The sequence below is a fragment of the Luteimonas campi genome (genome assembly GCF_051162505.1).
In the GTDB taxonomy this organism is placed as follows: domain Bacteria; phylum Pseudomonadota; class Gammaproteobacteria; order Xanthomonadales; family Xanthomonadaceae; genus Luteimonas.
Map to the genome: position 1 here is coordinate 57010 of NZ_JBNWEM010000004.1, position 225835 is coordinate 282844.

A 225835-nucleotide genomic window follows, 5' to 3' on the forward strand; every position below is an offset into this window, starting at 1 on the left:
CGCTCATCTCTGCAGCCCTCGTCTTCGTTCCTTTGGTGCAGGCATTCCGGATTTCCGTGGGCATCGACGCAGTCTATCTCAACGCTACCCAAGCGACCTTAGCTGTACTCGTGCTGGTCTACTCTCTCTTGCTCGGGCAGGAGAATTTTGTTTCGCGCGCCCAAGCCATGCACCGAAATGGCATCGAGCTGGGGCGCTTCGCCCGAAAGCTCGCTGGAAAAGGGGATGACGTACCGGATGTCGAGTATTTTCAGCTTGCTGAAGAGTATTACGATATTTTGGACAAGTACGAGAACCACAAGCCCGTAGACTACCTCTACACCAGGCTAACGACGACGCCAATAGGCCGCAGCGAATGGATCATGTACGTCGGCCTATGGGTAAAGGCTCGCGTAACCACCGTATTAATTTTCTCTCATTACATCGTTGCAATCGCGTTCGTTGCGCTCATCTTCTACGCACTCTTCTCAGGCATCGTTAGTGAGGCTCGAGGTGCGCCGACTGCCCGCTAATAAGTCATTCAAGCCGACGCCGCTTGGTGGCCCAACTTAACTCTGGTGTTAGCCCTGCAAGGAAATATATGCGATTTTCCCAAAGGCATGGGTACTCGCCCGTCAAGAGCGCGATCCAAACGGACTCAATGGATGAGGCGTTACGAAATTCACTTTGGAATGTCTTGCAGGCTGTAATTTGGGACTCGCACAAATCACGCTCGTCCTATTCGTACACAATTCACTCAAACTTGTATGACTTGCTTGAACGGTACTGGCGTGATTATTTTAAAGCTCCAGTAGATCAGATGCCGCAGTACATCCAAGAAACGATCAAAGTGGTTCGCGGTTACTTCTTTAGGTGTGAATGGTACGAGGCTTATGACTTCATCGAATTCAGCAGCCACCTTCTTGGGAAAAGCCGGCCAAAGTTCGTAATACATTGCAATGAAGTGTTGGGTAGAGAGGTTTCCGGCTATCGCCTAGTGGATGACAAGATCACACCAATAACCTCCCCAATAGAGCTTGGCGAGATCGAAGACAGTCTTGCCAATACCGCTGGAAACATCGGAGCGAACACGCATCTACGTAGGGCGCTTGAACTTCTGAGCGACAGAAGTAATCCTGACTATCGAAACTCGATTAAGGAATCAATTAGCGCTGTCGAGTCTGTTGTGCAAGCGATAGCGGGAGACTCTTCCGCAACCCTCGGTACAGCGCTTAAGGCTATTTCGGAGCAGGTACCTATGCATCCCGCCCTAAACAGAAGCCTTAGCTCTCTCTATGGCTACACATCAGACTCAGGCGGCATCAGGCACGCCCTTCTCGATGAGTCCAATCTCGACTTCATCGATGCAAAGTTCATGCTCGTAGCTTGCTCGGCGTTTGTGAACTATCTAACAGGCAAGTCGGCGCAGTCGCGGCAGGGCTGACGATTCATTCAAGCCGAACCCGCTTCGCGGGTCGCTTAATTCTGATGATAGCTGCTCATGGGGGAGACATGGCAACTGATAGGGAGAAGTACGAGAACGGGCTGTTCACGGTTCGCTTCATCGGAAGAGACCTAAAGGAGCATGGCGTCAGCATCTATGACCTTGCTCAAACATTGTTGGCTATGCAGCGCATAGTTCATAAGGCCTACTTGGCAAAGAACGAGCGTCTCGAGAAGGGTGCATTTCCCAACAAAGATGAGCGGCCGCTCCTTGCGCTGCAACTGGGTGAAAGGAAGCGCAGCTCAGATGCGTTTGCGCTCATACCAATACTTGCCGACCCCGCCGTACAGACCAGCCTTAGACAACTGGCGGACTACGTTGCTTCCGGACTGATCGGGTACTACACCGAAAAGGTGATTGACTACGCCAACAAAGAAAAAAATCAAGACAAGCAAGTGTTCATTGGGTCCATCTATGCTGAGGTGGTGAACATTGCAAACCGCGTTGATGCATCTGGGGGCGTTGAGTCTATTTCGATTGGCGCGCCGAAACTCGGACACGAGACGATCGCCGCATTCACACCAAAGACCAAAGAGTACCTAAGTAGCCTGAAGGGTGAGGTCTACCTAGGCCGCAGACAGAAGATCAAGGGCAGGGTCTATAAGCTCTACCCCGCATCAAAGATCGTCGCCATTCGTCGAGCCGCAGGCAAGTCTGTCAGCATCTTTCTCAATGAGGACGACTTCGACACCGTCAGATACCATCCGGAGAACAACCCAAAGTTCAACTTCACTGGCAGGCCAAGATTCCAGCTCGGCATCGAGACCAAGGTGATTTCAGAGTTTGAGGCAGAGTCAATCGAGTATATCCACGACTGAGCAGCTAACAGCCATCAAGCCGACACCGCTTCGTAGCGCGGTTAACTCAAGTGTTTGGCCGCCAGTTGCTTCGCCGGCGCCCGGAACAGGTACAGCCCCAGCCAGTCCGCCCGGAACCGCCCCTCGCGGTCCACAATCCCCGACTGCTCGAACCCCAGCCGTCCCAGCAGCCAGCCGGGTCGCGCGTCGACGGGATTCATCACCGGATCGCTGGTGAACGCGAGCTCATAGCCAGCCGCCCTGGTGCGCTCAAGCACCTTCGCGTCATAGCGCCCATGCGGATACGACATCGTCGCCGGCGGCGCGTCGCTGCCCAGGTGCTGTCCGACCAGCTGCCGCGCGGTGGCCAGTTCGGCGTCGAGGTCGTCGGCGCGCGTCATCGGGGTGTGGGTCTTGCCGTGCACGCCGATGGCCATGCCTCCGGCGGCCAGTTCGCGCAGCTCGTCGCGCGTGACCATCAGCCGCACGCCGTCGTCCATGGCGGCTGCGAACGGCGCGAGCAGGCGGTTGCGCGCGTCGGTGTCCAGCGCCTCGATCGCGGCGATCACCTTGCGCAGGCCGTCGATGGTGTCGGCGGGGGCGGGCTGCAGCGGGTGGCCGGCGTCGGCCAGTGCCTGCAGCAGGGCGGGCACGCGCACGGTGTCGCGGCGGAAGGCGGCGATCAGCCGTTCCTGGAAGAAGGGTTCGTTGCGGTCCACCACGTCGGCCACGGTGAACAGCAGGGCGGGCATGCCGGCGGCCTGCAGGCGCGGCAGGGCGTGGGCGTGGTTGTCGGCCCAGCCGTCGTCGAAGGTGATCAGCAGGGCGCGGTCGGGCAGGGGCGTGCCGTCGCGGCGCGCGGCCAGCACCTGGTGGGCGGACACCACGTTGTAGTGGCGGCGGAAGAAGGCCAGGCAGCGTTCCAGCAGGCCGGCCTCGAGCGTGTAGTCGGGATCGCAGGTGGCCCAGCGCGGGTCCTGCTCGGTCAGCACGCGGTGGAACATGATCACGGTGAGCGCGCGGCGGTTGCGCAGGCGGTGGTACAGGCCCAGCAGTCCGCTGCGATAGAGTGCGCGCTTGACCAGATCCGCGATGCCCGACATGCGTCCTGAAACCTCCGTCATCATTCCCACGTGGAACCGGCGCGACATGGTCGCGCGGGCGATCGATTCGGTGCTGGCACAGACGCGGCCCGTGGAGGAGATCATCGTCGTCGACGACGGCTCCACCGATGGCACCGGCGAATTCCTTGCCCAACGGTATGCAGAACGGATCACGCTGCTGGCTCAGGCCAACGCGGGGGTCTCGGCGGCGCGCAACATGGGCCTGGCCGCGGCGCGCGGGCGCTACCTGGCGCTGCTGGACAGCGACGATGTGTGGCTGCCGGAGAAAACCGAGCGGCAGGTGGCCTTCCTGGAGGCCAACCCCGGCATCGGCATGGTGCTGTGCGATGTGTACCGCGTGGGCGCGGATGGCGGGCTGATCGACGTGTTCGAGCGGCGCCGGCAGATCCCCGAGGACGGCCCGGCGCTGCAGTGGGTGCTGCGCGATCCGGCGCTGGCGCCGCTGTCGGCGCTGATGCGGCGCGAGGTGTACGAGGACGTGGGCGGGTTCGACACCGCGCTGCGCACGGCCGAGGACCTGGACTTCCACCTGCGCGTGGCGGCGCGCTGGGGCATCGGCGTGGTGCCCGAGCCGCTGGCGCGGGCGCTGCGCGGGCACGACGGGTTGTCGGCCCTGGCTTCGACCGAGGACGACTACATCGCGGTGATGGAGCGCGCGGCCGAGCGCGCGAAAGGCGCGGTGCCGGAAGATGCGCGCCGCCAGGCGCTGGCGACGGCCTATATCAAGAATGCCGAGAGCTGCGTGTGGCGCCAGCGCTACGGCGAGGCCTGGACGCTGGCGCGCAAGGCGCGGGCGCTGGGGCCGGATGCGACGCTGCAGGCCCGGCTGCGCCGGTTGCCGGTGATGGCGGCGAAGCGGGTGGCACGTTCGCTGCTGCCGGGCGCGTCCCGGGCCTGAGTTCCGGCGTTCCTGCTGCCCCGTTCGGGGCGGCCCTGTACCGCAAGCGCACCTGCGGCGCCAGCGTGCACGCGCTCCGCACATGCCCGCTGGCAGGTTCTGCACGTCCCGGCGAGGCGGCAGCGCCGGGAGATGGATGAAGGCACGGCTCTTGCGAGTGCCCACTGCCGTTTTTTCGTAGCCACAGCCGGCTGATGCAGCCGGCCCGGTGTCAGCCCTTGGACGTCAGCGTCGCGCTGAAGAAGGATCGAACGTGTCAGCGGGACAGCAGACTCCACCCCTCGGCTTCGTGGTCGTGGTCGAAGACGGGCGCCTTCGCGTCAGCCAGCAGGGGCTGCATCAGCAGCTGCATTCCACGCCCGAGGGTGTGGTGTGCTTCCTCGGCCCGAACCCGCTGCCGCCGCTCGAAGCGGTGGCCGGCGCGCTCCTGGCGCGGGGCGTGGACGGCCTGGCCGAGCTTCCCGGCCAGGTGCTGGCCTTCGCCGTCCGCCGCGGCGCCGACGGCGTGGAATGCATCGCCGCCCGCGACGTGGTCGGCTCGCTGCCGGTCTACGTGGTGCCCTCGGCCGGGGGCATGACCGCCCTGTCTTCGCTCGCGCAACTGCGCGAGGCCTGCCCGGGCTTCGCACCGGCGGTCAACCGCGCGGCCGTGCCCGAGTACCTGCTGTTCCGCCATGTGAACGGTCCGGCCACGCTGATCGAAGGGGTCTCGGCGCCGCTGCCGGGCCATGCCATGGTGTGCGGGCGTGGCGAAGCGCGGCACCTGCGCTACTACGCGCTGGAGGCGACGTTCCGGCAGGCCGGCGCTTCGGAGTTCCTGTCCGGGCTGGCGCCGCGCCTGCACCACAGCCTCGAGCGCGAATCCGCCGGCCAGCGGGTGGGGCTGATGTTCTCCGGCGGGCTCGACTCGTCCTGGCTGGCCTATGCGCGGGCCGGTCACGAGCTGGCGCTGTACACCGTGTCCTTCCCCGGCAAGGCGCAGGCCGACCGCGACGCGGCCACGCAGGCGGCGCGCGACCTGGGCCGGCCGCTGCAGGTGATCCATCTCGAGCGCGAGGCCTACGCGGCACGGCTGCCGCAGGCGATCGCCGGGCTGGGCCTGCCGATCGACCACCCCAACTACGTCGGCCGGCACCTGCTGTTCTCGCGCGCCGTGGCCGACGGCATCGACAGGCTGCTGAGCGGCGACGGCGCCGACACCATCTTCGGCGGGTCCTGGCACGCCTCGATCCACAAGTTCCTGGCGGTCAAGCGGCTGCTGCCGGGCTTCGTCGGCCGGCTGCCGCTGCCTGGCGTGGCAGGGCGCAAGGTGGCGCTGGCGCTGGGGAGCGCCATCGACGACCTGATCGGCGACGACGCGCACTATCCCGCCGCCAGCGCCCTGCGCCTGCTGCCGGCCGGTGCCGGCGATCCGCGCGCCTCGTGGCGCGCGATCATCGACACCGCGCAGGCGCTCGAGCCGATGGATCGCGCCTTCCTGATGGGCGCGATGACCGCGCCGTCCGCCGACTGCTCCGCGCAGACCGCGATGGCCTGGGGGGCGGGCGTGGGGATCGGTTACCCGTTCCTGGACAAGGCGGTGGTGGAACTGGCCAACGCCGTGCGCGGCAACCGCAAGCTGGCCGGCTTCAAGTCCAAGTCGCTGTTCCGGCAGGTGGCGCGGCGCACGGTGCCCGAGGCCATCGTGTCGCGGAAGAAGTGCGGGCTGCCGGTGCCGCTGGAGGATTTTGTCGCCGGTCCTGGAGGCCTGCTCGCCTATCGGGACCTGTTCCGCGGCGAGGCCTGCGCCTCGGCCGCGCTGCTCGACCGCGCCGAACTCGATGCCATCCTCGGCCGGCTCGACCAGGGGCTGCACACGGCCGCGGACCTGGAGCTGTACTGGGTGCTGCTCAACCTCGAGTTGTGGCTGCGGCAGGCGATCCGCGGAGAAACCGTGGACCTGTAGGCCGGGCCGAGCGCGGCGCTCAGGCGGCCGTGGTGGTGGCGTCCGCCTCGGCCTGCAGCGTGGCGCGGCGGATCTTGCCGGTATCGGTCTTGGGCAGGGCGTCGCGGAACTCGATCAGGCGCGGCACCATGAAGTCTTCCAGGCGCGCGGCGCAGTGGGCGATGACCTCGCGCGGCGTGATCTGCGCGCCGTCCTCGACCACCAGCAGCGCCTTGAGCGCGCGGCCCAGCACCGGGTCCGGCACGCCGACCAGCGCCGCCTCGCGCACGCCGGGCAGGGCGTACAGCACGTTCTCCACTTCCTTGGGGCTGACCTTCTCGCCGCGCGACTTGATGATGTCGTCCTTGCGGCCGACGAAATAGAGAAAGCCTTCCTCGTCCATGCGGAACAGGTCGCCGGTGTGCAGCACCTTCTCCCAGGGATAGCGGCCGGGCTTGAGCGCCCTGTCGGTGGCCTCGGGGTTGCGCCAGTAGCCCTGCATCACGTGGCCGCCGCGCACCACCAGCTCGCCCACGGTGCCGGGCGGCAGCGGCTGGCCGTCGTCGCCGGCCACCCAGACTTCGGTGAAGGGAATGGCGATGCCGACGCTGTCGGGGCGGCGGTCGAGCTGCTCCGGCGGCAGCCAGGTGCAGCGCTTGGACTCGGTCATGCCGTACATCGAATACACCCGCGCCTGCGGGAACATCTCGCGCAGGCGCGCGATATGCGCCGGCGGCAGGGCGGCGGCGGTATTGGTGAGAAAGCGCACCGAAGCAGCCCACTCGGGCCTGAAGTTTCGCAACTGCACGATCAGCGCGGCCATCGTCGGCACCAGCGGGAAGCCGGTGACGCGCTCGCTCTCCAGCAGCGGCAGGATCTTCTGCGGGAAGGCGAAGGATTTCTCCAGCATCAGGGTGGCGCCCAGCTTCACGCACATCAGCAGCTGGTACAGGCCGTAGTCGAAGGCCAGCGGCAGCACGCTCAGCACCACGTCGTCCGGCGCCATGCGCAGGTAGGTGGTGATCGAGGTGGCGGCGTGCTCGATGTTCTTGTGCGTCATCATGACGCCCTTGGGTTCGCCGGTGGAACCCGAGGTGTAGACCAGCATCGCCAGGTCGATGTCGATGCCGCGCGGGGCGTCGGTCAGCGTCGAAGGCGCGGCGATGAAGGCGTCCCAGTCGATCTCGCTGGCGGCAGGTTCCTCGCCCGCATCGACCACCACCACGCGCGTCACCGACGGCGACTGTGCCAGCGCGGCGCGCGCCACCGCCAGCAGGCTGGCCTGGGTGACCAGCACCGAGGCCTCGCAGTTGTTCAGCACATAGGCCAGCTTGTCGGCCTTGGTGGTGGGGTTGATGACGCTGAAGATGCCGCCCGCGCGCAGCGTGCCGAAGATGCCGGCCGCGGTCTCGACGCGGTTCTCCAGGAACAGCACGCAGCGCTCGCCGTTGCCGAAACCACCGGCGACCAGGGCCGAGGCGAAGCGCTCGGCGCTGCCGGCCAGTTCCGCGTAGGACACGCGGCGGCCGGCGCAGACGATGGCGGTGTGGTCGGGGCGCTCGCCGGCGCGGGCGCGCAGGTGCGCCTCGTAGCGCATCAGCCGGCCGCGGCGTCGAGCTTGGTGCCGACGTAGGCGACCAGGTTTGAGATGCTGTCGAGGTTTTCCGGCAGCACTTCGTCGTCCTCGACCACGAAGCCGAACTCCTGCTCCAGCCAGGTGACCAGGGTCAGCACGCCGATCGAATCGATGATGCCGCCGTCGAGCAGGCTGTCCCCGGCGGGCAGGTCGTCGGGCACCGGAAACTGCTCCTGCAGGAACGCGCGGATGCGGGACTCGATCTCGTCCATTACGTCGGAATACTCCAGGGTCGCGCGTTCAGGTCCCTGCGCGGGCGGGCGCCCTGCGGTCGCGAGGGCAGACGGGATATTTTGCCAGAAGGCCGTTTTTGCAAGCCCGCCGCGCCGGCCTGGCGCGTTCAGGCACCCTGGGTGGCGAGGTGCAGCACCTGCACCGGGACCGGCAGGGGCATCGGCAGCGGGATCGGCAGTTCGGGTTCCGCTGCGGCCGGCGCAGGCCGCACCGCGCGCGGAGCCGGTGCCGCGGGCGCCAGGTGTTCTCGCCCGGCGACCGGGGTGAGCGTGCCGATCCGCCGCGCCGGATTGCCGGCGACGATGGTGTAGGGCGCCACCTGCCCGGAGACCACCGAGTTGGCGGCGACGATGCTGCCCTCGCCGATCTCGGTGCCCGGCATCACCATCACGTGGGTGCCGATCCAGACGTTGTCGTGGACGATGATCGGCTTGACGTCGGCCGGGTCGGGCGGGGCGCCTGCAAGGCGCAGGGTCGGGTCGGCATGGTGGCCGCTGGCGTCGCGGAACGAGACCGAGCGGCCGACCTGCACATGCGCGCCCAGCCTGATCTCGCGGCCGACCACGAAGCTGGCGTCGTGGGCGATGTCGCAGTGGTCGCCGAAGCTGAGCCGAGGTGTGGCGACATAGCGCGCGGCGAAGGTGACGTTGAGCTTGCCGCTGATGCGCACGTGGTCGCCGATCACCAGTTCGCCGCGGCCATGCACCCAGGGCACGAAGATGCCGGTGGTGACGCCGCGGCCGACGCGCGTGCAGTAGGCCTTGAGCAGGGGCTCGGCGATGAAGGCGCGGCGGATGAAGTAGACCACTGCGCGCATCGCCAGGAAGAGCGCCAGGTAGGGCCTGACGATCAACCGCGGTGCGGGCAGGGTGAAGTGCAGCAGCCGGCGACGGACGCCGCGCAGCGTCCGTGCTGCCGGGTGTGCGGAACCCGCGGCCCAGTGCCTCACGGCGGCGGACCGGATCTTGGTGGTTGGCATGGCCGGCGGCTCTCCCTGAGGCGCGGAGCATAGCGTGGAAACTTTCGCGTGCATGACGCGTTCCAGAGGCTTTTTTCGCGCTTTTTTTCCGCGGTTATCCGGCGGTGGGGAAAACGACGGCGCGCGTCACCGTTGCCTGACCGGCAACGTCAGTTTCAGGCGCGCTGCGGCATGGAAGAGGCCGCGAAGGATGCTCCATGTGGGAGCGACCCTGGTCGCGAACGGCTTCGCGCGCAAGCGCGCTCCCACAGACGCGTTGGGATGATCCATGTGGGAGCGACCTTGGTCGCGAACGGCTTCGCGCGCGAGCGCGCTCCCACGGGTGACGGTGCATGTGGGAGCGATCATCCGTGTGGCATCCCGCCACCAAGAAAAACGCCCCACGGCGTGGGGCGTCTATCGCAACCAACCCTGCAGGCGACCGTCCGCTGCAGCTGCGTTCAGCGGACCCCGCGCCCGAACACCACCACCTCGAAGGTCTGGATCAGGATCAGCACGTCGAACATCAGGTTGTGGTTCTTCACGTAGTACAGGTCGTACTTCAGCTTTTCTTCCGCGTCCTGCTTGGAGGCGCCGTACGCGTAGCGCAGCTGCGCCCAGCCGGCCAGGCCCGGACGCACGCAGTGGCGCAGGCTGTAGTAGCGCAGCTCTTCGTCCAGCTCCGCCACGAACTGGGGGCGCTCCGGGCGCGGCCCGACGATGCTCATGTCGCCGCGCAGGATGTTCCACAGCTGCGGCAGCTCGTCCAGGCGCGTGCGGCGGATGATTCGGCCCACGCGGGTGATGCGGTCGTCGTTCTTGCCGGCCCAGCGCGCCTTGCCGTCCTGCTCGGCGTCGGTGCGCATGCTGCGGAACTTGACCAGGGAGAACACCGAGCCCAGCAGGCCCACGCGTTCCTGGCGGTACAGGATCGGCTGCCCGGGACCGGACTCGATGCGAATCGCCAGCGCCACCAGCAGCAGCAGCGGCCAGGTGACCGCCAGCACGGCCAGCGACGCGATCACGTCCATCGCACGCTTGCTGAGCTGGCGGCCCACCGAGCTGTCGAAGCCGCCGGAAAACACCAGCCAGGACGGGTCGGTGAGCGAGATCTTGATCTTGCCCGCCTCGCGCTCGAAGAACGATGCGAGGTCGGTGACCTGCACGCCGATCTGCTTGCACTGCAGCAGGTCGTGCATGGGCAGGCCGCCGCGCCGGTCGTCGGGGCCGAACACGATCTCGTCGATGCGATGCAGCAGGGCCCACTCGGCCAGCGGCGTGTCGATCGACACCAGCTTGTCGGCGCCCACGGTGCTGGCCTCGTTGCCGCAGCGCACATAGCCCACCACGCGGAAGCGGCGGCGGTCGGCCTGGCGGCGCAGGCGCTGCTCGATCAGCGCGGCGCGGTCGCCCGAGCCCAGCACCAGCACGCGCTGCTTGAGCGCTTCCAGGTCGACCAGGCGATCGGAAATCGCGCGCAGTCCGGTCACCAGCACGAAGCCGAAGACCAGGGCCATGGTCAGGATGCCGCGGCCGAGTTCCAGCGGCGGGAAGGCATAGAACAGCACCAGCAGGGCGCAGGTGCCGAACATGAAGCCCACCGCCTGGCGCAGCAGCGAGCCGGACCAGCTCTCGCGCAGGTGCGGCTGGTACAGGCCCATCGTGGTCATGCCCAGCACGATCATGGTCGCGAACAGAAGGGCGCGCACGCTCTGCAGCCACATCGGGGCGTAGGAACCCAGCGGCTCGGGATTGCTGATGAAGCGCACGTAGATCGCCAGGAACACCGCGCCCACCAGCAGCAGGATTTCCAGGGCGACAATCAGTGCCAGCCAGCGTGACGCGGTGCGGCGCATGAAGCGCGGCACGAGGCTGGCGGCGCGGCGCGCGGCAGGCGCCTGCAGGATGTCGTTGAACTCGGCCTTGCTCATTGCGTTGGTCCCCTGGCAGCGCCCGCATGGGTCGTGTGCCGCACCGGTGCGCGCGCGGTCGGCGTTCCGCCTGTCCGTTACGGAGCCGGGGTCGACCAAGGGGCCGTCGCTCGCGACGGCCGCCCCTGTTCCGCCGGCGTGTCCTGAGATAACAGACGCAAGGACCGCCGCGGAAGGGACAGGACACGGCGAGCGCGGCGGGCGGACGCCGGCGCATGCGGCCGGCAGCCGGTCACGCTGGCCCGGGCGCGGGCGAGCGGGCAGGGCGGGATCAGTCGTGGAGCGCGGCCCGTTGCGATCGCGCCGGTACGCCCGGGACAGGCGGTGCGGCGCATGATGGGCCGCATCGGTGCATACGTTTGCGATGTCCGCCGGCCGCGATCGGCCGGCGGAGGGGACGGCGGCTCAGCCCGCCGGCGCCAGCGGGGCCGAACCGTTGCGGCGGCGGGTGCCGCCGGCGCCGGTCTGCTTCCAGTGGCGCATCAGCTCCCGCAGCGCCTGCGGCTGGTTGACCGGCGCCGTCTCGCCGGCCTGGTTGCGCGTGTTCTCGCCGTGGCAGCCGGCGCAGGTGCGGATCTCGCCGGCCTGCAGGGTCACCCAGACGCGTTCGCGCACCACGGGTTCGCCATTGGGATCGACGGTCTGCCAGCTCAGTGCGCGGTTGGCCGGGACGAAGGCGGCGGTGGAGCCGTCGGCGGCGATCTTCACGCTGCCCGCCGGGCCGGCGCTGTTGGGCAGGTTGGCCGCGACGTTCATCGGCTGCGCCACCGGCCGGCGCCCGCGGATGTTGTTGCCGTAGGCCCGCACCAGGGTGGCCTGCACGATCTGGTAGTGGGCGATGTCGTAGACGCGGCCGTTGCCGCGGGTCTTGCGCACGCCGCCGGGCACCTGCAGGTTGAACGGCTGCTGGGTATCGCCGCGGTCGCGGCTGGTCTGGTTGCGGGTGACGATCAGCGCCAGCTCGTTGGCGCGCAGCCAGTTGCGCAGCATGGTCTCGTCCACGCCCTCGCTGGCCAGCACGGCGCGCTCGGGCGAGGGAATGGCCGGGTGCGCGGTGGCCGGCGGTGGCGTGCGCGCCACCACTTCCACGGCCTCGAGTTCCCACAGTTCGCCGCTGAACTCGCGCGGCGAGGCGGCATCGGTCCACCAGGACACGGTCTTGCGGATGCCGGGTGTGAGCGCGCTGCCGGCCACGAACATGCCCGACCCGTCCACGTTCAGCTGGTGCAGGCGCAGCCGCGAATTCGCGCCGAAAGTGGCATCGGCGGTGTAGCTGGCGACCATGTCGCCGGTGCTGAGCGGCAGCGGGTTGCGGAAGCGCCCGCCCGGCAGCCCGTTGCTGCCCGGAGGCGGGCTGGCGTCGGTGATGCGCATCTGCTCGGCGTTGAGCGTGGGCGCGCCGGTGATGCGCACGATCTGGTTGGTGCTGCCCTCGCCGAACTCGCGGGCGCTGATGCCGTAGTAGATGCCCGGCTCGACCCGGCTCTCGCGGATGTGGAAGATGCCGCCGTCCATGCGGATGTGCTTGCGGTTGGCGAAGTTGGACAGGTTGACGTTGTCCGAAAGCGCGTTGTCGTCCATGAAGCTGCGCGGGATGTAGCCGTAGTCGCCCACCAGCTCCTGGCGGCCGATGTGATTGAGGGTGAGCTCGTCGGTGCCGTCCTGGTTCATCTGCCAGGGCGTGAACAGGTTGAAGGTGTGGTTGGTGACGCGGCCGTAGGGCGAGGTGCTCTGCTGGCGGCGCTCGGGGAAGGTGTCGCGCACCAGGCCGACGCGGGTCGCGTTCGCCGCCTCGCTGGAATAGTTGAACGGGTCGAAGGTGTAGCCCAGGTAGATCGAGCCGTCCTGCTGCTGGTCGTGCTGCAGGTGGTCCCAGCGCGTGAAGATCACGCGGCCGTAGCTGTCGATGGTGGGGCTGAACGCGCCGCTGGGCACATGGTTGAGCAGCGAGACCTGGCCGATGCCGACCTGCAGGCGGAAGATGCCGGTGACGGTCGGGGTGCTCTCGTATTCGTCCAGGTTCGGGTAGAGGTGGGATTCGCCGCGACGCGGGCTGTCGGAGGTGAACAGGATGTCGCCGTTGCTGGCGTACAGGGGCGAGACGTTGTTGTAGCTGGCCGGCTGGTGCGGCACCTTGGTGATGCGCGCGGTTTCGCCGCGGCCCAGCCCGGTCACCTCGTACAGCTGCCACTTGGCGTCGCTGCTGCCGTAGCGCGCGGTCGGCGCGCCCACGACCATGCTGAAAATGGCCTTGGTGCCGCTCCAATGCACGGTGGGTTCGCGCACGGCGATGGCATTGGCGCCCTGCAGGCCATCCATGCCGTAGCCCGCCTCGCGGGTGAGGTTGCGCAGGGCGCCATCGGGGTAGCGGATCATCAGGTCGCCACCGCGCAGCGCCGAGCCCATGTTGCCCATGTGGTTGGCGAAGGTGGACAGCCGGCTGGCGAAGGGGTCGCCGCCCTGCGTGGGCACCTGGGTGACGAACAGGATCGGGTTGGAAATGGCCTTGGCCACGCCGCGCGAGGCGCTGGCCTGGCGCGGGGTCGCCGCTGCGGCAATGGCCGGCGATTCGATGGAGGCGCGTTTCTCCTCTTCCGAGGAGGCTTGCTGCGGCAGCTGGGAACAGCCGGCGAGCAGCGCTGCGAGGCCGGCCAGCGCCGGCAGGACGGAAGTCCGGAAGAATCGTCTCATGGGGAACTGCGCCACCTGGCCGAGGGTTTGGGCTGCACGAACGGAAGGGTCTGTGCGGCATCCCTGCACCAGCCGGCAAGGCGCTGCCGGCACGACCCGTCTCCCGACGTGGCCGCTGACCATCTGATCGCTTACGTTCTTCCCCCCTGAGAAGAGCAGCGATCATAGGGGCGCGGTCCGCCGTTCAGCAAAATAAAGGCTGAATGACGAAGACCGTCAAGCGAAAGCGTGCGCAGGCGGCCGGGGGCGGGATTCCGCGCCATTCGATCACGCCCGGAATGCGACGCGGGCCACACCCGCGCGCGAAGGGCCTACCGGTTGCGGTAGGTGACCGTCAGGTACCAGACGTTCTGGCGGCTGTCGCCATACAGGCCGTCGTCGGAGCGGCGGTAGTGCAGGTAGTCGAGCCGGCTGCTCCAGTGCCGCGACCAGGTCTTTTCGAGGCCGGCGCCGAAGCGCTTGTCCTCGGTACGCAGGTCCTGGTCGGCGAAGGTCGAGCGCGACGCATCGGCGAACACGTTCATGTGCAGGGTCGGCCGCAGCTGGTAGCTCAGCTGCAGGACCACGCCGCGGCGGGTTTCGTCGAACGCGCCCGAGTCGATGTAGTCGATGCGCTCGTAGTAGGGGCCTGCGGTGAAGCCGACACGCTCGTGGCGATAGGCCCAGGTCAGGTCGACCCGGTCGTCCTCGTAGATCGACGAATTGACCGCGGCGGACCCGCTCGACAGCCGGTCCGGAACCTCGGCCGCGGCCTGGATGCCCTGCAGCGCCGAATCCGACGAGTCGGTGAGCTGGTGGGCCAGGCCGAGCGAGAACGCGTTGCGCGGGCTCAGCCGCCACTCCGCCGCGCCGCGGATCATCGGGTGCGAGCGCGAGGTGCCGTCGGCGTAGTCGACCCAGGTGTAGCCGGCGTCCAGCGCGAAACTCGTCCGCGCCAGGTCCTTCTGGTAGCGCAGGTAACCGTCGTAGCGGCGGTAGTCGCGGGCGGCGGGGTCGTCGAAATCGACATCCTGGCCGCGCGCGCTCAGGGTCAGGTTGCTGGTGGGGTCGAGCGCGCGGATGGCGTGCAGCGATGCGGCCAGGCGCTCGGATTCGAACTCGTCGGCCTGCTCGGCGCTGCTGTCGATCCAGCGCAGCTCGGCGCGGCCGCGCACGGCCTGGCTCCAGTTGAAGTGCAGGTTGGGACCGAGCGAGAGCACGTTCACCCGCTGGCGGTTGTTGGGCGCGTCCGGGGCGAAGCGGTCGATCGGCCGCATCTCCAGGCTGTCCTCGATGGTGAAGCTCAGCGTTTCCGGCACGAAGAACCAGTTCAGCCGGCCGGCCAGGCTGGCCTCCAGCGCATTGGACTGCGGGCCTTCGAAGTAGTCCCAGTACTCGACGCGGCCGGCCAGGTTGGCCTGCACGGTCGAGGTCTCCTCGGACACCACCAGGCCGAAGCCGGTGCGCACGGCGCTGGAGCTGGCCGGATCGTCGGGGTCCATCAGCACGTTGTCGTTGCGCTCCAGACCCATGTCGACCACGTAGTCGACGCGCACGGCCTGCGCCTGCAGCGACACGGCCGCCAGCGCGGCGACGCAGGCGACGGGAAGGCACTTCCTGCGGATGGTCATGGTGGCGTCCCGGTTCATGCCGCTGTCTTCAGTAGATGTTGTTGAACACGACGCCGGCGAGCTTGTCCGGGTCGAAGCTGGCGGCGGCCTCGTCGATGCGCTCGACCGCGGCCTGGCCGTAGCCGGCGACGACGACGATCAGGTCGGCCAGGTCGGACAGGATCCGCGCGTCGGGCGAGTTCAGGATCGGCGGGCTGTCGATGATCACGTAGCGGCCGGCATCGGTGCCGCGCAGCGAGTCGATCAGCATGCGCATGCGGCTGGAGCTGAAGTACTCGCCGGTGGTCTCGCGCGGCCGTCCGCTCGGCACCAGGGTGAGGCGGGGCAGGCCGGTGTCGTACTGGATGGCGGACAGGTCGCCGACGCTGCCGTCGAGGTAGTCCATGACGCCGCCGCTGGCCACGTCGACGCCGAGCGCGGCGTGCTGCGCCGGATGCAGGGCGTCGCAGTCCACCAGCAGCACGGTCTTGCTCTCGTCGAAGGCGAACGCCGCGGCTAGGTTGCGCGCCACGAAGCTGCCGCCGCAGCCGGACTGCACGGGCGCCACCAGGATCACCAGGTTGCGGTCCTGGCCCAGCGCCAGCAGCTTGGTGCGCAGGCTGCGGAAGGCGTCGGCCTGGACGCGCACCGAATCGTTGCGGTGGATCAGCTTGCGCTCTTCGAGCACGACCGGCGACAGCGGTTGCAGGGAGTCGCCAGCGCGGGCGATGGAGCGCCCTCCCGCCTGGTCCTTGGCGGGGGTCTCGAGCGCATCGGGTCGTGCATTCACTAACGTCTGCTCCATGGGATCGGCGGGGTTCACGGCGGCTCAGCCGTTGGACATCTTGTAGGCGTAGGTCAGTGCGTACAGCAGCATGACCGCCACCACCATGCCGGTGCCCACCGTCATGCGGACCATCTGCCGGCGCCGCTCGCGCGGCGAGGGATAGGCGGGGATCGTGGCCAGCAGCGGATAGCGGCTGCGGGCCTCGATCAGCTGCGGGCTGCGCACGCGCGGGTCGTAGCGCACCAGCAGCCACAGCAGACCGAGCGGGATCGCGATCGCCGCCAGCAGGCCGGCCGAGGCGATGTGCACGAAGCGCAGACCGGTCGGGCGCAGCGGCATGGTGGCCGGGTCCTGCACGCGCAGGGTCAGGCCGCGGTTCTCCTGGTCCAGGCCCATCGACACGCGCGCGTTCTCGCGGCGGCGCAGCAGGTCCTGGTAGATCTCGCGGTTGACCTCGTAGTCGCGGGTGAGTTCGGCCAGCACGCTCTCGGAGGCGGCGATGCGGCGGCTGCGGTCCAGCTCGCCCTGCAGCAGGCTTTCGGCCACGCTCATGCGCGAGCCGGTGGCGGCCACTTCGCGCCGGGTCTGCGCCAGCTGGCTGCGCAGTTCCTGGTAGAGCGGATTAAGCTGCGAATCTTCCGAGCCGGTGCCCGACTGCCCGCTGGCCGCGCGGACGCGCTCCTGCTCGAGCTGCCGCTGCACGTCCTCCATCTGGTGGCGCGTGCGCAGCACGTCCGGATGGCGGTCGGTATACGTCAGCAGCAGGCGGTCGAGCTCGGCCTGCAGCTCGATCAGGCGCGTGCGGTACAGCGTCTCGCGGGTCTGCACCGAAGTCACCGCGGATTCGCCGGACAGCTGCGAGGCGATGGACGCTTCGCGCGACTGCTGTTCGAGCAGCGCCATGCGCGTCTGCTCGACCTGGGTGCGCAGGGCGGAGATGCGCGAGTTCACGTCGGTCGCGCTGCCGGGCTGCGCGTCGGCGTTGCGCGAGCGGTAGTCCTGCAGGTTGTTCTCGGCGTCGGTGAGCTTGCGGTGGTACTCCTGCACCTGCTTCTCGATGAACTCGTAGGCCTCGCGGCTCTCGCGGCTCTTGGTCGCGAGGGTCTCGCTGATGAACAGGTCGCCGAGCATCTCGGTGACGCGATGGGCGCGCTCGGCGTCGCTGTCGCTGTAGGTGATCTGGACCAGGTCCGCGCGCGGGCTGTTGACCAGGGTGCGGCCCTGGATCTCCTCCATCAGGCGGTCCTTCTGCAGCGGACTCATGTTCTCCGCGTCGAAGCCGCCCTGCTCGATGACCTGGGTGAGGACCCGGCGGCCGTAGATGATCTGGCGGGCCATGCCGGCGCGGTCGGTGACGCCGGTCGGGACCGCGCGGCCTTCCAGCAGCGGCTGGATGATGTCGCTTTCCTGGGCCAGGATCGTCACCGAGACCTGGTAGTTGCGGCCGACCAGGAACAGGCCGATCACGAAGGTCAGCAGCGCGATGACGGCGAAGATCGCGCACAGTGCGACGACCCGCCTGCGGCCTTCCTTCAGCACCAGCTTGGCGTATTCGATGGGCGAGACGGCGGGGCCCGCTGGTCGTGCCGCGGAGACCGCGCGCTGCGGCGCGGGCAGGATGTTCGGCTGCATCAGAACGCGCGCTCCGGAACGGTGATCACGTCGCCCGGGGCGACCTTGAAGTTGGTGCTCAGGTCGCCGCGGTTGATGATCTTGTCCAGGCGGACCGCGTAGCTGGTGGTGTCCTCGCCATTGCGGCGGTAGAGGCTGGAGCGGTCGGGCGCGGCGAACTCGTTCACGCCCCCGGCGGCCAGCACCGCGTCGAGCACGGTCATGCCCTGGCGGTAGGGGATCGACACCGGCTGGCGCACCGCGCCGGTCACGCGCACGCGCGAGAGGTACTCATGGCTTCGCAGCTCGGTGAGGATCACCGCCACCTGCGGATCGCGCACGAAGGCCGAGAGCTTGTCCTGGATGTCCGCCGCCACCTGGCTGGGGGTGCGGCCACCGGCGAGCACATCGCCGACCAGCGGAACCGAGATCCTGCCGTCCGGGCGCACCGGGACGGTGATGCCCAGCTCCGGGTTGCGCCACACCGACACCTGCACCACGTCGTCCACGCCGATGGCGTAGTCCTCGACCGGTGCCTGGTCTGGTGCGGGCGGCGCTTCGGCCACACCACCGCCGCTGGCGCAGGCCGCCAGCAGGATGGCCAGCAGCATCACGATGAGTTGCCTGGACATGCGCATCTTGTGAATCCCCGTTCGTTGTTCCGATGCCATCAGTAACGTGGAATCAGGGCAACAACGGTCAAGCTGCGGACGCGCCGTTCAGACTCCGTGGTAGTCGCGATACCACTCCACGAAACGCGCCACGCCAGTCTCGATCGAGGTCGAAGGCGTGTAGCCGGTATCGCGCTGCAGGGCGCTCACATCGGCTTCGGTGTCGGGCACGTCGCCCGGCTGCATCGGCAGCAGGTTCTTCTCGGCCTTGCGGCCAAGACACTGCTCGAGCACCTCGATATAGCGCAGCAGCTGCACCGGCTGGTGGTTGCCGATGTTGTAGACGCGGTACGGTGCGCTGGACGAGCCCGGATTGGGCAGCAGCGGGTCGTAGGTCGGGTCCGGGCCGGGTACACGATCGAGGGTGCGGATCACGCCCTCGACGATGTCGTCGACGTAGGTGAAGTCGCGGGTGTGGTGGCCGTGGTTGAACACGTCGATCGGCCGGCCTTCGAGGATGCTCCTGGTGAACAGGAACAGCGCCATGTCCGGCCGGCCCCAGGGGCCGTACACGGTGAAGAAGCGCAGGCCCGTGGTGGGCAGCCCGAACAGGTGGCTGTAGGTGTGCGCCATCAGCTCGTTGGCCTTCTTGGTCGCCGCGTACAGGCTCACCGGGTGGTCGACGCTGTCCTCGACCGCGAAGGGAAGCTTGCGGTTGGCGCCGTAGACCGAGCTGGACGAGGCGTAGACCAGGTGCTCGACGCCGCCATGGCGGCAGGCTTCGAGGATGTTGGTGAAGCCGACGATGTTGCTGTCGATGTAGGCGTGGGGGTTCTCCAGCGAATAGCGCACGCCGGCCTGCGCGGCGAGGTTGACCACGCGCTGCGGACGGAAGTTGGCGAATGCGCGTTCAAGCGTGCCGCGCTCCTCCAGCGAACCCTGCACGAACGAGAAGCCGGGCCTGGGCAGCAGCCGGTCCAGCCGGGCCTGCTTGAGCGAGGGGTCGTAGTAGTTGTTGAGGTTGTCGTAGCCGAGCACCTCGTCGCCGCGTTCGACCAGGCGGTGGCTCAGGTGGGAGCCGATGAAGCCGGCGGCGCCGGTGACCAGTACGCGCATTCGGGTATCCGTTGTGGAATCAGAGGCAGCCGTCGACGGCATCGCGCGGCAGTGCGCGCTTGACGTCGAACACCACCGCGTCGGGCTTGCCGAAGGCGCGCACGCCGTCGGCGCCGAGCGCGACGAACTCGCGGTGCGAGACCGCCAGGATCACCGCGTCGTAGCGGCCCTGCGCCGGCTCGGCCACCGGCGAGATGCCGTACTCGTGCTGGGCCTGCGCCGGAGAGACCCAGGGATCGTGCACGTCGACCTCGACATTGTAGGTGCGCAGTTCGTCGATGATGTCGGTGACGCGGGTGTTGCGCAGGTCCGGGCAGTTTTCCTTGAACGCCAGGCCAAGGATCAGCACCTTCGCGCCCGCCGTGTGCAGGCCGCGCTGCTGCATCAGCTTGACCACGCGCTGGGCGACGTGGCCGCCCATGCTGTCGTTGATGCGGCGCCCGGCCAGGATCACCTCGGGGTGGTAGCCGATCTGCTGCGCCTTGTGGGTGAGGTAGTAGGGGTCCACGCCGATGCAGTGGCCGCCGACCAGGCCGGGGCGGAAGGGCAGGAAGTTCCACTTGGTGCCGGCGGCCTCGAGCACCTCGTGGGTGTCGATGCCGAGCCGGCCGAAGATCAGCGCCAGCTCGTTGATCAGGGCGATGTTGACGTCGCGCTGGGTGTTCTCGATGACCTTGGCGGCCTCGGCCACGCGGATGCTCGACGCCTTGTGCGTGCCGGCGGTGATCACGCTGCCGTAGAGCGCGTCGATGAAATCGGCCGCCTCCGGGGTGGAGCCCGAGGTCACCTTGAGGATGGTCTCGAGCCGGTGCTCCTTGTCGCCCGGGTTGATGCGCTCGGGGCTGTAGCCGGCATGGAAGTCCTGGTTGAAGACCAGGCCCGATTCGCGCTCGATGATCGGCACGCAGACTTCCTCGGTCGCGCCGGGGTAGACGGTGGATTCGAAGATCGCCACGCCGCCGCGCGAGATCGCCCGGCCGACGGTGCGGCTGGCCGATTCCAGCGGACGCAGGTCGGGACGCTTGTACTCGTCGATGGGGGTGGGCACGGTGACGATGAACACGTTGCAGCGGCGCAGCGCCTCGGCATCGTCCGTGCACTCGAGGTGGGTGGAGGCGCGCAGCTCTTCCTCCGACATCTCCAGGGTCTGGTCGTGGTGGCGGCGCAGCTGTTCGACGCGCGCGGCATCGATGTCGAAGCCCACCGTCGGGTAGCTGCGGCCGAAGGCGGCGGCGAGCGGCAGGCCGACGTAGCCCAGCCCGATCACGGCGATGCGGATGTCGTTGCGTTCGGGAAGCGGAGCGGTCATCAGTCGGGCCGTGGGTCCAGTGGAGGGGGCATTCTAGGCACGGCCGGGCGGCCGGGCGCAGTGGGCGCGACTTGGCAGAACGTCGAATGCAGCCGCATGCGGCCAGTGCGCGCGGGCCGCGATCGTGGCCGATAATGGCCGCGCCTTCTCCCGGACCCTGCGATATGCGCATCCTCGTTTTCGGCGGTACCGGCTACATCGGCAGCCACACCTGCGTCGAACTCGCCGCGCGCGGGCACGACCTGGTCATCGCCGACAACCTCAGCAACAGCTCCGAACGGGTGCTCGCGCGGCTGCAGACGATCACGGGGCAGGCCTTCGACTTCCGCCGCGTCGATCTGCGCGACCGGGCGGCCACCGTCGAGCTGCTCGCCGGCGGCGGCTTCGAGGCGGTGGTGCACTTCGCCGCGCTCAAGGCGGTGGGCGAGTCCTGCGAGCGGCCGCTGGACTACTTCGACAACAACATCACCGGCACCCTCAACCTGCTGCAGGCGATGCGCCAGGCCGGGGTGCAGAAGCTGGTGTTCAGCTCGTCGGCCACGGTGTACGGCGATCCCGAGCGGGTGCCGGTCGATGAGGACGCGCCACTGCGCGTGACCAATCCCTACGGCCGCACCAAGCTGGTGATGGAACAGCTGATCGGCGACCTGTGCGCGGCGGAGCCGGATTTCCATGCCGGGATCCTGCGCTACTTCAACCCGGTCGGCGCGCATGCCTCGGGGCTGATCGGCGAGGATCCGTCTGGCGTGCCCAGCAACCTGATGCCCTACATCTGCCAGGTGGCGGTGGGACGGCGCGAGCGGCTGAGCGTGTTCGGCGGCGACTGGCCGACCGTCGACGGCAGCGGCGTGCGCGACTATATCCACGTGGTCGACCTGGCCCGCGCCCATGCCGACGCGCTGGATACGCTGGCGCGCACCGGCAGCGGCTTCACGGTCAATCTCGGCACCGGATCCGGGGTGAGCGTGCTGCAGCTGGTGCGGGCGTTCGAGCGCGCCTCGGGCCGCGATGTGCCGCATGCCATCGTCGCGCGCCGGGCCGGCGACGTGGCCGAGGTGTACGCCGATCCCGCACGCGCGCAGTCGCTGCTGGGCTGGCGCGCGGAGCTGGATGTGGACGCGATGTGCCGCGACGCCTGGCGCTGGCAGTCGATGAATCCGGACGGCTACCGCAGCTGAGCGCAGAGGCGGTCGGCCACGGCGGCCGGTTGCCGCATCCAGGCGTAGTGGTCAGGACGGGTACCGGCTCCGGCCGCGTCGAGGCATTCCACGCGTGCGGGCGCCCGCGGCATCTTGTCCAGCAGGAACTGCAGCGAACTGCGCGGCGCCAGCCAGTCCTGCGACAGCAGCAGCGCATGGATCGGCCGCTCGAGGCCGGCCAGGCCCGCTTCCAGGTCCGCGGGCACGCCGGCGGCGGCATAGCGGCCGCTGATGGCGGTGCGCGCCCAGTCGGCGATGAGGCCCGCGGCCTCGTTGCCGCCGAATCCGATCCGGCGGCCCGGCAGGGCGCCATTGGTTGCGGCCAGCCAGGGCAGGAAGCGGTAGGCCAGCGGCAGCCAGGCCCGATGCGGCATCGGGAACGCGCGCCAGTACGGTGCACCGCTGGCGACCAGCCAGATCGCGTCCGCCGCGTCGGGCGCGAGTGCGAGCCGGCAGCAGGCCAACTGGCCGCCCAGGCTGTGGCCGCCGACGATCCGCGGCAGGCCGTCGCCGAGTTCGCGCGCTGCCGTCGCCTGGCTTGCGGGAATGTCGTGCAACAGCAGCTCGCGATAACCCCAGTCGTTGTGGCGGCTTGCGCGCAGGCTGCTGCTGCCATGGCCGCGCCACTCGTGCAGGAACACTGCCACGCCGCGCGCGGCCAAGGCCTCGGCGAAGGGCAGGTAGTGGCGGGCGGCCACGCCCAGCGCGGGCAGCCAGAGCAGGCTGGCGCGGGGCGCTGCCGGCACGCGCCCGAGCAGCCGCCAGCCGTGGCCATCGCCTGCGCTGACTTCGTACTCCGGGGTCGCGATCACCGGAGTCACGGCTGCGGCTGGGCCGCCCCCAGATGATCGAGCACCCGCACCTCGCCGCGCCCGGGCCGGTAGCCCTGGCGCAGGGCGCGCCCGACATAGGCGACGGCCGCGGCGGTCGCCTGCGGTACCGGCAGCCCCAGGCACAGGTTGGCAGCGACGGCCGACGCCAGGGTGCAGCCGGTGCCGTGGCCTTCGATCGGCAGCCGTGGATGGCTGAAGACGCTGTTCGTGGCGGCATCCCGGTAGCGGTCGATCACCTGCGCGCCCTCGTCCAGGTGCGCGCCCTTGAGCAACACCGCCTGCGCGCCCATCTGCCGCAGCCGCTCCAGCGCCCGTTCGGCCTCATCCGGGCCGGCGATCGTCATGCCCGCGAGCAGTTCGGCTTCGGGCATGTTGGGAGTCAGCAGGCTGGCCTGCGGCAGCAGCCGCGTCCGCAGTGCCTCGAGCGCGTCCTCGGCCAGCAGGCGCGCGCCGGAGGTGGCCACCATCACGGGATCCACGACCAGTGGGACCGGGCCGTGTGCCTCCAGGGCATCGGCCACGGCGTGGATCACCTCGGCGGTGGCGAGCATGCCGAGCTTGACCGCGCCGATCCTGAAATCGTCGAAGCAGGCATCGATCTGCGCGCGCAGGAATGCGACCGGCGGCACGTGCACCGCGGTCACCCCGCGCGTGTGCTGCGCGGTGAGGGCGGAAATCGCCGACAGGCCATGCACGCCGTGCGCGGCGAAAGCCTTGAGGTCGGCCTGGATGCCGGCGCCGCCGCCCGAGTCGGAACCGGCGATGGTGAGTGCGGAAACTGAAAGGCTGGACATCGCGCCATTGTGCCGCGTCCAGCACGACGGTGCTCCCGCCTGTCCGTGGCGAATGCACGCATCCGGTCGTGTCGAAGAGCGCGGCTCCTGGATGACGTCGGGGCGCCGGCTCCGGACCGGAGCGATGCCGCGTCGCCGCCGGTGGGCCTGCGCAGCGAAATCAAGGGGGAGGCCGGTGCCTTGGGCGCCGGCCGGAGGACATTCGCGGAGCAGGCCCACCGGTGGCGGCGCGGCGGATCAGGTCGCAACGAAAGCCCGCCGGTGGCGGCGCGGCCGATCACGTCGCAACGAAAGCCTGCCGGTGGCCGCGCGGCGGATCAGGTCGCTAGGAAGGCCTGCCGGTGGCGGCTCGACGGATCAGGTCGCCGGTAAGGCCTGCCGGTGGCGGTGCGACGGATCAGGTGGCCCGGGAGGCTAACCGGTGGCGCGGCCGATCAGGTCGCAACGAAGGCCCACCGGTAGCCGCGCGGCGGATCAGGTGGCCAGGAAAGCCCGCCGTGGCCGAGTGGCTGACCAGGTCACTAGAAGTCCACCGATGGCGGCGTGGCCGATCAGGTCACCAAGAAGGTGCTCCTGCTCGCATCCTTCGCCTACGCCGCGACAACGCCCGCGGCGAACACATACAAGAAGGCCGCCCGTAGGCGGCCTTCTGGACGGCGAACAACGCAGCCTCAGCTTTCCGTTCCCAAGCCCGCCACGCGGCGGGCCTGCAGGAACTTGCCGCTCCAGTAGCCGGTGTCGAGCTGCGAGACGGTCACGTCGCGACCGCTGCGCGGCGCATGCAGGAAACGGCCCTCGCCGATGTAGATGCCCACATGGTCCACGCGCTTGCCGCGACGGCCGAAGAACACCAGGTCGCCGGGAACCAGGGCAGCACGCTCGACCTTCTCACCGTCGCGAGCCATGTCGCGCGAGACGCGGGGCAGGTCGATGCCCAGCGCGGTGCGGAATACGTAGCCGACCAGGCCGCTGCAGTCGAAGCCGCCCTCCGGCGAATTGCCGCCCCAGCGGTACGGGGTGCCGAGCAGGGCGAGGCCGCGCTTGACCAGCGTCTGGACCCGGCCTTCTTCCTTCGGAGCGGACTGCGCCAGCGCCGCCTGCGCGGCGATCATCTGGTTGACGTCGCTGGCGAACAGCACGTCGGAGCTGGCGGAGCGCAGCGGGCTGGCGACCAGGGCGCTGGTGACCGAGGACGCGGGCGCCGCGGGCGCATCGGCCGAATCGCCGGCCAGGCCCGGACCGGCAAAGGCGGGCAGGGTGGCCAAGGCGAACAGGCAGCCGCAGAGGGCGACGAACTTGCCCTGTCTGGCCGGAGTGGAGCGATGTCGGGTTCGGCCGGACGGGGCGTTGGCTGTCGTCACGCGGGCTTCACTTGGAGCGGATCAGCGGCGGAGTTTGCCGGAGTGAAGCTGGCGTGATGTTAAATCAGGGTTATACAAACCTGTCCAAGTAAGTGATTCTGCTCACAAATCAAAACGGACCATTCACTGCAGGACGCGCTTGGCGCCGCTGTAGTGGCGTTGCCAGTAGCTTCCGTCCAGATGATCCAGGCGCACCGTTCCGCCGGTGCTGGGAGCGTGGACAAATCGTCCCTCTCCCACGTAGATGCCCACATGTGTGACCTGGGATCCGCTTCCGAAGAACACCAGGTCGGCGGCAGCCAGGCGCCTGGGGTCGATCCTGGGGCCCTGTACGCCGGCGAGTTCACGCGATGTGCGCGGCAGGCGCAGGTCGAGCATGTCGCGGAACACGTAGTTCACCAGGCCGCTGCAGTCGAAGCCGCCCTCCGGAGTGTTGCCGCCGTAACGGTAGGGGGTGCCCACCAGGCTGATCGCCCGCATCAGCACGGCGTTGGCGGCGGCGGGGTTGGCGGGCGTGGTGGCCGGCCAGTCGCGCGTGGGGACGGTCGTGGCCGCGCGCGGGGCGAGCCGGACGTCCTGGCCGCCGCCGCAACCGCCCAGCAGCAGGGCGATGAGCGCGAGGGCGAGTGCGGCCCGGATTGGCGTTGCCGTGCCCGAGTCCGGATAATGCCCGGCTCCGTCGCCCGACGGCAGGAAGCGTTCGCGTGGCGGTGTCATGCGCGGCATCCTGCCCGGGTGGTTTCCTCCAGACAAGCCGCGGCCACCGCCGCGCCCCCGCAGCGAGCCGCCATGAAGATCGAGAAAGACCGCGTCGTCCGTTTCCACTACACCGTCTCTGAAGTCGGCCAGCCGGCCCTGGAGTCGTCGAAGGAGCGCGGCGAGCCGCTGGCGATCCTCATCGGCCACGGCAACATCATTCCTGGCCTCGAGAAGGCGCTGGACGGCCGCGAGGCCGGCGAGAATTTCGGCGTCGACGTGCCTGCGGCCGAGGCCTACGGCGATCGCCGCGACGGCCTGACCCAGCGCGTGCCCAGGAAGCACTTCGGCGCGCAGAAGCTGGCCCCGGGCCAGCAGGTGGTGCTCAACACCAATTTCGGCCCGCGCGCGGTGACCGTGGAAAAGGTGGGCATGAGCGTGGTCGACGTCGACCTCAACCACCCGATGGCGGGCAAGGACCTGCACTTCGACATCGAGATCGTCGAGGTGCGCGAGGCGCAGCAGGTCGAGATCGAGCACGGCCACGTGCACGGCGAAGGCGGCCACCAGCACTAAGAGGGCAGGTCCGGCGCGCGCTGCATGCGCGCTCCGGGCGGAGCCGGCCGTCGGGCCGGCGCGAGTGCAGGGCATCCGGCTAGGCCGGGTGCGTGCGGGGCGGTGATTGCCGCCCCGGCGCGATCCCGCGCGCGGGTGGCGCCCGTGCCACGCCGTCGGTCCCACGGCATCCGCCGGGCCCTCGCAGGCTTGGCAAGCCCCAGCCATCCCCGCATCCTGTGCGCGGAACCAGGGGGCACCGCATGACGCAGATCCACGACCGCCAGGCAGGCGGCCCGCCCGCTTTTGCGCCCATCGACGCGGGACAGCGCATCCAGGCCCTGGACGTGGTCCGCGGCTTCGCGCTGCTGGGCATCTTCCTGATGAACATCGAATGGTTCGGCCGGCCGATGCAGGCAATGGGCTCGGGCATCGATCCTTCGACGACCGGGCTCGACCACGCCGCCGCCTGGGCCGTGCACGTGTTCGTGTCCGGCAAGTTCTGGGTGCTGTTCTCGCTGCTGTTCGGCATGGGCTTCGCGGTGATGTCCAGCCGTGGTGGTCATGGCGCGGCGTTTCGCGGACGCTACCTGCGCCGCTGCCTGGCGCTGCTGGCGTTCGGCCTGCTGCACGCGGTGCTGCTGTGGCCGGGCGACATCCTCCACGCTTACGCGATCACCGGCCTGCTGCTGCTTGCGTTCGGCGAGATCTCCAACCGGGCGCGCCTGGTGCTCGGCCTCGGGCTTTACGGCGCGATCGCGCTGATGGTCGCGCTGGGCGGCGGGCTGATCTCGCTGGTGCCGGCGGAGGAACTTGGCGAGATGGCCGGGATGGCCGCCGAAATGGAGTCGCAGGCGGTGCAGGCCGCCGGCGTGTATGCCCACGGCAGCTATCCGGATGCGGTGCTGCAGCGTGCGCGCGACTTCGCCAGCCTGTCGATGCAGGGGCTGGTGATGACGGTGCCGATGGCGCTGGGCGTGTTCATGCTGGGCGCCTGGCTGGTGCGCTCCGGGCGCATGCACGACGTGGCCTCGCAGCGCGGCTGGTTCGCGCGGCTGGCGCTGTGGACCCTTCCGCTCGGCGCGACGTTCGTCGCGCTGTCGATGGCGGTGGGCAGCAGCTTCGACGGCATGCGCGAGATGGGGCCGATGCTGCTGGCGCAGGGCCTGATGATGCTCGGCAGCCTGCCGCTGGCGCTGGGCTACCTGTCGCTGCTGGTGCTGGGCCTGGGCGCGCCGGGCGTGTCGCGCGTGCTGGGCTGGCTGGCGCCGCCCGGGCGCATGGCCCTGACCCACTATCTGCTGCAGTCGCTGATCGCCTCGACGCTGTTCTACGGCTACGGCGTCGGACTGTGGGGGCAGGTCGGTCGCGCCGGCCAGGTGTTGCTGGTGCTGGCGGTGTTCGCGATGCAGGTGCTGACCAGCCACTGGTGGCTGGCGCGTTACCGCTTCGGCCCGATGGAATGGCTGTGGCGCTGGCTCACCTACGGCACGCGCCCGCGCATGCGCCTCGACTGAGCGGCTGGGCGCGGCCGGCGCGCCGTTACACTGCGCGGATGCCTGATCGCAGCGACATCCTCGTCATCGGCGCCGGCGTGTCCGGACTGGCCAGCGCACTGTGCCTGCTCGAGCGCGGACGCAGCGTGCGCGTGATCGATGCCGGCCGCGTCGGCGGCGGCAGCTCGCACGGCAATTGCGGAACCCTCACGCCGAGCCATGCCGGGCCGCTGCATGCGCCCGGGACCGTGGCCAAGGCGCTGCGCTGGATGCTGACGCCGGATGCGCCGTTCTACGTGCGCCCGCGGCTGGATCCCGCGCTGTGGCAATGGATGCTGCGCTTCGCCGGGCGCTGCAATCCGCGCGACTGGAACGCCTCCGCGCGGCCGCGTGCCGCCATCCTCAACGCGTCGCGCCAGGCCTTCCCGCGCTGGATCGCCGACCATGGCATCGACTGCGAGTTCGCCGAACCGGGTGCCGATTGCGTGTTCCGCGATCCCGCGCAGATGGAGGCCTATGTGCGCCAGCTGCCGATGCTGGCGGACATGGGCATCGAGTCGCGCGTGATCGAAGGGCGCGACTACCTCGCCCGGGATCCGGCGCTGCTCGAGGGCGTGGTCGGCGCGGTGCACTACCCGGGCGACGCGCAGTTGCGGCCCGACCACTATGTCGCGGGGCTGGCGCAGGCGGTGCTGGCGGCCGGCGGCACGATCGAAACCGGCTGCGAGGCCGCCGCCGTCGATGCCGACGGCGCGGGCCTGCGCGTGCGGACCACGCGTGGCGATCGCCCGGCGCGGGACGTGGTGCTGGCAACCGGCGCCTGGTCGCCGCTGCTGGCCCGGTCGCTGGGCCTGCGCTGGCTGCGCGATGCGATGCAGCCGGGCAAGGGCTACTCGATCACGTACTCGCGGCCCGCGCTGGTCCCGCGCCGGCCGATGACCCTGTTCGAGCGCAGGGTCTGCGTGACGGTGTGGGAGGACGGCTTCCGCCTCGGCAGCACGATGGAATTCTCCGGACACGACCGCACGCTCAACCGGCGCCGGCTCGACGCGCTGGCGCGCGCCGCGGCCGAGTACCTGCGCGAACCCACCGGTCCGGAGAAGCGGGAAGAGTGGTACGGCTGGCGTCCGCTGTCCTGGGACGACCTGCCGATCATCGGCCGCGCGCCGGGGCACGAACACCTGTGGCTGGCGACGGGCCACGGCATGCTGGGCGTGAGCATGAGCCCGGCCACCGGGCGCCTGCTGGCCGAACTGATGACGGGCGAGGCGCCGCACCTCGATCCCGCCCCCTATTCGCCGGAGCGCTTCGCATGAGCCAGCAGGATCTGGATTTCGACCTCGTCGTGCTGGGCGGCGGCAGCGGTGGCCTCGCCGGCGCGTTCCGCGCCGCGGCGCATGGCGCGCGCGTCGCCCTGCTCGAACCGGGCGAACTGGGCGGCACCTGCGTCAACGTCGGCTGCGTGCCGAAGAAGGCGATGTGGCTGGCCGCCGAACTGGCCGGCAGCGTGGCGCTTGCATCGCAGCTCGGCTTCGACGTGCCCGACGCGCCGAAGCCGGACTGGCCCACCCTGGTCGCCAGCCGGCAGCGCTACATCCACGGCATCCACGCCAGCTACCGGCGGCGGCTGGACGCCGACGGGATCGTGCTGTTGCCCGCGCGTGGCCGGCTGCGCGACGCGCACACGGTCGAATGCGCGAACGGCACGCGCCTGCGCGCGGCGCAGATCCTCCTCGCCACGGGGTCGCATCCGCTGCGGCCCGACGTGCCCGGCGCGGAACTGGCCGGTGTGTCCGACGACTTCTTCGCCCTGCACGAAGCGCCCGGCCGCGTGGCGCTGGTCGGCGGTGGCTACGTCGCAGTGGAACTGGCCGGCGTGCTGCAGGCGCTGGGCTGCCGCATCGACATCCACGCGCGCAGCGAACGGCTGCTGAGCCAGGCCGATGCGGAACTGGCCGAGCGGCTGCAGGAGAACTATCGCCAGCAGGGCATCGGCCTGCGCTTCGGCTACGAACTGGCGGCGATCGAGGGCGAACCCGGCGCGCTGCACCTGCGCGACGCCGCCGGCGACACCGGCGAGGCGTACCGGCACGTGTTCCTCGCCACCGGGCGCGGCGCCAACAGCCGTGGCATCGGCCTGGAGGAGGCGGGTGTCGCGCTCGACGCGCGCGGCAACATCGTGGTCGACGATTTCCAGCGCAGCAGCGTGCCGCACATCGCCGCGGTCGGCGACGTGACCGGGCGGATGACGCTGACGCCCGTGGCGATCGCCGCGGCGCGGCGCACGATGGACCGCGTGTTCGGCGGACAGCCCGATGCGCGCCTGGACTACGACGGCATTCCCACCGTGGTGTTCGCGCATCCGCCGCTGGGCGGCGTGGGCCTGACCGAGGCGCAGGCGCGCGAGCGCCACGGCGATGCCGCCGTGCACGTGTACTGCAGCATCTTCCGGCCGATGCGCCAGGCCCTGGTGGACCGGTCGCAGCACAGCCTGTTCAAGCTGGTCTGCGTGGGCGAGGAGCGCAGGGTGGCGGGCATCCACCTGCTGGGAGAGGGCGCGGACGAGATCCTGCAGGGGTTCGCGGTCGCGCTGAAGAAGGGCATCACCCTGGCCGACCTGCACGACACCGTCGCGATCCACCCCACCAGTGCCGAGGAAGTGGTGCTGATGCGGTGAGCGCGGGGTGTGACCGCCAACACCAGCGTGGTGGCGTGGATCGTCGCCGCCTGGCCGGCCAGGGCGGGTGAAGTCCGCCCTTAGCGCCTGCGCGGCACCGACACGCCCTCGGCCGTATGGACGATCGGCACGATGCTGCCGTCATCGTTGTAGTACAGGTGTTCGACCGCCACCGCGCGGCGGCCGAGCGCGCCGGCGTGGCCGCCGACCGTCAGCACCGCGTTGTGATAGAAGAAGTACCAGTGGCCCTTGAACTCCACGATCCCCGGGTGGATGGTGAAGCTGTTCTCCGCCGAGCCGCTGATCTCGCCGCGGTAGGTCCACGGGCCGGTGATCGCGGGCGCGGTCGCGTAGGAGATCAGCTCGTCCTCGGACACCGACTTGTCCCTTGAGGCGTAGGTCAGGTAGTACAGGTCGCCGCGCTTGTGGATCCAGGGGCCTTCCTCGTACTTGGGGAGTTCGGCCTGCAGGATGGGGCCGTCGAGCTCGATCATGTTCGGCTTGAGCCTGGCGTAGTAGAAGTTGGCGTTGCCCCACATCAGCCAGGCGCTGCCGTCGTCGTCGATGAACACGGTGGGGTCGATGTCGTCCCAGGTGTGCGGGCCCTGCGGGGTCATGTCGTTGCTGACCAGGGCGGAGCCGCGGGCATCGACGAAGGGGCCGGTCGGGCTGTCGGATACCGCCACGCCGATGGCCTTGCCCGGACGGCTCCGGTCGTGTTCGACGGTGGTGTAGAAGTAGAACTTGCCGTCCTTCTCGATGGCCTGCGAGGCCCAGGCATCGCGGCTGGCCCACTTGAAGTCGGTGGGCTTCATCACGGGGCCGTGGTCGGTCCAGTCCGCCATGTCGGTGGTCGAATAGACCCGCCACTCGACGATGTTGAACATCTCCTCGCCGCGGGCCATGTCGTGGCCCACGTACAGATAGAGCCTGTCGCCGACGACCAGCGGCGCGGGGTCGGCGGTGTGGCGGTCGGTGATCAGGGGGTTGGTGGCGCCGCGATGCGGAAGCGCAGGCGTGGTGCACGCGGCCAGGGCGGCGCAGGCCAACAGCAGGCAGAGGGTTTTCATGGCGTGTTCCCGTGGCGGGTCTCTGGTTGGAAGGGTGCGGACAGGCCGGGGCGACGAGCTTCCGGTTCCGCGGCTGCGGCTGCGGCTGCGAGGCCTGGCCTCCGGGACGAATGCGGCATGACGAAGCCGCCGCTCCCCGTGGGTTGCGACCGGGCGGCTCTACAATCCGGGGCATGGACATCTACACCCTGCATCGCGGCAGCGCACCGCTGCTGGTCAGCCTGCCGCACGACGGCACCTTCGTGCCGGACGACATCGCCGCGCGCCTTACGCCGCAGGCGCGGCGCGTGCCCGATACCGACTGGCACATCGCGCGCCTGTACGCGTTCGCGCGCGAACTGGGCGCGTCGGTGCTCGTGCCGAGCCATTCGCGCTACGTGATCGACCTCAATCGCGGCGAGGACGACGTTTCGCTGTATCCGGGGCAGAACACCACCGGACTGTGTCCGACCGTCCGGTTCTCGGGCCAGCCGGTCTACCTCGATGGCCAGGCGCCGGACGCAGACGAAGTGCGCGCGCGGGTGGAACGCTACTGGCGTCCCTACCACGCCGCGCTGCGCGACGAGCTCGAGCGCCTGCACGCCGCGCATGGCCGCGTGGTGCTGTGGGAAGGGCATTCGATCCGCGGCGAGTTGCCCTTCCTCTTCGAGGGCCGGCTGCCCGACCTCAACCTCGGCACCGCCAATGGCGCCAGTGCGACCCCCGCATTGCAGCAGCGGCTGGAGGCTGTGCTCGCCGGCCAGTCGCGCTACGACTGGGTGCACAACGGACGCTTCCGCGGCGGCCATATCACCCGCCACTACGCCGATCCGGCACGCGGCATCCAGGCCGTGCAGCTGGAGATCAGCCAGCGCGTGTACATGGACGAGGACTCCTTCGCCTGGGACGAGGCCAAGGCGACACAGGTCCAGGCGATGATCGACGCGCTGCTGCGCGAGGCCCTGGCCGCGGATTGAGGCGGCGGCTGCCGCGCTACCCACCGCCGGTAGCCAGCAGCCGAAGCCCGAACAGCCGCGGCGTGCGGCGCCCGTCCCGGGCCACGAAGCGCACGCGGATGCCGCGCGAGCGCGCCGCCGTGGCCAGGTCGGGCGGCAGCGTGATTCCGCGCAGGCCGAAGTCGTCGGTCCCGCCCGCGCCGCTCATGTCGATCCGCGACAGGACGCGGCCGTCCACCTCGACGTCCATCGCCACGTTCCACTCGCCGCCGAACAGTTCCAGCTGCAGCGCCAGCGGCGTGCCCGCTGGCACCTCGCGACGCGCCTGCAGGCGATAGCCGAACCAGCCGGCTGCGTCGCGCCAGGCGCGGCCCATCAGGCTGCCCGTCGCCGAGTCCTTGCCCTCGTAGTCGTGGTCGACCTCGGGCTGCTGTTCGCCCGGCTGCACCTGGTCGAGCGTGCGCGCATCGAGCGCCTCGCGATCGCGCTCGGCGGCCTCGATCGCGGCCACGACCGCCGGATACGCCGATGGCGTTGCGGTGCGCCAGTAAGCCATGTAGCGCGCGTCGTGCACGCGCGACAGCGGCTCGAGCCGCAGCTGCCTGAACCCGCCGGGGCGGATCAGCGCGGCGGCCGTGAACACCAGCGGTTCGCCCGCGACAGGCACGATGTGCGAGGCCAGCGCGTCGCGTTCGCCCACCAGCATCGGTGCGCCGTCCAGAGGCAGGTAGGGGCCGGGCGCGATGTGGCTGCCGCGGCCGTCGTCGGCGACCAGGCCCTCGATCGCGTCCTCGCCGGTGCGCGCGGCCAGCATCAGCGGGCCATGCACCACCGCCACCCAGTCCGAACCGTCGGGCAGGGCTTCGATCCGTGTCGTCATCGGCAGTTCGATCTCGACCATGTCACCGTCGCGCCAGGTGCGCGCGATCGAGGCCAGGCTTCCGGGCGACGAGGCCAGCGGCCAGCGCTCGCCGTTGACCGTCGCCACCAGCGGCCCCTGCAGCCACCCGGGGTGCCTCAGTTGCAAGGTCAGCGCTTGCGGACGCTCGAGCTGCAGCCGCAGGCGCGTGCGCGGCTCTTCCGGGAAGGCGGTGTCCTGGCGCAGCACCAGGCCGCGCTCGCGCCAGTGCAGGGAGGATGCGATGTACAGGTTGACCGCCAGCGCGTCGCCGCCATGGGCATAGGCGAATGCGCCATGGCGGCCATGGCTTTCCAGGCCCGTGCCCACGCAGCACCAGAAGCACTGTTCGGGCTGCGAATACACGCGATAGTGGCGTGGCCGTATCGGGGTGAAATAGACCAGCCCGCCGTGCTCCGGATGCTGGCTGGACAGGATGTGGTTGAACAGCACCCGCTCGTGGAATTCCGGGTAGCGCGGATCGGGCGCCAGCCGGTGCAGCAGCGCGGTCAGGCGCAGCATGTTGTAGCTGTTGCAGGTTTCCGGGCCCTCGCGCGAGGCCAGCATCGGGCTGAAGTCGTCGGCCGGGTGGAAGTGCTCGCGCACGCTGTTGCCGCCGAAGGCGACGCTGCGGCGCAGGGCGACCGTTTCCCAGAAGAACTTCGCCGCTTCGATCCAGGCCGGCTCGTCGTCCAGCTCGCCGATGCGGGCGAAGCCGATCACCTTCGGGATCTGGGTATTGGCGTGCAGGCCGTCGAGCCGGTCCTCGCGCCGCAGCAGCGGATCGAGGATGGCGCGATGGCAGAAGCGCCGCGCCAGCGCCAGGTAGCGGCGTTCGCCGGTGATGGCGTAGACGTCGGCCAGCGCTTCGTTCATGCCGCCGTGTTCGGTATCGAGGATGCGCTGGAGCTGCGTGTCGTCGAGGTTGGCGACCAGCGCGTCGCACCAGTCTGCGAAGCGCACCAGCAGGGCGCGCGCCGTTGCGTTGCCGGCCATCAGCCAGGCATCGCGCAGCCCGGCGTACATCTTGTGCAGGTTGTAGAACGGCACCCAGGCGCCGTCGAGCGAGAAGGCCTCGGCCTGGAACTCGCCGGAGGCGATGCGGTTCCAGAGCGTGCGCCCGTTCGGCACGCCGCCCAGGTAGCCGTCGCCGTTGGCCTGCTGCACCTCGGCCAGGGCATCGATCATGGCCTCGAGCCGTACGCGCATCGCCTCGTCGCCCTGCGCTGCCTGCTGCGCAAGCGCCGACAGGCAATGGCCGGCCGTATGTCCGTCCAGACCCATCGATTCCCAGTTCGGGTATTTCGGGGCAGGCGACGGCAGGCCGGCCTCGATGCGGTAGGGCGCCAGCAGACGGTCGATGTCGAGCGCGGCCAGGTAGCGGCGGTTGAGCGCCTGTGCGTGGGCGAACGGGCCGTCGGTGAGACGTACGTCCGCCAGCGCGAACGGCGTTGCGGCCACTGCGGGCGCTGCCGCGGCGAGCGCGGGCAGGGCACCGGCCACCGGCAGCAGGAGGCCCGAGCCGGTGGCCGCGAGGAAACGGCGGCGCTGCGGCGATGGGATCGGATCGTGCATCAGCGGCTCCAGCGTATGCAGGCCGAAGGCGGATGCAGCGAGGCGAGTCGCGCGCGAGGCCTCAGTGCGAATCCCCGGCGACGGTATCGCCGCTGCCGCCCACCAGGAAATCCAGGTCCGCCCCGAGATGCGCCTGCTGCACGTGGTCGACGTAGAGTTTGCTCCAGCCGCGCGCGGGTGCCGGGCGTGGCGTCCACTCGGCGCGGCGCCGGGCCAGCTCCTCGTCGGATACGTCCAGGTGCAGGCGGCGGGCGGCCACGTCGAGTTCGATGACGTCGCCCTCGCGCACCAGCGCCAACGGACCGCCTGCGGCGGCTTCGGGCGAAACATGCAGCACCACGGTGCCGTAGGCGGTGCCGCTCATGCGCGCGTCGGAGATGCGCACCAGATCCGTGATGCCCTGGCGCAGCAGCTTCGGCGGCAGCGGCATGTTGCCGACCTCGGCCATGCCGGGATAACCACGCGGGCCGCAGTTCTTCAGCACCAGCACCGAATTGGCGTCGACCTCCAGCGCCTCGTCGTCGATGCGCGCCTTGAAGTCGTCGATGTCCTCGAACACCACCGCGCGGCCGCGATGCCTGAGCAGATGGGGCGATGCGGCGGAGGGCTTGATCACCGCGCCATCGGGCGCGAGGTTGCCGCGCAGCACCGCGATGCCCGCTTCGGGCCGCACCGGCTCGGTCAGCGGCCGGATCACGTCCTGGTTCCAGCAGGGCGCCTCACTGATGTTCTCGCCCAGAGTGCGCCCGTTGACCGTCATCGCGTCCGTGTCCAGGTGCGCGGAGATCTCGCGCAGCACCGCGGGCAGGCCGCCGGCGTAGTAGAAATCCTCCATCAGGTACTGGCCCGACGGCTTGAGGTTGACCAGGCAGGGCAGGCGCGAGCCGAGCCGGTCCCAGTCGTCGAGGCTCAGCTGTACGCCCAGCCGGCCCGCGATCGCCAGCAGGTGGATCACCGCATTGGTCGAGCCGCCGATCGCGGCGTTGGCGCGGATGCCGTTGGCGAAGGACTCGCGGGTGAGCACCTTCGACATGCGCAGGTCTTCGCGCACCATCTCCACCGCGCGCCGGCCGGACAGGTGGGCGAGGCGGAAGCGGCGCGCATCCACCGCCGGGATCGCGGCGTTCTCGGGCAGCGACATGCCCATCGCCTCGACCATGCAGGCCATCGTCGAGGCCGTGCCCATGGTCATGCAGCTGCCCTTGGAGCGCTGCATGCAGGCCTCGGCCTCGTTGAATTCCTCCTGGCTGAGCGTGCCGGCGCGCACCATCTCCGACATCTCGATCACGCCGGTGCCGGAACCCACCGGCCTGCCGCGCCAGTTGCCCGACAGCGAGGGGCCGCCGGAGACGCCGATGGTGGGCAGGTCCACGCTGGCCGCGCCCATCAGCAGCGCCGGCGTGGTCTTGTCGCAGCCCATCAGCAGCACCACGCCGTCGATGGGATTGGCGCGGATCGATTCCTCCACGTCCATCGCGGCGAGGTTGCGGAACAGCATCGCGGTGGGGCGGATCTGGGTCTCGCCCAGCGACATCACCGGAAACTCCAGCGGCAGGCCGCCGGCTTCGTAGACGCCGCGCTTGACGTGCTCGGCCAGTTCGCGGAACGAGGAATTGCAGGGCGTGAGTTCCGACCAGGTGTTGCAGATGCCGATCACCGGCCGCCCGTCGAACATCTCGTGCGGCAGGCCCAGGCCCTTGAGCCAGCTGCGGTAGTAGAAGCCCTGCTTGCCGTCGCGCCCGAACCACTGCTGGCTGCGGCGTGCCGGCTTGTTGGGAGCGCTCATGCGGTCGGGGATCCTGCCCGTGTAAGGAATGTCCGGCCGCGCCCGATAGAGGGTCACGGCGATTCCGCGATGATGCTACCGGCGCGATACATGCACGAAAAATAACAATTGTGGGCGTATCGATATCGGTACCGATATGGCCGGCCTGAGCCTCGGCGCGCGCCGGGACCGCGCCGCATCCTCCCGCACCACGCTGTCCCGGGGTCGCATCGTGCCGCATCACGCCGTTCCCGCATTGCAATCGTCATCCCGCGAACGCGGGGGGGCCATTGCCCTTGCTGTCCGGGCAAAACCATGGATTCCCCTCGCGGGAATGACGGCAGGCAGCGGTCGCGCCTGCCAGGAGCGCCGGGCGGGTCAGGCCCCGGGGGCCGGCCCGTTCCCGCCATAGACCTCGGCGGCGGCCTCGCGCAGCGTCTCCAGGACCTTGCGGGCGCCGGGCGAGAGCAGCCAGTCGGTGCGGGTGATGAAGCCGAAGGAGTCCATCCGGCAGCCCAGTTCCACTGGCAGCTGCTTCACCATCCCGTAGTCGGCGTAATGGCGGGCCACATCCACCGGCACCACCGCCAGGTGCTCGCTGCCCTGCAGCAGGCGCGGCACCAGCACCAGTGCGGCGGTGCCGATCACCTGGCGCGGCGGCTGCAGCCCCGCGTTCTGGAACATCAGCTCGAAACGGTGGCGCAGCACGCTGCCTTCCGGCGGCACCACCCAGCTCGCCTTCGCCAGGTCGGCCAGCGAGGGCCTGCCGCCGGCGAGCAGCGGATGGTCGGCGCGCGCGATCGCGCACACGTCCTCCTCGGCCAGCGGCTCGTAGTGCAGGTTGCGCGTGTCGTGGCGCGGGAACAGGCGCCCGATCATCAGGTCGATGCGGTTCTGTGCCAGCTGCTCCAGCAGCACGTCGCTGCTTTCCACCATCAGCGAGACGCGCAGGTCGGGCTGGTCGCGGTGCAGCCGCGCCAGGGTCGGCGGCAGCAGGGTCATGGCCGGTCCGGCGATCGCGCCGACGCTCACCTTGCCCGCGTGTCCGGCCTTGAGCGCGTCGATCTCCGCGCCGGCCTCGCCCAGGCTGGCCAGGGCGATGCGGGCGTGGCGGATCATGCTTTCGCCATACCAGGTGGCGCGCATGCCGCGCGGCAGGCGTTCGAACAGCGGTACCCCGATCAGGTCCTCCAGGTCCTTGAGCAGCTTGGAGGCCGCCGGCTGCGACATGTTCAGCGACTCGGCCGCGCGATGGATGTTGCCCTGTTCCTCGATGGCGATCAGCAACATCAGCTGGCGCGTCTTCAGGCGCGCGCGGACGAACCAGGGCGGATGGGGCACGGCAGGCGTCCTATAACGTGATCCATATGGATTATCACGATTTTCCTATTTGTTGCATATCCATGTGACGACCAGAATGGTCCAGGCCCGAGGACGCCGCAGAAGCGCCGGGGCACGCCCCGCCGGCTGCGCCGCAGCCGCGGGCAGGATCACGCATTCGCGGAGGGGCGATGCAGGACCAGAAGCTGTCGGTACTCGAGAAGGTCGGCTTCGGCGCCGGCGACATGGCGGTGAACGTCGTCATCTCCTCGATGATGCTGATCATCACCTTCTTCTACACCGACGTGTTCGGACTCAGGCCCACCGATGTCGCGCTGCTGCTGATCGTGGTGCGCATGTTCGATGCGGTCACCGATCCGCTGATGGGCCTGGTGACCGATCGGGTCGAGACGCGCTGGGGCCGCTACCGTCCGTACTTCCTGGTGTTCGCCGTGCCGTTCGGCATCTCGGTGTTCCTGGTATTCACCACGCCGGATGCGGACTACGGCGCCAAGCTGGCCTGGGCGTATGCGACCTACCTGCTGGTCACGCTGTTCTTCACCATCGTCACCATTCCCTACATCTCGCTGATCGGCGTGCTCACCGCCGATCCGAAGGAGCGGCTGTCGGCCAACGGCTACCGGCTGTTCTTCGCCAAGGTGGCCGCGTTCCTGGTGACCATCGCCGTGCCGGTGCTGGCCGAGTCCTGGGGCCGCGGCAACCTCGCCGAAGGCTACCGCTGGGCGATGGGGCTGATGGGGCTGATGGCGACGCTGCTGTTCCTGTTCTGCTTCTTCACCACCACCGAGCGCATCCGCCACCAGGTCGACCGCACCCCGTTGGCGCAGCAGGCGCGGCTGCTGCTGCGCAACGACCAGTGGCTGCTGCTGTGCGCAGTCTGCGTGATCGGCACGATCGGCTACGTGGTGCGCGGCTCGGTGGCGGCCTATTACGCCAAGTACTACCTGGGCGGCGACGCGGCACTGCTCTCGGCCTTTCTCGCCACGGGCGTGGGTGCCGCGATCCTGGCGATGGTGGCGTCCACCTGGATCACCAAGCGCTGGTGCAAGGTGGCGATGTTCCGCTGGTCGCAGCTGGCCGTCGGCGTGCTGAGCGTGGCCATGTACTTCCTGGTGCAGCCGGGCGACGTGGCGCTGGCCTTCGTGCTGTATTTCCTGATCTGCTTCGTGGTCGACCTGCATGCGCCGGTGTTCTGGTCGGCGATCGTCGAAGCGGTGGACTACGGCCACGCCAAGAGCGGCCGGCGCGTCGCCGGGCTGGCCATGGGCGGCATCTCGTTCTGCCAGAAGGCCGGCATGGGCGTGGCCGGCGCGATCGTGGGCATGCTGCTGGCGTGGTTCGGCTACGTGGCAGACCAGGCGCAGAGCCCGCAGTCGCTCAACGGCATCGCCCTGATGCTCACCATCATTCCCGGCCTGTTCCATGCGCTGATGGGCGGCGTGATGTTCTTCTACCGCATCACCGACGGCTACTACGCGCAGATCAAGCAGAAGATCCTGGTCGACGCGCCCGCCGCGTAGGCCAGCAGCAGGACATTCCATGAAGATCAGCAACCCCTTCATCCTCAACCGCGCCGACCCGCATATCTCGCTGCATGACGGCCAGTACCACTTCACCGCCTCGGTGCCCGAATACGACCGCATCGTCCTGCGCCGTTCGCCGACCCTGGCGGGGCTGGTCGACGCCGGGGAGCGCACGCTGTGGACCGCGCCGGCGGAAGGGCCGACGTGCTCGCTGGTATGGGCGCCCGAGCTGCACCGCATCGACGGTACCTGGTTCGTCTATTTCGCCGTCGCGCCCTCGCGCGAGATCAGGGACGACCTGTTCCAGCACCGCATGTACGCACTGCGCTGCCGCGCCGCCGATCCGATGCAGGGCGAGTGGGAGCTTGCGGGCCAGGTCGACAGCGGCATCGATGCGTTCTGCCTGGACGCCACCAGCTTCGCGCACCGCGGCGTGCAGTACTACCTGTGGGCGCAGAAGCACCCCGACATCCCGGGCAACTCCAACCTCTACCTGGCGCCGCTGCGCGATGGCCTGTACATCGAGGGCGAGCCGGTGATGCTCACCAGGCCCGAGTTCGACTGGGAAGTGCAGGGCTTCCTGGTCAACGAGGGACCGTCGGTGCTGATCCGCCACGGCCGCGTGTTCGTCACCTATTCAGCCAGCGCCACCGACGAGCGCTACGCCATGGGTCTGCTGTGGGCCGATGCGCAGGCCGATCTGCTCGACCCGTCCAGCTGGCACAAGTCCGAAGCGCCGGTGTTCGTGTCCGATGCCGCGCGCGAGGTGTTCGGCCCGGGCCACAACAGCTTCACGGTCGCGCCGGACGGCGTCACCGACCTGCTGGTCTACCACGCGCGCAACTACACCAAGATCGAGGGCGACCCGCTATGGAACCCAGACCGCCACACCTGCATCCAGCCGCTGGAGTGGGACGCCGAGGGCATGCCGGTGTTCGGGCGACCGCTGCGCGAGGTGGAGATCCCGGGGGCCAACGCATGAGCGTGCTGCGTGCGGTGGTTGCGCTGCTGGTCGGGCTGCTCGCGCTGCCGGCGTGCGCGCAGGAGGCGCGCCCCAACAACGACGACATGATGGAAAGCCCGCCGGTGGCCGCGCCACGCGAGGGCTACTGGGCCGACGTGCTGGCGCACGACCCGGTGCTGGCGCGCGAGGGCGACACCTGGTACGCCTTCGTCACCGGCCCGGGCATCACGGTGTACAGCTCGAAAAACCTGGAAACCTGGAAGGCCGAGCCGCAGGTATTCGCCGACATCCCCCCCTGGGCCTACGACATCGTGCCCAAGTTCAACGGCCACATCTGGGCGCCGGATATCTCACAGCACGACGGCACCTGGTACCTGTACTACTCGATCTCCAGCGGCGGCAAGAACACCTCGGCCATTGGCGTGGCCACCAACACCACGCTCGACCCAGCCGACCCCGCGTTCGAATGGGTCGACCACGGCATCGTGCTGCGCTCGGTGCCGCACCGGGACATGTGGAACGCCATCGACGCGCACCTGGTCGAGGACGACGACGGCACGCCCTGGCTGGCCTTCGGCTCGTTCTGGGGCGGGCTGAAGCTGGTGCAGCTGCGCCAGGACCGGCTGCGTCCGGCCGAGCCGCAGGTCTGGCATACGCTGGCCAAGCGCGCCCGCTCGATCCTGGTCGACGACGCCGAGCCCGAACCCGGGGCGATCGAGGCGCCGTTCGTGTTCCGCAGGGATGGCTGGTACTACCTGTTCGTGTCCTACGACCACTGCTGTCGCGGCGCGAAAAGCGACTACCGCATCATGGTCGGGCGCTCGCCCACGCTCATCGGTCCCTACCTCGACCGCGATGGCAAGCGCATGGACCAGGGCGGCGCCACCGAGGTGCTGCGCGGCACGCCGCGCTGGCCCGGTCCCGGACACAACAGCGCCTACAGTTTCGACGGCCGCGACTACCTCGTCTTCCACGCCTACGACGCCGAAGACGGCGGACTGCCCAAGCTCAAGCTGCTGCCGATGCAGTGGGACGGCGACGGCTGGCCGGTGGTCGATCCGGCGCCCCTGCGCTGAGTCCAGCGGCCCGCGAGCGCGCCGACGCTTGCGGGCCGCAGGCGCGAGCGCGGGCGGTGGGCCGCCCGCGGCCCGCGTCGGCCGCGGTCAGTGATGCCCGTGCGTCGGCTCGTCGCCGGTCGATCCGAGCGCACGCACCTCGAACTCGGTCGCGATCTCGCCGGCCTGCGCGAACACCAGCGTGGCCGCGATCCGCTGGCCGGCCACGAAACCCTCGCCTGGCGTGATGAACATCAGGTGGTAACCGCCCGGCCGCAGTTCGACCGTCGCGCCGGCCGCCACCGCGAGGCCATCCACCAGCTGGCGCATGCGCGCCATGCCGTCCTCGTGGCGCACCTCGTGGATCTCGACGCGGGCGGCGGCATCGCTGCGCACCTCCAGCAGGCGGTCGTCGGCGCCGCTGCCGTTGTGCAGCGTCAGGTAGCCGGCGGCGACCGGTGCGTTCGGCGGCACCGCACGCGACCAGGCGGCGTCGATCGTCATCCGGTCGCTGGCGGCGTGGGGCTGGTGCGCTGCCGTCGCAGCGGGAGCGGCCGGGGCGGCCTGTTCTTTGCTACCGCATCCGGCCAGGGCGGCCAGCATCGCGGCTCCCAGCATCCAGCTTGCAGGGTGTGTCATGGGCATCTCCATCGATCATCGGCCGCGCCGCGCAGCGCCGCGGACCGGGTAGGGGGCACCAGCCCAGGGCCGGTGACAGGGGCGGCGCATTGGCTGCCGACCAGAACATCGCCCGGGTGCCGGAGCGCGAACGCGCCCCGCCGGGTCAGGAGACGATGGGCGGGCCCTGCGCGCCCAGCCCGCGGACGTTGCGCCACGTCCCGGGTACGGGAGGCGTGCGGGGCGGTACTGGGGACGGGGCGCGCCAGGCCTGCGGCGCGGCAGCCGGCGCTGGCACCGGAGACAGCGGCGGTGGCAGGACGCAGTAGCCGCAGACCGGGTCGACGCCCGGCTGCGGCAGGACCGGCACTGGATCCGGTGCGACGTCCGGCGCGATATCGACCGCCATCCGCTTCAGTCCGGCGGTGGTGCACATGTCCACCAGCCGGGAAGACGGCCCGGTCCCAGCCGCCAGGAAGCGGCTCAGCGCGGGCGCGGCCGCCGCCAGCAGCGTCGCGGCGAGCGCGAGCAGCAGCATGTGCCTGGACAGAAGCCTGGAACGCGTCATCTGCGGTCAGTATAGGCCGCCGACGCACATCGCCCGGCGGGCCGCACACGGAAAAGGCGGCCCGGAGGCCGCCTTCCCGCGCGTGCTTCGCCGAGGCTAGGGGCCGAAGATCTGTTCGATCAGGCCTGTCGCCAGCTGCACCATGTAGTAGCTGTCGTCGCGCGGATCCGGCCGCACCCAGGTGTAGCCGGGCGGCGGCGCGGCCAGGCCATAGGCCCCGTAATCGCGCACATAGTAGGTGTCGGCCAGATAGCCGCGCGGCAGGTACTGGCCGCGTGCCCAGCGACGTTCCGCACGCGCCAGGTCGCGCTGGTAGTCGCGCTCGGCCTTGCGCCTGTCCTTCCAGTACTCGCGTTCCGCCTTGCGCCGGTCCTTTTCGTAATGGTGGCGGGCGTCGTGGTGTTTGCCGCGGCCGTCGTGGCCGTGTTTCCAGGGCGGATCGGCGATCGCCGCACCCGGGATCGCCAGCATCAGCGCGCCTGCAAGCAGCAGAGGTTTCATCGTCGTCGTCTCCCGCGATGGCTTGCGGGGACCCTAATGCGCCGTGGATGAACCGGGAGAGAAAGCGGTCCTGCGCATTAAGGCAGGCGATAGGCTGCCCGCGCCGCCGCGACCTGCGATGCCTCGGTGGTTTCGTGCGGATACAGCAGGTAGCTCGGCGCGAGGATCCGCCGGAGCGCCGTGGCGCGAACCACGAAGACGCTGCGCAGGGGAAAGCGCGTGCCGGCGCGATCCAGCAATGGCGCGGCCCAGGACGCGAAGCCTTCATCGGCCGGCCGCACTTCGTGCGCCGTACCGAAGACCTTCCAGCCCTTCTGGACCAGCACGTCGATGAAGCTCACGCACACCCGCGGCTGCTCGCGGAGGTTGCGCGCGCTGGCGGGCGAGGCGATGTTGGCGATGACGATGTGGTTCGAATCGACGATGGCGAACAGTTCCTTCGGGGAGACGCTCGGCTGTCCGTCGCCGTCCACCGTCGCCAGCCAGCAGAGCACGCTGCGTGCCGCGATCTGCGCGACCTCGTCGTGCAGCAATGCCGGATCCGTTGCGCTGTCCGTCGTCACCACGGCGTCCCGTCACGGTGGGCGAAGCGCCAGCGCCCGCCGTCGCGCACGGCCACGAGGTCGTCGTCTGGATAGCCGACCACGTCGCCCTCGCTGCGGTCGCCCACCTCCAGGTACAGCACCGGGGCCGCGCTGGGATTGAGCAGGTGGTGGCCGTTGCCGTCGCCTGCGCGGAAGCCGGCGCACATGCCCGGCGAAAGCTGGGTTCGGCCCGCATCGGTCACCAGTACGGGATGGCCTTCGAGCACGTAGATGAACTCGTCCTGGCGCGAATGGTGGTGGCGCAGTGCCGACATCGCGCCCGGCAGCAGGGTGGTGAGGTTGACGCCGAAGCCGGCCAGCCCGAAGGCATCGCCGAGCGCGCGCTTGACGCGCCCATGCATGCGCGCGGCATGGGGCGCGGGGTAGTGCGAGGCGGTGGTGCGTTCGGCCACGCGTTGCGCATGCAGCGCAACGGGCTGTGACTCAGTCATCGGTCTGTTTCCGATCGTTCCGCTGCAGCGCCGCTTCGCCGCGGATCCACTCGGCCACCTGCGCGACCTCGGCACGCGGCTGCGTGCCGGCCTGCAGCAACCAGTAGCCGTAGCCCGCCGCGTACCCGCGCCGGGGCGGGGCGAGCTCCATCAACCGGCCGTCGCGCAGCAAGGGCAGGATCAGTTCACGGCGCCCCAGTGCCACGCCCTGGCCGGCGACGGCCGCCTGGATCACCAGGTCGTACTGGTTGAAGTGCAGCACGCGCCGCGGACGCGCATCGTCGTCGCTCGGGCCGAGCCAGTGCTGCCAGCGCAGCCACTGGTAGCGTTCCTCGAACTCCAGCAGGGTGATCGAGCCCGGTATCCGCCCGCCGCGCAGGCGTCCGAGTCGCAGTGTCGGACTCGCCACGGGCACAATGGTTTCCTCGAACAGCAGCGTCGCGCCGGGTGGCGCCTGCTCGGCGGTGGTGTAGCGCACCGCAAGATCGATGCCGCCATGGCGCAGGTCCATCACCTGGTTGTGCGCAGAGATGCGCACGTCCAGCTGCGGGTGCCGCGACTGGAAGCCGCCCAGCCGTGGCATCAGCCAGAGCACGGTGAAGCCGATCGTGGTGCTGATGGTGACCGTGCGTACCGCGCCACGTGCAGCGATGTCGGCCGCGGCTTCCTGCAGCTGGCGAATGGCGGCGTCGGCGCTGCGGAACAGCCGCTCGCCCTCGGGCGTGAGGCCGATCGCGCGATGGCCGCGCGTGAGCAGACGCACGCCAAGCTGCTGTTCAAGCGCCTGCACCTGGCGGCTGACCGCAGACTGGGTCAGGAACAGGTCCTGCGCGGCAAGGGTGATGCTCATGCGCCGGCCGACGGCGACGAAGCCCCGCAACAGGTCCAGCGATGGCAGCCTTGGCAGGTCCATTGGCATTCCTGCAGCGAATGCATCCAGTCGGAAAAGTCGTTTGAGCGCGCAGGCGCTCGCCTGAATAGTGCACAAAAGGGCCGGTCGATGCGAGACACAGATGCGGGGCAGCAGCGGGTCGGATTCCACCAATGCATTCCACGCCGCTGCGCGGTCGCCGCGGCCGGCAAGCCCGTGGACCATCGTGCTGGCTGGCGGCATCGTCATGGGCCTGGCGCTCGGCGCGCGCCATGTGCAGGGGCTGTTCCTGTTGCCGGTGACGCTGGAGCATGGCTGGTCGCGCGAGCTGTTCGCGCTGGCGCTTGCCGTGCAGAACCTCACCTGGGGGCTGGTGCAGCCGCTGACCGGAATGATCGCCGACCGCTTCGGATCGATCCGCGTGGTGATAGCCGGCCTGCTGTGTTACGCGCTGGGGCTGTGGGGCATGTCGATGGCGGCGACGCCCGCCGCCTTCATGCTCTGCGCAGGGGTGCTGATCGGGATCGCGCTGTCGGGCACTGCCTTCGGCGTCATCTATGCCGCCGTCGGCCGGCTGGTGCCCGAGGCGCGCCGGCCATGGGCGATCGGCATGGCCGGGGCCATCGGTGGGCTTGGCCAGTTCCTGATGGTTCCTGCCACGCAGGAGTTCATCGCCGTGGTGGGATGGCAGGCGGCGCTGCTGATGCTGGCCGTGGTGCTTGCCGCGGCGTTGCCGCTGGCCAGGCCGCTTCGCGACGTGCAGCCCGGCGCGGGCAGGCGCGACGGGCCGCCAGTCGAGGGGCAATCGCTGCGGGAGGCCCTGCGCGTCGCCCTGTCGCACCGCGGCTTCTGGCAGCTCAACGCCGGCTTTCTCGCCTGCGGATTCCAGCTGGCCTTCATCGCCACGCATCTGCCGGCTTACCTGATCGATCGCGGCCTCGGGCCGCAGGCCGGCGTGGCCGCGCTGGCCACCATCGCCCTGGCCAACATCGTCGGCATCTGGGCCTGTGGGGTGCTGGGCGGACGCCTGCGCCAGACGCATCTGCTGGCCGCGATCTACGCCACGCGCGCCGTGGCGATCGCGCTGTTCGTGGCGTTCCCGGCCAGCATGGCCGGGGTGTACGCGTTCTCGGCGGTGATGGGCCTGCTGTGGCTCGGCACGGTGCCGCTGACCAACGGGGTGCTGGCACGTGCGTTCGGCATGCGCTACCTGGCCACGCTGTTCGGATTCGTGTTCATGGGCCACCAGCTCGGCTCCTTCCTGGGCGTGTGGCTGGGTGGCCGCGTGTTCGAAGCCACCGGCTCCTACGATGCGATCTGGCTGGGCGCGGTCGCGCTGGGGCTGCTCGCGGCAGCGCTGCATTGGCCCATCGACGATCGCCGCGTCGTGCACCTGCCGGCCGGTGCCACGGGATGAGGCGGCGTACGATCGGTCGCGTGGCGGCTGCCGGGCTCGCGTGCATCGCGATCCTGGCGACCTGCGCCGCGGGCTTCGAGGCCTGGCTGACGCCGCGCGACATGGCGCCGTGGATCGCCGGATGGATCGCGGGACTGTGCACGTGAGGGGCATGGCATGAGGACACGCGGCGTACTGGAGTGCTGGTTCGACTTCGCCAGCAACTACAGCTATCCGGCAGTGATGCGGGTGGAGGCCCTGACCGCCGCCCGTGGCGTGGCGCTGCGCTGGCGCCCGTTCCTGCTCGGGCCGGTATTCAAGGCCATGGGGCGGGAGGACTCGCCGCTGTTCGCATACGAGGCCAAGGGCCGCTACGTGTGGCGCGACATGGAGCGGCGCTGCCGGCTGCACGGCCTCGCGTTCCGGCGGCCCGGCGTGTTTCCGCGCCGCGCGCTGCTGCCGATGCGCATCGCGACGCTGGGCGTGGAACAGCCCTGGATCGGGGCCTTCTGCCGCGGCGCGATGCGGCTCAACTTCGTCCACGATCGCGAGATCGACGACGCGGACGCCATGCGCGCGCTGCTGGCGGAACTGGCGCTTCCGGCCGACGAGCTGCTCGCCGCCGCCATGGCCGATGCCAACAAGGCCGCGCTGCGCGCGCGCACCGACGAAGCGCTGGCGCGCGGCATCTTCGGCGCGCCGATGCTGCTGGCGGACGGGGAAATGTTCTGGGGCGACGACCGCCTCGAGGAAGCGGTGGCCTGGGCTGCCGAAGGAGTCGGCGATGCGCATCCACCATGACGAAGCGGCGCATGCCGCCGATTTCATCCGGTTGAACGAGGCCTGGATCTCCGAGTGTTTCCGGCTCGAGGACTTCGACCGCGCGCTGGCGCGCGATCCGATGCGCATCGTGCGCGATGGCGGGGCGCTGATCACCATGAGCGACGGCGGCCGCGTGGTCGGCGGCTGCGCGCTGTTCCGCGAAGGCGCGGACCGTTTCCAGCTGGCGCGCATGACCGTGGCGTCGGCCGAGCGCGGCAAGGGCCGCGGCGCGATCCTGATCGCCACCGCGCTGGAGCGGGCGGCATCGATGGGTGCCGGCAGCGTGTACCTGCTGACCAATACGCGGCTGGCGCCGGCGGTGCACCTGTATCGCAAGCACGGATTCGTGCCGGTGCACGAAGGCCCGCATCCGCACTACGCGCGCTGCGACTTGGTCATGGAGCGGCAGCTGGCGCCGGAGGTCGGGTCGGTCGCATCCGGGCAGGGCCTTCCGGTCGGAGCGTCGTGATGAATGCGGCCCGGGAGCAGCCCGTCGCCATCGTCACCGGAGGCAGCCGCGGCATCGGCCGCAGCATCGTCGAGCGCCTGCATCGCGGCGGCTACGCCGTGCTGTTCACCCATTCCGCTTCCGAGGCCGAGGCGCAGGCATTGCGGCAGTCGCTCGATCGGGACGGGCACGCCTGCCGGCCGTTGCGGATCGATATCGCCCGGGCGGATGCGGCGGCGCTCATCTTCGATGCCGCCGACACGCTCGGCGGTGCGACCGTCCTGGTCAACAACGCGGGCATCACCGGGCCCATCGGCCCGATCCAGGCGCTGGAGGACGCGACGCTCGAGCGGCTCGTCGCGGTGAACCTGCTGGCGCCGATCCGCCTGTGCCGGGAAGCCGCGCGGCGCTGGACCGATGGCGCGGCCAGGAGCATCGTCAACATCGGTTCGATCGCCGCGCGCACCGGTTCGCCCGGCGAATACGTGGCCTACGCCGCCACCAAGGCCGCGCTGGAGACGTTGACGCGCGGCCTGGCCCGCGAACTCGCGCCTGCCGGCATCCGGGTCAACGCGGTCTCGCCGGGCACCATCGATACCACCATCCACGCACGCGCCGGCGAGCCGGATCGGGCCGCGCGCGTGGCCAGGCGCGTTCCGCTGGGAAGGCCGGGGCAGCCCGGGGAGATCGCCGCTGCCGTGGCCTGGCTGCTGTCGGGCGAGGCCTCATACGCCACGGGCAGCGTGCTGGAAGTGACCGGCGGCCTCTAGGCGGCGAACGTCGCGCGCAGTCGGCGACCCGTGGCGCGGCTGCGGTGGCCTGCCGACGGCGCAGGGGCGGGGCGCGATGCGGCTGGGCCGGACTCAGGTCCTTCGGCGTTTCCCGTGCCCCTCGGCGGCCGGCCGCCGCGGCGCGCAACCGCCCGGGTCGCCGCCGCAGCAGTTGTGCGTGAGGAACTCCACCAGCGCGTTCATGGCGGCGAAATCCGCGCGATAGGTGATGCGGCGCCCCTGCGCCTCGCCGGCGATCAGGCCCGCGTGGCTCAGGTCCTTGAGGTGGAAGGACAGGGTCGCGCCTGGCAGCTCCAGCGCGGTGGCGATGTCGCCAGGCGTCCGTCCCGCCGGCCCCGCTTCGACCAGCAGGCGGAAGATCGACAGCCGGGTCGGGTTGCCCAGGGCCGAGAGTGCAGCGGTTGCCGCCATCAATTCCATGATTCTAGAATAGTCGAAATATCTGGCGAGGCTCAAGCGGCATGGACATGGCGGAACTTCCCAACCTGGTGCCGGCGGCGATCGCGGACATCGAGTCCGAGCGGCTCGATGTCGGCACCGCGCATGCGCCGCGGATCCTGCTGCTGTACGGATCGCTGCGGCCGGAGTCGTACAGCCGCAAGTTGGCCCTGGAGGCCGAGCGCCTGCTGCGCCGCTTCGGCGCGGACACGCGCGTGTTCGATCCGCACGATCTGCCGATGCAGGGCAGCGTCGATCCCTCGCATCCGAAGGTGCAGGAACTGCGCGCGCTGTCGCAGTGGTCCGAAGGCCAGGTGTGGGTGAGTCCGGAGCGGCATGGCGCGGTCACCGCCGTGTTCAAGAACCAGATCGACTGGCTGCCGCTGGAAGAGGGCGGCGTGCGCCCGACCCAGGGCCGCACCCTGGCGGTGATGCAGGTCTGCGGTGGCTCGCAGTCGTTCAACGTGGTCAACGCGCTGCGCGTGCTGGGGCGCTGGATGCGCATGGTGACCATCCCCAACCAGTCGTCGGTGCCGAAGGCGTGGCAGGAGTTCGATGCGGACGGCCGGATGAAGCCATCGGCGTATTACGACCGCGTGGTCGACGTGATGGAGGAGCTGGTCAAGTTCACCCTGCTGGTGCGCGGGCGCAGCGACTACCTGACCAGTCGCTACAGCGAACGCAAGGGCGATCTGGCGGCCGGCACGCTGGCCACGGCATCGGGGGCGGTGGCTTCGACGCCGGTCGCGCCGCCGCCGCCGCCGGCCGCGCCCGCGATGGCGGCTGTTCCAGCGGCGTCGCCGGCCTGCTGTGGCGTTGTGTCGACGTGCGACTGAGGAACGGCCGATGAGCAAGGTGGCGATGCCGGCACCGGATCCCGCCGCACCTGGTCGCGGGCGCGGCGGCCGCGGCCGCGGCGGGCGCGTGCGCTGATGGGCCTGTTCGAACGCTTCCTCAGCGTCTGGGTCGCGCTCGGCATCCTCGCCGGGATCGGGCTGGGCCTGCTGGTGCCCGACGCCTTCGAGTCGATCGCCGCGCTCGAGATCGCGCACGTGAACCTGGTGGTCGCGGTCCTGATCTGGCTGATGATCTACCCGATGATGATCCAGGTGGACTGGTCCGCGGTGAAGGGCGTAGGGCGCAAGCCGCGGGGCCTGGCGCTCACCCTGGTGGTCAACTGGCTGGTCAAGCCGTTCACCATGGCCACCCTGGGCGTGCTGTTCTTCCGCTACGTGTTCGCGCCCTGGGTGGATCCGCAGTCGGCCAGCGAGTACATCGCGGGCATGATCCTGCTGGGCGTGGCGCCGTGCACGGCGATGGTGTTCGTGTGGAGCGCGCTGGTGAAGGGCGACCCGAACTACACCCTGGTGCAGGTGTCGGTGAACGACCTGGTCATGGTGGTCGCCTACGCGCCGATCGCGGCCTTCCTGCTGGGGGTCACCGACGTCAGCGTGCCGTGGCACACGCTGCTGCTGTCCACGCTGCTGTACGTGGTGCTGCCGCTGCTGGCGGGCGTGGCGACCCGCCACGTGCTGTTGCGGCGCCCGCCAGACGCCGTGGACGGATTCGTCGCCCGGCTCAAGCCGTGGTCGATCGTCGGCCTGGTCGCGACGGTGGTGCTGCTGTTCGGTTTCCAGGCACGCACCATCCTCGCGCAGCCGCTGGTGATCGGCATGATCGCCGTGCCGCTGGTACTGCAGTCCTACGGCATCTTCCTGGTGACCTTCGTCGCGGCGCGCGCGCTGAAGCTGCGCCACGACATCGCCGGACCGGCCTGCCTGATCGGCACCTCGAACTTCTTCGAACTGGCAGTGGCGGTGGCGATCTCGCTGTTCGGCCTGCATTCCGGCGCGGCACTTGCCACCGTGGTCGGCGTGCTGGTGGAGGTGCCGGTGATGCTGTCGCTGGTGGCGATCGTCAACCGCACGCGGCACCTGTTCCAGCTGCCCGGCCCGTCCGTGCCGGCACCTGCGCCCCACGCGGCAATCCATCAGGAGACAAGCGCATGAGCGACATCACCATCTATCACAACCCCCGCTGCGGCACCTCGCGCAACACCCTGGCGATGATCCGCAACAGCGGCGAGGAACCTGTCGTCGTCGAATACCTGCAGCAGCCGCCCAGCCGCGAGCGGCTGCAGCAGCTCGCGCTGGCGTCCGGTGTCGGCGTGCGCGGCCTGTTGCGCGCCAAGGAGCCGCTGTGCGCCGAGCTGGGCCTGGACGATGCCAGGCGTACGGACGAGGAACTGCTCGATGCGATGGCTGCCCACCCGGTGCTGATCAACCGGCCGATCGTGGTCACGCCGCTGGGCACGCGCCTGTGCAGGCCGTCGGAGGAGGTGCTCGGGATCCTGCCGCGCCCGCAGCAGGCCGCGTTCGCCAAGGAGGATGGCGAGCCGGTGGTCGACGCGGAGGGCCGCCGCGTCTGACCGTGCCGGCGCCGGTGCCGACTCAGTCGGGCAGGCGCGCGGTGACCTTGATCTCGAAGTCGAAGCCTGCCAGCCAGTTCACGCCCACCGCCGTCCAGGCCGGGTAGGGCGCCTGCGCAAAGACCTCGTCCTTGACCGCCAGCACGGTGTCGAACTGGCGCTCCGGATCGGTGTGGAAGGTGGTGACTTCGATGATGTCGTCGAAGCTCGCGCCCGCGGCCTGCAGGGTGGCCTCGAGGTTGGCGAAGGCGCGCCGCACCTGGGCCTCGAAACCCGGCTCGGGCGTACCGTCGTCGCGGCTGCCGACCTGTCCCGACACGAACAGGAAGCCGTTGCTGCGCACCGCGGCCGAATAGCGGTGCTGCTGGTAGAGGGCGTGGCGCCCGGCGGGAAAGACTGCGTCGCGGTGGCTCATCTCGTTCTCCAATGGCGCGATGGCGCCTGATGCCGCCACTCTAGGAGCCGCGGCCCGCGCGATAAACGCGCCGATCCGGGGATCACTGTTTGTAGAATCCAAACAATTCCCCGCACCCGAGTACCACTTGGACCGGATCGACGCGATGCAGGCCTTCGTGCGCGTGGTGGAAACCGGCAGCTTCACCCGCGCGGCCGATACCCTGCAGTCGAGCAGGACGCGGGTGACCCAGCTGGTGCAGCAGCTCGAGGCGCACCTGCGGGTGAAGCTGCTCCACCGCACCACGCGCAAGGTCGGGGTCACCGAGGACGGCGCGGCCTACTACGAGCGGGTGGTGCGCCTGCTGGCCGAACTCGACGATGCCGAGACCAGCCTGTCGGCGGCATCGGCCTCGCCGCGCGGGCGCCTGCGCGTGGACATGCCCGCGCCGCTGGCCAGCCTGGTGCTGGTGCCGGCCCTGCCGGAATTCCACGCGCGCTATCCGGAGATCCAGCTCGACCTGGGCGCGAGCGACCGCAAGGTGGATCTGGTCGACGAGAACGTGGACTGCGTGCTGAGAGGCGGGGTCCTGGCCGGCGGCGCGCTGCGCGCCAGGCACGTGGCCGACCTGCCGCTGGGCGTGTACGCGTCGCCCGGCTACCTGGCGCGCCACGGTACGCCGTCGCATCCCGAGGACCTTGAAGGGGACGCGCACCGCGTGGTCGGCTATCGCGGCGCACGCGTCGGCGCGCCCCTGGGCTACGCCATGCGCCGCGGCGCGGACGAGGTGCGCGTGCAGGGTCGGCATGTGCTGGCGGTCGACGATGGCAATGCCTATCTCGCCGCCGGCGTGGCCGGCATGGGTGCGCTGTGGCTGCCGCGCTACATGGCGCGCGGGCCGCAGGCACGGGGCGAACTGGTGCCACTGCTGGAAGACTGGGAACTCGCGCCGATGCCGCTGCACGCGGCCTATCCGGCCAGCCGCCACGTCAGCCGCAAGCTGCGCGTATTCATCGACTGGGTCGTGGACCTGCTGGCGCGGCAGTCGCCCTGGATCCTGCCGCCCTCAGCACCACCGCCGCCACATGGGCAGCGCGAATGACCGCAGAGGCGGCGGCAGCTGCGGGCAGCCGCCCATGTCTCAGATCAGCCGCGCGAACCGCAGCCAGTCGGCCGTGCGCTGCGCACCGAGCGCGAAGGGATGCGCGGGCGCCCAGCCCAGGCGTGCCTTGGCCAGGCCGTTGGACACCCAGGCGCGGTAGGCCTCGCGGACCACGCGGCCCTCGCTGGGCATCCGTGGCGCTGGTGCCTCGTCCGCGGGCGCCTCGAAACGCCGCCCCTGGAAGCGCGACTTGATCACCAGCTTGCGCTCGGCGCCGATCGCGCCCGAGACCAGTTCCTTGGTGCCGCGGATCAGCCTGCCGACCGGCGGAATGGTGGACAGCTGCGCATGGAACGCGGGCGAAGCGGCGAGACGGAACGCGGCCTTGACGCTGTCGCTCGCGCGCGGCTGCACGGCGCGGCGGTGGGCGGCGATCGCCTCGAGGCTGTAGTCGTGCACGCGCTTGTCCCCCTCCACCATGTCGGCGAAGGTGGTGATGAAGCTGCGCCAGGTCATCCTGTCGTCGCCGTTGAGCAGGAACACGCCGCCGTTGGCGTCGTCGCGCTCCAGCGACGCCAGGATCGCCTCGCAGACATCGTCCACGTAGACCGCGTTGCAGATGCCGCTGCCCCCGTCGACGAGGCTGACGAAGCCGTTGCGCGCGTCCTGCACGATGGGCGTGACGAAGAAGCTCCAGGGACCGTAGACGATGGTCGGGCGCAGCACCACGGTCTCGATCGCGCCGCGGCGGCCGGCGGCGATGACCACCGCTTCGGCGGCGGCCTTTGCGTCGGAGTAGGCCTCGCTCCAGCGCTGGATCGGTGCGTTGGCTTCGGTGAGCACTTCCGCGGCGGGGGACGGCCCATGCACGGCCATCGAACTGACGTGGACCAGGCGGCGCACGCCGGCGCGGGTGCAGGCCTCGACCAGCTGCGTGGTCTGCCTGCGGGCGCCCGCGTCGTCGCCGTGGGCGAGGTTGACCACCGCGTCGCAGCCTTCCACCGCGCGCGCCAGGCTGGCGGGGTCGGACATGTCGCCGGCGGCCAGCTCCGGATCGAGTCGGGCGATGCGCGCGGCGCGCGAGAAGTCGCGCACCAGGGCGCGGTAGGGCAGGCGGTATTCGAGCGAGAGCAGCTCGCACAGGCGCGAGCCGATGAAGCCGGTGGCGCCGGTGACCAGGATCTTCGCGGGCCTCATGCGCGCCCTCCGATCCGCGCCAGCCAGGGCTGCGCCATCGGCGTGCGCCGGGCATAGGCGGTCTCGATCGTCTCGAGCGCGCGCAGCGAGGATTCCGCGCTCACGAAAGGCGCCCGCCGTTCGCGCACCGCGCCGATGAAATCGTCCAGCTGCGCCCGATAATGGCCGAGCCGGTCCCAGGACTGCGCGCACACGATCTGCATCTCCATCGGGCCGCGGCGCGTGTCGCGGTGCAGGGTGAGGATGCGCGGGCTGGCGGTGGCGGCCTCGAGCGTGCCGCGCTCGCCCACCACGCGGATGCTGCGGCGCAGCCGGTGCGACCAGCTGAACTCCATGCGCGTGGGCACCGCGCGCCCGCCGATGCGCAGGGTGCCGGTGAGCCGGGAATTGCTCTCGAAGCCGCCAAAGGCGTCGTCCTCGCAGGCGATGTCGTCGAGGTCGCCGAACAGCCACAGCACGCGGTCGAGCAGGTGGACGCCGTTGTCGAACAGCACGCCGCCGCCGGTCATCCGGCGATCGAAGTAGCTGTTGCTCGCCATCGGCCAGTCGAGCGGGGCGCCGTCCTCGACGATCACCTCGCGCACTGCGCCGATCTCGCCATCCTCGACCAGGTCGCGCAGCCACAGGTTGTGCGGAAAGAACCGCATCATCAGGGCGACCGCGAGCACGCGACCATGCGCCTGCGCGACCCCGACCATGCGGCGGCCGTCCTCGACGTTGATCGCCAGCGGCTTCTCGCACAGCACATCGATGCCCAGTTCCATGAGCTGGATCGACACCGGGGCGTGGAAGCGCGCGGGCACCGCGACGATGGCGGCGTCGACCTTGCCGGCGAACTCCGCGACATCGTCGACGATGTCCGCGTCGATGCCGGCCTCGCGCGCCGCCTGCACGGCATTTGCGCGGTTGCGGTCGCAGAGCATCACGACCTCGACCCGACTGTCGCTGGCGATCACCGGCAGGTGCGCCTCGCGGGTGATCGCGCCACAGCCGACGATGCCCAGCCGCAATGGCCGGCTGGTCTGGATGTTTGCCAAAAGCTGTTCCCCTGTTCCCGTCAGGCACTCAGAACGGGAAATCGGCGGCGGACCGGACTCGGCGACGGCCGCGACAGCCTGCCGGCTCGCGCCGCACGTCACGATGGCCCTGCTCCGGGGGCGCAATGCCCAGACCATCCGCCGAGCCCGCAGGCCCGGCCACGGAGGGACTCGAGCGCAGGGGGCTACGGCTGCGCCAGGGCCCGTACCTGCGCCGCGTCGAGCACCGTCTCGTAGACATGCAGCTCGTCGATCAGGCCGCGGTAGGGCAGATCCCACCAGTTCGTGCCGAGGCTGAAGACGCCATCGCTGCCGGTGAAGACCTCGGGGAACCCCGCTCCTGCGTAGCGCAGCTGTCCATCGACGTAGACGCGCACATCGCCGGCATCGATGGTGAAGGCGACATGGCTCCATTCGCCCACCGGCGTGGTCATGCCGAGGCCCGCGTCGTACCAGGCCGTGCCCGACCACAGCATGCTGTGCTCGCCCACGCCGGCGTGTCCGCGCGGCAGGAAGCTGATCCAGTGGTCCGGATCGCGCGCGCCGAAGAAGGTCGGGGTGAACATCGACAGGGCCTCGGGCTGCAGCCAGAACGCCACGCTGTAGCGCCGGCCCTGGATCAGGCCGGGCGGCAGGCCGATGCCGCTGGCGCCGTCGAAGCTTGCGGCCTGTCCGCTGACGCCGGGGGCGAAGCCGATGCGGCCGCCAGCCATGTCGATGCGCTCGCCGGCGATGCTGCCGGCGGGATGCTGGCCGCTGGCATCGCTGAGATCGCCATCGAAGGCGTAGTGCGCCACCAGCCCATCGCCGCGCCGCGCGCGCACCGTGACCGCGTACGTCCGGCTGGCGCTGAGCCCGCGCAGGCTGGCGGTCGCAGTCAGCGCCACCGTGCGGTCGCCCACGGCGGCGTCCGGACGCGTGACCCGGCCCTCGTCGTCGATCCACCGCGGATCCGACGATCGCCAGGCGAGCGTGGCGCCGCGCGTGGCCAGCGTCGGCAGGGCCAGGCCCACCACGGTGCTCTGGGGCAGGGCCACGTCGTCGAGGATGTCCTGCAGCAGCTGGGCGGTACCGCGCTGCGGCAGCCGGCTGCCCCACAGGGCGACGCCGTCGGCGCCGGTGACGCTGAAGGTCGGCACGCTGGCCTGCGCGGTTTCGTTCCACTGCCAGGACACGACGCCCGAAACGATGCGTCCGTCGTCCAGGTTCAGGGTGAGCGTCTGGTTTGCCAGCTGCCAGCGACCCGACAGCGCGCCGGTCACGCGGCCGTTGGCCTCGAGACCGAGGTCGCGGGCGACAGGAAGCGCAGCGCTGATCGGCTTGTCGTGGACCACCAGGGTGTAGTCGCCCACCAGTTCCGGCCGCAGCTGCCGGCGCGGCGGCGCGCCATCGTGGCGGTGCGGCGCGAGCACCGGCCAACCCTGGGCATTGATGAAGAACTCGTGCGTGCGGACCTGGTGCGCCTCGCCGCGGCCGGGGAAGCGGGTATGGAACACCAGGAACCAGCGGCCGCTCCTGGCATCGTGGTGGACGCTGTTGTGGCCGGGTGAGACATAGCCGTGGCCGGGGCCCTCGCCGGGCTCGCCGAGGCGGCGATCGAAGCGGTGGTTGCCGATCAGCTTGTTGCCGTGCGGCGCGATGCTGGCATCGTCGAACAGGGGCAGTGTCGGATCGGCCATGACCGTGGCCATGTCCACGCCGCGACCGTCCACGTAGGGGCCATCGGGTGCGCGCGAGCGCGCGACGCGGACGTTGTAGCCGCCATCGGCGGCCAGCCCGCCGAACGAGGTGAACAGGTAATACCAGCGCGAACGCGGGTCGTAGGCGATGGCTGGCGCCTCGATGCGGGCGTGGTGGCCGCCGGTCAGGCGCTTGCCGTAGCCCTGGCCGGGCAGCGGGCGGCCGGTCGCCGGGTCGAGCCGGAGAATGAAGATGCCGCCGGAGTACGAGCCGTACACCATCCACAGCCGGCGCTGGGCGTCGAAGAACACGTCCGGATCGACGGTGTTGGGATGGATGCCGGCGTCATAGATGGTGCCGTCCTCGCTGGGCTGGCCCCACATGCCCGAGCGCAGCAGGATGCCCTGGTTGCGATAGGGCCCCTCGGGACGATCGGCCACGGCCAGGCCCAGCGCCGAGCGCGGCGAATCGCCGCGGCAGGCGTTGTAGTACATGTAGTAGCGGCCGTCGCCCAGGCGGATCACGTCCGGCGCCCAGAGCGTATCGGTCTGGGCCCACTCCAGCGTCTCGCGTAGGTCGACGAGCACGTTGTCGAACAGCGGGTTCTGCGCGTTGACGCCGTCGGCGATGCTGTCCCAGGCCAGCAGGTCGTCGCTGCGGGCCGCCGCCAGGTGCGAACCGAAGATGTAGTAGCGGCCCTCGGCCTCGAGGATCGCAGGGTCGTGGACCGAGACCTCCTGGAAGTAGGGCGGCACTTCGCTGCCCGGGGCGCGCCGCTCCACGCGCGGGCCGAGCCATGCGGCATTGGCGCGGGTATGGAAGGTGTCGTCGGCGGCTGCCGGCGGCGCGGGCCGCACCCGCCCCCGACCGGAGTCGGAGGCGGTTGCGGCGGAGGTGGCGGCAAGGCACAGCAGGACTGCGGCGATCAGCGAGCGCTTCATGGTTCCTCCCGGATTGGAGTGCCTTGCCTGGGCGACTGCCGGGAACGGCAGGCCTTACTGCAGTTTCAGCACCACCACCGACTTCGCGGGCAGCTCCACCTGGAGGGTGCCGGCCGACAGCGATGCGCCATCGAACGCCGCCGGCTTGACCCGCTCCGGCTGCTCGAAGCTGTTGTGCGCGGTGATCGCGCCGGCCGTCAGGACCCGTCCGGACACCGACGAGGCCTGCAGCCCCGAGACCCTGGCCGACACGCTCGCCGCCTTGTCCGGGTCGAGGTTGCTCAGCGCCACGTAGACATGACCATCCTTGGCGCGCACCGCCGAGCCGTGCACCGCCGGCACCGAGGTCTCGCCGTGGCGGTACTGCGGAGTCTGCAGCTCGAACGGCAGATGGGTCGCGTCCTGCCAGGGCTTGTACATCTCGAAGACGTGATAGGTGGGCGTGAGCACCATCTTCTCGTCCTGGGTGAGGATCATCGCCTGCAGCACGTTCACCATCTGCGCGATGTTGCCCATCTTCACCCGCTCGGCGTAGCGGCTCATCACGTCGAAGTGGATCGAGGTCACCAGCGCGTCGCGCAGCGTGTTCTGCTGGTGCAGGAAGCCCGGATTCACGCCCTCGAGGCCGGCGTACCAGGTACCCCATTCGTCAAGGTAGAGCGCGACCTTGTTTTCCGGGTCGTACTTGTCCATCACCTCGATGTGTTTGCCCAGGATCTCGTCGATCTTGATCGCGCTCGCCAGGGTTTCGATCCAGCCGGCCTCGTCGAACTCGAACGAGGACGCGCGCGGCGGCCAGCCGCCCGGGACGGTGTAGTAGTGCACCGACAGCGCATCCATGTGCTTGCCGGCGATCTTCATCATCACCTCGGTCCAGTTGTAGTCGTCGCTGTTCGCGCCGGCCGCGACCTTGGTGACCTTGGTGCCCGCCGGCACCTTGACGAAGGTCTGGTACTGGCGATGCAGGTTGGCGGCGTGTTCGGGCGTCATGTTGCCGCCGCAGCCCCACATCTCGTTGCCGATGCCGAAGAACGGCACTTTCCAGGGCTTGTCGCGGCCATTGGCACGGCGTTCCTCGGCCAAGGAGGAACCGCCCTCGTAGGTCATGTACTCCACCCACTCGGCCATCTCGCGCGGCGAACCGCTGCCGGTGTTGCCGGACACGTAGGCGTCGGTACCGATCAGCTCAGCGAAGTCCATGAACTCGTGGGTGCCGAAGCTGTTGGGCTCGGTCACGCCGCCCCAGTGCGTATTGATCTTGACCCGGCGCTTTTCGCGCGGGCCGACGCCGTCGCGCCAGTAGTACTCGTCGGCGAAGCAGCCGCCGGGCCAGCGCACCACCGGAACCTTCAGTTCCTTCAGCGCCGCGACCACGTCGTTGCGGTAGCCGTTGGTGTTGGGGATCTTCGAATCCTCGCCCACCCAGATGCCGCCGTAGATGCCGTAGCCCAGGTGTTCGGCGAACTGGCCGAACAAATAGCGGCTGACCTCGGGGCCCGGCTGGTCGGCGCGCAGCGTCGCGGTGGCGGTGGCCTTGTCCTGGGCGCCGGCCATGCCGGCGGCCAGCAGGGCGGAGGTCAGCGCAAGCGTGCGCAGGGTGGTTTTCAGCATCGGTCTTGCCTCTCTGGTGCGATGGGGAAACCGCCGGCGCGCATGCCGCACGCCGGCGCGGATCAGAATCGGTAGCGCATGCCGACCGCGAAGGTGCGGCTGTAGAGCGCGGTGCCGAAGTTGTGCGTGGTCGGGTACTCGTAGTAGCTCTGGTACAGCTCGTTGGTGAGGTTGGTCGCGTCGAAGGTCAGCGACAGGTTCTCGCTGGCATCGTAGCTGAGCTGGAAGTCCATGCTCTTCTCGGCGTTGAAGTAAACGCCGAGCGGGTTGGCGAACTGCGCGGCCTCGTAGTGGTGCAGGAAGTCGTCGCGCCACACGTACGACAGGCGTGCCCCGAACTTCTCGCGCTCGTAGGCCAGGACCACGCTGTAGGAACTGTCGGAGATGCCGAACATGGGCGTGGTCTCGGTGCGGATGACCTCGCCGGCGGTGTTGGTGATCGGAATATCCTGGCTGGAGTCGAGCGCGGTATAGCTCGCCTGCACGCCGAAGCCCTGCAGCAGCCCGGGCAGGTTCTCCGGGAACCAGACCACGCCCAGCTCCAGCCCCTCGAGCTCGCCGTTGGAGGCGTTGTCGGGCTGGGTGAGGATGTAGTCGTAGTCCTCGAACGTCACCCGGCGGCGGAAATCGGTGACCATGCCCTGGATCTCGCGGCGGAACACGGTGCCGTAGATCGAGCTGCCGGGGGCGAAGTACCACTCCAGCGAAAGGTCGTAGTTCTTCGACTCGGTCGGCGCGAGGTCCGGATTGCCGCCGGTGGCGGTGCCGTAGCCGATGTTGGTCACGTCCTCGACGTAGATGATGTTCGGGTTGAGCTGGGCGAAGCCTGGGCGGCGCAGGGTTTCGCCGTAGGCCGCACGCATCATCAGTTCCGGGGTGAAGCTGTAGCGCAGCATCAGGCTGGGCAGCAGCTTGGACGTGCTGGCCGAGGCGCTGCCCTCGCCGAAGACCATGTCGGTATCGACGCTGACGTAGCGCAGGCCGACCTGGCCGTCGAGCACCTGGTTGCCGAGATCGAAGGCGAAATCGCCCTGCACGTAGGCCGAGCTGGTGGCCTCCTCGACGCTGAAGTCCTCGGGCATCGTCAGCTGGCTGCCGAGCGGCAGGCCATAAAGCGCCCGGTAGGCATCGGCGTTGTCGCGGATGTGGTGGCCATTGGCGACGACCCACGACGACGGCACGTTCGATTCGCCGTCGAAGAAGCCGCGGTTGATCGACTGCAGGTTGCCGTTGCCGACCAGCTGGCAGGCGGGCAGGGCGCGGTCGCACAGTGCCGGGGTCGACGTGCGATGGCCCTCGCTGGCCTTGCGGTTGTCGTGGCGGACGCCGAAGGCGAGCTTGTGGATCGGACCCCACTCGGCGGCGTAGTCGCCGTCGAAGGTGAAGGTGACCGCGTCGCCGCGGCGGTACAGGGCGTTGTCGTAGAGCTCGGCCATGTTCCACTGCGCCGGGTCGGCCGGGTTGCTCTCGTCGATGTCCGGCGTGGCCGGGTTGTCGTCGAAGCCGAAGGCGGGCTTGCCGCCGCCGCTGTTGAGGTCCGCCCAGACCGCGTGGGTCACGCGGTCGGCGCGCATGGCGAAGAAGTCCTCGTCGTATTCGCTTTCCTGGTAGGTCACCTCGGAGCGCAGCTTCAGGCGGTCGCCCACGTCCCAGCTGCCGCCCAGCGCATACAGCCAGCTGTCGGTGCGACCGGTCAGCAGGTCGCCGCTGGTGAAGTTGTACGGGGCGCCGACCCCGCTGCGCGCGCGCACGATGTTGGTGTTCGGGAACAGCTGGATGTTCTCGGCCGGGTTGTCGCCCAGCGCGCCCCACCAGTCGACGAAGGAGAACAGCAGCGAGTTGAACGATTCGTTGCGGTAGCCGTTGTAGAAGGCCTCGAACAGGTACTCGGAGGAGTCGTCCGGTGCCCACTGCAGCGAGATGCTGGCGGCGGGCCGCTCGCGCTTGCCGTTGAGGTCGCTGGCGAAGATCGCGTCGCGCGAGAGCAGGTACTCGTACTGTTCGCCGCGCACCGGCACCGTCGAGCCCGGCGCGAACGGGAGGCCGGCTTCCAGGCCCGGCTGCCAGACTTCCTGGCCGTCGATCATGGTCGGGATGCGCTCGTAGGGCACGAAGCCGGCGGGCGGGGCATCGGTGAAGAACGGCACCATGGCGCCCGCGGTCACGCTCTGGTCGCGGTAGTGGGTGACCGCGTAGGAGACGTTGGCCAGCGCGCCGAAGCGGCCGCCGCCCACGTCCCAGGTATTGGAGACCAGGGCGCTGAGGTTGGGATCGGTCTCGCCGTTCTGTTCCTGGTGGATGGCGCGCGCGGCGACGACCGCGGTGGCGCCGTCGAAGTCGAAGGGTCGGTGGGTGTGGATGTCGATCACGCCGGCGATGCCGGTCTCGATCAGCGAGGCCGAACGCGTCTTGTAGATCTCGGTGCGGGCCAGCAGGCTGGCGGGGATGTCGGCCAGGGCCACCGAGCGGCCGGACGCAGTGAAGATGTTGCGGCCGTTGATCGTCGTGGTCACGTCGTTGAGGCCGCGGATCGACACCGTCGAGACCTCGCCGCCGCCGCGGTCGGTGGTCTGCACGCCGGTCACGCGCTGCAGCGCTTCGACCAGGTTGTTGTCGGGGAACTTGCCGATGTCCTCGGCCACGATCGCATCGACGATCTGCATCGAGCCCTGCTTGATCTGCAGCGCATCGATCATGCTCGCGCGCAGGCCGCGGACCTCGATGCGGTCGAGTTCGGTGGCCTCCGCGGTGGCCGGCGCGCAGGTCGCATCCGGGTCGTCGGGCGTGGGGCAGGGCTGGGCCTGCTGAGCGGCGGCGGGCAGGGCGGCCAGCGCCAGCAGAAGGGCGGCGGGCAGTGCCGCGCGGCGCAGCGGGCGGGACGGGGTCGGACAGGTTGGACGGTTCATGGGCGTGCCTCTCTAGCGTTCGTATTCGCCCGGCGCGATGCCGGCGCGGACCATGCGGTCTCCAGCAGGCGGCCCGTCACGGGCTGTCTTCCTGGAGCGGAAAGCTGTGGGGAATGCGCGCGCAGGCGGGCGCCTGGCGAGGCTCGGGCCGCCGGTGGCAAGGTGCGGGGAACTGGGACGGTGCATGGCGCACGCGTGCGCCGACTGCTGTATGCGTCGTCACTTTCAACCCCTCCCGGTCTACGAATGGACGCGCTCAACCCGAGTTGTAGGGCCGCTGCCTTCAGCAGCGGCCGGTGCATCGCGGCGCTCTTTACGTCGTCGCCTTTTTGCGATGCGGGTCGAGAATAGTGGTGCCTTCCATAACCTTCTAATGAATTTAACAAGGGGATCGATACCGATTCCCATATCGTCCGGCCGCCATTCCAAACCGGCGATCTCCTATTCCGGAAGCGGGATGGCTGCGCGCCCGCGCGCGCCCCTATGCTGCGGCGCCACGGCCGTTGCCGATCAATCGAGGAGTCGCGTGGACAGGATCCGATCCTTCGGCCGGCTGGCGGATGGACGCGAGGTGCATGCCCGCCGCATCGGCGATGCGGGCGGTATCTGCGCGGAGATCCTCGATCTCGGCGGGACCCTCGCGCGACTGCGCGTGCCCGGTGCCCACGGCCCGGTGGACGTGGTGCTGGGCCTGCACGATGCCCAGGCCTACCGGCAGGATCCGGCGTTCCTCGGCATCCTGGTCGGGCGCTACGGCAATCGCATCGGGGGCTCGCGTTTCCTGCTCGATGGACAGGCGCACACGCTGGCGGCCAACGAAGGTCGCAACCACCTGCACGGCGGCACGCTTGGGTTTGGACGGCGCATCTGGAGCGTCGTGGAGCATCGTGCCGATGCGCTGGTGCTGGGCCTGCACTCGCCTGCGGGCGAGGAGGGCTATCCCGGCAATCTCGAGGTGGTGGCCACCTACCGGGTCGTGGACGACACGCTGCAGTTGCGCTTCGACGCCACCACCGATGCGGCGACGCCGTTCAATCCCACCCACCATCCCTATTTCAACCTGGCGGGCGACGCGGCCGTGCCTGCCGCCTCGCAGGTGCTGCAGGTGCCGGTGGCCGGCGTGTTGCCGGTTGCGGACGATCTGATCCCGCTCGGCCAGGTGCGGCCGGCGGCAGGCACGCCGTTCGACTTCCGCGAGGCCTCGACCCTGCATGCGCGGCTCGAGGTGGACGATCCGCAACTGCGTGTCGCTGGCGGCTACGACCACTGCCTGGTACTCGAAGCGGGGCACACCTTCGCCGCCATGCTGTACTCGCCGCACAGCGGCGTGGCGATGCGCATCGACTGCGATGCGCCCGCGCTGCAGCTGTATGGCGGCCAGGCGCTGGCGCGCCAGCATCCGGGCCTGGGCGACGGCCTGTGCCTGGAGCCCCAGGACTACCCTGACGCGCCCAACCAGCCGGCCTTTCCACCTGCGATCCTGCGGCCGGGCACGGCCTATCGGCGCGAGATCGTCTACCGCTTCGCCTGCCCGGGCCGCGCCCGCGCATGGACCGACGTCGCCGCTGCGCTGGCGCCGGCCTGAGCGCCGCGCCGCAACCGTCGCCATGGCCGGGCGATCCCCCGGCCGCGGCGGCATCCCGCACCCCTTGAGGCACTTCGTGGAGACAGCACCCGTGGCAAGCATCAATCTGGCGATCGTCGGCGTGGGCAAGATCGTGCGCGACCAGCATCTGCCTGCCGTCGCCGGCAACGCCGACTACCGCCTGGTGGCGGCCGCCAGCCGCAACGGCCGGGTCGAGGGCATCGACAACTTCGACAGCATCGAGGAGATGCTGGCGGCGGCGCCTGCGATCCAGGCCGTGTCCCTGTGCATGCCACCGCAGTACCGCTACGCCGCCGCGGTGGCGGCGCTCGAGGCGGGCAAGCACGTGTTCCTGGAGAAGCCGCCCGGCGCCACGCTGTCGGAGGTCGAGGACCTGGCGGCGCGGGCGGCGGCGCAGGGCGTCACGCTGTTCGCCAGCTGGCATTCGCGTTATGCGCCGGCGGTGGAGGCGGCCCGGACCTTCCTGGCCGGCACGCGCATCCGTTCGATGCGGGTCACGTGGAAGGAAGACGTGCGCCAGTGGCACCCCGGCCAGGAGTGGATCTGGCAGCCCGGTGGCCTCGGCGTGTTCGACCCGGGCATCAATGCGCTGTCGATCGTCACCCGGATCCTGCCGCGGCCGGTGTTCGCGACCGGAGCGACGCTGGAGTTTCCCGAGGATCGGGACGCGCCGATCGCTGCTTCGATCCAGTTCACCGATGCGGATGGGCTGGACCTGCTGGCCGAGTTCGACTGGCGCCAGACCGGGCGCCAGCGCTGGGACATCGAGGCCAGCACCGATGCCGGCGAGATGCTGCTGTCCGAGGGCGGCGCGAAGCTGTCGATCGACGGCCGCCTGGCGCACGACGCGCCGGAGCAGGAGTATCCGGAGCTCTACCGGCGGTTCGCCGGCTTGATCCGCGCGGGGCGTTCGGACGTGGACCTGGCGCCGCTGCGGCACGTGGCGGACGCATTCATGCTCGGCAGACGCAAGGTGGTGGCGGCCTTCCACGACTGAGCTGCTCTGGCGGGACGCCCGCGCTGGCGAGCCGGGAGCGTTCCGGCTTCTTCCCGTAGGAGCGACGCCGGCTGCGAATACCTTCGTGCGAGCTCCCACTGGTGCTGGCCGATCGTCGGGTCGTGTCCGGGACGGTTCTGGCGCCATCCCGTGGAAGCGAGCCGGTCGCCAACGTCTTCGCGCGCGAGCGCGCTCCCACGGGCACCGACTGGGATTGTCGAGTCATATCCGAAACGGTATGAATTTTCGTCTGAATTGAATTGGATGCATATCCATCGACCCGGCAGAATGCGGGGTCGACACCACCGGGCGATGGGCTGCAGATGCGATTGATCCAGCTGAAAGACGATGCCGGGCATCTCCGGGTCGGTGTAGTGGACGCCGATGGCGCCCAGGTGCGCCTGCTCGAGCGGGTGGACAGCATGTACGCCCTGGCCGGCGTGGCGATTGCCACCGGCCGCAGCCTGGCCGACGAGGCCGCGGCCACGCCCGGCAACACGCGGCTCGATTACCCCGCGCTGCTGGAACAGGGCCGCGTGTTGCCCCCGCTGCACCACCCCGACCCGGCGCACTGCCTGGTCACCGGCACCGGCCTGACCCACCTGGGCAGCGCCGCCGCCCGCGATGCCATGCACCAGAAGCTGCAGCAGCAGGCCGACGACGGCACGCTGACCGATTCGATGCGCATGTTCCAGTGGGGCGTTGAAGGCGGCATGCCCGCGCCCGGCCAGCCCGGCGCCCAGCCCGAATGGTTCTACAAGGGCGATGGCGGCATCCTCGCCGCGCCGGGCGCCGCGCTCGACTCGCCGAACTTCGCCCTCGACGGCGGCGAGGAGCCGGAACTGGTCGGCCTGTACCTGATCGGTCCGGACGGCACGCCGCACCGGCTCGGCTTCGCGATCGGCAACGAGTTCTCCGACCATGTCACCGAGCGCCAGAACTATCTCTACCTGGCCCATTCCAAGCTGCGCGCCTGCGCGGTGGGGCCGGAGCTGCGCTGCGGCGCGCTGCCGGACGACCTGCGCGGCAACAGCCGCCTGGTTCGCGATGGCGAGGTGGTCTGGGAAAAGCCTTTCCTCACCGGCGAGGCCAACATGTGCCACTCGCTGGAGAACCTCGAGTACCACCACTTCAAATACGCCGCGCACCGGCGGCCGGGCGATGTGCACCTGCACTTCTTCGGCACGGCCACGCTGAGTTTCGCCGACGGCGTGCGGGCGCAGCCGGGAGACGTGTTCGAGATCGACCTGCCCGAGCTCGGCGCGCCGCTGCGCAATCCGTTGCGCACGGTGGCGACCGGTTTCGCCCCGGGCGGGGTGCGCGCACTGTAAGGTGCGCTTCGGCGCGGCGTGCGCCGGCGCGCGCCCCGGCCGCGACCATCCAGATCAGCAAGGAGACAGCAGGTGACCGACCAACGCTTCAGCAGCTACATCGCCGGCCAGTGGGTCGAAGGCGAGGGCGACCACGCCAACGAGAACCCGTCCGACCTGGCGAGGCCGGTCGGCCACTACGGGCGGCTGGACGCTGCGCGTACCGCGCAGGCGGTCGAAGCGGCCGCGGCCGCACTGCCGAAGTGGTCGCTGTCCAATCCGCAGCAGCGCGCCGACATCCTCGATGCGGTCGGCAGCGAGATCCTCGCCCGCAAGGAAGAGCTCGGCCGGCTGCTGGCGCGCGAGGAGGGCAAGACCCTGCCGGAAAGCATCGGCGAGGCCGCGCGCGCCGGGCAGATCTTCAAGTTCTTCGCCGGCGAGGCGCTGCGCATTCCGGGGGAAAAGCTGGCCTCCACCCGCCCGGGCGTGGACGTGGAGATCACCCGCGAGCCGGTCGGCACCGTCGGCATCATCGCCCCCTGGAACTTCCCGCTGGCGATCCCCGCCTGGAAGATCGCCCCGGCGCTGGCCTACGGCAACACGGTGGTGTTCAAGCCGGCCGAGATCGTGCCGGGCTGCGCCTGGGCGATCGCCGAGATCCTATCGCGCGCCGGCCTGCCCGAAGGCGTGTTCAACATGGTGCTGGGCAGCGGCCGCGAGGTCGGCCAGGCGCTGGTGAACCACAAGTCGCTGGACGCGCTGACCTTCACCGGCTCGGTCCCGACCGGCCACGCCCTGCTGAAGCAGGCGGCCGAACGCGCGCTCAAGGTGCAGATGGAGATGGGCGGCAAGAACCCGCTGGTCGTGCTGGCCGATGCCGACCTGGACAAGGCGGTGGAATGCGCGGTCAACGGTGCGTTCTTCTCCACCGGCCAGCGCTGCACCGCGTCCAGCCGCCTGATCGTGGAAAGCGCGGTCTACGACGAATTCGTCGCGAGGATGCAGGCGCGGCTGGCCAAGGTCCGCGTCGGCGACCCGCTCGAGGCCGGCGTCGACATCGGCCCGGTGGCCAGCGGCGACCAGCTCAAGACCAACCTGTCCTACATCCAGGCCGGGCACGACGACGGTGGCGAACTGCTGGCCGGCGGCGAGATGGTGGAGTGGAAGACCCAGGGCCACTTCCTGGCGCCCACGCTGTTCTCGGCCAAGCCCGATGACCGCATCGTGCGCGAGGAGATCTTCGGGCCGGTGGCCGCGGTGCTGCGTGCGGACGACTACGAGCAGGCGCTGGCGATGGCCAACGACACCGAGTTCGGGCTGTGCGCCGGCATCTGCACCACTTCGCTCAAGTACGCCACGCATTTCAAGCGCCATGCGCAGGCCGGCATGGTGATGGTCAACCTGCCGACCGCGGGCGTGGACCCGCACGTGCCCTTTGGCGGACGCAAGGCCTCCAGCTACGGTCCGCGCGAGCAGGGCCGCTATGCGGTGGAGTTCTACACCACGGTCAAGACCGCCTACACCGCGGCCTGATCGCGGCCCTTCGCCCGCACGCGGTCGCGTGCGGGCGGACGCTGGTAGCGCAAACAACGACGTTCGGGAGGAGCGATGCGGAAGTTTCTGGGATTGGCGGCACTGCTGTGCGCGACGGTGCTGGCCGGCTGCTCGGGCGGCGGCGGGGATGGGACGGGCGGGGCGGCGGGCGAGGGCGCGATCACCGTCGGCTTCAGCCAGGTGGGCGCGGAGAGCGAGTGGCGCACTGCCAACACCCGCTCGGTGAAGGAGGCGCTGGCGCCGCCGGAGTTCGACCTCAAGTTCTCCGACGCGCAGCAGAAGCAGGAAAACCAGATCAAGGCGCTGCGTTCGTTCATCGCCCAGGGCGTGGACGTGATCGCCTTTTCCCCGGTCGTCGAGACCGGCTGGGACACGGTGCTGCGCGAGGCCAAGGCGGCCGGCATCCCGGTGGTGCTGACCGACCGCGCGGTCAACGTGGCCGACGAGTCGCTGTACGCGACCCTGATCGGTTCGGACTTCGTCGAGGAAGGGCGCCGCGCCGCGCGCTGGCTGGTCGAGGACAGCCAAGGCCAGGACGGACCGATCCGGATCGTGGAGCTGCAGGGCACCGTGGGCTCGGCGCCGGCCAACGACCGCATGAAGGGCTTCAAGGAAGTGATCGACGCCGACGCGCGCTTCCAGATCGTGCGCTCGCAGAGCGGCGATTTCACCCGCGCGCGCGGCAAGGAAGTGATGGAGGCCTTCCTCAAGGCCGAAGGTCGCGACATCGACGTGCTGTTCGCGCACAACGACGACATGGCGATCGGCGCGATCCAGGCGATCGAGGAAGCCGGACTCAGGCCTGGCAGCGACATCCGCATCGTCTCCATCGACGGCGTGCGCGGCGCGTTCGAGGCGATGAAGGCCGGCAAGCTCAACGCCACGGTGGAGTGCAACCCGCTGCTGGGCGAGCAGCTGGCGCAGCTGATCCGCGACGTGCACGCCGGGCGCGAGGTGCCCAGGCGGGTGCAGGTGGAGGAGGGCGTGTTCACGCAGGCGCAGGCGGAAGCGGAACTTCCCAACCGCAAGTACTGAGCGCATGCGCGTGACGTGCGAAGCAGGCCCCCTCCCTCTCGCGCTGCGCGCGCAGTCCTTTCACGGCGAGCGGGGGAGGCGACGTTCGCGCTCCTTCGGGCAGCGGCTCCGGGCCGGTGCCGTCCCCCGCTGGCGGGAGACGCCGCCCGAGAGGCGGAGGATTGGCCCTTGAAGCCTGTCATCCTCCATGCGCAGGACCTGCGCAAGCGTTTCGGCGCCACCCGCGCGCTCGATGGCGCGGGCCTGTGCCTGCGCGCTGGGGAGATCCATGCGCTGATGGGTCAGAACGGCGCCGGCAAGTCCACCCTGATCAAGCTGCTCACCGGGGTGGAGGCGCCGGATGCCGGCAGCGTCGTGCTCGACGGGCGCGCGATCGCGCCGGCCACGCCGCTGGAGGCGCAGCGCGAAGGCATCAGTACCGTCTACCAGGAGGTCAACCTCTGCCCGAACCTGTCGGTGGCCGAGAACCTCTACGCCGGCCGATATCCGCGCCGCTTCGGCCTGATCGACTGGAAGCGTGTGCGTGAGGGCGCCCGCGCGCTGCTCGCCGAACTGCACCTGGAACTGGACGTGGACAGGCCGCTGTCGTCGTGTCCGGTCGCGGTCCAGCAGATGGTGGCGATCGCGCGCGCGCTGGGCGTGTCGGCGAAGGTGCTGATCCTGGACGAACCCACCTCGAGCCTGGACGAGGGCGAGGTGCGCGAACTGTTCGCGGTGATGCATCGCCTGCGCGAACGCGGCATGGCGATCCTGTTCGTCACCCATTTCCTCGACCAGGTCTATGCGGTGTCCGACCGCATCACCGTGCTGCGCAATGGCGCGCTGGTGGGCGAGTACCTGCCGGCCGAGCTGCCACAGTCCGCGCTGGTGCGCGCCATGGTGGGGCGCGAGGTGGAGCTGGCCGGCGGCCGGGACGCCGCCGCCGCGCCACCCGCCGATGCGCCGGTGGTGGTCGAAGCGCGCGGCCTGGGCCGACGCGGCAGCCTGCATCCGGTCGACCTGCAGCTGCGCCGCGGCGAAGTGCTGGCCCTGGGGGGGCTGCTGGGTTCCGGGCGCACCGAACTGGCGCGCCTGCTGTTCGGACTGGATCGCGCCGGAAGCGGCGAGCTGCGGATCGAGGGCGAAGCGGTGGACCTGCAGCATCCCGCCGACGCAGTGGCGCGCGGGCTGGCGCTGTGTCCGGAAGAACGCAAGACCGAGGGCATCGTCGCCGGCCTGTCGGTGCGCGAGAACATCGTGCTGGCGCTGCAGGCGCGCCGCGGCTGGCGCCGCGCCCTGCCGCGCGCCGAGCAGGCGGAGATGGCCGAGCGCTATGTCGCCCTGCTCGGCATCCGCACGGCCGATATCGAGACGCCGGTGGGGACGCTGTCGGGCGGCAACCAGCAGAAGGTGGTGCTGGCGCGCTGGCTGGCGACGCAGCCGCGCCTGCTGATCCTCGACGAACCCACCCGCGGTATCGACATCGCCGCCAAGCAGGAAATCATGGCCGAAGTACTGCGCCTGGCGCGCGAGGGCATGGCGGTGCTGTTCGTTTCCGCCGAGATCGATGAACTCACCCGCCTGGGCGACCGCATCGCCGTGCTGCGCGAGCGGCGCCTGGCAGGGGAACTGCCCGGCGGCAGCGACGGTCGCCAGGTGCTCGAACTGATCGCGGGGCAGGGCTGATGTCCGCGGGCTCTCCTCTGCCACCGCCATCGATCATGCGCCGCGCCTTCGGCCATCCGCTGGCCTGGCCGCTGCTCGCGCTGGCGCTGCTGCTGCTCGGCAACGGCCTGTTCAACCCCGGCTTCCTGGCGCTGGAATGGCGCGACGGACGCCTGTTCGGCAATCTTGTCGACATCGCCAACCGCGCCGCGCCGCTGATCCTGGTGTCGCTGGGCATGACCCTGGTGATCGCGGTGCGCGGCCTGGACATCTCGGTGGGCGCGGTGCTGGCCATCGCCGCCACCGTGGCCGCGTGGACGATCACGCGCATGACCGCGGGCGGTGGCGGCGGACTCGGGCCGCTGTTCGCCGCGGTTGGCGCCGCCCTGTTGGCCGCGGCGCTGTGCGGCGTCTGGAACGGGCTGCTGGTGGTGAAGGTGGGCATGCAGCCGATCATCGCCACCCTGATCCTGATGGTGGCCGGGCGCGGCGTGGCGCAGCTGGTCAGCGACGGCCAGATCCTGACCATCTACTACCCGCCGTATGCATTCATCGGCGGTGGTTTCCTGTTCGGGCTGCCGTTCGCGCTGTTCGTGGTGGCGGCGCTGTTCGTGGCGCTCAAGCTGCTGCTCGACCGCACCGCGCTGGGCCTGTTCATCCGCGCCATCGGCCACAACCCGCTGGCCGCGCACGTGGCCGGGGTGCGTGCGCGCTCGATCACGCTGTGGCTGTACGTGTTCAGCGGTTTCTGCGCCGGCCTGGCCGGGCTGCTGGTGAGTTCCAACGTCGCCAGCGCCGACGCCAACAACGCCGGCCAGCTGCTCGAACTCGATGCGATCCTGGCCGTCGCCCTGGGCGGCACCGCGCTGGCGGGCGGCCGCTTCAGCCTGGCCGGCAGCCTGGTCGGCGCGCTGATCATCCAGACGCTCACCACCACGATCTACGCCATCGGCGTGCCGCCGCAGGTGAACCTGGTAGTCAAGGCGCTCCTGGTACTGGCCGTGCTGCTGCTGCAGTCGCCGGAGTTCCGCCGGCAGCTGCGGGCGCTGGCGACGCGTCCTGCGGGAGGCGCGGCATGAGCGCGGTGCCGCTGCGCGCGATGCTGCGCCCGGGCGGGCTGTCGCGACTGTTGCGCGATCCCAGGCTGGTCTCGCTGGCGGTCACCATCGCGCTGTTCACCGGCATGTCGGTGGCCGGCGGCGTGCTGTACGACGGCTTCCTGCGTCCGCAGGTGTTCCTGAACCTGTTCATCGACAACGGCTTCCTGCTGATCGTCGCGGTGGGCATGACCTTCGTGATCCTCACCGGCGGCATCGACCTGTCGGTGGGCGCGGTGATCGCCTTCAGCACCGTGCTGCTGGCCAGCCTGGTGCAGCAGCAGGGCTGGCATCCGCTGCCGGCGATCGCCCTGGTGCTGGCGCTGGGCACGGCCTTCGGCGCGCTGATGGGCGTGCTGATCCAGCGCTACCGGCTGCAGCCGTTCGTGGTGACGCTGGCGGGCATGTTCCTCGCGCGCGGCGCGGCCACGCTGGTGAGCGTGGAGTCGATCGGCATCGACCACGCCTTCCACGTCGCCGTGGCCAGCCTGCGCATCCCGGTGGGCGGTGGCGCATCGCTGTCCGCCGGCGCGCTGATCGCGCTGCTGGTGGTGGCCGCAGGCGCGGTGCTCGCGGGCAGGACCCGTTTCGGCCGCAGCGTGTACGCGATCGGCGGCAGCGAGGCGTCGGCGCGGCTGATGGGCCTGCCGGTGGACAGTACCCTGGTCCAGGTCTATGCCTTGAGCGGCTTCTGCTCCGCGCTGGGCGGGGTGGTCTACACCTTCTACATGCTCAGCGGTTACAGCCTGCATGCGATGGGGCTGGAGCTGGACGCGATCGCCGCGGTAGTGATCGGCGGCACCCTGCTGGCCGGCGGCAGCGGCTACGTGCTGGGCACGGTGTTCGGGGTGCTGGTGCTGGGCCTGATCCAGACCCTCATCGTGTTCGACGGCGGGCTGAGCTCCTGGTGGACGCGCATCGCCATCGGTGCGCTGCTGCTGCTGTTCTGCCTGTTGCAGCGGATTCTGGCGCGACGCAGCGGCGCCTGAGGCGATCGCCGGAACACGGTCGGCAGCTGCGCGCTTGTCGCGGCGCCGGCCACACGACGGAAGGGGACGACGATGAAATCGAGCCTGGCGCTGCTGTCGCTGCTGCTGTGGTCCGCGCTGTGGACGGCCGCTGCGAACCCTGCCACCTGGACGGCCGACAACGGCAACGGCAGCTACACCAACCCGCTGTTCTACGACGAGTTCTCCGACCCGGACCTGATCCGCGTCGACGACTGGTTCTACATGACCGGAACCACCATGCATGCGGTACCGGGCCTGCCGCTGCTGCGGTCGCGCGACCTGGTGAACTGGGAGTTCGTGTCCTACGCGATGCCGTCGTTCCCCGACGGGCCGGAGTACCGGCTGGAGGACGGGCAGGACCTGTACGGGCAGGGAATCTGGGCGCCGGTGCTGCGCTACCGCGACGGCCGCTTCCACATCTTCTCCAACATCAACGAGCGCGGCGTGCACGTGTTCACCGCCACCGATCCGGCGGGCCCGTGGACACGCTCGGTGATCGACCGCAACCTCCACGACCTGTCGGTGCTGTTCGACGACGACGGGCGCGTGTGGGCGGTGTTCGGCTACAACGAGGTGCGGCTGATCGAACTGGAGCCGGACCTGTCGGGCGTGATCGAGGGCAGCGAGCGGGTGCTGATCCCGGCCGGCAACGGCATGGGAGAGGGACACCACTTCTACAGGGTGGACGGCCGCTACTACATCATCAGCGCCAACTACGCGCCGGTGGGACGGATGCAGGCCGCGCGCGCCGACAGCCTGGACGGGCCGTGGGAGACGGTGGCGATCAGCGCCAGCGAAACCATGGGCTTCCAGCGCGGCTGGTGGGAGGACGGCGTGGGTCAGCGCTCGCCGATCCCCACCGACGGCGCGGTGTTCTCGGCGCACAAGCCCGCCCCGAACGCGCTCGGCGCGGTGCCGCTGCACCAGGGCGGCATCGTGCAGACGCAGGACGGGGCGTGGTGGGGCTTTTCGATGATGGACCTCAAGTCCATCGGTCGCACCACCTTCCTCTCGCCGGTGACCTGGCATGAGGGCTGGCCGTATTTCGGACTGCCCGGCAACCTCGGGCGTTCTCCGCGCACCTGGCTCAAGCCGCGTGTGGAGGCCAAGGTGGCGCCGCACGCGCCGTACGCGCGCAGCGACGATTTCTCCGCGAGGGTGCTGCAGCCGGTCTGGCAGTGGAACCATCAGCCCCTGGATGGCAAGTGGTCCTTGAGCGAACGTCCCGGCCACCTGCGCCTGCATGCGCAGCCGGCGGCCAGCTTCCTGCATGCACGCAACACGCTGACCCAGCGGGTCATGGGACCGGAAGCGACGGCGACGGTGGCGCTCGATGCGGCCGGCCTTCAGCCGGGCGACGTTGCCGGGCTGGGGCTGCTCAACATGCCCGCCGCCTGGCTGGCGGTGGTGCAGTCGGACGCCGGTCGCGTATTGCGCTGGTACTCGCAGCTGGACGGGCGCCACGTCGACGTGCCATTGACGGCGCCGCGGGTGCACCTGCGCGTGCGCGGCGACCACGACGAGGACCTGGCCCGGTTCGCCTGGAGTGTCGATGGCCGGCGCTTCCACGACATCGGCGAGCCGGTGCGGCTGCCCTATCAGCTCAAGACCTTCCAGGGCACGCGTTACGCGTTGTTCGCCTACGGCAGTGCTGGACGCGAGGGTGGCCACGCCGACTTCGACCGCTTCGATCTGGTCGAACCGTTGGCCGACCGTTCGCGCAACGTGCCCTATGGCCAGGTGATCGCGCTGTCCAACCTAGGCGACGACAGCGTCGCTGCGGTCCATGCGCTGGGCGTGCTGCATCCGGTAGCAGCGGATGCCGATGCTGCGGCAACTCCCGGAGCGCGCTTTCGCGTGCACGACCGCGGTGCGGGCCAGGTTGCGCTGGAGGCAATGGACGGCAGCGGTTTCCTCACCGTGGTCGGCATCGGCCTGTCGGCCGACGTGCGGCTGCTGCCGGAGCACCCGCTCGACAGCCGCTTCATGTGGCAGGACCTGCTACGCGGCGAGTTCATGCTGCTGTCGATGAAGACCCATCGCTATCTCGGCATCCTGCCGGGTAGCGGAGAGCCCTACGGGGCGGATCGTCCCGGACCGCAACCGGACCGGAAGGACGGGGCCGTCATGCGGTGGCGCTCGGTGGCCGGGGAGTGAGGTTGCTGGTGTTGCTCGCCAGCGACAATGTGCGGGGGGCGCCCGGTGTTGGAGGGTCCAGGGCGCCTGGTGGGTTCCAACAGCCCTGGGGCGCGTCGCGGTCGCGCGCAGCGCCGGGTGTGGAGGCCCCTGGGTACGAATGTCCCCCGGCGTCGGCCTGCGGCCAACGCCTCCTCCTTGATTTCGTACCCAGGGGCCTCCGCACCCCGCGTGATCCACCGTGGAGGGCTGGCGAAAAAACGAAGGCGAGACAGCGCTACCGATCCTCGGTCGACGCACATTCCTAGCCTGCGAGCAGGCAGCGTGCAGGAGCCGGTCAGCAAATCAGCCAGTCAAGCCAGTCAGCCAGTCAGCCAGTCAGCCAGTTAGCGCAAGTGGACGGGGCCGGGTGAACGGAGCCGGCGTTGCGGAGCAGGCGAGCCGTGGTGCGGGCGGGAGGCCTCTGCGGCGAAATCAAGGGGGAGGCTGTCGCCGGCAGGCGGCAGCCGGAGGACATTCGCCGCAGAGGCCTCCCGGTCGCGGCGCGGCCCTTCCGAAGCAATGCTCTTTCCCGCGTGACCAGCTCGCGGGCTCCGGACGCGAGTGCATTCGACCGCCTGGCCGCGACCTCCACGGTGCCCAAGCGCTCTGGTCCAGCCGCGCGCCCCGAGCCCAGCGGACAGGGATGGAGCCGTCCGGTCGGTGGCATGGACGGCTAGCCCAGGCAGTTGTTCCAGCCGCGCTGCCAGGATCATTCGGCCGCGGCACGAATGAGGCCGTCGCCACGGCCCGCCTCAACGGAGCACCGGCGTCAGACCTCCACCATCAGTTCGCCCTTCTGCTCGAGCCGCGCCGCCGGAATCATCCCGCTGCGACACCAACAAGGCCGTCCACGGCCCGTGCAAATGAAGCGCCTGCGTCAGACTTCCAGCGTCGCCAAGTCGCCCTTCTGCTCCAGCCAAGCCTTCCGATCGGAAGCCCGCTTCTTCGCCAGCAGCATGTCCATCAGACCGCGGGTCTCGACATCGTCGTCGACGGTCAGCTGCACCAGCCGACGCGTGTCCGGGTGGATGGTGGATTCGCGCAGCTGCGAGGGATTCATCTCGCCCAGGCCCTTGAAGCGCGTCACGTTGACCTGGCCCTTGAGCTTCTCCCGCGCGATCTTCTCCAGCAGCAGCCGCTTCTCTTCCTCGTCCAGCGCGTAAAACACCTGCTTGCCCACGTCCACGCGGAACAGCGGCGGCATCGCCACGAAGATATGGCCGGCCCGCACCAGCGCCGGGAAATGCTGCAGGAACAGTGCCGAGAGCAGGGTCGCGATATGCAGGCCGTCGGAGTCCGCGTCGGCCAGGATCACCACCTTGCCGTAGCGCAGGCCGGAGATGTCGTTCTTGCCCGGATCGCAGCCGATCGCCACGGCCAGGTCATGGACCTCCTGCGAGGCCAGCACGCCGCCGGAGGCCACTTCCCAGGTGTTGAGGATCTTGCCGCGCAGCGGCAGGATCGCCTGGAAATCCTTGTCGCGCGCCTGCCGGGCGCTGCCGCCGGCGGAGTCGCCCTCGACCAGGAAGAGTTCGGTGCGCGACAGGTCCTGGCTGATGCAGTCGGCCAGCTTGCCGGGCAGGGCGGGGCCCTGGGTGACCTTCTTGCGGACGATCTGCTTCTCGGTCTTGAGCCGCGCGCTGGCCCGCTCGATCGCCAGCTGCGCGATGCGCTCGCCCAGCTCCACGTGCTGGTTGAGCCACAGGCTGAAGGCATCGTGTGCGGCGCCCTCGACGAAGCCAGCAGCCTGGCGCGAGGACAGCCGCTCCTTGGTCTGGCCGCTGAACTGGGGGTCGGTCATCTTCATCGACAGCACGAAGGAGACGCGATCCCACACGTCCTCCGGTGCCAGCTTCACCCCGCGCGGCAGCAGGTTGCGGAAGTCGCAGAACTCGCGCAGCGCATCGGTGAAGCCGGTACGCAGCCCGTTGACGTGGGTGCCATGCTGCGCCGTGGGGATGAGGTTGACGTAGCTCTCCTGCACCAGCTCGCCTTCCGGCACCCAGGCCACCGCCCAGTCCACCGTCTCGGTGTCCTTGCGCAGCACGCCGACGAACAGTTCCGGCGGCAGCAGCTCGCGCCCGGCCAGTTCGCCCCGGAGGTAGTCGCGCAGGCCGTCCTCGAAATACCAGCGATCGCGCTCGCCGGTGGCCTCATCGAACAGGGTGACGGTCAGGCCGGGGCAGAGCACCGCCTTGGCCCGCAGCAGGTGGCGCAGGGCGCGCACGCTGAACTTCGGGCTGTCGAAGTACTTCGGGTCGGCCCAGAACCGCACGCGGGTGCCGGTGTTCTTCTTCCCGACCGTTCCCACGACCTCCAGCGGCGTGGCGCGGTCGCCGTCGCGGAAGGTGATGCGGTGTTCCTGGCCCTCGCGCTTGATGTGCACCTCGACCAGGGTGGACAGCGCGTTGACCACGCTCACGCCCACGCCGTGCAGGCCGCCGGAGAAGGTGTAGTTCTTGTTGCTGAACTTGCCGCCCGCGTGCAGGCGGGTGAGGATCAGCTCCACGCCGGGGATTTTTTCTTCCGGATGGATGTCCACCGGCATGCCGCGGCCGTCGTCGGACACCTCGCAGCTGCCGTCGCGGAACAGCGTCACCGAGATCTCGCGCGCGTGCCCGGCCAGCGCCTCGTCCACCGAGTTGTCGACGACCTCCTGCGCCAGGTGGTTGGGCCGCGTCGTGTCGGTATACATGCCCGGACGGCGTTTGACCGGGTCCAGGCCGGAGAGGACTTCGATGTCGGCGGCGTTGTAGCGGGAATTCATCGACGGGTGCGTGGGCGGTACAGCGAGGCGCGCAGGATGCGGGCCGGGGGATTCGCGGTCAAGCATGCGCCTGTGCCTTCGCGGGAGCCGGGACAGGGTTCGATGCCATCGGGGAGGGTCGAATGCCGCCGCGATGCGGAAAAACCATTCCTCGCCGTCCAGAGGGTGAGGTTCGGGATGCCATTCCGGCACACTAATCCAAAGTGAAGCGGTGGCCAGGTAACTTGAACCCGCCCCACTGCGGTCCATGGCTGGCTACCCGGTACAAAGGCTGTTCACCGGTATCGACAGGGCCGCAGCGTTAACTGTGATCTCTCAGTAGATTCTGACCGGGCTTGTGCGGTGCGGGTTGGGTCGGCACTCCCGCTCTCTGGTATCACTCTGAATCGCCAGCAACTGCCCAGAAACACCCTCGGCCCCAATGCGGGGCTCAGATCACATAGCCCAACGAGGCGACGTAGGCCAGGTCGGAAGGATCGAAGTCGTTCACGCACGATTCTCGTCTGGCAGGCGGCTTGAGTGCCGGTAGCGCGGCAACGATGTCCTCCGGAGGGTATCCGAGGAACCGGCCCAGCCGCGCCACGGTGTCTTCCGGGTCCCGGCAGAGACTATCGAAGTCGAGCCACAACATGCGCTCCGGGTTGCGTGCGAGCAGGTCCTGCATGCGACGGTGCACCCGGCACCAATAGGCGAGCGAGCGCCCGGGCGTGGCAGGGCCGTCCTCGCCGAGTACGCGCGGGCCCCAGAGGCGGAGTTGGTTCTGGTTGCTGCTCGAGGCCATTTGAACGCCATTGCGCACCACATGGATGTAGCGCAGTTCGGGAAGCCGCTGCCAGAGCCGTTCGATGACAATGTGGGTATTGGGCTCCTTCCATCCCCACCTGCGACCTTGGGCAGGCCGTCGCGAGGCCTCGATCAGCGAAACGGCCCGCGCCTCCAACCAGCGGGCAGGATGTTGCGCCCGTTCGCGGGCCGCGAGCGAGCGAACCAGCGACGCAGCGGCCGGAAGTAGCGGCGCGCCTTGAGTCAGCCCCGCGACGAAAATGTTGGTCAATGCGTCGAAATCGGCTTCCGAACAGTCGAGCACCTCCTCACGTTTGAACAACAACGTGAACCACAACGTGTCCGACGCGTCATTCAGGTCTGTCCCGATGTGGATACCCAGGTTGTCTATCAGCTCAGCGACTACTCGGGTGCCACTTCCTCCCACGCCACCAATCGCGACGGGCGCGCGAACTCCACCGTTGCTGTAATGCTCTTCCAACATGCAGCCCTCAGTTGCTCTGGCGGTGTTGCGCATTCGGCATCCCCTCGACTCCCCGCCTCGCGAAGATTATCGCTTGGCGCAGGGTCAACACCCTTGCCCAGCCATTTATAGTCCGACTACTCTCGCCTCGGCACGACCAGTAGGACTCCTCTGCTCTCGGCCGGCTGCTCGTAGGGCTGGGGATCGGGTGAGGGCTGCAAGAAGGCGGGCGCGTGCGCATGGGTATCTCAGCGCAGGAAAGGAGTCTAAAGGGAAAGGTGCCAGCCGTTCACCTTGTGAAGAATTGTGCCGCATAGAGGACGGTGACAGGCGGCCCGGAACGTCTCCTGACGAGGCGCCGTGCCCGACATTCAGGCCGGGATCCATTCTACGAGGCGCAACCGGCCGCGAGCGGACCCTTGTTCGTGCGGGGGCTAGGTACCGGACGTCCAGACCTGTAGAATGGGGCTTTCCAGCGGGTGCCCACTCCCCATGACTTCCCCCGGTTCCGTCACTCCCCTCGTCTTCGTCACCGGAGGCGTGGTGTCTTCGCTCGGCAAGGGCATCGCGGCGGCTTCGCTGGCCGCGATCCTGGAGGCCCGCGGCCTGCGGGTGACGCTGATGAAGCTGGATCCGTATATCAACGTCGATCCCGGCACGATGAGCCCGTTCCAGCACGGCGAGGTCTACGTCACCGACGATGGCGCCGAGACCGACCTCGACCTCGGCCACTACGAGCGCTTCATCAACGTCCGCCTGTCGGGCAGGAACTCGATCACCACCGGCAAGATCTACGAGGCGGTGATCCGCAAGGAGCGCCGCGGCGATTACCTTGGCGCCACCGTGCAGGTGATCCCGCACATCACCGACGAGATCAAGCGCTGCATCGATGCCGCCACCCAGGGCTTCGACGTGGCCCTGGTGGAGATCGGCGGCACCGTGGGCGACATCGAATCGCTGCCGTTCCTGGAGGCGATCCGCCAGATCCGCACCGAGCGCGGCCAGGACAAGGCCCTGTTCATGCACCTGACCCTGGTGCCGTACATCGCCGCCGCCGGCGAGCTCAAGACCAAGCCCACCCAGCACTCGGTCAAGGAGCTGCGCTCGATCGGTATCCAGCCCGATGTGCTGGTCTGCCGCAGCGAACAGCCGCTGCCCGACGGGGAGCGGCGCAAGATCGCCTCGTTCACCAACGTGTCCGAGAAGGCGGTGATCTCGGCGGTCGACCTGGACAACATCCACAAGCTGCCGATGTGGCTGCACGCGCAGGGCCTGGACGCGCTGGTGGTCGAGCGCCTGCAGCTCGGCGACGCGGCCGCGCCCGCCGACCTGTCCGAATGGCTTGCGGTGGTGGACGCCAGCGAGCATCCGATCGACGAGGTCGACATCGCGGTGGTGGGCAAGTACGTCGACCACAAGGACGCCTACAAGTCGGTGGGCGAGGCGCTGCGGCACGGCGGCATCCGCCAGCGCACGCGGGTGAACCTGCACTGGATCGAATCGCAGGACATCGAGCGCGATGGCGCGGACAAGGCGCTGGGCAAGGTCGACGGCGTGCTGGTGCCCGGCGGCTTCGGCGACCGCGGCTTCGAGGGCAAGGTGCTGGCGGCGCAGCACGCGCGCGAGCAGGGCATCCCGTACTTCGGCATCTGCTACGGCATGCAGGCGGCGGTGGTGGATTTCGCCCGCCACGTGGCCGGCCTGGAGGGCGCCAACAGCACCGAGAACGACCGCCAGAGCCCGCATCCGGTGATCGGCCTGATCACCGAATGGCGCACCAGCTCGGGCGATGTCGAGAAGCGCGACGAGAAGTCCGACCTCGGCGGCACCATGCGCCTGGGCCTGCAGGAGCAGCGGATCAAGCCCGGCACGAAGGCGCGCGAACTGTACGGCAAGGACGTGGTCGGCGAGCGTCACCGACACCGCTACGAGTTCAACAACCGCTATCGCACCCAGCTCGAGGATGCCGGGCTGGTGATCTCGGCCAAGTCGATGGACGACCTGCTGGTGGAGATGATCGAACTGCCGCACCACCCCTGGTTCATCGCCTGCCAGGCGCACCCCGAGTTCCTGTCCACCCCGCGCAATGGCCACCCGCTGTTCGTCGGCTTCATCCGCGCCGCACGCGAGCAGAAGGCGGGCGGCAAGCTGCTGAAGGAAGCCAAGGCGTGATCCCCGATGCCGCGTTCGCGCATGAACGCGCGGTCGATGGCGGTGCCCGGGTCCTTCGCACGCTGGCTGGATGCCGGTAGTTTGGGTATCCCGCCCATTCCAGTCGTCCGCGAAATCCGCGGCCAAACCAAGGCCTTTCCATGAATCTGTGCGGTTTCAACGTCGGTCTCGACCAGCCCTTCTTCCTGATCGCCGGCCCCTGCGTGATCGAGTCCGAACAGCTGCAGCTGGATGTCGCCGGCAGGCTGAAGGAGATCACCGGCAGGCTGGGGATCAACTTCATCTTCAAGTCGAGCTTCGACAAGGCCAATCGCACCTCCGGCACCAGCTTCCGCGGTCCGGGCATGGAAGAGGGCCTGCGGGTGCTGTCCGAGGTGCGCCGCCAGCTGGGCGTGCCGGTGCTGACCGACGTGCACGAGTACACGCCGATGGACGAAGTGGCCTCGGTGGTCGACGTCCTGCAGACGCCGGCCTTCCTGGTGCGCCAGACCGATTTCATCAAGAAGGTCTGCAGCGCCGGCAAGCCGGTGAACATCAAGAAGGGCCAGTTCCTCTCACCCTGGGACATGAAGCCGGTCGTGGAGAAGGCGAAGTCCACCGGCAACGAGCAGATCATGGTCTGCGAGCGCGGCGCGTCCTTCGGCTACAACAACCTGGTCTCGGACATGCGCTCGCTGAGCGTGATGCGCGACACCGGCTGCCCGGTGGTGTTCGATGCCACCCACTCGGTGCAGCTGCCGGGCGGGCAGGGCAACTCCAGCGGCGGCCAGCGCGAGTTCGTGCCGGTGCTGGCCCGGGCCGCGATCGCGGTCGGCGTGGCCGGCGTGTTCGCCGAAACCCACCCTGATCCGTCGAAGGCCCTGTCCGACGGCCCCAACGCCTGGCCGCTGGACCGCATGGAAGGCCTGCTGGAGACCCTGCTGGAGCTCGATGCGGTGACCAAGCGCCACGGTTTCGCGGAGCTCGCGCTCTAGGCCCCGGGGCATCGCCTCGCGGCACGTCGATTCCGGAGCCGGCCGTCCGCCGGTTTCGTTGCTCTCTCCGCGCCCGCTTCGGCCTGCTCCCTGAATGCGCGGAGCAAAATGTGGCTGCCGGTTCCTGGTGTGCCCTTGCTGGACCGCCAGCCATCTTCGCAGCGGCGCTGCGGGGGCTGTTGACGCGAAATCTGAGGAGGCAGCGGCCTGCGCCGCTGCCGGGGGCGTCGCGTCTGCAGCCCCGCAATGCCGATCTTTGCGGCCTGATCGCCTGCGGCACGGTGCGATAGTCGACGTGGGCGGCCTGAGCGCCTGCGGAGGGAGGGTGCGGCTCGATCGTTGACCGGTGATCCGGCAAGCGCCGCCCGCGCCCCGTCGCGCCACCTGTCCGTGGCCGCGACTCGCCGATGCCCGCAGTCCGGCTGCCGCACCCGAGGCCGCCGCGACCGGATGCTTTCCCCGGCAACGAAGCTCCACGCCCGCAGGGCGAGGGCAGCGGGGAAATCCGGCAACGCCCGCCTCGCTCCGTTAAACTCACGGCCGACTCCACCCACCGGACGTTTGCGCCTCCATGACCAGCATCGCCAGGATCCACGCCCGCGAAATCCTCGACTCCCGCGGCAACCCCACCCTCGAAGCCGAAGTCACGCTCGCCGATGGATCCTTCGGTCGCGCAGCCGTGCCCTCTGGCGCGTCCACCGGCGCCAAGGAAGCGGTCGAACTGCGCGATGGCGACAAGACGCGCTACCTCGGCAAGGGCGTGCAGAAGGCCGTCGGCAACGTCAACGGCACGATCGCCGAGACGCTGGCCGGTTTCGATGCCGCCGACCAGGCCGGGCTCGACAAGCGGCTGATCGACCTCGATGGCACCGAGAACAAGGGCCGCCTCGGCGCCAACGCCCTGCTCGCCGTGTCGATGGCCAACGCCCACGCGGTGGCCGCGTCGAAGAAGTTGCCGCTGTGGCAGCACCTGGCGGGTGGCCGGGCGCCGGTGCTGCCGGTGCCGATGATGAACATCATCAATGGCGGCGCGCACGCCGACAACAACGTCGATTTCCAGGAGTTCATGGTGCTGCCGGTGGGCTCGGCCTCGTTCTCCGAGGCGCTGCGCTGCGGCACCGAGATCTTCCACGCGCTCAAGTCGGTGCTCAAGGGCCACGGGCTCAGCACGGCGGTGGGCGACGAGGGCGGTTTCGCGCCCGATTTCCGCAGCAATGTCGAAGCGCTCGATACCATCCTCGAGGCCATCGGCAAGGCCGGCTACAGCGCCGGCGACGACGTGCTGCTGGGCCTGGACGTGGCCTCCAGCGAGTTCCACGACAACGGCAAGTACAACCTGGTCGGCGAGAACAAGCGCCTGACCAGCGAGCAGTTCGTCGACTTCCTCGCCGACTGGGCCGCGCAGTACCCGATCGTCACCATCGAGGACGGCATGGCCGAGGACGACTGGACCGGCTGGAAGCAGCTCACCGACCGCGTCGGCGGCAAGGTCCAGCTGGTCGGCGACGACCTGTTCGTGACCAACCCGAAGATCTTCAGGGAAGGCATCGACAGCGGCACCGCCAACGCCATCCTCATCAAGGTCAACCAGATCGGTACGCTGACCGAGACCCTGGAGGCGATCGCGATGGCGGACGCCGCGAAGTACGCCGCGATCGTCTCGCACCGCTCCGGCGAGACCGAGGACACCACGATCTCCGACATCGCCGTGGCCACCACCGCCACCCAGATCAAGACCGGCTCGCTGTGCCGCAGCGACCGCGTGGCCAAGTACAACCAGCTGCTGCGCATCGAGGAACAGCTTGGAGCGGCGGCGAAGTACGCGGGCCGCGACGCCTTCGTCTCGCTCAAGCGCTGACGGATCGCCACCATGCGCTGGTTGCGCATACTGCTGCTGGCGCTGGTGGTGGTGCTGGGGATCCTGCAGTACCGGCTGTGGTTCGGCGATGGCGGCCGGCCTGCGGTCGAGGCGCTGGACACGCGTGTTCGCGAGCAGCGCAGGCAGAACGAGGGCTTGGCCCAGCGCAATGCCGCGCTGGCGGCCGAGGTGGCGGATCTCAAATCCGGCGAAGCCGCGATCGAGGAACGTGCGCGCAACGAGCTGGGCATGATCCGCCCGGGCGAGACCTTCTACCGCGTGGTCGACGACGAGCGCCGGCCTGCACCGCAGCCCGAGGTAGAAAGGGAGGAGGCGCCGTGAGTCCCGACAGCCTGGTGACGGCCGCGCATGCCGCGCAGGTCTGGGCGATCGTGCCTGCGGCCGGGCGCGGGCAGCGGTTCGGGGGCGCGCTGCCCAAGCAGTACGTGGAGGTGGCCGGGCGCCCGCTGATCGCGCATGCGCTGCACGCGCTGTTGTCGCACCCGGCTGTGTGCGGCGCGGTGGTGGCGCTGGCTGCGGACGACGCGTGGTGGCCAGGCTGGAGTTCATTGGAGGGCAAGCCGCTGCTTCGCGTGGAAGGCGCGGCCAGCCGCGCCGGTTCGGTGCTCGCCGCACTGGAGGCGCTGCCCGCGCAGGTCCGGGCGGACGAATTCGTGCTGGTGCACGACGCGGCCCGTCCCAATCTCGGCCACGCGGACCTGGGCGCGCTGCTGGAACGCGGCCGCGGCGACCCGGTGGGCGCGATCCTCGCCGCGCCCGTCCGCGATACCCTCAAGCGCGCGGGCGACGACGGCGGCATCGACGCCACCGAGCCGCGTGAGCGGCTCTGGCGCGCCCTGACACCACAACTGTTCCGTCGCCTGCAGCTCACGCGCGCGCTGGAAGCCGCGCGCGACGCCGGGGTCGAGGTCACCGACGAGGCGATGGCGATGGAGCGGCAGGGCATGCGTCCGCTGCTGGTCGAAGGCGACGAGGACAATTTCAAGATCACCACCGGCAGCGACCTTGCGCGGTTCGAGTTCCTGCTGTCGCGACGCGCAACCGGTGGGACGACGACAGCATGAGACGTCTCGCGACACTGGCGCTGGCGGCGATGGCCTCGTTGCTTGCCTCCACGACCGCCTCGGCGCAGGCGCCGGCGGACGGCCTGGAAGCCTGCGTGGTAGCCGCGGCCGGCGCCGACGACAGGCGCGTGCTGGCCCGGTGGATGTTCTCGGCGCTTGCGCTGCATCCCGACCTCGCCGACATGTCCGGCGTCAGCGACACGCAGCGCGACGATGCAGGCAGAAGGATGGCTGAGGTGCTGGAGCGTTTCCTGACAGTGGACTGCGCCGAACAGGCGGCTTCGGCCTTGCGCTCCGGCGGAGCGGAGATGGCGTTCCATCGCGCGTTCCTGCGCGTCGGCCAGCTGGCGGGCGAAAGCCTGTTCAACGATCCACGCGTGGCCGCCGCCGGGGACGAGGTCGTGAACCATGTCGATATCCAACGTATTACCGAGTTGCTGAAGCCATGAACATCCGCATTGGACAGGGTTACGACGTCCACGCCTTTGGCGAGGGCGACCACCTGATGATCGGCGGCGTCCGCGTGCCGCACGAGCGCGGCGTGCTGGCGCACAGCGATGGCGACGTGGTACTGCATGCGCTGTGCGACGCGATGCTGGGCGCGCTGGCGCTGGGCGACATCGGCACCCATTTCCCACCCTCGGACGCGCGCTGGAAGGGCGCCGACAGCCGCGTCTTCCTGCGCCACTGCGACGCGCTGCTGCGCGAGCGCGGCTGGCAGGTGGGCAATGCCGACGTGACCGTGGTCTGCGAACGGCCGAAGATCGGTCCGCATGCGCAGGCCATGCGCGCGCAGATCGCCGCGGACCTCGGCATCGACGTCGAACAGGTGAGCGTCAAGGCCACCACCAGCGAGCGCCTGGGCTTCACCGGGCGGGGCGAGGGCATCGCCGCGTTGGCGGCCTGCCTGCTCGTGCGCGGATGAGCGAGGCGCAGGAGGGATTGCCGCGGGCGCATGGCGCGCCCGTGCTGCAGGCGCGCTTCCGCCAGGCGCCGGAAGATTTCATCGTCGAGGAACTCGACGCATTCGAAGCCAGCGGAGCTGGAGAGCACCTGCTGCTGACCGTCGAGAAGCGTGCGCTCAATACCGCCTTCGTCGCCCGCAGGATCGCGCAGTGGGCCGGCGTCGCCGAGGCGGCCGTGGGTTTCGCGGGGATCAAGGATCGCCACGCGCTCACGCGCCAGCGTTTCACGGTGCAGTTGCCAGGCCGCGATGCGCCGTCGCTGGACCAGCTGGCGTTCCAGGACGCCGCCACGGGCGAGGCGCTGCGCGTGCTCGACGCCGTGCGCCATGCGCGCAAGCTGCCGCGCGGCGCGCTGGCCGGCAACCGCTTCGTGCTGGTGCTGCGCGACGTGCGAGGCGAGCGCGAGGCGGTGGAGTCGCGGTTGCGCGCGATCCGCGACCGCGGCGTACCCAACAGCTTCGGCGGGCAGCGCTTCGGACACGGCGGCGGCAACGTCGGCAAGGCGCTGGCAATGTTCAGCGGCCGCCGCGTGCGCCGCGAAGAGCGCTCGATGCTGCTGTCGGCCGCGCGCTCGGCGCTGTTCAACCGGGTGCTCGCCGCACGCGTGGCCGCGGGCAACTGGGACCAGGCACTCGACGGCGAGGTGTGGATGCTCGATGGCAGCCGCAGCGTCTTCGGCCCGCAGCCGTTCGATGAGGCGCTCGCGGCGCGACTGGCCGCATTCGACATCCACCCCACGGCGCCGCTGTGGGGCCGCGGCGATCTACGCAGCGCCCAGGCCGCGCACGCTTTGGAAACCGCTGCGCTGGACGAGCCGGTGGCCTTGCGCCTGCGCCAGGGGCTGGAATCTGCCGGGCTTCGGCAGGAGCGCCGCGCGACCCGGCTGCGGGTGGAAGGACTCGACTGGACCTGGCCGGGCGACGACGCGCTGCAGCTGCGTTTTTCGCTGCCGGCCGGCAGCTACGCAACGGGCGTGCTGTTCGAGCTGGGCACTGTGGAGGATGCCGCGGCGGGCGACCATCCGTCGGAATGACGGCGTCGGCACTGGCGCCGGCACCAGCCTGGCGGGATTCTGACGATGGCGCCGCGGCATGGTGCCCGGCGCCGGAACGGGAGTGCCGCCATGAACGCAGCCCTTCGTACCCTGTTGGTGCTGGTGGCGTTGGTCGGAATCACCGCCTGTGCCAGTACCCCCGATGCCGCGCATCGGGCCGCGGATCCCCCGCGACCAGGCAGCCTGGTGGTCGACGATGCTTACGTCGCGCGCGTCGAGCAGCTGGCCAGCCGTCGCAGCATGGACGTGCACTGGGTCAATCCACCGCTGCGGCGGACAGGGCCTCGCCGCTGAGCCGCTCGGCCGCGCTGGCGGCCCCGGCAAGGCAGCGGCGGCTCAGCGCCGCTTGAGCAGCACCAGCACCGCGCCCGTGCCCCCTTGCGCGGGCGGCGCGGAATGGAACGCCAGCACATCGCTGCGCTGGCGCAGCAGCCGGTCGACCAGGTTCTTCAGCACCGGGATCCCGCCGGATCCCAGCCCCTTGCCGTGGATCACGCGCACGCAGTGCGCACCGCGGTCGCGCGCGTCGAGCAGGAAGGCGCGCAGCAGGGCTTCGGCGCCCGCGGCGGTCGCGTGATGCAGGTCCAGTTCGTCCTGCGCCGCGTACTGGCCCTGGGCCAGGCGCTTGAGTACGCGCGCGGGCACCTCGTCGCGGCGATGGCGCAGCGTGTCGCCGGCCTCCACCGTGTCCGGGCCGAGCATGCGCTGGAACTCGCTCAGCGCCTCGGCCTCGTCCAGCTCGGCCATGCGGGTGCCCGGGCGCGGGCGGGGCCGCTGCGGAGGCGCCTCGGCAGGGGGCAGTTCGCGCACCGGGCCGATCGCGGCGCGGAACAGCGCCGCATCGTCGTCGTCCGGCGGCTTGCGATCATGGCTCATGCGGTCAGTATGCCGCGCAGCGGTGCGCGCGTCCGTCATCGCGCGCATCCGGTATCATGCATCCGGTCTCGGCAAGGCAGGGGTGGATCCGGAGTTTCATGCGTGTACTGGTCAGCAACGATGACGGCGTCGATGCCCCGGGCATCCGCATCCTCGCGCAGGGCCTGCGCGATGCCGGGCACGAGGTCCTGATCGTCGCGCCGGACCGCGACCGCTCCGGCGCGAGCAATTCGCTGACGCTGGACATGCCGCTGCGCGTGCAGCAGCTCGAGGATTCGGTCTGGCGCGTGTACGGAACGCCCACCGACTGCGTGCACGTGGCGATCACCGGGATGTTCGACGAAGAGCCGGATATCGTGGTCTCCGGCATCAACAACACCGCCAACCTCGGCGACGACGTGATCTATTCGGGCACCGTCGCCGCGGCGATGGAAGGCCGCTTCCTGGGGTTGCCGGCGATCGCGATGTCGCTGGCCACGGTCAACCACGAGGGCCGCCACTACGAAACCGCGGCGCGCGCGGCGGTGGAGATCGTCGAACGCCTCAAGGCCGATCCGCTGCCGGCCGACACCATCCTCAACGTCAACGTGCCCGACCGCGCCTGGAGCGAGGTCGCCGGTTTCGAAGTCACGCGCCTGGGCAACCGTCATCGCGCCGAGCCGTGCACGAAGCAGGAAGACCCGCGCGGCCGCACCTGGTGGTGGATCGGCGCGGCCGGTCCGGAGATGGACGCCGGGCCCGGCACGGACTTCCACGCGGTGCGCTTCGGCCACATCTCGATCACCCCGATCCACGTCGACCTCACCCGCTACCAGGCGCTGGAGCAGGTGGCCAGCTGGGTCGGCAGCCTGGCCGCCGGGCTGAAGGAACCCCGGCCGTGATGACGCCGCGGCTGCGCCTGCAACCCGAGGCGCTGGGCATGGGCATGACCTCGCAGCGCGTGCGCGACCGGCTCATCGAGCGCCTGCGCGGCAACGGCATCGCCGACGAGCGCGTACTCAACGCGATCCGGACCGTGCCGCGCCACCTGTTCGTCGACGAGGCGCTGGCCACGCGCGCCTACGAGGACACCGCACTGCCGATCGGCCACGGCCAGACCATTTCGCAGCCCTGGGTCGTGGCACGCATGACCGCGGCGCTGTTCGAGGACGGGCACCAGCCGCAGCGCGTGCTCGAAGTCGGCACCGGTTCGGGTTACCAGGCCGCGGTGCTCGCCGCGCTGGGACCGGAAGTGCACACGGTCGAGCGCATCGGCGACCTGCTGCGCGTGGCGCGCAAGCGCTTCCGCTCGCTGGGCCTGAACGTGCGCAGCAAGCACGACGATGGCCGCGCCGGCTGGGCCGAGAACGGTCCCTACGACGGCATCCTGGTCACCGCCGGCGCCGCGGCGCTGGTGGACGCGCTGACCGAGCAGCTCGCGCCGGGCGGCGTCCTGGTGGCTCCGGTCGGTGCGGCCAGCGCCCAGCAACTGCTGATGCTGCGCAAGCAGGCCGATGGTTCGCTGGCACGCCGCGAACTGGGGCCGGTGGTGTTCGTGCCCCTGCTCTCCGGCACCCTGGGCTGACCGGTGGCGGCGGAGAAGTACACGGCGCGCGACGCCGAGGGCGAAAGCCTCGGCGCACAGATCGAGGGCATGATCGCGCGCATGCCGCCCGACCACGTCAGCCTGGGCGAACTGCTCGACCTGTTCGGCGATGAAGGGCTGCTGCTGCTCACCGTCCTGCTGACCCTGGTGTTCCTGATCCCGGTATCGATACCGGGCGTGAGCACCGTCTTCGGCGCGGCGATCCTCCTGGTCGGGATCAGCCGGCTGCTGGGCCGCCAGCTCTGGGTGCCCGATCGCGTGCGGAACCGCCGGCTTCCCTCCGATCGTCTGCGTCCGGGCCTGGTCGGCGGGCTGCGCTGGGTCTCGCGGCTGGAGCGGCTCAGCCGGCCGCATCGGCTGCCGCTGCTGGTGGACGGGCGTGCGCAGGATCTGGTCAACAACCTCGCGTTCATCGCCGCGGCGCTGCTGCTGATGGCGCCGTTCGGCTTCGTGCCTTTCAGCAACACGATTCCCGCGCTGGCGCTGCTGGCCTACGCGATCGGATTCATCCAGCGCGATGGCGGCGCAGTGCTGCTCGGTCACCTGGCCAACATCGGCACCGTGGTCTATTTCAGCGTGCTGATCGGCGGTGGCGGACTGGTGGCGCAGGAACTGTTCAAGCGCCTTGCGGGATGATGGTCGCGCCGCCACCGTTCCGCCGGACCGAAGGACGACACGGAAGATGACGACACGATTGCGAACACCCGCCGCAGCCGCCGTGCTGGCGCTGCTGTGCCTGTCGCTCGCCTCCTGCAGCAGCACCGTGGTGCGTACGCCCGGCACCACGGGAGCGCCGAAGGTATCCACGCCCAAGCCGGGTGCCAGCGTCGTGGTCCGGCGCGGCGACAATCTGTACCGGCTGGCGGTGAACAACGGCATCAGTCCCATGGACCTGGCGCTGTGGAACGGGATCTCGCCGCCTTACACGATCTATCCCGGCCAGCGGCTGTGGCTGTATCCGCGTTCGGGCGGCCAGACCACGCGCACCGCCTCTGCTCCCGCGGCGGGCGTCCAGCGCCCCGCGGTACGTCCGACCCAGGCGCCGCCGCAGCAGACCGCGCCGCCACCGGTGCGCAGCGGCATCGCCTGGCGCTGGCCCACCGATGGGCAGATCCTCAACCGCTATGCCGCGGGCGACCCGACCCGCCAGGGCATCGACATCGTCGGCAAGGGCGGCCAGCCGGTGCGTGCAGCGGCCGACGGCGTGGTGGTGTACTCCGGCTCGGGGCTGGTGGGCTACGGCGAACTGGTGATCGTCAAGCACGACGAGCAGTGGCTGTCGGCCTATGGGCACAACCGCACGCGGCTGGTGAACGAGGGCGCCCGGGTCAAGGCCGGCGAGCAGATCGCGGAGATGGGCAATACCGGCACCGCGCGGGAAATGCTGCATTTCGAGATCCGCTACAACGGCAAGCCGGTCGATCCGCAGCAGTACCTGCCGCGGCGCTGAGCTGTCTTGTCGCTCCGGTCGGAGCGGATCCCCGGCCCGGCGCTGGAGCGCCGGTCGCTCGCCGGCGCGCGATCCGGTTCGCGATCTGTTCCGGTTTGCATGCCCCGACGGGCGGCCGGATGTCGGCCTGGGCCGGCGTCCAGGACTACCCCAGGATGAAACCGGCCACCACGCGCCGGCCTTCCCCGGCCAGCACGTTGTAGGTGCGTGCAGCTGCGGCATTGGTCATGGATTCCAGGCCGATGCCGCGCGAGAGGCAGGCAGCCAGCACCGCCGGCGGCGGGAAGGCCTGGTTCGCCCCGCAGCCCAGCACGACCAGCTCCGGCTCCAGCGCCAGCAGTGGTTCGAGATCGTCGACCTGGAGCGCTCCGACATCCGTCACCGGCCAGCCTTCGATCAGCCGGTCCGGCGCGACGATGAAACTGGCCTCGAGCCGGCGCTCGTTCACCAGCGCGCTGCGGCCGTCGGCCCCGCGCAGGAAGAACTCGTAATCGGGCTGTTCGTGGACCAGTTGCATGCGGGTGGCGGCTAGGCGCGCGGCAGCACGATCTGGCGCTTGTCCTTCGAGGGGCGGTACAGCACCGCGACATGGCCGATCCGCTGCACCAGGGCCGCGTCGGCGCGGCGGGCGATCTCTTCGATCATCTGGTCGCGCTCGTCGCGATCGGCGGCGGCGACCTTGATCTTGATGAGTTCGTGGTGTTCCAGCGCGCCGTCCACCTCGGCAATCAAGGCTTCGGTGACGCCCTTGCCCCCCACCTGCAGCATCGCCTTGAGGTCGTGCGCTGCCCCGCGCAGGAAGCGGTTCTGGGCGGCGGTCAGGGCGATGGACATCGGGACATTCGGCGGTGGACGGGGAGGGGCAGGGTATCATGACGCGGCAATTCCCTTCCCCGGGGCTTCGTTCGGTGCCGCCTGCGGCCGCTGCCCCCCGCTGTCCTTCCTCGGCCGCTGAGGAAGGTGATGACATTCCGATGGCCACCCGCAGCAAGAGCAGCCAGCGCTGGCTGAAGGAACATTTCTCCGACCCCTTCGTGAAGAAGGCCCAGGCCGAAGGTCTGCGCTCCCGCGCGGCCTACAAGCTGGAGGAACTGGTCGAGCGCGACCGCCTGCTCAAGCCCGGTATGGTGGTGGTCGACCTGGGGGCCGCACCCGGCGGCTGGTCGCAGTGGATCCGACAAGAGCTCGACCGCCTGGATCCGGCCCGGCCGGGGCGGGTCATCGCCCTGGACATCCTGGACATGCCGCCACTGGCGGGGGTCGAGTTCCTTCATGGCGATTTCAGGGAGGATGCGGTCTTATCCACCCTTGAGACGACGCTGGGCGGCCAGCCCGTGGACCTTGTGTTGTCGGACATGGCCCCCAACAAGAGCGGTGTGGATGCGGTCGACCAGCCGCGCGCGATGTACCTGTCCGAATTGGCGATGGATTTCGCCGACCGCCACCTCCAGACCGGCGGGACGTTCCTGATCAAGCTGTTCCAGGGCGCAGGGTTCGACGATTTCGTGCGCGACCTGCGCAAGCGCTATGCGAAGGTCGCGATCCGCAAGCCGGCCGCCTCGCGCAAGCGTTCGCCCGAAGTCTATGCGCTGGCGCAGGGCAAGCTGGCGGCAATCAAGTAGCATCACCCCATTGGAGTCCCGGAAAACCCGATGAACGACCTCGTCAAGAATCTCCTGCTGTGGGCGCTGGTCGCCGTGGTGCTGATGCTGGTGTTCAACAGCTTCAATCCGGGGCCGGGCGCCACCGGCGAGGTGCGCTACTCGCAGTTCATGGAGCAGGTGCGGCGCGATCAGATCAAGTCGGTCAAGATCGCCGAGGACGAGAAGACGGTCGATTTCGTCACCAAGGGTGGCGAGTCCGGCACCGTCATCGCGCCGCGTCGCGACGAAGGCATGATGAACGACCTGCTCAACCACAAGGTCGAGATCCAGGCTGCGCCGCCCTCCAGCGGGCCGTCCTTCATCTACATCCTGATCAACCTGCTGCCGGTGGCCCTGATCATCGGCTTCTGGTTCTTCATGATGCGGCAGATGCAGCAGGGCGGCGGCAAGGGCGCGATGTCGTTCGGCAAGTCGCGCGCCAAGCTGCTCAACGAGGACCAGACCAAGGTCACTTTCGCCGATGTCGCCGGCTGCGACGAGGCCAAGGAAGAGGTCTCCGAGCTGGTCGAGTTCCTGCGCGATCCCTCCAAGTTCCAGAAGCTCGGCGGCAAGATCCCGCGCGGCGTGCTGATGGTCGGCCCGCCCGGCACGGGCAAGACCCTGCTTGCCAAGGCGATCGCCGGCGAGGCCAAGGTGCCGTTCTTCTCGATCTCGGGTTCGGACTTCGTCGAGATGTTCGTGGGCGTCGGCGCCAGCCGCGTGCGAGACATGTTCGAGCAGGCCAAGAAGCACGCCCCCTGCATCATCTTCATCGACGAGATCGACGCGGTCGGCCGCCATCGCGGCGCCGGCCTGGGCGGCGGCCACGACGAGCGCGAGCAGACCCTCAACCAGCTGCTGGTCGAGATGGACGGCTTCGAGGGTGGCGAGGGCGTGATCGTGATCGCCGCGACCAACCGTCCCGACGTGCTCGACCCGGCGCTGCTGCGCCCGGGCCGCTTCGACCGCCAGGTAGTGGTGGGCCTGCCCGACGTGAAGGGCCGCGAGCAGATCCTGCGCGTGCACATGCGCAAGGTGCCGCTGGCCGAGAACGTCGAGCCGATGGTCATCGCCCGCGGGACGCCCGGCTTCTCCGGTGCGGACCTGGCCAACCTGGTCAACGAGGCGGCGCTGTTCGCCGCGCGCGAGAACGCGAAGGATGTCCGCATGGACCACTTCGACAAGGCGCGCGACAAGATTCTGATGGGCGCGGAGCGCCGTTCGATGGCGATGAGCGAGGACGAAAAGACGCTGACCGCCTACCACGAGGCCGGCCACGCCATCGTCGGCCGCCTGGTACCCGAGCACGACCCGGTCTACAAGGTCACCATCATCCCGCGCGGTCGCGCGTTGGGCGTGACGATGTACCTGCCCGAGGGCGACAAGTACTCCTACAACCGCACCGCGATCGAATCGCAGCTGTGCTCGCTGTACGGTGGCCGCGTGGCCGAAGAGCTGATCTTCGGGGCCGACAAGGTCACCACCGGCGCCTCCAACGACATCGAGCGTGCGACCAAGATGGCGCGCAACATGGTCACCAAGTGGGGCCTTTCGGAGGAACTCGGCCCGATCGCGTACAGCGAGGACGAGGACGAAGTGTTCCTGGGCCGCTCGGTGACCCAGCACAAGAGCGTCTCCGACGATACCGCGCGCAAGATCGACGAGGTCGTGCGCGGCATCCTCGACAAGGCCTACGCCCGCACCACCGGGATCCTGACCGAGAACCTCGACAAGCTGCACGCCATGGCGAAGCTGCTGCTCGAGTACGAGACCATCGACGTGCCGCAGATCGACGCCATCATGGAAGGGCGCGATCCGCCGCCCCCCATGGGTTGGCTGGAGTCCGGCAAGGGTGGCGGCACGGGCGGAGACGGCGACTCGCGTCCGCTGCCGCCGATCGGCGGGCCTGCCGAGCAGACCTGACACGCCAGGCGGCCCATCCGAAGGCCGCGGCGGGGCAAGACGCGAAGGCGCCGGGTTTCCGGCGCCTTCATGCCTTGTGCGGTCCGGATGTCGTCGCGGGACGAGTCCAGGCTCGAGCCGCAGCGTCGCGGGAGCCCGCCTTCAGCCAGGGGAGCGTGGCCTGCGGCCGCTGCGGATACGCCCAGGCTGGCTTTCCGGCAACGCCCCTTTACCCTGTCGTCATCGCCAGACTGTCCAGCGTGATCCGCCATGTTCGATACCGCTCCCCAGCTTGATTGTTCCGGTCGCGTGCTCCGCCTCGATCGCACGCGGGTGATGGGCATCGTCAACGTCACTCCCGATTCCTTCTCCGAAGGCGGCGCGCATTTCGACCTCGATGCGGCGGTGGCGCACGGGCTGCGCCTGGCGGAGGAGGGCGCGGACCTGCTCGACGTGGGCGGCGAGTCCACCCGCCCGGGTGCTGACGAAGTGCCTGTCGACGAGGAACTGCGCCGCGTGGTGGCGGTCGTGGAGCGGCTGGCGCGCGAGACATCGCTGCCGATCAGCGTGGATACGTCCAAGCCGGAAGTCATGCAGGCGGCGGTGTGGGCGGGCGCGGGCATGGTCAACGATGTGTATGCGCTGCGTCGCGAGGGCGCGCTGGAGATGGCGGCCTCGCTCGGCGTGCCGGTGGTCCTGATGCACATGCAGGGCGAGCCGCGTTCGATGCAGGCCGCCCCCGAATACGACGACGTGGTCGGGGAGGTGCATCGTTTCCTCGCCGAGCGCATCTTCGCCGCGGAGATGGCCGGCATCGAACGCAAACGCATCCTGGTCGACCCCGGCTTCGGCTTCGGCAAGACCACGCAGCACAATCTGCAGCTCTTGGCGCGGCTGGAGCGCTTCGTCGAACTTGGCGCGCCGCTGCTGGCGGGCCTGTCGCGGAAACGGTCGATCGGCGAGCTGACCGATCGACAATCGCCCCAGGAACGCGTTCCAGGCTCGGTGGCTGCGCACCTGATCGCGGCGCAGCGCGGCGCGCGGATCGTGCGGGTACACGACGTCGCCGCGACGGTCGATGCGCTGAAGGTGTGGCAGGCGGTGGCGGATGTGCCCGAGCCACGCAAGGCGGCCGGCGCCCCGGCCATCAGCTGGCCCGACGGGATCTGAACATGCGATGCGCTAGACAGGGCGCAATGCGGGACTGGTGAGACGGAGGACGCGATGGCTACGGGCTGGGCAGGCGACGGCGCGGTGCAGGATCAGATCGACGCCACGGTGAAGGATGCGATCAAGCGCGCGCGCAGCCAGCTGCCGCAGGGCCCGGCGCGGATGCGCTGCGAGGAATGCGATGCCCCGATCCCGGAGGCGCGGCGCAAGGCCATGCCCGGCGTGCGCCTGTGCATCACCTGCCAGGAGGCCGAGGAAAGCGAGGACCAAGCGCACAGCGGCTACAACCGGCGCGGCAGCAAGGACAGCCAGCTGCGTTGACCGGACGCAGACGCAGCGGGTCCGGATCGAACGGTGCAGCGACAGGTTTACAGACCCTTCCTGCGCAACAGGTCCAGTTTTGCCTGGTAGCGCCGGGCTGCGCTCTTGCTGGCCACTGCCTGCGCGTGACGCAGCGCTTCGCCGGCCTTGCGGTACTCGCCCAGGTGCAGGTAGGCACGGGCCAGACCGTGGTGGAACTCGTGTTCGCCGTCGAACAAAGCGATCGCACGACGATAGCGCCTGGCCGCCGCCACGTAGTCGCCTTGTTTTTCGTGCTCGGTCGCCAGCAGGAAGTGGTGGAAGGGATTGCGCCTCTGGATGCCGTCGATCCGCTTGCGGAGCTGCCGTTCCCTGGCAAGGTCGCCGCGTGCGGCGTACAGCGCGGCAAGATTCATGAGCGCGCCCTCGTGCGTATTGCTCAATTCCAGCGTCCTGAGGAAATGGCGTTCGGCATCGTCCCGCCGCCCCTCGCGGAGCGCCAGCACGCCAGCGTTGTTCCACGCGGCCGGATATTCCCCGTCGGCCTCGAACGCGGCGCTCATGTACTGGCCAGCCGCAGCGAGTTGGCCGTGCCCGAGCAGGCCAGCTGCGCGGTTGCTGTAGAAGATCGCCAGCAGGCGCCGGTCGGCGATGCGCCTGGGCGGGTCGCCGCTCAGGATGGAGTCGCTTGCGACATCGACCGTATAGCGGCTGCCGCCGGCGAGAATCCCGGCGTTGACGTGGTTGCTGAAGTACAGCGTGTCGCCTTCGCGATACCAGGCCAGCACGCGCGGAATCTCCTGGCCGTGCGCTTCGATCCCGATCTCGCGGGCGAGCGCGATGGTGAGCAGGGTGAAGGTCAGGCAGTTGGCCTTGCGGGTCTGGTAGGCCTCGGCGACGGTGTAATCCGCGTCGTGCTGGTAGGTCATGCCCAGACCGGAGGGATCGAACAGGAAGCGAGCGAGCGCGGTCAGGCGCTGCTGCTCCGAATATCCACCCTTCCTCACGACCTGCGTCTGCAGCGCCTCTAGCAGCGGCGGTGGAATGGCGAAGATCTCTTCGGCCGCTGGCGGTGGCGCGACCGGCTCGGTGCTGGTGGAAGACTGGGGAGCGATGGCTGGCGCGACGGCCAGCGCGATGACGAGCAGCGAAGCGAACATGGCCGGCCTCCAAGGTCCGGTGCCCGCCGACAGTCTACGCCTGCCGGCCACCGCGCGCTGCTGCACTGCGGCATGTCGCCGCGGTGGACGCTGGGCGTCGGCGCGAGGGTGCGGGTCGACTGTTGGCCGGATTTCGTGCCCGCCGGCGAGGGGCGATGGTGAGGTGGCCCGTCCGACGCGTCCGGCCTGCTGCTTTCGGCGCGATCAATCCAGCAACTGCAGTCCAAGGATCACGCCCACCACGGCGGCGAGCACGCTGTATTCGCCGCCCTCGTCGCGACGGCCGTAGCGGTCGCGGCTGTAGTAGCCATCCTCGTACCCACGCTCGAAGCCTTGGCGGAAATAGTGCGCGTACTGGTCCTGCGTCATGTAGCGGCCGCTGTAGCCATAGCTGGCATCGAGATAACCGGCGCTGCCGCTGGAGTCGTAGCGCCAGCCGTCCTCCCGGTCGGCCCGGCCTGCATGCAGGCCCTCGCTGTACCCGCGGCGCACGGCGTCTCGCATCAGGTCCGCGCCGTAGCGGTTGGTCTGGTACCAGCGGCCGCCATAGGAATAGCGGTAGCTGGCGGGCGTGGCGTAGTACGGGTCGTTCGCGTCGTCGTACGGTGCGGCGCGCCACTGGCGCTCCTGGTCGCGCAGGCGTGTGTGGTAGTCGCGCTGGTAGCGGTACTGGGCCATGCGTCGCTGCTGCTGGAGCAGGCGTGCGCGTTCGGCGTTGCGCTGCTCGTCAACGCGATGCTGGCGTTCGCGATCGCGCCGGAACTGCTCGGCGCGCTGGCGCTCGGCGTGGATCAGCGCGGCCTGACGGTTGCGCTCCACGCGTCGGCCGGTCACGCGTCCACGCTCGTCGTGTTGTGCCGCCTCCCGGTGGCCACGATGCGGCTGCGGAGGTGCCATCACGCGGCGCTCCGGTTCGATGCGTGGCCGCAGCTGCTCACGCTGCCGGCGCAGCAGCTCCTGGCGGGCCGCATTCCCGTCCCGTGTCGGGCGCGACAGCGCGCCGCCGTCTTCGCGGCGCGGAGGCTGTCCGGCTGCACCCGCCTGGACCGGTTGTGGGCCGCGCGGCATGGCCTGCATGCGCTGCGACGGTTCGCGTTGTGCCTGCTCGCGCTGTAGCGTCCGCTCGCGGCGACCGGACCCGTCGCGCTGGCTGGCCAGTTGGTGTCGAACATCCTCGCGCTGCCGCGGAGGCAGGTTTTGGCGAGGATCATCGCGCAAGGCCTGCCGGCGTGCATCCTGGCGCGCATCCACATTGCGCTGGCTGCGGCCAGCGTCCTGCGGGCGGGAAATGGCCTGCGGGAATTGGCCTTGCTGGGCTGCCTGCATGCGCTCCCGCTCCCCGCGTTCGCGCCGGGCAGTGGTGTCGGGGCCGCGTGGCTGCTGGTCGCGCTGCGTCCGGTGTTCCCGGCGCTCGCGTTCGCGCTCCTGCGCCTGCGCCGGGATGGCCGCGGCCAGGAACATGCAGAACGCCAGCGGGACCTTCAGCGTGCGGCAAAGCTTGTGCCGTTTCATGTCGTGCACCTGCCGACTCCGGGTCGGCGCTGGCATCAGTGTTGGCGTTCCGGCAATGAATGGCCTCTGAGGCTTCCGCGGCCGGATTCAGGCGGCAGCAGGCGAAACCGCTTCCAGTTGAACGGATCGGACACCTGGCCGGGGCAGTCGTCAACCCACCGCGCCGTGCTGCGTGGCGCGCGTGCTGGGGTAGGCTTTGCGCGCATTCGTTACCGGTAGAGAAATCCATGACAGCAGGCCCCAGGGGCTGGTGGCAGGCCTTGCTTTCGCGATGCCGCGGCGCAGCCCGGCGCGGGGAGGCGGAGAGTGCGCGGCTGCCGCGCGTCAAGCGCGGATGGCGCTACACCGAGCTGCAGTTCACCGGTGGGGTCTCGCAAAGCCGGATGCGGACGTTCCGCCCCGGGCATCTGCTGATCGACTACACCCGTACGATGATGGCCAGCCTGCTGTTCCAGCCGCAGCCCGCGCGCATCGGGATGATCGGGCTCGGCGGTGGGTCCCAGGCGAAGTTCTGCCACCGTCACCTGCCGGGCGCACGGCTGGAGGTGGCTGAGAACAATCCGCATGTACTCGCCCTGCGCCGCAGATTCCGGGTGCCGGACGACGATGCGCGGTTGCGGGTGCTGCTGGCCGATGGCGCCGGCTTCGTGCGCGAGCGGCCCGGCTGCTTCGACATCCTGCTGGTGGACGGCTACGACGCGTCCGGAATTCCCGAGGCGCTGTCGAGCCAGGCCTTCTACGACGACTGCCGCGCCGCGCTGGCGCCCGGCGGCGTGCTGGCGGGGAACCTCTACGCCACGGATTTCAAGGATCACGTGCGCAAGCTGCAGCGCAGCTTCGGGCGCGACCATGTCTGGGTGCTGGAAGAGGCGCGGCAGAGCAACCGGGTGGTGTTCGCCTGGACCGGTGAGCCGTTTCCCGGGGGGCGCATCGACCTGCCGGCCGTGCTGGCGCGCATCGAGCCGGCCGCCAGGCTGGAGCTGGGCGATGTGTTCACGCGCGTGGCACAGGCCTGGCGCGCCCGCTGACGGCCTTGCCATCGCCGGCCCACCGCGCGAAAGTCTCGGGCTCACGCCATGAGGGGATCTGCCGATGCGCCATCCGTTCCTGCGGGCCGCGGGCCTGTTGCTGCTGTTGTGCCTGGCCGCGTCGACGCTGGCCGCCAGCGGTGGCATGACCTTGCGTCAGGTCGCCGAGGTGCGCGGCGTGGGCCAGGCCACGATCAGCCCCGACGGCCGACACGTGGCCTATACGCTCTCGGTGCCCCGCGCCTTGGGCGTGGACGACGACGGCCCGGCCTGGGCTGAGCTGCACCTGGTTTCGCGCGAGGGCCACAGCCGCGGCTTCGTGACCGGCAAGGTCAACGTGGGGGCACACGAGTGGCTGCCCGACGGCCGTTCGCTGGCCTATCTGGCCAAGCGCCAGGGCGACGAGACGCGCACGCTCTACCGCATACCGGTGGACGGCGGAGAATCGGTGGCGATCGCGAAGTTGAAGTCCGACATCAGCGCCTTCAGCCTGTCGCCGGACGGGCGGCGGGTCGCGTTGCTCGCCTCGCGGCCGGAGAGCGACGCGCTCAAGGCGCTCCGCAAGAAGGGCTTCAGCCAGAAGGTCTACGAAGAGGACTGGCGGCCCGTGCAGCTGTGGATCGCCGAAGTGGGCGACGACCGGGCGTCGCCGCGGCTGGTCGAGCTGGACGGCAGCGTGCAGTCGGTGCAGTGGAGTCCGGCCGGCGACCGACTGGCGCTGACCGTGGCGCCGCGCCAGCTGACCGACGACACGCTGGTGTTCACCCGCGTGCGCATCGTTACCCCCGAGGGCAGGGTGCTGGGCACGGTGGACAATCCCGGCAAGGTGGGCGGGCTGTCGTGGAGTCCCGACGGCGCGCACCTGGCCTTCATTTCGGCCGAAGACAAGCACGATGCGCAGCAGGGCCGCCTGTTCGTGGTGGGCCGCAACGGCGGCGCCTGGCGCGATCTGCTCCCGGGCCTGCCGGGACACGTGGTGGACGTGGAATGGCGCGATGCGGCGCACCTGCAGTTCATCAGCTGGGAAGGCGTGCAGGCGCGGCTCGGCGAGGTGGGCGTCGAAGGCGGCGCGCAGCGCACGCTGCTGGCGGCGGAGGGGCCGGTGTGGTCGGGCTTCAGCCGTTCCGGGGCCGGCGACATCGCCCTGGTCGGCAGCACGCCGCAGCATCCGTCCGAAGCGTTCCTGCTGGCCGCCGGCGCCACCGCGCCCCAACGCCTCACCGACAGCAATCCTTGGCTGGGGAACGTGCGTCTGGCGCGCCAGGAAGTGATCCGCTACGCCGCGCGCGACGGTCTGGAGATCGAAGGGCTGCTGGTGCATCCGATCGAGCGTCGGGGCAACGCACGCGTGCCGCTGATCGTGGTGGTGCATGGCGGGCCGGAGTCGCATTACAACCATGGCTGGCTGACCTCCTACGCACAGCCCCTGCACCATGCCGCCGCGCAGGGCTATGCGGTGTTCCTGCCCAATTACCGCAGCAGCACCGGGCGCGGGGTGGAATTCTCGAAGAAGGGCTTCGGCCGGCCCGGCATGGAAGAGTTCGACGACGTGGTGGATGGCGTCGACCATCTGATCGCCAGCGGGCTGGTCGACAAGGACAAGGTCGGCATCACCGGGGGCTCCTACGGCGGCTACGCGAGCGCCTGGGGCGCGACGTACTACAGCGAGCGCTTCGCGGCCTCGGTCATGTTCGTCGGCATTTCCGACCAGGCCAGCCTGGTCACCACCGGCGACATCCCCTGGGAGCAGAACCTGGTGCACATGGGCACCTGGCCCTGGGAGGATCCGGAGCTGTTCCGCAAGACCAGCCCGATCACCTATGCGCAGCAGTCGAAGACGCCGACCCTGATCCTGCACGGCGAGGCCGACCCGCGCGTGCCGGTGATGCAGTCGTACATGTTCTACCGCTACCTCAAGCTTGCCGGCCAGGCACCGGTGCGGCTGGTGCTGTACCCGGGCGAAGGGCACGGCAACGCGCGCGCGGCCTCGCGCTACGACTACTCGCTGCGGCTGATGCAGTGGATGGACCACTATCTCAAGGGTCCGGGCGGCGAGCCGCCGGCCTACGAGGTCGACTACGCGCTGCCGGCGGCGGACGCCAAGCCGTGAGTCCGGGCCGGCCCGGTAGGAGCACCGCCGCGTGACTGCGGCGGTGCAGGCATCCGGTGCGTACGCCACCGGCGCGGCCAAGCGGCGCGTGCTGCTCGCCAGCCTGGTCGGCACCACGATCGAGTTCTTCGATTTCTACATCTACGCCACTGCCGCGGTGCTGGTGTTCCCGCAGCTGTTCTTCCCTCCGGGCGATCCGGCGACGGCGACGCTGCAGTCGTTCGCCACGTTCGCGCTGGCCTTCATTGCGCGCCCGTTCGGCTCGGCGCTGTTCGGGCATTTCGGCGATCGCGTCGGCCGCAAGGCGACCCTGGTCGCGGCGCTGCTGACGATGGGCGTGTCGACGGTCGTCATCGGCCTGCTGCCGACCTATGCGCAGGTGGGCATCGCCGCGCCGCTGCTGCTGGCGCTGTGCCGGCTCGGGCAGGGCGTGGGCCTGGGTGGCGAGTGGGGCGGGGCGGTGCTGCTGGCCACGGAGAATGCGCCGCCGGGCAGGCACGCCTGGTACGGCATGTTCCCGCAGCTGGGCGCGCCGATCGGTTTCCTGCTGTCGACCGGCGTGTTTCTGGCGCTCACCCACTGGATGAGCGACACGGCCTTTCTCGCCTGGGGGTGGCGCATCCCGTTCCTGGCCAGCGCCGTGCTGGTGATGGTCGGACTGTGGGTACGGCTGCGCATCGCCGAGACACCGGACTTCCAGCGCACGCTCGAACGTGAGGAGCGGGTGCGGCTGCCGATGGTGAGCGTGGTACGCGAGCATCCCTTCGCCTTGGTCAGCGGAACGCTGGCGCTGGTCGCGACCTTCGTGCTGTTCTACCTGATGACGGTGTTCGCGCTGAGCTGGGGCACATCCAGGCTCGGGTACTCGCGCGAGCACTTCCTGCTGCTGCAGATGCTGGGCGTGCTGTTTTTCGCGCTGACGATTCCGCTCTCTGCGCTGTACGCCGACCGGTTCGGAAGGCGCAACGCGATGATCGCCGCGACGGTGCTGATTATCGGTTTCGGTTTCGCGTTCGCGCCTCTACTGGAATCCGGCAGCGACTGGGGCGTGTTGGCGTTCCTGGCGTTGGGCTTGGGCGCGATGGGGCTCACCTATGGACCCTGCGGGACGATCCTGGCCGAGATGTTCCCCACTGCGGTGCGATACACGGGCGCATCGCTGGCGTTCAACCTGGCCGGCATCCTTGGCGCATCGCCGGCGCCCTATATCGCGACGCGGCTCGGGGAGCGCTACGGGCTGGCGTCGGTGGGCTGGTATCTCGCGGCGATGGGTGTGCTGACCCTGCTGGCGCTGCTGGTGGTGCGGCGGAATCCGCTGGCGAGGTAGGCGGGGAGGGGTCCTGCGCGAGCGCATGCGGGAACAGCCTGGGGTCTCGCCTTTGGACGGGGCCGCGGCAGGCGGGGGTATCGCGGCCGGCTCGGTCGCACATCCATGTGCGACTCGCCGGCGCGGCCATCCATGGCCGCTCCCGCAATACCCCCGCCTGCCGCGGCCCTTGCGGCCTTCTGTTCCGCTGCTTCGTTGGTGCCCGATCATCTGGATTGCCGACGGCGGAGTGGGCGTCTGGCATCCGCAAGCTGGCTCGCAGCAAGGATTGAAGTCGCGGGATGTTCGGGCGGTGACGGTGGGTCGTGATTGAGCGCAGGCCGACCCCAACGAAGTCGCGAATCAAAGTCCGTAAGTCGAAGCCGCAAGACCAAGGTGTAGGTCAAAGCTGCAGGGCAAAGCAGCAAGGCCAAGCAGGTCAAGCAGCAAGGCCAGGCAGCAACGCCAAGCGGGTCTCCGTTGCCGGAGGCCGGATCCCGAAGCAGCGAGGCCGTGACGCCCCGAGGGGGAGGTGACGCAAGTGGCACATGGATGTGCCACGGCCGCGAGTGCGGACAAGGAGGTCTGCCCGAGCGGTGCGTCACCTCCCCCTCGGGGCGTCACGGCCTCTTCCGAAGCCGCGCTCTCGCACCCGCGCTGGCTCATCGAAACAGCAACGACGGCCGCGCAACGCCAGAACTGCTGCCTGCAGCGGCTCCCAGGTGTTCACGTCGCAAATTCACCGCCCGGCACTAGACTGGCCGTGGTTTGCCGAACCAAGGACATCACGTGAAAGCCTGGGCCACGCTCGGCATCGTCGTCGCCATCGCCGTTGGCGCATTGCTGCCGCTGCAGGCGCTGATCAATGCGCGCCTGGGGGCGCTGACGCATGGTGCGCTGTATGCGTCGTTCGTCTCGTTCCTGGTCGGCACCTGTCTGCTGGGGGCGATGCTGGTGGTCACCCGCACGCCGCTGCTGCCCGCGCAGGCACTTGCCAGCCTGCCGGCCTGGATCTGGACCGGCGGCGTGATCGGGGCCAGCCTGGTCCTGGTCGCCACCCTGCTGGTGCCGAAGCTCGGCGCCGGTGCGCTGATCTGCCTGATCGTGCTGGGGCAACTGCTGGGATCGCTGCTGCTGGATTATTTCGGGGTACTGGGCGCGCAGCGGCCGGCGGATGCGCTCCGGATCGGGGGTGCCCTGCTGGTGATCGTCGGGGCCGCCCTCGTGGTGCGGCCGTGGCAGCCGGGATGAGCGGCCAGGAGGCGTTGTCGCCGGGCCAGCTGCACGCGCTGGAAGTGGCCTACGCCACGCCGCCGCGTGCCTATCATGACTTCAGCCACGTGGCCGAGGTACTGCGTCATTTCGATGCGGTGGCGGCCGGGCCGGGCTGGGTGCAGCCGCTCGAGGTGCGCCTTGCCGTCCTGTACCACGACGCGGTGTACGAGCCCGGGCAGAAGGACAACGAGGCGCGATCGGCGGCGTTCGCGATCGAGGAGATCGCGCGCTGGATGCCGGCCGCGGGAGTGGAGGCCGCGCGGGTGGCCGAGCTGATCGAGCTCACGGCGAGGCATGGCCAGTACCGCCCGGAGGATTTCGGCAAGACCGCGGTGGCCGACGATACCCGCCATTTCCTGGATTGCGACATGGCCATCCTCGGCGCGGATCCGCCCATGTTCGACGCCTACGATCGTGCGATCGCGGCCGAGTACCGCGGCCACGTGCCGGGCTGGCTGTTTCGGATCAACCGCCGCCGCTTCCTCAAGTCGCTGCTGGCCAAGCCGCGGATCTTCCTCAGCGATTTCTTCCACGAGCGCTTCGACGCGCAGGCGCGCAGCAACCTGCGCCGCGCCGTGACCAGCAAGCGCTGAGTGCCGTAGGGGCGGCCGCCCCGGAACGGCTATGATCGGCCGATGGCGAAACTGCTGCTCAACCTGCGCAATGTCCCGGATGACGAAGCCGACGATGTCCGCGCGTTCCTGGACGCGGCGAAGATCGCGTACTACGAGACCCGGCCCGGCCCGCTCGGGATTTCCGCGGGCGGCATCTGGGTACGCGAGGACGATGCGGTGCCCCAGGCCAAGCGCCTGATGGCCGACTACCAGCGCGAGCGCGCCATCCGCATCCGCGCCGAACACGCGCGCGCCGAACGCGAGGGCACCGCCGAAACTTTTGCCGACATCGCCCGCGCCCAGCCGCTGCGGGTGGCGCTGACCGTGCTGGCCATCCTGCTGCTGGTGGGGCTGATGGCGCTGCCGGCGATCCTGATCGGACGCTGACGGGTGGCGGCCGGCGCGGCTGGCCCACTGGTGCGCGGGATCGGGCGCGGCAGCATGGTCGCGTTGTTCATCAACGCCGTGGTCGGTGCCGGAATCTTCGGCCTGCCCGCGCGCGTGCACGAATTGCTGGGGCCCTGGGCGCTGCTGGCCTACGTGGCCTGCGCCCTGCTGGTGCTGATGGTGGTGCTGTGCTTCGCCGAGGCCGGCAGCCGCTTCGAGCAGACCGGGGGGCCGTATCTGTATGCCAGCGTCGCGTTCGGACCGGTGGTCGGGTTCCAGGTCGGCTGGCTGGTATGGCTGACGCGCGTGACCGCATTCGCGGCGCTGTGCAACCTGTTGATCGATTATCTCGGCCACCTGTGGCCGGCGCTTGCGAGCGGAGGCGGGCGAGTCGCCGTCGCGACCCTGGCCACGCTGGCCATCGCCGCGGTCAACCTGCGCGGCGTGCGGACCGCCGCCCTGGTGGCGAACACGTTCACCGTCGCCAAGCTGGTGCCGCTGCTGCTGTTCGTGGCGGTCGGGCTGTTCTTCATCGAGCCTGCGCGCTACCTGCCGGAGCACGCGCCCTCGGCGGACGACTTCTCGGCCGCGATCCTGCTGCTGGTGTTCGCCTTCACCGGGTTCGAAACCGCGACCGTGCCGGCCGGCGAGGTGCGCGATCCGCGGCGGACGCTGCCGTTCGCGATCCTGGTGTCGATGGCGGTGATCGTGCCGCTGTACCTGCTGATCCAGCTGGTCGCCATCGGCACGCTGCCGGGCCTGGCGTCTTCGAGCGCGCCGCTGGCCGATGCGGCCGGACGCTTCGCCGGAAGCCTCGGCGCGGGCGTGGTCGTGGTCGGCGCCCTGGTCTCGATCTCCGGCACGCTGAACGGGCTGGTGCTGGCGGCGCCACGGCTGCTGTACGCGATGGCCGAGCGGGGACAGCTGCCGGCGCCGCTGGCCCGCACCCACGCGCGGTTCCACACGCCGCACTGGGCCATCGCGACGACCGCGGCCTGCATGCTCGCGATCACGCTGTCGGGTTCGTTCCTGACTGCGGTCGCGCTGAGCACGATCACCCGCCTGCTGGCCTATGCGGCGACCTGCATCGCGGTGCCCGTGCTCAGGCGCCGCGACGGCGAGGGCATCGGCACTGCCGCGTTCCGCGTGCCGGCCGCGCCCTGGGTGGTGGGCGGTGCGCTGCTGGTGATCGGCTGGCTGCTGCTGCAGGCCAGCGCCGTGGAGCTGCGCAACGTGGCCCTGGCCATGCTCGCGGGGGCGGCACTGATGGCGGGCGCCCGCGCGTTGGCGCGCCGCGCATGACTTTCGGCATGCCCGATGACGCGAGGGCGCGGGGTAAGGTCCGGGGCCCGGTGGCGCAATGCTCCGGTTCCCTCCGACCTTTGCCCCGGGGCATTCGATGTCCAGACCGTTTGCGTTCCTGCTTTCCCTGACCCTGGCCGCGACCTGGCCCGCCACCGCGCTGGCCCAGCGCAGCCTGTCCTTCGATGCGCACGCGGTGCCGGAGCAGGGCACCGTCGCCATCGCCGTGGCCGAGGGCCTGCCCGAGGGCGGCAGCTTCGCCGCGATCGACGCGCGCAGCGGCGGGGCACTGCGTCGCGCCGCGCAGGCGGACGGATTCAAGGGCAAGGCCGACAGCCTGCTCGATCTGCGCGGCTTTGCCGGCTATGACCGGTTGCTGGTGCTGGGCACGGGGAAGGAGGCGCTGACGGCCGAAGCGCTGCAGGATGCCGGCGGCCGGGTCTCGCGCGCCGTGGCGCAGGCCAAGGCACCGCGCGTGGACCTGGTCTGGGATGGGCGCGAGGCCGATGCCGCATCGCACCTGGCTTTCGGCGCCGCGCTCGGCCAGTACCGCTTCGACAAGTACCGTTCGCGCAAGGACGAGGGCGAGGAAGCCCAGGTCGGCAAGGGCGAACTGGTGATCCGCACCGCCGCCGGCGCCGCGGCGGCCTCGCACTGGACGGCCCAGTGGAAGCCGGTGGCCGACGCGGTGGCGTTCGCGCGCGACCTGTCGACCGAGCCGGGCAATGCGCTGTGGCCGGAAGAATTCGTGGCTCGGGTACGCGCCGCCGCCTCCGGGCTGCCGCTGCGCATCGAGGTGCTCGACGTACCGGCGATGCAGAAGCTCGGCATGGGCGGCATCCTGGCCGTGGGCCAGGGCAGCGCGCGTCCGCCGCGGCTGCTGGTGGTGCGGTACGACGGCGGCGCCGCGGGCGAGGCGCCGCTGGCCTTCGTCGGCAAGGGCATCACCTTCGACAGCGGCGGCCTGTCGATCAAGCCCACGACCAACATGTGGCAGATGAAGGCCGACATGACCGGTGCCGCCAGCGTGGTGTCCACCGTGATCGGGCTGGCCGGGCGCAAGGCGCCGGTGAACGTGGTGGCGGTGGCTGCGCTGGCCGAGAACATGCCCTCGGGCAGCGCCGCGCGTCCGGGCGACGTGATCCGCACCGCCTCGGGCAAGACCTTCGAGATCATGAGCACCGACGCCGAGGGGCGCATGGTGCTGACCGATGCGCTGTGGTACGTGCAGCAACAGGACCGGCCGAAGCTGGTCGTCGACGTGGCCACGCTCACCGGTGCGATCGTGTCGGCCCTGGGCGGCGACTACGCCGGCCTGTTCGCGCGCGACGACGCGCTGGCCGCGCAGTTGCTCGCTTCCGGCGAGGCCAGCGGCGAGCAGCTGTGGCGGATGCCGCTGCTCGACGAATACGGCAAGCGGCTGAAGTCGCCGATCGCCGACCTGCGCAACGGTGGCGGCTCGCCCGGTGCCGGGGCGGGCGCGTATTTCATCGGCGAGTGGGTCGACCGCACGCTGCCCTGGGCGCACCTGGACATCGCCGGCGCCGACTGGGCCTCGAGCGCGGAGCCGACCGTGCCCGAAGGCGCCACCGGCTTCGGCGTGCGCCTGCTCGACCGCTTCGTGCGCGACCACTTCGAGGCCGCGCGCGAGTAGGACGGCCGTGCCGCCGGACCTGCGCGGACGGCGGCATACAATGGCGGCATGATCCGCAACATCGCCGCCTACCGTTTCGTCGAGATCCAGGACCCGCCGGCGCTGGCCGCCGGCGTGCGCAGCTGGGCCGAGGCCGCCTGCCTGCGCGGCACGGTGCTGGTCGCCCCCGAAGGCATCAACCTGTTCCTGGCGGGGGCCGATGCCGGCATCGAGGAGTTCCTGCGCCAGTTGCGCAGCGACACGCGTCTGGCCGCGATCGAGGTCAAGGACAGCTGGAGTCGGGCACTTCCGTTCGCGCGGCTCAAGGTCAAGCTCAAGCGCGAGATCATCAGCTTCCGCCGCGAGGACGCCTCGCCCCTGCGTGGTCGCGCGCCGGCCGTATCGCCCGCCGACCTGGCCCGCTGGCGCGCGCAGGGCCATGACGACGAGGGGCGGCGCGTGGTGATGCTGGACACGCGCAACCGCGAGGAAACCGCGCACGGCGCCTTCGCCGGCGCGCTGTGCCTGCCGATCGACAATTTCACCGAGCTGCCCGCGGCGCTGGCGGCGCATCGCGACGCGCTGGCCGATGCCACGGTGGTCAGCTACTGCACCGGCGGCATCCGCTGCGAGAAGGCGGCCCTGTGGATACGCGCCAGCGGCATGGACAACGTGCTGCAGCTCGAGGGCGGCATCCTCGGCTATTTCGAGGCGGTCGGCGGCGCGGGCTACGAGGGCCGCTGCTTCGTATTCGACGAGCGCGTGGCGCTGGATCCGGCGCTGCGTCCGCTGGTGGACGACGGCGCGCAGGCCCAGGCCGCATGAGCTGGATCGGCCTGGTCCTGCTGCTGGTCGGCGCGTACCTGGCCTACAAGCTGGTCGGCGCCCTGCTGAAGCTGCTGATGTTCGTGCTGGCGCTGGTGGGCGCGTACTGGTTCCTGGCGCCGCACATGGGCTGGCCCAGCGTGTCGGAGCTGTTCTACGTGCTGGGGCCGGATTTCGGCGGGCGCCGCATCGAGGAGGTGCTGCAGCCGGGGGAGATCGCGGGCGAGGTCACCGGCCGCGTCGTCGACGGCGTGGTCGAGCGGATCCTGGCGCCGTCGCCCGAGCCGCCGCCCGAGCCGGCGAACGTGCAACCGCTGCCCGAGCCCGCGCCTGTCGATGCCCTCGAGGCGCCGGTCCGGGACGACGAGGGCGTGCGGGTCCGCTGAATCTCAGGACGCCGCGGGCGGTCCGTCCGGCATCGCAGCGAGCGCTGCCCGCAGCCGCTCGCCGGTGGTGGCGTCCGCGGGGAAGAAGGATTCGATCGCCAGTTCCGAAAGGGTCACCTCCACCGGCGTGCCGAACACCGTGGTCGTGCTCAGGAACGACAGTTCGCCCAGCGCGGTACGCAGGCGCAGCGGCACCACCACCGCGCCCGGATCCCCGTCGCCGTCGCCGTCGTGGCTGGGCGCAGGATAGGCGGCGAGCTCCTCGCGCAGCGCCTGCAGCGTGGCGTCGCCAGTGGCCTCGACCTGCTGTCCCAGCCGGTGCAGCAGGTGCGCGCGCCACTGGCCCAGGTTGGCGATGCGCGGGGCCACGCCCTGTGGATGCAGGCTCAGGCGCAGCACGTTGACCGGCGGCGCGAGCAGTTCCGGCGCCACGCCCTCCAGCAGCGGCGCCAGGGCGCGGTTCGCGGCCTGGAGGTTCCAGTGCCGGTCCACCGCGAGGGCGGGGTAGGGTTCGTGCCCGCGCAGCACCAGATCGATCGCGTGGCGCGCCTGCGCCAGCGATGGATCGTCGATCCGGCGTTCGCTGTACACCGGCGCGTAGCCGGCGGCGATGAACAATGCGTTGCGCTCGCGCAGCGGCACCTCGAGCCGGTCCGACAATCGCAGCAACATGGCGCGGCTGGGCACCGAGCGTCCGGTCTCGACGAAGCTCAGGTGGCGCGGCGAGATGTCGGCCAGGCCGGCGAGGTCGAGCTGCGACAGGCGACGGCGCTGGCGCCAGTCGCGCAGCTGGTCGCCGACGTTGCGTATGCGGGCGGAGGTCGTGTGCATGTCCGACACGATAGCCGCTGCCGGGTCCGCGCGAACTTACCCTCCAGGTAATCGCGCGGATGACGCGGGGCGTTCAGCATCGGCCCCGTCATCCAACCGGGAGTACCGCCATGAACCTGCGCCAGCGCTTTGCCCATCCCCGTTTCCTGCCGCGGCTGCTGCTGGTCGACGCGGCCGCCAGCGGCGCCACTGCCGTGCTGCTGGTCGCCGCCGCCGACCTGCTGGCGCCGGTGCTGCAGCTGCCCGCCGGCCTGCTGCGGGGCGCGGGGGTGGCGCTGCTGCCCTTCGTCGCCCTGGTGTACGGGCTCTCGCGCCAGGCCGCGCCCGCGCGCGGGGCGGTGGCGGCCGTGGTCGCGGTCAACTTCGCCTGGGTCGCGGCCAGTGCATGGGTCGCTTTCGGCGGCAACTGGCAGCCGAGCGTGGCCGGGATCGCCTTCGTGCTGGCGCAGGCGCTGGCGGTGCTGGCGTTCGCCGACCTGGGCTGGATCGGACTGCGCGCAACGCGCGCCGCGACGGCCTGAACGGCGCTGGCCCCGGAGCGCGCTGCGCCGCCGGGGCCTTCAGCCGAACTCGCGCGAGGGCAGCGCGATACGCCGCTGCGGACGCCCGACCAGATCCAGGAAGTTGTTGAACACCGCGTCTGCGCGCTCCTGCATGCCGGCGATGTATTCGCGGGTGTGGGCCCGGATCGCGACTTCGTCGTGCAGGCCTTCGCGCCGCTCGAGTTCGGCACGGTAGCCGGGCGTCGCCAGCCAGCGCTCGATCAGGGGCTCGTCCATTTCCAGATGGAACTGGAACCCGTAGGCCTTCTCGCCCCAGCGGAAGGCCTGCTGCTCGCAAGTCTCGCTGCTGGCCAGGTGGACCGCGCTGCGCGGGATCTCGAAGTGCTGGCCATGCCACTGGAACACGGGCGCCTCTTCGCCGAGCGGAGCCAGCACCGGGTCGCTGCGCCCGGCCTCGGTAGCGCGCAGGCGATACCAGCCGATCTCGGGCACGCGGTGGCGCCGGACCGGCGCACCCAGCGCGTGCGCCAGCAGCTGCGCGCCCAGGCAGATGCCGAGCACCGGCTTGCCCTGGCCGAGCATCCGCTCGATCGCGCGCAGTTCGGTGCGCAGGTGCGGGCGGCTGGCCTGGTCCTCGACGTTCATCGGCCCGCCCAGGACCACCAGGCCGCGGTAGCGGTCGACGTTCGGTTCGGCCTCGGGCTCACGGTCGAAATTGACGAAGCGGATGCGGTGGCCGCGGCGCCGGATCAGCGGGTCGAGCGTGCCCAGCGGCTCGGCCGCCACGTGCTGGAAGACGAGGATGCGGGACATGCCGCGATTCTAGGGACGATCGGCCCGCGCATGCGACGGTTGCGGCTGTGACGCTCGCGACGCCATGACGGAGCCGCGTGCTGTCGGTCCGGCCTGGGCGCTCGGCGACCGCGCCGATCCCCGGCCTGCTGCCCCGACATGAACATGGTCGCGGGCAGCGCTGGGCGAAGGGGCCCGGACAAGGTCGGCAGTCGGGTGGTCAGTCGCGGCGGCCGCGCGGGGCCGGCCTCGGACCGCGCGGTCCGGCGGTCTTGCCGGGCGGCTTGCCACCGGGTCGCGGGCCGGGACGACCGCGCGGCGGGCCGCGTCCCTCGTCGTCGGCGCGGCGCATGCGCAGCTGCTGGCCCGAGACCCAGACCTTCTTCAGGTGCTCCAGCACCTCGCGCGGCATGCCCTGCGGCAGGTCGACCAGGCTATGGTCGTCGCGGATGTCGATGCGGCCGATGTAGCGGCTTTCCAGGTCGGCCTCGTTGGCGATGGCGCCGACGATGTTGCCTGGCTGCACGCCATGCATGTGGCCGACCTCGATACGGAAAGTTTCCATCGGGAACGCGGGATCGCCTTCCGCGCGCCCGGTGCGCGCGGGGCGTTCGCGCTGCGGTCGCGCAGGCGGCGCATGCTGGTCGTCGAACAGGGCTTCGCCTTCGTTGCGCGTCGGCCGGCCCGCGGCGTGCGGCACGGGCGCGGCCGGGATCGCGTCGGCCTCGCGCTCGCGCCGCTCGATGCGCTCGCGCGGGCCGCGGCCCTCGTCGCGATCGCGACGCGCGGGCGGCGCGGCGATCAGCAGCGGCGTATCGCCCTGCACCACGCGCGCCAGCGCCGCCGCGATCTCGGCGGCAGGCACGTTGTGCTCGCGCTCGTAGCGCTCCACCAGGTCGCGGTACAGCGCCAGGTCCGGGCTGTCGAGCGCGCCGGTGATGCGGTCCATGAACTTGCCCATGCGGCGCTCGTTCACGGTTTCCACGCTCGGCAGCTGCATCGGCTCGATCTTCTGCCGCGTGGCGCGCTCGATGGCGCCCAGCATGCCGCGCTCGCGCGGCGCCGCGAACAGGATCGCCTCGCCGCTGCGTCCGGCGCGGCCGGTGCGGCCGATCCGGTGCACGTAGCTCTCGGTGTCGTAGGGAATGTCGTAGTTCAGCACGTGGCTGATGCGCTCCACGTCCAGCCCGCGCGCGGCCACGTCGGTGGCCACCAGGATGTCGATGCGGCCGTCCTTGAGCTGCTGGATGGTCTTCTCGCGCTGCTTCTGGTCGAGGTCGCCATTGATCGCGGCGGCGGCGAAGCCGCGCGCGGCCAGCCGGTCGGCCAGCTCCTGCGTGCCCAGCTTGGTGCGCGCGAAGATGATCATCGCGTCGAAAGACTCGGCCTCGAGGATGCGCGTGAGCGCATCGAGCTTGTTGGTGCCGCTGACCATCCACACGCGCTGGCGGATGTTGGCCGCGGTGGTGGTCTGCGACTTGATCGCGACCTCCACCGGGTCCTTGAGGTAGGTCTGGGCGATGCGCTTGATCTGGTGCGGCATGGTCGCCGAGAACAGCGCCACCTGGCGCGTTTCCGGGGTCTTCTTCAGCACCGCCTCGACGTCGTCGATGAAGCCCATGCGCAGCATCTCGTCGGCTTCGTCGAGCACCAGGGTGCGCAGTTCCGACAGGTCCAGCGAACCGCGCTCGAGGTGGTCGATCACCCGCCCGGGCGTGCCCACGATCACCTGGACGCCGCGCTTGAGCGCCGAGAACTGCTGGCCGTAGCCCTGGCCGCCGTAGATCGGCAGGACATGGAAGCCCGGCAGGTGGGTGGCGTACTTCTGGAAGGCCTCGGCCACCTGGATGGCCAGCTCGCGCGTGGGGGCCAGCACCAGCACCTGCGGCTTGCGCGAGGCCGGATCGAGCCGCGCCAGCGCCGGGATGGCGAACGCCGCGGTCTTGCCGGTGCCGGTCTGGGCCTGGCCCAGTACGTCGCGTCCCGCCAGCAGCGGCGGGATGGTGGCCGCCTGGATCGGCGAGGGGGATTCGTAACCGACGTCGCCCAGGGCCCGCAGCAGGGGCTCGGAAAGCTGGAAGTCGGAAAAGGACACGGAGGGCGTTTCGGCGCTCATGGGCAGGTATCGCGCCGATGGCGCCACGCTTGGGGGCTGCCGATTCTACCCCCCGGAGACCGCGTCCGCACTGAACGGCGCGGCATGCGCGCCCGCGCGCAGCACCAGGTTGCGGCCGCGGCGCTTGGCTTCCAGCATCGCCGCGTCCGCACGCGCCACCGCCGATTCCAGCGTCTCGCCGACCCGGCAGGCGGCCACGCCGCAGCTCACACTGGCCGAAACCGGGCCGGGAAGGGCGGCGATCGCGTGCCGGATCCGCTCCGCACAGGCATAGGCGGCCTCCTCGGATGCGTCCGGCAGCAGGGCCAGGAATTCCTCGCCGCCGACGCGCGCGAGCATCTCTCCGGCCTGGCACTGTTCGCGCAGGGTCTTGGCGACCGTGCGCAGCAGCGCGTCGCCCACGGCGTGGCCGTGCGTGTCGTTGGCGCGCTTGAAGTGGTCGAGGTCGAAGTAGACCACCGCGATCGGCCGGCCCTCGCGTATGGCACGCTCGAAGGCACGGGCCGCGCGGGTTTCCCAGCCCTCGCGGTTGAGCAGTCCGGTCAGCGAGTCGATGTGAATGCGCGAGAGCAGGCGCCGGCGCAACTGGAACACGTCCAGCGAGGTATCCAGCCACACCCGCCGATAGCCCAGGCCGATCCCGATGCCGACCACCGTGTAGGCGGCGTAGGCGAGGAACAGCGCCGGGTCGGCGCCCTGGAGTTCCAGCATCACGAACAGCGGGCAGGGAAAACACGACGATCACCATCGCCGCCGTGGCCCGGTGCAGGGCGAACGGCAGGATGATGATGGTGGTCAGCACCGCCGCGACATGGGTGAGGCTCATGCGTTCGGGTTCGGCCAGCGTGGTCGTCGCGATCCCGGCGCTGAACACGCAGGCGTAGGCGACCAGCGCGGCCTCGCGCCAGTGCGCACGCAGCCGCGCCCGCATCAGCAAGGCCATGGCGATGAGAAGGGAGAACAGCAGCAGCCGCCGCGGCAGGCTGTCCATCGCCAGCTCGGGGGTGACCGCGTAGTCGCGGGTCCATCCGATCAGGAACAGCAGCGGCAGGCCAAAGGTCAGCGCCGTGCGGCTGGCGGCAGTGCTGCGGTAGGCGTAGGTGAAGAAGCTGCGCCGCTCCCCGCGCGCCAGGCCGGCCACGTTGCCGTCCAGCACCTGCTTCCAGCCCGTCGACATGGCCTCTCCTTTCCCGTGGCCGCCGATGGCGATCACAGCCCGCCGAGCCTGCTGGAAGCAAGCGCGGCCATGGTGCTATTTTGGGATGGCTGTGCGACGCGGCCGCGACGATGCCCGCGTTACCCTTGCGGCATGGACCTCCCCCGGCTGCATTTCGACAACGCATTCACCCGCGAGCTGCCCGGCGATCCCGAGACCGGCCCGCGGATCCGCCAGGTCGCCGGTGCACTCTGGTCGCGGGTGGCGCCCACCCCGGTCGCCGCGCCCGTGCTGCTGGCCCATTCGCACGAGGTGGCGGGAGAACTGGGATTCACGCCCGACCAGCTCGCCAGCCCGCAGTTTGCCGCGGTATTTGCCGGCAACATGCAGCTGCCCGGCATGGATCCGGCGGCCAGCAACTACGGCGGCCACCAGTTCGGCCAGTGGGCGGGCCAACTGGGGGACGGCCGCGCGATCAGCCTCGGCGAATGCATCACCACCGATGGCGAGCGCCGTGAACTGCAGCTCAAGGGGGCGGGACCGACCCCGTATTCGCGCAGCGCCGACGGCCGCGCGGTGCTGCGCTCGTCGATCCGCGAGTTTCTCTGCAGCGAGGCCATGCACCACCTCGGCGTGCCGACCACGCGCGCGCTGTCGCTGGTGGGCACCGGCGAGGCAGTGGTGCGCGACATGTTCTACGACGGCCACCCGCAGGCCGAACCCGGCGCGATCGTGTGCCGGGTGGCGCCGTCGTTCCTGCGGTTCGGGCATTTCGAGCTGCCGTATTCGCGCGGCGATCTGGACCTGGTGCGCCAGCTGGCCGACTTCTGCATCTGGCGCGATTTCCCGCACCTGCTGGGCGAACGCGCCGGCGAGCCGCTGGCGGCGCTGCGCGCGCGCGGCCTGTTCGACGAGACGCTCTACGGCGACTGGTTCGAGGAAGTCTGCGTGCGCACCGCGCGGATGGTGGCGCACTGGATGCGGGTGGGCTTCGTGCACGGCGTGCTCAACACCGACAACATGTCGATCCTCGGCCTGACCATCGACTATGGCCCCTACGGCTGGATCGAGGACTTCGATCCGGACTGGACGCCCAATACCACCGACGCGCAGGGTCGGCGCTACCGCTTCGGCTGGCAGCCGCGGGTTGCGCACTGGAACCTGTCGCGGCTGGCGCAGGCCCTGTCGCCGCTATTCGGCGACGCGGCGCCGCTGCAGGCCGGCCTGGACCGGTACGCCGACAGTTTCGTCGCGGCCGACAATGCCCATACCGCCGCCAAGCTGGGCCTGGGCGAGTGCCGCGAGGAAGACGTCGAGCGCATGCGCGTGCTGCGAGGACTGCTGGAGGCCGCGCAGGTGGACATGACCCTGTTCTTCCGCGCGCTGCCGGCGCTGGACCTGTCGGCGCCCTCGCTCTCGACGTTCGACGGGGCCTTCTACCGCCCCGACCTGCGCGATGCGCACGCGCCGGCGTTCATGGACTGGCTGGAGGCGTACGCGGGGCGCGTGGCCGATGAGCGCATGGATCCGGCCCGCCGCCGGGAGACCATGCTCGCGGCCAACCCGCGCTACGTGCTGCGCAACTGGCTGGCGCAGGAGGCGATCGACCGGGCGGAAGCCGGCGATGCGTCCCGGATCGGGGAACTGCTCGAGGTGCTGCGCAGGCCCTGCGAGGACCAGCCCGGACGCGAGGCGTTCGCTGCGCGGCGTCCCGACTGGGCCAGCGACCGCCCCGGCTGCGCAATGCTGTCCTGCAGTTCCTGACTTGCCCGCGCCGCCGCGACTGCGGCCGGCGCGGGCCGGCGCTGCTCAGGGTTCGAGGAATCCGCCGCAGCCGCGCAACCGCTCCTCGCCGACCTGCAGTTCGATGCTGGCCGGATAGTGCTGGTCGCTCATGCCGTCGCTGCATGCTTCGCGGCGGATGCGCAGGACCACCTCGCTGCCGTCGTCGGCGGTGCCGGCATAGCCTTCGCCGACTTCGAGGATGCTGGCCTGGTCGACGCGCAGCTGGCGCGCGCCGGCGTCCAGCTCCAGGCGGATGGCGGGCGCCCGGTCCACCTCGAGTGCCCAGAACGGTTCCGTGCCCAGGCCGCGGAAGCTCACTCCGCGCGTCCGCGCCTCGTCCCAGGGCGAGGCCTCGTCGGTCGTGCTGCAGTCGTGCTGCTGGCCGTCCAGGACCAGGGTGGCGGCATCGCCCTTGTTCCAGAATTCGTTGCCGGCCGCATCGACGTAGCGCGCGCCCGAGGCGGCCACGGCCTGCTGCAGCACCAGCCGGCGCGCGCCGGGGGTGAGGACGAGTTCGCCGCGTGCGTTGTCGAAGCGGGTGCCCACGGCCAGGTCGCCGCAGCGGAAATGGGCGACCACGACGTCGCCGGCCGCGGTCGCGCCCGGAGTGGCGGACGGCGAGGCCGGATCCGCGGCGGGAGCAGCCGGCGCTGGCGCCGGGGCGGGGCGGCAGGCGCCGAGGAGGAGGGCGGCGACGGAGGTCAGGGCGATGCGCATGGCAGGGCTCCCGGGGTGGGACCGACACTGTCCGGGTTCGCGGCGGCGCACGCAAACCCGGGGCTTACCGCGATGACGGGTTATTGCGGGGCCTGGTCCACCCGCATCACCGGATACAGGTCCAGCCGCTCGTCCCAGGACGGGTGTCGCCGGTGGAAGAATTCCAGACGCGCCGACGGGTTCGCCGCGAAGTCCGCATCCTCGCGCAGGCGCCGCTCGAACTCGGCCTTGAGCGCGGGTTCGGCGGCCAGCATGTCGCGCGCCACCGCTTCGGCCACGTAGGCCTCCATGTATTCCTTGCGCTCGAAGGCATTACTGAACACGCCCCATTGCAGCAGCGAATCCGGCGCCTGGGGCTCCAGCAGGGCCATGACCAGTCGCGCCTTGGGCTGCGCGATCGGCACGAACAGCGCGCCGGCGCGCACCTCGCGCGATTCGGCCGTCCAGGCGCCGTCGATCTCGAGGCGCTGACGTCCTTCCACGGGCTGCGCGGCGAAGCGCTTGGCGGTCGCGCGGAACACCTGTACGTCCAGCCGCTGCGGCGGGTTGAGACCGCACAGCCTGAAGCTGTGCATCCGGCTGCAGTCGACATCGCGATAGGCGATGCCGTGCACATCCAGCCTGGCGGCCACGGCGTCGGCGAAGGCGGCCGGCACCAGATAGCCTGCGCCCGGCGCCTGCACCACGGTGCGCGGTTCGATGTTGTCGCGCAGCGGCACCTTCCACAGCTGCGGCGTGGTTTCGTCGTAGCGCGTCATTAGCGCGCCCGATATCTCCGACGGCGTGCGCGAGTAGGCATAGCCACGGAAATCGATGATCCGGCTGTCGGCGGTCGCGCGATAGTCCAGCGGCACCGGCTGGCCGGACAGGTCGCGCGCATCGGCCGCCCGCGCCAGCGCCATCCAGTCGCGGCCGCGGCGCGCCACCTGTTCGAGCACCGAGACGATGGTGTTGCGCGTGATGCGCACGCGCACCGGGTACTCCTTCCACGAATGCGTCTCCACCAGCATCGCCAGCCGGTTGCGCAGCAGGAAGTAGCCGGTGGAGAAGCGCGGCGGCGAGACACCGTCCTCGAAACCGCTCGCCGGGTCCTGGTAGTCCTCGAACGAGGGGTAGAAGGGCAGCGGCAGCGAGCCCTGCGCGGCCAGGTCGGCCATGGTGCGGTCGCGCAGCTCGCGCCCGGCCGCGCGCAACGCCTCGTCGCCGGCGTGCAGCGGTTCGACCTGGATCGAGATGTCGTGCTCGAACTGCGCACCGTTGGTTGCGTGCAGGTCGATCGTGGCGATCGGGTCCCATTCGCCCACCAGCCGCAGCATGGCCTGCATCTCGGGCGAGTCGGCCTTGGCGTAGTCGCGGTTGAGGTTGTAGTTCTGCGCGGTGGTGCGCCAGCCCATTTCTTCCGGGCCGCGCTGGTTGGGCCGGTTCCAGGCGCCGAAGCGCTCGTGTCCGTCGATGTTGAACACCGGCACGAACAGCCAGACCAGGTCATCCAGGGCGCCCGGGGCCGTGTCCCCGTCCAGCACCTCGCGCAGCGCCAGGAAGCCCGCGTCCTTGCCGTCGATCTCGCCGGCGTGGATGCCGCCCTGCATCAGCACGACCGGGATCCCGCGCTCGCGCGTGGCCTCGGCGGTCAAGGCCCCGCTGCGCGAGATGGCCAGCGCCTTCATCGGCCGACCTTCCGGCGTGGTGCCGAAATCGAAGCAGCGCACCGCGTCCGGGTGGCGCCGGGCGAAGGCGTCGCACAGGGCCACGGTCTCGTCGTAGCGGCCGGTCTTCACGAAGCCGCTCTGCTCGGCGATCGTCGCCAGCGGCGCCTGGGCGGCGGCGGGCAGCGGCGCGGCGAGCGCGAGCAGGGTGGCGAACAGGGCCTGTTTCATCGGACATCCGGCGCGTGGGCAGGGCGGCATGATGCCAGCGGGACGGCGGACGACCCAAGTGTCAAGGGACCAGGCGCATGGGCAGAATCCGCCCGGATCGGCTAGCCTGCGCGACTTCGCCCTCCGGACCCGACGCCCATGACCCACGGCGCCCAGCCCGCACCGCCCGCCCAGGGCCGCATGCCCGGCCAGATCAAGTACATCATCGGCAACGAAGCCTGCGAGCGCTTCAGCTTCTACGGGATGCGCAACATCCTGGTGCCGTTCCTGATCAGCTCGGCGCTGCTGCAGTACCTGCCGGAAGGCTCCGACCGCGAGGGTGCGGCCAAGGACATCTTTCACAGCTTCGTGATCGGTGTTTACTTCTTCCCGTTGCTGGGCGGCTGGCTGTCAGACCGCTACTTCGGCAAGTACAACACCGTCCTGTGGTTCTCGCTGATCTACTGCGCCGGCCATGCCTGCCTGGCGCTGTTCGAGAACAATCCGACCGGCTTCTACACGGGCCTGTTCCTGATCGCGCTCGGCTCCGGCGGGATCAAGCCGCTGGTGGTGAGCTTCTGCGGCGACCAGTTCGACCAGAGCAACAAGGACAAGGCCAAGCTGGTCTTCGACGCGTTCTACTGGATCATCAACTTCGGTTCGTTCTTCGCCTCGCTGTTCGCGCCGCTGCTGCTGCGCGAGTACGGACCGGCGGTGGCTTTCGGCGTGCCGGGCGTGCTGATGTTCATCGCCACCTTCATCTTCTGGCTGGGCCGCCGCCAGTACGTCAACGTGCCGCCGTCGGGCAACGATCCGCATTCCTTCCTCAACGTGATCCGCACCGCGCTGCGCCAGCGGCGTGCGGGCGAGGGCAATGCCGGGGCGATGGTGGCCTGGACCGGCATCGTGGCCGCGGCGCTGATGCTGGCGCTGTGGGCGCTGGACGCGGTCGGCGCCGGGGTGCCGTGGCCGGAAGCCTTCGGCTTCGTCATCACCGCCTGCCTGGCGCTGGGCGTGCTGATCGCGTTCGGCGGCTGGGGCGCCTCGCTGCAGCTGGAGCGCGCGCGCGGCCTGCATCCGGACGCTGCAGTGGACGGCGTGCGCGCGGTGCTGCGCATCCTGATCGTGTTCGCGCTGGTGACGCCGTTCTGGTCGCTGTTCGACCAGAAGGCCTCGACCTGGATCATCCAGGGCCGGGAGATGGTGATCCCGCACGCCGCGGCCTGGTGGCCGAGCTGGCTGATCAAGGACGCCGCGCAGATGCAGGCGCTCAACCCGCTGCTAGTGATGCTGCTGATTCCGTTCAACAACATCGTGCTGTATCCGCTGCTGCGCAGGATGGGCTTCGTGGTCACCGCGCTGCGCCGCATGGGTTGGGGCATCGCCATCTCCGGCGTGTCCTGGATCGTCGCGGGCGTGCTGCAGCTGTGGATCGACAGCGGAGCGGAAGTCTCGCTGGCCTGGCAGTCGCTGCCCTACCTGCTGCTGACCTTCGGCGAGGTGCTGGTCTCGGCCACCGCGCTGGAGTTCGCCTACAGCCAGGCGCCGCATGCGATGAAGGGCGTGATCATGGCCTTCTGGTACCTCACCAGCACCTTCGGCAGCCTGTGGGTGCTGCTGACCAATGCCGGCGTGCGCAACGACGGCTTCAAGGCGATGATCGCGCAGACCGGGCTGAGCGAGCCGGCCTTCCTGATGTTCTTCTTCGCCGGCTTCGCCTTCGTCGCCGCGGCCGCATTCGCGGCCTATGCGCGGAAATATCCGATGCAGGACAACTACCGCGTCGCCACCTGACGCCGCCGGAACCCGACCATGCAATCCATCGTCACCCTCGCGCTGATCGCCGTGACCGTGTTCGTGTCCTGGCGCGCGTTCAACGACCGCCGGCTGCTGGATCGCCTGATCCTGTGGCCGCCGGCCATCGACCGCCATCGCCAGTACGAGCGGCTGGTGACGCACGGCTTCATCCACGCCGATGGCCAGCACCTGCTGTTCAACATGATCACGCTGTTCTTCTTCGGGCGCGCGATCGAGCCGGTGTTCGTGGACCGCATCGGCCACCTGGGTTTCGCGGCGTTCTACCTGTCGGCGATCGTGATGGCGATCATGCCCACCTATTTCCGCCATCAGAAAGACGCGGGCTATCGTAGCCTGGGTGCGTCGGGCGCGGTCTCGGCGGTGCTTTTCAGCTTCATCCTGTTCGCGCCCTGGAACCTGATTTTCGTGTTCTTCATCCCGGTGCCCGCGATCGTGTACGCCGCGCTGTACATCGGCTATTCGATCTGGATGGACCGGCGCGGCGGCGACAACGTGAACCGCAGTGCGCACCTGTGGGGCGCGGCCTACGGGATCCTGTTCACCGTGCTGATGGAGCCGCGCGCGGCCAGCACCTTCCTAGCGCGCCTGTTGAGTCCGAGCTTCGGTGGTTGAACGGGCACGCCGGACGACCGACGCGCAAGGGCGCGCTCAGCCCGCGCTGGTCCTGCTGCGACGCTGTTCGGTGTCGGCGTCGGTGACCCGGTAGGTCTGCTCGAGGCCGCCGTAGATCAGCGAATCGAGCTGCGAAAACTCCAGGTTCTCCACGTCGCCATTGCGCACGAGGTCGAACAGGCGGTTGATGGCCTGGTGCTGGGTGGTGCTGTCGATCATCGCGGTGCCCCCTGTGGCCGGCGGTTTCGGATGAGCCGTTTGAAGCAGGTTGCGTGCCAGAATGAAGCGTGACGAAGTTCAAACTCCAGGCTGACGCGGCGCGTCAGCCCGTGGCCGGTCGCGCGCATACTGACCGGAAGGGCAGCCGCGGCGCGGCGAGGCCGATCCGGACAGTGAGGAGGAGCATCATGGACATCGGACACCGCCCGGGCCGTGGCTTCCAGGTCGAGGTGGACGGGCATCGCGCGGTCCTCGACTACGCTCTGGACGGCGACCGGATGCGGATCACCCACACCGGCGTCCCCGCCGAACTGCGGGGACGCGGCATCGCGGGCCACCTGGTGCGGGCCGCTTTCGAGCATGCGCGGGCGAACGGGCTGCGGGTGCTGCCCCAGTGCGAGTACGCCGCGGCCTGGCTGGAGCGGCATCCCGACTACGCGGACATCGCGATCGAGGGCTGAGCCACGCCGCCGGAGCCGGGCCGACCAGGCCGGCCCTGCCGCCGGCACCTGCGGTGGGATCCCCGCCATCGCCGCGCACGATCTGCCACACTGCGCGCCCCCTGACGCCCCGTCACGCCATGCGGCTCAACCGTTACATCAGCGACACCGGCCACTGCTCCCGCCGCGATGCCGACCGCCTGATCGGCGAGGGGCGGGTGACCGTGAATGGCGTGCGTGCCCGGATCGCGGCTGAGGTGGGCGAGGGCGACGTGGTCCTGGTGGACGGCCAGCCGCTCCAGCAGCGGCGCGCCGCGCCGGGCCGGCGTCGCCATGTCTACATCGCGCTCAACAAGCCGGTGGGCATCACCTGCACCACCGAGTCGGCGGTCAAGGGCAACATCGTCGATTTCGTGGGCCATGAGCAGCGCATCTTCCCGATCGGCCGGCTCGACAAGGACTCCGAAGGGCTGATCCTGCTGACCAGCAACGGCGACATCGTCAACGCCATCCTGCGCGCGGAGAACAAGCTGGAGAAGGAGTACCTGGTGGCGGTGAACCACCCGGTGACGCCCGAGTTCCTGCGCGGAATGAGCCGCGGGGTGCCCATCCACGGCCAGACCACGCTGCCCTGTCGCACCAGCAAGCTGGGACGCTTCGGGTTCCGGATCGTGCTGGTGCAGGGGCTGAACCGCCAGATCCGCCTGATGGCCGCCCACTTCGGCTTACGAGTCAAGCAGTTGCAGCGGGTGAGGATCGGCAGCGTGCGGCTGGCGCATCTCAAGCCGGGACAGTGGCGGAACCTGACCGACGCCGAGCTGGCAGCCCTCCTGCCGGGCCGCGAAGACTGGTAACCGGTTGACAAACGCGGTTCACACTTTCCCGTAAAAGTGCGCTATCGTGCGCGGACTGTTCAAGGCCGGGATCACGGTACATCGTGGCTCCGATGCGGTAGATCACCAGAGTTACAGGCCGTCCCCCCCGGCGGTTGCTCCAGACGATCCGCTCCATCGTTCGCGTTACCCCTTGCTCGATACAGTCCAGGCACCCCTTTGGAAGGGGCCTGGTATCTATCCACTGTCTAGTTTCCAAGGAGTAACAACATGTCCGAACGTCAGACCGGTACCGTCAAGTGGTTCAACGACGCCAAGGGCTTCGGCTTCATCACCCCGGAAAGCGGCCAGGACCTCTTCGTCCACTTCCGCTCGATCCAGGGCACCGGCTTCAAGTCGCTGCAGGAAGGTCAGAAGGTCACCTTCAAGGTCGTGCAGGGCCAGAAGGGCCTGCAGGCTGACGAAGTGCAGCCGGTCTAAGCGACTCGTCGCGTAGACAATGCCAAAGGCCCCGGGTGGCGACACCCGGGGCTTTTTTTGTGCGTGGCCGGCGGACTGAGGATCGGCGTACCCGACGCGTGGCGGGTTGGGCGAGCCGCGATCCGCAAGGCCTTCGACGTGTTTTTCGCGCAGGCTCGTAACAGACGAGTTCCACTCGCGCAGCGGGACTCCGTCTGCCTTGGTTCGCGCTCGGGTCGGCCGCATGGCACAGGCTCGATCGCAGGGCGATGCGCACGGAGGGGACCACCGTCGCAGCGCTCCAGCGCGCGTCGTCGCCTGCCATGTCGCCAAAGGAATTCAAGCGCGCTGCAGCAGAATCGCCTTGACCGCACCTGCACGCAGCCGACGTTACAAAAGCGTTAGCGCATCGCAGTGCGCCTCACTATGGACAGGGGGTTCAATGAAACGGTTACTGGTGTCGATCCTGATCGTGTGCGCGCTCGGCGGTTGTCGCCGCGAAGCGCCGGCGCAGGGCACGCCGGCAGCGGTCGATCCGCAGCAGCCTGCCGCGCAGGTCGACCCCACCGCTGAAGCGGTGGTGCTGGAAGACGTGGTCGAAACCGATCCGCGCTACATCATCGGCATCACCTGGGACGACGACGCCGACCGCTATCCGGCCCTCGCGAGGGAACTCAAGGCCTATGCCGACGCCGCGCGCGCCGAGGTGATGCAGGCCGTGGACGCGCTGGAACCCGGTGCGAGCGCGATGTACGACCTGGCGCTGGAGTTCAAGGTGCTGACCGACACTCCCGAGGTGTTCGCGGTCGCAGCCGACGGCGGCAGCTATACCGGCGGCGCACACGGCACGCCGCTGATCGCCCGCTTCGTCTGGTTGCCGGCGGAGGAGCGCCTGCTGACGCCGGCCGAACTGGTACCCGACACGGATGCCTGGCACGAGATCTCCGCCTACGTCCGCGAGCAGTTGCACGCCGCGCTCTCGCTGCGGGTGGATGCCGACGAGTTGGAACCGGCCGAACGCGCACGGGTGATGCAGTCGGCCGGTCGCATGATCGACGAGGGCACGGCGCCGGAGCCGGAGAATTTCGCCCAGTTCGAACCGGTCAACGGCGTGGACGGGCGCCTTGCCGGGCTGCGCTTCGTGTTCCCTCCCTACCAGGTCGGGCCATACTCCGATGGCGTGCAGAGCGTCGAAGTGCCGGCCGCCGTCCTGCTGCCGCACGTGGCGCCGGCCTACCGGTCGCTGTTTTCCATCGCCGCGCCCGCGCAGTAGACTGGCCCGCGAAGTGCCGGCGGCGGTGTCGCCGGTGCGGAGCGGGAGCATGGGCGAGACGCCGTTCCGGAACCGTCTGCAGGACCTGCTCGCGGAAGCCGATGTCCGCATCGATGGCCCGCGCCCCTGGGATCTGCGCATCCACGACCCGCATCTTCCTGCGCGGCTGCTGGCAGGCGGGTCGCTGGCCCTGGGCGAGTCGTACATGGACGGCGCCTGGGACGCGGACTCGCTGGACGGCTTCCTGCATCGACTGCTGTCGGCCGGCATCGATCGCCGCGTGCACGGCTTCGCCGATCTGCGGCTGGCGGTGCTCGCGCGCCTGTTCAACCTGCAGCGTGGCCACCGCAGCTACGAGGTGGGCGAACGCCATTACGACCTGGGCAACGACCTGTATCGCGCCATGCTCGGCAGGCGGCTGGTGTACAGCTGCGGCTACTGGCGCGACGCGGCTGACCTGGATGCCGCGCAGGAGGCCAAGCTCGACCTGTGCTGTCGCAAGCTCGGGCTCGCGCCGGGCATGCGCCTGCTCGACATCGGCTGCGGCTGGGGTGAACTGCTGCGCTTCGCGGCAGAGCGCCATGGGATCGCCGGGGTCGGCCTCACCGTCTCCGTGGAGCAGGCCGCTTATGCGCGCGAACTCTGCGCCGGGTTGCCCGTGGAGATCCGCGTCCAGGACTACCGTGAACTCGACCAGCGCTTCGACCGGATCGTGTCGGTGGGGATGTTCGAGCATGTCGGGGTGAGGAACTACCCGGCCTATTTCGACATCGCGCGTCGTTGCCTCGGCGAAGGCGGGCTGTTCCTGCTGCACACCATCGGTGGCAGGCTCAGCCGCAACCATACGGATCCGTGGATCGCGAAGTACATCTTCCCCAACTCGATGCTGCCCTCGGCCGCGCAGCTCGCCTCGGCGCTGGAAGGGCGCTTCGTGATCGAGGACTGGCACAACTTCGGAGCCGACTACGACCGCACGCTCCAGGCCTGGCGCGACAACATCGAGGCGGCATGGACGGCGCTGCCCGCGCGCTACGACACCCGTTTCCGGCGGATGTGGCGCTATTACCTGGCCGGATCGATGGCGGCGGCGCGGGCGCGCCTGATCCAGCTGTGGCAGCTGGTGCTGTCGCCAGGCGGCGTCCCCGGCGGCTATGTGGCGCCGCGTTGAGACGCCACTGCTCCCGGTCGCGACCGGCCCGGTAATGCGACAGCAGCGCACGGCACGCCATTGGTCCAGCCGAAGCCGTCCTGCAGTGGATATTCGCCGCTGCCGGTCTCGGCCTCGCCGGTGAGGTCGTCCTTCTCCACCAGCTTGCGCTGGTCGCTGAAGAACTCCGGATTGCGGTGGATCCAGCGCGGGGCCACGTCGCGAGCGAGTGCGACCCTGCCGCGGCGCGGCAGGTCGCGGATCGACAACCACTTCAGGGGCGCCCAGCCGTCGGGCATTGCTCGCTGCCGCGCATCCCGGTGGTGCCCAGCGAACTTGGGATCGGGCAGGACGCGCTGCGCCTGCGCGAAGATCGCCTTAGATCCCGGGAAATCCCGCCACGCACTGTTGCGCCGCGGCGGGTATCGCCGCCGCGCACAGCAGCAAGGCGCAGAGCGGACCACGACAGCCGGATCTCACTCCAGGGCCTCCTGCAGGGACGAGGCGATGTCGGCATCGATGCGCAGCGTGGCCAGGTGGTCGGCGCGCGTGCGGCCGGCGTTGAGGATGGCGATCGGCAGGCCCGCCGCCGCGGCCATGCGCACGAAGCGGAAGCCCGACCACACCATCAGCGACGAACCGGCCACGAGCATGGCGTCAGCTGCGTGCAGGGCGCGTTGCGCCTCCTCTACCCGTTCCCGCGGTACGGCTTCGCCAAAGAACACCACATCGGGCTTGAGCAAACCGCGGCAGTAGCCGCACCACGGTGGAACGAAACCCGCTACGGCGTCGTCGGCAAGGTCGGCGTCGCCGTCCGGTGCCATGCCTGCGGCGCCGGCCTGCCAACCCTCGTTGATGGCGAGCAGCTCCGCCTGCACCTGTGCGCGTCCGGTGCGCGCGCCGCAGCCCAGGCAGACCACCGCGTCCAGCCGGCCGTGCAGGTCGATCACCCGCTCGCTGCCGGCGCGCTGGTGCAGGCCATCGACGTTCTGGGTGAGCAACAGCCGCACGCGGCCGCTGCGCTCCAGCGTCGCCAGCGCCGTGTGCGCGGCATTGGGGCGCGCCGTATGGAAACGCGGCCAGCCGATGCTGCTGCGGGCCCAGTAGCGGCGGTAGGCCGCATCGCTGCCGGTCAGCGCCTGCAGGGTGATGGGGGGCGTGCGTTTCCACTCCCCGTCGCGGTCGCGGTAGTCGGGGATGCCCGAACCGGTGCTGCAACCCGCGCCGGTGAGGACGAAGATGCGCTCGTGGCGCCGGATCCAGCCGCGTAGCGGGGCGAGGGTGGTCGTGAGGGACATGGGTGGATGCTAGCGGGTAACGCTGCCCGCGGATGGCGACGCCTTGTGGATGAAGTTCGCATCACGCGCTCGCCCGCTGCTCAACAGTTGCGTCGCGATGCAGCCCTCGCGCAAATGATCGCCCGCTCCGGTCCCGGCGCGGGAGAGGGCCGGCCAGCATCGGCCATGGAGGTCACGTGTCCTGTGGCATGGACGCGTCCACGGCCCAAAGAAAAACGCCGCCGGGAAGATCCCGGCGGCGTCTGTCTTCACTGGGCGACGGCTCAGTTGGCCGCCGGGGCGTCCAGGCCACGCTTCTTCAGCAGCGGCTCGATCTTCGGCTCGTGACCGGTGAAATCGACGAACAGCTGCTTGGCGTCCTTCGCGCCGCCCCGCGAGAGCAGGGTCTCGCGCAGGCGATCGCCGTTCTCGCGCTTCAGCCCGCCATTGGCCTTGATGTACTCGACCGTGTTGGCGTCCAGCACCTCGGACCAGATGTAGGCGTAGTAGGCCGCCGCATAGCCGCCCATGATGTGGCTGAAGTAGGTGGTGCGGTAGCGCGGCGGCACCGGGGCATAGTCCAGGCCGGCCGCCTTGAGCGCCGCCGCTTCGGTGGCGACGATCTGGTCGGCCGTCGGCAGCTGGTCCTTCGGCAGCTGGTGCAGGTACTGGTCGAGCATCGCCGCACCGAGATACTCGGTGGTGGCGAATCCTTCGTTGAAGGTGGCCGAGGCCATCTTCTTGTCCAGCAGCGCCTGCGGCAGCGGTTCGCCGGTCTGGTGGTGCTTGGCGTAGTTGGCCAGGATCGACGGCCAGTCGGCCCACATCTCGTTGACCTGCGACGGGAACTCGACGAAGTCGCGCGGCACGTTCATGAAGAAGTACGGGTACTTCACGTCCGAGAACATGCCGTGCAGCGCATGGCCGAACTCATGGAACATGGTGGTGACTTCGTCCCAGGTCAGCAGGGTCGGCTCGCCGGCCGGCGGCTTGGGGATGTTCTGGTGGTTGGCCACCACCGGCAGGGTGCCCTCCAGTTCCGACTCGCCCACGTAGGAGTTCATCCACGCGCCGCCGCGCTTGGACGGGCGCGCGTAGGGGTCGAAGATGAAGATCGACAGCGGCTTGCCGTCCTTGTCGAAGACGTCGTAGGTCCAGGTGTCGGCGTGGTACTTCGGCAGGTCGGTGCGTTCCTTGAACGTGATGCCGTACAGCTCGGTGGCGGCGAAGAACACGCCGTTCTCGAGCACGTTCTTCATTTCGAAGTAGGGCTTGAGCTGGTTGTCGTCGAAGTCGTACTCCGCCTGGCGCACCTTCTCGGTGTAGTAGGCCCAGTCCCAGGGCTCGAGCTGGAAGCTCGGCTCGCCCTTGGCGGCCTGCTCGCGATCGATCATCGCCTGCAGGGCGGCGCCCTCGCGGCGCGCGTTCGCCACGGCGGCCGGAGCCAGGCGGCCGAGCATCTCGTTGACCGCCTGCACGGTGCCCGCGGTTTCGTCGGCCAGGGTGAAGGCTGCGGGGGTGTCGTAGCCGAGCAGGGCGGAACGTTCGCCGCGCAGCTTCAGCACCTCGGCGACGATGCCGGTGTTGTCCCACTGGTTGCCGCGGCTGCCGCGGGCCACGGACGCCTTGTGCACGCGCTCGCGGGTGGCGCGGTTGTCGAGTTGCGGCAGCAGCGGCTGGCCGGTGGTGTTGAGCAGGGTCAGCAGGTATTTGCCGTCGTGGCCCTTGGCCTTGGCGGCCGCCGCGGCGGTGGCGATCTGGGATTCGCTCACGCCGGCGAGTTCGGCGACGTCGTCGATGAGCACGGCCGAGTCGTTGACCTCGTCCAGCACGTTGTTGGAGAACTGCGTGCCGAGCGCGGCCATGCGCGCGTTGATTTCCTTCAGGCGCGCCTTGTCGGCGTCGGCGAGCTTGGCGCCCGAGCGCACGAAGCCGTCGTAGTACTCCTCGACCAGGCGCAGGCCCTCGGCGTCGAGGCCGAGCTCGTTGCGCTTGTTGTAGACCGTTTCCACGCGCTGGAACAGCTGCGGGTCGAGCATGATCGCGTCGCGGTGCGCGGCGAACTTCGGCGCGTACTCGTTGTTGATCTTCTTGCGCGCGTCGTTGGTGTCGGTGCCGTTGAGGTTGCCGAAGATGCGTCGTGCGTTGCTCAGCAGCTGGCCCGACTTCTCCAGCGCCAGGATGGTGTTCTCGAAGGTCGGCACCGAGCGCTGGTTGGCGATCGCGGCGATCTCCTGCAGCTCCTGCGCCATGCCGGCATCGAAGGCCGGCGCGAAATGCTCGTCCTTCAGCTTGTCGAACTGCGGGTAGCGCAGCGGCAGCGGGCTGGTGGCGAACAGGGGGTTGGCGGCCTGGGCCTCGTTCTCCTTCGCGACGCTGGCCGAGTCCTGCGTGGAGGCGGTCTGGGCGCTGGCCGGGCCGGCGACCACGGCGGTCAGCGCGATGGCCAGGGCGGCGGTGAGCGGGTGATTCATGGGGCGATCCTTCGAAAATCGGAATCGCCAAGGGTAGCCGATGGGGGGCAAGGGGCGGGCATGACGAACGGCACATGGCCGGGGCGCGCCAGGCGCCCGCAGCCGGGCTTACACTCCCGGGCAGCGCCACGGCCCCGCCGGGTGGCGCGCTACGCACTGGAGAGCGACATGAAGCGCCAGCTACGCCTGTGCCTGATCCTGCTGGCCCTTGCCGCGCCCCTGCACGCGGCCGGGCCGCTGCGCTACGTGGTGCTGGTGGACGGCGGCAAGCCGGCCGGGCACCAGAGCATCGACACCGGCGACGACGGAGTGGTCCGCAGCGAATTCGTGTTCAAGGACAACGGCCGCGGCCCCGAGCTCAGGGAAACCTTCACCCTCAACGACGACGGCACCCTGCGGACCTACCGGGTGCAGGGCAGCTCCACTTTCGGCGCGCCGGTCGACGAGGAGTTTTCGCTGGAAGCGGGCGTGGCACGTTGGCGCTCGACCTCCGACCAGGGCGAACAGCGCGTCGAGGCGGGCGCGCAGTATTCGCCGCTCGGGGGCTCCCCGGCGGTGACTTCGGTCGCGCTGGCGGCGATGGCCGCGCGCCCCGACGGCCGCCTGCCGCTCATCCCCAGCGGCACGCTGAGCGCGCGCCAGGTTGAGACGGCCGAGGTGACGCGCGGGGACGAGACCCGCCAGGTGCAGTTGATGGCGGTCACCGGCGTCGGCTTCACCCCCGGCTTCGTCTGGGCGACGGTCGAGGCACGGCCTCGCCTGTTCGCCTTCATCTTCCCGGGCTACCTGCAGATGGTGGAGGCGGGCTGGGAGGCCAAGGCCGACGCGCTGGAGGCCCTGCAGAAGGCCGCCGAAGCGCAGGCGCTGGTGGCGCTGCAGCAGCGGCTGGCGCATCCGCTCAAGGGCAGCACCCTGATCCGCAACGCGCGCGTGTTCGACAGCGAGCATGCCCGGCTCGGCGCTGCCGCCGACGTGCGCCTGGAAGGCGGGCGCATCGTGGCGGTGGCCGCGGCGGGCAGCGACCGGGCCCAGGCCGACCAGGTGATCGAGGCGGCGGGCCGCGTGCTGCTGCCGGGGCTGTTCGACATGCATGCGCACGCCAGCCGCTGGGATGGCGGGCTGCAGCTGGCGGCGGGCGTGACTTCGCTGCGCGACATGGGCAACGACAACGCGACGCTGCAGCAGGTGATGGCCGAGGAGCGCGCCGGCAGCCTGCTGATGCCGCGCATCGTCCCGGCCGGATTCCTGGAGGGCGAGAGCCAGCAGTCGGCCCGCAACGGGTTCGTGGTCAGCGACCTGGCCGGCGCGCGCGAGGCGATCGACTGGTACGCCGCGCACGACTATCCCTACCTGAAGATCTACAACTCGTTCCCGAAGGACATCCTGCCGCAGACGGTGGCCTATGCCCACGAGAAGGGCCTGCGGGTGACCGGGCACATCCCGGTGTTCCTGCGCGCGCAGGATGCCCTCGACGCGGGCTACGACGAGGTCAGCCACATCAACCAGCTGATGCTCAACTTCCTGGTCGAGCCCGACACCGATACCCGCACCCTGGAGCGCTTCTACCTGCCCGCGCGCGAGCTGGCCGACCTCGACCTGGATTCGAAGCCGGTGCAGGACTTCATCGCAACCCTGGCCAGTCGGCAGATCGTGATCGACCCGACGCTGGCCACCTTCGAATTCCTGCACCAGCGCAACGGCGAGATCTCGCAGATCTTCGCCGGCATCGAGGACCACCTGCCGCCGGATGTGCAGCGCGGCCGGCGGGCGGCCGAGATGGACATCCCCGACGACGCCACCGGCCAGCGTTTCCGCGCGTCCTACGCGAAGATGGTGGACTTCGTCGGTCGCGCCTATCGTGCCGGCGTCCCGCTGGTGGCCGGCACCGACGAGGTGCCCGGCTTCACCCTGCACCACGAACTGGCGCTGTACGTGCGCGCGGGCCTAACCCCGGCCCAGGCACTGCAGGTGGCGACCTGGAACGGTGCGAAGTACTCCGGCACGCTCGACCGCCTGGGCAGCATCGCGCCCGGCAAGCTGGCCGACCTGGTGCTGGTGGATGGCGATCCGACCACCGACATCGCGGCATTGCGGCGTGTCGCCACCGTGATCAAGGGCGGGGTGGCCTACTACCCCGCTGAAATCCTGACCGAGCTGGGCGTCAAGCCGTTCGCGGATCCGGTGCCGGTCCTCGCCGGCGGGGATTGAGCATGGCGACCGCGCACGAGTTCCAGGCCATCGGCATCGACGGTGGCGAGGTCGACCTGTCGATGTATGCGGGCAAGGTGCTGCTGATCGTCAACGTCGCCTCCAGGTGCGGCTTCACTCCCCAGTACGCGGGCCTGCAGCAGCTGTGGCGCGACTATCGCGAGCGTGGCCTGGTCGTGCTGGGGTTCCCCTGCGACCAGTTCGGCCATCAGGAACCGGGCGACGAGGCGCAGATCCGGGACTTCTGCACGCTCGACTACGGGGTCGATTTCCCGATGTTCGCCAAGGTCGAGGTCAACGGCGCGAACGCCCACCCGCTGTGGGCCTGGCTCAAGCGCGAGAAACGCGGCCTGCTCGGGACCGGCGCGATCAAGTGGAACTTCACCAAGTTCCTGGTGGGGCGCGATGGGCGGGTGTTGTCGCGCCATGCGCCCAACGAAGCACCGGACGAGCTGCGTCCCGTCATCGAAGCCGCGCTGGCCTGAGCGCGGGGCGCGGCGCCTGGCCGCCCCCGGATACGTCAGTGGACGATGGTGACCGGCACGGTGGCGCCGGCGAGCACCTTCATCGAAACCGAGCCCAGCAGCGTACCCTTGATGGCGCCGCTGCCGCGCGAGCCCATCACGATCAGGTCGGCCTTGTGCTTGGCGGCGGCGCCGAGAATGCCGTCCGCGATCGCGTCCACCACCTCGACGTAGTCGATCGCGACCTTGCTGCGCGCCAGGGCCTTGCGCGCCGGCGCCAGCTTGCGCTCGAAATTCTCCGCATGGAGGCGACGCGCGGCCTCCGCGCCGATCTTGCGCTCGACGCCGGGAAACAGGGGATCGTCGACCGCGACCACGATGATCTTGCCGGGCTTGGCGAACGATTTGGCCAGTGCCTGCGCGTGCTTGAGGGCGCGGGTGCTCGTCTCGCTGCCGTCGACCGGGACCAGGATCTTCATCTGCGGTGTCCTCCGAATGATGCGTGGATTCTATCCGCCAAGCGGACGCAGCGGGCGCCGTGGCGGCCGGCTCACTTCTCGACGAACGCGCGCTCGAACACGTAGTCGCCCGGCGTGCCGATACGCGGCGCGGCCACGAAGCCGCGCCGGTCGAGCAGGGCGCGGAAGTCGGCGAGCATCTGCGGGCTGCCGCAGATCATGGCGCGGTCGCGCGCGTGGTCCAGCGGTTCGAGGCCGAGGTCGGCGGCCATGCGGCCGCTGTCGAGCAGGTCGGTCAGGCGGCCGCGCTGGTCGCGACCTTGCCACGCGAACGGCTCGCGGCTCACGGCGGGGTAGTACAGCAGTTGCCGCGAGATCTGCTCGCCGAGGAATTCGTGGCGCGGCAGTTCGTTGAGCAGGTAGTCCCGGTAGGCCAGTTCGCCCGCGCCGCGCACGCCGTGGGCCACGATCACGCGTTCGAAGCGCTCGTAGGTCTCCGGGTCCTTGATCACCGACAGCCACGGGGCCAGGCCGGTGCCGGTGCCCAGCAGGTACAGGTTGCGGCCCGGATGCAGGTCGTGGATCAACAGGGTGCCGGTGGGCTTGCGCCCCACCAGCACCTGGTCGCCCGGCTGGATGTGCTGCAGGCGCGAGGTCAGCGGGCCGTTCGGCACCTTGATGCTGAAGAACTCCAGCTGCTCCTCCCAGTTGGCGCTGGCGATCGAATAGGCGCGCAGCAGCGGCTTGCCCTCGACCTGCAGGCCGATCATCACGAACTGGCCGTTCTCGAAGCGGAAGCCGTCGTCGCGGGTGGTGGTGAAGCTGAAGTAGCTGTCGGTCCAGTGGCGGACGTCCAGCACCGTCTCGGTGCCGAAGGCGGAAGACATGCGGGGAGGGTCGGGGAGAGTCAGCCGCGCATTATAGCGGAGCGATGAGATCGGTTCTCATCTTGGCTGCGGGCATTTTGTCCGGGACAGCTTGGTGCGCGTGCGTTCGGGTGGCGGGCGTGATCCGGGGCCTTGGCCGGGCTTTTGCTCTTCCAGCCGCGGGAAGGACGCCGCTACCTGAGGGGCCCGGCCGCAGCCGGCGGGTCTTCTCCGCGAATGTCCTCCGGCATCCGCCTGCAGGCGGATGCCTCCTCCTTGATTTCGCTGCGAAGACCCGCCGGCTGCGACCGGGCGCGGCTTGCGGTGAGGCAGCGCCTGCGTTTTCGCTGCTGGTGCGGCACGGTTGCCATGGGCTCGAGGCGACCCGCGCGCGGGGTAAGGTGGAGCGTGCGTTCTACCGGATACCGGTAGCGCAATGGGGCGTCATGCCCGTCGGTTGCTAGCGATATCCCGCCGCCTGCAGCTCGAACAGCTCGGCATAGCGTCCGCCCTGGGCCATCAGCTGCTCGTGGGTGCCGCTCGCCTCGACCCGGCCGCCGGCCAGCACCAGGATCCGGTCGGCCATGCGCACGCTGGAGAAGCGGTGCGAGATCAGCACCGCAGTGCGGTCGTCGGACAGTTCCTTGAAGCGCTGGAACACCTCGAACTCGCTGCGCGCGTCGAGCGCGGCGGTGGGCTCGTCCAGGATCATCACCTGGGCATCGCGCATGTAGGCGCGGGCGATCGCGATCTTCTGCCATTGCCCGCCGGAGAGGTCGACGCCGGTCTTGAACCGGCGGCCGATGAGCTGGTCGTAGCCGTCCGGCAGCGAGGCGATGACCTCGTCGGCCATGGCCCGGCGCGCGGCGTCCTCGATGCGGGCGCGGTCGTCCATGCGATCGATCTGGCCGACGCCGATGTTCTCGCCTGCGGTGAGGTGGTAGCGCACGAAGTCCTGGAAGATCACGCCGATGTTGGCGCGCAGCGCGTCGATGTCGTACGCGCGCAGGTCTTGCCCGTCGAGCAGGATGCGGCCCTCGTCGGGGTCGTAGAGCCTCGCCAGCAGCTTGACCAGAGTGGTCTTGCCCGCACCGTTCTCGCCCACAAGGGCCAGCACCTCGCCTGCGCGCAGTTCGAAGTCGAGGTGTCGCACCGCCCAGCGCTCGGCCCCCGGATAGCGGAAGCCGACGTTCTCGAACACGAAGCCCTGCGTGATCGGGGCCGGGAACGGCAGCGGGTTTTCCGGCGAGGTGATCTCCGGCTCGATCTCGAAGAACGAGAACAGGTCGTCCAGGTACAGCGCCTGGCCCGCCACCTGCGAAAAGCCGATCAGCAGGCCTTCGAGCAGCTGGCGCAGGCGGCGGAAGCTGCCTGCGAGGAAGGTGAGGTCGCCGATGGTGAAATCGCCGCGCACGGTGCGCCAGGCGATGTAGCCGTAGGCGATGTAGTAGCCCAGCGTGCCCAGCGCGGCCAGCAGGGTGCCCCAGACCGCACGCCGCCGCGCCAGCCCGCGGTTGGCCAGGTAGAACTTCTGCGCCAGCGTGCGGTAGCGCTCCACCAGGAAACGGTGGAGGTTGAAGATCTTCACTTCCTTGGCGGTCTCGACGCTGGCGCCGGTCTGGCGCACGTACTCGAGCTGCCGGCGTTCCGGCGTCCACTGGAAGTTGAGCGAGTAGCCCAGTGCGTTGAAGTGCGACTCGCCGATGAAGGCCGGCACCAGCGCCACCGCCAGCAGCACGATCAGCCATGGCGCGTACACCAGCAGGCCGACGGCGAAGCTCACCACCGTGATCGCGTCCTGCATCTGCCCGAACAGCTGGCCCATCAGGCTCATCCGGCCCATGGTCTGGCGCCGGGCGCGGTCGAGCTTGTCCTGCAGGTCCGGATCTTCGAAGTCTTCCAGGTCGAGCGTGGCCGCATGCTCCATCAGGCGCACGCTGGTGGCGTTGGTGAACAGTTCCGAGAGCTGGCCGTCGGCATAGCTCACCAGGCGGCCCAGCAGGTCGGACAGGATCGCGAGCCCGAACTCGAGCGCCAGCAGCCCCAGCAGCGGGCGCAGCTCGCCGCTGAGCCAGGCCTGGTCCAGCAGGTCGAAGCCGGCGCCGAGCCCGACCAGGCGGATCGCTTCGTCGATGATCAGCTTGCCGATGTAGAGCATCGCCACCGGCAGAAAGGCCCGCACGATGCGCAGGCCGATGCTGGCCAAGGTCAGGCTGCGGCTGGTCGCCCAGATCAGCCGCAGGAACGGCGGGATGTTGCGCATGGCGTCGAAACGCTCGCGCAGGCTGGGGCGGCTGTCAGCGCGGCTGGGCTTGGGGGCGGTTTCGTTGCCGCGTCGGCTCATGCCGACATTGTGCATCGCGACCGTGCGTCTGTCGCGAAGGCGAGCCCTACCCCACAAGCATGTGCGCGCATGGAGCCGTGGCGATCAGGCGTGGGGAGCTCCCATATCCGCCCCGGGTGGCGCTGCCTGCAAACCGGTGGGAGCGCGCTTGCGCGCGAATGCTGCCGCCTGGGAATCGTGGGCAGCAGCCATCGCGACCAAGGTCGCTCCCACCAGCAGCAGGGGCGATGCCAGTCCGGTGCAGCGATACAAGCCCGGGGAGCGCGCTTGCGCGCGAATGCGTCCGCCGGAGCATCGCGGGTCGAAGCATCGCGATCAAGGTCGCTCCCACAGTAGCAACACGGGCAATGGCCAATCGGGTGCAGCGATACAACCTCGTGGGAGCGCGCTCGCGCGCGAATACCGCCGCCGGATGATCGCGGGTCGGAGCATCGCGACCAAGGTCGCTCCCACAAGCCGTCGCCGCGGCCCCGCAACCCCAAGACCATCCCGACCGGGCCTGCTCGTGCGAAGACCCGCCGCTCGCGTCTACAGCACCTCGGAGGCGTAGTCCGCCAGCCGTGAGCGCTCGCCGCGGCGCAGCGTCACGTGCGCGCTGTGCGCCCAGTTCTTGAACCGGTCCACTGCATAGGTCAGGCCGGACGTGGTCTCGGTCAGGTACGGCGTGTCGATCTGCTCGACGTTGCCCAGGCAGACGATCTTGGTCCCGGGGCCGGCGCGGGTGATCAGCGTCTTCATCTGCTTGGGCGTGAGGTTCTGCGCCTCGTCCAGGATCAGCCATCGGCTGAGGAAAGTGCGCCCGCGCATGAAGTTGAGCGAGCGGATCTTGATGCGCGAAGCCAGCAGGTCGTTGGTGGCCGCGCGCCCCCAGCTGCCGCCTTCCTGGTTGTGGGTGAGCACCTCGAGGTTGTCGGTGAGCGCGCCCATCCACGGCGTCATCTTCTCCTCTTCGGTGCCCGGCAGGAAGCCGATGTCCTCGCCCACGCTCACCGTGGCGCGGGTCATGATGATCTCGCGGTAGCGCTGCTGGTCCATGGTCTGGGCCAGGCCGGCGGCGAGGGCGAGGAGGGTCTTGCCGGTGCCTGCGGTGCCGAGCAGGGTGACGAAGTCGATCTCGGGGTCCATCAGCGCGTTGAGCGCGAAGTTCTGCTCGCGATTGCGCGCGATGATGCCCCACACCGAATGCTGGGTGCGGCGGAAGTCGTCGACGATCTGCAGCACCGCCTTGCCGCCCTCGACCCTGGCCACGCGGAACTCCGCGTCGTCGTCGCCCGGCAGGTAGAGGTACTGGTTGGGATGCCAGTCGCTGGCATCGTCGATGGCGACTTCGTAGTAGGTGCGGCCGCGGTCGGTCCACGAACGCAGGTCCTTGCCGTGCCGCGTCCAGAAGTCCTCGGGCAGGGCATTGGCGCCGGTGTAGAGCAGGCTGAAGTCGTCGAGCGCGCGATCGTTCTCGTAGTCCTCGCTGACCAGGCCGGCGATCGCCGCCTTGATCCGCAGGTTGATGTCCTTGGAGACGAACACCACCGGCAGTTCGGGCTCGTCCCGCCGCAGCTGCAGGATCGCGCCGAGGATGCGGTTGTCGGGCGCGACCGCGCCGAACGAGGTCTTGTCCTCCTTCGGCACCGTGGTCTGGAAGCGCAGCTTGCCGATGCTGGCCGCACCGCGCAGCTGCAGGCCGTTGGGACGTTCGAGCACCAGGCCGCTTTCGATCTTGTCGGTGCCCTGGGCTTCGATCAGCTCGTTGATGAAACGGCTGACCTGGCGCGCGTTGCGACTGGCCTCGGAGGTGCCTTTCTTGCCGTTGTCCAGTTCCTCGATCACCTGCATCGGCAGGAACACGTCGTGTTCCTCGAAGCGGAACAGCGCGGTGGGATCGTGCATCAGGACATTGGTGTCGAGCACGTAGATGCGCTTGCCGTGGGTCATCATCGGAGCGTTCGCCTCCTGGCGGCGGAAAAGCGGGCACGGCCGCGCGCCGCTGCGGCCTGCGGGGCAGGGCGGCGGTGGCGACGGTCCGGGTATGGGGTCACGTGGGCCGAGCGGCCTTCAGTGCTTCGAGCACGGCCTGGGCGTGGCCGGCGATCTTGACGCCGCGCCATTCGCGCACCAGGCGCTGGTCGGGCGAGATCAGGAAGGTGCTGCGCACCACGCCCTGTACCTTGCGCCCGTACATGTTCTTCTCGTGGATCACGTCGAAGGCGCGGCACAGCGCCTCGTCGGCATCGCTGACCAGCGGGAAGCGGAAGCCCTGCTTGGCGCAGAAGTTGTCGTGCGACTTCACCGAATCGCGCGATACGCCAAGCACATCGGCGCCCAGCGCCTCGAACTCCCCCAGCAGGGCGTTGAAGTCCAGACCCTCGGTGGTGCAGCCGGGCGTCGAATCCTTGGGGTAGAAGTACAGCACCAGCCAGCGGCCGGCATGGTCGGCGAGCGTGGCGTGGGCACCGCCGGACAGCGCCAGCGGCAGCTTCAGCGTGGACTTGGGCAGGGCCTTGCCGGTTGCGATCATTCCACCGTCGTCCGTGGGATCAGAACTTCATCGGATCCATGATGGCATCGAGGTTCAGGTGATCGCAGAACTCGAGGAAGTCGTCGCGCAGCGCGGCGATGTGCATGTTCGCCGGCACGCCGATGGTGACCTGGGCCGAGAACATGTCCGCGCCGGTCTGCATGGCGCGGTAGCGCGAACAGTGCAGGCTCTCGATGGTGATGCCCTGGCGGTCGAAGAAATCGGCCAGCTGGAACAGGATGCCCGGCTTGTCGGCCGCCACCACCTCGACGATGTAGGGCAGCAGGTTGGACTGCACGGGCTTGGGGCCGGTGCGGTACCAGACGAGCTTCAGGTCTTCCTCGCGCTCCAGGCGGGTGAGCATCGCCTCGAGCTTGGCCACCGAATCCCAAGAACCGGTGGCCAGCGCGGTCACCGACACGTCGCGGCCGACGGTCGACAGGCGCGTGTCGACGAGGTTGCATCCGCTGTCGGCGATACGCCGAGACACGGCCAGCAGGGGAGATGCCGGATGCGTCGTGTAGGCGTTGATCAGCAGGTGGTTCTCGTTCGGCGAGGGCCGGGATGCGGTGTCTGGATCGGTCAAGGCGGCGTCCGCGGCGAGGGTCCGTGATGGAATCGGGTGATGAACAGCGTCCCGGGTTCGCCCGGGTGCGGCAGCCAGCATACTTGCCCGTGCTTCCGGGCCGCAAGTAACATGCCGGCATCCGAAACATCCGTTCATGCGCCCGCTTCCGGGCGCGTCCAAGAGACTCTGGCCCTTGCGACTTTCCGGCAGCATCACCGCGCTGGCGACGCCGTTCACGGCGACGGGCGAGCTCGATCTCGAGGCCTGGCGGCGTCTGCTCCATCTGCAGTGCGAGGCGGGGACGCAAGGCCTGGTGGTGGCCGGATCGACGGGCGAGGCTTCGTCGCTGCTGGAGGTCGAATTCGATGCGCTGCTGCGGATCGCCGTGGAGACGGTCGGCGGTCGCGTGCCGGTGCTGGCCGGGACCGGGCAGTCGGCCACCGCCAAGACGATCGAACTGACGCGTCGCGCCGCGGCGCTGGGCGCCGACGCCGCCCTGGTCGTCACGCCGCCCTATGTGCGCCCCACCCAGGCCGGCCTGCACGCCCACTACCGCGCGCTGGTCGACGACGGCGCCCTGCCCATCGTGATGTACAACGTTCCCGCGCGCACCGGCTGCGACCTGCAACCGGCGAGCGTGGCGACGCTGGCCGGGCACCCGCGCATCGTCGGCGTCAAGGAGGCGGTGGTCGATCCGGCGCGCATCGCCGAATGGTGCGCGCTGCGCAACGACGGCTTCGCCGTGCTGGGCGGCGACGACGCCACTGCGGCCGAGGCCATGTTGGCCGGTGCCGATGGCGTGGTGTCGGTGGTGTCGAACCTGGTGCCGTCCGCCATGCGCCGCCTGTGCAACCTGGCCCGCGCCGGGCGCCGCGACGAGGCGCTGGAGTGGAACGCCGCGCTGGCGCAGTTCCACGACTATGCCTCGATCGAACCCAATCCGATCCCGGTCAAGGCCGTGCTGGCGCGGATGGGCCTCGGCCACGGCCCGCGCCTGCCCCTGACCGAACTGGCCGAGGGGAACCGCCCCGCAGCCGCGCGCATCGCCGCCGCCGCAGTGGCCATCGAACACAGCCTCCGCGATCCGATCGCGGCCTGAACCCCTTTCCGCAGGAGACTTCAACGATGCGTCATTCCCGCCCCCTGTTCCGCGTGCTCGCGATCGGCCTGGTGGCCGTGGCCGTGCTCGGCACCAGCGGCTGCAAGTGGTTCCGCAAGGGCAGCGATCTGTACGCCGGCAGCCCGGAAACCCGTCCACTGGAAGTTCCGCCGGACCTCGATCGCCCCGACACCTCCACCGCGATGGCGCTGCCCGAGACCGGGTCGGTGACCCGTTCGGCCACGGCCACGCCCGGCAGTGCCCAGCCCAACGGCTTCGCCGTCGCCGGCGAGCGCGACCAGGTCTATGCCCGGGTGGGCGAGGTGCTGGCGGCGACCGAGGGCCTGACCGTGGTCAACCGCGCCCAGCTGCTGGGTACCTACGATGTGGATTACGCGGATGCCAAGTTCCTGATCCGCGTGACCAAGACCGATACCGGCGCCTACGTCGCCGCCGTCGATCCGCGCGGCCTGCCGGCCGCCGGTGATCCGCCGCAGCGCCTGATCGCGGCGCTGAAGGCGGCGCTGGCCGGCGGCTGATTGCTTGCCGCCTGACGAATCGAGGCGCCCGCGTGGCGCCTCCTTTCGTTGCGGGGCGGGCGGTTACGCGGCCGCGGGCAGTGATCCGCGCCCCGGAACGAAGAAGGCGCCCATCGGGCGCCTTCGTTGTTCTCGCGAGGGGACTCGCCTCAGCGTTCGAGCAGGGGCAACTTGTCCGGCTTGCCTTCCCATTCCTTGGCGTCGGCCGGCGGCTCCTTGCGCGTGGTGATCACCGGCCACTCCTTCGACAGTTCGGCGTTGAGCGCCACGAAGTGCTCCTGGCCCGCGGGCACGTCGTCCTCGGGATAGATCGCGTTGATCGGGCACTCCGGTTCGCACAGGGTGCAGTCGATGCACTCGTCCGGGTCGATGACCAGGAAGTTCGGGCCTTCGTGGAAACAGTCGACCGGGCACACCTCGACACAGTCGGTGTACTTGCACTTGATGCAGTTCTCGGTGACGACGAAGGGCATGTCGCGACGATTCCGTGGGTGCGGGCAGGACGGCCCGCAATTTTAGAACACCCGTGGGGCCAGCGGTGCGAAGCGTTCGCATTCGTTACCGCGAGCGCGGCACGCCTGGTGGCATGCCCGCAAGCCGGTGCGTCGCCCACGGGCAGCGGCCCAAGCCGGCGGGGCCGGAAAAAAGCACAAGGCCCGCTTGCGCGGGCCCTGTGCGGAAGATGGCGCTCCCTACGGGATTCGAACCCGTGTTTTAGCCTTGAGAGGGCCACGTCCTAGGCCTCTAGACGAAGGGAGCAGGGTGCTGCGAACGCAGCGCCGGACTGGACGTTCCGGCTGCATCGGCGGGCCAAAGAGGCCAAGGTGCCGGTGCAGCTTGCTAGTATAGCAGCGAGAAACGGTTGCCGAACACCATCTTGTCGGCCCGACCCGGAACCGCTTGGCCCGATGCCGACCAACACAGTGACCCCCGCGCTGCAGATCATCCCGCGCGACCAGCACCCCATTTCCCGCCGCGGGATCAGTCCCAATGCCGTGCGCGTGCTCTACCGGCTGCACGAGGCCGGGCATCGCGCCTGCCTGGTGGGCGGCGCCGTCCGCGACCTGCTGGCGGGGCTGGACCCGAAGGATTTCGACGTCGCCACCGATGCCACGCCGGAGGAGGTCCGCCACCTGTTCCGCAACTGCCGCCTGATCGGGCGGCGTTTCCGGCTGGCGCACGTGGTGTTCGGCCGCGAGATCATCGAGGTCGCGACCTTCCGCGCCAACATCGACGACGGCAGCGGCGATCGACAGGTCCACGATGATGGCCGCCTGCTGCGCGACAACGTCTACGGCACGATCGAGGACGATGCGATCCGCCGCGACTTCACCGCGAACGCGCTCTATTACGACATCGCCGATTTCTCGGTGCGCGACTATGTCGGTGGCTTCCAGGACGTCGGCAACCGGGTGCTGCGCCTGATCGGGGACCCCGAGACACGCTATCGCGAGGACCCGGTACGGATGCTGCGCGCGATCCGGCTGGCGGCGAAGCTGCGCTTCGAGATCGCCGCCGAGACCGCCGCTCCGCTCGCCCCGCTCGGGCACCTGCTGGCGGAGGCGGCGCCGGCGCGGCTGTTCGAGGAATGCCTGAAGATGTTCCTGTCCGGGCACGCGGTCGCCAGCTTCGAAGGGCTGGAACGGCATGGCCTGCTGGCGGCGCTGTTTCCCGAGAGCGCGGCCGCGCTGGCGGCCAACCGCAGCGGCGCGCTGCGCAGGATGGTGATCGAGGGGCTGCGCGGTACCGACCAGCGCGTGGCTGCCGACGAGCCGGTGTCGCCCGCATTCCTGTTCGCGGTGCTGCTGTGGCCGGCGTATTGCCGCTCGCTGATGGCCCTGCAGGCCCAGGGCGTGCAGACGGTCGAGGCCGAGCGTCGCGCGGCCGACCGCGTCACCCTGCACCAGCTCAGCACCATCGCGCTGCCGCGCCGTTTCTCGCTGCCGATGCAGGAGATCTGGCTGATGCAGTCGCGCTTCTCGCTGCGCCAGCGCAAGCGCGTGGTGCGCACACTGTCGCATCCGCGGTTCCGGGCGGCCTTCGATTTCCTGCTGCTGCGTCGTGCCGCTTCGCCCGCGCATGACGAGGACATCGCCTTCTGGCAGGAGGCGCAGCGCAATCCCGACTCGGCCATTGCCCACCACCCGCCGGGCGAGACCGACGCGGAGGACGGCGCACCGCGCAAGCGCCGCCGGCGCCGCCGTCGCAGCCACGCCGGCGAATGAACACGCTGGCCTGCGTCGGCCTCGGCGGCAATGTCGGGGACGTGGCGCGGACGCTGGACGATGCCCTGGTCGCGCTGGCCGCGCTGCCGGAGTCGCGCCTGCTGCGCGCCTCGCGCGTGTACCGCACGCCGGCCTGGGGCCGGCTCGACCAGGCCGACTTCCTCAATGCCGCCGCGACGCTGCAGACATCGCTGCCGGCGCGGCGCTTGCTGGAACATCTGCTCGATATCGAACAACGCCTGGGCCGCGACCGTTCCGCCGGCGCCGAGCGCTGGGGGCCGCGCACGCTCGACCTGGATCTGTTGCTTTACGGCGAGGCGGTCATCGACGAGGCCGGCCTGCGGGTGCCGCATCCGCACCTGCACGAGCGTGCATTTGCGCTGGTGCCGCTGGCCGAGATCGCCGCCGGGGCGATGATCCCCGGACGCGGCAGCGTGGCGGCCGCGCTCGCGGCATTGGATGCCGACGGCATCGAGGCGATACCCTAGACCCATGGAAAACGCAGACAAGCCGATCACCGTTCCCGGCCTGGCCGATGCCCGCCGGGCCGGCCGCCGCCTGGCGATGCTGACCGCCTACGACGCCGGCTTCGCCCGTGTATTGGATGCCAATGGCGCCGACCTGATCCTGGTGGGCGATTCGCTGGGCATGGTGGTGCAGGGGCACGACTCCACCTTGCCGGTCAGTGTCGAGGACATGGCCTACCACGTGCGTGCGGTGGCCCGTGGGCTGCGGCGCGCACTGCTCGTGGCCGACCTGCCGTTCCAGGCCGACGCGACCCCGGAGCGGGCGCTCGACGCGTCGACCCGGCTGCTGCAGGCGGGCGCGGGCATGGTCAAGCTCGAGGGCGCGGGTCCGCACAAGCTCGGGGCCATCCGCTTCCTCGCCGCGCGCGAGATTCCGGTGTCCGCGCACCTGGGCCTCACGCCGCAATCGGTACTGCGTTTCGGCGGCTACAAGGTGCAGGGCCGCGAAGCCGCTGCCGCGGCGCAACTGCGTGCCGATGCGCTGGCGGTGGCGGAGGCGGGCGCTTCGCTGCTCGTGCTCGAGTGCGTTCCGTCGGCCCTGGCCGCCGAGATCACCGCCGCTTCGCCGATCCCGACCATCGGTATCGGCGCCGGTCCGCATTGCGACGGGCAGGTGCTGGTGTTGCACGACATGCTGGGACTGGACACTGGCCACCGCCGACCGAAGTTCGTGAAGGATTTCCTGGCCGAAGGCGGTTCGGTGGCGGGCGCGGTGCAGGGCTACGTGCAGGCGGTCCGCGACGGCAGTTTCCCCGGCCCCGAACACGTCTACTGAGCCGCGCATGATCGACACGGTGACCGAACTGGCGGCGCTGCGCGCCCAGGTCGCCCGCTGGAAGCGGGACGGCCGGCGCGTTAGCTTCGTGCCGACCATGGGCAACCTGCATGCAGGCCATTTCTCCCTGGTCGCACTCGCGCGCAGGCAGGCCGATCACGTGGTCGCCAGCGTGTTCGTGAATCCGACCCAGTTCGGCCCCAATGAGGATTTCTCGCGCTACCCGCGCACGCCCCGCGAGGATGCCGACGGACTGGCCGCGGCAGGCTGCGACCTGCTGTGGATGCCCTCGGTGGACGAGATGTATCCCTATGGCGCCGACGGTGCGGTGCGGATGCGCGTGCCGGGCGTCACCGACGTCCTGGAGGGTGCGCACCGGCCCGGTCATTTCGATGGCGTCGCCACCGTGGTGGCGCGGCTGTTCAACCAGGTACAGCCCGACGTGGCCGCCTTCGGCCGCAAGGATTACCAGCAGCTGGCGGTGATCCGCCATCTGGTCCGCGACCTGGCGTTTCCGATCGAGCTGCTGGCCGGCGACACGATGCGCGAGGCCGATGGCCTGGCGATGAGCTCGCGCAACCAGTACCTGGATGCCGCGGCGCGCGCTGTCGCGCCGGAGATCCATCGCACCCTCCTGGCCATGCGCGCGGCGGTGCAGGCAGGGCAGCCGCTGGCGCAGGTGGAGGCCGACGCTGCCGCGCGCCTGCGCGGCCATGGTTTCGAAGTCGACTATGCCGCAGTGCGTCGCGAGGACCTGGCCGAGACCGTCGACGTGGCCGCGGGCAGGCTCGTGGCGCTGATCGCCGCGCGGATCGGCACGACGCGGCTGATCGACAACCTGGAATTCGAAACCGGCGGCTGAGTCGCGTTGCGGGCGACTGCGCGTGGAGACGTGTCGCGGTCGCGCACGGGACGGGGCCAGCCGGGCGGCCGACCCTCGCCACGGCATTTGTCGCTGCGGGCGCAGCGTCGCCGCCCCCATCACCCCTATACTCGCGATCCGGCGCAGCTCGCCTGCGCATGGTTGCAGTTGAATCTGCATCGTCCTCTCCCACACAACAGGCAGGCCTGTCCATGTCGGATTTCGCGACCCTCGGTACCCACGCAGAACGACTGGCTACGGATTCCGTGGCGTCGCTGATCCAGGGCGATGCCGCGCGCGCCCAGTCGCTCTCGCTGCGGGTCGGTCCGCTGTACGCGAACTTCGCCCGCCAGCGTTACGACGCGGCGGCGCTGGACGCGCTGTTCGCGCTGGCCGAACGCGCGGATCTCGGCGCTGCAATGCGCCGCCTGCTGGACGGCGAGACCGTCAACGCCACCGAGGGCCGCGCCGCCCTGCACAGCGCCTTGCGCGGCGACGCCTCCACCGCCGCGATCGCGCGCGAATGCGCCGGGCTCGCGCGCGAAGCGCGCACGCGCATGGCGGCGCTGATCGACGCCCTGGCGGCGAGCGATGTCACCGACGTCGTCAGCGTCGGCATCGGCGGCTCCGACCTGGGGCCGCGCCTGGTGGCGGATGCGCTGGCGCTGCCCGGCGCGCGTTTCCGCGTGCATTTCCTCTCCAATGTCGACGGCAACGCCGCGCGGCGGGTGCTGGCGGGTCTCGACCCGGCACGCACCGCCGCGATCCTGATCTCCAAGACCTTCAGCACCCAGGAAACCCTGCTCAACGGCCGGATCGTGCGCGACTGGCTGGGCGACGACAGCCGCGTGTATGGCGTGAGCGCCAACGTCGAACGCGCCGCGGCGTTCGGCATCGCGCAAGCGCGCATCCTGCCGATGTGGGATTGGGTGGGCGGGCGATACTCGCTGTGGTCGGCAGTGGGCTTCCCGATCGCGTTGGCGATCGGCATGGACCGGTTCGAGGAACTGCTGGCCGGTGCGGCCGAGCTCGATGCGCATGCCCGCGATGCGGCGCCGCGCGCGAACCTCGCGTTCTGGCACGCGCTGACTGCGCTGTGGAACCGCAATGCGCTGGGCCTGGCCACCCAGGCGGTGCTGCCCTACGACGAGCGCTTGAAACTGCTGCCGAACTACCTGCAGCAGCTGGTGATGGAGAGCCTGGGCAAGTCCGCGCGCCTGGATGGCGCGCCGCTGCAGGTCGACACGGTGCCGGTGTGGTGGGGCGGACCCGGCACCGATACCCAGCACAGCTTCTTCCAGGCGCTGCACCAGGGCACCCAGGTGGTGCCGGCCGACTTCATCGGAGTGGTGAACAGCGAGGACGGACACGTCGACAACCATCGCGCGCTGCTCGCCAACCTCCTGGCCCAGACCGAAGCCTTGGCCAACGGCCAGTCCAGCGACGATCCGCATCGGGCCTACGCCGGCAACCGTCCGAGCACGATGATCCTGCTCGACGCGCTGACCCCGCGCGCGCTCGGCGCGCTGGTGGCGCTGTACGAACACAGCGTCTACCTGCAGTCGGTGGCATGGGGCATCAATGCCTTCGACCAGTTCGGCGTCGAACTGGGCAAGCAACTGGCCAGCCGGCTGCTACCCGCGCTGGAAGGCAAGGGCGAGGCCGACGATCCGGTGACCCGCGCCCTGCTGGGCGAGATCGGCGCGCGCTCGGCCTGAAGCCTCGCAGGCGCCGCCGCGGCGTGGCGGCGCCCCCGGATCGTGCCATGTCGGGATGGCCCGCGGGCGCGCGCGGCGGTCGCGTCAGTCCGCCGCCGGCTGTGGCCGGCCCGCCGTCGACGCGTGCCGTTCCAGCGCCCATGCGACGTGCTCGCGCACGACCGCATCGGCGATATCGCGCCGCGAGCGCAACGCCGCGATCACCTCGGGCGTGGAAGGTGCGTTGCCCAGCGCGATGGCGATGTTGCGCAACCAGCGCGAGTGACCACTGCGCCGGATCGCCGTACCCTCGGTGCGCTGCAGGAATTCTTCCTCGGTCCAGGCGAACAGCTCCACCAGCGACGCTTCGTCGAGCCTGTTGCGCGCGCGGAAGTCGGGTTCGTCCGTGCGCTTTGCGAACTTGTTCCAGGGGCAGACCAGCTGGCAGTCGTCGCAGCCGAAGATGCGGTTGCCGATCAGCGGTCGCAGCGCCTCGGCGATGCTGCCTTCGTGCTCGATGGTCAGGTAGGAGATGCAGCGGCGCGCGTCCAGGCGGTGCGGGGCGATGATGGCCTGCGTCGGACAAACCTCGATGCAGCGCACGCAGCTGCCGCAATGGGCGCTGGCCGGCGGGTCGATCGGCAGCGGAAGGTCGACGTAGATCTCGCCGAGGAAGAACCACGAGCCGCCGTCCCGATCGATCAGGCAGGTGTGCTTGCCGATCCAGCCCATGCCTGCGTTGCGTGCGAGCGCGCGTTCGAGTACCGGCGCGGAATCCACGAAGACGCGATGGCCGAACGGCCCGATCTCGGCGGCCACGCGGCCGGCGAGTTTCTGCAGCCGGTTGCGCATGAGCTTGTGGTAGTCGCGGCCCAGCGCATAGCGGGCCACGTAGGCGCGCTCGCCGTCGTCCAGCGTGCGCCAGGCGGGATCGGGCGCCTGGCCGTAGTCCAGCCCGACCGAGATCACGCGCAGCGTGCCCGGCACCAGTTCCTGCGGGCGCGAGCGCTTGTCGCCGTGTCGTGCCATCCACTCCATCGTGCCGTACAGGCCCTGGGCGAGCCAGTCGCGCAGGTGCTGTTCGTCTTCGCCGAGCTCCACGCCGGCGATGCCGCAGCGCTGGAAGCCGGACTCGCGCGCAAGCGCCTTGATGCGCAGGGCGAGGGCGGCAGGGTCGGCGAGGTGGGCACCGTGCGGTGCAGCGCTGGCGGCGGGGTCGGACACCGCGCAAGTATAGAATCCGCGCGATGGACGCCGACCCGGATGCCCGCGGCACGCCGCTGTACGACACCGCCGCGTTGCGCGCGGTGGAAGCGCGCGTGGCCAGGGCCAGCGGCGATCCCTACACGCTGATGGCGCGCGCCGGGCAGGCGGCTTGGCGCGCGCTGTTGGCGCGCTGGCCCGATGCCCAGCGCATCGCGGTGGTGTGCGGTCCGGGCAACAACGGCGGCGATGGCTACGAACTCGCCCGGCACGCGCTGCTGTCCGGACGCGATGTGCGGGTGCTCCGGCTTCCGGCGCACGCGCCGCGGACGGCACTGGCGCAGCGGGCGTGCGAGTCCTACCTCGCCGCCGGTGGTGGCGTGGCCGATCCCGGCGCCGGCCTCGACCAGGCCGACCTGATCGTCGACGCGCTGTTCGGCATCGGCCTGGCGCGCGCACCCGATTCCGGCGTGGCTGCGCTGATCGAGGCGATCAACGCCGCCGGCTGTCCGGTGCTGGCGCTGGATGTGCCCAGCGGCCTGGATGCCGGTAGCGGCAGCGCTCCGGGGGCGGTGGTGCGGGCCACGCATACGCTGCAGTTTCTGGCCGGGCATGCGGGACTGGCGACCGGCGCGGCAGCCTGCTGGGCCGGCAGCCTGTCGTTGGCCACCCTGGACACCGCCGCCGCCCTCGCCGAGGCGCCGGTGTCGGCGTGGCGGCTGGCTGCGGACGACCTGCGTGGCTGGCTGGTACCGCGCGGGCGCGATGCGCACAAGGGCGACAGCGGCCACGTGCTGTGCGTGGGCGGCGACCTGGGCACGGGCGGGGCGATCATGCTGGCCGCCGAGGCCGCGTTGCGCTGCGGGGCCGGACTGGTCAGCGTGGCGACGCGCCCCGCGCATGTCACGGCCATGCTGGCCCGGCGGCCGGAGGCGATGGTGCTGGGCGTCGACACGCCCGAGCCCCTCGACGCGATCCAGGCGCGTGCCGGCGTCGTGGTACTGGGGCCGGGCCTGGGCCAGGCCGAGTGGGGACAGGCGCTGTACCAGCGCGCGCTGGCGCGGGGCGGTCGCGCGCTGCTCGATGCGGACGCGCTGAACCTGCTGGCCCGCGACTCCCGGACCCTGCCCGCGGAAACGGTGCTCACCCCTCATCCGGGCGAGGCTGCGCGACTGCTGGGTGTGCACGTGTCCGAAGTCCAGGGCAACCGCCTCGCAGCGGCGCAGCGTCTGGCCAGGACCTATGGCTGCGTGGTCGTGCTCAAGGGCGCGGGCAGCGTGGTTGCCGCCCCGGGGCAAACGCCGCGCGTAATCGCCGCGGGCAATCCCGGCATGGCGGTCGGTGGCATGGGCGACCTGCTCAGCGGCTGCATTGCCGCGCTGTGGGCGCAGGGACACGATGCATTCGAGGCGGCCTGCTGCGGCACGCTGCTGCACGCCGCGGCGGGCGATACCGCTGCGGCCGATGGAGAGCGGGGCATGCTGCCGGCCGACCTGCTCGACGCCATGCGCCGGTGGTCCAACGGAGGGCCGGTCCCTTGATCCAACTGCATCTCCAGGACGAGGCGGCCACCTTGGCGCTGGCTGCGGCCCTGGCGCGCACGGCGCCGGTTCCGGCCGTGGTCTACCTGCAGGGCGACCTGGGCAGCGGCAAATCGACCCTGGCGCGCGCCTGGCTGCGCGCGCTGGGCGTGACCGGTACGGTGCGCAGCCCGACCTACACCCTGGTCGAGCGCTATTCCCTGGCGGGCGGTGGGGAAGCCCTGCACCTGGATCTGTACCGGATCGGGGAGGCCGGGGAGCTGGAGTACCTCGGCCTGGACGATGCCAACCCTGTCCTGTGGCTGGTGGAGTGGCCGGAGCGGGGCGGAGCCGCCCTGCCGCCGGCCGACCTGGAGCTGCAGCTGTCCATCGAGGGCGGGGGACGCGCGGCCGGGCTGCACGCCGCCGGCGAGCGCGGAGCATCCTGGCTGGCGCGCCTGGCCGGAACGGAGGGTTTGCGCCCGATATCTGAACCGAACCCATAGGAAGCGGTGGCAGGTTGCCGTTTTGAAAGGGAAACTGCGTTGCAAATCCCTGACAACGGTGATTGACTACGGCTCATGCGCACGCGGGGAATCAACGTCCAACAGATCTTGCTGGCGGCAGCCCTGCTGGCGGCGCTGCTGTGGAACCTCGCGCATGCCGCCGAGATCCGTGCGATCGAACTGAACACAGGCGCCACCGGCACCCGCGCCGAGCTCGGTGTGGACCGCGAGGCCGAGTACAGGCTGATTACCCTGGCCAACCCCGATCGTCTGGTGGTCGACCTGCCGGCCAGCCGTGCGGCCGACAAGCTCGTGCTTCCGGCCCCCGCCGGCGTGGTGAAGGCGATCCGCCGGGGCCAGCCAGAGCCGGGCACGGTCCGCATCGTCTTCGACCTGTCCGAGCCGGTGGCCGCGCTCAAGCCGCGTTACGAAGCCGGTCCAGGCGGTGCGCGTCTGATCATCGAATGGCCGGGAGACGGCCAGGCCGACCCGATCGCCCGGATTGCGGCCGCGGCTGGTGCGGTCGCGTCGCCCCCGCCCGGCGCGACCCCGGCGCCTGCTGCCGCAGGCGGCAGCCAGTCCCCGGCACCCGATCCCTCCGCTGCCTCCGCCGCGGCCACCTCGCGACTGGTCGCGGGCCTGGCGACCGCGCAGCAGGCAGCACGCGCCACTGCCGTCCGCCCGGATCCGGCATCGCCGCCGCAGCAGCCGTCAATCGACACCCCGTCGTTGCCGCGTGCGGTGCCGCCCACCTCCGCACCCGCCGCCGCTCCCGCTGCAGTCGTCGCGAACACGCCATCGACCGATCCCGGCATCGCCGTGACCGCACCCGCGCCGGCGATCGCCAGCGCAGGCCGTCCGCTCGTGATCGCCATCGACGCCGGCCACGGTGGCCAGGATCCGGGCGCGATCGGCCCCACCGGCAAGCGCGAGAAAGACATCACCCTGGCCATCGCCCGCGAACTGGCGCGCCAGGTCAATGCCACGCCCGGGCTGCGTGCGCATCTGGTGCGCGACCGCGACATGTTCATCCCGCTGACCAACCGCGCCCGCATCGCGCGCCAGGCCAAGGCCGACATGTTCATCTCGATCCACGCCGACGCGGCCGAGAACCGCAACGCCAAGGGTTCGTCGGTCTACGTGCTGTCGCTGCGCGGGGCCTCCTCGCAGCGCGCGCGCTGGCTGGCCGACAAGGAGAACGCGGCCGACCTGATCGGCGGGGTTCGCACGACGACGAACGACAGCGTGCTGACCAGCGTCCTGCTCGACCTCACCCAGAGCGGCCAGATGAAGGCGTCCGAGGATGCGGGCAACCACATCCTCGATGGCCTCAAGCGCATCGGCAACAATCACAAGCCCCATATCGAGCGCGCGAACTTCGCGGTGCTGCGCACTTCGGACATGCCTGCGATGCTGGTCGAAACCGCGTTCCTGTCCAACCCGGAAGAGGAAAAGCGGCTGATCGATCCGAAGTTCCAGGGCACGGTCGCGCGCGCCATCCTCGACGGCGTGCATACCTATTTCTCCAGCCAGCCGCCACCGGGCACGCTCTACGCGGCGCGCGCCGCTGCCGGCCAGGTCGCGAGCGCGGGCGGCAGCCCCTAGCCCCTCGCCAGCCACGGTCGGCACGTCCGGCGTCGTTTTCGCGCGCGGCCGTTCGCACGAATCCGCTCGGCCGCGAGGGCCGCTCCATCGTTTTGGTTTCCAGCGTGCCTGCCCCGCTATCATGCGCAGGTGCCCATCCAGCCCCTGCCCGATACCCTGATCAACCAGATCGCCGCGGGTGAGGTCGTCGAACGACCCGCCTCGGTGGTGAAGGAACTGGTCGAGAACGCGCTCGATGCGGGCGCGACCCGCATCGATCTGGAACTCGAGGAAGGCGGGGTGCGCCTGATCCGCGTGCGCGACGACGGCGGCGGCATGCCGGCCGAGGAGCTGCCGCTGGCCGTGTCGCGCCACGCGACCAGCAAGATCGCCAGCCTGGACGACCTCGAGTCCGTCGCCACGCTCGGATTCCGCGGCGAAGCCTTGCCCTCGATCGCATCGGTGAGCCGGCTGCGCCTGGCCACGCGCCGCGCCGCCGATGCGCATGGTTCGGAACTGCTGGTCGAAGGTGGCCGCGTGGGCGAGGTCGCGCCCCGCCAGCATCCGGCCGGAACCACGGTCGAAGTGCGCGACCTGTTCTACAACGTCCCGGCCCGGCGCAAGTTCCTGCGCGCCGAGCGCACCGAGCTTGGGCACATCGAGGAGTGGCTGCGTTCGCTGGCGCTGGCGCGGCCCGATGTCGAACTGCGCGTTTCCCACAACGGCAAGGCGTCGCGGCGCTACCGGGCGTTCGACCGGTCGGGCGGGGCGCTGTTCACGGGGGAGCGGCTTGTCGAAACGCTGGGCGAAGAGTTCTCCAGACATGCGCTGCGCATCGAGCATGAAGGTGCCGGGCTGCGCCTGCATGGCTGGATCGCGCAGCCGGCGTACTCGCGCGCCAGCGCCGACCAGCAATACCTCTACGTCAACGGCCGATCGGTGCGCGATCGCAGCGTGGCGCACGCGGTCAGGCAGGCTTTCGCGGACGTGATGTACCACGGCCGCCAGCCGGCCTATGTGCTGTTCCTCGAACTCGATCCGACACGCGTCGACGTCAACGTGCATCCCGCCAAGCACGAGGTGCGGTTCCGCGATGCGCGCCTGGTGCACGACTTCGTCTATCGCACGCTGCACGATGCGCTGGCCGGCGCCCGTGCCGGGCTTTCGGCGCCGGTCGCTCCGGGGCAGGGGGTCCCTCCCGCGGCACCGGCGGGAGAAGGGCAGGCGTGGTCCGCAGGAGCCGCCGCGCAGCCGCGCGCGGCGTGGCCCGCTTCGTCGGGCCCGCAGGTGCCGATGACCCTGCAGGTCGACGAGGCGCGCGCGGCCTATGCGGCGCTGTATGCCGCCGCTTCCGGTTCCGCGCAGGACGCCATCGCGCTGCCGCGTGCCGACGAAGCGGCTGGCGTGCCGCCGCTCGGCTACGCGGTCGCCCAGCTGCACGGCATCTACATCCTCAGTGAGGCTGCCGATGGAATGATCGTGGTCGACATGCATGCCGCCCACGAACGCATCGGCTACGAGCGCCTCAAGACCGCCCACGACAACGAGGGTCTGCGGACCCAGCCGCTGCTGGTGCCGCAGTCGATCGCGGTGTCCGAGCGCGAGGCCGACGTGGCCGAGCAGGAAGCGGCGACGCTGGCCGAACTGGGCTTCGAGGTCTCGCGTGCCGGCCCGCAGACCCTGCTGTTGCGCAGCGTGCCGGCGCTGCTGGCGGACGGCGACACCCAGGCGCTGCTGCGCGACGTGCTGGCCGACCTGCGCGAGCGTGGCGAGAGCCTGCGCGTGCGCGGCGCGCGCGACGAACTGCTGTCCACCATGGCCTGCCATGGTGCGGTGCGCGCCAACCGGCGCCTCAGCATTCCCGAGATGAACGCGCTGCTGCGACAGATGGAAGCGACCGAGCGCTCCGGGCAGTGCAACCATGGGCGTCCGACCTGGGCGCATTTCCGGCTGGCCGAGATCGATCGATGGTTTCTGAGGGGGCGATGATGGGGCGGATCCTGGTGGGGACGGCAGGCCTGGCGCTGGCATTGCTGGCCGCCTGCAGCGGCGGAGGAACTGGCGAGGGCGCGCAACAGGGGGTGACCGAGGCGGCCGCCGATCCCAGCTTCGTCGCGGAAAACGAGGCCTGGCGCGCGGAGCGTCGCGCGCATCTGCTCGAACCCGACGGCTGGGCCAGCCTGATCGGCCTGCACTGGATCGAGCTGCCCGCCCACTATGTCGGCAGTGGCGCCACCAATGGCATCCGGCTGGCGAAGGGTCCCGACAAGCTGGGGCTGCTGCAACAGCAGGGCGGCAAGGTGTGGCTGACGCCGGAGGCAGGTGCGGAGCTGACCATCGCAGGCGAACCGCTGAAGGGCCGGATCGAACTGCAGTCGGACCTGTCCGGGACACCGACCCGCATCGGTTTCGACCAGGACAAGGGGCAGCTGTCGCTGGTCGAGCGTGGCGGACGCAAGGCGCTGCGCGTCAGGCATGCCGACGCCGACACGCGCACGGGGCTTGGACCGCTGGACTACTGGCCGGCCGACCCGGGCTGGCGCCTGCGCGCGCGCTTCATCGCCCATCCGCAGGGCAAGACGATCCAGATCATGGACATCACCAGCCAGCAGGCACTGCAGCCCAATCCGGGCCTGGTGGAGTTCGAACACGGCGGCGGAACCTACCGCCTGGAAGCGCTGGAGGGCGAGGATGGCGGCTTGTTCCTCGTGTTCGCCGACCGCACCAGCGGGCATGAGAGCTATGGCGCCGGCCGCTATCTCTACACCTCCGCGCCCGGTGCCGAGGGCAGCGTGATGCTGGATTTCAACCGGGCCTACAATCCGCCCTGCGTATTCACCGACTACGCGACCTGCCCGTTGCCGCCGCCGGAGAACCGGCTCGACCTCGCCATCACCGCCGGCGAGAAGAGATACGTCAGGCCCTGAGATGTCTCGGGCGGTACCTGGAGGCAGTGCGGCCTGTGGCCCGATGCGACCGTACCTCGATGTTCCGTGCCGCTCACATGCAGAAACGATGACCTCGTCACCGACGACGCGGCCCCTCTCGAAAGGACACCTGATGCGACTTCGCTGGACTGCTCCCCGCCGCCTGATCCGACACACGCTGGCCGTGGCTGCGCTGCTGGCCTTCGCTGGCACCCTGCATGCCGATACCGCGGGCGATGGCGCCCCCATCCCTTTGCTGTGGAAGGTATCGGATGCGGACAGTTCGCTGTACCTGCTCGGGTCCTTCCACCTGTTGCGGCCGGAAGACTATCCGCTGTCGCGCGACGTCGATGTCGCGCTGGCCGATGCGGAGAAGGTGGTGTTCGAGATCCCGCCCGAGGAACTGGGGTCGCCGATGCTGGGCGTGCAGATGGGCCAGGCGGCGCTGCGTACCGACGGCACCACCCTGGACAGCGAGCTGCCCGCGCAGACGCGCCAGGCGCTGGCCGCCTGGCTGGACGCGAATGCCGCGCAGTTGCAGAAGATGCAGTTGCCGCCGCAGGCCCTGCAGATGTTCGAACCCTGGTTCGTCGGTTTGATGGTGGCCCTGGCCGAGATGAACAAGGCCGGCCTCGACAGCGCGCTGGGCCTGGATGCGCACCTGGCGCGCAAGGCGGGCCAGGCGGGCAAGGCGACGGAGGGGCTGGAGACCGGGACCGAGCAGATCGCCTTCCTCGACGGCATGGACCGGGCCGAGCAGCTGCAGTTCCTGCAGCAGGCGCTGGAAGGTGCGGCCGAAGGGCGGACCGAGATCGACAAGCTGCACGCGGCCTGGCGCAAGGGCGATGCCGAGGCGCTCTGGGCCGGCATGGCCGCCGACATGCGCCGTGAATTCCCGGACCTGTACCGCCGCATCAACGTCGAGCGCAACGCGGCCTGGGTGCCCAAGCTGGAGGCCAAGCTGCGCGCGCCCGGCGGCGGGGACGTGCTGGCGGTGGTCGGCGCGCTGCACCTGCTGGGCGAGGATGGCGTGGTGGAGAAGCTGCGCGCGAAGGGTTACGAGGTCGAGCGGATCTGCTCGGCCTGCGCAGGCAAGTGAACTGAGGCCGGCCCGCGGTCGGATCAGGGACGAGCGATCGTGGGTTGCATGTCGATGCAGTCCACCGGGCATGCCGGTACGCAGAGCTCGCAGCCGGTGCACAGCGGTGCGAGCACCGTGTGCATCAGCTTGCTGCCGCCGACGATGGCATCCACCGGGCAGGCCTGGATGCATTTGGTGCAGCCGATGCAGTCGGCCTCGACGATGACCGCGACCTGCGGCGAGGGCTGCAGGCCGCGGCTGCGGTCGTAGGGCAGTACCGGCACCCCGAGCAATGTCGCCAGCGCGCGCGCACCGGCGTCGCCACCGGGCGGACAGTGGTCGATGCCCGCCTCGCCGCGCGCCATCGCCTCGGCGTATGGACGGCAGCCGGAGAAGCCGCATTGCCCGCACTGGGTCTGCGGCAGCAGCCGGTCGAGGCGTTCGACCAGATCGGGACGTGCGGACATGTCAGGCGATGCGCTTGCCGGCGTACCAGCGTTCGTGGGCGAGTGCGAGCATGCCACGATCCTCCCGGCTGTCCCCGTAGGCATGGATGCACGGGTGGGAGGCGAGTGCGATCCGGCGCGTGATTTCCCGCACCTTGTACGCACCGATGTCGCCGTCGAGATAGCGGCCGGTCACGCAGCCATCGCGTATCTCGAGCCGGTTGCAGATGACTTCGAGTCCGTGACGCTCGCACCAGGGGCCGAGGTAGAGGTCGAGCGAACCGGACACGACCACGATGCGATGGCCTTCCGAGCGGTGCCAGTCGATGCGCGCCATCATCTCCGGCCGCAGCAGGTCCGGCAGATCCGTCCCCGCATATTCGCGTGCCAGCGCCGCGAGCTCGCCGGCATCGTGGCCCTGCAGCGCCACGCGGGTGACGCGGGCGCGGATGGACGTTGCACTGATCAGCCCCGCGCGATAGGCCAGCAGCCAAGGCCCCACGGTCCAGCGCGCCGATGCCCGACGGGCCGGCGGGGCAACCTTGCGCAGGAAGCGCCCGTAGGTGTCGCAACGGGTGAGGGTATGGTCGAAGTCGAACAGCGCGAGCTGCATGACGCTATCTGGTCCGATGGTCGCGCCGCAGCTGCCGGCGCGAGAGGCGCCGTCGCGCAGGGTCAGCGCACCGGCATGCCGGGCTGGGCGCCGTCGTCGGCATCCAGCAGCGCCAGCGCGCCTCCGTCGAAGCCGGCCGACAGGATCATGCCCTCGCTGATCCCGAACCGCATCTTGCGCGGGGCGAGGTTGGCGATGAATACCACGCTGCGGCCCACCAGCCTGTCCGGCTCGCCGTAGCTGGCGCGGATGCCTGAAAAGATCTGGCGCTGGCCGAGTTCGCCCGCGTCGAGCAGGAAGCGCAGCAGCTTGTCCGAACCTTCGACGAAGCCGCACTCGAGCACCTTGCCGATGCGCAGGTCGAGCTTCGCGAAATCGTCGATGCCGACATGCGCCGGCGCGTCGCCCGCTGCCGGCGCGGGTTGGTCCGGCTTCGCGGCCGCCTCCTGCTTCGCGGCGGTGCTGGCGGTCGCGGTCTCCACGGGAGCGGCGAGGGTATCCTTGCTGGCGTCGGTCATGGCCTGGATATGTTTCGGGTCGATGCGGGTGAAGAGGGGCACGTAGGGTTGCAGGGTGCGCCCGACGAGGTCGACGAAGGCGCCGGGGCGCAGGCCGTCGACGCCGAGGTACTGCTCGACGCGCGCCACGATGCCCGGCAGCACCGGCTTGAGCATGCCGGCGATGTCGGCGAAGGCCTGCAGCGCGGTGGCCAGCACCATGTGCAGGTCGGCGCGACGTGCGGGGTCCTTGGCCAGCGCCCAGGGCGCGGTCTGCGCGATGTATTCATTGACGCTGTCGGCGGCGGCCATCGCGTTGCGCGCCACGGCGGCGAAGTTGCCGGCCTCGTAGTCCTGCGGGGCGAGCAGACTGGCGTTGCGTACGCCTTCGCGCACGGCCCGCGCCTGCGCCTCCCAGCCCTCGCTCGCGCCCGTGGGCGCGTCCTGCGGCAGGGCGTTGTCGAACTGCGTTTCGAGCAGCTTCGCGCAGCGGCTGGCGATGTTGACGAACTTGCCGACCAGGTCGCTGTTCACGCGCGCGACGAAGTCCGACAGGTTGAGGTCGACATCGTCCACGCCGCCGGAGGACTTGGTGGCGAAGTAATAGCGCAGCGCTTCGGGATCCAGGCCGCTGTCGAGATAGGTGCGCGCCATCACGAAGGTGCCGCGCGACTTCGACATCTTCGCGCCGTCCACGGTCAGGTAGCCGTTGACGTGCAGGCGCTCGGGCAGGCGCAGGCCGTTGCCGGACAGCACCGCGGGCCAGAACAGGCCGTGGAAGTTGACGATGTCCTTGCCGATGAAATGGCGCAGTTCCGCGTGGACGCCAGGCGCCAGCAGCGCGGCGAATGCGGTCTCGTCGAATCCGGGCTTGCGGCCGCTGCGGGCCAGCGCCAGCAGGCTGGAGAAGTAGCCGATCGGCGCGTCCAGCCAGACGTAGAAATACTTGCCCGGGTGGCCCGGGATCTCGAAGCCGAAGTAGGGCGCGTCGCGGGAGATGTCCCAGTCGCGCAGCCCACCGTCGGCATCGATCCACTCGCGCAGCTTGGCCTTCACCCCAAGGATCGCGACTTCGCCTTCCAGCCAGTTGCGCAGCACGCCGGTGAAATCCCCGGCCTTGAAGAAAAAGTGCTCGGACGCGCGCAGTTCAGGCGTCGCGCCGGAGACCACCGAGCGCGGGTTCTTCAGTTCGGTCGGGGAATAGGTCGCGCCGCAGTTCTCGCAGTTGTCGCCGTACTGGTCCTCGGTGCCGCAGACCGGGCAGCTGCCCTTGACGTAGCGGTCGGGCAGGAACATCTGCTTGACGGGGTCGTAGAGCTGCTCGATCGAGCGGCGATCGATGTGTCCGCCGGCATCGAGCGCCGTATAGAAACGCTCGGTCAGCTCGCGGTTCTCGGCCGAATGGGTGGAGTGGTACCAGTCGAAGTCGACGCGGAAGTCGGCGAAATCGCGTTCCTGGCTGGCCTGGGTGCCGCGGATGAACTCCTCGGGCGCCACGCCGGCCTTCTCCGCGGCCAGCATGATCGGCGTGCCATGGGTGTCGTTGGCGCAGACGAAGTGCACCTCGCCGCCAGCGAGGCGTCGTGCGCGCACCCAGATGTCGGCCTGGATGTAGCCGACCAGGTGGCCGATGTGCAGATGGCCGTTGCCGTAGGGCAGGGCGCTGGTGACGATGGCGGGGCGTGGCATGCGGGGTGGGCGCTCAGGCTGTAGGCAAGTATCTCACGACGGATCGGGGTTGGCGCGATCAAGGCAATCCACGTCTGCGATGGCGCTGGGAGCTTGCCGTGCCACCGGCGACACACCGGCCTGGTTGCGGAACGGCTCGGCGCCGCATCCACCGGGTGACGGAGCGGTTGTACGCGTGCATATCGCTGCAGTCTTTGTTGCAGCCAGGCCAGGTCGACCTGGTTGACACCCCCGGACCCAGAAGCTAGCGTGCTTGCAAGGAGCGGGACGTTAGGGGGCATATGGATATGTCGCGGGGGCTTTTCAGGGCCCAGGCACTTCAGGCCAAGCGGACGGGCTGGCTCGGCGATATCTCCGTCAATCAACCTCCCGGCCACTGGGCGATCCTGGTAGTGGCTGTCGCCGCCGCGACCGTGACCGTTGTCTTCCTCTGTGCGGGAAGCTACACCAGCAGAGCTCGTGTAGTCGGTCAACTGGTGCCCGTCAACGGACTCTCGGACGTGGTTGCGCCTGCGACGGGCGTGCTTGGTTTGGTGGAAGTGCCCGAGGGCGGGACGGTCGAGGCAGGGCAGACGCTTGCGACCCTCGTGGTTCCCAGGGCGACGCTGGGCAAAGGAGACGCACAGCTCGCACTGGAGCGGCAGTTGCAGCGCCGTCGACAAGAACTGGCGTCCGGTCGCACGGGTCGTGAACACCAGTTGCGCGCCGAGATCGAAGGACTGCGGGCGCAGCTGGTCGTCTCGCAAAGCGAACTCGCGCAGATCGAGAGTGAGATCGACACGAGTTTCGAGCAGGTCGTGATCGCCGAGGAGATTCTCGAACGCATGGCGCGGTTGCTGGACAGCCGCCATGTGAGCGAAATCGAAGTCCAGCGCCAGAAAGCGCTCGTGCTGGCGAAGCGCAGCGATTTGCAGAACCTGGAACGTCAGGCCATCTCGTCCCGCCGGGCGATCGCCCAGCTGCAGCAGTCGCTCGAGGAGATACCAGGGCGACGTATCGCGACGGAGGCCAGCTTTCAGGAAGAACTCGCCCGACTCGAACAGGAGCAGGTCGAGACTGAAGCGCGGGGCGCACTTAAGCTCGTCGCGCCGGTTTCGGGTGTCGTTGCCATCCAATCGGCCAAGGAGGGTCAGGCTGTCGAGACTGGGCAGTCGATCTTCACGCTGCTGCCCGGAGCCGGTGAGCTCGAAGCCGAGTTGATGATCCCGAGTCGGTCGATCGGTTTCATCGCGCCCGGGGCCAAGGTGCTGCTGCGATACCAGGCCTACCCATACCAGAAATTCGGGCATCACGAGGGGCGCGCGGTGAGAATCAGCCGTAGCGCGGTGAATGCGCCAAGCGACAAGGGCGGTCTTCCCGGCTCCGACCAGTTCTACCGGATCAGCGTCGCGCTGCAGCGTCAGCACGTGATCGCCTACGGAAAGCAGGAGCCACTGAAGCCGGGGATGCTCGTCGAGGCAGACATTCTCGGTGAGCACCGTCGACTGGTGGAGTGGATGTTCGAACCTCTGTTTTCGCTCAGAAGCAAGATGCAGGGGAGTTGATCCCCGAACGCGAACACGCGTTTGCCGTTCTGCCGCATGGAAATGGACCAAGGGAGATAGGAATGTCGATAACAAGCGCCGTCTCGGAGCCGTCCGCAACGCCCGTCGAGGGCGAGGTGCTGGTATTCGATGACCTGATCGAGCCTGAGCAGCACCGGAGCATTCTGACACTGGTCCGCGGACCCATTTGGGCCTACGGATGGAAATCTGTCCAAGGGAGGGATCGCTTCAGCTTCTGGCATGCGCAATTTGCCGGGGGCGGCAAGGATAGTCGCGAGAACTGTCTGGACGAACTGGCCCGCAATAGCATTGCAGCGCCCATTCTTGCGCTCTGGGAACGTCTGTCTTCGACTGTGCTTGGCGGGTATGAGCCGATCCGGGTCTACGCCAATGCGCACACCTATGGAATCGAAGGATATGTCCATCAGGACAGCGCCGACAACGAGAACTACTTCACCGCCATCTACTACGCACACAACGCCTGGCATCCGGATTGGGCAGGCGAAACTGCGTTCGTCGATCGTGAGACGGGCGATGTGACCAGCGCCGTCTACCCCCGGCCCGGACGGGTCATCCTGTTCAGGGGTTCCACACCCCACGTGGCACGCTCTCCCAGCAGAGAGTGCCCTGAACTCAGGGTGTCGGTGGTATTCAAAATGCAGGCTGCGAGAGCTGTCTGATGGACGATAGTCAGGATCGGGTCCGAAAGTTCCTGGCTGCGCGCGGCGCTGACCAGGTTCCGCACTCGGGCCGGACGCTGCTCGAGCATCTGGTGGGGACGTCGGAACTTCTGAGGTCCTGGGGCTGTTCGGAACAGGTGTGCGCAGCTGGCTTGCTGCACAGCGTTTACGGCACCAACGCGTTTCGCGCCGTCACCGTCGATCCAAGCGAGCGCAGGGCGGTGGCCGCAGTGGCAGGGACCGAAGCGGAGTCGCTGGCATATCTGTTCGCAACGAGCGACCGCCCAGGAGCATTCCTGGCAGCGGTGCGCGGCCGGGAACTGCGCAACCGGTTGACCGGCGAGCCGGCCCGGGCTTCCCTGGAGGCGCTCACCAACCTCGTGCAGATCGAATGCGCCAACCTGATCGAGCAAGGAACCGGAGCCGAATTCCTTCGAGAGGTAGTGGGCCTGACCGACGGCGGTGGACTCGTCCTTCGAGAGGAGTTGGTTCGACACGTGCAGGAGTTCCTCGCCAACCGAGAACCGCCGCTTCCGGCGGTGGTCGATCTTTCGCAGTTGGATCCTGCGACCCTTCTTTCGGCCAGCGGTCAGTTCGCGGTCAATGACTATGTGCGGTTGCCGAACGCCATCCCGGCGACAATCTTGGCTCTTTATTACCGCTACGCGAAGAGTTACGCGCCGTCGCGCAGGTACTTCGAGTTTGAACCCAGAACAAGTTCGCTCGGAAGATATGCGGATGCGATTGGGGAGATTCTGCTGGAAGACCTTCGCCCCGGTGTGGAAAGGATCACGGGTCGTCGCCTGCTTCCGACCTATTCATTTCTCCGTTTTTATACGCCGGAGTCTGTACTGAAGAAGCACCTGGACAGAGGATCGTGCGAGTATGGACTGACCATCTCGATCGGGAAGGAATCCAGTCAACACGCGTGGCCCATCCAGCTTGAACGCAATGGCGAGACCAGAAGCGTCGACCTTGCAGTGGGGGACGTGCTTCTCTATCGGGGGACGAAGCTGCCCCACTGGCGGAACCCCTTGCCGGATGGCAATTGGTTGCAGTTGTTCCTGCACTACGTGGACGCGGACGGGGCGTATGCGGCGGAACGATTCGATCGGCGGCAGTCGCTGGGCCCCGTAGTCAAGGAGCGTTTGTGAGGCTGCTAGTCCTTGCGGGACGCGATGATTTTCATGCGCGCGTCGTCCAGCATGCCCTGCAGGAGCGTGGACACCGGGTCGATATCCTCGCAACCGACGACTTTTTCCTTTCGGACACGTTGAGTCTGGAGGTGTCCAGCAAGAGCTGGAGTCTGGGAATACGGTTGAGCGGGGAGGAGGTGGATCTCCGGTCCTACGACTGCGTCTGGAACAGGCGGCCCCATCAGAACTCGCCGCTCAGCCATGTCTCTCCCGAAGACCGAGCGTTCGCCCAGAGCGAGATAAGAGCTGCGTTCAATGGCATCTACCGGTTGTTGGAGCATGCCTGTTGGGTGAACCCCGTGGAATCGATCGCCGGGGCCGAGAACAAGATCCTGCAACTCCGACTCGCGACCGAATGTGGTCTGGATGTGCCGGAAACTCTCGTCAGTACCGATGTCGAGAACATCCGTAAGTTCATCCGTCGGTGGCCCGCGGTGATCTACAAGCCGCTTACCGGACATGTATGGAGCGAGGACGGCAAACGTCGCGCCACGTATACGTCCCGTGTGACCGAGGAGGACGTCCTCCGGGTTGCGTCAATCAGCACCGTGCCGGGAATCTACCAGAGATGTATCGATCGAGCCTACGAGGTGAGAGTGCAGTTCTGTGGCGCAAGTAACATGGCGATGAAAGTGGAACTGGATGACGCAAGCTGCGTTGACTGGAGATTGGCGTTCGACCGGTTGGATGCCTGCGAGCCCGTCAGGCTCCCGCGTGCTATCGAGGAAACGTGTCGCAATCTGATGAGCAGGCTGGGAATTATCAGCGGAGCGTTCGATTTCATCGTCGATCAGGACGGCCGCTGGATGTTCCTGGAAGTGAATCAGAGCGGGCAGTTCCTTTTCCTGGAGCAATGGTGTCCCGTTCTCCCCGTGCTGGATATGTTCTGTGGATTTCTCGAGGATCCGTCACCCACCTTCAGCTATCGGGGTAGACGTCGGAGCGCTAGATATCTGGATACTGCCAACGACCTGGTCGCCCGCGTTCCCGCGGTAGCGTAAAGCCGCGTGTCGCGGGCCGAGTTTGCACCGCGCAGGTGCAAAGTGGCGGCAATGCTGCCGCCATCACATGTGAAAAGGAGTGACTATGATGAAGAAGGATGAGAACAAGGAAGTCGAAGCGCGCGTACTCGGTCACGTCCTCTCGAAGGAGGAGATGGACATGGTCTCGGGCGGTGACGGCGATGGAATTCCGACATTGCCTCCGGTCGTCTGCACGCCTGCGCGCGATGGCGTCGGCGACAGTGAGAGGGCGCTGTAGTTCCTACGCCTGACGGGAGTGCGGGCCTCAAGCCCGCACTCCCTTTGCATGCGACATAGGCGCCAGTGGACAGAAAAGACCGATGCGAATCCTATGAAAGTCGCCAGATCGATCCTGAAAGGCCATTGCCCCAACGCCGCGGTCGTCGACGTAGCTGCGCAGGTGTTCGATCGCTCGATCGGTGCGGCCGAGATCGCGCTGATGGGCGTGCCGCGATCCTATTCCGAGAAGTTCACGCTGTCGCGCCTTGCCGATCTCGTGGAACGGCTGGGCCTCGATTCCACGGCCTGGAGGGTGGATCGGCTGCCACTGCCCGACTCCGGTGCTCCCCTGTTCGCGCAGGTCGAACGCCGGCAGCGGCACGAGTTCGTGCTGGTCACCCAGGCATGCGCGGACTGGGTCTTGAGCTACAGCGGGCACGACGGCTGGGTACTGGAATCTCGGCTCGGATTCGAACATGACTTCACGGGCTTCTGTTTGGCGCTCGCAGACCGGAGCGGACTCGATCCTGCGTCCGCCACCGATGTCGGATTGAGCATCATGTCGGCAGTTGAAATGCGGCTCGTGCGGGGCTTCGCGAGTCCCGACGAGTGTGCGGAACTCATCGACGTCGCCAGGCCTGCGTTTCGCAGGAGCATGGTGAGTGCCGATGGCTCATTGCATTCGGGCACCTACTCGAACAGCAGGACGAGCAAGACCGCGGCCTGCAGTGGCGAAGTATGTGACCGATTCATTGGACGCGCGTCCGATACCGTCGGTGTTTCCGCCAGATACTTCGAGGACGTGCAATGCGTGAAGTACGGGGAGGGCGACCGGTTCTCGCCCCACTTCGACGCGCCCGCAGTCAGCGGCCAGCGTCCGTCCCCTCGTGAATGGACCATGCTCGTCTATCTCAACGACGATTTCGAAGGGGGTGAAACCTTCTTCCCCCTGCTCGACCTCAGCGTCCGGCCCGAGACTGGGGCGATGCTGGTGTTTCGCAACAAGTCGGGGGACGGCAGCGTCAACGGATGCTCACTCCATGCGGGGTCGCCTGTATCGCGTGGTATCAAGTACGCCTGCAATATCTGGTGCGCGGACGGCGAGAACTAGCGGTGCAGACGCTTCCCGCACGATGGCTCGAGGATGTCGCCAGATTGGCTCAGACCAGGTCGCCATTGCGGTCGCCTGCTGAACCAGTGAGCTGACCAACTGTCCATGCGCCCAGTCATTCTTCAATCCGAGTCCGCCGAGTGCGGCCTGGCATGTCTCGCGATCGTTGCGGATCATTTCGGCCTGGGTACCAGCATGCTGGAACTGCGGCGGAGATTTCCGGTGTCCTTGCGGGGCGCAAAGCTCAGCCAGCTGGTGGAGATTGCGCAGAAGATCGGGTTCTCGGCGCGTGCGGTCAAGATCGAGCTGGAGGACCTTTCGAAGCTCGGCACGCCCTGCATCCTTCATTGGAACATGAAGCACTTCGTTGTTCTCAAGCGGGCGGGAAAACGGGGCGTCGTTGTTCTTGACCCGGCCGTGGGCGAGAAGCGGCTGACCTATTCACAGGTGTCGGAACACTTCACGGGAGTCGCGCTGCAGCTGGAGCCCGTTGCGAGATTTGGACGCCCCACCCCCACACCGCAAGTCCGGATACGGGAACTTACGGGCCAGGTGCGTGGGCTTGGCGCAGGCGTCGCGCAAGTGCTGCTGATCTCGGTCGCGCTCCAGGTCTTCGTGCTGATCTCACCATTGTTCATCCAGTGGGTCGTCGATCAGGTGCTGGTATCGGCGGATCGCGAACTGCTGCTAGTCCTGGCCGCCGGATTTGGGCTGGTGATGTTGTTGCAGGTGGTGATCGGCGTTCTGCGAGGATACGTGGTTGTGTATCTGTCTACCCGGCTCGGCCTGCAGTGGACAATGAACGTGTTCTCTCACGTCTTGAAGTTGCCGCTGGATTTCTTCGAGAAAAGGCATCTGGGCGACATTACTTCGCGCATGTCTTCCGTGCAGCAGATACAGCAGACCCTCACCAACAGCTTTGTTGAAGCGGTTGTGGACGGGCTGATGGCGGTGGTGACGCTTTCGGTAATGCTGCTCTACAGCTGGAAGCTCGCGCTCGTAACACTGTTCGCCACGGCTATCTATTTCCTGATTCGTTATCTGGCGTATCGTCCTATGCGGGACCGTACAGAAGGTCATCTGCGAGCCACCGCCGAACAGCAGAGTCACCTGTTGGAGTCGCTGCGTGGTATGCAGAGCGTCAAGGTCGCGGGACGGGAATCGCAGCGTCACTCGGTGTACTTCGGGCTGTCCGAGAACGCCGCAGTACAAGAGGCCAGACTTGCGAAGATGGAGGTGGCGTTCGCCGGCGCAAGCAATGCGGTGTTTGGACTCGAGCGCGTCCTGGTGATCTGGATAGGAGCGCTGATTGCGTTATCCGGTCTCTTCTCGGCCGGCATGCTGATCGCCTATCTTGCCTACAAGGAGCAGTTTTCCCAGCGTATGGCGGGACTTATCGACAAGTGGGTCCAGTTTCGCATGCTCAGGCTCCACGGAGAACGACTCGCTGACATCGTGCTGACAGAGCCGGAGCGCCACACGGAGTCCTGTGAGGTCGAGTTGCCGACCACAGGTCGAATCGAGTTCAGGAATGTGTCGTTCCGCTATGGCATCGGCGACAGCTGGGTATTGCGCGACTGTAGTTTCGTGGTCGAGCCGGGAGAGTCGGTCGCCATCGTCGGCCCGTCGGGATGCGGTAAGACCACGCTGACGAAATTACTACTCGGATTGCTCGAGCCCGACGAGGGATGCATCTGCCTCGGGGGGCACGACATTCGCGAGATCGGAGCCCAGAACGTACGACGTAAATTCGGGGCGGTGATGCAGGATGATCAGCTCTTCGCCGGCACGATTGCGGAGAACATAAGTTTCTTCGACAGCGAGTCGGACCAGGAGCGCGTCGAACACGTAGCTGCCGTGGCCGAGGTGCACCAAGACATTCTCAGCATGCCAATGGGCTATCACAGCATGATCGGGGACATGGGGAGCGCACTGTCCGGAGGTCAGCGGCAGCGACTGCTGCTGGCACGCGCCCTGTATCGCCGGCCAGAGGTTCTGGTTCTCGATGAGGCGACCAGCCACCTCGACGTCGAGCGAGAATCTCTGGTCAACGAAGCCGTGAGCAGAATGAAGCTCACCAAGATCATCGTGGCCCACCGCCCACAGACGATCGCCAGCGCGGACAGGGTGCTGGAAATCAGGGGCGGGCGAGCCGTGCCAGCGTCGGTGGCTCGTCCGGCCCGCCCGGCCGAACCAGCGAACAAGGTTCTGCAAGGATGGTGACGGGGCCGGCGGAGGGCGGCGGCGCGGTTGGAACCGGGCCGGAGGGCTAGGGACGCAAGCGTGGACGGATCGACGCAAGGCCGGAAGGGCAGAGCCGGGTAGTTCGGTCCTGGGTTGAGATGTTGAGCGGGTGGCGAATGCGGCTGGTGGGCTCTATGGATACGCCCAGGATGATCGTGATCGCACCTTCGCTTTCGACCTCCGGCGAGCCTCGTTGCTCTGCCGTGGTAGCCGCTCCTTCAGCGCCATCGCGCCGTCGCGCTTGGAGCCGCTGGCAGACTTCGACGGCCAAACTCCCCTTGTTGAATCCATCCAAAGGCGCCAGGGAGTCCGATCGGTCGGGTCGACCAGGGTGTCCGCTACGAGAGTTTGTGCTCGAAGCCCGGTGGGTCGGTCAGCACAGTGCGCTCAACGCGATGTGGGGCAGCGTGGCGCCGCTGCCGCGTGCGCCACGGCCGAACGTCAGCAGTACCGGTTGAACCGAGTGCCGCCGAATCATCCAGATCGGACTCTACTGCAGGAAGCCAGCGGATCGGGTTCGTCCGCCGCAACCGAGCATGATTCGCGGCGCAACCTACTGCCTGACCCACACCTGCGACTTGCAGATGAAGGCCACGCAGCCCGATACCTGGAGCTTGCTGCCGCCCTCGACCAACGCCATCTTCGACTTGTACACCTTGCCCTCGTCGGGCTTGAGGATCGTGCCGCCGGCGTAGTCGTCTCCGTCGCGCTTCATGCCGCGGATGATCTCCATCCCGGTGATCGGCTTGCCCTTGCGATCGTCCTTGCACTTGTCGCAGGCCGGGTTGGGCTTGCTGGGGTTGAGCAGCTCGACGATGCGACCACTGAACGTGCCGTTCGCGTTCTGCGTGATCTCGACGATCGACTTGGCCTGACCGGTTTCGTCGTCGATGGTCTTCCAGCGACCGACGGCGGGATCGGCGGCGAGGGCCGGCAGACACAGCGCCAGCATGCCTGCTGCAATGAGAAGCCTGGAACGCAGGTGGTACATGGTCACTCCCGGGTTGTCCTGACATGCGGCGTCCGGCGGCCAATGGCGACGCGATCCGACGCAACGGTACGGTGGAGTATCCAACAAGCCTGCCGGGTTGACCATGTGCCGACCGTGCGGGGTGTTCAGCTGCGCTCGTCGCGTCGATGAGCCCCACGCCGGGCCCGGCACGAGGCCGATGGCTGGACCGAATGTCCCTGCCAGGGGGTGTGCTCGCGACGGCACGGTAGACTGGGTGCGGTTCAACAAGGTGTCCCGGAGCATGGTCATCCATTCCCGCGCGGTGCAAGGCGCGCTTTCGCCACTGCAGCGGGTCAGAAACCTTCTGGCCGTCGGTTCTGGCAAGGGCGGCGTAGGAAAATCAACCACTTCCGTGAATCTGGCCTTGGCCCTGGCCGCCACCGGCGCCCGCGTGGGCGTGCTCGACGCGGATGTGTACGGGCCCAGCATTCCGATGATGCTCGGCCTTTCCGGCAAGCCCGAAAGTCCCGATGGAAAGTCGATCCTGCCGATGCGCGCGCATGGGATCGAGGCGATGTCGATCGGCCTGCTGGTCGATCCGGACACGCCGATGATCTGGCGGGGGCCGATGGCGACCTCGGCGCTGACCCAGTTGCTCAACGACACGCTGTGGGGCGGCGAGGACGGGCTGGACTATCTCGTCGTCGACCTGCCGCCGGGCACGGGCGATATCCAGCTGACCCTGGCGCAGAAGATTCCGGTGGCCGGGGCCGTCGTGGTGACCACGCCGCAGGACGTGGCCACGCTCGATGCGCGCAAGGCCCTGCGGATGTTCGAGAAGGTCGAGGTGGCTGTGCTCGGTCTGGTGGAGAACATGGCCCAGCACGTGTGTTCGAACTGCGGGCAGGTCGAACATCTGTTCGGACAGGGCGGGGGCGAGCGCATGGCCGCGCAATACGGCGTGCCGCTGCTGGGCTCGCTGCCGCTCGAGATATCGATCCGCGAGCAGGGCGATGCCGGCGTACCGGTGGTGGTCTCTGCGCCGGATTCGGCAGCGGCGGCCGCCTACCGCGAGACCGCGCGCCGGCTGGTCGAGGAACTTGAAAAGCGGCCGCGCGCGACGCGCAGCATCTCCGCTTCGCTGCTCTAGCGGCACGGCCGGCCGGGCGCCCGTGCGTCCGGCGGGGTTTGGCCCATGCGGGGGCCCGTTCCCATCGCCGGGTGCGCTGTGGGACCCGGCGCGCCGGACGCCCTGCGCCGGCCGAAGCGATCCAGGCGAAGGTTCCTGCGGTCCGGCAAGCCCCCTACAATGCCGCGATTGGCCGCATCGGCCGCAGGGAACCGCGCATGAGCATCAAGAGCGACCGCTGGATCCGGCGGATGTCGGAACAGCACGGCATGATCGAGCCTTACGAGGCCGGCCAGGTGAAGGAGGCGCAGGGCGGTCGCATCGTCAGCTACGGCACCTCGAGCTACGGCTACGACGTGCGCTGCTCGCGCGAATTCAAGATCTTCACCAACATCAATTCCACGATCGTCGATCCCAAGCATTTCGACCCGAAGAGCTTCGTGGACATCGAGGCGGACGAGTGCATCATCCCGCCCAATTCCTTCGCACTGGCGCGTACGGTCGAATACTTCCGCATCCCGCGCGACACCCTGGTGGTGTGCCTGGGCAAGAGCACCTACGCGCGCTGCGGGATCATCGTCAACGTGACTCCGCTCGAACCCGAGTGGGAGGGGCACGTGACGCTCGAGTTCAGCAACACCACGCCGCTGCCGGCGCGCATCTACGCCAACGAGGGAGTGGCGCAGATGCTGTTCTTCCAGTCCGACGCCGACGACGTCTGCGAGACCTCGTACAAGGACCGCGGCGGCAAGTACCAGGGCCAGCGCGGGGTCACGCTGCCGCGCACCTGAGCGCGAGGCGGCGGTGCCGGCCCGACCGGGCAGATCAACCACACCAGCAAGGAAGAACGCAGGCCATGAATGACCAGAACCCTTACGGAAGCCCGGAAGCCGTGGTCGCCGACCTCGGCGACACCCATCTCGCAGGACGCGGCGAGCGCCTCGGGGCGGCGATCATCGACACCATCCTGATGCTGGTGATCCTCGTCCCGCTGATGGTGGTGGGCGGCTACTGGCAGACGGCGATGGCGGCGGGCGGCCAGGTGCCGCTGGCGACCACCCTGCTGTGGGCGGTCATCGGGTTTGTGGTGTTCGTGGTGGCGCAGTGGTATCCGCTCGAAGCCAATGGGCAGACCTGGGGCAAGCGCCTGCTCGGCATCCGTATCGTCGACATGGACGGCGCCAAGCCGCCGATCGGACGGCTGATCGGGCTGCGTTACCTGCCGATCCAGGCGGTGGGCAATGTCCCCGTTGTCGGTATGGTGCTGGCGCTGGTCGACGTGTTGCTGATCTTCCGCGGCGACCGCCGCTGCGGACACGACCTGATCGCCGGCACCCAGGTGGTCAAGGGCAGTTGACGCGGGCCAGGCCCACCGGCGCCCTGCGCTGCCGCCCCTGAACTCCCGCGAGCGACGACAGCAGGCAGGGGCAGACGGGCGTCGGCCATCGGTCGATCCGCATCAGGCGCGCAGCGCCGCCTCCAGCAGGCGGATCCGTTGGACCAGCGCCTCGGGCGAGTAGGGGCGGGCCGCGACGCGGCCCCAGACCGGCGCCGGCCAGGCCGGGTCGTCCTCGAAGCGCGCGATCACGTGCACGTGCAGCTGCGGCACCAGGTTGCCCAACGCGGCGACGTTGAGCTTGAACGGCTGGAACACCGTGCGCAGCGCGCGCGAGGCGAGGTCGATCTCGTCGGTGAGCCGGTGGCGCTGCCACGCGTCGAGGTCGATCAGTTCGCGCGCGCCGGCGATGCGCGGTACCAGCACCAGCCAGGGGTAGTTGGCGTCGTCCAGCAGGCGCAGTTCGCACAGCTCCAGCGTGGACAGCGGATGGGTGTCGGCCGCCAGCTGTGGATGCAGTTCGTAGTGCCCGCGACCGGGGTGCCTGGTCATGCGGATTCCTTCAGCCCAGTGCCTTTTCGAGGAAGGCGAGCGTGCGACGGCGCGCGAGCACGGCGCTTTCGGGATGGAAGTGACGGGGATCGATGTCGCGGTTGAATGCGTGGCCGGCGCCCGGATAGACGTGGACCTCGGCCTCCGCCCAGGCATCGCGATGCGCCTGGACGTAGTCCGGTGGGGTGCTGTCGTCCTCCGCGCCGAAATGGAACAGCATCGGCGCGCGCAGCGCCTCGCCGAGGAAGGGCCGCGAGCGCGCGCCGTAGTACGACACTGCAGGCAGGCCCAGCCGGGTATTGGCGAGCAGGGCGACGCTGCCGCCCCAGCAGTAGCCGACCGCCCCGACCTTCAGGCCTTCGCCGCGCAGGACTTCACCGGCGGCCCGGACCGCGTCCAACGCCCGGTCGATCCCCAGCTCCGCCACCAGTTCGCGCCCGCGCGCGAACCCGGATTCGTCGTAGCCCAGTTCCACCTCGCGCGCCACCGGATCGAACAGGGCGGGGGCCAGCGCCACGTAACCGGATGCCGCATAGCTCTCGACCACGCTGCGGATGTGCTCGTTCACACCGAAGATCTCCTGCAGCACCACGATCGCCCCGCGCGCGGCGGCGCGGTCGGGCGGGTCGGCGCGCCAGGCGCAGACGGAGCCGTTCACGGTCTGGATGGCGATGTCGCGGCCCATGGCGGCCTCCGTGCGGCAGTCGGGGCGATTCTAGCCGACGCTATAATCCGCGGCCCGTGACGCGGCCGCGTCGCCTCCGCTCCCATATCCCATGTCCGCAGCCAACCCCAAGGTCGGTTTCGTCAGTCTCGGCTGCCCCAAGGCCCTGGTCGATTCCGAACGCATCCTCACCCAGCTTCGCGTCGAGGGCTACGACCTGGTGCCGAGCTACGACGATGCCGATGTGGTGGTGGTCAACACCTGCGGCTTCATCGACTCGGCGGTGGCCGAATCGCTCGACGCGATCGGCGAGGCCATGGCCGAGAACGGCAAGGTCATCGTCACCGGCTGCCTCGGCAAGCGCTCGGAGATGATCCGCGAGCAGTTTCCGGATGTGCTGTCGATCAGCGGCCCGCAGGACTACGGCAGCGTGATGTCGGCGGTGCACGCGGCCGTGCCGCCGAGGCACGATCCATTCGTCGACCTGCTGCCGCGCCGCGCCTCGGAGGAAGACGTCGGGATCAAGCTCACTCCGAAGCACTACGCGTACCTGAAGATTTCCGAGGGCTGCAACCACCGCTGCAGCTTCTGCGTCATTCCGTCCATGCGCGGCGACCTGGTCTCGCGCCCGGTCGACGAGGTGCTGCGCGAGGCCGAACGCCTGGTCGTGCGCGGCGGCGTCAAGGAGCTGCTGGTGATCTCGCAGGACACCTCGGCCTATGGCGTGGATATGCGCTACGCCGAGCGCGAATGGCGCGGCAAGGCCTACCAGACGCGGATGAAGGCGCTGTGCGAGGGCCTGTCGGAACTGGGCGTGTGGACGCGCCTGCACTACGTGTATCCGTACCCGCACGTCGACGACACCATCCCGCTGATGGCGGAAGGGCGGTTGCTGCCCTACCTCGACATCCCGTTCCAGCACGCCAGCCCGCGCATCCTGCGCCTGATGAAGCGTCCGGGCGCGGTGGACAAGGTGCGCGAACGCATCGCCCGCTGGCGCGACATGTGCCCGGAGCTGACCATCCGCAGCACCTTCATCGTCGGTTTTCCCGGCGAGACCGAGGCCGAGTTCGAGGAACTGCTGGATTTCATGCGCGAGGTGCGGCTCGACCGCGTGGGCGCATTCGCCTACTCGCCGGTGGACGGCGCCAGCGCCAACGCGCTGCCGGACCCGGTGCCGGAGGCGGTCAAGCAGGAGCGCCTGGCGCGCTTCATGGACGTGCAGGCGGAGATCTCCGCGCAGAAGCTCGAGGCCAAGGTCGGCAGCGTGCAGCGCTGCCTGGTGGACCTGGTCGATGGCGACCTTGCGATCGCGCGTTCGCGCGCAGACGCGCCCGAGATCGACGGCGTGGTGCAGATCCAGAACGGCCTGGACGCGGGGCTGCAACCGGGCGACTTCGTCGACGTCGAGATCCTCGGCAGCGACGAGCACGATCTGTACGGCGAGGCCTTGCCGGAGCGTCCCGGGCTGCACGTCCTGGGCTGACGCCGCGAAAGCGGAGCGCCGACGCGGTGCGCGCGGGCCGCGCGTGTACGCAAACGCTAGCCGCCGTACCGCACGTCGACGATGACGAACCGCGCCGGTCCAGCGGGCAGCTGCGCCTCGAACTCGTCATCGACGCGCTTTTTCAGCATCGCGCGGGCGAGCGGCGAGTCGATGCTGATCCAGCCCTGTTTCGCGTCGGTCTCGTCGGGTCCGACAATGCGGTAGCGCGCGGTGTCGCCGCTGTCGACGTTCTCCACCTCGACATGCGCGCCGAAGAACACCGCCTGCGGGTCGGAGGGTGCGGCGTCGACCACCCGCAGCACCTCCAGCCGCTTGCTGAGGTAGCGCACGCGCCGGTCGATCTCACCGAGCTGCTTCTTGCGATAGGTGTATTCGGCGTTTTCCGACCGGTCTCCCTCGGCGGCCGCGGCCGCCAGGGCCTTGACCACCTCGGGCCGCCGGACGCGCCACAGCTCGTCCAGCTCGGCCTTGAGCCGGGCATGGCCCTCGGCGGTGACCAGTGCGGTGCCCGGCTCGACGGGCGGACGCCAGCGACCCACGGCCGGTCAGATGCGGCGCAGGCTGGTGTTGGCACCCGCGGCCGCGTCGCCGGACGTGTCGACAGCGCGGATCTCGTCGCGCGACACCAGCTCGAAGCGGCGGTCGGCGGCCTCCTTGCTGTCCGGGTCGAGCAGCAGGCCGGCGCCATCGTCCTGCACCGTCCAGGTGCCAGTGCTGCGCACCGCTTCGCCGCCGTCCCGGGTTTCGGACAGCGTATACGTGCCGTCGGCTTGGATTTCCAGCGAGGTCTCGATGCCGGGGCAGCCGGCGCAGGGCAGGATGCCGGCGAACCGGCCGGCGAAGGCCTTGCGGTCGAAGCCTTCGGGATCGGCGGCTTCGTGACGGACCACGGCGCTGGCGTCGGTGCCGGCCAGCAGCGGGTCGGCAGGCAGCGCCTCCGCCGTCTGCGCGGCCTTGTCCGCGTCCTCTGCGGCCGGCGGCGCCGGCGCGGGTTCCGGCGTGCAGGCGGCAAGCGCCAGGACCAGCAGGATGGGCGGCAGGCGGTGGAAAGATCGCATGGCGGACTCCTCGCGTTTGGGGCGGTGCAAGGATAGGGCAGGGCGATGAACCGGGTGTGCGACGCCGGTCAGTGCTCGGCACCGGCGGGAATGGCGATGTCCCGCGCATGCGCAAGCGCGGTCTCCAGCGCGATTCGGATGCCCTCGACCATCGTCGCCAACGGCAGGCCGGGCTGGCCGGGGCGCTCGGCGGCCTGTTCGTCCGACCAGGGCACATGGATGAAGCCGCCGCGCACGTCCCGCCGACGCCGCAGCGCGTGCATCAGGCCGTAAAACACGTGGTTGCAGACGAAGGTGCCGGCGGTCTGCGACACGGCCGCGGGGATGCCCGCCTCGGCCAGCGCCAGCGACATCGCCTTGATCGGCAGGGTGGAGAAGTACGCCGCCGGCCCATGGGCGACCACGGGCGCGTCCACCGGCTGCGCGCCGGCATTGTCGGGGATGCGCGCGTCGTCGACGTTGATGGCGATGCGCTCGAGCGAGATCGAGTCGCGTCCGCCGGCCTGCCCCAGGCACACCACCAGCGTGGGCCGCGTGCGGCGCAACGCCCGGCGCAGCACGCGCAGCGACTCGCCGAATTCCACCGGCAGTTCGCATCCGACGATGCGGTGTCCGGCCAGGGTCTGGCCGTCCAGCGCACGCAACACCGCCTGGCTGGGATTGCGGTCGTCGCCGCCGAACGGCTCGAACCCGGTCAGCAACACGGCGGGCGGGGCGGACACGGCCATCAGCGGAACACCACCAAGTACATGAGCACGATATTGCAGGCCAGCAGCGGCAGCGCGGTGGCGACCTGCTGGCGGATCACCGCGTTGGGATCGCGCAGTTCCAGCAGCGCTGCGGGGACGAGGTTGAAGTTGGCGGCCATCGGCGTGAGCAGGGTGCCGCAGTAGCCCGACAGCATGCCGATCGCCGCCAGCGAGGCGGCATCCGCCCCGTGCATCTGCACCAGCAGCGGCAGGCCGATGCCGGCGGTCATCACCGGGAAGGCGGCGAAGGCGTTGCCCATCACCATGGTGAAGGCCGCCATGCCCAGCGCATAGGCCACCACCACCACGAAGCGGTTCTCCACCGGGATCAGCATGCGGATCAGTCCTGCAACCGCCTCGCCCACGCCGGTGGCGGCGAATACGCTGCCGAGCGTGGCCAGCAGCAGCGGCAGCAGCGCCGCCCAGCCGATCGCGTCGAGCAGGCGCCGCGACTGCTCGATCGCCGCGACCGGTGCGCTGCGGGTCATTGCCAGCGCCGCCACCACGGCCACCACGCAGGCGACGCCCAGGCCGACCAGGGTGGTGAGCTGCGCGCCGAACAGGCGCGCGCCTGCGATTTCCAGGTCCGCGAACGGCACGGCCACGGCCACCGCCACCAGCGGGATCAGCAGCGCCGGGATGAACAGGCGGTTGCCCAGGCGCCGCGCCGACGCTTCGCGCTCGGCCGGCGTGCCGTCGTCGGATCGACCGCGGCCCAGCCCGCCGAACCCGGCCAGGCAGGCCAGTGCGACCACGATGCCGCCAACCAGTGCCGGCGGCATGCGCTCGGCGGCCAGCATCGCCAGCGCCAGCAGACCCCAGAACAGGCCGTTGGCCAGCCGCCGGGGATTGCTGCGGTCGCGCACGGCATTGAATGCGCTCCACGCCAGGTAGGCGCCCACCAGCCAGTAGATCCACTGCAGGTCGATCATGCGCCGCGCTCCGTGTGCGGCCGGTCGCGCTGCGAACGGGCGGCGATCGCTGCGGCCTCGCGCTGCAGCCGGCGGTCCAGCCGCGCCAACCGCCAGCCGTGGATCACGAAGGCGCAGACCGCCGTGGGGATGCCCCACAGCGCGATGTGCAGCGGCTCGAGTTCGATCCCGTGTTCGGCGTAGAAGCCCTGCATCAGCAGCACGGCACCGAAGGCGATGAAGATGTCCTCGCCGAAGAACAGGCCGACATTGTCGGTGGCCGCGGACAGCGCCTTCAGCCGCTCGCGCGACTCCTCCGGGAGCGGGCCGTGGCGCGCCTCGGCGGCGGCCTCCGCCATCGGCGCCAGCAGCGGGCGCACAGTCTGCGGGTGGCCACCGAGGCTGGTCAGGCCGAGCGCGGACGCGACCTGGCGCGCGCCCAGGTAGGCGATCAGCAGCCGGCCGGCGGTAGCCCCGCGCAGGCGCCGGATCCAGGCCTGCGCATGCTCCTTCAGGCCGTGACGCTCGAGCAGGCCGATGACCGGCAGGGTCAGCAGGAAGACGGTGAGGTAGCGCTGCTTGGTGAAGGCCTCGCCCAGCAGTTCGAGCACCTGCAGCGGCGTGCGGCCGGCGACCAGCCCCGTGACCAGTCCGGCGGCGACCACGATCAGCGCTGGATTGAGCCGCAGCGCGAAGCCGGCCACGACCAGGACGATGCCGAGCAATGGCCAGTAGCTCATCGTGAGTACTCCGCGCTGCCGGGAGAGAGGATGGCGATCCCTTCCGCGTGCAGCGCATCGCGCAGCGCCGCGGCGAAGGCCGCGGCATCGGGGCGGTCGCCGTGCAGGCACAGGGTGTCGGCGCGGATCGGCACCCGGCTGCCGTCGATCGCGCGCACCTGGCCATCGCGCAGCATGCCGCGCACCTGGGCCAGCGCGTCCTCGAGGCGGTCGAACACCGCACCCGGCTGCCCGCGCGGCACCAGGCTGCCGTCTGGCGCGTAGCCGCGCTCGGCGAAGACTTCCTCGGCGACCGCGAGGCCGAGCCGGCGGCCGGCCGCGACCAGGCGCGAGCCGGCCAGCGCGTACAGGCGCAATCGTGCATCGCAGTCGCGCACCGCGCCTGCCACGGCGTCGGCGACCTGCGCATCGCGCGCGGCCAGGTTGTACAGCGCACCGTGCGGCTTGACGTGTGCCAGGCGCGTGCCGGCCTGCACGCACAGCGTCGCGAGCGCCTCGACCTGTGCGCGGACCAGCGCGTGGAGCTCCGCAGGCGGCACCGCCAGCTCGCGCCGGCCGAAGTGCACGCGATCGACGAAGGAAGGATGCGCGCCGATCGCCACGCCGTGGCGCAGGCACAGTGCAATAGCCTCGCGCATGCTGGCCTCGTCGCCGGCATGGCCACCGCAGGCGATGCTGGCCGAGCTGATGCAGGGCACGATCGCGGCATCGTCGCCGCAGCCTTCGCCGAGGTCGCAGTTGAAGTCGATGCGGGTGGTCATGCGCGTGGGCTCCTCGCGGCGATGGCCAGCGCGATGCGGTGCATCCGCTGCCGTTGTTCGGCATTCGCCCGGCAGGCTTCCGCCGGCGTGCAGGGCAGGAACCGCAGCCGCGCACCCGGCCGCAGCTGCGCCAGCAGCGGCAGGTCGGCGCGCGGCACGTGCCCGATGCGCGGATAGCCGCCGTGGGTCTGGGCATCGGCCAGCAGCACGATGGGCTGACCGTCCGGAGGCAGTTGCACCGTTCCCGGCGCGACCGGTTCGGACACCCGCTCGCGCGCATCGGCCACCTGCAGTGCCGGGCCCTGCAGGCGCAGTCCCTGGCGGTTGCTGCGCGCGTCCACCCGCCAGGTCGCGGCGGAGGGCAGCGGCGCGGCGTCCGCGCCCGGCAGCAGGCGGATCGTGCGGGGCTCGCCTGGTGGGGGGGTGTGGGGCAGGGGACTGGCGTCGATCCACCAGGCCGCCGCCTGCACGTGCGATGTCTGGAGGTCGGCATGCCCACCCACCGGCAGACTGTCGCCGGCGCGCAGGACTCGCCCGTCGAACCCGCCGAAGCCGCCGCGCAGGTCCGTGGCGACGCTGCCGAGCACCTCGGGCAGGTCCAGCCCGCCGGCCACCGCCAGGTAGCTGCGCGCGCCGTCGCGGCACCCGCCGAGCCGCACGCGGCTGCCAGCGGGCAGATCCACAGGGCGGTTGCCGGGAATCGCGACGCCGTCGATCTGGGCCTCGATCGCTGCGCCGCACAGCGCGATCCGCGCCGCGCCGTGGAACCGCAGGGTGGGACCGGCCAGGGTGATCTCCAGCGCGGCGCTGCCGGCGGGGTTGCCGACCAGCAGATTGGCCAGCGCGTGCGCCCAGGGATCGGCCGCTCCGCCGCTGGCGACACCGAGGTGGCGCAGCCCGGTGCGCGCCGCGCCCTGCACGGTGGTCAGCAACCCTGCGGCCTCGACCTCGAGGAAGGCGCGGCTAGCCAAGCGCGGTGCCTCCATCGGGGTCGCCAGCGGCGAACGCCTCCAGCCCCACCGCGACGAAGCGCACGCGCTGGCCGGGCTGCAGCAGGCTGGGCGGATCGCGGCGCGGGTCGAACAGCGCCAGCGGCGTGCGCCCGATCAGCTGCCAGCCGCCGGGACTGCCGACGGGATAGATGCCGGTCTGCTCGCCGGCGATGCCGACGCTGCCGGCGGGAACGCGAACCCGCGGCGTGGCATGGCGCGGCGCGGCCAGGGCCGGGTCCAGGCCGAGCAGGTAGGGAAAGCCCGGCGCGAACCCGATCATGGCCACGCGGTAGTCGCCTGCGGCGTGGCGCGCGGCGAGTTCCGCCGCCGGCATGCCGGCCCGGCGCGCCACCGCCTCCAGGTCCGGGGCGCAGGAGGGGTGGTAGCAGACGGGAATCTCCAGCGCAGGCGCCTCTTGCGGCCCGGCGACCCTCCCGCCGTCCGGCAGCGCCGCCAGCCAGTCGCCGACCAGGTCCTGCGCGTAGCGGTCGCCCGTCTGCGCCGGATCGACGAACAGCGCCAGCGAGGCATAGGCCGGCACGATGTCGCACAGCCACGGGGGCCTTGCCGCGGCGATCCGGGCCGCGAGCGCATGCACCCGGCGATTGAGCGCGGCATCGGCGCGCCCGCCCAGTCGCAGCAGGACGGCGTCCTCGCCCAGGGACTCCAGGCGCCAGCCGTCCACGCTCAGCTGCACGGATGAGGCAGGCAAGGCAGCGCCGGCGATGCGCCGCGCGCCGCGCGTGCGGGCCAAGGAACGCAGCCGCCGGTCGCTTCGCCGGGCATGGCCGGGCTCAGCGCTTCCTGCCGCCGAACACGCTGCCGAGGATGCCGCGCACGATCTGGTTGGTGATGGTGCGCGCGGCCTGCTTGCCCGAGGCTTCGAGCACGCCCTGGCGCCGGCCGGTGCCGAACAGCACGTCGCGCACCGCCTTGCCGAAGCCGCCCTCCGCTTCGGCCTCGTCGCGTCCGCGCGCGGGCGGGGCCGCCGCCGCGTCCGAGGCCGACTGCGCGCGCGCGGCCAGAATCTCGGCCGCCGATTCGCGGTCCACGGCGCGGTCGTACTTGCCGCCCACCGGGCTGCCCGCGCGCACCTGCGCACGCTCGGCCTCGGTGATGGCGCCCATGCGGCAGCGCGGCGGCGCCACCAGGGTGTGCTCGACCGCCATCGGGATGCCCTTCTCCTGCAGGGTGGAGACCAGGGCCTCGCCGGTCCCCAGCTTCGACAGCGTCTGCACCACGTCCATCGCGGGATTGGCGACGAAGGTCTCGGCCGCGGTGCGCACCGCCTTCTGGTCGCGCGGGGTGAAGGCGCGCAGCGCGTGCTGCACGCGGTTGCCGAGCTGGCCGAGGATCTCGTCGGGGACGTCATCGGGGAACTGCGAGCAGAAGTACACGCCCACGCCCTTGGAGCGGATGATCCGCACCACCTGTTCGATGCGCTGGCGCAGCGCGGCGGGCGCATCGTCGAACAGCAGGTGCGCCTCGTCGAAGATGAAGACCAGTTTCGGCCTGTCGAGGTCGCCGACCTCGGGCAGGTGTTCGAACAACTCCGACAGCAGCCACAGCAGGAAGCTCGAATACAGCCGCGGCCTGAGCACCAGCTGGTCGGCGGCGAGGATGCCGATCACGCCGCGGCCATCGTGGGTGGTCCGCATGAGGTCGGACAGCTCCAGCGCCGGCTCGCCGAAGACCTGGTCGCCGCCGTCCTGCTCCAGGCGCAGCAGGGCGCGCTGGATGGCGCCGATCGACTGCGGGCTGACCAGGCCGTATTCGGTGGAGATCGCCTTGCGCTCCTCCGCCACCAGGCCGAGCAGGGCGCGCAGGTCGGCCAGGTCGAGCAGGAGCAGGCCGCGGTCGTCGGCGAGCTTGAACACGATGTCGAGCACGCCCGACTGGGTGTCGTTGAGCTCGAGGATGCGCGAGAGCAGGGTGGGGCCCATTTCGCTCACGGTGGTGCGCACCGGGTGCCCGAGCCGGCCGTAAAGGTCCCAGAACACCACCGGATTGCCTTCGGCCGCGTAACCCTCCACGCCGATCTGCGCGGCGCGCGCCTGCAGCTTCTCGTTCATGGCGCCGGGCACGGCCAGCCCGGCCACGTCGCCCTTCACGTCGGCCATGAACACCGGCACGCCGATCCGCGAGAAGCCTTCGGCCAGGGTCATCAGGGTGACGGTCTTGCCGGTGCCGGTGGCGCCGGCCACCAGGCCGTGGCGGTTGCCGTAGCGCGGCAGCAGGTGCACCTGGGCGCCGCCGTCGCCGCTGGTGATGGCCTTGCCGACAAGGATGGGCTGCATGCGTCGTGGTCCCCGGATGGAATGGGGCGATTCTAGGCCGTGGCGGCGTGCGCCCGCAGCGCTGCCCGCATTCCGCCAGGCCGGGCACGCACAACGTGCCGGGTTTCCTTGTGGCCCCCCGGCCCAGCGGCTACCCTGCGCGGCCCTTCGAATCGCTCCGGTGGTCGATGCCGCTCACCTCTCCCTCCGTGCGCCGCCTGCTGCTTGCCGTCGCGCTCGCGCTGGTCGTCGTTCCCTCCCTGGCCCAGGCCCAGTCCAGGCGTGCCCAGGCCGCGATCGAGGCGCTCAACCAGCGCATGGTCGCCGCGGAAACGCGCTGGCGCGAGGCGCTGGTGAAGATCGGCAACAGCGATCCGGCCGGCCTCGAGGAGAGCAACGCCGCGCTGGAGGACATGGAGGACGTGATCGTCGAGTGCGGCAAGCTCAAGGGCTGCGGCTCGGGCAACCTGCTGGCCAGCTACAAGCGCCTGCTCAAGGCCCAGGCCGACGCCGCCGCCGGCGTGGTGGACGAGGCGGACGACACCCTTGCCGAGGAGGGCGAGCTGCCGACCGGCGGTGTCCCCGACAGCGCCTCCGCCGCCTCGCTGCTGGCGGCCGAGGACCGTCGCTTCCTCGAACTGGTGAAGATGAACCCGGCGGTGCAGGCCGGCATCCGACGCTGGCTGACCGACATGCGCGTGGCCCTGATTACCAGCCACGAGAACTTCCAGTACATGCAGCACCTGATGTCGCCGGCGTTCAAGCGCCGCGGCCTGCCCGAGGCGCTGCTGTTCGGCATCCTGGCCAAGGAATCCAACGGCCGCGTGCACTCGCGCTCGCGCGCCGGCGCGGCCGGGCCGCTGCAGTTCATGCCGGCCACCGGCAGCCGCCTGGGCCTGGGCCCGGACGGGCGCGGCTTCGACACCCGCTACGATCCGCGCGCTTCGGCCGACGCGGCTGCGGTCTACCTCGGCGAGCGCTATGCCGAGCTCGGTGGCGACAACATCGAGCTGTGGCTGGCCGCCTACAACGGCGGCGAGGGCCGCGCGCGGCGCGTGCACCGCGAGTTCGGCGGGCGCAGTTTCTGGGAGCCGGAGGTCTACAACCAGTTCCCGCCCGAGACCCGCGACTACGTGCCGATGGTGATCGCGGCGGCGTGGCTGTACCTGCACCCGCGCGAGTACGGCCTGAGCTTCCCGCGCGTGGATGCGCGCCCGGCCACCATCCAGCTCAAGCGTCCGGCCTCGATCTACGAGCTGACCATCTGCCTGGGCAACGGCAATACCCGCGACGGCTACATGCGCGTGCTGCGCAACCTCAATCCGCAGTATGAGGCCGAGGCCTGGATCCCGCAGGGCACGCGCCTGAACGGCACGGTGCGGATGGCCGGCCTGTACGAGCGCTGGTGCACGAAGGGCGCGCGCGCCGACCTGGCGCGGCAACTGGTGAACAGCGATCCGTCCACCGCGATCGTGCGCGTGGGCGACGTCGAGACGGTGACCTTGCCGGACGGCACGGTGCTGCAGCAGCGGGCCACGGCGGCCGCGCCCGCCGACCCGGTGGCGCCGCCGCCGGCGCCGCGCACCCATCGCGTCGCCCCTGGCGAAACCCTGGTCGCCATCGCGCAGCGCTACAGCTGCGATACCAAGTCGCTGGCCGCGGCCAACGACATCAGGCCGCCGCGCTACCTGCTCCGGCAAGGCCAGCAACTGAAACTCGAAGGCTGCCGCTGACGCCGGCGCGCCCGGACTTCGCGCCGGCGATTCCGGGCCGGCGCCGAGGCCGCGTTCGCGGCCTCAGGGGCCGGTGCCCGCCAGGTGCCCGTGCGCGTGGTCGCCGTGCAGGGCGAGCGCGCGATAGGCGACCCGCTCGGAGGCGCTGAAGTCCGCCGCCGCGCCGCGTCGCCGCCCCTGCGCGGTGGCGTCGTCGCCCAGCACCAGTCGCGCGCCGAGCCCTGCGAACAGGTAGCGATCGCCATAGGCCTGCTGCAGGGCCGCGAACGTGGCCTCGCCGGTGCAATGGCCTGGCGCGATGAAGTCGATGTCGTAGGGCGCCAGCGCCTCGATCACGCCCGCGATGGCCGCATCGTCGGCGTTGACGTAGTGGAATCCGCCCAGCACCAGGTGGAGGTCCGGATCGAGCTTTGCCGCCTCGGCCACGATCACCGGCAGGCCGGGGTGCGAGCAGCCCACCACCAGCAGCAGGCCGTCGTCGGTCCGCACCGCCAGCGACAGCTCGCGCAGTTCGCGCGTGCCGGGGACGTCGGAGACGGTCAGGATCGCCCACACCCCGGGCGCGATTTCCGTGGTCGCGGCATGCGGGCGCAGCTTCGCGCCCGGCCAGGCGCTGCCGAACTGCAGCGTCTCGGGTGGCCGGCCGTCGAAGTAGCGTTGCCGCGCGGGCAGGTCCGGGTCCTTGCGGTAGAAGCTCGAGGGCAGCGAGGAGCCGTAGATGCCGAAGCCTTCCTGCGGTGCGTGCACCACCACGTCCGGATTGGCGTCCAGTACCACCGCCAAGCCCGCCATGTGGTCGGCATGGCGATGCGAGAGCACGACCATGTCGATCGTGGACAGGTCGAGGCCTGCCGAGCGGATGTTGTGCGCGAACACCTCGGCATCGTTGCCGGTGTCGAACAGGATGCGCTTGCCGCCGGCTTCGACCAGCGCGGCGAAGCCCCAGTCCTTGCGCAGCGGCCCGGGATCGCCGAAGGCGTCGTAGAGCACGGTCACGGTGGGGTTGGCCCCCGCGGCGACCGCCGGCAGGCTGGCACAGGCGAAGAGCAGGGCGACGAGGGCAGGGACGAGCGGGCGCATGGCTGGGGCCTCACCGGAGGGACCCATCAGCCTAGTCCCGCCGGAGCTTCGCCGCGCGTCCGGCCTCATCACCGGATCGCATGAGCTTATGCGGGCGTGCGCCTCGCCAGCGCCTGGCCCAGGCGCACCGGCGTCTCGGCCTGCAGCGCGGGCTCGAGTTCGGCCACGCCGTCGGGCAGCAGCACGATGACGGTCGAGCCGTAGTTGAAGCGCGCCATCTCCTCGAAACGTTCCAGCACGATGCCCTCGCTGGTCCAGTTCTTCGCGGTGATGCGGTCGCCGTAGGCGGGGATTTCCTCGCCGCTCCAGACCGTCTCCACACCCGATACCAGCAACGCGCCCACCATCACCACGGCCATCGGGCCGAAGTCGGTGTCGAAGTGGCAGACCAGGCGCTCGTTGCGCGCGAACAGCCCCGGCACCGAGGCCACCGCGTCGGGCCCCACCGAAAACAGCCGCCCGGGCACGTGCACGGTTTCGCGCAGGCGTCCGGTCCAGGGCATATGCACCCGGTGGTAGTCCTTCGGCGACAGATAGACGGTGGCGAAGCGGCCATTGGCGTAGGGGCGCGCGGCCTCCTCGCTGCCCAGCAGTTCGGCGGCGGTGAAGCCGCGACCCTTGGCCTGGAAGATGCGGCCCTGCTCGATGCGCCCGCACTGGCTCACCCGCCCGTCCGCCGGCATCAGCAGCGCCTGCGGATCCGGGTCGGGCACGCGCGCGCCCGGCTTGAGCGCGCGGGTGAAGAAGGCGTTGAAGGTGGGGTAGGCCGCCGGATCGGATTCCTGCGCCTCGGACAGATCCACGCCGAACTTCCGGGTCACCGTGTCGATCAGCCAGGCGCGGGTGCGCGGGTTGTCCGAATAGGCGAGCGAGCGCGCCAGCGACGACAGCAGCCGGTGCGGCAGTACCCAGGTGAGGGCCGTGACGAGGTTCATCGGACGTCCCGGGCGCTGAGTTCGAGGAAGTCGGCCGCGATCGCGGCGGGGTTGTCCACCGCGCTGCCGGTGACCACGCCGGCCATGCGCCCACGCGGATCGAGCACGGCCATCGAGGCGCTGTGGTCGACCGAATACTGGTCGGCCGGCGCGCCGTCGGGCGGCGGCACCTTGGCGAACACCAGCGACAGCGAGCGCGTGAACGCCTCCAGCGAGGGGATGTCGGCGGTCGCGGCCAGGGTGTCGCGGTGGAAGGCGTGGGCGTACTCGCCGATGCGGTCGGGGGTGTCGCGCTCCGGGTCGACCGAGACGAACAGCACCCGCGGCCGCGTCGATTCGGGCAGCGCTTCCCACTGCCGCTGCGCCTGCGCCAGCTGCGCCAGGGTCATCGGGCACACGTCCGGGCAATAGGTGAAGCCGATGAACACCAGGGTCCAGTGGCCGTGCAGCTCGCCCGGCATCAGCTGGGTGCCGTCGGACTGCTGCAGCGCGAAGTCCGGCAGTTCGCGCGGCTGCGGATACAGCTTCACCGCCTGCAGCTGCGGCTGCTGCGCCTCCGGGCCGGCGAAGAACTTGCGCGAGGCCAGCAGGCCCAGGCCGGCGAACAGCGCGACCAGCAGCACGACGATGACGGTGCGGTTGAACATCGGAAAATCCAGTCGGTCAGCGGGGCATGATACCCCGGCCACCGCTATACTCGCCGACCGGCGTCGTGCCGGCACGGGCCCCCGCCATGACCGACGAACTGCAGACGATCATCGACCTGATCCGCTACGGCGCCAGCCGCTTCAGCGCGGCCGGGCTGACCTTCGGGCACAGCTACGACAACGCCATCGACGAGGCGACCCAGCTCACCCTGCACGCCCTGCACCTGCCGCACGACCTCGGCCCGGCCTATGGCCAGGCTCGGGTGACGCTGGCGGAGAAGGAAGACGTGCTGGCGCTGTTCCTGCGCCGCATCGAGGAGCGCGTGCCGGCGGCCTACCTGACCGGCGAAGCCTGGTTCGCCGGCCTGAGCTTCAAGAGCGACGGTCGCGCGCTGGTGCCGCGCTCGCCGATCGCCGAGCTGATCCTGGCGGGCTTCGAGCCCTGGCTGGGCGGCCGCGAGGTGCGCCGCGCGCTGGACCTGTGCACCGGTTCGGGCTGCATCGCCATCGCCATGGCGCATTACAACCCCGACTGGCACGTGGACGGCGCCGACATCAGCGACGAAGCGCTGGCGCTGGCGCGCGAGAACGAGTCGCGGTTGCTGGTCGAGAACACCCGCTTCGTGAAGTCCGACCTGTTCAGCAACCTGCAGGGCGAGCACTACGACCTGATCGTGACCAATCCGCCCTACGTCACCAACGACGAGACCGACGCGCTTCCGGAGGAATATTCCCACGAGCCCGAGCTGGGCCTGCGCGCCGGCGACGACGGCCTGGACCTGGTGCTGCGGATCCTGCGCGACGCGCCGCTGCACCTGACCGAGGACGGCCTGCTGGTGTGCGAGGTGGGCGAGTCCGAGCGCCATCTGGTGACATTGCTGTCGGAGCTGCCGCTGGTATGGGTGGAGTTCAAGGTGGGGCAGATGGGAGTGTTCGTGGTCGAGCGCCACGACCTGGTCACGCACCATGCGAGGATCCGCGCGCTCGCGGATGCGCGCGAAGCGGCCGCTGCAGCGTCGCCGGCGCTGTTTTGAGGTTCATCGTCCCGCGTTGACCCGGTCTGGGCGGCTCTTCGGTCGGGCGGCGTCCAGCGCCGAGGATTGTTCCCTGCTCGGTCGGTCCGTTTCGCGGCCCCGCCCCGCGCAGTGCGCCCGGCGCGCGCGCGGCATGCCGCGCAAGTTCAAGTACGCTCACCCTGGGCGGACTCGCCGCCGCAGCGCATCCATGCGCTGCTTTCCGCAATGCCCGGCCCGGGACGATCGTCGTGAGGCGCTGTTCCGCGACGAACGGCAGGCGATCGGGACATCAGCCCACTGCTGTGGCCAGAAGATCAGCGTCGGAATGGCCTGCCTGCTGCGAGCCAGTTGCCCCGGTGCATGCGACGCGCGCGGGCCGGCGTTGCACCACCGCGGTTGCGCCTGAAACCGCATCGCAACGTGGCCGGCCGGGTTTGAAGGCGGCACCGAGGGTGCGACACTGACGTTGCGCCAAGATACGGCGCGCGGGCCGCGATGCAGCCGCCCGTCCGTCTACCGAGGCAAGCGAGGCTCCGCACCCTTGAATACGTTCGGCCATCTTTTCCGCGTCACCACCTTCGGCGAATCGCACGGGCCGGCGATCGGCTGCGTGATCGACGGCTGCCCGCCCGGCATCGCGATCGCGGCGGACGAGTTCGCGCACGACCTGTCGCGCCGCGCCACCGGCAAGACCCGCCACACCTCGGCGCGGCGCGAGGCCGACGAGGTCGAGATCCTCAGTGGCGTCTACGAGGGCGTCACCACCGGCACCCCGATCGCGCTGCTGGTCCGCAACACCGACCAGCGCAGCAAGGACTACAACGCCATCGCGCGACAGTTCCGCCCGGGTCATGCCGACTACGCCTACTGGCAGAAGTACGGCATCCGCGACCCCCGCGGCGGCGGGCGGTCCTCGGCGCGCGAGACCACGATGCGCGTGGCCGCGGCGGTGATCGCCAAGAAGTGGCTGGCGCAGCGTGGCGTCAGCGTGCGCGGCTGCATGAGCCAGATCGGCGAGGTGCTGCCGCGCGCGCACGACTGGGCCGTGGTCGAGGACAACCCCTTCTTCTGGCCCGATGCGTCCCAGGTGGCGGAGCTGGAGGCGTACATGGATGCGCTGCGCAAGTCCGGGGATTCGGTCGGCGCGCGCGTGACCGTGGTGGCCGACGGCGTGCCGCCAGGCTGGGGCGAGCCCATCTACGGCAAGCTCGATGGCGAGATCGCCGCGGCGATGATGTCGATCAACGCGGTCAAGGGCGTGGAGATCGGCGACGGCTTCGCGGCGGTCGCGCAGAAGGGCACCGGGCACCGCGACGTGATGACGCCGGCAGGCTTCGTCTCCAACCACGCCGGCGGCGTGCTCGGCGGCATCAGCACCGGCCAGCAGGTGGTGGCCTCCGTGGCGTTCAAGCCCACCTCCAGCCTGCGCCTGCCGGTGGAAGGCGTGGACGTGGACGGCCACGTGGTCGACATCATCACCACCGGTCGCCACGACCCCTGCGTCGGCATCCGCGCCACGCCCATCTGCGAGGCGATGCTGGCCCTGGTGCTGATGGACCAGGCGCTGCGCCACCGCGCCCAGTGCGGCGACGTGGGCGAGGTGCCGCACCGCATCCCCGGCAGCGCCGGTGGCTGAAGCCCGGCCCCGGGTCTGGGTGTCGCAGCCGCTGTTCGACGACATCGTCGGACGGCTGGAGGAATTTTTCGACGTCGAGGCCGCGCGCGAGGTGCGGGCCTGGACGCAGGACGACATCGCCGCGCGCCTGTCGCGCGTGGAAGGCGCGCTGGTGACGCTCAACGAGCGCATCGGCGCCGGCGAGATCGCCGGCGCGCCCGCGCTGCGCGCCGTCGCCAACGTCGGCGTGGGCTACAACAACCTCGACGTCGCGGCGCTGGAGGCGCGCGGCATCGTCGCCACCAACACGCCCGACGTGCTGACCGAGACGACCGCCGACATGGCGTTCGCCCTGCTGCTGGCGGCGGCGCGGCGGATCACCGAGGGCGAGCGCTGGCTGCGCGAAGGCCGCTGGACGCAATGGTCCTTCGACACGCTGCTGGGGCAGGACGTGCACGGCAGCACCCTGGGCATCCTCGGCATGGGGCGGATCGGGCAGGGCATCGCCCGGCGCGGTGCGCACGGCTTCGGCATGCGCGTGCTCTACCACAACCGCAGCCGCCTGCCTGTCGGTGTCGAAAGCAACTGTCGTGCGAGCTATGTCGACTTGGATACACTGCTGCGCGAATCGGACCACCTGGTGCTGGTCCTGCCGTACAGCCCGCAGACCCGCCACGTGATCGACATTCCCGCCCTCGCGAAGATGAAGCCGACCGCGACGTTGACCAACATCGCGCGCGGCGGGCTGGTCGACGAAGGCGCGCTGGTCGATGCGCTGGCCGCGGGCCGCCTGGCCTCGGCGGGGCTGGACGTGTTCGAGGGCGAGCCGGCGATCGATCCGCGGCTGCTGGCCCTGCGCAACGTGGTGCTGACCCCGCACGTGGGCAGCGCCAGCCGCGCGACCCGCCGCGCCATGGCGACCCTGGCGGTCGACAACCTCATCGCCGCCCTCGGCCATGGCCCGCAGGCGGGCAATCCGCCGACGCCGATTACCGGAAAAGCCGCGGCGAAACGATAGGGGAGCCATCGCCGGTCGTCCCTGCGCGGGTTCCCCCGAATACAGCGAGCGCGCGTTGCCGCGCGGCCCACCTTCCTACACGCCCATTCCCGGATCGCCCCCATGAACACCCCGCAGAACCGTCGTTTCAACGTAGCCGTCGTCGGCGCCACCGGCGCGGTCGGCGAAGTGATGCTGTCCATCCTGGCCGAGCGCGGCTTCCCCGTCGGCAAGCTGGTCCCGCTGGCGTCCGAACGCTCGGCAGGCAGCACGATCGAGTTCAACGGCGAGGACCACGTGGTCCAGGATCTCGCCAGCTTCGACCCCGCCGGCATCGACATCGCCCTGTTCTCCGCCGGTGGCGACACCTCGAAGGAATACGCGCCGAAGTTCGCCGCCGCCGGCGCGGTGGTGATCGACAACTCCTCGGCCTTCCGCTACGACGACGACGTGCCGCTGGTGGTCAGCGAGGTCAACCCGGACGCGGCCAAGCATCGCCCGCGCGGCATCATCGCCAACCCCAACTGCTCGACCATGCAGATGCTGGTGGCGCTGGCGCCGCTACACCGCAAGTACGGCATCGAGCGCATCAACGTGGCCACCTACCAGTCCGTGTCCGGCGCCGGTCGCAGCGCGATGGAGGAGCTGGGCAGGCAGACCGCGCAGCTGCTGGGCTTCCAGGACATCGATCCGCAGAAGTTCCCGGTGCAGATCGCCTTCAACCTGATCCCGCACATCGACAGCTTCCTGGACAACGGCTTCACCAAGGAAGAAATGAAGCTGGTCTGGGAGACGCGCAAGATCCTCGGCGACGACAGCATCCAGGTGAACCCCACCGCGGTGCGCGTGCCGGTGTTCTACGGCCACTCCGAAGCGGTGGCGATCGAGACCCGCGAGAAGGTCACGCCCGAGGCCGCGCGCGAACTGCTGGCCGCCTCGCCGGGCGTGGAGGTGGTCGACGACCGCAAGCCCGGGGGCTATCCCACCCCGGTGACCCACGCCTCGGGCAACGACGCGGTGTACGTGGGCCGCATCCGCGAGGACATCTCGCATCCGCGCGGGCTGAACCTGTGGATCGTCTCGGACAACATCCGCAAGGGCGCCGCGCTCAACGCCGTGCAGCTGGCCGAACTGGTGGCTGCGGGGGGCTGAAGCACGCGTTGACCGGGGCGCCTCGTCGCGGGAGACTGCCCCGGTCGTCGCCAGGGAGTGGCATATGCACGCAGGGATGCTGCGCGCAGCGGTCGCAGTCGCGACCTGCGCGCTGTGGATGGTGGTCACCCTCGCCGGTCCGGGCGCCGGGGCGCAGGACGTGCGATCGGACGGGTCGCGGCCCGCGCTCGCCGCCCACTACGACCAGGCCGAGCTCGAGCGCGCCAGCGCGCTCGGCAGCGGGGCACTGCGCGGGGTCATGGGCGTCAGCAACCGCGAAGGCATCGGCGGCCTGCTCAGCCGCGTGATCCGGGGCCGGGAGATCGCGCTGGCCGAGGAACAGTGGGTGTTCCTGCTGCCGATGACCGCGCATGTGCAGGACTGGTACGCGCGCAACAACGCGGGCGGCGATGCCGGGCCGCTCGGAAACGAGGTACGCCTGCACCGCGACGCCTGGAAATACGCCGGCCGCAGCCGCACCGACGCCGACGGCAATTTCGCCTTCGACGGGCTCAGGCCGGGGCGCTACGTGCTGCTGGCGAGCTTCAGCGTGCCGTTCAAGGGCCACCGGGCATATCACACCGGCGAATACTCGATGGAGTACGTGTACACGGGGCTGGGCACGGGCCACTACACCGCCAGGCCGGTGACCCGGGTGGATCGGTACGACACCGCCATGGGCGTGTCCATCGGCGAGCTGGTCGAGATCCGCGAGGGCGAGGTCACCGTGTTCTCGCCGCCGTCCAAGGCGTTGTACTGAGGGGTGGGACCCACGCAGAAGGAGAGGCGGACATGCGGCAGGGAAGTGGATGGAGACCGGGGCTGGCGATATTGGCGGCCGGGCTGCTGGCGACGGCCGGCCTGCCCGCGCAGGAACCGCAATGCCGCAGCCAGGATGTCAGCTGCTGGTATCTGGTCGGCGGCGATGGCGACCCGCCGGAACGCACCGTCTGGCTGGCTCGTCGGCACGGTCCGGCGACCGGCGAGCCCCTGGGCACGGTCGACCTGGTGCAGGTGCTGGAGTCTGCCGGCGCCCCGCATCCCTACATCATCCGGCGCTTGCAGGTGGACTGCGCCGCCGGGGCCTTGCGGACACAGGAAGCCTGGCTGGCGGCCCGCAATGGCGTGCTCCAGCGGCAGTCGCCCCATGGCGACTGGACCCCGGCCGGCGAAACCCCAGATGGCGAGGCGGTCGCCTTGCCGTTCGCCTGCGACCCGGAGGTCGCCCTCGGCCGCAGCAGCGAGCATCCGGCCCTGTTCGTCGGCAATGCCTGGCGTGCGCCCGACGCGGTGAACTGGTTCCGCCAGGCGTTCTGGACGCAGGACACGGCCGCGCCCTAGCCCGGGCATCCGCCGCCGGATCGGCCGTGGCGCTTGACGCTGGCTACGGCAATCAATAAGTTGCGTCCGTCATTTCGACTGATCCTGATCCGGACATAGGGGCTTCCTCTTGAAGACGCTGGCGTGCCGCCTCGCACTGCTGCTGGCGCTGCTGCTGCAGGTGCCGGTCGCACTGGCGCTGGGCCTGGGCCAGATCGAGGTGAAGTCGCGCGCTGGCGAGCCGCTGCTGGCCGAGATCCCGATCATCTCCACCGATCCGTCGGAGCTGGAGAACCTGCAGGCACGCCTGGCCTCGCCGGAAACCTTCCGCCGCATCGGACTGGAGCCGCCGGCCGGGCTGGTGTCGGAACTGCGCTTCGCCATCGCGCTCGACCCGCGCGGTCGCCCGGTGGTCCGCATCACCAGCGATACCCCGGTGCAGCAGCCGTTGCTGACCTTCCTGGTCGAGGTCGACTGGGGGCAGGGGCGGCTGGTGCGCGAGTATTCGGCCCTGGTCGACACGCCGCAGACGGTGGCCGCGCCGGCGCAGCCGCCGATCCAGGCGCCCGAGGCCGCACCGTCGAACGTCATCGTGCGCACGCCGCCATCCCCGCCGCAGCCCGCGCAGGACGCGGCACAGGACACGGCACCGGCCGCAGAGGCCGAGTCCGCCGCGCCGGTCGCCGAGACGCCGCCCCCCGCGCCAGCGGTCGCGCCAGCCCCGGCCGCGACGGCGCCGGGCGCCACGCCGGGCGAGTACGGACCGGTGCAGCCCGGCCAGACTCTTGGCCGCATCGCCGCCGAACTCTCTGCCGGCAGCGGCCAGAGCCTCAACCAGGTGATGCTGGCCCTGCTGCGTGCCAATCCCGAGGCCTTTATCGGCGGCAACCTCAACCTGGTCCGCCAGGGCGCGGTCCTGCGCGTGCCGCCGCAGGAGCAGTGGTCGCAGGCGAGCATGGCCGAGGCCAACGCCCTGGTCCGCGAACATGTGGCGCGCTGGCGCGAGATGCGGCGGCCGGTGCCGCAGCCCGCCGCCGTCGCGGCGGACGCGGACGCCGCGGCCACGGCGGCGACGCCCGCCGATCCCGGGACGCAGGCGGGCGCGCGCAGCGCGGATGCGCGGCTGGAAATCGTGCCGGCGGGCGCTGGCGTCGCCGAACAGGCAGGAACACGGACCGGCGCCGCCGCCGGAGGCGAGGGCGACATGCTGCAGCAACAGGAACTGGTCCAGACGCGCGAAGCCCTGGCCGCACGCGAGGCCGAGATCCAGGATCTGCAGGGGCGCCTGGCGGAGCTGGAACAGCTGCAGCAGCAGCAACAGCAGCTGATCCAGATGAAGGACAGTGAGCTCGCCGCCGCCCAGCAGCGCCTGGCGCAAAGCAACGTGCAGCCGGCCGCGGCCACGGAGGCCGGACAGGCCGCCGGCGGATTGCCGTGGCTGTGGATCGGCCTGGGGTTGCTGCTGGCTGCGCTGCTGGCGTGGTGGCTGTCGTCCCGCCGCAAGGCGGCTGCACCGGCCCGGCAGGGCTATGGATTCGCCTCGGCGCCGACCCCGACCCCGCCCGCGCCCGCGCGGGCGGAACAGGCACGTGGATCGCAGGCCCAGGCGCAGGCCGTTGCGCCGGCCGTGCCGGCGGCCGCGGACCTGACCCCGGCAGCGGAACCTGCGCCTGCGCCGGCGCAGGCCCACGCCGCGGCGACCCCGATGGACGCGGCCGTGTCCTGGCGCAGCGCATCTGCGGCGGCCACCGGCGCATCGCCCACCTGGCACGCGGCCAGCGACGCGGCGACCGTGGCCTCCCTCAACCCGGCACCCGCCGGGCAGGAGCGGGTCGAGCTGGCCCGCGCCTACATCGAGCTGGGCGACGTGGAGACCGCGCGCAGCCTGCTGCAGGAGGTCGCCGTCACCGGCGATGCCGATGCCCGCGGCGAAGCCGAACGACTGCTGCGCGACCTGGCCTGAGTGCGTTACGCGATCGGCGTCGAATACGACGGCAGCGCATTCCGTGGCTGGCAGCGCCTGACCCAGCCGGGCATGCGCGACGAGGCCACCGTCCAGGGCGTGCTGGAAACGGCGTTGTCGTCTGTGGCTGATGCCCGGATCGAAACGGTGTGCGCCGGGCGTACCGATGCCGGCGTGCACGCGCAGTGCCAGGTCGCGCATTTCGACAGCGATGCCGGACGCGACCTGCGCGCCTGGACCCTGGGCGCGACGACGCGCCTGCCGCCGTCGGTCAGCGTCACCTGGTGCCGGCCGGTGGCCGAGGACTTCAACGCACGCTTCTCGGCCGTGGCCAGGCGCTACCGGTATCGCATCCTCAACCGCCAGGTGCGGCCTGCGCTGGGGCGGCAATGGCTGTCGTGGCACTGGCGGCCGCTGCAGGACCAGGCCATGCACCGCGCCGCACAGGCGCTGCTGGGCGAACACGATTTCGGCGCGTTCCGCTCTAGCGAGTGCGAGGCCAGGCACGGCCGGCGCGAACTGCAGCGGATATCGGTCGGGCGCGAAGGCGACCTGGTCACCATCGAGGTGCAGGCCAACGCGTTCCTGCACCACATGGTGCGCAACATCGTCGGTTCGCTGCTCGAAGTGGGGGCTGGTACGCGCGGCGAAGACTGGATCGGCGAGCTGCTGGCCAGTCGCGACCGGCGCCTCGCGGGACCGACCGCACCGGCTGCGGGTCTGGTGTTCGTCGGCCCGCTGTATCCGGTTGCGCACGGCCTCCCGGACGAGGTCTGCCTCGGTTGAAGGCGGACGAGCGCCGCAGCGCTGTCCGCCGCGGCCGTTACCGCGCACAATGCGCCACCGCCAGAGGGAATAGCCGTTCGTGTCGATGCCTCCATTCCGCACCAGGATCAAGTTCTGCGGCATGACCCGACCCGGCGACGTGCGCCTGGCCGGCGAACTGGGGGTGGATGCGGTCGGTTTCGTGTTCGCCGCGCGCAGTCGCCGCCGCGTCGATGCCGCACAGGCCGTGGCCCTGCGCGAGGCGCTGGCACCGATGGTGGACGCAGTGGCGCTGTTCATGGACAACCCGGCCGAGGAAGTGCGCGAGGTGATCGCGCGCGTGCGGCCTTCGTTGCTGCAGTTCCACGGCGACGAGGACGAGGCGTTCTGCCGCAGCTTCGGCCTGCGCTACCTCAAGGCCGTGCCGATGGGCGGCGATGTCGCCCTGGATGCGCTGCAGCTGCACGCGCGCTGGCCCAGCGCCGCCGGCTTCCTGCTCGATGGTCATGCACCCGGGCAGGGTGGCGGCAATGGCCAGGCCTTCGACTGGTCGCGCGTGCCCAGGGGCATCACCAAGCCGTACTTCGTCGCGGGCGGCCTCACCCCGGACAACGTGCACGAGGCGGTCGTGTCCACCCGGCCCTGGGGCGTGGACGTCGCCAGCGGCGTGGAGGCGGACGACGGCACGCCCGGCGCCAAGGACGGGGCGCGCATGCGGCGTTTCGTCGAGGAAGTGCGGCGCGCCGACTGCGGCTGAATGCGCGTTCCGGTGCGCCTGCGCGGCAGCTGAAGCTCAGTCCGCTGCGGCCAGCTCCGTGCGCAGCCAGTCCGCCAGGCGGTCCAGACGCGGATCGGCATCCAGGCGCGTGCACAGGCACCAGTGGGCGCCGGTATCGATGAAACCCCAGGGCGCGAGCAGGCGCCCGCTGGCCAGGTCGGCGGCGACCAGGGGCTGCGGCGCGATCGCCACGCCCAGGGCGGAGACCGCGGCTTCCAGCAGGTAGTACAGGTGGTCGAAGCCGGTTTCCAGCCGCAGGGCGGCCGGGTCCAGCCCCTGGGCGCGCGCCCATTGCGGCCAGGCCTGCGGGCGCGAGGCGGTGTGCAGCAGGGCTTCCTGCAGCAGCGCGCCGGGCGCCTGCCCGACCAGCCGCGCCGCCGCCGGATGGCGCGGGTCCACCACCGGCCCGATGCGCTCGGGTGCGAGCCGCTGCACGCGCCATTGCGCCGGCCACGGCGCGTCCCCGGCCAGCAATGCGGCATCCAGCCCGGGCAGGGCGGGCGCGAAGTCGCCCTCGTGCGGGGACAGGTGCAACTGCAGGTCGGGCAGGTCCCGCCGCAGCCGCTCCAGGCGCGGGATCACCCAGCGCGCCAGCAGGCTGCCGGGGCAGCCGATGACCCGGGTGCCGGGTTCGGCGCCGCGGCGCAGGCCGCGCACGGTGTCCTGGATCTGCGAGAACGCGCTTCCGGCCGACTCGCCCAGTCGCAGCCCCGCCTCGGTCAGGCGCAGGCCGCGTCCTTCGCGACGGAACAGCGCCAGGCCCAGTTCCTCCTCGAGCAGCCGCACTTGCCGGCTCACGGCACCGTGGGTGACATGCAGTTCGGCAGCGGCCCGCCCCAGGCTGCCGAGGCGGGCGGCCGCCTCGAAGGCGCGCAGTGCGTTGAGGGCCGGGAGATCGCGGGCCGACATGTGAGATTTCCTCAATGATTGCCCAGATTTTATCGGTTTCTCCGCGAGGAACGCTGCGCTAGGCTGAGGTCATCCCGCACTCTGGTCAGCCCCCGATGCACGCCGCACCACAAGACTTCCACGCCTGGCCCGACGTCACCGGCCATTTCGGCCGCCATGGCGGCCGCTTCGTCGCCGAGACCCTGATGGGCCCGCTGGAGGAACTGGCCGCCGCCTACGACAGCGCACGGGTCGATCCGGCCTTCGTCGCCGCCTACGACAAGGACCTCAAGCACTACGTTGGCCGGCCCAGCCCGATCTACCACGCCGAGCGGCTGAGCCGCGAGGTCGGCGGCGCGCAGATCCTGCTCAAGCGCGAGGACCTCAACCACACCGGCGCGCACAAGGTGAACAACACCATCGGCCAGGCCCTGCTGGCCGCGCGCATGGGCAAGAAGCGGATCATCGCCGAGACCGGCGCCGGCCAGCACGGCGTGGCCAGCGCCACCGTCGCCACGCGGCTGGGCCTGGAATGCGTGGTCTACATGGGCGCCACCGACATCGAGCGGCAGAAGATCAACGTCTACCGCATGAAGCTGCTGGGCGCGACCGTGGTGCCGGTCACCAGCGGCTCGGCCACGCTCAAGGACGCGCTCAACGAAGCCATGCGCGACTGGGTGACCAACGTGCGCGACACCTTCTACATCATCGGCACCGTCGCCGGCCCCGACCCGTATCCGCGCATGGTGCGCGACTTCAATGCGGTGGTCGGGCGCGAGGCGCGCGCGCAGATGCTGGAGGACTACGGCCGCCTGCCCGATGCGATCACCGCCTGCGTGGGCGGCGGCAGCAATGCCATCGGCCTGTTCCACGCGTTCCTCAACGACCCTGGCGTGCGCATCGTCGGCGCGGAGGCGGCGGGCGAGGGCATCGACACCGGCCGCCACGCGTCCTCGCTCTCGGCCGGCCGCGTGGGCGTGCTGCACGGCAACCGCACCTACGTGATCTGCGACGACGACGGCCAGATCACCGAGACGCATTCGGTCTCGGCCGGCCTGGACTATCCCGGTGTCGGCCCCGAACACGCCTTCCTCAAGGACACGGGCCGCGCCGAGTACATCGGCGTGACCGATGACGAGGCGCTGGCCGCCTTCCACAGGCTCACCCGCACCGAAGGCATCCTGCCGGCGCTCGAATCCAGCCACGCCGTCGCGCAGGCCATCAAACTCGCGCGCGAACTGCCGAAGGATGCCCTGGTGCTGTGCAACCTCTCCGGTCGCGGCGACAAGGACGTGCACACCATCGCCGCACGCGAGGGGGTGGAGGTCTGATGCGCAGGCGCGTGCCGGCGGCCGGGCTGCTGCTCGCGCTGGCCGGTGTTGCCCCTGGCCAGACGCCCGGCTGCGTGGCCGGCCTCTGCCTGGACCAGCCATTCGCGCCGGAGGGTGCGGAGGGCGACTGGCAGGTCGAGGACGGGGCGGATCCTGCCAGCTGTACCCGGGTCTCGGGCGGACCCCTGCCCGCGGGCGTCGGGATGATGCTGCTGGACGGGCGCATCGCCCGCTTCGAGATCGGCCTGTCGGGTGACGGGGCCGCGGCGCCGGCGGGACCGTTCGGGCTGCGCCACGGGATGTCGCTGGCCGATGCCGGGACGCGGCTGCCGGACGACGGCCTCGCGCTCGATGTCCACAAATACGCCTGGCCACCCGGCCTCTACCTCACCTGGCACGACGCGACGCGCGATCGCGCCGTGCGCGTCGAACTGCCCGACGGCGCGGTCGAGGTGATCCTCTGGGGCCGTGCCGACGCGGTGCGGCTGACCGAGGGCTGCGCATGAAACCCTGTCCGTCCGCCTTGTCCCTTCTTCGGAAACCGCCTGCATGAGCCGCCTCCAGCCCCGTTTCGCCAGCCTGTCCGAACGCGGTCGCAAGGCGCTGATCCCGTTCATCACTGCGGGCGACCCTTCGCTGGAGGCCACGGTCCCGGTGATGCACGCGCTGGTGGGCGCCGGCGCCGACGTCCTGGAGCTGGGCGTGCCGTTCTCCGACCCGATGGCCGACGGCCCCACCATCCAGCGCAGTTCCGAGCGCGCGCTGGCGCGCGGGGCGGGGATGGGCGGGGTGCTGGACGCGGTGCGCGAGTTCCGCGAGCGCGACGATGCGACTCCGGTCGTGCTGATGGGCTATCTCAACCCGGTCGAGATCCGTGGCGCGGACCGCTTCGCCCGCGATGCGGCGGCCGCCGGCGTAGACGGCGTGCTGCTGGTCGACCTGCCGCCCGAGGAGTCGGCTGGATTCCGCGAAGCGTTCGCGGCGCAGGGGGTCGACCTGATCCTGCTGGCCTCGCCGACCACGCCCGACGCCCGCCTGTCGCTGCTGCTGGATCACGCAGGGGGCTATCTCTACTACGTCAGCTTCGCCGGCGTGACCGGTGCCTCCGAGCGTCTCGACCCTGACGCGGCGGCCCTCCACCTGCGCCGTATCCGCGCCACCAGCCCGGTGCCGGTGGTGGCCGGTTTCGGGATCCGCGACGCCGCTTCGGCCGCGGCGATGGCCGCCGATGCCGACGGCGTGGTCGTGGGCAGCGCCCTGGTGTCGGAGATGGCCGCCGCCGCCGATCCGGACGAGGCCGCCCGGCGCGCGGCCGCATTCCTGGCGCCGCTGCGCGCGGCACTGGACTGACCGCCGCGTCCCCCCGGCTGGTGCGGCCGGGGCGGGGCGCGCCGCGCCGCGCGTCCGATTGCGGCCGCCGGCCGATGGCGACGCCGCCAGCGATCCCGGAGCGCGGTGGGGTGCCGCCACCGGCAGGCAGGTTGCCGGCCCGTGGCCGCTCCGACCCGTGCGCTAAACTGCCCGCCTTCGCGGCCGCAGCCGCCAACGGATCCGACGCCAAGCATGTCCTGGTTGAAGAAACTGATGCCGCCGCGCATCCGCACCGAGTCCGGCACCGCCCGCAAGCGCAGCGTGCCCGAGGGCTTGTGGGAAAAGTGCGAGCGCTGCAGCGCCGTGCTCTACGGCCCCGAACTGGAAGAGAACCTGGAGGTCTGCCCGAAGTGCAGCTTCCATCGCCCGATCCGTGCGCGGGCCCGCCTGCGCGCCTTCCTCGACCCGGGCGAACTGCGCGAGATCGCCGGCGACCTCGGGCCGACCGACGTGCTGCGCTTCCGTGACCAGAAGCGCTACGCCGACCGGATCAAGGCCGCGCAGAAGTCCACCGGCGAGCGCGACGCGCTCATCGTCATGGAGGGCAGCCTCAAGCAGATGCCGATGGTGGCCGCGGCGTTCGACTTCGCCTACATGGGCGGTTCGATGGGGTCGGTGGTGGGCGAGCGCTTCGCCCGCGGCGCCGAACGCGCGCTCGAACTCGGGTCCGGCTTCGTCTGCTTCTCCGCCAGCGGCGGCGCGCGCATGCAGGAGAGTCTGTTCTCGCTGATGCAGATGGCCAAGACCTCGGCCGCGCTCGGGCGCCTGCGCGCCGCGGGCCTGCCCTACATCTCGGTGCTGACCCATCCGACCACGGGCGGCGTGTCGGCCTCGTTCGCGATGCTCGGCGACCTGAACATCGCCGAGCCGGAGGCGCTGATCGGTTTCGCCGGCCCGCGCGTGATCGAACAGACCGTGCGCGAGACCCTGCCCGAAGGCTTCCAGCGCTCGGAGTTCCTGGTCGAACATGGTGCGATCGACCAGATCTGCGACCGTCGCCAGCTGCGCGACCGCATCGCCACCCTGGTGGCGATGATGACCCGCCAGCCCGTGCCGCAGGACGCCGCCGCATGAGCCGCAAATACTTCGGGACCGACGGCATCCGCGGCCGGGTCGGCGAGGGCCCGATTTCGGCCGACTTCGTGCTGCGCCTGGGCAACGCCTATGGCCACGCCCTGCGCGAGGCCGCCGAGGCGCGCGGCGACCGGCGCAAGCCGCTGGTGGTGATCGGCAAGGACACGCGCATCTCCAACTACATGTTCGAGGCCGCGCTCGAAGCCGGCCTGGTCGCGGCGGGCGTGCACGTGCAGCTGATGGGGCCGATGCCCACGCCTGCGGTGGCGCACATGACCCGGTCGATGCGTGCCGATGGAGGCATCGTGATCTCGGCCTCGCACAATCCGCACTACGACAACGGCATCAAGTTCTTCTCGGCCGAGGGCGAGAAGCTCGACGACGAGACCGAACTGGCGATCGAGGCCGCGCTGGACCGTCCGTTCACCACCGTGTCCTCCGAACGGCTGGGCAAGGCGGTGCGCACGCGCGACGCGGTCGGCCGCTATGTCGAGGCCTGCAAGAGTTCGGTCTCGCGCCAGTTCAACCTGACCGGCATGCACGTGGTGGTCGACTGCGCCAACGGCGCGACCTACCAGATCGCGCCGCTGGTGCTGCGCGAACTCGATGCGCGGGTCGATGCGATCGGCGTGGACCCGGACGGCACCAACATCAACGATGGCGTCGGATCGATGCATCCGGAAACGCTGGCCGCGCGCGTGCGCGCCGCGGGGGCCGATCTCGGCATCGCCTTCGACGGCGACGGCGACCGCCTGCTGTTCGTCGACAGCGACGGCACGGTCCACGATGGCGACAACCTGCTTTACCTGCTGGCCACCGACTGGCAGGCCAGTGGCCGCCTGCGCGGCCCGGTGGTGGGCACGCTGATGACCAACTATGGCCTGGAGCAGGCGCTGGAGCGTGCGGGCATCGCCTTCCTGCGCACCAAGGTGGGCGACCGCTACGTGCACCAGGCGCTGCTCGAGAATGGCGGCATCCTGGGCGGCGAGGCCTCCGGCCACCTGCTGTGCCTGGACCGCGCCACCACCGGCGACGGCATCATCAGCGCACTGCAGGTGCTGGAGGTGCTCAAGCGCCGCAAGCTCACCCTGCAGCAGGCCATGGCGGGCGTGCGCAAGCTGCCGCAGAAGACGGTCAACGTGCGCTACGGCAACGGCGCGAAGCCTGCCGAGGCGGACAGCGTGCAGGCCGCGCTCGCCCGTGCCCAGGCAGCGGTGCAGGGGCATGGTCGCGCCTTCCTGCGTCCCTCCGGCACCGAGCCGGTGGTGCGCGTGACGGTGGAGGCCGACGACGAGGCGCTGATGCAGTCGACCCTCGACACCCTCGCCGACGCGGTGCGTGCCGCGGCAGCATGACGGACCCGGATCGGGAAGCCCGCGCCGCGGGCCGGCCCGCTACCGGATCGCAGACGTATCTGGAGTAGAGCAATGAGTGCGCGTATCCCCACCCTCGACATCCGTCGCTTCGATAGCGACCGCGAGGCCTTCGTGGCCGAGCTCGGCGCGGCCTACCGCGAATGGGGCTTCGCGGGCATCAGCCACCACGGGATCCCGCAGCAGCTGATCGACGATGCCTATGCGGCGTTCCGGAAGTTCTATGCGCTGCCCGAGGAGGTGAAGAAGCAGTACCACATCCCCGGCGGCGGCGGCGCGCGCGGCTACACCCCGTTCGGCATCGAAACCGCCAAGGGCTCGAAGCACTTCGATCTCAAGGAGTTCTGGCACATCGGCCGCGAGCTGCCGGCCGGTTCGAAGTACCGCGACGTGATGGCGCCGAACGTCTGGCCGGAAGAAGTGCCCGAGTTCCGCGAGCATGGCCTGGCCCTGTACAACGCGCTGGATGCGCTCGGCTCGCGGGTGCTCTCGGCGCTGGCGCTGCACATCGGCCTGCCGCAGGATTTCTTCGCCGACAAGACCAACTTCGGCAACTCGATCCTGCGCCCGATCCACTATCCGCCGATCACCGCCGACGACATCCCCAACGTGCGCGCCGGCGCGCATGGCGACATCAACTTCATCACCCTGCTGGTCGGCGCCTCGACCGCCGGACTCGAGGTGCAGTCGAAGAAGGGCGAGTGGGTGCCGTTCACCTCCGAGGGCGACACCATCGTGGTCAACATCGGCGACATGCTCGAGCGCCTGACCAACCACGTCTATCCCTCGACCATCCACCGCGTGGTCAACCCGCCGGGCGAGGCGGCGCGCCAGCCGCGCTACTCGGTGCCGTTCTTCCTGCACCCGAACCCGGACTTCCTGATCGACGTGCTGCCGTCCTGCGTGAGCGAGGACAACCCCAGCCGTTACCCGGAACCGATCACCGCCCACGGCTTCCTCGAACAGCGCCTGCGCGAGATCAAGCTCAAGTAGCCGGCGGCGCCGGCCCCGCCGCACGGCATTGGCCGGATCCCGCGTCGCGCTGGCATCATCGGCGCGACCTGCAGGGGAGCCCGCGATGCCGTCCATCCTCATCCGCCTTGCGATGCTGGCCGTGGCCGTGGCGCCGGCCTGCGCATGGGCCGGCCCGGCGGCGGGCTGCGACGCCCCGCTGCCGCCGCTCGAATCCGCGGCCGGCGTGCCGGTGCTGTTGCGCGATTCCGACGGCACTCCGGTCGCGACAGCCGCCGACTGGGCCTGCAAGCGCGAGGCGCTGCGTGCCACGGCGCAGGCCTACGTGTATGGTGACAGGGGACCCGAGCCGGGCGAGGTCGCCGCCCACGTGGCCGATGGCCGCCTGCAGGTGCTGGTCCGCCAGGACGGGCGCGAGGTCGCCCTCGATGCGGCGCTGCGGCTGCCGCCTGGCCCCGCGCCGCATCCGGTCATGATCCTGGTCGGGCCGGGTGGCGGTGTCGACCAGGCCCTGCTCGATGCCGAAGGCGTGGCCCTGCTCGTGTTCGATCCGACCACGGCCGGCGCCGAGACCGGGCAGTCGCGCGAACGGCGCGGCGCCTATTACGCGCTGCACGGCGGAGCGCAGGACGCCACCGGCACGCTGATGGCCTGGGCCTGGGGCGTGAGCCGCCTGGTCGATGCGATCGCGCAGGTGCCCGACCTGCTGCGCGCCGATGCGGTCGGGGTCGCCGGCTGTTCGCGTTATGGCAAGGGCGCGCTCGCGGCGGGTGCGTTCGATGCGCGCATCGCGCTCACGGTGCCGATCGAATCTGGTTCGGGCGGCGTGCCGCTTTGGCGTGGCGTCGCCACGGGCGGGGCACAGCCGCCGCACAGCGCCTTCGGCGAGCAGCCCTGGCTGGGCGAGAGCTTCGCGGCCTTCGCCGGCGACGTGGAACGCCTGCCCATCGACCAGCACGCGGTGCTGGCGCTGGTGGCGCCGCGCGGCCTGCTGGTGCTCGACAACCCACTCGTCGACTGGCTGGGCGCGCCGGCCGGCCAGGCCAGCGTGCGCGCGGCGCTGCCGGCCTACCGGCTTCTAGGCGCGGCCGGCAACCTCGGCTACTACGGCCAGGTGGCGGATAGCCGCCACTGCGCCTGGCGCGCGGAGTGGGACCGGCCTGCGCGCGATGCGATCCGGCGCCACCTGCGTGGACTCCCCGCCGAGGATCTGGCGGTGGCGCCGGCAGGTCCGGCGGACTTGGCGCCCTAGGCGCGCGACGCGCGGCAGCACCTTCCGGTCCTGCCGCGCGCCTCAGGGGCCGGATCGTCGCCGGCCCGGACCTCAAGGCCGTCTCAGCAACCGGCCACGTTGCACAGCGGCACGATGTTGGCGCTGCTGAAGCGCGGACCGACATAGCTGTTGCCGAAGTCGCCGATGTGCGGGCCGCTGACCACGCCGTTGACATGGTTGCCCGCATGCGAGTTGGGCGTGTAGTTGCGCAGCCAGCCGCCGCCGCTGCTGCCGTAGGTCATGTCGCAGCCCTGCACCAGCACGTCGGTGCCTTCCCAGCTCGAACTGTAGCTGCGTCCCGCGCAGATGTGCGTGTATTCGGTGCTGAGGTTGCTGGCGTAGCCGTGCGAATAGATCTGCTGCTCGTAGCCCCAGTCCCAGCTGCGGCCGAGCCAGCCGACGTAGTTCGTCACCGGCTGGCCGGTGGTGGCCTCGCCGGCCAGGCGGATCACCGCCACGTCCCAGCGTCGGCCGCCGTCGTTGATCCAGCTGTTGAGCACCGTCGCCGACTGCCAGCCATAGCGGCCGTACGGCGCGACGCCATAGCGGTCGGCCGGCACGAACACGAAGTTGCGGTTGAAGCCCTGGCCGCGCGTGTACACGCAGTGCGCGGCGGTGATGATCACCGAGTTGCCGCTGGCGACGTTGGCGGTGCAGTACGAGCTGCCGCCGCTGGGGGTGGTGAAGTAGAGCTTGCCGATCTTGTTCCAGGGCGCGGCGGTCCACTGGAAGGTGTAGTAGTTGCCGGGATAGCGCAGGTAGGGGTGGTGCGCGCCGTCCTTGTCGGCCGCGTCCTTCGCGGGCTGCTCGATGTCGGTTCCGTCCAGCGCCTCGAGCCGGCGCCAGGCATCGCCGAACTGCTGGCGGGCCTGGTAGTCGGCGAAGGGCAGGGGGCGGCCGCCCTGGCTGGAGGTCGCGGGGAGGGCGAGACGCGGTGCCGGCAGCGGAATCTCGGCGCCCTTCGGCGGAATGCGCGCGTCGGCCGGCCACGGCAGCGGCGTCGCCGCGGCGCGCTGCCGCTCGGTCGCGAAGGGGTGCGCCGCCGCCATTGCGGGCACCTTGCCCTGGGCGGCCTCGCTGGCGGTGAGGACGGTGACATCGCCCTGCGGCGTGCGTACCACCTTCTCCGATGCGTGGGCGGCGCCCGCGATCGAGCCAAGGGCGAGGAGGGCGAGCGCTGCGCGATACCGGCCGGTCGTGCGGGATGCATGGATGGTCTTGCTGGATTTCATCTGCTGATGCCTTTGCTCTGGGTCGCGGTGGCGGGAATTCGCCGCTGCGGGACGGGCAGTACGACCCCTGCGCGCCGCCGGGATGGCGGTGCGGTCGCGATGTCGTTGCACTCGGGAGGCGTGCGTCCGCCTCGTGCCTGCCTGCCGCGCGGCCCCTTCACGCGCGGCGGTCCATCTCCGTGCTGCCTGTCCGTACAGTCCAACGCCCCGGCCGGGCGGCCGCGGACAGCGCGATGCGCAGAATCAGGGTTTTCCTACACGCCGTCCCCGGGCGTCGCGCGCGAGGTGAGGGCATCGGTACTGCGGATGCGCGATGAACCCTTCGCCATGCGGCGCAGCAGGAACCGCTCGGGCAACACGCGCGTCGCAAGGCGCAGCGCACGATAGACCGCGCCCGGCACCACGATCACCTGCCCGCGTTCGACACCTTCGATCCCGGCGCGGGCCACGTCGGCCGCTTCCAGCCACAGCCAGCGCGGCAGTCGCGCCATCATCGCCCGCGTGCCGGTGACATCGTGGAATTCCGACCAGGTGAAGCCCGGGCACAGCGCAGTGGCGTGCACCTGCGCGTCCGCGTTCTCCAGCGCCAGCGATTCGCTGAACTTCACCATGAAGGCCTTGGCCGGCGCGTACAGCGTCTGCCCGTCCGCCGAAGGCACCAGTGCGGCGAAGGAGGCCACGTTGAGGATGCGTCCGGCGCCGCTGGCGCGGATCGCGGGCAGCAGCCGCCAGGTCAGTTCGCAGACCGCGCCCACCATCACCTGCAGGAACGCGGCGTGGGTCTCCCAGTCGTTGCGCAGGTAGCGGCCGGGCACGCCGTAGCCGGCGTTGTTGACCAGGATGCGGACGTCGAGGCCGAGTCCGGCGATCTCCGCGACCAGGCGCGCCGGTGCGCCCGGCTCGGCCAGGTCGGCGGTGAGGACCTGCACCGGCACCCGAGCGCGCAGCTCCGCGGCCAGGGCTTCGAGGCGGTCGGTACGCCGCGCGGTCAGGATCAGCGGCACGCCGCGCCGCGCGTATTCGCGCGCGATCGCCTCCCCGATGCCGCTGGAGGCTCCGGTCACGAGGGCATGGCCACGGGGGTCGCGCATCGGACGGTCTCCTTGGGCAGGGGCGGTTGGCGTCGGCTATGCTTTGCGCCCTTCACACAAGGGGCAGGCGATGCGCCGCAGGATCGTAGCCGGAAACTGGAAGCTGCATGGAACCCGCGAGTTCGCGACCAATCTGGTGGGCGCCGTGGCCGCGGAACTGCCGGTCGCCGGCGTGGACCTGGTGGTCCTGCCGCCATTGCCCTACCTCGGCGACCTGATCGAGGATTTCGAGGGCAGCCCGATCGCGTTCGGCGCGCAGGACGTGAGCCACAACCAGGAGGGCGCCTATACCGGCGAGGTCTCGGCCCGGATGCTGCTGGACGTCGGCGCGCGCTACGGCCTGGTCGGGCACTCCGAGCGGCGCCAGTACCACTTCGAGAACAGCGACCTGGTGGCGAAGAAGTTCCTCGCGGCCTCCAGCGCCGGCCTGGTGCCGATCCTGTGCGTGGGCGAGACGCTGGAGGACCGCGAGGCCGGGCGCACCGCCGAGGTCATCGCCGCCCAGCTCGAGCCGGTGCTGGAGCGGGCCGGGGCGGAACGCTTCCTCGGCGCGGTGGTGGCCTACGAACCGGTCTGGGCGATCGGCACCGGCCGGACCGCCAGTCCGGAGCAGGCGCAGGAGGTCCATGCCCTGATCCGTGGCCACGTCGCCGCGCGGGATGCTAGAATCGCTGATTCGCTGCCGATCCTGTACGGCGGCAGCGTGAAGCCGGCCAATGCCGCCGAGCTGTTCGCCCAGGCGGACATCGACGGCGGCCTGATTGGCGGCGCATCCCTGGTGGCGGCGGATTTCCTCGCCATCGCCCGCGCCGCGGCCCGCTGACCGCAGGTCACAAGACATTCCGAGTACGCCGCAATGCTGCTGTTGATCCTCAACATCCTGTTCGTCCTGGTCGCGATCGCGATGATCGCGCTGATCCTCATGCAGCGTGGCGCGGGTGCCTCGGCCGGCTCCGGCTTCGGCGGCGGCGCCTCGGCGACCGTCTTCGGCGCGCGCGGCTCGGCCAGCTTCCTGACCAAGGCGACGAAGTGGCTGGCCATCAGCTTCTTCGCCATCACCCTGTTCATGGCGTGGTACGCCACCCGCCAGGCCACCGCGCCGCAGGCCGGTACCGACCTCGGCGTGATGTCGCAGGTGCCCGCGGCGCCGGCGACCCCGGCCGCCGGCGCCGGTGCGCCGCAGCCCTCGTCCGCGGTGCCCGCTGCGCCGCAGCAGCCGGCCGCCGAGCCCGCCGCAGCGGTGCCGGCCGCGCCTGCGCAGCAGGAGGCCGTACCGGCTGCTCAAGACGAGCAATAACGCTTACAATTGTCGCGTTGCCCGAAGCGGTAGGCGCGGCGACAGATTTGCCCAGGTGGCGGAATTGGTAGACGCACTACCTTGAGGTGGTAGCGGCTTAGGTCGTGGGGGTTCGAGTCCCCCCTTGGGCACCATATTTACCGATGTCGCGCGCGCATCAAGGCGCGCAGAGCGACGGCCGCTAGCTACACCGCGGCAAGTAGCCGAGAGAACAACCGAGTGCTGGCCGAATACCTGCCGACCCTGCTGTTCCTGATCGTTGCCACGGGGGTCGGCGTTGCCCTGCTGATCATCGGCAACCTGCTGGGCCCCAAGCTCCCGACCCCCGAGAAGCTTTCGCCCTACGAGTGCGGCTTCAACGCGTTCGAGGATTCGCGCATGCAGTTCGACGTGCGCTACTACCTCATCGCGATCCAGTTCATCATATTCGACCTGGAAATCATCTTCATCGTGCCTTGGGCGACGGTGTTCCGCGAGCTCGGGCCGCTGGGCCTGATCGAGATGGGCATCTTCGTGGGCATGCTGCTGCTCGGGTTCATCTACGTGTGGAAGAAGGGAGCGCTCGAATGGGAGTGATCCAGGCGATTCGCGGCCTGGCGGATTCGGCCAGCAATCCGCTGCCGGACGGGCGCGTCGACGACATCCTGCGCCCGGAAACCCTGCTCGGCGGCTCGGCGGACAACAACCCGCTGCTCGAACGCGGCTTCGTCACCACCAGCTCCGACGTGCTGCTCAACTGGGCGCGCACCGGTTCGATGTGGCCGATGACCTTCGGCCTGGCCTGCTGCGCGGTCGAGATGATGCACGCCGGCGCGGCGCGCCTGGACCTCGACCGCTACGGCGTGGTGTTCCGCCCGTCGCCGCGCCAGTCGGACGTGATGATCGTGGCCGGCACCCTGGTCAACAAGATGGCCCCGGCGCTGCGCAAGGTCTACGACCAGATGCCCAACCCCAAGTGGGTGATCTCGATGGGCAGCTGCGCCAACGGCGGCGGCTACTACCACTATTCCTACGCGGTGGTGCGCGGCTGCGATCGCGTGGTGCCGGTGGACGTCTACGTGCCTGGCTGCCCGCCGACGGCCGAGGCGCTGATCTACGGCATCCTGCAGCTGCAGAAGAAGATCCGTCGCGCCACCAACTTCGGCGACGAGAAGACGGGGATGCGTCATGGCTGATCGCGCTTCCCGCGAGACCGCGCAGGCGTTCGCGGAGCGGCTGCGCGCGCGCTTCCCCGACGCCGAGGTCACCGTGGCCATGCCGCGTGGCGAGGTCGGCATCGCGACCTCCGGCGACTGGCTGGCCGTGTGCACCGCCTTGCGCGACGAGTTCGGCTTCGAGTCGCTGGTCGACCTGTGCGGCGTCGACTACCTCGGCTACGGCAGCGGGGAGTGGGATACCGACGCGTCCTCCGAAGGCTTCAGCCGTGGCGTGGAAGGGCGCGGTCCCGGCCGGTTCCGCTTCGGCGAGGCGCCCTCGCAGCAGCTCGACCAGCCCGATGGCATCGGCTCGATTCCGGTGCCTCAGCGGCGTTTCGCCGCGGTGGCGCAGTTGCTGTCGGTCCAGCACAACCGCCGCGTGCGCGTGACCTGCCACGCGCCCAGCGACGACCTGCCGGTCGTGTCCTCGCTCACCGTCCTGTGGCCCGTGGCCAACTGGTTCGAGCGCGAGGCGTTCGACCTGTTCGGCATCGTGTTCAGCGGCCACCCGGACCTGCGCCGGATCCTGACCGACTACGGGTTCGTGGGCCATCCCTTCCGCAAGGACTTCCCGCTGATCGGGAACGTGGAAGTGCGCTACGACGCGGAGAAGAAGCGCGTGGTTTACGAACCGGTGACCTCGGTCGAGCCGCGGGTGAACGTGCCGCGCGTGGTGCGCGACGACGCGCGCTACCAGACCGCGGTCGACGAGCAGCGTGCGCGCCGCGAGCAGGCGCGCGCCACGGAGGGATCGAAGTGAGCAGCACCCCGCACGCGCCCCTGCGGCAGGCCAGCGAAGGTTTCGCGAGCAATCCGGCCGAGTCGCGGCAGGAAATCCGCAACTACACGCTGAACTTCGGCCCCCAGCACCCGGCCGCGCACGGCGTGCTGCGGCTGATCCTGGAGATGGACGGCGAGGTAGTGCAGCGCGCCGACCCGCACGTGGGCCTGCTGCATCGCGGTACCGAGAAGCTGGCCGAATCCAAGCCGTTCAACCAGTCGATCGGCTATATGGATCGCCTCGACTACGTGTCGATGATGTGCAACGAGCACGCCTACGTGCGCGCGATCGAAACCCTGATGGGGATCGAGGCGCCGGTACGCGCGCAGTACATCCGCACGATGTTCGACGAGATCACCCGCATCCTGAACCACCTGATGTGGATCGGCTCCAACGCGCTCGACCTGGGCGCGATGGCGGTGTTCCTGTACTCGTTCCGCGAGCGCGAGGAACTGATGGACGTGTACGAGGCGGTGTCGGGCGCGCGCATGCACGCGACCTACTACCGCCCCGGCGGCGTCTACCGCGACCTGCCAGACCGCATGCCGCAGTATCGCGAGTCGCCGTGGCGCAAGGGCGCCAAGCTCAAGCGCTTCAACGAGTGGCGCGAAGGCTCGATGCTCGATTATCTGGAGGCCTTCGCAAAGGACTTCCCGAACCGCGTCGACGAGTACGAGACCCTGCTCACCGACAACCGCATCTGGAAGCAGCGCACCGTGGGCATCGGCGTGATCCCGCCGGAGCAGGCCCTGGCCTGGGGCATGACCGGCCCGATGCTGCGCGGTTCCGGCGTGGCCTGGGACCTGCGCAAGAAGCAGCCCTACGCCAAGTACGACGAGGTCGAGTTCGACATCCCGGTGGGCGTCAACGGCGACTGCTACGACCGCTACCTGGTGCGCGTTGCCGAGATGCGCCAGTCCACCCGCATCATCGAGCAGTGCGTGAAGTGGCTGCGCGCCAATCCCGGCCCGGTGATGATCGACAACTACAAGGTCGCGCCTCCCTCCCGCGAGGAGATGAAGGACGACATGGAAGCGCTGATCCACCACTTCAAGCTGTTCTCGGAAGGCTACAGCGTGCCCGCCGGCGAGACCTATTGCGCGGTCGAGGCGCCCAAGGGCGAGTTCGGCTGCTACCTGGTCAGCGACGGCGCCAACAAGCCGTTCCGCGTGCATCTGCGCGCGCCCGGCTTCGCGCACCTGTCCTCGATGGACGAGATCGTGAAGGGGCACATGCTGTCGGACGTGGTGGCGATGATCGGTACCTACGACATCGTGTTCGGCGAAATCGACAGGTAAGGCAGGCGATGAAAGCGACAGGCAATTTCGAGAACGCGCGCAACGTCGACCCGATGGTCGTGCTGAGCGACGCGACCCGCGCCCACATCGATCACTGGCTGACCAAGTTCCCGGCCGACCGCAAGCGCTCGGCGGTGCTGCAGGGGCTGTTCGCCGCCCAGGAGCAGAACCAGGGTTTCCTGACCGACGAGCTGATCGCCGGCGTTGCCAAGTACCTCGACCTGCCTCCGGTGTGGGCCTACGAGGTGGCGACCTTCTACACGATGTTCGAGACGCAGGAGGTCGGGCGCAACAACGTCGCCTTCTGCACCAACATCAGCTGCTGGCTCAACGGCGCCGAGCAGCTGGTCGAGCACGCCGAGAAGAAGCTCGGCTGCAGGCTGGGCGAATCGACCGCCGACGGTCGCGTCTACCTCAAGCGCGAGGAAGAATGCGTGGCCGCGTGCTGCGGCGCGCCGGTGGTCGTGATCAACGGGCATTACCACGAGAAGCTCACCTCCGAAAAGGTGGACGAGCTGCTGGACGGGCTGAAGTAATGGCGGGTCATTCGCACTATTCGGAAGGTTATGGTCCGGTCGGCCCCGCTCCGAAGGAGCACCAGGCCGTCTACACCACGCTGCATTTCGACAAGCCGTGGTCGTACGAGAACTACCTCAAGACCGGTGGCTACCAGGCGCTGCGCAAGATCCTGACCGAGAAGATCGCGCCGACCGACGTGATCGAGATGGTCAAGCAGTCCGGCCTGCGCGGCCGCGGCGGCGCAGGCTTCCCGACCGGCCTGAAGTGGAGCTTCATGCCCAAGGGCGAAATGCAGAAGTACATCCTCTGCAATTCCGACGAATCCGAGCCGGGTACCTGCAAGGACCGCGACATCCTGCGCTACAACCCGCATTCGGTGATCGAGGGCATGGCGATCGCCTGCTACGCCACCGGTTCCAGCGTGGGCTACAACTACCTGCGCGGCGAGTTCCACCACGAGCCCTTCGAGCACCTCGAGGAAGCCACCCGCGAGGCTTATGCCAACGGCTGGCTGGGCAGGGACATCCTCGGCTCGGGCATCGACATCGACATCTACAACGCGCTGGGCGCGGGCGCCTACATCTGCGGCGAGGAAACCGCGCTGATGGAGTCGCTGGAAGGCAAGAAGGGCCAGCCGCGCTACAAGCCGCCGTTCCCGGCCAACTTCGGCCTGTACGGCAAGCCGACCACGATCAACAACACCGAGACCTACGCCTCGGTGCCTGCGATCGTGCGCAACGGCGCCGAGTGGTTCATGAACCTGGGCAAGCCCAACAACGGCGGCTGCAAGATCTTCTCCGTGTCCGGCCACGTCGCCCGTCCCGGCAACTACGAGATCCGTCTCGGCACCTCGTTCGCCGAACTGCTGGAGATGGCCGGCGGCATCCGCAACGGCCACCGCATCAAGGGCGTGATCCCCGGCGGTTCGTCGATGCCGGTGCTGCCGGGCGAGACGATGATGGGCCTGACCATGGACTACGACGCGATCCAGAAGGCCGGTTCCGGCCTCGGCTCGGGCGCGGTCATCGTCATGGACCACACCACCTGCATGGTGCGCGCCTGCCAGCGCATCGCGCGCTTCTATTTCAAGGAAAGCTGCGGCCAGTGCACGCCCTGCCGCGAAGGCACCGGCTGGATGTACCGCATGCTGACCCGCATCGCCAACATGGAAGCCACGCTGGACGACCTGCAGATGCTGCGGGCCGCGGCCGGGCAGATCGAGGGGCACACCATCTGCGCCTTCGGCGAGGCTGCCGCCTGGCCGGTGCAGGGTTTCCTGCGCCACTACTTGCACGAATTCGAATACGCCATCGTGAACAAGCGCTTCTACGTCGACGACGAACTCGCCGGCACGCTGGTCAAGGCCGAGAAGGTGGCCGCGTGAGCGCACAGCCCGTCAATCCGAACCTGCCGCCGGACCACGTCACCGTCATCATCGACGGGATCGAGCTGGCCGCGCCCAAGGGCTCGATGATCATCCAGGCCGCCGACAAGGCCGGCATCGCGATCCCGCGCTTCTGCTACCACGACAAGCTGTCGATCGCGGCCAACTGCCGCATGTGCCTGGTCGACACCGAAGTCGGGGGCCGCTCGGCGCCCAAGCCGTCGCCGGCCTGCGCGACGCCGGTGATGGATGGCCTGAAGGTCTTCACGCGCAACGAAAAGGCGCTCAAGGCGCAGCGCAACGTGATGGAGTTCCTGCTGATCAACCATCCGCTCGACTGCCCGATCTGCGACCAGGGTGGCGAGTGCGAGCTGCAGGACCTGTCGATGGGCTACGGCCGCTCGGTGAGCCGTTTCGTCGAGCGCAAGCGCGTGGTGGCCGACGAGGACTTCGGTCCGCTGGTCGCCAGCGACATGACCCGCTGCATCCAGTGCACGCGCTGCATCCGCGTCACCGCGGAGATCGCCGGCACCTACGAGCTGGGCGGCATGCAGCGGGGCGAGAACCTGCAGATCGGCACCTACGACGGCAAGCCGCTGACGACCGAGCTGTCGGGCAACGTCATCGATGTCTGCCCGGTGGGCGCGCTGACCAACAAGGTGTTCCGTTTCCGCGCCCGCCCCTGGGAGCTGATCGCGCGCGAATCGCTGGGCGCCCATGACGCGCTCGGCAGCAACCTGTTCCTGCACATGCGCCGCGGCGACGTGATGCGCGCGGTGCCGCGCGACAACGAGGCCGTCAACGAGTGCTGGCTGTCCGACCGCGACCGCTATTCGCACCAGGGCCTGTACGCCGACGACCGTGCCGTGCAGCCGATGATCCGCATGGCCAGCAATGGCGACGAGGGCGACTGGCGCGAGGCCAGCTGGGACGAGGCGCTGGCGAAGGCCGCGCAGATCCTGCGAGAGAACGGCGCCGACAACCTCGGCGTGCTCGTACACCCGGCCACCTCGAACGAGGAAGGCAGCCTGCTGGCGCGCCTGGCCGAGGGCCTGGGAACGGGCAACCTCGACCACCGCATCGCCCAGCACGACCTGTCCGACGGCGCGGTCGCGGAGGCGTTCGCGATGCCGGTGGCCGATATCGACCAGGCCGACGCCATCGTCATCGTCGGCTCCAACCTGCGCCACGAAGTGCCGCTGCTGCACCAGCGCGTGCGCAAGGCCTGGCGCCGCGGCGCCAAGGTGCACGTGGTCAGCCCGGTCGACTTCGAGTTCGCGTTCGACATCGCCAGCAAGACCATCGTCGCACCGTCGAAGCTGGCCGATGCGCTGGGCGCGGCCGAGCTCGCCGATGCGGTGCGCGGCGCGAACGCCGTGGCCGTCATCGTGGGCGCAGTGGCCGAGAATGGCCCGCATGCCGCCGCCGTGCGCGCGGCCGCACGCGGATTCGCGCAGGCGGTGGGCGGGGCGCTGTGCCGCATTCCGCAGGGTGCCAATGCCCTGGGCCTGGCGCGCCATGGCGTGCTGCCCTCCGGACGCGACGCCGTCGCGATGCTGGCCGAGCCGCGCAGCGCCTACCTGATGTACGGCATCGAGCCGGGCCTGGATTTCGCCGACCAGGCGGCTGCGCTCAAGGCACTCGGTGGCGCGCAGGTCGTGGCCTTCAGCCACTTCGCCTGCGAGTCCACGCGCCGCGTTGCCGATGTGATCCTGCCGATCGCGACCCTCTTCGAGAACGATGCGACGCTGACCAACCTGGAAGGCATCGATCAAGCTGCCTTTGCCGCCGGCAAGCTGCCGGGGCAGGCGCGCCAGGGCTGGAAGGTCCTGCGTGCCCTCGGCGGCGATCTGGCCCTGCCGGGCTTCGGCTTCACCGAACTCGCGGGCCTGCGCGCCGGCATGCGGGCCACCGCCCCGGCCGCGTCGCGCGGTACGGCTCCCGCAGCGGCGTCGGGCGACGGCCTGGAACTCGCCGTGTCGCAGGCGATCTACCGCGTCGACGGCTTGACCCGCCGCGCGCAGGCGCTGCAGGCGCATCCGCTGACCGTCGGTCCGCGCCTGAACCTGCATCCTGACGACGCCCGCGCCGCCGGTCTGCCCCAGGGCGCGATGGCCAAGGTCCGCGCCGGCGCGGGGATCGCCGCGCTGCCGGTCAACCTCAGCGATCTCGTCGCGCCCGGTTGCGCCTGGGTGGAGTCCGGCTACGGCGCCACCGCCGCGCTGGGCGCCGGCAAGGTCACGGTGGAGGCGGCATGAGCGCGACCACCCATACCGCCGCCAACACGGCCACGCTGCTGTCCGCCTGGACCGCGCCGCTGTACGACTGGCTGATGTCGCTGGGCGCCATCGGCGTGATCCTGTGGATCGTGCTCAAGGTGCTCGTCATCGCCGTGCCGGTGATCGTCACGGTGGCGTTCTACGTCGTCTGGGAACGCAAGCTGATCGGCTGGATGCACGCGCGCCATGGCCCGATGTACGTCGGCTGGGGCGTGCTGCAGGCGTTCGCCGACGTGTTCAAGCTGCTGTTCAAGGAAGTCATCCAGCCGAGCAACGCCCACCGTGCTTTGTACGTGCTGGCGCCGTTGATCACGCTGGCCCCGGCGTTCGCGGCCTGGGCGGTGGTGCCGTTCGACGCGCAGCTGGTGCTGTCCAACGCCAATGCCGGCCTGCTGTACCTGCTGGCGATGACCTCGTTGGGCGTGTACGGCGTGATCCTCGCCGGCTGGGCTTCGAACTCGAAGTACGCCTTCCTCGGCGCGATGCGTTCGGCCGCACAGGTGGTGAGCTACGAGATCGCGATGGGCTTCGCCCTGGTCGGCGTGATGGTCGGCGCGGGCAGCCTGAACCTGTCGCAGATCGTGATGGCGCAGGCCGGCAATGCGGGCCTGTTCGAATGGTTCTGGCTGCCGATGCTGCCGCTGTTCGTCATCTACTTCGTGTCCGGCGTGGCCGAGACCAACCGCGCGCCGTTCGACGTGGTGGAAGGCGAATCCGAGATCGTGGCCGGCCACATGGTGGAGTACTCGGGATCGGCGTTCGCGCTGTTCTTCCTGGCCGAGTACGCGAACATGATCCTGGTCAGCTTCCTCACCCCGATCTTTTTCCTCGGCGGCTGGCTGTCGCCGATTCCGGCAGCCTGGATCCCGGACGTGCCCGTGCTCGGCGTGCTCCTGGGCGACGGCTGGTGGTGGCTGTTCGCCAAGGTGTTCTTCTTCGCCAGCTGCTTCATCTGGTTCCGCGCCTCGTTCCCGCGCTACCGCTACGACCAGATCATGCGGCTGGGTTGGAAGGTCTTCATCCCGCTGAGCATCGGCTGGATCGTGGTGGTGGCGTTGATGGCGTACTTCGGCGTGTTCGAGGCGGGGCAGTGATGGGCAAGTTCGTTTCCTGGTTCCGTAGCCTGCTGCTGCTCGAGCTGCTGGGCGGCATGGCGCTGACGCTCAGGTATCTGTTCCGTCCCAAGTACACGCTGATGTACCCGATGGAAAAGACCCCGCAGTCGCCGCGCTTCCGCGGCCTGCACGCGCTGCGCCGCTACCCGAACGGAGAGGAGCGCTGCATCGCCTGCAAGCTGTGCGAGGCGGTGTGCCCGGCGCTGGCCATCACCATCGATTCGGAACCGCGCGAGGACGGCACCCGCCGCACCACGCGCTACGACATCGACCTGTTCAAGTGCATCTACTGCGGCTTCTGCGAAGAATCGTGCCCGGTCGACTCGATCGTCGAGACGCACCTGCACGAGTACCACTTCGAGAACCGCGGCGAGAACATCGTCACCAAGCCGCAGCTGCTGGCCATCGGCGACCGGCTCGAAGCCGAGATCGCCGAGCGCCGCGCCGCCGACGCCGCCTTCCGATAAGCGACCGATCATGGATTTCGCACTGCTCGCCTTCCTCGCCTTCGCCACGGTGGCCGTCGTCTCGGCCGGCGCGGTGATCAGCGTCCGCAACCCGGTGCATGCCGCGCTGTTCCTGGTGCTGACCTTCTTCACCGTGGCCTGCACCTGGATCCTGGCCGGCGCCGAGTTCCTGGGCGTGGCGCTGATCCTGGTCTATGTCGGCGCGGTGATGGTGCTGTTCCTGTTCGTGGTGATGATGCTGGACATCGACGTGGTGCCGCTGCGCGAGGGCTACGTCCGCTACCTGCCGGTGGGCCTGCTGGTGGCGGTAGTGATGCTGGTGGAGATCCTGACCCTGATCGGCATCAAGTCGCGGCTTGCGCCCTTCGGCGCGGACGCGGTCGATGCGGTCGGCGCGAACAACGTCAGCTGGATCGCCCGGCGCCTGTTCACCGACTTCCTGCTGCCCTTCGAGGTCGCGGCCCTGATCCTCACCGTGGCCGTCGTTGCCGCGGTGACGCTGACCCTGCGTCGCCGCCCGGGCGCCAAGCACCAGAACCCCGGCGAGCAGACGCGCACCCGCGCCGCCGACCGCCTGCGCATGGTGAGCATGCCGGCCGAGCGGCCGGTAGTGGAAGCGCCTGCGGGGAGCCCCGCGGGCAGTGAAGGGGAGGCCAGGTAATGGAAATCTTCGGGCAGGGCCTGGCACTGGGCCACTACCTCGCGCTGGGCGCGGCGCTGTTCTGCATCAGCGTGGCGGGCATCTTCCTCAACCGGAAGAACGTGATCATCCTCCTGATGTCGATCGAGCTGATGCTGCTGGCGGTCAACGTCAACTTCATCGCGTTCTCGCGTCATTTCGGCGACGAGGCCGGGCAGATCTTCGTGTTCTTCATCCTGACCGTGGCCGCCGCTGAGGCCGCGATCGGACTTGCGATCCTCGTTACGCTGTTCCGCAATCGACGCACCATCAACGTGGCCGAAATCGACACGCTGAAGGGGTGAGCGGCAGCGTTTGCGAGCCATTGGCTCGCGCTGCCGCGAACGCCCGGCCATGGATGGCCGGGCAGGGTCTCTTCGGAGTTCGCGTAGTACCGCCATGGATGGCTGCAGTGACAATTCGAACACCAGGTACGCGAGCCATTGGCTCGCGCTGCCGCGAACGCCCGGCCATGGATGGCCGGGCAGGGTCTCTCCGGAGCCCGCGTAGTACCGCCATGGATGGCTGCAGTGACAACTCGAACACCAGGTACGCGAGCCATTGGCTCGCGCTGCCGCGAACGCCCGGCCATGGATGGCCGGGCAGGGTCTCTCCGGAGCCCGCGTAGTACCGCCATGGATGGCTGCAGTGACAACTCGAACACCAGGTACGCGAGCCATTGGCTCGCGCTGCCGCGAACGCCCGGCCATGGATGGCCGGGCAGGGTTTCTCCGGGGCCCGCGCGTTTGCCGCGGATGACGGTGACGGGAAGCAGGACAAGACGTTGTTGCGCAGGCTCCCCGGAGCCTCGCGTCGCCACCCCGGAAGGTGGCAGTGAAGGCGGTACGACTCGGGTAATGGACAAGACATGGCGATTTCGACAACCCATCTGCTGATCATCGTGCTGGCACCGCTGCTCGGCGCGATCGTGGCTGGCTTCTTCGGCCGCCAGATCGGCCGTGCGGGCGCGCACACCGCCACGATCCTCGGGGTGGCGATCAGCTGCGCGCTTTCGGGCTACGTGCTCTGGCAGCTGGTCGGGCAGGGGGCAGCGCCGTTCAACGAGAACGTGTACACCTTCTTCGAGGTGGGCCGCTATTCGGCGCACGTCGGCTTCCTGGTCGACAACCTCACCGCGATGATGATGGTGGTGGTGACCTTCGTCTCGCTGCTGGTGCACGTCTACACCATCGGCTACATGGCCGACGACCCGGGGTACCAGCGCTTCTTCAGCTACATCTCGCTGTTCACCTTCTCGATGCTCATGCTGGTGATGAGCAACAACTTCCTGCAGCTGTTCTTCGGCTGGGAGGCGGTGGGTCTGGTGTCGTACCTGCTGATCGGGTTCTGGTTCAAGCGTCCGACCGCCGTGTTCGCCAACATGAAGGCGTTCCTGGTCAACCGCGTGGGCGACTTCGGCTTCCTGCTCGGCATCGCGGCGGTGATGTGGTATTTCGGCAGCCTCGACTACGCCACCGTGTTCGGGCGCGCCAGCGAGGTGCTCGACGGTCGCACCATCCAGATCATCGGTTCGGCTGAGTGGTCGGTGGCCACCGTGATCTGCATCTGCCTGTTCATCGGCGCGATGGGCAAGTCGGCCCAGGTGCCGTTGCACGTGTGGTTGCCCGACTCGATGGAAGGCCCGACCCCGATCTCGGCGCTGATCCACGCCGCCACGATGGTGACCGCGGGCATCTTCATGGTCGCGCGGATGTCGCCGATCTTCGAACTGAGCCCGACCGCGCTCGACTTCGTGCTGTTCATCGGCGCCACCACCGCCTTCTTCACCGGCCTGATCGGCATGGTGCAGAACGACATCAAGCGCGTGGTCGCGTACTCGACCCTGTCGCAGCTGGGCTACATGACCGTTGCGCTCGGCGTGTCGGCCTACTCGGCGGCGGTGTACCACCTGATGACCCACGCCTTCTTCAAGGCCCTGCTGTTCCTGGCCGCGGGCAGCGTGATCATCGGCATGCACCACGAGCAGGACATGCGCAAGATGGGCGGCCTGCGCAAGTACATGCCGATCACCTTCTGGACCACCGTCATCGGCACGCTGGCGCTGGTGGCCACGCCGTTCTTCAGCGGCTACTACTCCAAGGACACGATCATCGAAGCGGCCAAACACGCCTCGGATCGGAGCTGGGTCGGCACCTACGGCTTCTGGGCGGTGCTGCTCGGCGCGTTCGTCACCTCGTTCTACAGCTTCCGCCTGCTGTACCTGACCTACTTCGGGCCGGAGCGCTTCCGCGAGGCCGCGCCGTCGCACCCGCAGGAGCAGCACGGCCCGCTGGGCCAGGAGACGCGGCATGAGCCGTCGCACCTGGATGCGCATGGCCACCACGCGCACGACGACCACCATGGCGTGCACGAACCGCACGAGTCCCCGTGGGTGGTGACGCTGCCGCTGGTGCTGCTGGCGATCCCGTCGATCCTGGTCGGCTTCTTCACCGCCGGTCCGATGCTGTTCGGCACCGACTGGGCGGGCCATGCTGACGCCACGCCGTTCTTCGCCGGCGCGATCGAGGTGCTCGCCTCCAACGACGTGATGGCGCAGCTGAAGGACAAGCTGTGGCACGGCCCGGTCGCTTTCGCGCTGCATGGCTTCGTGACCCCGGCCTTCTGGCTCACCTTCGCCGGCTTCCTGCTCGCGACCCTGATGTACGTGTGGAAGCCCGGCCTGGCGCCGAAGGTGGCCCACGCGCTGCGCGGGCCGATCCGGGTGCTGGAAAACAAGTACGGCATGGACGACCTGTGGATCAAGGGCTTCGCCGGCGGCGCCGCGCTGCTGGGCCGCGGTTCCCGCGAGGTCGACAGCAAGCTGATCGACGGCGTGCTGGTCAACGGCGCGGCGCGGGTCGTCGACCTTGCCGCCGGCCTCGTCCGCCGCATGCAGACCGGATACCTCTACCACTACGCGTTCGCGATGATCCTCGGCCTGATCGTGCTCCTGGCCGTGCTGATCCGCCATTGGACTTGACCTCGTGCAGAACTGGCCTCTCCTCAGTCTCCTGATCTGGCTGCCGATCTTCGGCGGTGCCGCCGTGCTCGCGCTCGGCGACAAGCGCGCCGCGGGCGCACGCTGGCTGTCGCTGGCGACCGCGCTGGTCGTGTTCCTGCTCAGCCTGCCGCTGTTCACCGGCTTCGACTACGCAGCCACGGGCATGCAGTTCCTCGAACGGCGCGAGTGGATTCCCGCCTACGACATCCAGTACCACCTGGGCGTGGACGGCATCTCGATCGCGCTGATCATCCTCACCGCCCTGACTACCGCCCTGGTGCTGGTGGGGGCGTGGACCTCGATCGACCGGCGCGTGAGCCAGTACTACGGCGCGATGCTGATCCTCGAAGGCCTGATGATCGGCGTGTTCTCGGCCGTGGACGCGCTGCTGTTCTACGTGTTCTTCGAGGCCATGCTGATCCCGATGTTCATCATCATCGGCGTCTGGGGCGGCCCGCGGCGCGTCTACGCGTCGATCAAGTTCTTCCTGTACACGTTCCTCGGCTCGATCTTCATGCTGGTCGGCCTGATCTACCTGTACCTGAAGGCGGGCAGCTGGCAGCTGCCGGACCTGTACGCGCTGCGCCTGACCGCGAGCGAGCAGATGTGGCTGTTCTTCGCCTTCCTCGCCGCCTTCGCGGTGAAGGTGCCGATGTTCCCGGTGCACACCTGGCTTCCGGATGCGCACGTCGAGGCGCCCACCGGTGGTTCGGTGATCCTGGCCGCAATCATGCTGAAGATCGGCGGCTACGGCTTCCTGCGCTTCAGCCTGCCGATCACGCCCGATGCCGGCCACGAATGGGCCTGGCTGGTGATCGCGCTGTCGCTGATCGCGGTGGTCTACGTCGGCCTGGTGGCGCTGGTCCAGGAGGACATGAAGAAGCTGATCGCCTACTCCTCGGTGTCGCACATGGGCTTCGTGACCCTCGGCACCTTCATCGCCTTCGCGCTGATGCGCGACGTGAGCGGTGGCGAGGATGCGGCGCGTCTCGGCCTGCAGGGCGCGATGGTGCAGATGATCTCGCACGGCTTCATTTCCGGCGCCATGTTCTCCTGCGTGGGCGTGCTCTACGACCGCATGCACACGCGCATGATCCGCGACTATGGCGGCGTGGCCAGCGTGATGCCGTGGTTCACCTTCTTCATGGTGCTGTTCGCGATGGCCAACTCCGGCCTCCCCGGAACCTCGGGCTTCGTCGGCGAGTTCATGGTGGTCCTGGCGAGCTTCCAGCATCACCCGATGATCGCGTTCACCGCCGCGCTGACCCTGATCATCGGCGCCGGCTACTCGCTGTGGCTGGTGAAGCGGGTGATGTTCGGCGAGGTCGGCAACGCCCACGTGGCCGAGCTCAAGGACATCAACGCTCGCGAATGGATCGTGCTCGGGACCTTCGCGATCGGCACGGTGGCGATCGGCGTCTGGCCCAAGCCGCTGATCGACCTGATGGACCCGGCGATCGCGCAGCTGGCCAGCCACATCGCGGCGAGCAAGCTGTGATGCCGGACCCGACCAGCCGCTCCGGTGACGGAGACAGGGCGGCCCACGCGGCCGCCGAGGAATGCAAGAAGTGATGACGACCGCGATGACGCCCCCTCCCGTACGTTCCTTCGCCGAGCTGGCGCCGATGGCGCCCGAGCTAGTCGTGGTCTTCGGCGCGTTCGCGCTGCTGATGCTCGACCTGTTCCTGGACGACCGCCGTCGCGTGGTCACCCACGCGCTCGCGATCGCCACCCTGCTGACCGCCGCGGCCATGGTCTGGTTCGACTTCGGCGGGCAGGGCAGCGTGCTGTCGGGCATGTTCGTGCGCGACGAGGGTGCGGACGTGATGAAGCTCGTGCTGCTGCTGGTCAGCGCACTGGCGATGGCCTACATCTGGCCCTTCCTGCGCGAGCGCGGGCTGTACAAGGGCGAAGTGGCGGTGCTAGTGCTGTTCTCGGTGGCCGGCATGATGTTGCTGGTCTCGGCCGGCAGCATGACCATGGTCTATGTGGGGCTCGAGCTGCTGGCGCTGTGCTCCTACGCACTGGTCGCCACCGACCGCGACAGTCCGCTCGCCTCAGAAGCGGCGATGAAGTACTTCGTGCTCGGTTCGCTGGCCTCGGGCCTGCTGCTGTACGGCATGACCCTGGTCTACGGCGCGACCGGCACGCTGGACCTCGGCGGCATCCGCGACGCGGCCGTCGCCGTGTCCGGCACCGACCGGACCCTGCTGCTGACCGGCACCGTGTTCGTGGTGGTCGGCATCGCCTTCAAGTTCGGCGCTGCCCCGTTCCACATGTGGCTGCCCGACACCTACCACGGCGCACCGACCCCGATCACGCTGTTCATCGGCTCGGCACCCAAGATCGCGGCCTTCGGGATGACCTGGCGGATGCTCGACATCGCACTGGGCCCGGCCTACGAGCAGAGCCAGCTGCTGCTGGCCGTGCTGGCGGCGCTGTCGCTGGGCGTGGGCAACCTGTTCGCGATCGCGCAGACCAATCTCAAGCGCATGCTCGCGTACTCGACGATCTCGCACGTCGGCTTCATGTTCATGGGGCTGGCGGCGGGCGGCGCGGAGGGCTATGCGGCGGCGCTGTTCTACGCCATCAGCTACGCGATCATGTCCGCCGCGGCGTTCGGCGCGATCGTGATGCTGGCGCGTAAGGGCTTCGAGGCCGACAGCATCGACGATTTCCGCGGGCTCAACGCACGCAACCCGTGGATGGCCGGCCTGGTGCTGCTGATCATGGCCTCGCTCGCTGGCGTGCCGGTGCTGCTCGGCTTCTGGGCCAAGGTGGCGGTGCTGCGCGCGGCGCTCGAGGGCGGCCTGCTGTGGCTGGCGATCGTGGGCATCGTGTTCGCCGTGATCGGCGCGTTCTACTACCTGCGCGTGATCAAGGTGATGTACTTCGACCAGCCATCGGGCGAGCCGGTCACGGTCCGTGGCGGCGCACTCCAGGCAGTGTTCTCGATCAATGCACTGGCGCTGCTGGGTCTGGGCCTGTTCTGGAGTCCGGTCATGGAGTGGTGCCAGCAGGCATTTGCCTGAGCCATCGGCACCGAAGGTACGCGGGGCTTGTCAAAAGTCTCCGCTGCCTTCATAATTCCGCTTCTGCTGCGGGGTGGAGCAGTCTGGCAGCTCGTCGGGCTCATAACCCGAAGGTCGCAGGTTCAAATCCTGCCCCCGCTACCAAAATATGTCCGCGCATTGCTCCGGCGCGGATGACGAAAAGGCGGCCTCGGAAACGAGGCCGCCTTTTTCGTTTTCGACTGCCACGATGTCGGTGGTCGCGAGCGCTACGTCTGGATGGAGTGGTCCGTGCTGCGCGGCCGGCTGGACGAAGCCGGACGTGCCGACGGGACCGATCGCCCGGTATCGCGCATCCTGGTGCGGAACGTCGACGATCGCGCAGCGGCCGAGGCCTGCGGAATCGTGTGCAGCAGGCGCACTGCGTGCGCCGCGCGGATCCAGCCGCCGGTGGTGGATGCCCCCGGCACCGGGCCGCGGCGATCGAGCGCGGTAATCCGATGGCATCATGGCGGCCGTTTTTTAACTCCAGGGGGCGGCATTGATCGACCTGCGACAGGCATTCGCCGCAGCAGCCATCCTGCTCTGCAGCGCGGTGACGTGCGGCAGCGTGGGCGCAAGCCCGGCAATCGCATCCGCGCCGCCTGCCGACACCGTCGGCAGCGGGCGGCTGGCGTTCCAGCACGTCAACGCCGACGCGGTGCTGACCAGGCGCGGAACCCGGTTGAGCACCACCGCGCCCGACGTGGTGGCCACGGGTTTCGCCCGGGCGCCACTCAAGGGTCGGGCCTACGTCGAAGCGGTCGTGTTCCATGGCGGGCGACATGCAGCTGGCGTTTCGCTCTGGGGCGATCCGCAGCAACCGGCGCGCGATACCGCGCATCCCGGCCGCAGCTACGGGCGTGCGGGCGCGTCGGTGCAGGCGGTATCGGCGTGGATGCTGATGGCGTATGCGAACTACGGGCTGCCGTCGGACACGAAGATGGAGGTGACGCCGCTCTCCGGCGCGCCTGGCCAGCGCCTGGTCGTGCAGTTGGCGGTGGATGCGGGCACCCGCGCGGTCTGGGTGAAGCTGTCGACGGCCGGAGGCTGGGCCGGCGGCGGCGACCCGGCCGCCGGGACCCGGCCCAGCTTCGTCCTCGACGGGACCAGTCCGATCCTGGTGGGCGGCAACGTGTCGAATCCGGCGAACTACGTCGAGATCCTGGCTGCCGACCAGCACGTCGGCGTGGCCCCGTCCGGATTCAGTCCCTACGGGTGAGCGGGCGGCCGGCGGGGCGCATGCGCCCGCTGCCGGCGTGCATCGGCGATGTCGGTTGCGCATGCGCCCGGCCGCAGTCCGACCCCGTCTGGCGCGGGCCCGTATGCCGCCGGCAGGGATGCCGCTCCCGTCGCTGCGCCAGCCTAGCTGCCTGGCCGGAAGGTAGACTTGCCGGGGCCCACCCGCTATGATTCCGGGCTTGCGCGGCGCGGCAGCACCCTGAACAGCTCGATCGGATCAGGAACGGAGCCAGCGCGCGCTACCAGTTTCACCGGGTCCGCGGCGGCGTTGAAGCCTCCGCAGGGTGCCGGGAAACCGGGCTTCATCGGGGCCTTTTGCTGGTCTCGATACCGAAATCCGGCTCTGGCCGGACATTCAGGACAAGGGGCCCCACGGGCCCCTTGCTGTTTCTGGCGATCTGGAAAAGGTTGAACGACGCGACGTGACGGATAAGGCGACACAGATCAGCACGCTGCTGGCCCCCACGGTGGAATCGCTGGGGCTGCAGCTGCTCGGCATCGAGTACCTGCCCGCGCCGGGCGGCTCGGTGGTGCGTCTGTACATCGACGTGCCGCAGGCGGAGGCCGAGGCGCGCGTGGTCACCATCGAGGACTGCGAAGCGGTCAGCCGCGAGGTGTCGGCGCAGCTCGACGTGGAGGACCCGATCTCGGGCAACTACACGCTGGAGGTCTCCTCGCCCGGTGTCGACCGGCCGCTGTTCGATGCGGCGCAGTTCGCGCGCTTCATCGGCGAACGCGCCAAGGTCGGCCTGAAGCTGCCGCAGGACGGGCGCCGTCGCCTGACCGGCACCATCGTCTCGGTGGCCGATGGCGTGATCGTGTTCGACATCGATGGGCAGCCGTTCGAGGTGTCCGCCGACAACATCGACAAGGCGCGGCTGGTTCCCGACTGGGCGGCGCTGGGCTACGCGCCGGCGCGCGATCTGCCCGGTGGCGACGCCCGGCCCGGCAAGCCCGGGCGCAAGGCGCCTGGACGCCGCGCGGCCAAGCCGCAGCGCGATTGATTTTCCGCCGTGCCGGAGCTTTCCCGGCGCGGAACGAGGGACCGGGCGCAGCGTCCGGAGTGATGACAGGATCAAGCCGGTTTTCAGAGGTCTTACATAGATGAGCAAAGAACTGTTGTTGGTCGTGGACGCGGTCGCCAACGAAAAAGGCGTACCCGAGTCGGTGATCCTGGAAGCGATCGAGGCCGCGCTGGCCACGGCGGCGAAGAAGCGCTACCTCGACCAGGACGTGCTGACCCGCGTGTCGATCGACGCGAAGGACGGCAGCTACGAGACCTTCCGCCGCTGGGAAGTGGTGGCCGACGACGTCGTGATGGAATCGCCCGATCGCCAGATCCGCCTGATGGACGCCGTCGACGAGGTCGAGGGCGTCGAGGTGGGCGACTACATCGAAGAGCAGATCGAGAACGTCGATTTCGGACGCATCGCCGCGCAGGCCGCCAAGCAGGTGATCGTGCAGCGCGTGCGCGAGGCCGAGCGCCAGCAGGTGGTCGACGCGTGGAAGGACCGCATCGGCGAACTGGTCACCGGCGTGGTCAAGCGCGTGGAGCGCGGCAACGTCTACGTGGACCTGGGCGGCAACGCCGAAGCCTTCATTCCCAAGGACAAGGCGATCCCGCGCGACATCGTGCGCGCCGGCGACCGCATCCGCGGCTACCTGTTCGACGTGCGCAGCGAGCCGCGCGGCCCGCAGCTGTTCATCAGCCGCGCCGCGCCCGAATTCATGATGGAGCTGTTCAAGCTCGAGGTGCCGGAAGTCGGCCAGGGCCTGGTCGAGATCAAGGCCTGCGCGCGCGATCCGGGCGACCGCGCCAAGATCGCCGTCATCGCCTACGACAACCGCACCGATCCGATCGGCGCGTGCATCGGCATGCGTGGTTCGCGCGTGCAGGCGGTGAGCAACGAGCTCAACGGCGAGCGCGTGGACATCGTGCTGTGGTCGGACAACCCGGCCCAGTTCGTGATCAACGCCATGGCGCCGGCCGAGGTGCAGTCGATCGTCGTCGACGAGGACAAGCACTCGATGGACCTGGCCGTGGCCGAGGACAAGCTGGCCCAGGCGATCGGCAAGGGCGGCCAGAACGTGCGCCTGGCCAGCCGCCTCACGGGCTGGCAGCTGAACGTGATGACCCAGGACCAGGTGACCGCCAAGTCCGAGGCCGAGCAGGCCGCGGCGCGCGCCCTGTTCCAGGAGAAGCTCGAAGTCGACGAGGAGATCGCCGGCATCCTGGTGTCCGAGGGCTTCGGCACGGTCGAGGAAATCGCCTACGTGCCGGTCGGCGAACTGCTGGCGGTGGAGGGCTTCGACGAGGACATCGTCGAGGAACTGCGCGCCCGCGCCCGCGACGCGCTGCTCAACGACGCGCTCGCGGTAGAGGAAGAGCTCGACGAGAACGCGCCGGCCGAGGACCTGCTCGCGCTGGAGGGCATGGACGACGAAACCGCCTACGCGCTGGCTTCGCACGGCGTTCGCACCAGCGAGGACCTGTCCGACCTGGCGGCCGACGAAGTGCTCGAG

210 protein-coding genes, 3 tRNA genes and 1 pseudogene (2 of these 214 running past the window's edge) are annotated in these 225835 nt (G+C 69.6%); 134 read left to right on the forward strand and 80 right to left on the reverse strand.

Features of this window, described 5'->3' with window-relative positions; all coding sequences use genetic code 11:
• The 3 genes from ACQYVW_RS12850 to ACQYVW_RS12860 all read left to right on the forward strand — a co-directional run.
• Positions 1–512, forward strand: the 3' portion of a protein-coding gene (locus ACQYVW_RS12850) for an SLATT domain-containing protein (RefSeq protein ID WP_434947262.1). The gene continues 121 nt to the left of window position 1, outside the view; the window shows 512 of its 633 coding nt (coding positions 122–633); its start codon lies beyond the left edge, outside the window; the stop codon is at positions 510–512.
• A 68-nt stretch (positions 513–580) separates the two neighbouring features.
• Positions 581–1423, forward strand: a complete 843-nt coding sequence (locus ACQYVW_RS12855; RefSeq protein WP_434947263.1) for an AbiJ-NTD4 domain-containing protein — start codon at positions 581–583, stop codon at positions 1421–1423.
• 44 nt (positions 1424–1467) lie between these two features.
• The gene (locus ACQYVW_RS12860; RefSeq protein WP_434947264.1) at positions 1468–2301 is read left to right on the forward strand and encodes a hypothetical protein; all 834 of its coding nucleotides are present in this window, start codon (positions 1468–1470) and stop codon (positions 2299–2301) included.
• Between the two features lie 41 nt (positions 2302–2342).
• On the opposite strand, the gene ACQYVW_RS12865 is transcribed toward ACQYVW_RS12860, so the two are convergent.
• On the reverse strand, positions 2343–3383 hold the full coding sequence (locus ACQYVW_RS12865; RefSeq protein WP_434947265.1) for a polysaccharide deacetylase family protein: 1041 nt from the start codon (positions 3381–3383) through the stop codon (positions 2343–2345).
• Here ACQYVW_RS12865 and ACQYVW_RS12870 point away from each other — a divergent pair.
• Together ACQYVW_RS12870 and ACQYVW_RS12875 are read left to right on the forward strand one after the other, a co-directional pair.
• Positions 3358–4302: a glycosyltransferase gene (locus ACQYVW_RS12870; RefSeq protein WP_434947266.1), complete on the forward strand. Its 945-nt coding sequence runs from the start codon at positions 3358–3360 to the stop codon at positions 4300–4302. The two genes, ACQYVW_RS12865 and ACQYVW_RS12870, sit on opposite strands and share 26 nt — an antisense overlap.
• Positions 4303–4555: 253 nt before the next feature.
• Positions 4556–6247, forward strand: a complete 1692-nt coding sequence (locus tag ACQYVW_RS12875) for an asparagine synthase-related protein (RefSeq protein WP_434947267.1) — start codon at positions 4556–4558, stop codon at positions 6245–6247.
• Positions 6248–6266: 19 nt separating this feature from the next.
• On the opposite strand, the gene ACQYVW_RS12880 is transcribed toward ACQYVW_RS12875, so the two are convergent.
• The 11 genes and pseudogenes from ACQYVW_RS12880 to ACQYVW_RS12930 form a co-directional block, all read right to left on the reverse strand.
• Positions 6267–7823, reverse strand: a complete 1557-nt coding sequence (locus ACQYVW_RS12880) for a class I adenylate-forming enzyme family protein (protein WP_434947268.1) — start codon at positions 7821–7823, stop codon at positions 6267–6269.
• A complete protein-coding gene (locus ACQYVW_RS12885) occupies positions 7823–8074 on the reverse strand; it encodes an acyl carrier protein (protein WP_434947269.1) in 252 nt (83 codons plus the stop codon). Before ACQYVW_RS12885 ends, ACQYVW_RS12880 begins: the two co-directional genes overlap by 1 nt.
• Before the next feature lie 296 nt (positions 8075–8370).
• A pseudogene (locus ACQYVW_RS12890) lies at positions 8371–8520 on the reverse strand (acyltransferase); the annotation flags it as partial.
• Between the two features lie 995 nt (positions 8521–9515).
• A complete protein-coding gene (locus tag ACQYVW_RS12895) occupies positions 9516–10985 on the reverse strand; it encodes a TIGR03013 family XrtA/PEP-CTERM system glycosyltransferase (protein ID WP_434947270.1) in 1470 nt (489 codons plus the stop codon).
• 405 nt (positions 10986–11390) lie between these two features.
• Entirely contained in the window at positions 11391–13676 is a 2286-nt protein-coding gene (locus ACQYVW_RS12900; protein ID WP_434947271.1) for an HzsA-related protein, read from the reverse strand.
• A gap of 311 nt (positions 13677–13987) precedes the next feature.
• Positions 13988–15304: a porin family protein gene (locus ACQYVW_RS12905; protein ID WP_434947272.1), complete on the reverse strand. Its 1317-nt coding sequence runs from the start codon at positions 15302–15304 to the stop codon at positions 13988–13990.
• Positions 15305–15314: 10 nt separating this feature from the next.
• Positions 15315–16055 carry a P-loop NTPase family protein gene (locus ACQYVW_RS12910; RefSeq protein WP_434947273.1) on the reverse strand — a complete coding sequence of 247 codons (741 nt, stop codon included), beginning with the start codon at positions 16053–16055 and terminating at the stop codon, positions 15315–15317.
• Between the two features lie 39 nt (positions 16056–16094).
• Positions 16095–17684, reverse strand: a complete 1590-nt coding sequence (locus ACQYVW_RS12915) for an XrtA system polysaccharide chain length determinant (protein ID WP_434933859.1) — start codon at positions 17682–17684, stop codon at positions 16095–16097.
• The gene (locus tag ACQYVW_RS12920; protein ID WP_434933857.1) at positions 17684–18295 is read right to left on the reverse strand and encodes an XrtA/PEP-CTERM system exopolysaccharide export protein; all 612 of its coding nucleotides are present in this window, start codon (positions 18293–18295) and stop codon (positions 17684–17686) included. The genes ACQYVW_RS12915 and ACQYVW_RS12920 overlap by 1 nt, the downstream gene beginning before the upstream one ends.
• Positions 18296–18382: 87 nt before the next feature.
• Positions 18383–19390 carry an NAD-dependent epimerase gene (locus tag ACQYVW_RS12925; RefSeq protein ID WP_434947274.1) on the reverse strand — a complete coding sequence of 336 codons (1008 nt, stop codon included), beginning with the start codon at positions 19388–19390 and terminating at the stop codon, positions 18383–18385.
• A 19-nt stretch (positions 19391–19409) separates the two neighbouring features.
• On the reverse strand, positions 19410–20699 hold the full coding sequence (locus ACQYVW_RS12930) for a nucleotide sugar dehydrogenase (protein ID WP_434947275.1): 1290 nt from the start codon (positions 20697–20699) through the stop codon (positions 19410–19412).
• A gap of 164 nt (positions 20700–20863) precedes the next feature.
• Between ACQYVW_RS12930 and galE the strand changes: the two genes are divergently transcribed.
• Positions 20864–21877 (forward strand): UDP-glucose 4-epimerase GalE, encoded by a 1014-nt coding sequence (galE, locus tag ACQYVW_RS12935; RefSeq protein WP_434947276.1) that lies wholly within the window; start codon positions 20864–20866, stop codon positions 21875–21877.
• Here the strand turns inward: galE and ACQYVW_RS12940 are convergent.
• From ACQYVW_RS12940 to ACQYVW_RS12955, 4 genes are all read right to left on the reverse strand, one after another.
• Positions 21865–22719 carry an alpha/beta hydrolase family protein gene (locus ACQYVW_RS12940; protein ID WP_434947277.1) on the reverse strand — a complete coding sequence of 285 codons (855 nt, stop codon included), beginning with the start codon at positions 22717–22719 and terminating at the stop codon, positions 21865–21867. The two genes, galE and ACQYVW_RS12940, sit on opposite strands and share 13 nt — an antisense overlap.
• Complete coding sequence (gene thiD / locus ACQYVW_RS12945; RefSeq protein ID WP_434933849.1) at positions 22716–23525, reverse strand: bifunctional hydroxymethylpyrimidine kinase/phosphomethylpyrimidine kinase; 810 nt, start codon at positions 23523–23525, stop codon at positions 22716–22718. The genes ACQYVW_RS12940 and thiD overlap by 4 nt, the downstream gene beginning before the upstream one ends.
• Before the next feature lie 671 nt (positions 23526–24196).
• Entirely contained in the window at positions 24197–24799 is a 603-nt protein-coding gene (locus ACQYVW_RS12950) for a C40 family peptidase (protein ID WP_434947415.1), read from the reverse strand.
• Positions 24800–25009: 210 nt separating this feature from the next.
• Positions 25010–25603 carry a C40 family peptidase gene (locus ACQYVW_RS12955; RefSeq protein WP_434947278.1) on the reverse strand — a complete coding sequence of 198 codons (594 nt, stop codon included), beginning with the start codon at positions 25601–25603 and terminating at the stop codon, positions 25010–25012.
• A gap of 72 nt (positions 25604–25675) precedes the next feature.
• Here ACQYVW_RS12955 and ACQYVW_RS12960 point away from each other — a divergent pair, with 72 nt between their 5' ends.
• The 4 genes from ACQYVW_RS12960 to gorA all read left to right on the forward strand — a co-directional run bounded on the left by ACQYVW_RS12960 (position 25676) and on the right by gorA (position 30310).
• Entirely contained in the window at positions 25676–26158 is a 483-nt protein-coding gene (locus tag ACQYVW_RS12960) for an FKBP-type peptidyl-prolyl cis-trans isomerase (RefSeq protein ID WP_434947279.1), read from the forward strand.
• Between the two features lie 242 nt (positions 26159–26400).
• Entirely contained in the window at positions 26401–27654 is a 1254-nt protein-coding gene (locus ACQYVW_RS12965; protein ID WP_434947280.1) for a DUF418 domain-containing protein, read from the forward strand.
• Between the two features lie 38 nt (positions 27655–27692).
• Positions 27693–28949, forward strand: coding sequence for an NAD(P)/FAD-dependent oxidoreductase (locus ACQYVW_RS12970; RefSeq protein ID WP_434947281.1), 1257 nt, complete (start codon positions 27693–27695; stop codon positions 28947–28949).
• Complete coding sequence (gene gorA, locus ACQYVW_RS12975; RefSeq protein ID WP_434947282.1) at positions 28946–30310, forward strand: glutathione-disulfide reductase; 1365 nt, start codon at positions 28946–28948, stop codon at positions 30308–30310. The genes ACQYVW_RS12970 and gorA overlap by 4 nt, the downstream gene beginning before the upstream one ends.
• 80 nt (positions 30311–30390) lie before the next feature.
• Here the strand turns inward: gorA and ACQYVW_RS12980 are convergent, their stop codons facing one another.
• Positions 30391–31380, reverse strand: a complete 990-nt coding sequence (locus tag ACQYVW_RS12980) for a glycoside hydrolase family 43 protein (protein WP_434947283.1) — start codon at positions 31378–31380, stop codon at positions 30391–30393.
• Positions 31381–31553: 173 nt separating this feature from the next.
• Here ACQYVW_RS12980 and hutG point away from each other — a divergent pair, with 173 nt between their 5' ends.
• Complete coding sequence (gene hutG / locus ACQYVW_RS12985; RefSeq protein WP_434947284.1) at positions 31554–32336, forward strand: N-formylglutamate deformylase; 783 nt, start codon at positions 31554–31556, stop codon at positions 32334–32336.
• A 16-nt stretch (positions 32337–32352) separates the two neighbouring features.
• Here hutG and ACQYVW_RS12990 read toward each other — a convergent pair whose 3' ends face one another.
• The 3 genes from ACQYVW_RS12990 to ACQYVW_RS13000 all read right to left on the reverse strand — a co-directional run bounded on the left by ACQYVW_RS12990 (position 32353) and on the right by ACQYVW_RS13000 (position 37843).
• Complete coding sequence (locus ACQYVW_RS12990; RefSeq protein ID WP_434947285.1) at positions 32353–34788, reverse strand: beta-L-arabinofuranosidase domain-containing protein; 2436 nt, start codon at positions 34786–34788, stop codon at positions 32353–32355.
• 61 nt (positions 34789–34849) lie between these two features.
• On the reverse strand, positions 34850–36574 hold the full coding sequence (locus ACQYVW_RS12995) for an IlvD/Edd family dehydratase (RefSeq protein ID WP_434947286.1): 1725 nt from the start codon (positions 36572–36574) through the stop codon (positions 34850–34852).
• 357 nt (positions 36575–36931) lie between these two features.
• Positions 36932–37843: a LysR family transcriptional regulator gene (locus ACQYVW_RS13000; RefSeq protein WP_434947416.1), complete on the reverse strand. Its 912-nt coding sequence runs from the start codon at positions 37841–37843 to the stop codon at positions 36932–36934.
• 221 nt (positions 37844–38064) lie between these two features.
• Here ACQYVW_RS13000 and ACQYVW_RS13005 point away from each other — a divergent pair, with 221 nt between their 5' ends.
• From ACQYVW_RS13005 to ACQYVW_RS13015, 3 genes are read left to right on the forward strand one after another with little or no spacing between them, the layout of a single operon-like run.
• Positions 38065–39414, forward strand: coding sequence for an MFS transporter (locus ACQYVW_RS13005; protein WP_434947287.1), 1350 nt, complete (start codon positions 38065–38067; stop codon positions 39412–39414).
• A 19-nt stretch (positions 39415–39433) separates the two neighbouring features.
• Positions 39434–40399, forward strand: coding sequence for a glycoside hydrolase family 43 protein (locus ACQYVW_RS13010; RefSeq protein ID WP_434947288.1), 966 nt, complete (start codon positions 39434–39436; stop codon positions 40397–40399).
• Positions 40396–41457, forward strand: a complete 1062-nt coding sequence (locus ACQYVW_RS13015) for an arabinan endo-1,5-alpha-L-arabinosidase (RefSeq protein WP_434947289.1) — start codon at positions 40396–40398, stop codon at positions 41455–41457. The genes ACQYVW_RS13010 and ACQYVW_RS13015 overlap by 4 nt, the downstream gene beginning before the upstream one ends.
• Positions 41458–41544: 87 nt before the next feature.
• On the opposite strand, the gene ACQYVW_RS13020 is transcribed toward ACQYVW_RS13015, so the two are convergent.
• From ACQYVW_RS13020 to ACQYVW_RS13045, 6 genes are all read right to left on the reverse strand, one after another.
• Positions 41545–42075 carry a copper chaperone PCu(A)C gene (locus tag ACQYVW_RS13020; RefSeq protein ID WP_434936253.1) on the reverse strand — a complete coding sequence of 177 codons (531 nt, stop codon included), beginning with the start codon at positions 42073–42075 and terminating at the stop codon, positions 41545–41547.
• A gap of 145 nt (positions 42076–42220) precedes the next feature.
• Positions 42221–42592: a DUF2946 family protein gene (locus ACQYVW_RS13025; protein ID WP_434936251.1), complete on the reverse strand. Its 372-nt coding sequence runs from the start codon at positions 42590–42592 to the stop codon at positions 42221–42223.
• A 126-nt stretch (positions 42593–42718) separates the two neighbouring features.
• Positions 42719–43123 (reverse strand): RcnB family protein, encoded by a 405-nt coding sequence (locus ACQYVW_RS13030; protein WP_434936249.1) that lies wholly within the window; start codon positions 43121–43123, stop codon positions 42719–42721.
• Between the two features lie 77 nt (positions 43124–43200).
• Positions 43201–43686 carry a pyridoxamine 5'-phosphate oxidase family protein gene (locus ACQYVW_RS13035; RefSeq protein ID WP_434947290.1) on the reverse strand — a complete coding sequence of 162 codons (486 nt, stop codon included), beginning with the start codon at positions 43684–43686 and terminating at the stop codon, positions 43201–43203.
• On the reverse strand, positions 43683–44159 hold the full coding sequence (locus tag ACQYVW_RS13040; RefSeq protein WP_434947291.1) for a cupin domain-containing protein: 477 nt from the start codon (positions 44157–44159) through the stop codon (positions 43683–43685). The genes ACQYVW_RS13035 and ACQYVW_RS13040 overlap by 4 nt, the downstream gene beginning before the upstream one ends.
• On the reverse strand, positions 44152–45072 hold the full coding sequence (locus ACQYVW_RS13045; RefSeq protein WP_434947292.1) for a LysR substrate-binding domain-containing protein: 921 nt from the start codon (positions 45070–45072) through the stop codon (positions 44152–44154). The genes ACQYVW_RS13040 and ACQYVW_RS13045 overlap by 8 nt, the downstream gene beginning before the upstream one ends.
• 184 nt (positions 45073–45256) lie before the next feature.
• On the opposite strand from ACQYVW_RS13045, the gene ACQYVW_RS13050 reads away from it, so the two are divergent.
• The 5 genes from ACQYVW_RS13050 to ACQYVW_RS13070 are packed head-to-tail and all read left to right on the forward strand — an operon-like array spanning position 45257 to position 48466.
• Positions 45257–46447: an MFS transporter gene (locus ACQYVW_RS13050; RefSeq protein ID WP_434947293.1), complete on the forward strand. Its 1191-nt coding sequence runs from the start codon at positions 45257–45259 to the stop codon at positions 46445–46447.
• Entirely contained in the window at positions 46444–46593 is a 150-nt protein-coding gene (locus ACQYVW_RS13055; RefSeq protein ID WP_434947294.1) for a hypothetical protein, read from the forward strand. The genes ACQYVW_RS13050 and ACQYVW_RS13055 overlap by 4 nt, the downstream gene beginning before the upstream one ends.
• A gap of 10 nt (positions 46594–46603) precedes the next feature.
• Positions 46604–47227 (forward strand): 2-hydroxychromene-2-carboxylate isomerase, encoded by a 624-nt coding sequence (locus tag ACQYVW_RS13060; protein ID WP_434947295.1) that lies wholly within the window; start codon positions 46604–46606, stop codon positions 47225–47227.
• Positions 47211–47717 (forward strand): GNAT family N-acetyltransferase, encoded by a 507-nt coding sequence (locus ACQYVW_RS13065; protein ID WP_434947296.1) that lies wholly within the window; start codon positions 47211–47213, stop codon positions 47715–47717. Before ACQYVW_RS13060 ends, ACQYVW_RS13065 begins: the two co-directional genes overlap by 17 nt.
• The gene (locus tag ACQYVW_RS13070) at positions 47717–48466 is read left to right on the forward strand and encodes an SDR family NAD(P)-dependent oxidoreductase (protein ID WP_434947297.1); all 750 of its coding nucleotides are present in this window, start codon (positions 47717–47719) and stop codon (positions 48464–48466) included. The genes ACQYVW_RS13065 and ACQYVW_RS13070 overlap by 1 nt, the downstream gene beginning before the upstream one ends.
• Positions 48467–48559: 93 nt before the next feature.
• On the opposite strand, the gene ACQYVW_RS13075 is transcribed toward ACQYVW_RS13070, so the two are convergent.
• Positions 48560–48907: an ArsR/SmtB family transcription factor gene (locus ACQYVW_RS13075; protein ID WP_434947417.1), complete on the reverse strand. Its 348-nt coding sequence runs from the start codon at positions 48905–48907 to the stop codon at positions 48560–48562.
• A gap of 47 nt (positions 48908–48954) precedes the next feature.
• On the opposite strand from ACQYVW_RS13075, the gene arsH reads away from it, so the two are divergent.
• From arsH to arsC, 3 genes are all read left to right on the forward strand, one after another.
• Positions 48955–49761 carry an arsenical resistance protein ArsH gene (arsH, locus tag ACQYVW_RS13080; RefSeq protein WP_434947298.1) on the forward strand — a complete coding sequence of 269 codons (807 nt, stop codon included), beginning with the start codon at positions 48955–48957 and terminating at the stop codon, positions 49759–49761.
• Between the two features lie 96 nt (positions 49762–49857).
• On the forward strand, positions 49858–50934 hold the full coding sequence (arsB, locus tag ACQYVW_RS13085; protein WP_434947299.1) for an ACR3 family arsenite efflux transporter: 1077 nt from the start codon (positions 49858–49860) through the stop codon (positions 50932–50934).
• The gene (arsC, locus tag ACQYVW_RS13090) at positions 50931–51353 is read left to right on the forward strand and encodes an arsenate reductase (glutaredoxin) (RefSeq protein WP_434947300.1); all 423 of its coding nucleotides are present in this window, start codon (positions 50931–50933) and stop codon (positions 51351–51353) included. The genes arsB and arsC overlap by 4 nt, the downstream gene beginning before the upstream one ends.
• 22 nt (positions 51354–51375) lie before the next feature.
• On the opposite strand, the gene ACQYVW_RS13095 is transcribed toward arsC, so the two are convergent.
• Entirely contained in the window at positions 51376–51768 is a 393-nt protein-coding gene (locus ACQYVW_RS13095) for a RidA family protein (RefSeq protein ID WP_434947301.1), read from the reverse strand.
• Positions 51769–51913: 145 nt separating this feature from the next.
• Here ACQYVW_RS13095 and ACQYVW_RS13100 point away from each other — a divergent pair, with 145 nt between their 5' ends.
• Positions 51914–52849 (forward strand): LysR family transcriptional regulator, encoded by a 936-nt coding sequence (locus ACQYVW_RS13100; protein ID WP_434947418.1) that lies wholly within the window; start codon positions 51914–51916, stop codon positions 52847–52849.
• A gap of 39 nt (positions 52850–52888) precedes the next feature.
• Here ACQYVW_RS13100 and ACQYVW_RS13105 read toward each other — a convergent pair whose 3' ends face one another.
• From ACQYVW_RS13105 to ACQYVW_RS13125, 5 genes are all read right to left on the reverse strand, one after another.
• Positions 52889–54046 carry an NAD-dependent epimerase/dehydratase family protein gene (locus tag ACQYVW_RS13105; RefSeq protein ID WP_434947302.1) on the reverse strand — a complete coding sequence of 386 codons (1158 nt, stop codon included), beginning with the start codon at positions 54044–54046 and terminating at the stop codon, positions 52889–52891.
• The gene (locus ACQYVW_RS13110; protein WP_434947303.1) at positions 54043–55083 is read right to left on the reverse strand and encodes a Gfo/Idh/MocA family protein; all 1041 of its coding nucleotides are present in this window, start codon (positions 55081–55083) and stop codon (positions 54043–54045) included. Before ACQYVW_RS13110 ends, ACQYVW_RS13105 begins: the two co-directional genes overlap by 4 nt.
• 185 nt (positions 55084–55268) lie before the next feature.
• Positions 55269–57704 (reverse strand): family 43 glycosylhydrolase, encoded by a 2436-nt coding sequence (locus ACQYVW_RS13115; protein ID WP_434947304.1) that lies wholly within the window; start codon positions 57702–57704, stop codon positions 55269–55271.
• A gap of 54 nt (positions 57705–57758) precedes the next feature.
• Entirely contained in the window at positions 57759–59315 is a 1557-nt protein-coding gene (locus ACQYVW_RS13120; protein ID WP_434947305.1) for an alpha-N-arabinofuranosidase, read from the reverse strand.
• Positions 59316–59377: 62 nt separating this feature from the next.
• Complete coding sequence (locus ACQYVW_RS13125; RefSeq protein ID WP_434947306.1) at positions 59378–62221, reverse strand: TonB-dependent receptor; 2844 nt, start codon at positions 62219–62221, stop codon at positions 59378–59380.
• A gap of 526 nt (positions 62222–62747) precedes the next feature.
• Between ACQYVW_RS13125 and ACQYVW_RS13130 the strand changes: the two genes are divergently transcribed.
• The 9 genes from ACQYVW_RS13130 (at position 62748) to ACQYVW_RS13170 (ending at position 74631) form a co-directional block, all read left to right on the forward strand.
• Positions 62748–63806 (forward strand): aldose epimerase family protein, encoded by a 1059-nt coding sequence (locus ACQYVW_RS13130; protein ID WP_434947307.1) that lies wholly within the window; start codon positions 62748–62750, stop codon positions 63804–63806.
• 91 nt (positions 63807–63897) lie between these two features.
• Positions 63898–64824: a Gfo/Idh/MocA family protein gene (locus ACQYVW_RS13135; protein WP_434947308.1), complete on the forward strand. Its 927-nt coding sequence runs from the start codon at positions 63898–63900 to the stop codon at positions 64822–64824.
• Positions 64825–65147: 323 nt separating this feature from the next.
• Positions 65148–66155 (forward strand): AraD1 family protein, encoded by a 1008-nt coding sequence (gene araD1 / locus ACQYVW_RS13140; RefSeq protein ID WP_434947309.1) that lies wholly within the window; start codon positions 65148–65150, stop codon positions 66153–66155.
• Positions 66156–66227: 72 nt separating this feature from the next.
• Complete coding sequence (locus ACQYVW_RS13145) at positions 66228–67667, forward strand: aldehyde dehydrogenase family protein (protein WP_434947310.1); 1440 nt, start codon at positions 66228–66230, stop codon at positions 67665–67667.
• A 75-nt stretch (positions 67668–67742) separates the two neighbouring features.
• The gene (locus ACQYVW_RS13150) at positions 67743–68723 is read left to right on the forward strand and encodes an ABC transporter substrate-binding protein (protein WP_434932881.1); all 981 of its coding nucleotides are present in this window, start codon (positions 67743–67745) and stop codon (positions 68721–68723) included.
• A gap of 168 nt (positions 68724–68891) precedes the next feature.
• Entirely contained in the window at positions 68892–70388 is a 1497-nt protein-coding gene (locus ACQYVW_RS13155; protein ID WP_434932882.1) for a sugar ABC transporter ATP-binding protein, read from the forward strand.
• Positions 70389–70423: 35 nt separating this feature from the next.
• Entirely contained in the window at positions 70424–71446 is a 1023-nt protein-coding gene (locus ACQYVW_RS13160) for an ABC transporter permease (protein WP_434947311.1), read from the forward strand.
• A 20-nt stretch (positions 71447–71466) separates the two neighbouring features.
• Entirely contained in the window at positions 71467–72453 is a 987-nt protein-coding gene (yjfF, locus tag ACQYVW_RS13165) for a galactofuranose ABC transporter, permease protein YjfF (RefSeq protein WP_434947419.1), read from the forward strand.
• Positions 72454–72525: 72 nt separating this feature from the next.
• Entirely contained in the window at positions 72526–74631 is a 2106-nt protein-coding gene (locus ACQYVW_RS13170) for a glycoside hydrolase family 43 protein (protein WP_434947312.1), read from the forward strand.
• Between the two features lie 898 nt (positions 74632–75529).
• Here the strand turns inward: ACQYVW_RS13170 and parE are convergent.
• Complete coding sequence (gene parE / locus ACQYVW_RS13175; RefSeq protein ID WP_434947313.1) at positions 75530–77419, reverse strand: DNA topoisomerase IV subunit B; 1890 nt, start codon at positions 77417–77419, stop codon at positions 75530–75532.
• Positions 77420–77849: 430 nt separating this feature from the next.
• Positions 77850–78719 (reverse strand): sulfotransferase family protein, encoded by an 870-nt coding sequence (locus tag ACQYVW_RS13180; RefSeq protein ID WP_434947314.1) that lies wholly within the window; start codon positions 78717–78719, stop codon positions 77850–77852.
• A gap of 438 nt (positions 78720–79157) precedes the next feature.
• Between ACQYVW_RS13180 and pyrG the strand changes: the two genes are divergently transcribed.
• The 9 genes from pyrG (at position 79158) to ACQYVW_RS13225 (ending at position 87067) form a co-directional block, all read left to right on the forward strand.
• A complete protein-coding gene (gene pyrG / locus ACQYVW_RS13185; RefSeq protein ID WP_434932887.1) occupies positions 79158–80837 on the forward strand; it encodes a CTP synthase in 1680 nt (559 codons plus the stop codon).
• A gap of 140 nt (positions 80838–80977) precedes the next feature.
• Positions 80978–81811 (forward strand): 3-deoxy-8-phosphooctulonate synthase, encoded by an 834-nt coding sequence (kdsA, locus tag ACQYVW_RS13190; protein WP_434932888.1) that lies wholly within the window; start codon positions 80978–80980, stop codon positions 81809–81811.
• 571 nt (positions 81812–82382) lie between these two features.
• The gene (gene eno / locus ACQYVW_RS13195; RefSeq protein WP_434932889.1) at positions 82383–83669 is read left to right on the forward strand and encodes a phosphopyruvate hydratase; all 1287 of its coding nucleotides are present in this window, start codon (positions 82383–82385) and stop codon (positions 83667–83669) included.
• A 12-nt stretch (positions 83670–83681) separates the two neighbouring features.
• The gene (gene ftsB / locus ACQYVW_RS13200) at positions 83682–84011 is read left to right on the forward strand and encodes a cell division protein FtsB (protein ID WP_434932890.1); all 330 of its coding nucleotides are present in this window, start codon (positions 83682–83684) and stop codon (positions 84009–84011) included.
• Positions 84008–84754, forward strand: a complete 747-nt coding sequence (ispD, locus tag ACQYVW_RS13205) for a 2-C-methyl-D-erythritol 4-phosphate cytidylyltransferase (RefSeq protein ID WP_434947315.1) — start codon at positions 84008–84010, stop codon at positions 84752–84754. The genes ftsB and ispD overlap by 4 nt, the downstream gene beginning before the upstream one ends.
• Entirely contained in the window at positions 84751–85203 is a 453-nt protein-coding gene (locus tag ACQYVW_RS13210) for a hypothetical protein (protein ID WP_434947316.1), read from the forward strand. Before ispD ends, ACQYVW_RS13210 begins: the two co-directional genes overlap by 4 nt.
• A complete protein-coding gene (gene ispF, locus ACQYVW_RS13215) occupies positions 85200–85679 on the forward strand; it encodes a 2-C-methyl-D-erythritol 2,4-cyclodiphosphate synthase (RefSeq protein WP_434947317.1) in 480 nt (159 codons plus the stop codon). The genes ACQYVW_RS13210 and ispF overlap by 4 nt, the downstream gene beginning before the upstream one ends.
• Entirely contained in the window at positions 85676–86752 is a 1077-nt protein-coding gene (gene truD, locus ACQYVW_RS13220) for a tRNA pseudouridine(13) synthase TruD (RefSeq protein ID WP_434947318.1), read from the forward strand. Before ispF ends, truD begins: the two co-directional genes overlap by 4 nt.
• Positions 86753–86842: 90 nt before the next feature.
• Complete coding sequence (locus ACQYVW_RS13225) at positions 86843–87067, forward strand: hypothetical protein (protein WP_434947319.1); 225 nt, start codon at positions 86843–86845, stop codon at positions 87065–87067.
• A gap of 42 nt (positions 87068–87109) precedes the next feature.
• Here the strand turns inward: ACQYVW_RS13225 and ACQYVW_RS13230 are convergent, their stop codons facing one another.
• Complete coding sequence (locus ACQYVW_RS13230) at positions 87110–87649, reverse strand: Smr/MutS family protein (protein ID WP_434947320.1); 540 nt, start codon at positions 87647–87649, stop codon at positions 87110–87112.
• Positions 87650–87747: 98 nt separating this feature from the next.
• Between ACQYVW_RS13230 and surE the strand changes: the two genes are divergently transcribed.
• From surE to ACQYVW_RS13250, 4 genes are read left to right on the forward strand one after another with little or no spacing between them, the layout of a single operon-like run.
• Positions 87748–88530, forward strand: coding sequence for a 5'/3'-nucleotidase SurE (gene surE, locus ACQYVW_RS13235; RefSeq protein WP_434947321.1), 783 nt, complete (start codon positions 87748–87750; stop codon positions 88528–88530).
• Positions 88530–89213, forward strand: a complete 684-nt coding sequence (locus tag ACQYVW_RS13240) for a protein-L-isoaspartate(D-aspartate) O-methyltransferase (RefSeq protein WP_434932898.1) — start codon at positions 88530–88532, stop codon at positions 89211–89213. The genes surE and ACQYVW_RS13240 overlap by 1 nt, the downstream gene beginning before the upstream one ends.
• 3 nt (positions 89214–89216) lie before the next feature.
• On the forward strand, positions 89217–89870 hold the full coding sequence (locus ACQYVW_RS13245; protein ID WP_434947322.1) for an exopolysaccharide biosynthesis protein: 654 nt from the start codon (positions 89217–89219) through the stop codon (positions 89868–89870).
• A 46-nt stretch (positions 89871–89916) separates the two neighbouring features.
• Complete coding sequence (locus ACQYVW_RS13250) at positions 89917–90684, forward strand: peptidoglycan DD-metalloendopeptidase family protein (RefSeq protein ID WP_434947323.1); 768 nt, start codon at positions 89917–89919, stop codon at positions 90682–90684.
• A 145-nt stretch (positions 90685–90829) separates the two neighbouring features.
• Here the strand turns inward: ACQYVW_RS13250 and ACQYVW_RS13255 are convergent, their stop codons facing one another.
• Complete coding sequence (locus tag ACQYVW_RS13255) at positions 90830–91201, reverse strand: Mth938-like domain-containing protein (RefSeq protein ID WP_434932900.1); 372 nt, start codon at positions 91199–91201, stop codon at positions 90830–90832.
• An 11-nt stretch (positions 91202–91212) separates the two neighbouring features.
• Positions 91213–91518: a ribosome assembly RNA-binding protein YhbY gene (gene yhbY / locus ACQYVW_RS13260; protein ID WP_434947324.1), complete on the reverse strand. Its 306-nt coding sequence runs from the start codon at positions 91516–91518 to the stop codon at positions 91213–91215.
• A 140-nt stretch (positions 91519–91658) separates the two neighbouring features.
• Between yhbY and rlmE the strand changes: the two genes are divergently transcribed.
• The 4 genes from rlmE (at position 91659) to ACQYVW_RS13280 (ending at position 95720) form a co-directional block, all read left to right on the forward strand.
• The gene (rlmE, locus tag ACQYVW_RS13265) at positions 91659–92306 is read left to right on the forward strand and encodes a 23S rRNA (uridine(2552)-2'-O)-methyltransferase RlmE (RefSeq protein ID WP_434947325.1); all 648 of its coding nucleotides are present in this window, start codon (positions 91659–91661) and stop codon (positions 92304–92306) included.
• A gap of 30 nt (positions 92307–92336) precedes the next feature.
• Entirely contained in the window at positions 92337–94250 is a 1914-nt protein-coding gene (gene ftsH / locus ACQYVW_RS13270) for an ATP-dependent zinc metalloprotease FtsH (protein WP_434947326.1), read from the forward strand.
• Positions 94251–94499: 249 nt separating this feature from the next.
• Positions 94500–95399 carry a dihydropteroate synthase gene (gene folP / locus ACQYVW_RS13275; RefSeq protein WP_434947327.1) on the forward strand — a complete coding sequence of 300 codons (900 nt, stop codon included), beginning with the start codon at positions 94500–94502 and terminating at the stop codon, positions 95397–95399.
• 54 nt (positions 95400–95453) lie between these two features.
• On the forward strand, positions 95454–95720 hold the full coding sequence (locus tag ACQYVW_RS13280) for a DksA/TraR family C4-type zinc finger protein (RefSeq protein ID WP_434947328.1): 267 nt from the start codon (positions 95454–95456) through the stop codon (positions 95718–95720).
• A gap of 47 nt (positions 95721–95767) precedes the next feature.
• Here the strand turns inward: ACQYVW_RS13280 and ACQYVW_RS13285 are convergent, their stop codons facing one another.
• Both ACQYVW_RS13285 and ACQYVW_RS13290 read right to left on the reverse strand, forming a co-directional pair.
• Positions 95768–96859, reverse strand: coding sequence for a tetratricopeptide repeat protein (locus tag ACQYVW_RS13285; RefSeq protein WP_434947329.1), 1092 nt, complete (start codon positions 96857–96859; stop codon positions 95768–95770).
• Between the two features lie 204 nt (positions 96860–97063).
• Complete coding sequence (locus tag ACQYVW_RS13290; RefSeq protein ID WP_434947330.1) at positions 97064–97537, reverse strand: hypothetical protein; 474 nt, start codon at positions 97535–97537, stop codon at positions 97064–97066.
• Here ACQYVW_RS13290 and ACQYVW_RS13295 point away from each other — a divergent pair.
• The 12 genes from ACQYVW_RS13295 to ACQYVW_RS13350 all read left to right on the forward strand — a co-directional run bounded on the left by ACQYVW_RS13295 (position 97505) and on the right by ACQYVW_RS13350 (position 109237).
• Positions 97505–97975 carry a hypothetical protein gene (locus ACQYVW_RS13295; protein WP_434947331.1) on the forward strand — a complete coding sequence of 157 codons (471 nt, stop codon included), beginning with the start codon at positions 97505–97507 and terminating at the stop codon, positions 97973–97975. The genes ACQYVW_RS13290 and ACQYVW_RS13295 overlap by 33 nt on opposite strands.
• Positions 97976–98020: 45 nt before the next feature.
• Entirely contained in the window at positions 98021–98590 is a 570-nt protein-coding gene (locus tag ACQYVW_RS13300) for a hypothetical protein (protein WP_434947332.1), read from the forward strand.
• A gap of 164 nt (positions 98591–98754) precedes the next feature.
• Complete coding sequence (locus ACQYVW_RS13305) at positions 98755–99399, forward strand: fused MFS/spermidine synthase (RefSeq protein ID WP_434932908.1); 645 nt, start codon at positions 98755–98757, stop codon at positions 99397–99399.
• Positions 99400–99463: 64 nt separating this feature from the next.
• Positions 99464–101509, forward strand: coding sequence for an alpha/beta hydrolase family protein (locus ACQYVW_RS13310; RefSeq protein ID WP_434947333.1), 2046 nt, complete (start codon positions 99464–99466; stop codon positions 101507–101509).
• Positions 101510–101540: 31 nt separating this feature from the next.
• Positions 101541–102836, forward strand: a complete 1296-nt coding sequence (locus ACQYVW_RS13315) for an MFS transporter (protein WP_434947334.1) — start codon at positions 101541–101543, stop codon at positions 102834–102836.
• 768 nt (positions 102837–103604) lie between these two features.
• Complete coding sequence (locus tag ACQYVW_RS13320) at positions 103605–104066, forward strand: DMT family transporter (protein ID WP_434947335.1); 462 nt, start codon at positions 103605–103607, stop codon at positions 104064–104066.
• Positions 104063–104683, forward strand: coding sequence for an HD domain-containing protein (locus tag ACQYVW_RS13325; protein ID WP_434947336.1), 621 nt, complete (start codon positions 104063–104065; stop codon positions 104681–104683). Before ACQYVW_RS13320 ends, ACQYVW_RS13325 begins: the two co-directional genes overlap by 4 nt.
• Before the next feature lie 42 nt (positions 104684–104725).
• Positions 104726–105091 carry a DUF6164 family protein gene (locus ACQYVW_RS13330; protein WP_434947337.1) on the forward strand — a complete coding sequence of 122 codons (366 nt, stop codon included), beginning with the start codon at positions 104726–104728 and terminating at the stop codon, positions 105089–105091.
• Positions 105092–105154: 63 nt separating this feature from the next.
• Positions 105155–106393: an APC family permease gene (locus tag ACQYVW_RS13335; protein ID WP_434947338.1), complete on the forward strand. Its 1239-nt coding sequence runs from the start codon at positions 105155–105157 to the stop codon at positions 106391–106393.
• Between the two features lie 97 nt (positions 106394–106490).
• Positions 106491–108047, forward strand: coding sequence for a leucyl aminopeptidase (locus ACQYVW_RS13340; RefSeq protein ID WP_434947339.1), 1557 nt, complete (start codon positions 106491–106493; stop codon positions 108045–108047).
• 48 nt (positions 108048–108095) lie between these two features.
• Positions 108096–108851, forward strand: a complete 756-nt coding sequence (locus ACQYVW_RS13345; protein WP_434947340.1) for a sulfurtransferase — start codon at positions 108096–108098, stop codon at positions 108849–108851.
• Positions 108848–109237, forward strand: coding sequence for a hypothetical protein (locus tag ACQYVW_RS13350; protein ID WP_434947341.1), 390 nt, complete (start codon positions 108848–108850; stop codon positions 109235–109237). Before ACQYVW_RS13345 ends, ACQYVW_RS13350 begins: the two co-directional genes overlap by 4 nt.
• 3 nt (positions 109238–109240) lie before the next feature.
• On the opposite strand, the gene ACQYVW_RS13355 is transcribed toward ACQYVW_RS13350, so the two are convergent.
• Positions 109241–110068 carry a helix-turn-helix domain-containing protein gene (locus ACQYVW_RS13355; protein WP_434947342.1) on the reverse strand — a complete coding sequence of 276 codons (828 nt, stop codon included), beginning with the start codon at positions 110066–110068 and terminating at the stop codon, positions 109241–109243.
• Between the two features lie 110 nt (positions 110069–110178).
• On the opposite strand from ACQYVW_RS13355, the gene ACQYVW_RS13360 reads away from it, so the two are divergent.
• Positions 110179–110589 (forward strand): hypothetical protein, encoded by a 411-nt coding sequence (locus tag ACQYVW_RS13360; protein ID WP_434947343.1) that lies wholly within the window; start codon positions 110179–110181, stop codon positions 110587–110589.
• A gap of 39 nt (positions 110590–110628) precedes the next feature.
• Here ACQYVW_RS13360 and ACQYVW_RS13365 read toward each other — a convergent pair whose 3' ends face one another.
• The 3 genes from ACQYVW_RS13365 to ACQYVW_RS13375 all read right to left on the reverse strand — a co-directional run bounded on the left by ACQYVW_RS13365 (position 110629) and on the right by ACQYVW_RS13375 (position 114190).
• Positions 110629–111384, reverse strand: a complete 756-nt coding sequence (locus ACQYVW_RS13365; RefSeq protein ID WP_434947344.1) for a type 1 glutamine amidotransferase — start codon at positions 111382–111384, stop codon at positions 110629–110631.
• A 199-nt stretch (positions 111385–111583) separates the two neighbouring features.
• Entirely contained in the window at positions 111584–113479 is a 1896-nt protein-coding gene (locus ACQYVW_RS13370; protein ID WP_434947345.1) for a DEAD/DEAH box helicase, read from the reverse strand.
• A 45-nt stretch (positions 113480–113524) separates the two neighbouring features.
• On the reverse strand, positions 113525–114190 hold the full coding sequence (locus tag ACQYVW_RS13375) for a GGDEF domain-containing protein (RefSeq protein ID WP_434947346.1): 666 nt from the start codon (positions 114188–114190) through the stop codon (positions 113525–113527).
• Between the two features lie 598 nt (positions 114191–114788).
• Here ACQYVW_RS13375 and ACQYVW_RS13380 point away from each other — a divergent pair.
• The gene (locus tag ACQYVW_RS13380; RefSeq protein WP_434947347.1) at positions 114789–116399 is read left to right on the forward strand and encodes a protein adenylyltransferase SelO; all 1611 of its coding nucleotides are present in this window, start codon (positions 114789–114791) and stop codon (positions 116397–116399) included.
• A gap of 45 nt (positions 116400–116444) precedes the next feature.
• Here the strand turns inward: ACQYVW_RS13380 and ACQYVW_RS13385 are convergent, their stop codons facing one another.
• Both ACQYVW_RS13385 and ACQYVW_RS13390 read right to left on the reverse strand, forming a co-directional pair.
• Positions 116445–117137, reverse strand: coding sequence for an MliC family protein (locus tag ACQYVW_RS13385; protein ID WP_434947348.1), 693 nt, complete (start codon positions 117135–117137; stop codon positions 116445–116447).
• Positions 117138–117217: 80 nt separating this feature from the next.
• The gene (locus ACQYVW_RS13390) at positions 117218–119044 is read right to left on the reverse strand and encodes a M14 family metallopeptidase (protein ID WP_434947349.1); all 1827 of its coding nucleotides are present in this window, start codon (positions 119042–119044) and stop codon (positions 117218–117220) included.
• Positions 119045–119152: 108 nt separating this feature from the next.
• Between ACQYVW_RS13390 and ACQYVW_RS13395 the strand changes: the two genes are divergently transcribed.
• Positions 119153–120787, forward strand: coding sequence for a POT-type proton-dependent oligopeptide transporter (locus ACQYVW_RS13395; RefSeq protein ID WP_434947350.1), 1635 nt, complete (start codon positions 119153–119155; stop codon positions 120785–120787).
• A gap of 27 nt (positions 120788–120814) precedes the next feature.
• Positions 120815–121423: a rhomboid family intramembrane serine protease gene (locus tag ACQYVW_RS13400; RefSeq protein ID WP_434947420.1), complete on the forward strand. Its 609-nt coding sequence runs from the start codon at positions 120815–120817 to the stop codon at positions 121421–121423.
• A 36-nt stretch (positions 121424–121459) separates the two neighbouring features.
• On the opposite strand, the gene ACQYVW_RS13405 is transcribed toward ACQYVW_RS13400, so the two are convergent.
• The gene (locus ACQYVW_RS13405) at positions 121460–121642 is read right to left on the reverse strand and encodes a hypothetical protein (protein WP_434933620.1); all 183 of its coding nucleotides are present in this window, start codon (positions 121640–121642) and stop codon (positions 121460–121462) included.
• 188 nt (positions 121643–121830) lie between these two features.
• Here ACQYVW_RS13405 and ACQYVW_RS13410 point away from each other — a divergent pair, with 188 nt between their 5' ends.
• The 5 genes from ACQYVW_RS13410 to cfa all read left to right on the forward strand — a co-directional run bounded on the left by ACQYVW_RS13410 (position 121831) and on the right by cfa (position 125815).
• Positions 121831–122103 (forward strand): GNAT family N-acetyltransferase, encoded by a 273-nt coding sequence (locus tag ACQYVW_RS13410; RefSeq protein WP_434947351.1) that lies wholly within the window; start codon positions 121831–121833, stop codon positions 122101–122103.
• A gap of 119 nt (positions 122104–122222) precedes the next feature.
• A complete protein-coding gene (locus ACQYVW_RS13415) occupies positions 122223–122936 on the forward strand; it encodes a pseudouridine synthase (protein ID WP_434947352.1) in 714 nt (237 codons plus the stop codon).
• Positions 122937–123185: 249 nt separating this feature from the next.
• Positions 123186–123395: a cold-shock protein gene (locus tag ACQYVW_RS13420; RefSeq protein ID WP_298578049.1), complete on the forward strand. Its 210-nt coding sequence runs from the start codon at positions 123186–123188 to the stop codon at positions 123393–123395.
• 421 nt (positions 123396–123816) lie between these two features.
• Positions 123817–124647 carry a DUF3298 and DUF4163 domain-containing protein gene (locus tag ACQYVW_RS13425; protein ID WP_434947353.1) on the forward strand — a complete coding sequence of 277 codons (831 nt, stop codon included), beginning with the start codon at positions 123817–123819 and terminating at the stop codon, positions 124645–124647.
• Positions 124648–124696: 49 nt separating this feature from the next.
• Positions 124697–125815 (forward strand): cyclopropane fatty acyl phospholipid synthase, encoded by a 1119-nt coding sequence (cfa, locus tag ACQYVW_RS13430; protein WP_434947354.1) that lies wholly within the window; start codon positions 124697–124699, stop codon positions 125813–125815.
• On the opposite strand, the gene ACQYVW_RS13435 is transcribed toward cfa, so the two are convergent.
• The 3 genes from ACQYVW_RS13435 to ACQYVW_RS13445 all read right to left on the reverse strand — a co-directional run bounded on the left by ACQYVW_RS13435 (position 125797) and on the right by ACQYVW_RS13445 (position 129545).
• A complete protein-coding gene (locus tag ACQYVW_RS13435) occupies positions 125797–126258 on the reverse strand; it encodes a trehalase family glycosidase (RefSeq protein ID WP_434947355.1) in 462 nt (153 codons plus the stop codon). The two genes, cfa and ACQYVW_RS13435, sit on opposite strands and share 19 nt — an antisense overlap.
• Positions 126259–126270: 12 nt before the next feature.
• Positions 126271–127092: an NAD-dependent protein deacetylase gene (locus ACQYVW_RS13440; RefSeq protein ID WP_434947356.1), complete on the reverse strand. Its 822-nt coding sequence runs from the start codon at positions 127090–127092 to the stop codon at positions 126271–126273.
• Positions 127093–127355: 263 nt separating this feature from the next.
• Positions 127356–129545: a M3 family metallopeptidase gene (locus ACQYVW_RS13445; protein WP_434947357.1), complete on the reverse strand. Its 2190-nt coding sequence runs from the start codon at positions 129543–129545 to the stop codon at positions 127356–127358.
• A 168-nt stretch (positions 129546–129713) separates the two neighbouring features.
• On the opposite strand from ACQYVW_RS13445, the gene ACQYVW_RS13450 reads away from it, so the two are divergent.
• Together ACQYVW_RS13450 and ACQYVW_RS13455 are read left to right on the forward strand one after the other, a co-directional pair.
• Complete coding sequence (locus ACQYVW_RS13450; protein ID WP_434947358.1) at positions 129714–131753, forward strand: amidohydrolase family protein; 2040 nt, start codon at positions 129714–129716, stop codon at positions 131751–131753.
• 2 nt (positions 131754–131755) lie between these two features.
• A complete protein-coding gene (locus ACQYVW_RS13455; RefSeq protein ID WP_434947359.1) occupies positions 131756–132238 on the forward strand; it encodes a glutathione peroxidase in 483 nt (160 codons plus the stop codon).
• A gap of 35 nt (positions 132239–132273) precedes the next feature.
• On the opposite strand, the gene ACQYVW_RS13460 is transcribed toward ACQYVW_RS13455, so the two are convergent.
• From ACQYVW_RS13460 to ACQYVW_RS13485, 6 genes are all read right to left on the reverse strand, one after another.
• Positions 132274–132696, reverse strand: a complete 423-nt coding sequence (locus ACQYVW_RS13460; RefSeq protein WP_434947360.1) for a universal stress protein — start codon at positions 132694–132696, stop codon at positions 132274–132276.
• Between the two features lie 71 nt (positions 132697–132767).
• Positions 132768–133562 carry a ferredoxin--NADP reductase gene (locus ACQYVW_RS13465; RefSeq protein WP_434947361.1) on the reverse strand — a complete coding sequence of 265 codons (795 nt, stop codon included), beginning with the start codon at positions 133560–133562 and terminating at the stop codon, positions 132768–132770.
• A gap of 439 nt (positions 133563–134001) precedes the next feature.
• Complete coding sequence (locus ACQYVW_RS13470; RefSeq protein ID WP_434933607.1) at positions 134002–135885, reverse strand: ABC transporter ATP-binding protein; 1884 nt, start codon at positions 135883–135885, stop codon at positions 134002–134004.
• Between the two features lie 528 nt (positions 135886–136413).
• Positions 136414–137814: a PhoH family protein gene (locus ACQYVW_RS13475; protein WP_434933627.1), complete on the reverse strand. Its 1401-nt coding sequence runs from the start codon at positions 137812–137814 to the stop codon at positions 136414–136416.
• A 100-nt stretch (positions 137815–137914) separates the two neighbouring features.
• The gene (locus ACQYVW_RS13480; protein WP_434933605.1) at positions 137915–138397 is read right to left on the reverse strand and encodes a peroxiredoxin; all 483 of its coding nucleotides are present in this window, start codon (positions 138395–138397) and stop codon (positions 137915–137917) included.
• A 19-nt stretch (positions 138398–138416) separates the two neighbouring features.
• A complete protein-coding gene (locus tag ACQYVW_RS13485) occupies positions 138417–139064 on the reverse strand; it encodes a glycine cleavage system transcriptional repressor (RefSeq protein ID WP_434933604.1) in 648 nt (215 codons plus the stop codon).
• 94 nt (positions 139065–139158) lie between these two features.
• Between ACQYVW_RS13485 and dapA the strand changes: the two genes are divergently transcribed.
• Both dapA and ACQYVW_RS13495 read left to right on the forward strand, forming a co-directional pair.
• Entirely contained in the window at positions 139159–140064 is a 906-nt protein-coding gene (gene dapA, locus ACQYVW_RS13490; protein WP_434947362.1) for a 4-hydroxy-tetrahydrodipicolinate synthase, read from the forward strand.
• 26 nt (positions 140065–140090) lie between these two features.
• Positions 140091–140603 (forward strand): hypothetical protein, encoded by a 513-nt coding sequence (locus tag ACQYVW_RS13495; RefSeq protein ID WP_434933601.1) that lies wholly within the window; start codon positions 140091–140093, stop codon positions 140601–140603.
• Between the two features lie 149 nt (positions 140604–140752).
• On the opposite strand, the gene fdxA is transcribed toward ACQYVW_RS13495, so the two are convergent.
• Both fdxA and ACQYVW_RS13505 read right to left on the reverse strand, forming a co-directional pair.
• Entirely contained in the window at positions 140753–141076 is a 324-nt protein-coding gene (gene fdxA, locus ACQYVW_RS13500) for a ferredoxin FdxA (protein ID WP_434933600.1), read from the reverse strand.
• 210 nt (positions 141077–141286) lie between these two features.
• A tRNA-Glu gene (locus tag ACQYVW_RS13505) sits at positions 141287–141362 on the reverse strand.
• 149 nt (positions 141363–141511) lie between these two features.
• Here ACQYVW_RS13505 and pcnB point away from each other — a divergent pair.
• From pcnB to pgi, 5 genes are all read left to right on the forward strand, one after another.
• Positions 141512–142828 carry a polynucleotide adenylyltransferase PcnB gene (pcnB, locus tag ACQYVW_RS13510; RefSeq protein WP_434933599.1) on the forward strand — a complete coding sequence of 439 codons (1317 nt, stop codon included), beginning with the start codon at positions 141512–141514 and terminating at the stop codon, positions 142826–142828.
• Positions 142825–143316 (forward strand): 2-amino-4-hydroxy-6-hydroxymethyldihydropteridine diphosphokinase, encoded by a 492-nt coding sequence (gene folK / locus ACQYVW_RS13515; protein ID WP_434933598.1) that lies wholly within the window; start codon positions 142825–142827, stop codon positions 143314–143316. The genes pcnB and folK overlap by 4 nt, the downstream gene beginning before the upstream one ends.
• A 4-nt stretch (positions 143317–143320) precedes the next feature.
• Complete coding sequence (gene panB, locus ACQYVW_RS13520; protein WP_434933597.1) at positions 143321–144130, forward strand: 3-methyl-2-oxobutanoate hydroxymethyltransferase; 810 nt, start codon at positions 143321–143323, stop codon at positions 144128–144130.
• A 7-nt stretch (positions 144131–144137) separates the two neighbouring features.
• The gene (panC, locus tag ACQYVW_RS13525) at positions 144138–144992 is read left to right on the forward strand and encodes a pantoate--beta-alanine ligase (RefSeq protein ID WP_434933596.1); all 855 of its coding nucleotides are present in this window, start codon (positions 144138–144140) and stop codon (positions 144990–144992) included.
• A gap of 212 nt (positions 144993–145204) precedes the next feature.
• Positions 145205–146710: a glucose-6-phosphate isomerase gene (gene pgi, locus ACQYVW_RS13530; protein WP_434933595.1), complete on the forward strand. Its 1506-nt coding sequence runs from the start codon at positions 145205–145207 to the stop codon at positions 146708–146710.
• Between the two features lie 84 nt (positions 146711–146794).
• Here the strand turns inward: pgi and queG are convergent, their stop codons facing one another.
• Entirely contained in the window at positions 146795–147913 is a 1119-nt protein-coding gene (gene queG / locus ACQYVW_RS13535) for a tRNA epoxyqueuosine(34) reductase QueG (protein ID WP_434933954.1), read from the reverse strand.
• A gap of 23 nt (positions 147914–147936) precedes the next feature.
• Here queG and ACQYVW_RS13540 point away from each other — a divergent pair, with 23 nt between their 5' ends.
• The 6 genes from ACQYVW_RS13540 (at position 147937) to ACQYVW_RS13565 (ending at position 155528) form a co-directional block, all read left to right on the forward strand.
• Positions 147937–149433: an NAD(P)H-hydrate dehydratase gene (locus ACQYVW_RS13540; RefSeq protein ID WP_434933953.1), complete on the forward strand. Its 1497-nt coding sequence runs from the start codon at positions 147937–147939 to the stop codon at positions 149431–149433.
• A complete protein-coding gene (tsaE, locus tag ACQYVW_RS13545) occupies positions 149430–149918 on the forward strand; it encodes a tRNA (adenosine(37)-N6)-threonylcarbamoyltransferase complex ATPase subunit type 1 TsaE (protein WP_434933951.1) in 489 nt (162 codons plus the stop codon). Before ACQYVW_RS13540 ends, tsaE begins: the two co-directional genes overlap by 4 nt.
• Positions 149919–149993: 75 nt before the next feature.
• Positions 149994–151523, forward strand: coding sequence for an N-acetylmuramoyl-L-alanine amidase (locus ACQYVW_RS13550; RefSeq protein ID WP_434947363.1), 1530 nt, complete (start codon positions 149994–149996; stop codon positions 151521–151523).
• 129 nt (positions 151524–151652) lie between these two features.
• On the forward strand, positions 151653–153491 hold the full coding sequence (gene mutL / locus ACQYVW_RS13555; RefSeq protein ID WP_434933949.1) for a DNA mismatch repair endonuclease MutL: 1839 nt from the start codon (positions 151653–151655) through the stop codon (positions 153489–153491).
• Positions 153488–154429: a DUF1684 domain-containing protein gene (locus tag ACQYVW_RS13560; protein ID WP_434933948.1), complete on the forward strand. Its 942-nt coding sequence runs from the start codon at positions 153488–153490 to the stop codon at positions 154427–154429. Before mutL ends, ACQYVW_RS13560 begins: the two co-directional genes overlap by 4 nt.
• A 133-nt stretch (positions 154430–154562) precedes the next feature.
• Positions 154563–155528, forward strand: a complete 966-nt coding sequence (locus ACQYVW_RS13565; RefSeq protein ID WP_434933947.1) for a TraB/GumN family protein — start codon at positions 154563–154565, stop codon at positions 155526–155528.
• Positions 155529–155551: 23 nt separating this feature from the next.
• Here ACQYVW_RS13565 and rnfB read toward each other — a convergent pair whose 3' ends face one another.
• The 3 genes from rnfB to metG all read right to left on the reverse strand — a co-directional run bounded on the left by rnfB (position 155552) and on the right by metG (position 158755).
• Positions 155552–155977, reverse strand: a complete 426-nt coding sequence (gene rnfB, locus ACQYVW_RS13570; protein ID WP_434933946.1) for an Rnf electron transport complex subunit RnfB — start codon at positions 155975–155977, stop codon at positions 155552–155554.
• Between the two features lies 1 nt (position 155978).
• Positions 155979–156569: an HAD family hydrolase gene (locus ACQYVW_RS13575; RefSeq protein ID WP_434947364.1), complete on the reverse strand. Its 591-nt coding sequence runs from the start codon at positions 156567–156569 to the stop codon at positions 155979–155981.
• Positions 156570–156631: 62 nt separating this feature from the next.
• A complete protein-coding gene (metG, locus tag ACQYVW_RS13580) occupies positions 156632–158755 on the reverse strand; it encodes a methionine--tRNA ligase (RefSeq protein ID WP_434933943.1) in 2124 nt (707 codons plus the stop codon).
• 281 nt (positions 158756–159036) lie between these two features.
• Here metG and ACQYVW_RS13585 point away from each other — a divergent pair, with 281 nt between their 5' ends.
• The 7 genes from ACQYVW_RS13585 to ACQYVW_RS13615 all read left to right on the forward strand — a co-directional run bounded on the left by ACQYVW_RS13585 (position 159037) and on the right by ACQYVW_RS13615 (position 166750).
• Positions 159037–160299 (forward strand): HlyD family secretion protein, encoded by a 1263-nt coding sequence (locus ACQYVW_RS13585; protein ID WP_434933942.1) that lies wholly within the window; start codon positions 159037–159039, stop codon positions 160297–160299.
• 62 nt (positions 160300–160361) lie between these two features.
• A complete protein-coding gene (locus ACQYVW_RS13590; protein WP_434933941.1) occupies positions 160362–160979 on the forward strand; it encodes a 2OG-Fe(II) oxygenase in 618 nt (205 codons plus the stop codon).
• Entirely contained in the window at positions 160979–162133 is a 1155-nt protein-coding gene (locus ACQYVW_RS13595; RefSeq protein WP_434933940.1) for a DUF6817 domain-containing protein, read from the forward strand. The genes ACQYVW_RS13590 and ACQYVW_RS13595 overlap by 1 nt, the downstream gene beginning before the upstream one ends.
• Positions 162130–163176 (forward strand): MvdC/MvdD family ATP grasp protein, encoded by a 1047-nt coding sequence (locus ACQYVW_RS13600; RefSeq protein ID WP_434933939.1) that lies wholly within the window; start codon positions 162130–162132, stop codon positions 163174–163176. The genes ACQYVW_RS13595 and ACQYVW_RS13600 overlap by 4 nt, the downstream gene beginning before the upstream one ends.
• A gap of 88 nt (positions 163177–163264) precedes the next feature.
• Positions 163265–163435, forward strand: coding sequence for a hypothetical protein (locus tag ACQYVW_RS13605; protein ID WP_434947365.1), 171 nt, complete (start codon positions 163265–163267; stop codon positions 163433–163435).
• 93 nt (positions 163436–163528) lie between these two features.
• Positions 163529–164527, forward strand: a complete 999-nt coding sequence (locus ACQYVW_RS13610; RefSeq protein ID WP_434933937.1) for a prolyl hydroxylase family protein — start codon at positions 163529–163531, stop codon at positions 164525–164527.
• A 105-nt stretch (positions 164528–164632) separates the two neighbouring features.
• Positions 164633–166750: a peptidase domain-containing ABC transporter gene (locus ACQYVW_RS13615; protein ID WP_434933936.1), complete on the forward strand. Its 2118-nt coding sequence runs from the start codon at positions 164633–164635 to the stop codon at positions 166748–166750.
• A 574-nt stretch (positions 166751–167324) separates the two neighbouring features.
• Here the strand turns inward: ACQYVW_RS13615 and ACQYVW_RS13620 are convergent.
• Positions 167325–167762: a DUF2147 domain-containing protein gene (locus ACQYVW_RS13620; RefSeq protein WP_434933959.1), complete on the reverse strand. Its 438-nt coding sequence runs from the start codon at positions 167760–167762 to the stop codon at positions 167325–167327.
• Between the two features lie 262 nt (positions 167763–168024).
• Here ACQYVW_RS13620 and apbC point away from each other — a divergent pair, with 262 nt between their 5' ends.
• The 3 genes from apbC (at position 168025) to ACQYVW_RS13635 (ending at position 170209) form a co-directional block, all read left to right on the forward strand.
• A complete protein-coding gene (gene apbC, locus ACQYVW_RS13625; protein WP_434947421.1) occupies positions 168025–168873 on the forward strand; it encodes an iron-sulfur cluster carrier protein ApbC in 849 nt (282 codons plus the stop codon).
• 197 nt (positions 168874–169070) lie between these two features.
• Complete coding sequence (dcd, locus tag ACQYVW_RS13630) at positions 169071–169643, forward strand: dCTP deaminase (protein ID WP_434947366.1); 573 nt, start codon at positions 169071–169073, stop codon at positions 169641–169643.
• 65 nt (positions 169644–169708) lie between these two features.
• Complete coding sequence (locus ACQYVW_RS13635) at positions 169709–170209, forward strand: RDD family protein (RefSeq protein WP_434947367.1); 501 nt, start codon at positions 169709–169711, stop codon at positions 170207–170209.
• A 102-nt stretch (positions 170210–170311) separates the two neighbouring features.
• On the opposite strand, the gene ACQYVW_RS13640 is transcribed toward ACQYVW_RS13635, so the two are convergent.
• Together ACQYVW_RS13640 and ACQYVW_RS13645 are read right to left on the reverse strand one after the other, a co-directional pair.
• Positions 170312–170740, reverse strand: a complete 429-nt coding sequence (locus ACQYVW_RS13640; RefSeq protein ID WP_434947368.1) for an HIT domain-containing protein — start codon at positions 170738–170740, stop codon at positions 170312–170314.
• A gap of 10 nt (positions 170741–170750) precedes the next feature.
• Positions 170751–171425, reverse strand: a complete 675-nt coding sequence (locus tag ACQYVW_RS13645) for a dienelactone hydrolase family protein (protein WP_434947369.1) — start codon at positions 171423–171425, stop codon at positions 170751–170753.
• Positions 171426–171516: 91 nt separating this feature from the next.
• Between ACQYVW_RS13645 and rimO the strand changes: the two genes are divergently transcribed.
• Positions 171517–172890, forward strand: a complete 1374-nt coding sequence (rimO, locus tag ACQYVW_RS13650; RefSeq protein ID WP_434947370.1) for a 30S ribosomal protein S12 methylthiotransferase RimO — start codon at positions 171517–171519, stop codon at positions 172888–172890.
• Positions 172891–172946: 56 nt separating this feature from the next.
• On the opposite strand, the gene greB is transcribed toward rimO, so the two are convergent.
• The 9 genes from greB to ACQYVW_RS13695 all read right to left on the reverse strand — a co-directional run bounded on the left by greB (position 172947) and on the right by ACQYVW_RS13695 (position 180419).
• Positions 172947–173450: a transcription elongation factor GreB gene (gene greB / locus ACQYVW_RS13655; RefSeq protein ID WP_434947371.1), complete on the reverse strand. Its 504-nt coding sequence runs from the start codon at positions 173448–173450 to the stop codon at positions 172947–172949.
• Between the two features lie 6 nt (positions 173451–173456).
• Positions 173457–173969 carry a copper resistance protein NlpE N-terminal domain-containing protein gene (locus ACQYVW_RS13660; RefSeq protein WP_434947372.1) on the reverse strand — a complete coding sequence of 171 codons (513 nt, stop codon included), beginning with the start codon at positions 173967–173969 and terminating at the stop codon, positions 173457–173459.
• Between the two features lie 68 nt (positions 173970–174037).
• Positions 174038–174697: a pyroglutamyl-peptidase I gene (gene pcp / locus ACQYVW_RS13665; RefSeq protein WP_434947373.1), complete on the reverse strand. Its 660-nt coding sequence runs from the start codon at positions 174695–174697 to the stop codon at positions 174038–174040.
• Positions 174697–175650 carry a DUF979 domain-containing protein gene (locus tag ACQYVW_RS13670; RefSeq protein WP_434947374.1) on the reverse strand — a complete coding sequence of 318 codons (954 nt, stop codon included), beginning with the start codon at positions 175648–175650 and terminating at the stop codon, positions 174697–174699. The genes pcp and ACQYVW_RS13670 overlap by 1 nt, the downstream gene beginning before the upstream one ends.
• The gene (locus ACQYVW_RS13675) at positions 175647–176369 is read right to left on the reverse strand and encodes a DUF969 domain-containing protein (RefSeq protein ID WP_434933924.1); all 723 of its coding nucleotides are present in this window, start codon (positions 176367–176369) and stop codon (positions 175647–175649) included. Before ACQYVW_RS13675 ends, ACQYVW_RS13670 begins: the two co-directional genes overlap by 4 nt.
• Positions 176366–177130: a 5-oxoprolinase subunit PxpA gene (locus ACQYVW_RS13680; protein ID WP_434947375.1), complete on the reverse strand. Its 765-nt coding sequence runs from the start codon at positions 177128–177130 to the stop codon at positions 176366–176368. The genes ACQYVW_RS13675 and ACQYVW_RS13680 overlap by 4 nt, the downstream gene beginning before the upstream one ends.
• Positions 177127–178101, reverse strand: coding sequence for a 5-oxoprolinase subunit C family protein (locus ACQYVW_RS13685; protein WP_434947376.1), 975 nt, complete (start codon positions 178099–178101; stop codon positions 177127–177129). Before ACQYVW_RS13685 ends, ACQYVW_RS13680 begins: the two co-directional genes overlap by 4 nt.
• Positions 178094–178834, reverse strand: a complete 741-nt coding sequence (gene pxpB, locus ACQYVW_RS13690; protein ID WP_434947377.1) for a 5-oxoprolinase subunit PxpB — start codon at positions 178832–178834, stop codon at positions 178094–178096. The genes ACQYVW_RS13685 and pxpB overlap by 8 nt, the downstream gene beginning before the upstream one ends.
• Before the next feature lie 82 nt (positions 178835–178916).
• A complete protein-coding gene (locus ACQYVW_RS13695) occupies positions 178917–180419 on the reverse strand; it encodes a helicase HerA-like domain-containing protein (protein WP_434947378.1) in 1503 nt (500 codons plus the stop codon).
• A 167-nt stretch (positions 180420–180586) separates the two neighbouring features.
• Here ACQYVW_RS13695 and ACQYVW_RS13700 point away from each other — a divergent pair, with 167 nt between their 5' ends.
• Positions 180587–182131, forward strand: coding sequence for a transglycosylase SLT domain-containing protein (locus ACQYVW_RS13700; protein ID WP_434947379.1), 1545 nt, complete (start codon positions 180587–180589; stop codon positions 182129–182131).
• Positions 182132–182194: 63 nt separating this feature from the next.
• On the opposite strand, the gene ACQYVW_RS13705 is transcribed toward ACQYVW_RS13700, so the two are convergent.
• The 3 genes from ACQYVW_RS13705 to ACQYVW_RS13715 all read right to left on the reverse strand — a co-directional run bounded on the left by ACQYVW_RS13705 (position 182195) and on the right by ACQYVW_RS13715 (position 184793).
• Positions 182195–183211, reverse strand: coding sequence for an MBL fold metallo-hydrolase (locus ACQYVW_RS13705; protein WP_434947380.1), 1017 nt, complete (start codon positions 183209–183211; stop codon positions 182195–182197).
• Between the two features lie 86 nt (positions 183212–183297).
• Positions 183298–184146 (reverse strand): archaetidylserine decarboxylase, encoded by an 849-nt coding sequence (gene asd / locus ACQYVW_RS13710; protein ID WP_434947381.1) that lies wholly within the window; start codon positions 184144–184146, stop codon positions 183298–183300.
• A complete protein-coding gene (locus ACQYVW_RS13715) occupies positions 184143–184793 on the reverse strand; it encodes an SCO family protein (protein ID WP_434935902.1) in 651 nt (216 codons plus the stop codon). The genes asd and ACQYVW_RS13715 overlap by 4 nt, the downstream gene beginning before the upstream one ends.
• An 86-nt stretch (positions 184794–184879) precedes the next feature.
• Between ACQYVW_RS13715 and prmB the strand changes: the two genes are divergently transcribed.
• The 9 genes from prmB (at position 184880) to ACQYVW_RS13760 (ending at position 194378) form a co-directional block, all read left to right on the forward strand.
• Positions 184880–185827, forward strand: coding sequence for a 50S ribosomal protein L3 N(5)-glutamine methyltransferase (prmB, locus tag ACQYVW_RS13720; protein WP_434947382.1), 948 nt, complete (start codon positions 184880–184882; stop codon positions 185825–185827).
• Positions 185828–186350: 523 nt separating this feature from the next.
• Entirely contained in the window at positions 186351–187445 is a 1095-nt protein-coding gene (aroC, locus tag ACQYVW_RS13725; protein WP_434947383.1) for a chorismate synthase, read from the forward strand.
• Positions 187438–188442 carry a 2-hydroxyacid dehydrogenase gene (locus ACQYVW_RS13730; protein ID WP_434947384.1) on the forward strand — a complete coding sequence of 335 codons (1005 nt, stop codon included), beginning with the start codon at positions 187438–187440 and terminating at the stop codon, positions 188440–188442. Before aroC ends, ACQYVW_RS13730 begins: the two co-directional genes overlap by 8 nt.
• A 102-nt stretch (positions 188443–188544) precedes the next feature.
• Complete coding sequence (locus ACQYVW_RS13735) at positions 188545–189573, forward strand: aspartate-semialdehyde dehydrogenase (protein ID WP_434935895.1); 1029 nt, start codon at positions 188545–188547, stop codon at positions 189571–189573.
• A gap of 64 nt (positions 189574–189637) precedes the next feature.
• A complete protein-coding gene (locus ACQYVW_RS13740) occupies positions 189638–190333 on the forward strand; it encodes a carboxypeptidase-like regulatory domain-containing protein (RefSeq protein ID WP_434935893.1) in 696 nt (231 codons plus the stop codon).
• Between the two features lie 32 nt (positions 190334–190365).
• The gene (locus ACQYVW_RS13745) at positions 190366–190914 is read left to right on the forward strand and encodes a hypothetical protein (protein ID WP_434935891.1); all 549 of its coding nucleotides are present in this window, start codon (positions 190366–190368) and stop codon (positions 190912–190914) included.
• Positions 190915–191023: 109 nt separating this feature from the next.
• Positions 191024–192856 carry a motility hub landmark protein FimV gene (locus tag ACQYVW_RS13750; protein WP_434947385.1) on the forward strand — a complete coding sequence of 611 codons (1833 nt, stop codon included), beginning with the start codon at positions 191024–191026 and terminating at the stop codon, positions 192854–192856.
• Positions 192857–193642, forward strand: coding sequence for a tRNA pseudouridine(38-40) synthase TruA (gene truA, locus ACQYVW_RS13755; RefSeq protein ID WP_434947386.1), 786 nt, complete (start codon positions 192857–192859; stop codon positions 193640–193642).
• A 79-nt stretch (positions 193643–193721) separates the two neighbouring features.
• Positions 193722–194378, forward strand: a complete 657-nt coding sequence (locus ACQYVW_RS13760) for a phosphoribosylanthranilate isomerase (protein WP_434947387.1) — start codon at positions 193722–193724, stop codon at positions 194376–194378.
• Between the two features lie 36 nt (positions 194379–194414).
• On the opposite strand, the gene ACQYVW_RS13765 is transcribed toward ACQYVW_RS13760, so the two are convergent.
• Positions 194415–195308, reverse strand: a complete 894-nt coding sequence (locus ACQYVW_RS13765; protein ID WP_434947388.1) for a LysR family transcriptional regulator — start codon at positions 195306–195308, stop codon at positions 194415–194417.
• Between the two features lie 95 nt (positions 195309–195403).
• Between ACQYVW_RS13765 and trpB the strand changes: the two genes are divergently transcribed.
• From trpB to ACQYVW_RS13800, 7 genes are all read left to right on the forward strand, one after another.
• The gene (gene trpB / locus ACQYVW_RS13770) at positions 195404–196618 is read left to right on the forward strand and encodes a tryptophan synthase subunit beta (protein WP_434947389.1); all 1215 of its coding nucleotides are present in this window, start codon (positions 195404–195406) and stop codon (positions 196616–196618) included.
• Entirely contained in the window at positions 196618–197124 is a 507-nt protein-coding gene (locus tag ACQYVW_RS13775) for a hypothetical protein (protein ID WP_434947390.1), read from the forward strand. The genes trpB and ACQYVW_RS13775 overlap by 1 nt, the downstream gene beginning before the upstream one ends.
• A 43-nt stretch (positions 197125–197167) precedes the next feature.
• Entirely contained in the window at positions 197168–197968 is an 801-nt protein-coding gene (trpA, locus tag ACQYVW_RS13780) for a tryptophan synthase subunit alpha (protein WP_434947391.1), read from the forward strand.
• Between the two features lie 213 nt (positions 197969–198181).
• Positions 198182–199063, forward strand: a complete 882-nt coding sequence (accD, locus tag ACQYVW_RS13785; RefSeq protein ID WP_434936212.1) for an acetyl-CoA carboxylase, carboxyltransferase subunit beta — start codon at positions 198182–198184, stop codon at positions 199061–199063.
• Positions 199060–200418, forward strand: coding sequence for a phosphoglucosamine mutase (glmM, locus tag ACQYVW_RS13790; RefSeq protein WP_434936210.1), 1359 nt, complete (start codon positions 199060–199062; stop codon positions 200416–200418). The genes accD and glmM overlap by 4 nt, the downstream gene beginning before the upstream one ends.
• 72 nt (positions 200419–200490) lie before the next feature.
• Positions 200491–201429 (forward strand): isopenicillin N synthase family dioxygenase, encoded by a 939-nt coding sequence (locus tag ACQYVW_RS13795; protein WP_434936208.1) that lies wholly within the window; start codon positions 200491–200493, stop codon positions 201427–201429.
• An 85-nt stretch (positions 201430–201514) separates the two neighbouring features.
• Positions 201515–202660 carry a glucuronyl esterase domain-containing protein gene (locus ACQYVW_RS13800; RefSeq protein WP_434947392.1) on the forward strand — a complete coding sequence of 382 codons (1146 nt, stop codon included), beginning with the start codon at positions 201515–201517 and terminating at the stop codon, positions 202658–202660.
• Positions 202661–202743: 83 nt separating this feature from the next.
• Here ACQYVW_RS13800 and ACQYVW_RS13805 read toward each other — a convergent pair whose 3' ends face one another.
• On the reverse strand, positions 202744–203913 hold the full coding sequence (locus ACQYVW_RS13805) for a trypsin-like serine peptidase (protein WP_434947393.1): 1170 nt from the start codon (positions 203911–203913) through the stop codon (positions 202744–202746).
• A gap of 254 nt (positions 203914–204167) precedes the next feature.
• Positions 204168–205004 (reverse strand): SDR family NAD(P)-dependent oxidoreductase, encoded by an 837-nt coding sequence (locus ACQYVW_RS13810; protein WP_434947394.1) that lies wholly within the window; start codon positions 205002–205004, stop codon positions 204168–204170.
• Between the two features lie 70 nt (positions 205005–205074).
• Between ACQYVW_RS13810 and tpiA the strand changes: the two genes are divergently transcribed.
• The 21 genes from tpiA to nusA all read left to right on the forward strand — a co-directional run.
• Positions 205075–205827, forward strand: a complete 753-nt coding sequence (gene tpiA / locus ACQYVW_RS13815) for a triose-phosphate isomerase (protein ID WP_434947395.1) — start codon at positions 205075–205077, stop codon at positions 205825–205827.
• A gap of 33 nt (positions 205828–205860) precedes the next feature.
• On the forward strand, positions 205861–206301 hold the full coding sequence (gene secG / locus ACQYVW_RS13820) for a preprotein translocase subunit SecG (RefSeq protein ID WP_434947396.1): 441 nt from the start codon (positions 205861–205863) through the stop codon (positions 206299–206301).
• A 49-nt stretch (positions 206302–206350) separates the two neighbouring features.
• A tRNA-Leu gene (locus ACQYVW_RS13825) sits at positions 206351–206435 on the forward strand.
• Positions 206436–206520: 85 nt separating this feature from the next.
• Positions 206521–206877, forward strand: coding sequence for an NADH-quinone oxidoreductase subunit A (locus ACQYVW_RS13830; RefSeq protein WP_434933468.1), 357 nt, complete (start codon positions 206521–206523; stop codon positions 206875–206877).
• A complete protein-coding gene (locus tag ACQYVW_RS13835; protein ID WP_434933469.1) occupies positions 206868–207476 on the forward strand; it encodes a NuoB/complex I 20 kDa subunit family protein in 609 nt (202 codons plus the stop codon). Before ACQYVW_RS13830 ends, ACQYVW_RS13835 begins: the two co-directional genes overlap by 10 nt.
• A complete protein-coding gene (locus tag ACQYVW_RS13840; RefSeq protein ID WP_434933470.1) occupies positions 207469–208257 on the forward strand; it encodes an NADH-quinone oxidoreductase subunit C in 789 nt (262 codons plus the stop codon). The genes ACQYVW_RS13835 and ACQYVW_RS13840 overlap by 8 nt, the downstream gene beginning before the upstream one ends.
• 20 nt (positions 208258–208277) lie before the next feature.
• Positions 208278–209576, forward strand: a complete 1299-nt coding sequence (locus ACQYVW_RS13845) for an NADH-quinone oxidoreductase subunit D (protein ID WP_434947422.1) — start codon at positions 208278–208280, stop codon at positions 209574–209576.
• A gap of 8 nt (positions 209577–209584) precedes the next feature.
• Entirely contained in the window at positions 209585–210112 is a 528-nt protein-coding gene (gene nuoE / locus ACQYVW_RS13850) for an NADH-quinone oxidoreductase subunit NuoE (RefSeq protein ID WP_434947397.1), read from the forward strand.
• Positions 210112–211479, forward strand: coding sequence for an NADH-quinone oxidoreductase subunit NuoF (gene nuoF, locus ACQYVW_RS13855; protein WP_434947398.1), 1368 nt, complete (start codon positions 210112–210114; stop codon positions 211477–211479). The genes nuoE and nuoF overlap by 1 nt, the downstream gene beginning before the upstream one ends.
• Positions 211476–213737 carry an NADH-quinone oxidoreductase subunit NuoG gene (nuoG, locus tag ACQYVW_RS13860; RefSeq protein WP_434947399.1) on the forward strand — a complete coding sequence of 754 codons (2262 nt, stop codon included), beginning with the start codon at positions 211476–211478 and terminating at the stop codon, positions 213735–213737. Before nuoF ends, nuoG begins: the two co-directional genes overlap by 4 nt.
• Positions 213734–214852, forward strand: a complete 1119-nt coding sequence (gene nuoH, locus ACQYVW_RS13865; protein ID WP_434947400.1) for an NADH-quinone oxidoreductase subunit NuoH — start codon at positions 213734–213736, stop codon at positions 214850–214852. Before nuoG ends, nuoH begins: the two co-directional genes overlap by 4 nt.
• Positions 214852–215340, forward strand: a complete 489-nt coding sequence (nuoI, locus tag ACQYVW_RS13870; RefSeq protein ID WP_434933475.1) for an NADH-quinone oxidoreductase subunit NuoI — start codon at positions 214852–214854, stop codon at positions 215338–215340. The genes nuoH and nuoI overlap by 1 nt, the downstream gene beginning before the upstream one ends.
• 10 nt (positions 215341–215350) lie before the next feature.
• Positions 215351–216001, forward strand: coding sequence for an NADH-quinone oxidoreductase subunit J (locus ACQYVW_RS13875; protein WP_434947401.1), 651 nt, complete (start codon positions 215351–215353; stop codon positions 215999–216001).
• Positions 216001–216324, forward strand: a complete 324-nt coding sequence (gene nuoK / locus ACQYVW_RS13880; RefSeq protein ID WP_434933477.1) for an NADH-quinone oxidoreductase subunit NuoK — start codon at positions 216001–216003, stop codon at positions 216322–216324. The genes ACQYVW_RS13875 and nuoK overlap by 1 nt, the downstream gene beginning before the upstream one ends.
• A gap of 563 nt (positions 216325–216887) precedes the next feature.
• A complete protein-coding gene (gene nuoL / locus ACQYVW_RS13885) occupies positions 216888–218999 on the forward strand; it encodes an NADH-quinone oxidoreductase subunit L (protein ID WP_434933478.1) in 2112 nt (703 codons plus the stop codon).
• 4 nt (positions 219000–219003) lie between these two features.
• Positions 219004–220518: an NADH-quinone oxidoreductase subunit M gene (locus tag ACQYVW_RS13890; protein WP_434933479.1), complete on the forward strand. Its 1515-nt coding sequence runs from the start codon at positions 219004–219006 to the stop codon at positions 220516–220518.
• A gap of 85 nt (positions 220519–220603) precedes the next feature.
• Complete coding sequence (gene nuoN / locus ACQYVW_RS13895; RefSeq protein ID WP_434947402.1) at positions 220604–222052, forward strand: NADH-quinone oxidoreductase subunit NuoN; 1449 nt, start codon at positions 220604–220606, stop codon at positions 222050–222052.
• A 67-nt stretch (positions 222053–222119) separates the two neighbouring features.
• Positions 222120–222196: transfer RNA gene (locus tag ACQYVW_RS13900), tRNA-Met, on the forward strand.
• Between the two features lie 376 nt (positions 222197–222572).
• The gene (locus ACQYVW_RS13905; protein WP_434947403.1) at positions 222573–223292 is read left to right on the forward strand and encodes a hypothetical protein; all 720 of its coding nucleotides are present in this window, start codon (positions 222573–222575) and stop codon (positions 223290–223292) included.
• A gap of 442 nt (positions 223293–223734) precedes the next feature.
• On the forward strand, positions 223735–224316 hold the full coding sequence (rimP, locus tag ACQYVW_RS13910) for a ribosome maturation factor RimP (RefSeq protein ID WP_434933486.1): 582 nt from the start codon (positions 223735–223737) through the stop codon (positions 224314–224316).
• Positions 224317–224416: 100 nt separating this feature from the next.
• Positions 224417–225835 carry the 5' portion of a transcription termination factor NusA gene (nusA, locus tag ACQYVW_RS13915; RefSeq protein WP_434933487.1) on the forward strand. 93 nt of this gene lie beyond the right edge of the window, so only the first 1419 of its 1512 coding nucleotides appear in the window; its start codon is at positions 224417–224419; the stop codon falls past the right edge of the window.

Coding starts and splice junctions, on each gene's coding strand:
- ACQYVW_RS12905 (WP_434947272.1), bottom strand. CDS start 15,304: ATGAACCGGGACGCCACCATGACCATCCGCAGGAAGTGCCTTCCCGTC.
- ACQYVW_RS12930 (WP_434947275.1), bottom strand. CDS start 20,699: ATGACCGCTCCGCTTCCCGAACGCAACGACATCCGCATCGCCGTGATC.
- parE (WP_434947313.1), bottom strand. CDS start 77,419: ATGAATTCCCGCTACAACGCCGCCGACATCGAAGTCCTCTCCGGCCTG.
- ACQYVW_RS13380 (WP_434947347.1), top strand. CDS start 114,789: ATGGACCTCCCCCGGCTGCATTTCGACAACGCATTCACCCGCGAGCTG.
- ACQYVW_RS13840 (WP_434933470.1), top strand. CDS start 207,469: ATGGCTGATCGCGCTTCCCGCGAGACCGCGCAGGCGTTCGCGGAGCGG.
- ACQYVW_RS12885 (WP_434947269.1), bottom strand. CDS start 8,074: ATGGACGAGATCGAGTCCCGCATCCGCGCGTTCCTGCAGGAGCAGTTT.
- yjfF (WP_434947419.1), top strand. CDS start 71,467: ATGCTGCGCCCGGGCGGGCTGTCGCGACTGTTGCGCGATCCCAGGCTG.
- trpB (WP_434947389.1), top strand. CDS start 195,404: ATGCACGCCGCACCACAAGACTTCCACGCCTGGCCCGACGTCACCGGC.
- panC (WP_434933596.1), top strand. CDS start 144,138: ATGATCGACACGGTGACCGAACTGGCGGCGCTGCGCGCCCAGGTCGCC.
- ACQYVW_RS13765 (WP_434947388.1), bottom strand. CDS start 195,308: ATGTCGGCCCGCGATCTCCCGGCCCTCAACGCACTGCGCGCCTTCGAG.
- panB (WP_434933597.1), top strand. CDS start 143,321: ATGGAAAACGCAGACAAGCCGATCACCGTTCCCGGCCTGGCCGATGCC.
- asd (WP_434947381.1), bottom strand. CDS start 184,146: ATGAACCTCGTCACGGCCCTCACCTGGGTACTGCCGCACCGGCTGCTG.
- ACQYVW_RS13025 (WP_434936251.1), bottom strand. CDS start 42,592: ATGCTGCTGCTCGCGCTCGCCGCGACGCTGCTGGCGGCGGCCGCGCCC.
- ACQYVW_RS13280 (WP_434947328.1), top strand. CDS start 95,454: ATGGCTACGGGCTGGGCAGGCGACGGCGCGGTGCAGGATCAGATCGAC.
- ACQYVW_RS13040 (WP_434947291.1), bottom strand. CDS start 44,159: ATGACTGAGTCACAGCCCGTTGCGCTGCATGCGCAACGCGTGGCCGAA.
- ACQYVW_RS13745 (WP_434935891.1), top strand. CDS start 190,366: ATGCGGCAGGGAAGTGGATGGAGACCGGGGCTGGCGATATTGGCGGCC.
- ACQYVW_RS13000 (WP_434947416.1), bottom strand. CDS start 37,843: ATGTTGCTGATCGCCATCGAGGAACAGGGCAACATCCATCGCGCGGCC.
- ACQYVW_RS13180 (WP_434947314.1), bottom strand. CDS start 78,719: ATGCGCAACACCGCCAGAGCAACTGAGGGCTGCATGTTGGAAGAGCAT.
- metG (WP_434933943.1), bottom strand. CDS start 158,755: ATGCCACGCCCCGCCATCGTCACCAGCGCCCTGCCCTACGGCAACGGC.
- ACQYVW_RS13420 (WP_298578049.1), top strand. CDS start 123,186: ATGTCCGAACGTCAGACCGGTACCGTCAAGTGGTTCAACGACGCCAAG.
- ACQYVW_RS13120 (WP_434947305.1), bottom strand. CDS start 59,315: ATGCTGAAAACCACCCTGCGCACGCTTGCGCTGACCTCCGCCCTGCTG.
- ACQYVW_RS12990 (WP_434947285.1), bottom strand. CDS start 34,788: ATGCACGATCCGATCCCATCGCCGCAGCGCCGCCGTTTCCTCGCGGCC.
- ACQYVW_RS12980 (WP_434947283.1), bottom strand. CDS start 31,380: ATGAAAACCCTCTGCCTGCTGTTGGCCTGCGCCGCCCTGGCCGCGTGC.
- ACQYVW_RS13675 (WP_434933924.1), bottom strand. CDS start 176,369: ATGAGCTACTGGCCATTGCTCGGCATCGTCCTGGTCGTGGCCGGCTTC.
- ACQYVW_RS13405 (WP_434933620.1), bottom strand. CDS start 121,642: ATGATCGACAGCACCACCCAGCACCAGGCCATCAACCGCCTGTTCGAC.
- ACQYVW_RS13475 (WP_434933627.1), bottom strand. CDS start 137,814: ATGACCCACGGCAAGCGCATCTACGTGCTCGACACCAATGTCCTGATG.
- ACQYVW_RS13350 (WP_434947341.1), top strand. CDS start 108,848: ATGAGCTGGATCGGCCTGGTCCTGCTGCTGGTCGGCGCGTACCTGGCC.
- ACQYVW_RS13210 (WP_434947316.1), top strand. CDS start 84,751: ATGAGACGTCTCGCGACACTGGCGCTGGCGGCGATGGCCTCGTTGCTT.
- dcd (WP_434947366.1), top strand. CDS start 169,071: ATGAGCATCAAGAGCGACCGCTGGATCCGGCGGATGTCGGAACAGCAC.
- ACQYVW_RS13465 (WP_434947361.1), bottom strand. CDS start 133,562: ATGTCTTCCGCCTTCGGCACCGAGACGGTGCTGGACGTCCGCCACTGG.
- araD1 (WP_434947309.1), top strand. CDS start 65,148: ATGCGATTGATCCAGCTGAAAGACGATGCCGGGCATCTCCGGGTCGGT.
- glmM (WP_434936210.1), top strand. CDS start 199,060: ATGAGCCGCAAATACTTCGGGACCGACGGCATCCGCGGCCGGGTCGGC.
- ACQYVW_RS13480 (WP_434933605.1), bottom strand. CDS start 138,397: ATGATCGCAACCGGCAAGGCCCTGCCCAAGTCCACGCTGAAGCTGCCG.
- ACQYVW_RS13495 (WP_434933601.1), top strand. CDS start 140,091: ATGCGTCATTCCCGCCCCCTGTTCCGCGTGCTCGCGATCGGCCTGGTG.
- tpiA (WP_434947395.1), top strand. CDS start 205,075: ATGCGCCGCAGGATCGTAGCCGGAAACTGGAAGCTGCATGGAACCCGC.
- ACQYVW_RS13565 (WP_434933947.1), top strand. CDS start 154,563: ATGCGACTTCGCTGGACTGCTCCCCGCCGCCTGATCCGACACACGCTG.
- ACQYVW_RS13695 (WP_434947378.1), bottom strand. CDS start 180,419: ATGCAGCCCATCCTTGTCGGCAAGGCCATCACCAGCGGCGACGGCGGC.
- ACQYVW_RS13115 (WP_434947304.1), bottom strand. CDS start 57,704: ATGAAGCGCTCGCTGATCGCCGCAGTCCTGCTGTGCCTTGCCGCCACC.
- ACQYVW_RS13375 (WP_434947346.1), bottom strand. CDS start 114,190: ATGCTGGAACTCCAGGGCGCCGACCCGGCGCTGTTCCTCGCCTACGCC.
- nuoN (WP_434947402.1), top strand. CDS start 220,604: ATGACGCCCCCTCCCGTACGTTCCTTCGCCGAGCTGGCGCCGATGGCG.
- ACQYVW_RS12865 (WP_434947265.1), bottom strand. CDS start 3,383: ATGTCGGGCATCGCGGATCTGGTCAAGCGCGCACTCTATCGCAGCGGA.
- kdsA (WP_434932888.1), top strand. CDS start 80,978: ATGAATCTGTGCGGTTTCAACGTCGGTCTCGACCAGCCCTTCTTCCTG.
- pcp (WP_434947373.1), bottom strand. CDS start 174,697: ATGGCCGTGTCCGCCCCGCCCGCCGTGTTGCTGACCGGGTTCGAGCCG.
- ACQYVW_RS13370 (WP_434947345.1), bottom strand. CDS start 113,479: ATGAGCGCCGAAACGCCCTCCGTGTCCTTTTCCGACTTCCAGCTTTCC.
- ACQYVW_RS13070 (WP_434947297.1), top strand. CDS start 47,717: ATGAATGCGGCCCGGGAGCAGCCCGTCGCCATCGTCACCGGAGGCAGC.
- ACQYVW_RS13395 (WP_434947350.1), top strand. CDS start 119,153: ATGACCCACGGCGCCCAGCCCGCACCGCCCGCCCAGGGCCGCATGCCC.
- ACQYVW_RS13485 (WP_434933604.1), bottom strand. CDS start 139,064: ATGCTGGCTGCCGCACCCGGGCGAACCCGGGACGCTGTTCATCACCCG.
- ACQYVW_RS13325 (WP_434947336.1), top strand. CDS start 104,063: ATGAGCGGCCAGGAGGCGTTGTCGCCGGGCCAGCTGCACGCGCTGGAA.
- ACQYVW_RS13360 (WP_434947343.1), top strand. CDS start 110,179: ATGAACCTGCGCCAGCGCTTTGCCCATCCCCGTTTCCTGCCGCGGCTG.
- ACQYVW_RS13795 (WP_434936208.1), top strand. CDS start 200,491: ATGAGTGCGCGTATCCCCACCCTCGACATCCGTCGCTTCGATAGCGAC.
- ACQYVW_RS13385 (WP_434947348.1), bottom strand. CDS start 117,137: ATGCGCATCGCCCTGACCTCCGTCGCCGCCCTCCTCCTCGGCGCCTGC.
- arsH (WP_434947298.1), top strand. CDS start 48,955: ATGGCGGAACTTCCCAACCTGGTGCCGGCGGCGATCGCGGACATCGAG.
- ACQYVW_RS13340 (WP_434947339.1), top strand. CDS start 106,491: ATGTCCAGACCGTTTGCGTTCCTGCTTTCCCTGACCCTGGCCGCGACC.
- ACQYVW_RS13445 (WP_434947357.1), bottom strand. CDS start 129,545: ATGAATCACCCGCTCACCGCCGCCCTGGCCATCGCGCTGACCGCCGTG.
- ACQYVW_RS13810 (WP_434947394.1), bottom strand. CDS start 205,004: ATGCGCGACCCCCGTGGCCATGCCCTCGTGACCGGAGCCTCCAGCGGC.
- ACQYVW_RS12920 (WP_434933857.1), bottom strand. CDS start 18,295: ATGTCCAGGCAACTCATCGTGATGCTGCTGGCCATCCTGCTGGCGGCC.
- eno (WP_434932889.1), top strand. CDS start 82,383: ATGACCAGCATCGCCAGGATCCACGCCCGCGAAATCCTCGACTCCCGC.
- nuoL (WP_434933478.1), top strand. CDS start 216,888: ATGGCGATTTCGACAACCCATCTGCTGATCATCGTGCTGGCACCGCTG.
- pgi (WP_434933595.1), top strand. CDS start 145,205: ATGTCGGATTTCGCGACCCTCGGTACCCACGCAGAACGACTGGCTACG.
- ACQYVW_RS12900 (WP_434947271.1), bottom strand. CDS start 13,676: ATGAGACGATTCTTCCGGACTTCCGTCCTGCCGGCGCTGGCCGGCCTC.
- ACQYVW_RS13425 (WP_434947353.1), top strand. CDS start 123,817: ATGAAACGGTTACTGGTGTCGATCCTGATCGTGTGCGCGCTCGGCGGT.
- ACQYVW_RS13460 (WP_434947360.1), bottom strand. CDS start 132,696: ATGAAGATCCTGGTCCCGGTCGACGGCAGCGAGACGAGCACCCGCGCC.
- ACQYVW_RS12915 (WP_434933859.1), bottom strand. CDS start 17,684: ATGCAGCCGAACATCCTGCCCGCGCCGCAGCGCGCGGTCTCCGCGGCA.
- ispF (WP_434947317.1), top strand. CDS start 85,200: ATGAACATCCGCATTGGACAGGGTTACGACGTCCACGCCTTTGGCGAG.
- ACQYVW_RS13020 (WP_434936253.1), bottom strand. CDS start 42,075: ATGACACACCCTGCAAGCTGGATGCTGGGAGCCGCGATGCTGGCCGCC.
- ACQYVW_RS13160 (WP_434947311.1), top strand. CDS start 70,424: ATGCGCCGCGCCTTCGGCCATCCGCTGGCCTGGCCGCTGCTCGCGCTG.
- ACQYVW_RS13740 (WP_434935893.1), top strand. CDS start 189,638: ATGCACGCAGGGATGCTGCGCGCAGCGGTCGCAGTCGCGACCTGCGCG.
- ACQYVW_RS13310 (WP_434947333.1), top strand. CDS start 99,464: ATGCGCCATCCGTTCCTGCGGGCCGCGGGCCTGTTGCTGCTGTTGTGC.
- ACQYVW_RS13705 (WP_434947380.1), bottom strand. CDS start 183,211: ATGCGCCCGCTCGTCCCTGCCCTCGTCGCCCTGCTCTTCGCCTGTGCC.
- ACQYVW_RS13595 (WP_434933940.1), top strand. CDS start 160,979: ATGGACGATAGTCAGGATCGGGTCCGAAAGTTCCTGGCTGCGCGCGGC.
- ACQYVW_RS13700 (WP_434947379.1), top strand. CDS start 180,587: ATGCCGCTCACCTCTCCCTCCGTGCGCCGCCTGCTGCTTGCCGTCGCG.
- ACQYVW_RS13125 (WP_434947306.1), bottom strand. CDS start 62,221: ATGAACCGTCCAACCTGTCCGACCCCGTCCCGCCCGCTGCGCCGCGCG.
- ACQYVW_RS13670 (WP_434947374.1), bottom strand. CDS start 175,650: ATGATCGACCTGCAGTGGATCTACTGGCTGGTGGGCGCCTACCTGGCG.
- ACQYVW_RS13470 (WP_434933607.1), bottom strand. CDS start 135,885: ATGAGCCGACGCGGCAACGAAACCGCCCCCAAGCCCAGCCGCGCTGAC.
- ACQYVW_RS13305 (WP_434932908.1), top strand. CDS start 98,755: ATGCGGACGTTCCGCCCCGGGCATCTGCTGATCGACTACACCCGTACG.
- ACQYVW_RS13045 (WP_434947292.1), bottom strand. CDS start 45,072: ATGGACCTGCCAAGGCTGCCATCGCTGGACCTGTTGCGGGGCTTCGTC.
- ACQYVW_RS13715 (WP_434935902.1), bottom strand. CDS start 184,793: ATGTTCAACCGCACCGTCATCGTCGTGCTGCTGGTCGCGCTGTTCGCC.
- ACQYVW_RS12960 (WP_434947279.1), top strand. CDS start 25,676: ATGAAGATCGAGAAAGACCGCGTCGTCCGTTTCCACTACACCGTCTCT.
- ACQYVW_RS13550 (WP_434947363.1), top strand. CDS start 149,994: ATGCGCACGCGGGGAATCAACGTCCAACAGATCTTGCTGGCGGCAGCC.
- pyrG (WP_434932887.1), top strand. CDS start 79,158: ATGACTTCCCCCGGTTCCGTCACTCCCCTCGTCTTCGTCACCGGAGGC.
- ACQYVW_RS13440 (WP_434947356.1), bottom strand. CDS start 127,092: ATGTCCCTCACGACCACCCTCGCCCCGCTACGCGGCTGGATCCGGCGC.
- ACQYVW_RS13660 (WP_434947372.1), bottom strand. CDS start 173,969: ATGCGATCTTTCCACCGCCTGCCGCCCATCCTGCTGGTCCTGGCGCTT.
- rimO (WP_434947370.1), top strand. CDS start 171,517: ATGTCCGCAGCCAACCCCAAGGTCGGTTTCGTCAGTCTCGGCTGCCCC.
- ACQYVW_RS13605 (WP_434947365.1), top strand. CDS start 163,265: ATGAAGAAGGATGAGAACAAGGAAGTCGAAGCGCGCGTACTCGGTCAC.
- ACQYVW_RS13455 (WP_434947359.1), top strand. CDS start 131,756: ATGGCGACCGCGCACGAGTTCCAGGCCATCGGCATCGACGGTGGCGAG.
- ACQYVW_RS13645 (WP_434947369.1), bottom strand. CDS start 171,425: ATGGGCCGCGACATCGCCATCCAGACCGTGAACGGCTCCGTCTGCGCC.
- ACQYVW_RS13390 (WP_434947349.1), bottom strand. CDS start 119,044: ATGCCGCCCTGCCCACGCGCCGGATGTCCGATGAAACAGGCCCTGTTC.
- rnfB (WP_434933946.1), bottom strand. CDS start 155,977: ATGTCCGCACGTCCCGATCTGGTCGAACGCCTCGACCGGCTGCTGCCG.
- accD (WP_434936212.1), top strand. CDS start 198,182: ATGTCCTGGTTGAAGAAACTGATGCCGCCGCGCATCCGCACCGAGTCC.
- ACQYVW_RS13330 (WP_434947337.1), top strand. CDS start 104,726: ATGGCGAAACTGCTGCTCAACCTGCGCAATGTCCCGGATGACGAAGCC.
- arsC (WP_434947300.1), top strand. CDS start 50,931: ATGAGCGACATCACCATCTATCACAACCCCCGCTGCGGCACCTCGCGC.
- ACQYVW_RS13230 (WP_434947320.1), bottom strand. CDS start 87,649: ATGAGCCATGATCGCAAGCCGCCGGACGACGACGATGCGGCGCTGTTC.
- ACQYVW_RS13775 (WP_434947390.1), top strand. CDS start 196,618: ATGCGCAGGCGCGTGCCGGCGGCCGGGCTGCTGCTCGCGCTGGCCGGT.
- ACQYVW_RS12925 (WP_434947274.1), bottom strand. CDS start 19,390: ATGCGCGTACTGGTCACCGGCGCCGCCGGCTTCATCGGCTCCCACCTG.
- secG (WP_434947396.1), top strand. CDS start 205,861: ATGCTGCTGTTGATCCTCAACATCCTGTTCGTCCTGGTCGCGATCGCG.
- ACQYVW_RS13355 (WP_434947342.1), bottom strand. CDS start 110,068: ATGCACACGACCTCCGCCCGCATACGCAACGTCGGCGACCAGCTGCGC.
- ACQYVW_RS13250 (WP_434947323.1), top strand. CDS start 89,917: ATGACGACACGATTGCGAACACCCGCCGCAGCCGCCGTGCTGGCGCTG.
- ACQYVW_RS12995 (WP_434947286.1), bottom strand. CDS start 36,574: ATGAGCGCTCCCAACAAGCCGGCACGCCGCAGCCAGCAGTGGTTCGGG.
- truD (WP_434947318.1), top strand. CDS start 85,676: ATGAGCGAGGCGCAGGAGGGATTGCCGCGGGCGCATGGCGCGCCCGTG.
- ACQYVW_RS13415 (WP_434947352.1), top strand. CDS start 122,223: ATGCGGCTCAACCGTTACATCAGCGACACCGGCCACTGCTCCCGCCGC.
- ACQYVW_RS13095 (WP_434947301.1), bottom strand. CDS start 51,768: ATGAGCCACCGCGACGCAGTCTTTCCCGCCGGGCGCCACGCCCTCTAC.
- ACQYVW_RS13255 (WP_434932900.1), bottom strand. CDS start 91,201: ATGCAACTGGTCCACGAACAGCCCGATTACGAGTTCTTCCTGCGCGGG.
- ACQYVW_RS13615 (WP_434933936.1), top strand. CDS start 164,633: ATGCGCCCAGTCATTCTTCAATCCGAGTCCGCCGAGTGCGGCCTGGCA.
- ACQYVW_RS13835 (WP_434933469.1), top strand. CDS start 206,868: ATGGGAGTGATCCAGGCGATTCGCGGCCTGGCGGATTCGGCCAGCAAT.
- ACQYVW_RS13875 (WP_434947401.1), top strand. CDS start 215,351: ATGGATTTCGCACTGCTCGCCTTCCTCGCCTTCGCCACGGTGGCCGTC.
- ACQYVW_RS13075 (WP_434947417.1), bottom strand. CDS start 48,907: ATGGAATTGATGGCGGCAACCGCTGCACTCTCGGCCCTGGGCAACCCG.
- ACQYVW_RS13410 (WP_434947351.1), top strand. CDS start 121,831: ATGGACATCGGACACCGCCCGGGCCGTGGCTTCCAGGTCGAGGTGGAC.
- ACQYVW_RS13015 (WP_434947289.1), top strand. CDS start 40,396: ATGAGCGTGCTGCGTGCGGTGGTTGCGCTGCTGGTCGGGCTGCTCGCG.
- nuoI (WP_434933475.1), top strand. CDS start 214,852: ATGGGCAAGTTCGTTTCCTGGTTCCGTAGCCTGCTGCTGCTCGAGCTG.
- ftsB (WP_434932890.1), top strand. CDS start 83,682: ATGCGCTGGTTGCGCATACTGCTGCTGGCGCTGGTGGTGGTGCTGGGG.
- ACQYVW_RS13585 (WP_434933942.1), top strand. CDS start 159,037: ATGGATATGTCGCGGGGGCTTTTCAGGGCCCAGGCACTTCAGGCCAAG.
- hutG (WP_434947284.1), top strand. CDS start 31,554: ATGGACATCTACACCCTGCATCGCGGCAGCGCACCGCTGCTGGTCAGC.
- ACQYVW_RS12965 (WP_434947280.1), top strand. CDS start 26,401: ATGACGCAGATCCACGACCGCCAGGCAGGCGGCCCGCCCGCTTTTGCG.
- ACQYVW_RS12895 (WP_434947270.1), bottom strand. CDS start 10,985: ATGAGCAAGGCCGAGTTCAACGACATCCTGCAGGCGCCTGCCGCGCGC.
- ACQYVW_RS13055 (WP_434947294.1), top strand. CDS start 46,444: ATGAGGCGGCGTACGATCGGTCGCGTGGCGGCTGCCGGGCTCGCGTGC.
- ACQYVW_RS13010 (WP_434947288.1), top strand. CDS start 39,434: ATGAAGATCAGCAACCCCTTCATCCTCAACCGCGCCGACCCGCATATC.
- ACQYVW_RS12880 (WP_434947268.1), bottom strand. CDS start 7,823: ATGCGCTACGAGGCGCACCTGCGCGCCCGCGCCGGCGAGCGCCCCGAC.
- pcnB (WP_434933599.1), top strand. CDS start 141,512: ATGCCGACCAACACAGTGACCCCCGCGCTGCAGATCATCCCGCGCGAC.
- ACQYVW_RS13150 (WP_434932881.1), top strand. CDS start 67,743: ATGCGGAAGTTTCTGGGATTGGCGGCACTGCTGTGCGCGACGGTGCTG.
- ACQYVW_RS13640 (WP_434947368.1), bottom strand. CDS start 170,740: ATGACCAGGCACCCCGGTCGCGGGCACTACGAACTGCATCCACAGCTG.
- ACQYVW_RS12970 (WP_434947281.1), top strand. CDS start 27,693: ATGCCTGATCGCAGCGACATCCTCGTCATCGGCGCCGGCGTGTCCGGA.
- ACQYVW_RS13590 (WP_434933941.1), top strand. CDS start 160,362: ATGTCGATAACAAGCGCCGTCTCGGAGCCGTCCGCAACGCCCGTCGAG.
- fdxA (WP_434933600.1), bottom strand. CDS start 141,076: ATGCCCTTCGTCGTCACCGAGAACTGCATCAAGTGCAAGTACACCGAC.
- ACQYVW_RS13225 (WP_434947319.1), top strand. CDS start 86,843: ATGAACGCAGCCCTTCGTACCCTGTTGGTGCTGGTGGCGTTGGTCGGA.
- folP (WP_434947327.1), top strand. CDS start 94,500: ATGTTCGATACCGCTCCCCAGCTTGATTGTTCCGGTCGCGTGCTCCGC.
- ACQYVW_RS12855 (WP_434947263.1), top strand. CDS start 581: ATGCGATTTTCCCAAAGGCATGGGTACTCGCCCGTCAAGAGCGCGATC.
- ACQYVW_RS13345 (WP_434947340.1), top strand. CDS start 108,096: ATGATCCGCAACATCGCCGCCTACCGTTTCGTCGAGATCCAGGACCCG.
- ACQYVW_RS13170 (WP_434947312.1), top strand. CDS start 72,526: ATGAAATCGAGCCTGGCGCTGCTGTCGCTGCTGCTGTGGTCCGCGCTG.
- ACQYVW_RS13610 (WP_434933937.1), top strand. CDS start 163,529: ATGAAAGTCGCCAGATCGATCCTGAAAGGCCATTGCCCCAACGCCGCG.
- yhbY (WP_434947324.1), bottom strand. CDS start 91,518: ATGTCCATCGCCCTGACCGCCGCCCAGAACCGCTTCCTGCGCGGGGCA.
- gorA (WP_434947282.1), top strand. CDS start 28,946: ATGAGCCAGCAGGATCTGGATTTCGACCTCGTCGTGCTGGGCGGCGGC.
- ACQYVW_RS13065 (WP_434947296.1), top strand. CDS start 47,211: ATGCGCATCCACCATGACGAAGCGGCGCATGCCGCCGATTTCATCCGG.
- ACQYVW_RS13620 (WP_434933959.1), bottom strand. CDS start 167,762: ATGTACCACCTGCGTTCCAGGCTTCTCATTGCAGCAGGCATGCTGGCG.
- nuoE (WP_434947397.1), top strand. CDS start 209,585: ATGAAAGCGACAGGCAATTTCGAGAACGCGCGCAACGTCGACCCGATG.
- ACQYVW_RS13100 (WP_434947418.1), top strand. CDS start 51,914: ATGCAGGCCTTCGTGCGCGTGGTGGAAACCGGCAGCTTCACCCGCGCG.
- nuoF (WP_434947398.1), top strand. CDS start 210,112: ATGGCGGGTCATTCGCACTATTCGGAAGGTTATGGTCCGGTCGGCCCC.
- ACQYVW_RS13005 (WP_434947287.1), top strand. CDS start 38,065: ATGCAGGACCAGAAGCTGTCGGTACTCGAGAAGGTCGGCTTCGGCGCC.
- trpA (WP_434947391.1), top strand. CDS start 197,168: ATGAGCCGCCTCCAGCCCCGTTTCGCCAGCCTGTCCGAACGCGGTCGC.
- galE (WP_434947276.1), top strand. CDS start 20,864: ATGCGCATCCTCGTTTTCGGCGGTACCGGCTACATCGGCAGCCACACC.
- ACQYVW_RS13290 (WP_434947330.1), bottom strand. CDS start 97,537: ATGGCCCAGTACCGCTACCAGCGCGACTACCACACACGCCTGCGCGAC.
- ACQYVW_RS13635 (WP_434947367.1), top strand. CDS start 169,709: ATGAATGACCAGAACCCTTACGGAAGCCCGGAAGCCGTGGTCGCCGAC.
- ACQYVW_RS13735 (WP_434935895.1), top strand. CDS start 188,545: ATGAACACCCCGCAGAACCGTCGTTTCAACGTAGCCGTCGTCGGCGCC.
- ACQYVW_RS13030 (WP_434936249.1), bottom strand. CDS start 43,123: ATGAAACCTCTGCTGCTTGCAGGCGCGCTGATGCTGGCGATCCCGGGT.
- apbC (WP_434947421.1), top strand. CDS start 168,025: ATGGTCATCCATTCCCGCGCGGTGCAAGGCGCGCTTTCGCCACTGCAG.
- rlmE (WP_434947325.1), top strand. CDS start 91,659: ATGGCCACCCGCAGCAAGAGCAGCCAGCGCTGGCTGAAGGAACATTTC.
- ACQYVW_RS13060 (WP_434947295.1), top strand. CDS start 46,604: ATGAGGACACGCGGCGTACTGGAGTGCTGGTTCGACTTCGCCAGCAAC.
- ACQYVW_RS13800 (WP_434947392.1), top strand. CDS start 201,515: ATGCCGTCCATCCTCATCCGCCTTGCGATGCTGGCCGTGGCCGTGGCG.
- ACQYVW_RS12955 (WP_434947278.1), bottom strand. CDS start 25,603: ATGACACCGCCACGCGAACGCTTCCTGCCGTCGGGCGACGGAGCCGGG.
- arsB (WP_434947299.1), top strand. CDS start 49,858: ATGGGCCTGTTCGAACGCTTCCTCAGCGTCTGGGTCGCGCTCGGCATC.
- ftsH (WP_434947326.1), top strand. CDS start 92,337: ATGAACGACCTCGTCAAGAATCTCCTGCTGTGGGCGCTGGTCGCCGTG.
- surE (WP_434947321.1), top strand. CDS start 87,748: ATGCGTGTACTGGTCAGCAACGATGACGGCGTCGATGCCCCGGGCATC.
- ACQYVW_RS13450 (WP_434947358.1), top strand. CDS start 129,714: ATGAAGCGCCAGCTACGCCTGTGCCTGATCCTGCTGGCCCTTGCCGCG.
- cfa (WP_434947354.1), top strand. CDS start 124,697: ATGGGCGAGACGCCGTTCCGGAACCGTCTGCAGGACCTGCTCGCGGAA.
- ACQYVW_RS13680 (WP_434947375.1), bottom strand. CDS start 177,130: ATGACCACCCGCATCGACTTCAACTGCGACCTCGGCGAAGGCTGCGGC.
- thiD (WP_434933849.1), bottom strand. CDS start 23,525: ATGTCCAGCCTTTCAGTTTCCGCACTCACCATCGCCGGTTCCGACTCG.
- prmB (WP_434947382.1), top strand. CDS start 184,880: ATGACCGACGAACTGCAGACGATCATCGACCTGATCCGCTACGGCGCC.
- ACQYVW_RS13240 (WP_434932898.1), top strand. CDS start 88,530: ATGACGCCGCGGCTGCGCCTGCAACCCGAGGCGCTGGGCATGGGCATG.
- nuoK (WP_434933477.1), top strand. CDS start 216,001: ATGGAAATCTTCGGGCAGGGCCTGGCACTGGGCCACTACCTCGCGCTG.
- ACQYVW_RS13105 (WP_434947302.1), bottom strand. CDS start 54,046: ATGAGGCCCGCGAAGATCCTGGTCACCGGCGCCACCGGCTTCATCGGC.
- ACQYVW_RS12860 (WP_434947264.1), top strand. CDS start 1,468: ATGATAGCTGCTCATGGGGGAGACATGGCAACTGATAGGGAGAAGTAC.
- nuoH (WP_434947400.1), top strand. CDS start 213,734: ATGAGCGCGACCACCCATACCGCCGCCAACACGGCCACGCTGCTGTCC.
- ACQYVW_RS13540 (WP_434933953.1), top strand. CDS start 147,937: ATGGACGCCGACCCGGATGCCCGCGGCACGCCGCTGTACGACACCGCC.
- ACQYVW_RS13365 (WP_434947344.1), bottom strand. CDS start 111,384: ATGTCCCGCATCCTCGTCTTCCAGCACGTGGCGGCCGAGCCGCTGGGC.
- ACQYVW_RS13285 (WP_434947329.1), bottom strand. CDS start 96,859: ATGTTCGCTTCGCTGCTCGTCATCGCGCTGGCCGTCGCGCCAGCCATC.
- folK (WP_434933598.1), top strand. CDS start 142,825: ATGAACACGCTGGCCTGCGTCGGCCTCGGCGGCAATGTCGGGGACGTG.
- ACQYVW_RS13575 (WP_434947364.1), bottom strand. CDS start 156,569: ATGCAGCTCGCGCTGTTCGACTTCGACCATACCCTCACCCGTTGCGAC.
- ACQYVW_RS13805 (WP_434947393.1), bottom strand. CDS start 203,913: ATGAAATCCAGCAAGACCATCCATGCATCCCGCACGACCGGCCGGTAT.
- ACQYVW_RS13560 (WP_434933948.1), top strand. CDS start 153,488: ATGATGGGGCGGATCCTGGTGGGGACGGCAGGCCTGGCGCTGGCATTG.